The organism is Pseudomonas fulva NBRC 16637 = DSM 17717 (assembly GCF_000730565.1).
Taxonomy (GTDB): Bacteria; Pseudomonadota; Gammaproteobacteria; order Pseudomonadales; family Pseudomonadaceae; genus Aquipseudomonas; species Aquipseudomonas fulva.
Genome location: NZ_BBIQ01000003.1, coordinates 57,672 through 286,281 on the forward strand (window position 1 = coordinate 57,672; position 228,610 = coordinate 286,281).

At 62.3% G+C, this 228,610-nt stretch carries 210 protein-coding genes, 5 tRNA genes, 1 other RNA gene and 2 pseudogenes (2 of these 218 only partly in view); 144 read left to right on the plus strand and 74 right to left on the minus strand.

The features are described 5' to 3' along the window. The 4 genes from PFU01S_RS04540 to PFU01S_RS04550 form a co-directional block, all read left to right on the plus strand. Positions 1-637, plus strand: partial view of a DMT family transporter gene (locus PFU01S_RS04540; RefSeq protein ID WP_028688037.1) — the 3' portion only. 290 nt of this gene lie to the left of the window's left edge; only the last 637 of its 927 coding nucleotides appear in the window; the start codon falls outside the window, past its left edge; it ends in the stop codon at positions 635-637. Positions 638-823: 186 nt separating this feature from the next. Continuing rightward, positions 824-952: a PA1414 family protein gene (locus PFU01S_RS22800; RefSeq protein WP_023533827.1), complete on the plus strand. Its 129-nt coding sequence runs from the start codon at positions 824-826 to the stop codon at positions 950-952. A gap of 347 nt (positions 953-1,299) precedes the next feature. Next, positions 1,300-2,865, plus strand: coding sequence for a methyl-accepting chemotaxis protein (locus PFU01S_RS04545; protein WP_028688036.1), 1,566 nt, complete (start codon positions 1,300-1,302; stop codon positions 2,863-2,865). Positions 2,866-2,955: 90 nt separating this feature from the next. Next, on the plus strand, positions 2,956-3,567 hold the full coding sequence (locus PFU01S_RS04550; protein ID WP_027915887.1) for a tRNA-uridine aminocarboxypropyltransferase: 612 nt from the start codon (positions 2,956-2,958) through the stop codon (positions 3,565-3,567). Positions 3,568-3,584: 17 nt separating this feature from the next. Here PFU01S_RS04550 and PFU01S_RS04555 read toward each other — a convergent pair whose 3' ends face one another. From PFU01S_RS04555 to PFU01S_RS04565, 3 genes are all read right to left on the minus strand, one after another. Next, the gene (locus PFU01S_RS04555) at positions 3,585-4,943 is read right to left on the minus strand and encodes a TolC family outer membrane protein (RefSeq protein WP_023533803.1); all 1,359 of its coding nucleotides are present in this window, start codon (positions 4,941-4,943) and stop codon (positions 3,585-3,587) included. A gap of 310 nt (positions 4,944-5,253) precedes the next feature. Beyond that, on the minus strand, positions 5,254-5,619 hold the full coding sequence (locus PFU01S_RS04560) for a YbaN family protein (protein WP_028688035.1): 366 nt from the start codon (positions 5,617-5,619) through the stop codon (positions 5,254-5,256). 6 nt (positions 5,620-5,625) lie between these two features. Continuing rightward, positions 5,626-6,213 carry a UPF0149 family protein gene (locus tag PFU01S_RS04565; RefSeq protein WP_027915890.1) on the minus strand — a complete coding sequence of 196 codons (588 nt, stop codon included), beginning with the start codon at positions 6,211-6,213 and terminating at the stop codon, positions 5,626-5,628. 241 nt (positions 6,214-6,454) lie between these two features. Here PFU01S_RS04565 and recQ point away from each other — a divergent pair, with 241 nt between their 5' ends. The 3 genes from recQ (at position 6,455) to PFU01S_RS04580 (ending at position 9,494) form a co-directional block, all read left to right on the plus strand. Further along, positions 6,455-8,602, plus strand: a complete 2,148-nt coding sequence (gene recQ / locus PFU01S_RS04570) for a DNA helicase RecQ (RefSeq protein ID WP_027915891.1) — start codon at positions 6,455-6,457, stop codon at positions 8,600-8,602. A 148-nt stretch (positions 8,603-8,750) separates the two neighbouring features. Further along, positions 8,751-9,188, plus strand: a complete 438-nt coding sequence (locus PFU01S_RS04575; protein ID WP_023533772.1) for a MarR family transcriptional regulator — start codon at positions 8,751-8,753, stop codon at positions 9,186-9,188. A gap of 24 nt (positions 9,189-9,212) precedes the next feature. Next, on the plus strand, positions 9,213-9,494 hold the full coding sequence (locus PFU01S_RS04580; RefSeq protein WP_027915892.1) for an Rdx family protein: 282 nt from the start codon (positions 9,213-9,215) through the stop codon (positions 9,492-9,494). 45 nt (positions 9,495-9,539) lie between these two features. Here PFU01S_RS04580 and PFU01S_RS04585 read toward each other — a convergent pair whose 3' ends face one another. Next, a complete protein-coding gene (locus PFU01S_RS04585) occupies positions 9,540-9,851 on the minus strand; it encodes an Mpo1-like protein (protein ID WP_028688034.1) in 312 nt (103 codons plus the stop codon). A 153-nt stretch (positions 9,852-10,004) separates the two neighbouring features. Between PFU01S_RS04585 and PFU01S_RS04590 the strand changes: the two genes are divergently transcribed. Next, complete coding sequence (locus tag PFU01S_RS04590; protein ID WP_027915894.1) at positions 10,005-11,066, plus strand: AraC family transcriptional regulator; 1,062 nt, start codon at positions 10,005-10,007, stop codon at positions 11,064-11,066. Here the strand turns inward: PFU01S_RS04590 and PFU01S_RS04595 are convergent. Beyond that, positions 11,023-12,477, minus strand: a complete 1,455-nt coding sequence (locus PFU01S_RS04595) for a TrkH family potassium uptake protein (RefSeq protein WP_027915895.1) — start codon at positions 12,475-12,477, stop codon at positions 11,023-11,025. The genes PFU01S_RS04590 and PFU01S_RS04595 overlap by 44 nt on opposite strands. A 167-nt stretch (positions 12,478-12,644) precedes the next feature. Here PFU01S_RS04595 and PFU01S_RS04600 point away from each other — a divergent pair, with 167 nt between their 5' ends. Further along, a complete protein-coding gene (locus PFU01S_RS04600; protein WP_027915896.1) occupies positions 12,645-13,205 on the plus strand; it encodes a nitroreductase family protein in 561 nt (186 codons plus the stop codon). A 61-nt stretch (positions 13,206-13,266) separates the two neighbouring features. Here PFU01S_RS04600 and PFU01S_RS04605 read toward each other — a convergent pair whose 3' ends face one another. From PFU01S_RS04605 to PFU01S_RS04625, 5 genes are all read right to left on the minus strand, one after another. Then, complete coding sequence (locus tag PFU01S_RS04605) at positions 13,267-14,601, minus strand: sensor histidine kinase (protein WP_028688033.1); 1,335 nt, start codon at positions 14,599-14,601, stop codon at positions 13,267-13,269. 75 nt (positions 14,602-14,676) lie between these two features. After that, positions 14,677-15,093, minus strand: a complete 417-nt coding sequence (locus PFU01S_RS04610; RefSeq protein ID WP_027915898.1) for a Spy/CpxP family protein refolding chaperone — start codon at positions 15,091-15,093, stop codon at positions 14,677-14,679. Between the two features lie 134 nt (positions 15,094-15,227). Further along, complete coding sequence (locus PFU01S_RS04615) at positions 15,228-15,905, minus strand: response regulator transcription factor (RefSeq protein ID WP_027915899.1); 678 nt, start codon at positions 15,903-15,905, stop codon at positions 15,228-15,230. Between the two features lie 117 nt (positions 15,906-16,022). Continuing rightward, a complete protein-coding gene (locus PFU01S_RS04620) occupies positions 16,023-16,322 on the minus strand; it encodes a YciI family protein (protein ID WP_027915900.1) in 300 nt (99 codons plus the stop codon). 1 nt (position 16,323) lies between these two features. Further along, positions 16,324-16,917 carry a septation protein A gene (locus PFU01S_RS04625; RefSeq protein WP_027915901.1) on the minus strand — a complete coding sequence of 198 codons (594 nt, stop codon included), beginning with the start codon at positions 16,915-16,917 and terminating at the stop codon, positions 16,324-16,326. A 67-nt stretch (positions 16,918-16,984) separates the two neighbouring features. Here PFU01S_RS04625 and PFU01S_RS04630 point away from each other — a divergent pair, with 67 nt between their 5' ends. From PFU01S_RS04630 to PFU01S_RS04655, 6 genes are all read left to right on the plus strand, one after another. Continuing rightward, entirely contained in the window at positions 16,985-17,845 is an 861-nt protein-coding gene (locus tag PFU01S_RS04630; protein WP_028688032.1) for a PHP domain-containing protein, read from the plus strand. 13 nt (positions 17,846-17,858) lie between these two features. Then, complete coding sequence (locus PFU01S_RS04635) at positions 17,859-18,488, plus strand: L-threonylcarbamoyladenylate synthase (protein WP_023533818.1); 630 nt, start codon at positions 17,859-17,861, stop codon at positions 18,486-18,488. Next, entirely contained in the window at positions 18,485-19,339 is an 855-nt protein-coding gene (locus PFU01S_RS04640; RefSeq protein WP_028688031.1) for a segregation and condensation protein A, read from the plus strand. Before PFU01S_RS04635 ends, PFU01S_RS04640 begins: the two co-directional genes overlap by 4 nt. Next, positions 19,326-20,102, plus strand: a complete 777-nt coding sequence (gene scpB / locus PFU01S_RS04645; protein WP_027915905.1) for an SMC-Scp complex subunit ScpB — start codon at positions 19,326-19,328, stop codon at positions 20,100-20,102. Before PFU01S_RS04640 ends, scpB begins: the two co-directional genes overlap by 14 nt. 193 nt (positions 20,103-20,295) lie before the next feature. After that, positions 20,296-21,363 (plus strand): 23S rRNA pseudouridine(2605) synthase RluB, encoded by a 1,068-nt coding sequence (gene rluB / locus PFU01S_RS04650; protein ID WP_028688030.1) that lies wholly within the window; start codon positions 20,296-20,298, stop codon positions 21,361-21,363. Between the two features lie 806 nt (positions 21,364-22,169). Beyond that, positions 22,170-23,588, plus strand: coding sequence for an amino acid permease (locus PFU01S_RS04655; protein WP_028688029.1), 1,419 nt, complete (start codon positions 22,170-22,172; stop codon positions 23,586-23,588). Positions 23,589-23,650: 62 nt separating this feature from the next. Here PFU01S_RS04655 and PFU01S_RS04660 read toward each other — a convergent pair whose 3' ends face one another. Then, positions 23,651-24,535 carry a LysR substrate-binding domain-containing protein gene (locus tag PFU01S_RS04660; protein ID WP_027915908.1) on the minus strand — a complete coding sequence of 295 codons (885 nt, stop codon included), beginning with the start codon at positions 24,533-24,535 and terminating at the stop codon, positions 23,651-23,653. A gap of 150 nt (positions 24,536-24,685) precedes the next feature. Here PFU01S_RS04660 and ydiJ point away from each other — a divergent pair, with 150 nt between their 5' ends. Next, the gene (gene ydiJ / locus PFU01S_RS04665) at positions 24,686-27,706 is read left to right on the plus strand and encodes a D-2-hydroxyglutarate dehydrogenase YdiJ (protein ID WP_028688028.1); all 3,021 of its coding nucleotides are present in this window, start codon (positions 24,686-24,688) and stop codon (positions 27,704-27,706) included. 87 nt (positions 27,707-27,793) lie between these two features. Here the strand turns inward: ydiJ and PFU01S_RS22570 are convergent, their stop codons facing one another. The 3 genes from PFU01S_RS22570 to phhA all read right to left on the minus strand — a co-directional run bounded on the left by PFU01S_RS22570 (position 27,794) and on the right by phhA (position 29,346). Further along, entirely contained in the window at positions 27,794-27,922 is a 129-nt protein-coding gene (locus PFU01S_RS22570) for a hypothetical protein (RefSeq protein WP_255212317.1), read from the minus strand. Between the two features lie 238 nt (positions 27,923-28,160). Further along, positions 28,161-28,517, minus strand: coding sequence for a 4a-hydroxytetrahydrobiopterin dehydratase (locus tag PFU01S_RS04670; protein WP_023533765.1), 357 nt, complete (start codon positions 28,515-28,517; stop codon positions 28,161-28,163). Between the two features lie 40 nt (positions 28,518-28,557). Next, positions 28,558-29,346 carry a phenylalanine 4-monooxygenase gene (gene phhA / locus PFU01S_RS04675; protein WP_027915910.1) on the minus strand — a complete coding sequence of 263 codons (789 nt, stop codon included), beginning with the start codon at positions 29,344-29,346 and terminating at the stop codon, positions 28,558-28,560. 248 nt (positions 29,347-29,594) lie between these two features. Between phhA and PFU01S_RS04680 the strand changes: the two genes are divergently transcribed. After that, positions 29,595-31,157: a sigma-54-dependent phenylalanine hydroxylase transcriptional regulator PhhR gene (locus tag PFU01S_RS04680; RefSeq protein ID WP_027915911.1), complete on the plus strand. Its 1,563-nt coding sequence runs from the start codon at positions 29,595-29,597 to the stop codon at positions 31,155-31,157. Positions 31,158-31,262: 105 nt separating this feature from the next. On the opposite strand, the gene PFU01S_RS04685 is transcribed toward PFU01S_RS04680, so the two are convergent. Then, positions 31,263-31,517, minus strand: coding sequence for a DUF2790 domain-containing protein (locus tag PFU01S_RS04685; RefSeq protein ID WP_027915912.1), 255 nt, complete (start codon positions 31,515-31,517; stop codon positions 31,263-31,265). Between the two features lie 385 nt (positions 31,518-31,902). On the opposite strand from PFU01S_RS04685, the gene acs reads away from it, so the two are divergent. The 13 genes from acs to astE all read left to right on the plus strand — a co-directional run bounded on the left by acs (position 31,903) and on the right by astE (position 46,409). Beyond that, complete coding sequence (gene acs / locus PFU01S_RS04690; protein ID WP_023533744.1) at positions 31,903-33,864, plus strand: acetate--CoA ligase; 1,962 nt, start codon at positions 31,903-31,905, stop codon at positions 33,862-33,864. Positions 33,865-34,421: 557 nt separating this feature from the next. Then, the gene (locus PFU01S_RS04695) at positions 34,422-35,207 is read left to right on the plus strand and encodes an ABC transporter substrate-binding protein (RefSeq protein ID WP_027915913.1); all 786 of its coding nucleotides are present in this window, start codon (positions 34,422-34,424) and stop codon (positions 35,205-35,207) included. An 88-nt stretch (positions 35,208-35,295) separates the two neighbouring features. Further along, positions 35,296-35,985, plus strand: a complete 690-nt coding sequence (locus tag PFU01S_RS04700) for an ABC transporter permease (RefSeq protein WP_023533806.1) — start codon at positions 35,296-35,298, stop codon at positions 35,983-35,985. Continuing rightward, complete coding sequence (locus PFU01S_RS04705) at positions 35,982-36,680, plus strand: ABC transporter permease (protein ID WP_023533799.1); 699 nt, start codon at positions 35,982-35,984, stop codon at positions 36,678-36,680. Before PFU01S_RS04700 ends, PFU01S_RS04705 begins: the two co-directional genes overlap by 4 nt. A gap of 22 nt (positions 36,681-36,702) precedes the next feature. Next, positions 36,703-37,467, plus strand: a complete 765-nt coding sequence (locus tag PFU01S_RS04710) for an ABC transporter ATP-binding protein (RefSeq protein ID WP_027915914.1) — start codon at positions 36,703-36,705, stop codon at positions 37,465-37,467. Positions 37,468-37,565: 98 nt separating this feature from the next. Further along, the gene (argR, locus tag PFU01S_RS04715; protein ID WP_023533814.1) at positions 37,566-38,546 is read left to right on the plus strand and encodes a transcriptional regulator ArgR; all 981 of its coding nucleotides are present in this window, start codon (positions 37,566-37,568) and stop codon (positions 38,544-38,546) included. A 238-nt stretch (positions 38,547-38,784) separates the two neighbouring features. Beyond that, the gene (locus PFU01S_RS04720) at positions 38,785-40,005 is read left to right on the plus strand and encodes an aspartate aminotransferase family protein (protein WP_028688027.1); all 1,221 of its coding nucleotides are present in this window, start codon (positions 38,785-38,787) and stop codon (positions 40,003-40,005) included. Positions 40,006-40,134: 129 nt separating this feature from the next. Further along, positions 40,135-41,154, plus strand: coding sequence for an arginine/ornithine succinyltransferase subunit alpha (gene aruF, locus PFU01S_RS04725; RefSeq protein ID WP_027915916.1), 1,020 nt, complete (start codon positions 40,135-40,137; stop codon positions 41,152-41,154). A gap of 69 nt (positions 41,155-41,223) precedes the next feature. Next, the gene (gene astA / locus PFU01S_RS04730) at positions 41,224-42,252 is read left to right on the plus strand and encodes an arginine N-succinyltransferase (RefSeq protein ID WP_023533743.1); all 1,029 of its coding nucleotides are present in this window, start codon (positions 41,224-41,226) and stop codon (positions 42,250-42,252) included. Continuing rightward, positions 42,253-43,716, plus strand: a complete 1,464-nt coding sequence (gene astD / locus PFU01S_RS04735; RefSeq protein ID WP_028688026.1) for a succinylglutamate-semialdehyde dehydrogenase — start codon at positions 42,253-42,255, stop codon at positions 43,714-43,716. A gap of 20 nt (positions 43,717-43,736) precedes the next feature. Then, complete coding sequence (gene astB / locus PFU01S_RS04740; RefSeq protein ID WP_027915918.1) at positions 43,737-45,086, plus strand: N-succinylarginine dihydrolase; 1,350 nt, start codon at positions 43,737-43,739, stop codon at positions 45,084-45,086. Between the two features lie 13 nt (positions 45,087-45,099). Next, positions 45,100-45,390 carry a type IIA topoisomerase (DNA gyrase/topo II, topoisomerase IV), A subunit gene (locus PFU01S_RS04745; protein WP_023533754.1) on the plus strand — a complete coding sequence of 97 codons (291 nt, stop codon included), beginning with the start codon at positions 45,100-45,102 and terminating at the stop codon, positions 45,388-45,390. An 11-nt stretch (positions 45,391-45,401) separates the two neighbouring features. Then, the gene (gene astE / locus PFU01S_RS04750) at positions 45,402-46,409 is read left to right on the plus strand and encodes a succinylglutamate desuccinylase (RefSeq protein WP_028688025.1); all 1,008 of its coding nucleotides are present in this window, start codon (positions 45,402-45,404) and stop codon (positions 46,407-46,409) included. 3 nt (positions 46,410-46,412) lie between these two features. Here the strand turns inward: astE and PFU01S_RS04755 are convergent, their stop codons facing one another. Then, positions 46,413-47,246, minus strand: a complete 834-nt coding sequence (locus tag PFU01S_RS04755) for a hypothetical protein (protein ID WP_028688024.1) — start codon at positions 47,244-47,246, stop codon at positions 46,413-46,415. Positions 47,247-47,641: 395 nt separating this feature from the next. Between PFU01S_RS04755 and alaS the strand changes: the two genes are divergently transcribed. The 8 genes from alaS (at position 47,642) to mgtE (ending at position 54,466) form a co-directional block, all read left to right on the plus strand. Next, positions 47,642-50,266 carry an alanine--tRNA ligase gene (alaS, locus tag PFU01S_RS04760; protein WP_028688023.1) on the plus strand — a complete coding sequence of 875 codons (2,625 nt, stop codon included), beginning with the start codon at positions 47,642-47,644 and terminating at the stop codon, positions 50,264-50,266. 118 nt (positions 50,267-50,384) lie between these two features. After that, positions 50,385-51,620, plus strand: a complete 1,236-nt coding sequence (locus PFU01S_RS04765) for an aspartate kinase (RefSeq protein WP_023533761.1) — start codon at positions 50,385-50,387, stop codon at positions 51,618-51,620. 167 nt (positions 51,621-51,787) lie between these two features. After that, entirely contained in the window at positions 51,788-51,976 is a 189-nt protein-coding gene (gene csrA, locus PFU01S_RS04770) for a carbon storage regulator CsrA (protein WP_023533771.1), read from the plus strand. A 72-nt stretch (positions 51,977-52,048) separates the two neighbouring features. Continuing rightward, a tRNA-Ser gene (locus tag PFU01S_RS04775) sits at positions 52,049-52,139 on the plus strand. A 106-nt stretch (positions 52,140-52,245) separates the two neighbouring features. Then, positions 52,246-52,322, plus strand: a tRNA-Arg gene (locus tag PFU01S_RS04780). Positions 52,323-52,392: 70 nt separating this feature from the next. Then, a tRNA-Arg gene (locus PFU01S_RS04785) sits at positions 52,393-52,469 on the plus strand. A gap of 69 nt (positions 52,470-52,538) precedes the next feature. Continuing rightward, a tRNA-Arg gene (locus PFU01S_RS04790) sits at positions 52,539-52,615 on the plus strand. A 408-nt stretch (positions 52,616-53,023) separates the two neighbouring features. Then, positions 53,024-54,466, plus strand: coding sequence for a magnesium transporter (gene mgtE, locus PFU01S_RS04795; RefSeq protein WP_023533822.1), 1,443 nt, complete (start codon positions 53,024-53,026; stop codon positions 54,464-54,466). Positions 54,467-54,596: 130 nt separating this feature from the next. On the opposite strand, the gene PFU01S_RS04800 is transcribed toward mgtE, so the two are convergent. Beyond that, positions 54,597-54,923, minus strand: a complete 327-nt coding sequence (locus PFU01S_RS04800; RefSeq protein ID WP_027915923.1) for an Arc family DNA-binding protein — start codon at positions 54,921-54,923, stop codon at positions 54,597-54,599. Between the two features lie 343 nt (positions 54,924-55,266). Between PFU01S_RS04800 and phnN the strand changes: the two genes are divergently transcribed. The 3 genes from phnN (at position 55,267) to PFU01S_RS04815 (ending at position 57,247) form a co-directional block, all read left to right on the plus strand. Continuing rightward, on the plus strand, positions 55,267-55,860 hold the full coding sequence (gene phnN / locus PFU01S_RS04805) for a phosphonate metabolism protein/1,5-bisphosphokinase (PRPP-forming) PhnN (protein ID WP_028688022.1): 594 nt from the start codon (positions 55,267-55,269) through the stop codon (positions 55,858-55,860). 110 nt (positions 55,861-55,970) lie between these two features. Continuing rightward, a tRNA-Arg gene (locus PFU01S_RS04810) sits at positions 55,971-56,047 on the plus strand. A gap of 201 nt (positions 56,048-56,248) precedes the next feature. Continuing rightward, complete coding sequence (locus PFU01S_RS04815; RefSeq protein ID WP_028688021.1) at positions 56,249-57,247, plus strand: sensor domain-containing diguanylate cyclase; 999 nt, start codon at positions 56,249-56,251, stop codon at positions 57,245-57,247. A 27-nt stretch (positions 57,248-57,274) separates the two neighbouring features. On the opposite strand, the gene lpdA is transcribed toward PFU01S_RS04815, so the two are convergent. From lpdA to PFU01S_RS04835, 4 genes are read right to left on the minus strand one after another with little or no spacing between them, the layout of a single operon-like run. Further along, complete coding sequence (gene lpdA, locus PFU01S_RS04820) at positions 57,275-58,654, minus strand: dihydrolipoyl dehydrogenase (RefSeq protein WP_028688020.1); 1,380 nt, start codon at positions 58,652-58,654, stop codon at positions 57,275-57,277. A 2-nt stretch (positions 58,655-58,656) separates the two neighbouring features. After that, positions 58,657-59,928 carry a dihydrolipoamide acetyltransferase family protein gene (locus PFU01S_RS04825; RefSeq protein ID WP_027915927.1) on the minus strand — a complete coding sequence of 424 codons (1,272 nt, stop codon included), beginning with the start codon at positions 59,926-59,928 and terminating at the stop codon, positions 58,657-58,659. Further along, positions 59,929-60,987, minus strand: a complete 1,059-nt coding sequence (locus PFU01S_RS04830) for an alpha-ketoacid dehydrogenase subunit beta (RefSeq protein WP_027915928.1) — start codon at positions 60,985-60,987, stop codon at positions 59,929-59,931. Position 60,988: 1 nt separating this feature from the next. Then, positions 60,989-62,221 (minus strand): 3-methyl-2-oxobutanoate dehydrogenase (2-methylpropanoyl-transferring) subunit alpha, encoded by a 1,233-nt coding sequence (locus PFU01S_RS04835; RefSeq protein WP_027915929.1) that lies wholly within the window; start codon positions 62,219-62,221, stop codon positions 60,989-60,991. A gap of 198 nt (positions 62,222-62,419) precedes the next feature. Here PFU01S_RS04835 and bkdR point away from each other — a divergent pair, with 198 nt between their 5' ends. Next, positions 62,420-62,905: a Bkd operon transcriptional regulator BkdR gene (gene bkdR / locus PFU01S_RS04840; RefSeq protein WP_023533792.1), complete on the plus strand. Its 486-nt coding sequence runs from the start codon at positions 62,420-62,422 to the stop codon at positions 62,903-62,905. A gap of 165 nt (positions 62,906-63,070) precedes the next feature. Further along, positions 63,071-64,408 carry an MFS transporter gene (locus tag PFU01S_RS04845; protein WP_028688019.1) on the plus strand — a complete coding sequence of 446 codons (1,338 nt, stop codon included), beginning with the start codon at positions 63,071-63,073 and terminating at the stop codon, positions 64,406-64,408. A 485-nt stretch (positions 64,409-64,893) separates the two neighbouring features. On the opposite strand, the gene PFU01S_RS04850 is transcribed toward PFU01S_RS04845, so the two are convergent. From PFU01S_RS04850 to flgA, 4 genes are all read right to left on the minus strand, one after another. Continuing rightward, positions 64,894-65,637, minus strand: a complete 744-nt coding sequence (locus PFU01S_RS04850) for a flagellar brake protein (protein ID WP_027915931.1) — start codon at positions 65,635-65,637, stop codon at positions 64,894-64,896. A gap of 79 nt (positions 65,638-65,716) precedes the next feature. After that, entirely contained in the window at positions 65,717-66,184 is a 468-nt protein-coding gene (locus PFU01S_RS04855) for a flagella synthesis protein FlgN (protein WP_027915932.1), read from the minus strand. A 49-nt stretch (positions 66,185-66,233) separates the two neighbouring features. Continuing rightward, complete coding sequence (gene flgM, locus PFU01S_RS04860) at positions 66,234-66,548, minus strand: flagellar biosynthesis anti-sigma factor FlgM (RefSeq protein ID WP_023533930.1); 315 nt, start codon at positions 66,546-66,548, stop codon at positions 66,234-66,236. 165 nt (positions 66,549-66,713) lie between these two features. Then, the gene (gene flgA, locus PFU01S_RS04865) at positions 66,714-67,463 is read right to left on the minus strand and encodes a flagellar basal body P-ring formation chaperone FlgA (protein ID WP_027915933.1); all 750 of its coding nucleotides are present in this window, start codon (positions 67,461-67,463) and stop codon (positions 66,714-66,716) included. Between the two features lie 76 nt (positions 67,464-67,539). Here flgA and PFU01S_RS04870 point away from each other — a divergent pair, with 76 nt between their 5' ends. The 69 genes from PFU01S_RS04870 to PFU01S_RS05210 all read left to right on the plus strand — a co-directional run bounded on the left by PFU01S_RS04870 (position 67,540) and on the right by PFU01S_RS05210 (position 143,248). Beyond that, the gene (locus PFU01S_RS04870) at positions 67,540-68,469 is read left to right on the plus strand and encodes a chemotaxis protein CheV (RefSeq protein ID WP_023533940.1); all 930 of its coding nucleotides are present in this window, start codon (positions 67,540-67,542) and stop codon (positions 68,467-68,469) included. Between the two features lie 50 nt (positions 68,470-68,519). Beyond that, entirely contained in the window at positions 68,520-69,347 is an 828-nt protein-coding gene (gene cheR / locus PFU01S_RS04875) for a protein-glutamate O-methyltransferase CheR (RefSeq protein WP_023533991.1), read from the plus strand. 277 nt (positions 69,348-69,624) lie between these two features. Next, positions 69,625-70,035, plus strand: a complete 411-nt coding sequence (gene flgB, locus PFU01S_RS04880) for a flagellar basal body rod protein FlgB (protein WP_023533958.1) — start codon at positions 69,625-69,627, stop codon at positions 70,033-70,035. Positions 70,036-70,037: 2 nt separating this feature from the next. Further along, positions 70,038-70,481, plus strand: coding sequence for a flagellar basal body rod protein FlgC (gene flgC, locus PFU01S_RS04885; protein WP_023533977.1), 444 nt, complete (start codon positions 70,038-70,040; stop codon positions 70,479-70,481). A gap of 12 nt (positions 70,482-70,493) precedes the next feature. After that, complete coding sequence (flgD, locus tag PFU01S_RS04890; RefSeq protein ID WP_027915934.1) at positions 70,494-71,195, plus strand: flagellar hook assembly protein FlgD; 702 nt, start codon at positions 70,494-70,496, stop codon at positions 71,193-71,195. Between the two features lie 30 nt (positions 71,196-71,225). Next, positions 71,226-72,548 (plus strand): flagellar hook protein FlgE, encoded by a 1,323-nt coding sequence (flgE, locus tag PFU01S_RS04895; RefSeq protein ID WP_028688018.1) that lies wholly within the window; start codon positions 71,226-71,228, stop codon positions 72,546-72,548. 390 nt (positions 72,549-72,938) lie between these two features. Continuing rightward, a complete protein-coding gene (locus tag PFU01S_RS04900) occupies positions 72,939-73,679 on the plus strand; it encodes a flagellar basal body rod protein FlgF (RefSeq protein ID WP_023533964.1) in 741 nt (246 codons plus the stop codon). A 47-nt stretch (positions 73,680-73,726) separates the two neighbouring features. Further along, the gene (gene flgG / locus PFU01S_RS04905; protein ID WP_023533986.1) at positions 73,727-74,512 is read left to right on the plus strand and encodes a flagellar basal-body rod protein FlgG; all 786 of its coding nucleotides are present in this window, start codon (positions 73,727-73,729) and stop codon (positions 74,510-74,512) included. A gap of 37 nt (positions 74,513-74,549) precedes the next feature. After that, entirely contained in the window at positions 74,550-75,245 is a 696-nt protein-coding gene (flgH, locus tag PFU01S_RS04910; RefSeq protein ID WP_023533931.1) for a flagellar basal body L-ring protein FlgH, read from the plus strand. Positions 75,246-75,256: 11 nt separating this feature from the next. Further along, complete coding sequence (locus PFU01S_RS04915; protein WP_023533921.1) at positions 75,257-76,366, plus strand: flagellar basal body P-ring protein FlgI; 1,110 nt, start codon at positions 75,257-75,259, stop codon at positions 76,364-76,366. Positions 76,367-76,377: 11 nt separating this feature from the next. Beyond that, positions 76,378-77,538: a flagellar assembly peptidoglycan hydrolase FlgJ gene (gene flgJ / locus PFU01S_RS04920; RefSeq protein WP_028688017.1), complete on the plus strand. Its 1,161-nt coding sequence runs from the start codon at positions 76,378-76,380 to the stop codon at positions 77,536-77,538. Positions 77,539-77,550: 12 nt separating this feature from the next. Next, entirely contained in the window at positions 77,551-79,593 is a 2,043-nt protein-coding gene (gene flgK, locus PFU01S_RS04925; RefSeq protein ID WP_028688016.1) for a flagellar hook-associated protein FlgK, read from the plus strand. A 12-nt stretch (positions 79,594-79,605) separates the two neighbouring features. Further along, the gene (locus tag PFU01S_RS04930) at positions 79,606-81,168 is read left to right on the plus strand and encodes a flagellar hook-associated protein 3 (protein WP_028688015.1); all 1,563 of its coding nucleotides are present in this window, start codon (positions 79,606-79,608) and stop codon (positions 81,166-81,168) included. 367 nt (positions 81,169-81,535) lie between these two features. Further along, positions 81,536-82,465 (plus strand): ketoacyl-ACP synthase III, encoded by a 930-nt coding sequence (locus PFU01S_RS04935; RefSeq protein ID WP_023533948.1) that lies wholly within the window; start codon positions 81,536-81,538, stop codon positions 82,463-82,465. Positions 82,466-82,873: 408 nt separating this feature from the next. Beyond that, complete coding sequence (locus tag PFU01S_RS04940) at positions 82,874-84,313, plus strand: flagellin N-terminal helical domain-containing protein (RefSeq protein WP_028688014.1); 1,440 nt, start codon at positions 82,874-82,876, stop codon at positions 84,311-84,313. A gap of 76 nt (positions 84,314-84,389) precedes the next feature. Then, positions 84,390-84,740, plus strand: a complete 351-nt coding sequence (locus PFU01S_RS04945; protein WP_028688013.1) for a flagellar protein FlaG — start codon at positions 84,390-84,392, stop codon at positions 84,738-84,740. An 83-nt stretch (positions 84,741-84,823) separates the two neighbouring features. Beyond that, positions 84,824-86,206, plus strand: a complete 1,383-nt coding sequence (gene fliD, locus PFU01S_RS04950) for a flagellar filament capping protein FliD (RefSeq protein WP_028688012.1) — start codon at positions 84,824-84,826, stop codon at positions 86,204-86,206. Positions 86,207-86,333: 127 nt separating this feature from the next. Continuing rightward, a complete protein-coding gene (gene fliS / locus PFU01S_RS04955; protein WP_028688011.1) occupies positions 86,334-86,735 on the plus strand; it encodes a flagellar export chaperone FliS in 402 nt (133 codons plus the stop codon). A gap of 16 nt (positions 86,736-86,751) precedes the next feature. Then, on the plus strand, positions 86,752-87,045 hold the full coding sequence (gene fliT, locus PFU01S_RS04960; protein WP_033737224.1) for a flagellar protein FliT: 294 nt from the start codon (positions 86,752-86,754) through the stop codon (positions 87,043-87,045). Positions 87,046-87,210: 165 nt separating this feature from the next. After that, the gene (fleQ, locus tag PFU01S_RS04965) at positions 87,211-88,686 is read left to right on the plus strand and encodes a transcriptional regulator FleQ (RefSeq protein ID WP_028688009.1); all 1,476 of its coding nucleotides are present in this window, start codon (positions 87,211-87,213) and stop codon (positions 88,684-88,686) included. Between the two features lie 337 nt (positions 88,687-89,023). Then, complete coding sequence (gene rfbF, locus PFU01S_RS04970) at positions 89,024-89,794, plus strand: glucose-1-phosphate cytidylyltransferase (RefSeq protein WP_028688008.1); 771 nt, start codon at positions 89,024-89,026, stop codon at positions 89,792-89,794. Beyond that, the gene (gene rfbG, locus PFU01S_RS04975) at positions 89,785-90,852 is read left to right on the plus strand and encodes a CDP-glucose 4,6-dehydratase (RefSeq protein WP_028688007.1); all 1,068 of its coding nucleotides are present in this window, start codon (positions 89,785-89,787) and stop codon (positions 90,850-90,852) included. Before rfbF ends, rfbG begins: the two co-directional genes overlap by 10 nt. Further along, a complete protein-coding gene (rfbH, locus tag PFU01S_RS04980; RefSeq protein WP_028688006.1) occupies positions 90,845-92,167 on the plus strand; it encodes a lipopolysaccharide biosynthesis protein RfbH in 1,323 nt (440 codons plus the stop codon). The genes rfbG and rfbH overlap by 8 nt, the downstream gene beginning before the upstream one ends. Further along, the gene (locus tag PFU01S_RS04985) at positions 92,167-92,859 is read left to right on the plus strand and encodes a sugar phosphate nucleotidyltransferase (RefSeq protein ID WP_028688005.1); all 693 of its coding nucleotides are present in this window, start codon (positions 92,167-92,169) and stop codon (positions 92,857-92,859) included. Before rfbH ends, PFU01S_RS04985 begins: the two co-directional genes overlap by 1 nt. Continuing rightward, positions 92,856-94,220 carry a GHMP family kinase ATP-binding protein gene (locus PFU01S_RS04990; RefSeq protein ID WP_028688004.1) on the plus strand — a complete coding sequence of 455 codons (1,365 nt, stop codon included), beginning with the start codon at positions 92,856-92,858 and terminating at the stop codon, positions 94,218-94,220. Before PFU01S_RS04985 ends, PFU01S_RS04990 begins: the two co-directional genes overlap by 4 nt. After that, positions 94,217-96,115 (plus strand): N-acetylneuraminate synthase family protein, encoded by a 1,899-nt coding sequence (locus PFU01S_RS04995; protein WP_028688003.1) that lies wholly within the window; start codon positions 94,217-94,219, stop codon positions 96,113-96,115. Before PFU01S_RS04990 ends, PFU01S_RS04995 begins: the two co-directional genes overlap by 4 nt. A 24-nt stretch (positions 96,116-96,139) precedes the next feature. Next, the gene (locus PFU01S_RS05000; RefSeq protein WP_248694612.1) at positions 96,140-97,945 is read left to right on the plus strand and encodes a thiamine pyrophosphate-binding protein; all 1,806 of its coding nucleotides are present in this window, start codon (positions 96,140-96,142) and stop codon (positions 97,943-97,945) included. Next, the gene (locus tag PFU01S_RS05005) at positions 97,942-98,697 is read left to right on the plus strand and encodes a TylF/MycF/NovP-related O-methyltransferase (protein ID WP_028688001.1); all 756 of its coding nucleotides are present in this window, start codon (positions 97,942-97,944) and stop codon (positions 98,695-98,697) included. The genes PFU01S_RS05000 and PFU01S_RS05005 overlap by 4 nt, the downstream gene beginning before the upstream one ends. Next, entirely contained in the window at positions 98,687-99,745 is a 1,059-nt protein-coding gene (locus tag PFU01S_RS05010) for an FkbM family methyltransferase (protein ID WP_028688000.1), read from the plus strand. The genes PFU01S_RS05005 and PFU01S_RS05010 overlap by 11 nt, the downstream gene beginning before the upstream one ends. Then, positions 99,745-100,743, plus strand: coding sequence for a hypothetical protein (locus PFU01S_RS05015; protein ID WP_169738689.1), 999 nt, complete (start codon positions 99,745-99,747; stop codon positions 100,741-100,743). The genes PFU01S_RS05010 and PFU01S_RS05015 overlap by 1 nt, the downstream gene beginning before the upstream one ends. Beyond that, the gene (locus PFU01S_RS05020) at positions 100,740-102,020 is read left to right on the plus strand and encodes a hypothetical protein (RefSeq protein ID WP_028687998.1); all 1,281 of its coding nucleotides are present in this window, start codon (positions 100,740-100,742) and stop codon (positions 102,018-102,020) included. Before PFU01S_RS05015 ends, PFU01S_RS05020 begins: the two co-directional genes overlap by 4 nt. Positions 102,021-102,070: 50 nt before the next feature. After that, positions 102,071-102,934 (plus strand): nucleotidyltransferase domain-containing protein, encoded by an 864-nt coding sequence (locus tag PFU01S_RS05025; protein ID WP_248694611.1) that lies wholly within the window; start codon positions 102,071-102,073, stop codon positions 102,932-102,934. 81 nt (positions 102,935-103,015) lie between these two features. Next, positions 103,016-104,338, plus strand: a complete 1,323-nt coding sequence (locus PFU01S_RS05030; RefSeq protein WP_028687996.1) for an FkbM family methyltransferase — start codon at positions 103,016-103,018, stop codon at positions 104,336-104,338. Between the two features lie 123 nt (positions 104,339-104,461). After that, complete coding sequence (locus PFU01S_RS05035; RefSeq protein WP_042139178.1) at positions 104,462-105,481, plus strand: NAD-dependent epimerase/dehydratase family protein; 1,020 nt, start codon at positions 104,462-104,464, stop codon at positions 105,479-105,481. A gap of 118 nt (positions 105,482-105,599) precedes the next feature. Next, the gene (locus tag PFU01S_RS05040) at positions 105,600-110,696 is read left to right on the plus strand and encodes a glycosyltransferase (protein WP_420835090.1); all 5,097 of its coding nucleotides are present in this window, start codon (positions 105,600-105,602) and stop codon (positions 110,694-110,696) included. 187 nt (positions 110,697-110,883) lie between these two features. Next, positions 110,884-112,101 (plus strand): sensor histidine kinase, encoded by a 1,218-nt coding sequence (locus tag PFU01S_RS05045; RefSeq protein ID WP_028687993.1) that lies wholly within the window; start codon positions 110,884-110,886, stop codon positions 112,099-112,101. After that, a complete protein-coding gene (locus tag PFU01S_RS05050) occupies positions 112,101-113,459 on the plus strand; it encodes a sigma-54-dependent transcriptional regulator (protein WP_028687992.1) in 1,359 nt (452 codons plus the stop codon). Before PFU01S_RS05045 ends, PFU01S_RS05050 begins: the two co-directional genes overlap by 1 nt. 227 nt (positions 113,460-113,686) lie before the next feature. Then, positions 113,687-114,019 carry a flagellar hook-basal body complex protein FliE gene (gene fliE / locus PFU01S_RS05055; RefSeq protein ID WP_023533916.1) on the plus strand — a complete coding sequence of 111 codons (333 nt, stop codon included), beginning with the start codon at positions 113,687-113,689 and terminating at the stop codon, positions 114,017-114,019. Between the two features lie 15 nt (positions 114,020-114,034). Next, positions 114,035-115,813 (plus strand): flagellar basal-body MS-ring/collar protein FliF, encoded by a 1,779-nt coding sequence (gene fliF / locus PFU01S_RS05060; protein ID WP_023533998.1) that lies wholly within the window; start codon positions 114,035-114,037, stop codon positions 115,811-115,813. Next, positions 115,806-116,825 carry a flagellar motor switch protein FliG gene (fliG, locus tag PFU01S_RS05065; protein ID WP_023533955.1) on the plus strand — a complete coding sequence of 340 codons (1,020 nt, stop codon included), beginning with the start codon at positions 115,806-115,808 and terminating at the stop codon, positions 116,823-116,825. Before fliF ends, fliG begins: the two co-directional genes overlap by 8 nt. Positions 116,826-116,940: 115 nt before the next feature. Beyond that, on the plus strand, positions 116,941-117,717 hold the full coding sequence (gene fliH / locus PFU01S_RS05070) for a flagellar assembly protein FliH (protein WP_027915949.1): 777 nt from the start codon (positions 116,941-116,943) through the stop codon (positions 117,715-117,717). Continuing rightward, positions 117,707-119,062 carry a flagellar protein export ATPase FliI gene (gene fliI, locus PFU01S_RS05075; protein WP_023533988.1) on the plus strand — a complete coding sequence of 452 codons (1,356 nt, stop codon included), beginning with the start codon at positions 117,707-117,709 and terminating at the stop codon, positions 119,060-119,062. Before fliH ends, fliI begins: the two co-directional genes overlap by 11 nt. Positions 119,063-119,068: 6 nt before the next feature. Next, positions 119,069-119,521 (plus strand): flagellar export protein FliJ, encoded by a 453-nt coding sequence (gene fliJ, locus PFU01S_RS05080; RefSeq protein ID WP_027915950.1) that lies wholly within the window; start codon positions 119,069-119,071, stop codon positions 119,519-119,521. Between the two features lie 132 nt (positions 119,522-119,653). Then, complete coding sequence (locus PFU01S_RS05085; protein ID WP_027915951.1) at positions 119,654-119,959, plus strand: STAS domain-containing protein; 306 nt, start codon at positions 119,654-119,656, stop codon at positions 119,957-119,959. A gap of 8 nt (positions 119,960-119,967) precedes the next feature. Next, complete coding sequence (locus PFU01S_RS05090) at positions 119,968-121,659, plus strand: fused response regulator/phosphatase (RefSeq protein WP_028687991.1); 1,692 nt, start codon at positions 119,968-119,970, stop codon at positions 121,657-121,659. A 48-nt stretch (positions 121,660-121,707) separates the two neighbouring features. Next, complete coding sequence (locus PFU01S_RS05095; protein WP_027915953.1) at positions 121,708-122,055, plus strand: Hpt domain-containing protein; 348 nt, start codon at positions 121,708-121,710, stop codon at positions 122,053-122,055. An 89-nt stretch (positions 122,056-122,144) separates the two neighbouring features. Beyond that, positions 122,145-123,386 carry a flagellar hook-length control protein FliK gene (locus PFU01S_RS05100; protein WP_028687990.1) on the plus strand — a complete coding sequence of 414 codons (1,242 nt, stop codon included), beginning with the start codon at positions 122,145-122,147 and terminating at the stop codon, positions 123,384-123,386. A gap of 161 nt (positions 123,387-123,547) precedes the next feature. Further along, a complete protein-coding gene (gene fliL / locus PFU01S_RS05105) occupies positions 123,548-124,045 on the plus strand; it encodes a flagellar basal body-associated protein FliL (RefSeq protein WP_023533973.1) in 498 nt (165 codons plus the stop codon). A gap of 9 nt (positions 124,046-124,054) precedes the next feature. Then, positions 124,055-125,023, plus strand: a complete 969-nt coding sequence (fliM, locus tag PFU01S_RS05110; protein WP_023533965.1) for a flagellar motor switch protein FliM — start codon at positions 124,055-124,057, stop codon at positions 125,021-125,023. A gap of 42 nt (positions 125,024-125,065) precedes the next feature. After that, positions 125,066-125,530 (plus strand): flagellar motor switch protein FliN, encoded by a 465-nt coding sequence (gene fliN, locus PFU01S_RS05115; RefSeq protein ID WP_023533974.1) that lies wholly within the window; start codon positions 125,066-125,068, stop codon positions 125,528-125,530. Continuing rightward, positions 125,530-125,979, plus strand: coding sequence for a flagellar biosynthetic protein FliO (fliO, locus tag PFU01S_RS05120; protein ID WP_028687989.1), 450 nt, complete (start codon positions 125,530-125,532; stop codon positions 125,977-125,979). The genes fliN and fliO overlap by 1 nt, the downstream gene beginning before the upstream one ends. Next, positions 125,976-126,731, plus strand: a complete 756-nt coding sequence (gene fliP, locus PFU01S_RS05125; RefSeq protein ID WP_023533994.1) for a flagellar type III secretion system pore protein FliP — start codon at positions 125,976-125,978, stop codon at positions 126,729-126,731. Before fliO ends, fliP begins: the two co-directional genes overlap by 4 nt. A gap of 21 nt (positions 126,732-126,752) precedes the next feature. Further along, positions 126,753-127,022, plus strand: a complete 270-nt coding sequence (gene fliQ / locus PFU01S_RS05130) for a flagellar biosynthesis protein FliQ (RefSeq protein WP_023533926.1) — start codon at positions 126,753-126,755, stop codon at positions 127,020-127,022. A gap of 7 nt (positions 127,023-127,029) precedes the next feature. Further along, entirely contained in the window at positions 127,030-127,806 is a 777-nt protein-coding gene (gene fliR, locus PFU01S_RS05135; RefSeq protein WP_027915956.1) for a flagellar biosynthetic protein FliR, read from the plus strand. Next, positions 127,807-128,949: a flagellar biosynthesis protein FlhB gene (flhB, locus tag PFU01S_RS05140; RefSeq protein WP_027915957.1), complete on the plus strand. Its 1,143-nt coding sequence runs from the start codon at positions 127,807-127,809 to the stop codon at positions 128,947-128,949. Between the two features lie 145 nt (positions 128,950-129,094). Then, positions 129,095-131,224, plus strand: coding sequence for a flagellar biosynthesis protein FlhA (flhA, locus tag PFU01S_RS05145; protein ID WP_027915958.1), 2,130 nt, complete (start codon positions 129,095-129,097; stop codon positions 131,222-131,224). A gap of 11 nt (positions 131,225-131,235) precedes the next feature. Next, the gene (flhF, locus tag PFU01S_RS05150) at positions 131,236-132,546 is read left to right on the plus strand and encodes a flagellar biosynthesis GTPase FlhF (RefSeq protein WP_027915959.1); all 1,311 of its coding nucleotides are present in this window, start codon (positions 131,236-131,238) and stop codon (positions 132,544-132,546) included. Positions 132,547-132,639: 93 nt separating this feature from the next. Beyond that, on the plus strand, positions 132,640-133,473 hold the full coding sequence (fleN, locus tag PFU01S_RS05155) for a flagellar synthesis regulator FleN (protein WP_023533996.1): 834 nt from the start codon (positions 132,640-132,642) through the stop codon (positions 133,471-133,473). Further along, complete coding sequence (gene fliA / locus PFU01S_RS05160) at positions 133,470-134,210, plus strand: RNA polymerase sigma factor FliA (RefSeq protein WP_023533945.1); 741 nt, start codon at positions 133,470-133,472, stop codon at positions 134,208-134,210. Before fleN ends, fliA begins: the two co-directional genes overlap by 4 nt. 105 nt (positions 134,211-134,315) lie before the next feature. Further along, on the plus strand, positions 134,316-134,690 hold the full coding sequence (locus tag PFU01S_RS05165; RefSeq protein ID WP_161780420.1) for a chemotaxis response regulator CheY: 375 nt from the start codon (positions 134,316-134,318) through the stop codon (positions 134,688-134,690). A gap of 20 nt (positions 134,691-134,710) precedes the next feature. Next, positions 134,711-135,499 carry a protein phosphatase CheZ gene (locus PFU01S_RS05170; RefSeq protein ID WP_023533920.1) on the plus strand — a complete coding sequence of 263 codons (789 nt, stop codon included), beginning with the start codon at positions 134,711-134,713 and terminating at the stop codon, positions 135,497-135,499. Positions 135,500-135,511: 12 nt separating this feature from the next. Further along, positions 135,512-137,743, plus strand: a complete 2,232-nt coding sequence (locus tag PFU01S_RS05175) for a chemotaxis protein CheA (protein ID WP_028687988.1) — start codon at positions 135,512-135,514, stop codon at positions 137,741-137,743. Between the two features lie 47 nt (positions 137,744-137,790). Then, entirely contained in the window at positions 137,791-138,909 is a 1,119-nt protein-coding gene (locus tag PFU01S_RS05180; protein ID WP_028687987.1) for a protein-glutamate methylesterase/protein-glutamine glutaminase, read from the plus strand. After that, the gene (locus PFU01S_RS05185) at positions 138,909-139,649 is read left to right on the plus strand and encodes a flagellar motor protein (RefSeq protein WP_027915963.1); all 741 of its coding nucleotides are present in this window, start codon (positions 138,909-138,911) and stop codon (positions 139,647-139,649) included. Before PFU01S_RS05180 ends, PFU01S_RS05185 begins: the two co-directional genes overlap by 1 nt. 3 nt (positions 139,650-139,652) lie before the next feature. Then, complete coding sequence (gene motD / locus PFU01S_RS05190; RefSeq protein WP_028687986.1) at positions 139,653-140,510, plus strand: flagellar motor protein MotD; 858 nt, start codon at positions 139,653-139,655, stop codon at positions 140,508-140,510. A gap of 136 nt (positions 140,511-140,646) precedes the next feature. Then, a complete protein-coding gene (locus tag PFU01S_RS05195) occupies positions 140,647-141,435 on the plus strand; it encodes a ParA family protein (RefSeq protein WP_028687985.1) in 789 nt (262 codons plus the stop codon). Next, a complete protein-coding gene (locus tag PFU01S_RS05200) occupies positions 141,435-142,367 on the plus strand; it encodes a CheW domain-containing protein (protein ID WP_027915966.1) in 933 nt (310 codons plus the stop codon). The genes PFU01S_RS05195 and PFU01S_RS05200 overlap by 1 nt, the downstream gene beginning before the upstream one ends. A gap of 4 nt (positions 142,368-142,371) precedes the next feature. Then, positions 142,372-142,851: a chemotaxis protein CheW gene (locus PFU01S_RS05205; protein WP_003254393.1), complete on the plus strand. Its 480-nt coding sequence runs from the start codon at positions 142,372-142,374 to the stop codon at positions 142,849-142,851. Between the two features lies 1 nt (position 142,852). Then, positions 142,853-143,248 (plus strand): DUF2802 domain-containing protein, encoded by a 396-nt coding sequence (locus PFU01S_RS05210; protein WP_023533917.1) that lies wholly within the window; start codon positions 142,853-142,855, stop codon positions 143,246-143,248. A 32-nt stretch (positions 143,249-143,280) separates the two neighbouring features. On the opposite strand, the gene PFU01S_RS05215 is transcribed toward PFU01S_RS05210, so the two are convergent. The 3 genes from PFU01S_RS05215 to fliK all read right to left on the minus strand — a co-directional run bounded on the left by PFU01S_RS05215 (position 143,281) and on the right by fliK (position 147,942). Beyond that, entirely contained in the window at positions 143,281-145,989 is a 2,709-nt protein-coding gene (locus tag PFU01S_RS05215; protein ID WP_028687984.1) for a dermonecrotic toxin domain-containing protein, read from the minus strand. A 73-nt stretch (positions 145,990-146,062) separates the two neighbouring features. Next, positions 146,063-146,395 carry an EscU/YscU/HrcU family type III secretion system export apparatus switch protein gene (locus PFU01S_RS05220; protein WP_027915968.1) on the minus strand — a complete coding sequence of 111 codons (333 nt, stop codon included), beginning with the start codon at positions 146,393-146,395 and terminating at the stop codon, positions 146,063-146,065. After that, the gene (gene fliK, locus PFU01S_RS05225; RefSeq protein ID WP_028687983.1) at positions 146,392-147,942 is read right to left on the minus strand and encodes a flagellar hook-length control protein FliK; all 1,551 of its coding nucleotides are present in this window, start codon (positions 147,940-147,942) and stop codon (positions 146,392-146,394) included. The genes PFU01S_RS05220 and fliK overlap by 4 nt, the downstream gene beginning before the upstream one ends. A 161-nt stretch (positions 147,943-148,103) precedes the next feature. Between fliK and ccmA the strand changes: the two genes are divergently transcribed. The 15 genes from ccmA to PFU01S_RS05305 all read left to right on the plus strand — a co-directional run bounded on the left by ccmA (position 148,104) and on the right by PFU01S_RS05305 (position 160,563). Then, positions 148,104-148,736, plus strand: coding sequence for a cytochrome c biogenesis heme-transporting ATPase CcmA (gene ccmA, locus PFU01S_RS05230; protein ID WP_028687982.1), 633 nt, complete (start codon positions 148,104-148,106; stop codon positions 148,734-148,736). After that, a complete protein-coding gene (gene ccmB, locus PFU01S_RS05235; protein ID WP_028687981.1) occupies positions 148,733-149,401 on the plus strand; it encodes a heme exporter protein CcmB in 669 nt (222 codons plus the stop codon). Before ccmA ends, ccmB begins: the two co-directional genes overlap by 4 nt. 45 nt (positions 149,402-149,446) lie before the next feature. Continuing rightward, the gene (locus PFU01S_RS05240) at positions 149,447-150,214 is read left to right on the plus strand and encodes a heme ABC transporter permease (RefSeq protein ID WP_027915972.1); all 768 of its coding nucleotides are present in this window, start codon (positions 149,447-149,449) and stop codon (positions 150,212-150,214) included. Further along, positions 150,211-150,387 carry a heme exporter protein CcmD gene (gene ccmD / locus PFU01S_RS05245; protein ID WP_023533952.1) on the plus strand — a complete coding sequence of 59 codons (177 nt, stop codon included), beginning with the start codon at positions 150,211-150,213 and terminating at the stop codon, positions 150,385-150,387. Before PFU01S_RS05240 ends, ccmD begins: the two co-directional genes overlap by 4 nt. After that, positions 150,384-150,839: a cytochrome c maturation protein CcmE gene (gene ccmE, locus PFU01S_RS05250; RefSeq protein ID WP_028687980.1), complete on the plus strand. Its 456-nt coding sequence runs from the start codon at positions 150,384-150,386 to the stop codon at positions 150,837-150,839. Before ccmD ends, ccmE begins: the two co-directional genes overlap by 4 nt. A gap of 11 nt (positions 150,840-150,850) precedes the next feature. Continuing rightward, positions 150,851-152,824, plus strand: coding sequence for a heme lyase CcmF/NrfE family subunit (locus PFU01S_RS05255; protein ID WP_173645908.1), 1,974 nt, complete (start codon positions 150,851-150,853; stop codon positions 152,822-152,824). Further along, positions 152,821-153,357, plus strand: coding sequence for a DsbE family thiol:disulfide interchange protein (locus PFU01S_RS05260; RefSeq protein ID WP_023533963.1), 537 nt, complete (start codon positions 152,821-152,823; stop codon positions 153,355-153,357). The genes PFU01S_RS05255 and PFU01S_RS05260 overlap by 4 nt, the downstream gene beginning before the upstream one ends. After that, the gene (locus PFU01S_RS05265) at positions 153,354-153,830 is read left to right on the plus strand and encodes a cytochrome c-type biogenesis protein (protein WP_027915975.1); all 477 of its coding nucleotides are present in this window, start codon (positions 153,354-153,356) and stop codon (positions 153,828-153,830) included. Before PFU01S_RS05260 ends, PFU01S_RS05265 begins: the two co-directional genes overlap by 4 nt. Further along, entirely contained in the window at positions 153,823-155,013 is a 1,191-nt protein-coding gene (gene ccmI, locus PFU01S_RS05270) for a c-type cytochrome biogenesis protein CcmI (RefSeq protein ID WP_028687979.1), read from the plus strand. Before PFU01S_RS05265 ends, ccmI begins: the two co-directional genes overlap by 8 nt. Positions 155,014-155,024: 11 nt before the next feature. Then, positions 155,025-155,447: a hypothetical protein gene (locus PFU01S_RS05275; RefSeq protein WP_027915977.1), complete on the plus strand. Its 423-nt coding sequence runs from the start codon at positions 155,025-155,027 to the stop codon at positions 155,445-155,447. A gap of 817 nt (positions 155,448-156,264) precedes the next feature. Next, complete coding sequence (locus PFU01S_RS05285; RefSeq protein ID WP_028687977.1) at positions 156,265-157,203, plus strand: 2-hydroxyacid dehydrogenase; 939 nt, start codon at positions 156,265-156,267, stop codon at positions 157,201-157,203. Between the two features lie 51 nt (positions 157,204-157,254). After that, positions 157,255-158,043 (plus strand): PhzF family phenazine biosynthesis protein, encoded by a 789-nt coding sequence (locus PFU01S_RS05290; protein ID WP_028687976.1) that lies wholly within the window; start codon positions 157,255-157,257, stop codon positions 158,041-158,043. A 105-nt stretch (positions 158,044-158,148) separates the two neighbouring features. Continuing rightward, positions 158,149-158,487: an FKBP-type peptidyl-prolyl cis-trans isomerase gene (locus PFU01S_RS05295; protein WP_027915980.1), complete on the plus strand. Its 339-nt coding sequence runs from the start codon at positions 158,149-158,151 to the stop codon at positions 158,485-158,487. A gap of 176 nt (positions 158,488-158,663) precedes the next feature. Continuing rightward, on the plus strand, positions 158,664-159,326 hold the full coding sequence (locus PFU01S_RS05300; protein WP_027915981.1) for a hypothetical protein: 663 nt from the start codon (positions 158,664-158,666) through the stop codon (positions 159,324-159,326). Positions 159,327-159,369: 43 nt separating this feature from the next. Next, the gene (locus PFU01S_RS05305; RefSeq protein ID WP_028687975.1) at positions 159,370-160,563 is read left to right on the plus strand and encodes a D-amino acid dehydrogenase; all 1,194 of its coding nucleotides are present in this window, start codon (positions 159,370-159,372) and stop codon (positions 160,561-160,563) included. 54 nt (positions 160,564-160,617) lie between these two features. Here the strand turns inward: PFU01S_RS05305 and PFU01S_RS05310 are convergent, their stop codons facing one another. Further along, positions 160,618-161,346 carry an aspartate/glutamate racemase family protein gene (locus PFU01S_RS05310; RefSeq protein WP_027915983.1) on the minus strand — a complete coding sequence of 243 codons (729 nt, stop codon included), beginning with the start codon at positions 161,344-161,346 and terminating at the stop codon, positions 160,618-160,620. Positions 161,347-161,362: 16 nt separating this feature from the next. Next, entirely contained in the window at positions 161,363-162,895 is a 1,533-nt protein-coding gene (locus PFU01S_RS05315; RefSeq protein WP_028687974.1) for an NCS1 family nucleobase:cation symporter-1, read from the minus strand. 501 nt (positions 162,896-163,396) lie between these two features. Between PFU01S_RS05315 and PFU01S_RS05320 the strand changes: the two genes are divergently transcribed. Beyond that, entirely contained in the window at positions 163,397-164,323 is a 927-nt protein-coding gene (locus PFU01S_RS05320) for a class I SAM-dependent methyltransferase (protein WP_027915985.1), read from the plus strand. Between the two features lie 105 nt (positions 164,324-164,428). On the opposite strand, the gene PFU01S_RS05325 is transcribed toward PFU01S_RS05320, so the two are convergent. The 8 genes from PFU01S_RS05325 to gcl form a co-directional block, all read right to left on the minus strand. Beyond that, positions 164,429-165,427 (minus strand): sulfate ABC transporter substrate-binding protein, encoded by a 999-nt coding sequence (locus PFU01S_RS05325; RefSeq protein WP_027915986.1) that lies wholly within the window; start codon positions 165,425-165,427, stop codon positions 164,429-164,431. Between the two features lie 208 nt (positions 165,428-165,635). After that, positions 165,636-166,460 (minus strand): ion transporter, encoded by an 825-nt coding sequence (locus PFU01S_RS05330; RefSeq protein ID WP_028687973.1) that lies wholly within the window; start codon positions 166,458-166,460, stop codon positions 165,636-165,638. A 44-nt stretch (positions 166,461-166,504) separates the two neighbouring features. After that, a complete protein-coding gene (locus tag PFU01S_RS05335) occupies positions 166,505-167,380 on the minus strand; it encodes an urea transporter (protein WP_028687972.1) in 876 nt (291 codons plus the stop codon). A gap of 210 nt (positions 167,381-167,590) precedes the next feature. Next, complete coding sequence (pyk, locus tag PFU01S_RS05340; protein WP_028687971.1) at positions 167,591-169,006, minus strand: pyruvate kinase; 1,416 nt, start codon at positions 169,004-169,006, stop codon at positions 167,591-167,593. Then, entirely contained in the window at positions 169,003-170,277 is a 1,275-nt protein-coding gene (locus tag PFU01S_RS05345; RefSeq protein ID WP_023535914.1) for a glycerate kinase type-2 family protein, read from the minus strand. The genes pyk and PFU01S_RS05345 overlap by 4 nt, the downstream gene beginning before the upstream one ends. A 177-nt stretch (positions 170,278-170,454) precedes the next feature. Then, positions 170,455-171,348, minus strand: coding sequence for a 2-hydroxy-3-oxopropionate reductase (locus PFU01S_RS05350; RefSeq protein ID WP_027915990.1), 894 nt, complete (start codon positions 171,346-171,348; stop codon positions 170,455-170,457). 43 nt (positions 171,349-171,391) lie between these two features. Further along, positions 171,392-172,174: a hydroxypyruvate isomerase gene (hyi, locus tag PFU01S_RS05355; protein WP_028687970.1), complete on the minus strand. Its 783-nt coding sequence runs from the start codon at positions 172,172-172,174 to the stop codon at positions 171,392-171,394. A 49-nt stretch (positions 172,175-172,223) separates the two neighbouring features. Next, positions 172,224-173,999: a glyoxylate carboligase gene (gene gcl / locus PFU01S_RS05360; RefSeq protein WP_027915992.1), complete on the minus strand. Its 1,776-nt coding sequence runs from the start codon at positions 173,997-173,999 to the stop codon at positions 172,224-172,226. Positions 174,000-174,245: 246 nt separating this feature from the next. Between gcl and PFU01S_RS05365 the strand changes: the two genes are divergently transcribed. After that, a complete protein-coding gene (locus PFU01S_RS05365) occupies positions 174,246-174,686 on the plus strand; it encodes a GlcG/HbpS family heme-binding protein (protein ID WP_023535891.1) in 441 nt (146 codons plus the stop codon). An 81-nt stretch (positions 174,687-174,767) separates the two neighbouring features. Here PFU01S_RS05365 and PFU01S_RS05370 read toward each other — a convergent pair whose 3' ends face one another. Next, positions 174,768-175,379 carry a TetR/AcrR family transcriptional regulator gene (locus PFU01S_RS05370; protein ID WP_023535917.1) on the minus strand — a complete coding sequence of 204 codons (612 nt, stop codon included), beginning with the start codon at positions 175,377-175,379 and terminating at the stop codon, positions 174,768-174,770. A gap of 125 nt (positions 175,380-175,504) precedes the next feature. Beyond that, positions 175,505-177,229, minus strand: coding sequence for a ubiquinone-dependent pyruvate dehydrogenase (gene poxB / locus PFU01S_RS05375; RefSeq protein ID WP_033737216.1), 1,725 nt, complete (start codon positions 177,227-177,229; stop codon positions 175,505-175,507). Positions 177,230-177,532: 303 nt separating this feature from the next. On the opposite strand from poxB, the gene PFU01S_RS05380 reads away from it, so the two are divergent. Then, positions 177,533-178,453, plus strand: a complete 921-nt coding sequence (locus PFU01S_RS05380; protein ID WP_027915995.1) for a DUF808 domain-containing protein — start codon at positions 177,533-177,535, stop codon at positions 178,451-178,453. A 53-nt stretch (positions 178,454-178,506) separates the two neighbouring features. Here PFU01S_RS05380 and PFU01S_RS05385 read toward each other — a convergent pair whose 3' ends face one another. The 7 genes from PFU01S_RS05385 to puuE all read right to left on the minus strand — a co-directional run bounded on the left by PFU01S_RS05385 (position 178,507) and on the right by puuE (position 185,445). Further along, positions 178,507-179,289: an outer membrane protein OmpK gene (locus PFU01S_RS05385; RefSeq protein ID WP_027915996.1), complete on the minus strand. Its 783-nt coding sequence runs from the start codon at positions 179,287-179,289 to the stop codon at positions 178,507-178,509. A gap of 354 nt (positions 179,290-179,643) precedes the next feature. Next, the gene (locus PFU01S_RS05390; protein WP_028687968.1) at positions 179,644-180,429 is read right to left on the minus strand and encodes an outer membrane protein OmpK; all 786 of its coding nucleotides are present in this window, start codon (positions 180,427-180,429) and stop codon (positions 179,644-179,646) included. Between the two features lie 133 nt (positions 180,430-180,562). Further along, complete coding sequence (locus PFU01S_RS05395) at positions 180,563-181,918, minus strand: nucleobase:cation symporter-2 family protein (protein WP_023535929.1); 1,356 nt, start codon at positions 181,916-181,918, stop codon at positions 180,563-180,565. A gap of 159 nt (positions 181,919-182,077) precedes the next feature. Then, positions 182,078-183,391, minus strand: coding sequence for a urate hydroxylase PuuD (locus tag PFU01S_RS05400; RefSeq protein WP_027915998.1), 1,314 nt, complete (start codon positions 183,389-183,391; stop codon positions 182,078-182,080). Positions 183,392-183,450: 59 nt separating this feature from the next. Continuing rightward, positions 183,451-183,954 (minus strand): ureidoglycolate lyase, encoded by a 504-nt coding sequence (locus PFU01S_RS05405; protein WP_023535901.1) that lies wholly within the window; start codon positions 183,952-183,954, stop codon positions 183,451-183,453. Positions 183,955-184,003: 49 nt separating this feature from the next. Beyond that, positions 184,004-184,519 carry a 2-oxo-4-hydroxy-4-carboxy-5-ureidoimidazoline decarboxylase gene (gene uraD, locus PFU01S_RS05410; RefSeq protein WP_027915999.1) on the minus strand — a complete coding sequence of 172 codons (516 nt, stop codon included), beginning with the start codon at positions 184,517-184,519 and terminating at the stop codon, positions 184,004-184,006. Continuing rightward, entirely contained in the window at positions 184,519-185,445 is a 927-nt protein-coding gene (gene puuE, locus PFU01S_RS05415) for an allantoinase PuuE (RefSeq protein ID WP_027916000.1), read from the minus strand. The genes uraD and puuE overlap by 1 nt, the downstream gene beginning before the upstream one ends. Before the next feature lie 372 nt (positions 185,446-185,817). On the opposite strand from puuE, the gene uraH reads away from it, so the two are divergent. Beyond that, positions 185,818-186,171, plus strand: a complete 354-nt coding sequence (gene uraH, locus PFU01S_RS05420) for a hydroxyisourate hydrolase (RefSeq protein ID WP_027916001.1) — start codon at positions 185,818-185,820, stop codon at positions 186,169-186,171. 622 nt (positions 186,172-186,793) lie between these two features. On the opposite strand, the pseudogene PFU01S_RS22575 reads toward uraH, so the two are convergent. Next, a pseudogene (locus PFU01S_RS22575) lies at positions 186,794-186,997 on the minus strand (RHS repeat-associated core domain-containing protein); the annotation flags it as partial. 130 nt (positions 186,998-187,127) lie between these two features. Then, positions 187,128-188,477 (minus strand): NCS2 family permease, encoded by a 1,350-nt coding sequence (locus tag PFU01S_RS05425; RefSeq protein ID WP_028687967.1) that lies wholly within the window; start codon positions 188,475-188,477, stop codon positions 187,128-187,130. Between the two features lie 299 nt (positions 188,478-188,776). On the opposite strand from PFU01S_RS05425, the gene PFU01S_RS05430 reads away from it, so the two are divergent. Continuing rightward, positions 188,777-189,532, plus strand: coding sequence for a GntR family transcriptional regulator (locus PFU01S_RS05430; protein WP_027916003.1), 756 nt, complete (start codon positions 188,777-188,779; stop codon positions 189,530-189,532). Positions 189,533-189,564: 32 nt separating this feature from the next. On the opposite strand, the gene guaD is transcribed toward PFU01S_RS05430, so the two are convergent. The 4 genes from guaD to xdhA all read right to left on the minus strand — a co-directional run bounded on the left by guaD (position 189,565) and on the right by xdhA (position 195,655). Then, the gene (gene guaD / locus PFU01S_RS05435; protein WP_027916004.1) at positions 189,565-190,875 is read right to left on the minus strand and encodes a guanine deaminase; all 1,311 of its coding nucleotides are present in this window, start codon (positions 190,873-190,875) and stop codon (positions 189,565-189,567) included. 10 nt (positions 190,876-190,885) lie between these two features. Next, on the minus strand, positions 190,886-191,731 hold the full coding sequence (xdhC, locus tag PFU01S_RS05440) for a xanthine dehydrogenase accessory protein XdhC (protein WP_027916005.1): 846 nt from the start codon (positions 191,729-191,731) through the stop codon (positions 190,886-190,888). 80 nt (positions 191,732-191,811) lie between these two features. Next, positions 191,812-194,208 carry a xanthine dehydrogenase molybdopterin binding subunit gene (gene xdhB / locus PFU01S_RS05445; RefSeq protein ID WP_028687966.1) on the minus strand — a complete coding sequence of 799 codons (2,397 nt, stop codon included), beginning with the start codon at positions 194,206-194,208 and terminating at the stop codon, positions 191,812-191,814. Continuing rightward, positions 194,201-195,655, minus strand: a complete 1,455-nt coding sequence (xdhA, locus tag PFU01S_RS05450) for a xanthine dehydrogenase small subunit (protein ID WP_027916007.1) — start codon at positions 195,653-195,655, stop codon at positions 194,201-194,203. Before xdhA ends, xdhB begins: the two co-directional genes overlap by 8 nt. Positions 195,656-195,923: 268 nt before the next feature. Between xdhA and PFU01S_RS05455 the strand changes: the two genes are divergently transcribed. The 5 genes from PFU01S_RS05455 (at position 195,924) to ffs (ending at position 204,044) form a co-directional block, all read left to right on the plus strand. After that, positions 195,924-196,583, plus strand: a complete 660-nt coding sequence (locus tag PFU01S_RS05455; RefSeq protein WP_023535885.1) for a GntR family transcriptional regulator — start codon at positions 195,924-195,926, stop codon at positions 196,581-196,583. A gap of 3 nt (positions 196,584-196,586) precedes the next feature. Next, on the plus strand, positions 196,587-200,078 hold the full coding sequence (gene smc / locus PFU01S_RS05460) for a chromosome segregation protein SMC (protein ID WP_027916008.1): 3,492 nt from the start codon (positions 196,587-196,589) through the stop codon (positions 200,076-200,078). A 204-nt stretch (positions 200,079-200,282) separates the two neighbouring features. Next, positions 200,283-201,173, plus strand: coding sequence for a cell division protein ZipA (gene zipA, locus PFU01S_RS05465; RefSeq protein ID WP_027916009.1), 891 nt, complete (start codon positions 200,283-200,285; stop codon positions 201,171-201,173). Positions 201,174-201,398: 225 nt separating this feature from the next. Beyond that, entirely contained in the window at positions 201,399-203,729 is a 2,331-nt protein-coding gene (gene ligA / locus PFU01S_RS05470; protein ID WP_028687965.1) for an NAD-dependent DNA ligase LigA, read from the plus strand. A 218-nt stretch (positions 203,730-203,947) separates the two neighbouring features. Beyond that, an RNA gene (gene ffs, locus PFU01S_RS21645) (signal recognition particle sRNA small type) lies at positions 203,948-204,044 on the plus strand. Between the two features lie 142 nt (positions 204,045-204,186). Here ffs and PFU01S_RS05475 read toward each other — a convergent pair. Both PFU01S_RS05475 and PFU01S_RS05480 read right to left on the minus strand, forming a co-directional pair. After that, entirely contained in the window at positions 204,187-204,636 is a 450-nt protein-coding gene (locus PFU01S_RS05475; protein WP_028687964.1) for a DUF2846 domain-containing protein, read from the minus strand. A gap of 164 nt (positions 204,637-204,800) precedes the next feature. Then, entirely contained in the window at positions 204,801-205,244 is a 444-nt protein-coding gene (locus tag PFU01S_RS05480; protein ID WP_081783987.1) for a helix-turn-helix domain-containing protein, read from the minus strand. Between the two features lie 80 nt (positions 205,245-205,324). On the opposite strand from PFU01S_RS05480, the gene PFU01S_RS05485 reads away from it, so the two are divergent. Continuing rightward, positions 205,325-205,804 (plus strand): DUF2938 domain-containing protein, encoded by a 480-nt coding sequence (locus tag PFU01S_RS05485; protein ID WP_028687963.1) that lies wholly within the window; start codon positions 205,325-205,327, stop codon positions 205,802-205,804. Positions 205,805-205,807: 3 nt separating this feature from the next. On the opposite strand, the gene PFU01S_RS05490 is transcribed toward PFU01S_RS05485, so the two are convergent. Further along, entirely contained in the window at positions 205,808-206,566 is a 759-nt protein-coding gene (locus PFU01S_RS05490; RefSeq protein WP_028687962.1) for a substrate-binding periplasmic protein, read from the minus strand. A 119-nt stretch (positions 206,567-206,685) separates the two neighbouring features. On the opposite strand from PFU01S_RS05490, the gene dnaX reads away from it, so the two are divergent. The 3 genes from dnaX to recR all read left to right on the plus strand — a co-directional run bounded on the left by dnaX (position 206,686) and on the right by recR (position 209,870). After that, positions 206,686-208,743 carry a DNA polymerase III subunit gamma/tau gene (dnaX, locus tag PFU01S_RS05495; protein WP_027916014.1) on the plus strand — a complete coding sequence of 686 codons (2,058 nt, stop codon included), beginning with the start codon at positions 206,686-206,688 and terminating at the stop codon, positions 208,741-208,743. A gap of 63 nt (positions 208,744-208,806) precedes the next feature. Continuing rightward, positions 208,807-209,142 carry a YbaB/EbfC family nucleoid-associated protein gene (locus PFU01S_RS05500; RefSeq protein WP_023535908.1) on the plus strand — a complete coding sequence of 112 codons (336 nt, stop codon included), beginning with the start codon at positions 208,807-208,809 and terminating at the stop codon, positions 209,140-209,142. Positions 209,143-209,267: 125 nt separating this feature from the next. Continuing rightward, entirely contained in the window at positions 209,268-209,870 is a 603-nt protein-coding gene (recR, locus tag PFU01S_RS05505) for a recombination mediator RecR (RefSeq protein WP_023535938.1), read from the plus strand. A 101-nt stretch (positions 209,871-209,971) separates the two neighbouring features. On the opposite strand, the gene PFU01S_RS05510 is transcribed toward recR, so the two are convergent. The 16 genes and pseudogenes from PFU01S_RS05510 to ccoN (PFU01S_RS05585) form a co-directional block, all read right to left on the minus strand. Beyond that, positions 209,972-210,520 (minus strand): adenine phosphoribosyltransferase, encoded by a 549-nt coding sequence (locus tag PFU01S_RS05510; RefSeq protein WP_023535921.1) that lies wholly within the window; start codon positions 210,518-210,520, stop codon positions 209,972-209,974. Positions 210,521-210,574: 54 nt separating this feature from the next. Beyond that, on the minus strand, positions 210,575-211,309 hold the full coding sequence (fnrA, locus tag PFU01S_RS05515) for a Crp/Fnr family transcriptional regulator FnrA (RefSeq protein WP_027916015.1): 735 nt from the start codon (positions 211,307-211,309) through the stop codon (positions 210,575-210,577). A 178-nt stretch (positions 211,310-211,487) separates the two neighbouring features. Further along, positions 211,488-212,870, minus strand: coding sequence for an oxygen-independent coproporphyrinogen III oxidase (gene hemN / locus PFU01S_RS05520; RefSeq protein WP_027916016.1), 1,383 nt, complete (start codon positions 212,868-212,870; stop codon positions 211,488-211,490). A gap of 177 nt (positions 212,871-213,047) precedes the next feature. Beyond that, the gene (locus tag PFU01S_RS05525) at positions 213,048-213,731 is read right to left on the minus strand and encodes a sulfite exporter TauE/SafE family protein (protein ID WP_027916017.1); all 684 of its coding nucleotides are present in this window, start codon (positions 213,729-213,731) and stop codon (positions 213,048-213,050) included. Beyond that, the gene (gene ccoS, locus PFU01S_RS05530; RefSeq protein WP_028687961.1) at positions 213,724-213,936 is read right to left on the minus strand and encodes a cbb3-type cytochrome oxidase assembly protein CcoS; all 213 of its coding nucleotides are present in this window, start codon (positions 213,934-213,936) and stop codon (positions 213,724-213,726) included. The genes PFU01S_RS05525 and ccoS overlap by 8 nt, the downstream gene beginning before the upstream one ends. 19 nt (positions 213,937-213,955) lie before the next feature. Beyond that, positions 213,956-216,389, minus strand: a pseudogene (locus PFU01S_RS05535) (heavy metal translocating P-type ATPase); the annotation flags it as partial. 37 nt (positions 216,390-216,426) lie between these two features. Further along, positions 216,427-216,951 carry a FixH family protein gene (locus PFU01S_RS05540; RefSeq protein ID WP_028687959.1) on the minus strand — a complete coding sequence of 175 codons (525 nt, stop codon included), beginning with the start codon at positions 216,949-216,951 and terminating at the stop codon, positions 216,427-216,429. Positions 216,952-216,965: 14 nt separating this feature from the next. After that, positions 216,966-218,381, minus strand: a complete 1,416-nt coding sequence (gene ccoG, locus PFU01S_RS05545) for a cytochrome c oxidase accessory protein CcoG (protein ID WP_027916021.1) — start codon at positions 218,379-218,381, stop codon at positions 216,966-216,968. A gap of 437 nt (positions 218,382-218,818) precedes the next feature. Then, a complete protein-coding gene (gene ccoP, locus PFU01S_RS05550) occupies positions 218,819-219,799 on the minus strand; it encodes a cytochrome-c oxidase, cbb3-type subunit III (protein WP_027916022.1) in 981 nt (326 codons plus the stop codon). Beyond that, on the minus strand, positions 219,796-219,993 hold the full coding sequence (locus PFU01S_RS05555; RefSeq protein ID WP_023535942.1) for a CcoQ/FixQ family Cbb3-type cytochrome c oxidase assembly chaperone: 198 nt from the start codon (positions 219,991-219,993) through the stop codon (positions 219,796-219,798). The genes ccoP (PFU01S_RS05550) and PFU01S_RS05555 overlap by 4 nt, the downstream gene beginning before the upstream one ends. 5 nt (positions 219,994-219,998) lie before the next feature. Beyond that, a complete protein-coding gene (gene ccoO / locus PFU01S_RS05560) occupies positions 219,999-220,607 on the minus strand; it encodes a cytochrome-c oxidase, cbb3-type subunit II (RefSeq protein ID WP_023535925.1) in 609 nt (202 codons plus the stop codon). Beyond that, positions 220,607-222,049, minus strand: a complete 1,443-nt coding sequence (gene ccoN / locus PFU01S_RS05565; RefSeq protein WP_023535871.1) for a cytochrome-c oxidase, cbb3-type subunit I — start codon at positions 222,047-222,049, stop codon at positions 220,607-220,609. Before ccoN (PFU01S_RS05565) ends, ccoO (PFU01S_RS05560) begins: the two co-directional genes overlap by 1 nt. 365 nt (positions 222,050-222,414) lie before the next feature. Further along, positions 222,415-223,356 (minus strand): cytochrome-c oxidase, cbb3-type subunit III, encoded by a 942-nt coding sequence (ccoP, locus tag PFU01S_RS05570; RefSeq protein ID WP_027916024.1) that lies wholly within the window; start codon positions 223,354-223,356, stop codon positions 222,415-222,417. Beyond that, the gene (locus PFU01S_RS05575) at positions 223,353-223,556 is read right to left on the minus strand and encodes a cbb3-type cytochrome oxidase subunit 3 (RefSeq protein ID WP_027916025.1); all 204 of its coding nucleotides are present in this window, start codon (positions 223,554-223,556) and stop codon (positions 223,353-223,355) included. Before PFU01S_RS05575 ends, ccoP (PFU01S_RS05570) begins: the two co-directional genes overlap by 4 nt. A 5-nt stretch (positions 223,557-223,561) precedes the next feature. Next, positions 223,562-224,170, minus strand: a complete 609-nt coding sequence (ccoO, locus tag PFU01S_RS05580) for a cytochrome-c oxidase, cbb3-type subunit II (protein ID WP_023535920.1) — start codon at positions 224,168-224,170, stop codon at positions 223,562-223,564. A 13-nt stretch (positions 224,171-224,183) separates the two neighbouring features. Then, complete coding sequence (gene ccoN, locus PFU01S_RS05585) at positions 224,184-225,608, minus strand: cytochrome-c oxidase, cbb3-type subunit I (protein WP_027916026.1); 1,425 nt, start codon at positions 225,606-225,608, stop codon at positions 224,184-224,186. 49 nt (positions 225,609-225,657) lie between these two features. Here ccoN (PFU01S_RS05585) and PFU01S_RS05590 point away from each other — a divergent pair, with 49 nt between their 5' ends. Continuing rightward, entirely contained in the window at positions 225,658-226,353 is a 696-nt protein-coding gene (locus PFU01S_RS05590; protein ID WP_028687958.1) for an alpha/beta family hydrolase, read from the plus strand. Between the two features lie 71 nt (positions 226,354-226,424). Here the strand turns inward: PFU01S_RS05590 and ppnP are convergent, their stop codons facing one another. Both ppnP and PFU01S_RS05600 read right to left on the minus strand, forming a co-directional pair. After that, entirely contained in the window at positions 226,425-226,709 is a 285-nt protein-coding gene (ppnP, locus tag PFU01S_RS05595) for a pyrimidine/purine nucleoside phosphorylase (protein WP_027916028.1), read from the minus strand. A 90-nt stretch (positions 226,710-226,799) separates the two neighbouring features. Continuing rightward, a complete protein-coding gene (locus PFU01S_RS05600; RefSeq protein WP_023535887.1) occupies positions 226,800-227,345 on the minus strand; it encodes a 3'-5' exonuclease in 546 nt (181 codons plus the stop codon). A gap of 171 nt (positions 227,346-227,516) precedes the next feature. Between PFU01S_RS05600 and PFU01S_RS05605 the strand changes: the two genes are divergently transcribed. Both PFU01S_RS05605 and PFU01S_RS05610 read left to right on the plus strand, forming a co-directional pair. Next, positions 227,517-228,317, plus strand: coding sequence for a substrate-binding periplasmic protein (locus PFU01S_RS05605; protein WP_028687957.1), 801 nt, complete (start codon positions 227,517-227,519; stop codon positions 228,315-228,317). Positions 228,318-228,403: 86 nt separating this feature from the next. Further along, positions 228,404-228,610: the 5' portion of a GNAT family N-acetyltransferase gene (locus PFU01S_RS05610; RefSeq protein ID WP_028687956.1), read on the plus strand. It continues 807 nt past the right edge of the window; 207 of the gene's 1,014 nt are visible here — the first part of the coding sequence; the start codon lies at positions 228,404-228,406; its stop codon lies beyond the right edge, outside the window.

Below are 228,610 nucleotides of genomic sequence, written 5' to 3' on the forward strand. Positions count from 1 at the left end.
CGCGCACATGTCAGTGTTCCTGTACACAGCGCCAATCTTCACCGCCCTTGGCCTGCATTTCATGCTGCCCAGCGAACGGCTGAGGTTGTTGCAGTGGCTGGGTATACTGCTGGCGTTCGTGGGCATTGCACTGGCCTTTGCGGGTGGGACGTCATGGGCCAACATGGACGGGCGCACCTTGCTGGGAGATGCCTTCGGGGTACTGGCCGGCTTGGCGTGGGGCGCGACCACGGTCGTGGTCAGGGGGTCGCGCCTTTCCGAGGCGCCGGCAACCCTTACCCTGTTCTATCAGCTAGCCGTAGGTTTCGTCGGTTTACTGCTCATTGGGCTGATCACGGGGCAGGCCGGCGATGTGGTCATGACGCCGCTGGCGGTTGGGAGCGTGTTGTTTCAGGGCGTAATCGTCTCGTTCATCAGCTACCTGACCTGGTTCTGGCTGTTGCGCAAATACCTGGCATCGAACCTGGCTGTGTTTTCATTCATCACGCCCCTGTTCGGCGTCACCTTCGGGGTGTTGATCCTGGGCGAGCCGCTGACCGTGAATTTCGTGCTTGGCGCTGTGCTGGTGCTCTTGGGGGTGGTTCTGGTAAGTGCCGAGCCCTGGGTACGGCAGCAATTGCGCAAATGGGTCGGATGAGGGGGCAAGCAGTAACATAGGGAAACGATTGGCGGTGCCAGGAAATCCCCCAAACGGCTTGATCGGCGTCACAATCACCCCCATCTGTAAGATCAGATATAGGCGTCAGCCGATACATGCGGCTATGATCTGTGTAAGGCAGCGCCGAACTGATTCGCCGTTAGGCTTACCCGTAAAGGGGGCATTATGAATAAAGCACTGTACAACTGGCTCCACGACCTTGGGGTTGCCTTGGGTTTGATTCCGCCGCCCTTGCAGCCGGTTCCCATACCGACTGACGAAAAGCAGCGCCCTCGCCAGCCACGACGCCGCTGAGCGAGCGAAGGCCGTTCTCCCCTTTTTGGGTAGAGCGGCTTTTTTGTTCCGATCAGCGTTTCTGCTCCCGGCACGTCCGCTGCCAGGTTCCGTCTGTTCAGGCGGCTTAATGCCGCCTGATGCAACCCCGCTCCACCCCCCTGTCATGCCTCCCGCTTCATGCGCTCATCCCCGTTCATTGCGACCTGTTTCAGCCAGCTGCGACATTGGGTTAAACATTGCGTTGATGTATTTCGTCAGGATGCAATAATTTCCTGCGGCTACGGCCTCCTATTTGAAAGCGCTCTGCTACATATCAACCTTGCGCCTATTTTTCTCACATTTTCATCCTGCAAGGATCGCCGAAGATGCGCACGAACCTGCCCGTCACCGAGCACGAAAGAACCTTCCCCGGCGATCAGCGCCTGATCTCGACCACCGATCTGGATAGCCGAATCACCTACTGCAACGAAGCGTTCGTGGCCATCAGTGGCTTCACCTATGACGAGTTGGTGGGTCAGCCCCACAATTTGGTACGTCACCCGGATATGCCCGCCGCGGTGTTTGGCCATATGTGGGACACCATCAAGCAGGGCAAGCCCTGGATGGGAATCGTCAAAAACCGGGCAAAGAACGGTGACTATTACTGGGTCAGTGCCTATGTCACGCCCATCTACGAACAAGGCCGCGTCAGTGGTTACGAGTCAGTGCGTTCAGTGCCCAGCCGCGCGCAGATCGCACGTGCCGAGCGCCTGTACGCACGCCTGCGCAGTGACCGCGCCGCGTTGCCTTGGGTGGCACGTGTGCGTCAGCGCCTGGGGACTGGCTGGCCGCTTGCCGCCGCCGGGGTGATATCGGCGTTCGCCTATGCCAGCCTGCCGGCCTACGCTGCGCTGGCGGTACTGATGACCAGTCTGCTGCTGGCCTGGTACGTCATCGAACGCCAGCACAGCCAAGCCATCCAGCGCACCCTGGCCGCACACCCCAAGGCTTTCACCAGCCCGCTGGTGGCGCTGACCTATAGCGCCAGCCCCGGGCTGCATGGGCAAATGGACCTGGCCATCCTGAGTGAAGAAGCACGCCTGCAAACGGCCCTGACCCGGCTTGAGGATGCAGGCGTGGGGGTCAAGGACCGGGCGTCACAATCCTCGAAATTATCAGACACCCAGGCCGCGATGCTTGACCGTCAGCGCAGTGAAACGGATCAATCGGCCACTGCCATCGCCGAGATGGCAGCCACCATCCAGCAGGTCACGCAGAACGTTCAGAACACGGCCCATGCTGCCGGTGACGCCGATCAGCTCGCTCAGCGCGGCAGCGAGCTGGCCCAGCAGAGCCTGCACGCCATGGACAGCATGAGCGAGGCGGTCAGTGACATTGGCCAGGCCGTCAATGCGCTCGCTCAGCAGACCCAGTCCATCGGCAGCGTGGTCGATGTGATCACTGCCATTGCCGAGCAGACCAACCTGCTGGCACTCAACGCTGCTATCGAAGCAGCCCGTGCGGGAGAGCAAGGGCGGGGGTTTGCCGTGGTGGCCGACGAGGTCCGTTCGCTGGCCCAGCGTACCCGCACCTCGACCGAGGAAATTCACCAGATCATCGCCACCCTGCGCGCCGGTGCCGAGCGGGCGGTGAGTTCCGCCGGCCACGGTGAACGCATCGCGCGCGACAGCAGGCAAAGCGTCGAGGCCGTGCAGAACGCGCTGGTCGGCATCGCCCAGGCGGTCAGCAGGATCACAGGCATGAGCCAGCAGATGGCTGCCGCTTCCGAACAGCAAAGCCATGTGGCCGAGGACATCAACCAGCAGATCACGCGCATTGCCCAGTTGTGCGATCAAAGCGCCGGGCAGGCACGGCAAGGCGCGCAAATCAGCCAGGACCTCGAACGCATGGCCGACTACCTCTATGGCTTGGCCGAGCGCTTCAATCGCTGATCGCCAATGCCTGCGTTGGGCGCGCTTTGGCGTGAAGGCGTGCCAGTTGATCTGCGATTGTGTGGCACACTGCGCGGCCAAGGAGATCCCATGTCCAGACCCCGCTGCGAGCGCTGCCTGCGCCCCCTCGACCATTGCCTCTGCGCCTTGATACCTGCGATCAGCAGCAGGACCCGCGTGTTGCTGCTGCAGCACCCAAGCGAGGCGTCTCATGCGCTGAACACGGCTCGCCTGGCAGCGCTTGGCCTGGTCAATGCCCAGTTGCACGTAGGTGAGGTATTCAAGGACCTGGATCAATGGCTGGCAATGCCAGGTTATCGGCCAGTGGTGTTGTTCCCGGGCGCGGACTCACAAGCGCTCGGGCCTTACACGCAGACCGACGGCATGCCGTTGTTGCTGGTCGTGCCGGACGGCACCTGGCGCAAGGCGCGCAAGTTGATGTACCTCAACCCGCTGCTGGCGGCTCTGCCGAAAGTAACCCTAGGGAATGTGACGCCGTCACGCTACCGACTGCGCAAGGCCCCGGAGGCAGGCGCGCTATCGACCATCGAGGCGGTGGTGCAGGCCTTGAACGTGCTCGAGCAACCGGTCAGCTTCGACGCCGTGCTGGCGCCGTTCGAAGGCCTGATCGAAGGGCAGATCCAAGCCATGGGGGCAGGCACCTACCAGCGTAATCATCGCAAGGACACAGGGGCGCCCTGAACGGCGCCCCGGTGCAATCAGCGCATCTCGGGCAGATGGGCTTCGGTGCGCACCTCGGTGGCAGCATAGGCGTCAGGCGGCAGCGAGATGCGCTGCTTGCTCAACAGCTCGCCCATGGTGGCCAGTACCCGGTAGCGGGAATAGGCCTCGGTGTAACGTACCTCGGTGTAACGACGGTCGGCGTTGTACAATTCGTTCTCACTGTCGAGCACGTCAAGCAGGGTGCGCTGGCCAAGGCCAAACTGGTCCTGGTAGGCAGCACGTACCCGTTTGGTGGTGTCGGCGTATTCGCGCGCGGTAGGCAACTGCTTGCTGGCGTTGTTCAAGGCGTTCCAGGCCAGGCTCAGGTTTTCGGTCAGCTCGCGCAGTGCATTGTTGCGAATGTCCATAGCCTGGTTGATCTTGTGCGCATCGGAGTTCAGGCGTGCCTTGTCGCTGCCACCGCGGAACAGGTTGTAGTTCATCTCTACGCCTGCCTGCCAGTCGTTGTTGCTGTGGCCTTTTTCACCGCCGGTGTTGTTGTTGGCACCGGTGGCCAGAATGGCATCAAAGCGCGGGTAGAAGGTCGACTTGGCAACCTTGTACTGCTCTTCGGCAGCGTTAACGTCTGCCTGGGCCGACTTGATGTAGGGGTTGTTCTGGCGCATGCCTTCGCGTGCTTCTTCCAGCGTTGCAGGCATCTGCACGGCAACCGCTTGCGGGTCTTCCAGCTCATCCGGCACACGGCCTACGACGCTGAAGAAGTTGGCCTCGGCATCGGCCAGGTCGACCTCTGCGGTATCCAGGTTGTTTTCCGCCAGGGCGCGACGGGCACGGGACTGGTCCAGGTCAGCCGTGCTGCCTACGCCCCGTTCGTTGCGCAGGCCGATCTGGTCGTTCACTCGCAGGTGGGCTTGCAGGTTGTTCTTGGCAAGGCTCACCAGTTCGCGGCGCTTGAGCACTTCCAGGTAGACCTCGATGGCGCGCAAGGCAACGTCTTGAGCCACCGCCTGGGTGTAGTACGCACGGGAAGTGGAGACCGCTTGGGTGCGGCCCACTTCGCTGGAGGTGTTGAACCCATCGAAGATCATCTGCCGCAGGCGCAGGTCGGCCTGGGAGTAGTTGAGGGTTTCTTTGTTATGACGACCTTCTGCGCGCGTATTGGCGTTGTCAGAGCGCTGACGGCCGTAGCCCGCCACCAAGTCGACGGACGGGTAGTAGCCCCCACGGGCGAACTTCACATCTTCATCAGCAGACAACTTGCTGTTGCGGTTCGAGCTGACCTGGGGGTGGTAATCCACGGCGCTTTGGACAGCTTCGGTGATCGACATCGCCTGCACGTGGGCACTTGCCAGAGCCAACAGCAACGCGCTGGTGATGGGGTTCAAAAGACGCATGGGTACCTCTCCCTGATCCTGGTTTTTCCTGCAGATCGCCAAAAAAATGACTATATTTTGATGCCGTATAGTGTTGCAGGTTTTTTAGCCCACAGCTAAGTACATTCACTGGAATGAGTAAGAAGATTTATTCATATCAACGTGCCATGTTCGACATTAATTGTCTAACGATTAGTAGGGTTGTTGCTGAATCAGGCGCCACTCGGCGCCGTCCAGATGGCGCTGGACGTGGGCTACAGGCAGTTCCAGAACGGATTTAGATAAAAAACCAGCACGGAAGGTCAAATTGATATTTGGCGACAAATTATTGTCACTTACGCGGTGTATAGGTTTTTTGTCGAAGAATGTAGACAGTGACGCCCACCGCACTGGCCAGCATGAACAGCCGTGCCCAAGGAAACGCAACCAGGTAGCAGGAAACGGCGATACTCAACCACATCAGGCCTAGGGCATAAGCCTTGGCTTTGAGCGGCATCCCCTCGCCCCCGAGATAGCCCCTGATCCAGGGCCCCAGGCGAGGGTGGTTGACCAACCAGTTGTGAAAGCGCGGCGAGCTGCGGGCAAAACACGCCGCTGCCAGCAGGAGAAACGGCGTGGTCGGCAGTACCGGCAGGAAGATGCCGACCACGCCCAGCGCCACGCTCAGCCAGCCGATGGCCAGCAACAGGTAGCGCATGCCGGCTTAGTGGTGACGGGGCTTGAGCAGTGCCGGTTTCTCTTCCGGAGCATGCAGCAGCAGGAACAGCGCGGTCAGGGCCTCGGGAATCTGCACGATCATGTCGTCCTGGAGGCTGGCATTACTGGCGATGTCGGCAAATTCAGGCTGCTCGTCGAACAGGCCAGAACCGACCATGATCGGTAGCAGCATCTCGCTCACTTCTTCCTCGGCGTTCTCGAACCAGGCTTCCTCACGCAGGAAAACCCCTTCCATGAAGCCGATGCACCAGCCGCGCAGGTCGGAGTCGTCTGGGTCATCGCCCAGATCCAGGTCGCACGGCAGTTCGAACTCGTCATCGCTGGCCAACTGGCGCGCGATATGGCCTTTGAGGGCAACCAGGGTGGCTTCGATCTCCACGCGCTGGGCCTCGCTGGCGTAGTGCGGTTCTTCGGCGAACAAGGCGTCGATCCATTCGCGCTCGGGCACCTCCTCGGCGTTAATCGACAAGGCAGTGAGGTAGCCGTGGGCGGCGACATAGTCCAGCGCTTCTTCGTGCAGCTCATCGGCGTCGAGGAAGGCTTGCAGGCGGGTCAGTTGCTCGGCGAAGGACATTACGGGGCTACCTTGGGAATAAACGATACCGAATTCTAGCACCTTGCAGCGTCAGCGGGGCAAAGACACGCCCATCGCAACGGTGCCAGTGCAGGGGGTGGGTGCGGTATACTTGGCGGTTTCCAGCCAAAGGCCCACCGTTGTCGGGCCCTTGGCAAAAACCGCTTACGCATTCGGCGTGTGCGGCGCGGGTTTTTCGTCCAGCCTGTAGCGGGGTGGTACGGCGTTTTTGGAGTTGCACATGCTCGAACAGGCTCAGCGCGTTCTCAAGGACATCTTCGGTTACGACAGCTTCCGAGGGCGCCAGGCAGCGATCATCGAATGCGTAGCCAATGGTGGCGATGCCCTGGTGCTGATGCCCACAGGTGGCGGCAAGTCGCTGTGTTTCCAGGTGCCGGGGTTGCTGCGCCCAGGCTTGACCGTGGTGGTGTCGCCGTTGATCGCACTGATGGACGATCAGGTCGCCACGCTCGATGAACTGGGGGTGTCGGCCGCTGCGCTGAACTCCACGCTCAACGCCGAGCAGCAACGTGAGCTGGCCGGGCGCCTGCGCCGCGGCGAGGTGAAGATGCTCTACCTGGCGCCAGAGCGCCTGGTGCAACCGCGCATGCTCGATTTTCTGCGCGACCTGGACATTTCGCTGTTCGCCATCGACGAAGCCCACTGCGTATCCCAGTGGGGCCACGATTTTCGCCCCGAATACTTGCAACTGGGCCAACTGGCCGAGCTGTTCCCCCATGTACCCCGCATCGCGCTCACCGCCACAGCGGACATGCGTACCCGGGAAGAAATCGTCCAGCGTCTGCACCTGCAGGGGGCCGAGCGCTTCCTGTCGAGCTTCGACCGGCCGAACATCTTCTACCGCATCGTCCCCAAGGAAGCGCCCCGCAAGCAGCTCATGGCATTTCTCGGCGAACGCCGTGGAAACGCAGGTATCGTCTATTGCCTGTCGCGCAAGAAAGTCGACGAAACCGCTGCCTTCCTCTGCGACCAAGGCTTCCCGGCGCTGCCATACCACGCCGGTCTGCCGGCTGAAACGCGCTCGGCCAACCAGCATCGGTTCCTCAACGAAGAAGGGCTGATCATGGTCGCGACCATCGCCTTTGGCATGGGCATCGACAAGCCCAACGTGCGTTTCGTCGCGCACTTGGACCTGCCAAAGTCGCTGGAAGCCTACTACCAGGAAACCGGTCGCGCCGGTCGTGACGGCCTGCCTTCGGACGCCTGGATGGCGTACGGCTTGCAGGACATGGTCATGCTCAAGCAAATGCTGCAGAACTCCGAAGGTGACGAGCGCCACAAGCGCATCGAGCAGCACAAACTCGACGCGATGCTTGCCTTGTGCGAGGAAACACGTTGCCGACGCCAGACCTTGCTGGCGTACTTCGATGAGACGCTGGAACAGCCCTGTGGGCACTGCGACAACTGTGTCGACAATGTGCAGACGTGGGATGCAACTGAGCCTGCCCGTCAGGCGTTGTCAGCGGTATTTCGTACTGGCCAGCGTTATGGCGTGGGGCATTTGGTGGACGTGCTGCTGGGCAAGCAGACCGAGAAAGTGACCAATTTCGGTCATGACAAGCTGTCGGTGTTCGGCGTCGGCAAGGCGCTGGCCGAGGCCGATTGGCGCTCCCTGTTCCGCCAGCTGGTGGCCCGTGGCCTGGTGGATATCGACCTGGAAGGCTACGGCGGCCTGCGCCTATCGGACAGCTGCCGGCCGCTGTTGCGGGGCGAGGTCACGTTGCAACTGCGCCGTGACCTGAAGCCGCAGACCGTGGCCAAGGCATCGTCTTCTGGCGGCGGCAGCCCGGCCAGCCAGTTGGTGCGCGCAGAAGAACGCGAATTGTGGGAAGCGCTGCGCACCTTGCGCCGCAAGCTTGCCGAAGAGCACCGCGTCCCGCCTTACGTCATCTTCCCGGACTCCACCTTGCTCGAGATGCTGCGCAGCCAGCCGGTGACCCTGAGCGACATGGCGCAGGTCAGCGGTGTTGGCGCCCGCAAGCTGGAACGCTACGGGCAGGCTTTCCTGGAAGTGCTCAATGGCAGTGGCGGTACCCCTGAGGCGCCGAAGGTGGTACTGGACTTGCGTCATGAGTTGGTCAGCCTGGCCCGCGCCGGCATGACGCCGGCGCAGATCGCCGGCCAGCTCGACTGCACGGAAAAGAATGTCTACAGCCTGCTGGCCGAGGCGTTGGGGCGTCAGGAGCTTAACCTCGAACAGGCGCTGGACCTGCCGGAAGATCTTCTGTCGGAGATCCAGGATGCCTTCCTCGACGGCGAAGGCGAATTGCCACCCGTTTCCACCATTGCGCCGTTGTTCGGATCACGTGTGCCAGACGGCGTCTTGCACTGCGTGCGCGCCGCCTTGGCGGCAGAGTTCGAGCTGTAACGATGCACGCTGCCTTGCCCCAAGCGGTTTGCTGATCCGTGTCATGCCAGCGCATGTTTCCCCTGCAGCAGCGCGACCGGACGGCTTGCCTCGTCGCGCCGCGCATGATTAGCTGCCTAACAATTAGAACTGTTCAACGAGTCGCTTTATGCCCCTGACCGACAATCAACACCGCTTCGGCATGCAGCTTGCCCAGATGTCCCGTGGTTGGCGTGCCGAGCTTGATCGCCGCCTGGCCGGCCTCAATCTGTCGCAGGCGCGGTGGCTGGTGCTGCTGCACCTGGCGCGGTTCGAGGAGGCGCCCACCCAGCGCGAACTGGCCCAGAGCGTCGGCGTCGAGGGCCCGACCCTGGCGCGGTTGCTCGACAGCCTCGAAGGGCAGGGGCTGGTGCGCCGCCAGGCCGTTGTCGAAGACCGGCGGGCCAAGAAGATTGTGCTGTGCCCCCCGGCCAAGCCCCTGATCGAGCAGATCGAGACCATCGCCAATCAGCTACGCATCGAGCTTTTCACAGGTGTCGACGAAGCAGACCTTGAGGTCTGCATGCGGGTCCATGCCAAGATTCTGGGCAACCTCGAAAAGCCCTGATCCATCGATTGCGAGGGGTATCACATGACCGAGCCAAAGCCTGAAATCATCATCACCTATTGCACCCAGTGCCAGTGGCTGTTGCGTGCCGGCTGGCTGGCCCAAGAGCTACTCAGTACGTTTGGCCAGGACCTGGGGCAGGTGGCCTTGCAGCCCGCCAGCGGCGGCGTCTTTCGCATCACGTGCGATGGCGTGCAGGTGTGGGAGCGCAAGGCCGATGGCGGCTTCCCCGAAGCGAAGGTGCTCAAGCAGCGCATACGCGATCAGATCGATCCACAGCGCGACCTGGGTCACAACGATCGCTGACCGCCCTGGCCGTGTCGATACCGCGGGCAGTCTGGCCCTTTGGCGTCAGAGGCGCACCTTGCCCAGTAGCACGTCCCTGAACATCGCAAAATCCCCCAGCAGGCTGTAGAAGGGATAGGTAAAGGTCGCTGGCCGATTCTTCTCGAAAAAGAAATGACCTACCCAGGCCAGGCCGTAGCCGACCACGGGCACGGCGAGCAGCAGCATCCACTTGCCGCTACCAATGGCATAGGCCAGCAGGGCAATGACCAGGCTGGTGCCCACGAAGTGCAGACGGCGGCACGTGGGGTTGCTGTGCTCACTGAGGTAGTAGGGATAGAACTCGGCGAAGGTTCGGAATTGCGCTGTGCGGTCCATGACACTGCTCCGGAAGGTTGACTGGCGAATGATAGACACGGCGTGGAGCCTGATTCGAGTCTAGAGTCACTGACGAGGCGTACCAGTGACAATAGGCGCCAATTGAGTATCCTTGGGGTTCACCGCAGGAGCGGTCAGCATAAGAAGCGTGCCATGAGCGAAAGAACCACCTCCGCCAGCTGGGCATCTGGGATCGTCAAGGCGCTGGAGCTCGAAGGGCTCGATTGCCAGGCCATGTTCAAGCAGCTGGGGCTGGACTTCGCTGCTCTCGATGATCCGGATGCGCGCTTCCCGCAGGACGCCATGACCCGGCTCTGGCAACTGGCGGTGGAGCTGTCGGGCAATGAAGCAATAGGCCTGAACATGGCGCGCGTGGTCAGGCCTGCATCCTTTCATGTGGTGGGCTACGCGCTGATGTCCAGCCGTACCCTGGCCGAAGGCTTCGCACGGCTGGTGCGCTATCAGCGCATCATTGCCGAAAGTTCTGACTTGAGCTTCATCCTCACCCCTGAAGGCTATTCGCTGATCCTGACCGTGCACGGCGACCACTTGCCGCCCACCCGGCACAGTGCCGAGGCGTCGCTGGCCTGTGCGCTGTCCTTGTGCAAATGGCTTAGCGGCCGGCCAGTGCAGCCGCGGCGGGTACTGATACAGGGGCCACCGCCCAAGCACCTGGAACCCTACAAGGTAGCCTTTCATTCCCCGTTGATCTTCAATGCCCCCCACGATGCTCTGGTGTTCGAGCGGGCTGACATGGAGGCACCCCTGCCCACGGCCAACGAAGCCATGGCCGTGTTGCACGATCGGTTCGCCGGTGAGTACCTGGCACGTTTCTCGGAGAGCCGGGTGACCCATCGGGTGCGTCAGGTGCTGTGCCGCATCCTGCCCCAGGGCGAGCCCAAGCGTGAAACCCTGGCACAGGCACTGCACCTGTCCCAGCGCACCTTGCAGCGCCGGCTGCAAGACGAGGGCACCAGCTTCCAGGCGTTACTTGACGATACCCGGCGCGAATTGGCCGAACAGTACCTGGCCCAGCCCACCATGACCTTGCTGGAAACTGCCTACCTGCTTGGCTTCGCCGACCCTAGCAACTTCTATCGGGCCTTTCGCCGTTGGTTTGGCGTCACGCCCAGCGAGTACCGGGCACGCCTGGGCACCGATCTCGACGCCGTCAGTGACGCCAGAAAGCCGGCATGCACAACACCAGCACGGTGATGATTTCCAGCCGGCCCAGCAGCATGCCGCCGGCCAGGATCCACTTCGCAGCGTCGGGCAGTTTGGCGTAGTTGCCGGACGGCCCGATCACTTCGCCAAGGCCGGGGCCCACACCGGACACCGTCCCGGCCGCGCCGGTCAGGGCGGTCATCCAGTCGACCCCCAGCAATGACAGCAGCAATGCCATCACGCAGATGGTGATGGCGAAGAAGAAGGAAAACGTGAGGATGGAGCGTACGATTTCTTCGTCGAGGCGATGCCCGTTGTACTTCTGCTTGATCACCGCCCGGGGGTGTATCAACTGGTTGAGGTTAGCCTTGAGCAGGATGTAGGCCACCTGGAACCGGAATATCTTGATGCCGCCGGCCGTCGAGCCGGAGCACCCGCCCACGAATCCCAGGTAGAAGAACAGCATCAACGAAAAATTGCCCCACAGGCTGTAGTCACCCAACGCAAACCCTGTGGTGGTCACGACCGAGGTCACGTTCAGTGCGACGTGACGCAAGGCATCGAGCCAGTGCAGGTTGGTGGTGTACCAGTACCAGGTGCCCAGTATCACCCAGGTCGCGACCAGCATGCCCAGCAAGCCTTGCACCTGTTGATCACGTATCAGGGCCCCGCGGTTGCCGCGCAACGTGGCCACGTACAAGGTGAACGGCAGGCTGCCGAGGATCATCACCACCACGGCCACCCAGTGCACGGCGGGCATGTCCCATTTGGCCAGGGACTGGTCGGACGTTGAAAAACCGCCGGTGGAGATCGCCGACATGGCGTGGTTGATCGCATCGAACGGGCTCATGCCGGCCCACCAGAACGCCAGGGCACCGAAAATGGAAAACCCGACATAGACCCCGACGATGGACTTGGCGACCATGTGCGAGCGCGGCATCACCTTCTCGGAGCGGTCCGAGGATTCGGTCTGGAACAGCCTCATGCCGCCGATGCGCAACAGGGGAAGAATGGCCACCGCCATGGCGATGAAGCCGATGCCGCCCAGCCAGTGCAGCATCGAGCGCCACATCAGGATGCCGGGCGACATGCTGTCCAGGCCGCTGAGTACGGTAGCGCCAGTGGCGGTGATGCCCGACATGCTTTCGAAAAACGCATCGGTGTAGCTGATGTGCTGCGTAAGCAGAAAGGGCAGGGCAGCGAATACGCACACCACCACCCAGGAACACACCGTCAGCAGGTACATGTCACGCGGACGCAAATGCACGTGCTCCGGCCTGCCGGGCACTACCAGCAGCAGGCCCGCCACGAAGGTGATCAGGCTCGACCAGAGAAAGGACGGCAGGTCGCTGGTGCGTTCGAAAATCACCAAGGTAGCCATGGGGACAGCCATGCCCACGGCGAGGGTGATGAGGAAGATGCCGATGATGAAACCAATGATCCTTAAGGTCGGCAACGCCATGTGTTCTGCTCGGGCTCGAAACGGAAGGGCGCCATTCTACCTGTGGGGCGCAAAGGCTCAAGGCCAAGCTGCATCTTCATGCTGCAGGTCTCCGACGAGGTCGGGCTTGCAGCCTGGGGCCGGGCCCTTGAGAATGGCCGCACATTCATGTTCCAGGAGGGTAGCCGATGGAGGCTCTCGACGCATTGCTCAACCGGGTTTCGGTCCCGCGCCTGACCGACCCTGCGCCCAACGATGCCCAGCGTGAGGCCTTGTTTCAGGCTGCGCTGCGGGCCCCGGACCACGGTCAGCTACGCCCGTGGCGCTTTCTGACCATCGAAGGCCAAGCACGCGAGCGGTTGGGTGAACTGTTCGCCAGCGCGGTTCAGAAGCGCGGTGATGCCAGTGAGGCGGCATTGAGCAAGGCCCGCGCCATGCCGCTACGCGCGCCCTTGCTGATCGTGGTCATTGCCCATTTGCACAAGCAGCACCCCAAGGTCCCAGTGCTCGAGCAGCAACTGGCAGCAGGGTGCGCCGCCCACGGCATACTGATTGCCGCGCACGCCCAGGGCGTGGGTGCCGTATGGCGTACCGGAGACCTGGCCTTCGATGCCCATGTTCATGAAGGCCTGGGCTTGGCAGAAAACGAGGAGCTGCTTGGCTTCCTGTATGTGGGTACGCCCATGACCGAGCCTCGCACGGCGCCTGTGCTCGCCACTGCCGACTTCGTCAGCGCCTGGGGCGACTGACCGCCCAGCCCGCCGCGTTTGACCCAAGCCGCTGGCCTTGGCGCAGACCTGCGTGGTGGCGCTAGCTGCCAGGTGCTTCTGCCACCGGCAGCTTCAGGGTTGCGACAAAACCGCCTTGTGGATGGTTGGCCAATATCAGTCGGCCGCCGTGGCGCTCTGCCGCCTTGCGTGCAATCGCCAGCCCAAGGCCGTGTCCAGGGGCTTTTTGCCCCGGCGCCCGGAAAAACGGCTCGCCCAGCTGGGCCAGGTGCTCAGCTGCCACGCCGGGGCCTCGGTCACGTACGCAGACCCTGAGCACGTCGTCCTCGCGCCAGGCGCTCAGCTCCACGGGTTGACCCGCGGGGGTAAAGCGCAGTGCATTGCGCAGCAGGTTGTCCACCGCACGCTCGATCAGGGTCGGCCAACCTTGCAAGGTCAACCCGGGCTGCGCTTCGAGGCGCACGTCATGCTCGGGTGCCGTCAGTTGCGCGTCCTTGCGCACGCTGCCCAGTAGCGCGTTGAGATCGACCGTTTCGGCATGGGCCTGGTCGGCATCCACGCGCGCCAGGGTCAAAATCTCACTGATCAGGTCTTCCAGCCGGTCGCATTCGCGGGTCAGGCGCGGCCACAAGGCCTGGCGTTGCTGCGGCTCGGCACGTTCGGCCAGGGCCAGGGCGATGCGCAGACGAGCCAGCGGAGAGCGCAGCTCGTGGGACACATCGCGCAGCAACTGGCGCTGGCTGGCGATGGTGCTCTGCAAGCGAGCACCCATCTTGTTGAAATCCTTGGCCAGGACGCCGAATTCGTCGCGCCTGCCGGCCAGTTGCGCCAGGCTGTTCTGCTGGTAGGTACTCTGCCCCAGGTCGTGCACCGCGCCACGCAAGCGGCTCAGGGGGCGGGTAATGGACAGTGTGACGAACAGGCTGAACAGGGTCAGCACCACCAGGGCGATGCCCAGTGCGCTCAGCGGCCAGAGCAGGCTCTCGCGGTGCCAGGCATCGAGGGCAGGGTGAGGGATGCGGTAGATCAGCAGGTAGGACGCCTTGCTCTCGGGGCTGGTGTATTCCTCGGTCAGGCGGCGCCACGGCAGGCGCCGCTCATCGTTGTGCTGCCTGGCTTCGAGTGCAGCCGCGCGCCGGGGAAAGGTGCCTGGCACCACAGCGTCGCCGCTGTCGTCCAGTACTTGCACGTCGATCTTGTAGCGCGCCTTGCGCCTTTCGAGAAAATGCTGCGCTGCGTCCGGGCCTTCCTGTTCGTAGTGCCTGGCCCATTGGCTGGCCAACGTGTTCAGCCCCGGGTGACGGCTTAGAATCCAGGCGTCCTGGTTGAGTGTGTGCGCCAGCAATATCGACAGCCCAGCTACCAGAGCGATGGCGAGCCAGAAGCTGGCCAGGATGCGCCAGAACAGTGAACGCACGTAGACCTCCCCAAACGATGAAAGCCCGCCGTGCACCAGGCGAACCTGGCGCACAGCGGGCGCTGACAGTGGAGCTTACTGGGACTTGCCGGCTTTTTCAGCTTTCCAGGCCTGGAACTCCTGCCACTCCGCTTTCTTGGCGGCGCGTTCCTTTTGCAGTTCGTCGAACTTCTTCTGCTGGTCTGGCTTGAGCAGGTTGCGTACCGCAGCGTCGGTCTTGTCGCGGCTGGCCTGCATCTCTTCTTTCATGGCTTTCTGATCGGCCGCCGGCAGCTTGCCAAGGTAACGCTCGGTGATGTCGTGGCGCTGTTTCATCTGATCGCCCATCAGCTTGCCGATCTGGTCGCGCTGTTCGCGGCTCAGGTCCAGTTCGTGGAAGGCCGGGCCGCCGCGATGATGCGGGCCATCATGGCGCGGGCCGCCGTCGGGCATGGCCATGGCAACGGTAGGCAGTGCGGCGGCGAACAGCAGGGCGGTAAGGGTCTTGCGCATGGTGTCTCTCCTGTCATGGGCCGGCGATCACCGGATGAGCACAGTCTAGGGAGATGATCGTCAAGCGCGGTCAGGGCACGGTAAAGGGAACGTAAAGGCCAGTTCCCTTTCCTGGCATCAGACTGACGAAAGTACTACAGGCAGTAGTAGTAGCCGCGGCTGCGCAAGGCGATGATGCGGGGGCGGCCGTCGGCGTGCGGGCCGATCTTCTTGCGCAGGTTGCTCACGTGCATGTCCAGGCTGCGGTCGTAGAGCGTCAGCCGGCGACCAAGGCCGATCTGCGCCAGCGCCTGTTTGTCCAGAGGCTCGCCCGGTTGGCGCAGCAATGCTTCAAGAATGCGGCTCTCGGACAGGGTCAGGGTCAGCTCGCGACCGTCGATGCTGGCCACCCCGCGGGCAGGGCTGTAGACCAGGTCGCCCAATTCCAGCTGGCTGGTGGCCGGGGCTGGATGGCTGCGGCGCAACACGGCGCGCAGCCGCGCAGTCAGCTCGCGTGGGTCGCACGGCTTTGCCAGGTAGTCGTCGGCGCCCAGTTCAAGGCCCAGGATGCGGTCCAGCGGCTCGCCGCGGGCCGACAGCATCACCACGGGCAGGTCGGCATGCTCGCTGCGCAGGCGCTTGAGCAGTTCAAGACCGCTACCGTCGGGCAGCATCACATCCAGTACCACGGCCGCTGGCGCACGTTCGGCCAACGCCTGGCGTGCAGCCTGGCCATCGTGGCAGGCCCGCACAGTGAACCCTTCCTGGGTCAGCCAGCTGCTGAGCAGCTCGCACAGCTCCTGGTCGTCATCAATCAGTAACAGCTCGCTCATGACTCACTCAATTCAACCATTGACGGCGACGCGTTGGTCCGCCAGCCGGAAAGATACCCCAGTCTTGAGGTCAGCTGCCAACTGGCGATGCCAAGCACGCCTTCTAGGCGAGGTGTTTCAAGGCAGCACTTGCTTGAAGGGCTTGACCACGACCTGGTCGTAGACGCCGGCAGCGATGTAGGGATCGGCATCGGCCCAGGCTTGGGCGGCGGTCAGGGAATCGAACTCGGCCACGATCAGGCTGCCGCTGAAGCCTGCCTCGCCTGGGTCGTTGCTGTCGATGGCCGGGTGCGGGCCGGCCAGTACCACCCGGCCTTCTGCCTTGAGCTGCTGAAGGCGCTCGATGTGGGCCGGGCGCGCAGCCAGGCGTTTTTCCAGGGAGTTAGCGACGTCGCTGGCAATGATGGCGTAGAGCATGTCAGTCCTTGGGTTTGGAGGCAGAGGAGGTATCTTGCAGGTGGCGCGACAGGTACAGCCCTTGTGCCACCAGGAACAGCACGGTCATGCCCAGGCTGCCGAACACCTTGAAGTCGACCCAGAACGCTGGGAAGGTGAAGGCGACGAACAGGTTGGCGGCGCCGCAGAACAGAAAGAACGCGATCCAGGCGAGGTTCAGGCGGGCCCAGATGGCATCGGGCAAGGTCAGCGCATGGCCCATGATGCGCTTGATCAGTACCCGGTCGCCGATGAAGTGGCTACCGGCGAAGGCCAGGGCGAACAGCCAGTTCACCACCGGCGCCTTCCACTTGAGGAAGGTTTCGCTGTGAAAGGCCAGGGTCAGGCCGCCAAACACCAGGCAGGCGACCAGCGTCAGCCACTGGCCTTTCTCGAGCTTGCGCTGGCGCAGGAATAACGCGCCGTACACCACCAGCGAGCTGATGATCAGCATGGCAGTGGCACTGTAGATACCACCGAATTCGAAGCTGTGCCCGGCCAGCTCGACGGGCCGTGGGTCCAGTTTGTAGACGATGAAGAACAGCAGCAGCGGGATGAAATCGATGAATTGTTTCACAATGGCAGCCAGAACCGGGATGTGACGGCATAATAACAAACATCGAATCCAGCGAAAGCGCTACTCCATGAATGTTGATCTGCACTGTCACAGCACGGCCTCCGACGGCGCCCTGTCGCCTTCGGCCCTGGTCGCCCGGGCCTTCGAGCATGGGGTGCGTACGCTGGCGCTCACCGACCACGATACCCTCGAAGGCCTGGCCGAAGCCCGCCAGGCCTGCCGCGAGCACGGCATGCAATGGGTCAGCGGCGTCGAGCTGTCCTGTACCTGGGGCGGCGCAACCATCCACATACTCGGTTACAACTTCCCCGTAGATGCACCGCTCTTGCTGGCGGCGATCGAGGCCCTGCACCGTGGCCGCTGGTTGCGTGCCGAGGAAATCGACAAGCGCCTGGCAGCCAAGGGCATGCCAGGGACGCTGGCAGGTGCCCGGCAAATCCAGCAGGCGCTCGGTGACAGTGGCAATGCCCCGGCCCGGCCACATTTTGCCGACTACCTGGTGCATGCCGGCCACGTCAAAGACCGGGGCGAGGCCTTCCGCAAATGGCTCGGTGCCGGCAAGCTCGGTGACGTCAAGCAACATTGGCCATCGTTGGAGGAAACCGTTGCCACCCTGCGCCAGTCCAACGCATGGGTGAGCCTGGCGCATCCCATGCATTACGAGCTGACGCGCAGCAAGCGCAGGCGGCTGATTGCCGACTATATTCAGGCAGGCGGGCAGGCGCTTGAAGTGGTCAATGGGATGATGCCGGCCGAGCAGGTGGGCACCCTGTCCATCCTCACCCGTGAGTTCGGGCTGCTGGCAAGTGCTGGCAGTGACTTCCACGGCCCCGGCACCTGGGGCGAAATCGGTGCCTATCGGCCTTTGCCCGAGGACCTGCCACCTGTGTGGCACCGTTTCAGCCATGAACAGCCATTGCCGGTTTGAACAGGACGACGACGTGAGCCAATTTTTCCAGATTCACCCGGAAAACCCACAACCGCGACTGATACGCCAGGCGGTCGAGATCATCCGCAAGGGTGGGGTAGTGGTCTACCCCACCGACTCGGCCTATGCGCTGGGTTGCCAGATCGGTGACAAGTCGGCCATCGAGCGGGTGCGCCGTTTGCGCGGGCTGGACAAGACCCACAATTTCACCCTGATGTGCTGCGACATGTCCCAGTTGGGCTTGTACGCCAAGGTCGATACGGGCACCTTCCGCCTGCTCAAGGCCCATGTGCCGGGGCCCTACACCTTCATTCTCAACGGCACGCGCGAAGTGCCGCGCCTGTTGTTGCATGAAAAACGCCGCACCATCGGCCTGCGCGTGCCGGACCATGCCATTACCCTGGCACTGCTTGCCGAGCTGGGTGAGCCCTTGATGAGCGTGAGCCTGATCCTGCCCGGCGACGCCGAACCCATGACCGACCCCTACGAAATTCGCCAGCGTCTGGAGCACCATGTCGACCTGGTCATCGATGGCGGCTACGGTGACCTCAAGGCGTCGACCATCATCGACCTGTCAGGCGATGAACCCGAACTGATTCGCGAAGGCTGCGGCGACCCTACTCCGTTCATGGTCAACGCGTGACCGCCGAGCCGTTCGCCCAGGCAGCGGCCGAGCCGGCCGAGCTGCCAGGCCAGTTGCAGCTCGCGCTGGTCTACGGCGAGGCCGTGACCGAGCTGCCGCTGGACTTGTACATACCCCCCGATGCCCTGGAGGTCATTCTCGAAGCGTTCGAAGGACCTTTGGACCTGCTGCTGTACCTGATTCGCAAGCAGAACATCGATATCCTCGATATCCCGGTGGCAGAAATCACTCGCCAGTACATGGGCTACGTCGAGTTGATGAAAACCGTGCGCCTTGAGCTGGCTGCCGAATACTTGGTGATGGCCGCCATGCTGGCCGAAATCAAGTCGCGCATGTTGCTGCCGCGCAGCGTCACGGTCGAGGAGGAGGAGGGCGACCCACGCGCCGAGCTGATCCGACGTCTGCAGGAGTATGAACGCTTCAAGGCGGCCGCCGAAGGCCTGGACGGGTTGCCCAGGGTCGGTCGTGACCTGGTCGTGCCGTGCCTGGAGGCGCCCCAGGCAAAGGTACGCAAGCTGTTGCCGCAGGTCAGCCTGCCGGAGCTGCTGGCGTCCATGGCCGAAGTGATGCGCCGCAACGACCTGTTCGAAAGCCACCAGATCAGCCGAGAGACCCTGTCGACCCGGGAACGCATGGGGCAGGTGCTGGAACGCTTGAAAGACGGTGGTTTCGTGCCCTTCATCGATCTGTTCGCGCCCGATGAAGGCAAGCTGGGGGTGGTGGTCACGTTCATGGCTGTGTTGGAGCTGGTGAAGGAAACCCTCGTCGAACTGGTGCAAAATGAAGCCTTTGCCGCCATCCATGTGCGGTTACGCCCTGCTCCTGCCGAAGACGCCCATGAACCTGAATGACCCCCGCGACCTGGCCCCGTTGATCGAAGCCTTCCTGCTGGCCTCTGGCAAGCCTCAATCGCTTGAGCGCTTGTACGAGCTGTTCGAGGAGCCCGAGCGGCCCGAGCCGAAGACGTTCAAGCGAGCACTCGAGGTGCTAGGCAAATCGTGCGCCGGTCGGGCGTTCGAGCTCAAGGAGGTGGCCAACGGTTATCGGCTGCAGATTCGCGAGGATTACGCGCCTTGGGTCGGCCGGCTGTGGGAAGAGCGCCCGCAGCGCTATTCTCGGGCGCTGCTCGAGACCCTGGCGCTGATTGCCTACCGCCAGCCCATCACCCGTGGCGAAATCGAGGACGTGCGTGGCGTCGCGGTCAATAGCAACATCGTCAAGACGTTGGTCGAGCGCGAGTGGATCCGTGTAGTGGGCCACCGGGAAGTGCCCGGACGGCCGGCTCTGTTTGCCACGACCAAGGCATTCCTGGACCATTTCAACCTTCGCAGCCTGGATGAGCTGCCAGCGCTGGCCGAATTGCGCGAGATGGAGCCCGAGCCCTTGCTCGACCCGGACGATGCCCCGGTACCGGCGCACCTGCAGGCCCTGGCCGACGCCAGCCTGGGCGAGGACGAGGAGGCTGAGCCGGTCAAGGACGAGACCAGCTTTCGCAGCCTGCTCGTGGAGCTCGACGCCATGGAGCAGGGGCTCAAGACCGATTTCGACGATGTGCTCCAGCACGACCCTGATGCCGAAACGCCGTTGGAGGGGGAGCCGAGCGAGCAGGCCTGATCGCCTCAACTCGATCTGCTGTGGCCATGGGCCAGGCCGTCGAGCAGGGCCCGCCTGGCAGAAAGTCGTGGCAGAGGGTGGAAAAGCTTCTACCCTCCCATGCATTCAGGCGGCGAACCACGTATGATGCGCGGCCTTTTGGCGCGTTCGTTGCCAGAAACCTGTTTTCATTCCTACACCGGGAGGTGCCCAGATGAGTGAGCAAGACCTGCAAGATACCCAGATCACCCCACCTGTTGGCGAGAAGCTGCAGAAAGTCCTCGCGCGTATTGGCGTGGGCTCGCGCCGTGACGTCGAGGCCTGGATCAGCCAGGGCCGCATCAAGGTCAACGGCGTTGCAGCCACCCTTGGCCAGCGAGTCGACCTGCATGACGCCATTGCCGTCGACGGCAAGCTGATCAAGCGTGAAGAAGCGGCCGAGGCGACGCGCCGGGTGATCATGTACAACAAGCCCGATGGCGAGATCTGCACCCGCGATGACCCGGAAGGTCGCCCGACCGTGTTCGATCGCCTGCCGCGTCCCAAGGAAGGTCGCTGGATCAACATCGGCCGTCTGGACATCAACACCACCGGCTTGCTGCTGTTCACTACCGACGGTGAACTGGCCAACCGCCTGATGCACCCGTCCTACGAAATGGACCGCGAATATGCCGTGCGCGTACGTGGGGAAGTGGATGACGAGATGATCGAGCGCCTGAAGGCGGGTGTCATGCTCGAAGACGGCCCCGCCAAGTTCACCGACATCCAGAAGGCACCAGGCGGCGAAGGCTTCAACCACTGGTACCACTGCGTGGTGATGGAAGGCCGCAACCGTGAGGTGCGTCGCCTGTGGGAGTCGCAGGGCATGGTGGTCAGCCGCCTGAAGCGTGTGCGCTTTGGCCCGGTGTTCCTCAACTCGGATTTGCCCATGGGCCGCTGGCGGGAAATGACCCAGGGTGAAATCGACATCCTGGCGGCCGAGGTGGGCTTGCAGCCCGTGGCGTTGCCGGCCTTGAAGCTCAAGGCCAAGGACAAGATGGAGCGTCTGCAGCGCAAATCGTCCCGCCCCCTGGGTCGAGGTGAGCGCGTGCGCAGCCTGCGCCCGGCCCAGGACGGCGCAGCGGCCGGCGAGCGTCCAGCACGCCCGGCGCGCGAAGAATCGCCGCGCAAAGGCAACCGTGGCAGCGCAGTGGCCGAGCGCCCGAGCGAAATGCGCAAGCGCCCGGCCAAGCCCGAGGGTGACAAGCCTGCAGGCCGTGGTCGCGGCAAGCCACGCGGCTGAGGCATTCGGAGCCATTGTTGGCCCTTGCTTAATTACCGACGCTGAACACATTGGGGCTGCTACGCAGCCCATTGCCCGCAAGCCGGCTTCTGCAAAAGGCGAATATCTCGCGCTGAGCAGGAGCCAGTGGCCAACGATGGGGCGCGAAGCGGCCCCAATGTGCAGCCCGCTAAATGATGCATGCCTTGCCAGATGCACCCTGCCAGAGGGTGCGAGTGTGCTGATCTGACTCAACTCATGGTCGGCCGTAACCCATTGGGCGCAAAGCCATTTCGTTAGTCTGGCAACTTATATTTCCAGTTTGTAAGGTTTTGTTTACAAGCCTTGGCTGATTCTCGCAGCAAATCAGAAAAAGTCCCCGTCCGTAAAGAAAGCTTGCCGAAGCCCCTCTCTCCGGTTGCGTCCTCAGCCCTTCACCTCCCTTGCTTAAACCCCCGCTCCACGGTGTTATAGCCCTCATTGCCCCGTGCAACAGCCCGCCGCAGAGCCGGTTGATAAAACAACAAATGGAGGCGCCATGTACGCCGATCAACTCGCCCACAAAGGCCATTACCCCAGGAACGCTGCGTTTTTTCCGCCGGAAACCACGCAACGCGTTGACGCCTGCGCGCTTGCAGGGTTATACAGTGCGCCGCGTTTTACCTGTGACCCCTTTGCGTACCGCGCACTCCTGACCCCGCCCGGTTGACTCGACCGCGCAGCTGTACCTTCAGGAAACAAGGTGACCACCTTGCCCATTCCGCTGCGCCACGAGCGCGGTGGGTCCGATTCCGTCACAGATAAAAACAATGCAGGTGACTTCGTTCATGAGTGGACACGACAAGCATTCAGGCGAGCTCAAGCGGGGCCTGAAGAACCGCCATATTCAGTTGATCGCCCTGGGAGGCGCCATCGGTACCGGCCTGTTCCTGGGTTCGGCGGGCGTGATGAAATCCGCCGGCCCGTCGATGATCCTGGGCTACGCGATCTGTGGTTTCATCGCTTTCATGATCATGCGCCAGCTCGGCGAAATGATCGTCGAGGAGCCCGTGGCCGGCTCGTTCAGCCATTTCGCCCATACCTACTGGGGTGGCTTCCCCGGCTTCCTGTCGGGCTGGAACTGCTGGGTGCTGTACATCCTGGTGGGCATGTCCGAATTGTCCGCCGTGGGCAAGTACGTGCACTACTGGTGGCCGGAAATCCCTACCTGGGTAACAGCCGCTGCGTTCTTCGTGCTGATCAACGCCATCAACCTGATGAACGTGAAGTTCTTCGGCGAAGCTGAGTTCTGGTTTGCCATCATCAAGGTGGTGGCCATTGTCAGCATGATCGGCCTGGGTGCCTACCTGCTGACCAGCGGCAGTGGCGGGCCTGACGCGACCGTCGCCAACCTGTGGTCGCACGGTGGCTTCTTCCCCCATGGGGTCAGTGGCCTGGTGATGGCCCTGGCGTTCATCATGTTCTCGTTCGGGGGGCTGGAGATGCTCGGCTTTACGGCCGCAGAAGCCGACAAGCCCAAGACCGTGATCCCCAAGGCCATCAACCAGGTCATCTACCGCATCCTGATCTTCTACGTCGGTGCCTTGCTGATCCTGCTGTCGCTCACGCCGTGGGACACCTTGGTCGCCAGCATCGATGCCTCCGGCGGCAGCTACGGCAGCAGCCCGTTCGTGCAGGTGTTCTCGTTGCTGGGCAGCGATGTGGCCGCCAACCTGCTGAACTTCGTGGTCCTGACCGCGGCCTTGTCGGTGTACAACAGCGGTACCTATTGCAATGCCCGCATGCTGCTGGGCATGGCCGAGCAGGGCGATGCGCCGGCCGCCTTGGCCAAGGTCGACAAGCGTGGCGTACCGGTGCGTTCGATTCTGGTGTCCGCGGCCGTGACCCTGATCGCCGTGCTGCTCAACTACCTGATGCCTTCCAGCGCGCTGGAGCTGCTGATGTCGCTGGTCGTGGCTACCCTGGTGATCAACTGGGCCATGATCAGCTACTCGCACCTCAAGTTCCGTCAGCACCTCAACCGCACGGGTCAGAAACCCCTGTTCCAGGCGCTGTGGTACCCCTACGGCAACTACGTGGTGCTGGCCTTCGTGGTCTTGATCCTGGGCATCATGCTGCAGATTCCGGGTATCCAGGTGTCCGTCTACGCCATCCCGGTCTGGTTGCTCTGCATGTTCGTAGCTTATGTCATCAAGTCACGGCGTAAGGGCGTCATCACTGAAGCCGTTGGCAGCGCCGCCAAATAAGCGTCGTACAGTCGCCTGTAAAACCCGAAGCGTCGACCGCTTCGGGTTTTCTTTTCTGCGCGTCAGATCTGTTCCAGCAGCCACGCCCTGAATGCCCGTAGCGAAGGTAGCGCTTCGTTGCGCGGCGGATAGATCAGGTAATAGCTGCGTTGACTGGCGAATGCCAGGCCTGGGCTGTACAGCGCCCCTTTGGCCAGCTCGTCTTCCACGAGCACGCGGGGCACCAGGCCCACACCAATCCCCGCCTGCACGGCCTGAATCAAGTGCGAGGTCAACTCGAAGCTTGGCCCCAGGCGCATGCTTCGGTGGGGCAGGCCATGGTGCGAGAACCATTCACCCCAGGCATGGGGGTTGTTGGCCACGTTCAACAGTAACTGCTCGCTGATGCGGGTGGGGCTCCAGTGCGGTTGTTCGTTTGCGGCCTGGGCCGGAAGGATCACCAGCAGTTCCTCGGCATGCAGGCGGTGGCTGATCAGCCCTGGCAGGTCACCGCTGGCCACGCCAATGGCTGCATCGATCTCGCTGGTGTCGAAGTCGATGGCTTCGATACGCGAATGCAAGTGCACAAGCATGCCAGGGTGCGCCTTGTAGAAGTCGTTCAGGCGCGGCAACAGCCATTTGGAGCCAAAGGTGGGCAAGGTGGCCAGGCGCAAAGTGCCGACCCCGGACTGATAGGCCAGCGCCTGTAGGGTCGCGCCCCGAATGCGGCCCAGTGCTTCGCTGAGCTCGCGTTGGTACAGGCGGCCGACGTCCGTCAACCGTACCTGGCGACCCTCGCGGCGAAACAGGGTCAGACCCAACTGCTGTTCCAGCGCCTGAACTTGCCGGCTGACCGCGCTCTGGGTCAGCGACAGTTCAGTGGCCGCGCGGGTGTAGCTCTGGTGCCGGGCGGCCGCCTCGAAGGCCAGCAGCAGAGACATGGACGGGGTTAGGTGGCGGTAATTCATTCATGAAAGTCATCAATAGCGGCAGGATTATCCGTTTGCCCCTGGCGCAAAACTACAGGAACATTGCCACATTCGTCACTGTTGCCGGCGCCACCCATGCCGCCACGACATCTTTTCCGTGAACCAGCCCTATTCCGAGGCCGTCCTTCGATGATCGCCCAGCTGCCTACCGTTGCACCTGACGCCGACTACCCGGCATTCCTCAAAGCCCTGCATGACAGTGGCTTTCGTGGCCAGATCAGCGCCGACTACGGTACCCGAACCGTCCTGGCCACCGATAATTCCATCTACCAGCGTCTGCCGCAGGCTGCGGTGTTTCCACTGGACGCCGATGATGTGGCGCGCGTCGCCACGCTGATGGGCGAGTCGCGCTTCCAGGCGATCAAGCTGACCCCGCGCGGTGGCGGCACAGGCACCAATGGCCAGTCGTTGACCGATGGCGTGGTCGTGGATTTGTCGCGGCACATGAACGGCATCCTCGAAATCAATGCCGAGCAGCGTTGGGTGCGGGTGCAGGCCGGTGTGGTCAAGGATCAGCTCAACGCCGCCCTCAAGCCCCATGGCTTGTTCTTCGCGCCTGAACTGTCCACTTCGAACCGCGCGACCGTGGGTGGCATGATCAACACCGACGCCAGCGGGCAGGGCAGTTGCACCTATGGCAAAACGCGCGACCATGTGCTTGAGCTGCACAGCATCCTGCTCGGGGGTGAGCGCCTGCACAGCCTGCCGCTTGACGAAGACGCGTTGCAGGCAGCGTGTACGGCGCCCGGTCGCGTGGGTCAGGTGTACCGCACGGCCCTGGATATCTGGGACACCCAGGCTGAACTCATCCGCACCACCTTTCCCCCGCTCAATCGCTGCCTGACCGGCTACGACCTGGCGCACCTGCGAGACGAGCAAGGCCGCTTCAACCTCAACAGCGTACTGTGCGGCGCCGAAGGGTCGCTGGGGTATGTGGTCGAGGCCAAGCTCAACGTGCTGCCGATTCCCAAGTATGCTGCCCTGGTGAACGTACGGTACGCCAGCTTCATGGATGCGCTGCGCGATGCCAATGCCTTGATGGCGCAGCGGCCATTGTCCATCGAGACCGTCGATTCCAAAGTGCTTGGGCTGGCGATGAAGGACATTGTCTGGCACAGCGTCGCCGAGTATTTCCCGGCCGACCCCGAGCGCCCCACGCTGGGCATCAACCTGGTCGAGTTCTGCGGTGATGACCCCGTCGAGGTCAACGCAAAGGTCCAGGCCTTCATCGATCACCTGCGTGTCGACACCAGCGTCGAGCGCCTTGGCCATACGCTGGCCGAGGGGGCTGAGGCGGTGACCCGCGTCTACGCCATGCGCAAGCGCTCGGTTGGCCTGCTGGGCAACGTCGAAGGCGAAGTGCGGCCGCAGCCGTTCGTCGAGGACACGGCGGTGCCACCGGAAAAACTTGCCGACTACATCGCCGAGTTCCGTGCCTTGCTCGACGGCTACGGGTTGGCGTACGGCATGTTCGGGCACGTCGATGCCGGGGTTCTGCATGTGCGCCCTGCGCTGGACATGAAGGACCCGGCCCAGGCGGCATTGGTCAAGCCTGTCTCCGATGCAGTAGCTGCCTTGACCCGTCGCTACGGCGGTCTGTTGTGGGGCGAGCACGGCAAGGGCCTGCGCTCGGAGTACGTGCCCGAGTACTTTGGCGAGCTGTACCCGGCACTGCAGCGCCTCAAAGGCGCGTTCGATCCGCACAACCAGCTCAACCCCGGCAAGATCTGCACGCCGCTCGGGGCCAGCGAGGGCCTGACCAAGGTCGATGGCGTGACCTTGCGCGGCGAGCTGGATCGCACCATCGATGAGCGGGTCTGGCAGGCCTATGGCAGCGCCGTGCATTGCAACGGCAACGGTGCCTGCTACAATTACGACCCGAACGACGCCATGTGCCCGTCGTGGAAGGCGACCCGTGAACGTCGGCACTCGCCCAAGGGGCGGGCTTCGCTCATGCGCGAATGGTTGCGTCTGCAAGGCGAGGCGGGGGTCGATGTACTGGAGGTGGCGCGCAAGCCGGTGTCCTGGGTCAAAGGGCTGCCAGCGCGGTTGCGCAACGAGCGGGCGCGGCGCCAGGGGCAGGAAGATTTTTCCCATGAAGTCTATGACGCCATGGCTGGCTGCCTGGCGTGCAAATCCTGCGCAGGACAATGCCCGATCAAAGTCAACGTACCTGACTTCCGCTCGCGCTTTCTCGAGCTGTACCACACCCGTTACCAGCGCCCCTTGCGCGACTACCTGATCGGGTCGTTGGAATTCACCATCCCGTACCTGGCCCATGCGCCTGGTCTGTACAACGCGGTGATGGGCTCGAAATGGGTCAGCCGTCTGCTGGCCGAGCAGGTGGGCATGGTCGATAGCCCGTTGATCAGCCGGTTCAACTTCCAGGCGACCCTGACGCGCTGTGGCGTGGGCGTGGCCACTGTGCCGGCGCTACGCGAACTGACGCCCGCCCAGCGCGAGCGCAGCATCGTGCTGGTGCAGGATGCATTCACCCGCTACTTTGAGACGCCGTTGCTGTCGGCATTCATCGACCTGGCGCATCGCCTGGGCCACAAGGTTTTCCTGGCACCGTACAGTGCCAATGGCAAGCCGCTGCATGTTCAGGGCTTTCTGGGTGCCTTCGCCAAGGCCGCCGTGCGCAACGCCACCCAGCTCAAGGCGCTGGCCGACTGCGGGGTGCCGTTGGTCGGGCTGGATCCGGCCATGACCCTCGTCTATCGCCAGGAATACCCGAAAGTGCCTGGGCTCGAAGGGTGCCCCACCGTGCTGTTGCCTCAGGAGTGGCTGCTGAGCGCGTTGCCCGAGCAAGCGGCAGGGAGCACGTCCACCTTCCGCCTGTTGGCCCATTGCACCGAGAAGACCAACGCCCCTGCCAGCACCCGGCAATGGGAGCAGGTGTTCGAACGCATGGGGCTCAAGCTGATCACCGAGGCCACCGGGTGCTGCGGCATGTCGGGTACCTATGGGCACGAGGCGCGCAATCAGCAGACCTCGAAGGACATCTTCGAGCAGTCGTGGGCGCTGAAACTGGATAAGGAAGGGGAGCCCTTGGCGACCGGCTATTCCTGCCGCAGTCAGGTCAAGCGCATGGCCGGGCGGCCGATGCGTCATCCATTGGAAGTGGTGTTGCAGTTCGCCAGGCGCTGAAGGGAGACTTGCTCGACCGAGCGGTGTGAAAACGTGCTGAAGCGCCAGGTGTCGATCAGCCGTTTTCACACAGCCAGTGCGCGCGGTCTAGTCCTGATCGGCGCTGGTCTGATCGTCACCTTCCTGCTCGCGGGCAGGTGCCGAGTCGGCATGGGCGGTAACGGTGGGCTCTTCTGGGTTCAGGCTTGGGAAGGGAAGATTCGGGATCTCGTGCATCTCGTCGTTCCTCGCAAGTGTGAGTGAAAAGGCTGCGCCAGGCGCGTGTGAAGCTTCAAGAAGCTGGGGCAGGATACACAAGTCTGGATGACAGTTTGGCTTTTTTCCTACGCCCGGCCCCCGCAGCGGGTCGATCAAGGCGGCTCGTGCCGCAGGCTCAAGGCTGCTCTGGCGGCATAAAAAAGGCGTGACCGGCGGCCACGCCCGTGTGAGCCCCGAGACTGAAGCCTTGGGCAGTTTACTTGCGCCCTTCGGCCGTCTCGGCCACTTTGTCGGTGCGTGCGCACATGATGAAGTCGTTACGGTGCAGGCCTTTGATCGAGTGGCTCCACCAGGTAACGGTCACCTTGCCCCACTCGGTCAGCAGCCCTGGGTGATGGCCTTCGGCCTCGGCAATTTCCCCGACGGCATTGGTGAACGCCAGGGCGTGCTTGAAATTCTTGAACAAAAATACGCGCTCAAGCTCCATGTGCCCGTCACGCACTTCGATGTTCCAGTCCGGTATTTCGCGAATCAGCTCGGCAAGCTCCTGCTCGCTGACTTTCGGTGCATCGGCGCGGCAGGCTTCGCAGTGGGCTTGGTTCAAGGCATTCATACGTTCTTATCCATGTGGCGTTGTGAGTGGCAAGCAGCGGTCAAGCGGCAACCTTGGGTGGAAACTTCGGCGCGTGCAACCCCAGCTGTTGGGCTTGCGCGACCATGCCCATGATGTCTTCATGAGCCAGGTCGAACAGGCGCTTGAGCTCTGGCAGTATGAAGTACACCGGCTGCAGGATGTCGATCCGGTAAGGGGTGCGCATGGCCTCGATGGGGTCGAAGGCCTGGTGCTCCGGTTCGCCGGACAGGCTGTAGACCGTCTCTTTGGGCGAGGACAAAATGCCGCCGCCGTAGATCTTGCGGCCGTTGGGTGTGTCCATCAGGCCGAATTCGATGGTCATCCAGTACAGGCGCGCCAGGTAAACACGCTGTTCTTTCGTGGCGGCCAAGCCCAGCTTGCCGTAGGTATGGGTGAATTCGGCGAACCAGGGGTTGGTCAGCAGCGGGCAGTGGCCGAAGATTTCGTGGAAGATGTCTGGTTCCTGGAGGTAGTCCAGTTCTTCGGGTGTGCGAATGAATGTCGCCACCGGGAAGCGCTTGCTGGCGAGCAGCTCGAAGAACGTCTGGAACGGAATCAATGCCGGAACCCGAGCGACCTGCCAGCCGGTGGTTGCCCCCAGCACCTTGTTGATCTCGCCCAGCTGCGGAATGCGGTCATGAGGGAGCTTCAACTGCTCGATACCGTCGAGGTATTCCTGACAGGCACGCCCTTCGATCACCTTCAGTTGGCGGGTGATCAACGTGTTCCACACGCCATGCTCCTGCTGCGGGTAATCGATGAAGCCCTGGGCATCCGGCTCGCGGGCCACGTACTGGGTGTGCTTCATGAAGGTCTCCTGGTCGGCTCTTGTCGTTATGTACAGGTAGGCATCAGAAATAACCCTTTATTGCTCGGTGCACACCTACTTATGCAAGGGCTAGAGCCCAGGCAAACACGCTATCTTGTAAGGATAATTTTACAAATCCGCTATTTTGTCCCAACATCAAGCGTCTGCGATGAACGTTAGCGGTCATTTCGTCAGCATTTCTTTACAAGTTTTCCGCTCAGACGGGAAGTTTTTGCCAGGCGTACTCTATGCGTATCAAAGTGCACTGCCAGAACCGTATCGGTATTCTGCGCGACATCCTCAACCTGCTGGTCGAATACGGCATCAACGTATTGCGGGGCGAAGTGGGTGGGGACCATGGCAACGCCATCTACCTGCACTGCCCGAACCTCATCAACCTTCAGTTCCAGGCCCTGCGCCCCAAGTTCGAGGCCATTACGGGCGTGTTCGGCGTCAAACGCGTGGGGCTGATGCCCAGCGAGCGCCGGCACATGGAGCTCAATGCCCTGTTAGGGGCGCTGGAGTTTCCCGTGCTCTCGATCGACATGGGCGGCAGCATCGTGGCGGCGAACCGATCGGCGGCCCAATTGCTGGGGGTGCGAGTCGACGAAGTGCCCGGCCTGCCTCTGGCTCGCTACGTGGACGACTTCGACCTGCCGGAACTGGTGCGTAGCAACAAGTCGCGTATCAACGGCCTGCGGGTACAGGTCAGGGGCCATGTGTTCCTGGCCGACATCGCGCCGCTGCAATCGGAGCATGACGACAGCGAAGCGTTGGCTGGGGCCGTGCTCACCTTGCACCGTGCCGATCGCATCGGTGAGCGTATCTACAATGTGCGCAAGCAGGAGTTGCGGGGGTTCGACAGCATTTTCCAGAGTTCACGTCTGATGGCTGCCGTTGTCCGTGAAGCCAGGCGAATGGCGCCGCTGGATGCACCGCTGTTGATCGAGGGGGAGACCGGCACCGGCAAGGAGCTTCTGGCCAGGGCGTGCCACCTGGCCAGCCCGCGTGGACAATCACCGCTGATGGCGCTCAACTGCGCCGGCTTGCCTGAGTCGATGGCCGAGACAGAGCTGTTTGGCTACGGGCCGGGCGCCTTCGAGGGCGCCCGCGCCGAAGGCAAGCTGGGGCTGCTGGAGCTGACGGCCGGCGGCACGCTGTTTCTCGATGGCGTGGCTGAAATGAGCCCGCGGCTTCAGGTGAAGTTGCTGCGGTTCTTGCAAGACGGATGTTTTCGGCGTGTGGGCAGCGACGAGGAGGTCTATCTGGATGTGCGGGTGATCTGCGCCACGCAGGTGGACCTGTCCGAGCTCTGTGCCCGGGGCGAGTTCCGGCAGGACCTGTACCACCGGCTCAATGTGCTGTCATTGCACATTCCGCCCTTGCGCGAGTGCATGGATGGGCTTGATGGGCTGGTGCAGTATTTTCTCGATCAGGCCAGTCGGCAGATCGGATGCGCCATGCCTCGCCTGGCGCCGGGGGCGATGCAAAAGTTGGCCAGCTATGAGTGGCCGGGTAACGTTCGACAGTTGGAAAACGTGGTGTTCCAGGCTGTGTCGTTATGTGAAAACGGTGTGGTCAAGACTGAACATGTGCGATTGCCCGATTATGGCGTGCGACAGCCTTTGGGTGATTTTTCACTGGACGGCGCATTGTCCGATATTGTCGGGCGTTTTGAAAAAGCCGTATTGGAAAGTTTGCTCAAGGAGTTTCCAAGCAGCCGAGCATTGGGCAAGCGCCTGGGTGTATCGCACACGACCATTGCCAATAAGTTGAAAGATTATTCACTGGGCAAATCGGCAGGGCACTGAGTGGGCGGTGATAAGTGTAGGGGCCTGTTGCTTCTAACTTTTGAGTGTTACTTGTGTGCAGACGGCCGCGAAGGGGGTCATTCGGCCCCCTTGGTCGCCGCGCTGTCAGCCGTTTGAGCAGCCATTGCCCATCACGCGGTATTCCAGCACGTGGGTATGGCCTTGCGAGTCGGCGTAGGTCATGCGAGCAGGCACTACGCCGCAGACATTGGGGATTTCACTCATGGAAATGACGTGGTCGATGTCCAGGTGTTGCGAGTAACTGTACTGTTCAACCGGTGCCTGTTCGGCGGCCTGGGCTTCGTCGGCCATGGCCGTCCCGCACAGACTGCCCAGCAGTACTACCATTAAAGCTTTCATGTTTAATCTGCCTGTTTAAAGTCGTCAGGGTGCGCGCAGTGCGTCAGGCACTACGACAACCGTTAAGGTATTGATTACGTTTGCAGAAAATTGACAGTTGCCTTCGTGGGGGCGGTTACAGGTTGTCAATCTTCTTGCCGTTGCTGGCGAGATCAATTCTAGAACTGTGGCCCAGGCTGAAACAGTGGGGCTTTTGATAAAGTCTGTTGGTGAAATTGGTAACAATCTGCGAGGCCTTTAACCTGGCAGGCAGCAAAATGCCCGCGCCTGAGCGGTTGCGACCTGATCGACTGGCAAATTACTACCAACGTCGAATGGCGGTTATCGCTCTGGTACAGTTACATCGGTCCCATACAAAAACAACTATTACACCGAGGTAAACACGATGAGTGCGGCTCCACTGTATCCCGTTCGTCCCGAGATCGCGGCCACTACCCTGACAGACGAGGCCACCTACAAGGCCATGTACCAGCAGTCGGTGATCAACCCGGACGGCTTCTGGCGTGAGCAGGCCCAGCGCATTGACTGGATCAAGCCCTTCACCAAGGTCAAGCAGACCTCATTCGATGACCACCATGTGGACATTAAATGGTTTGCCGACGGCACTCTGAACGTTTCCTCCAACTGCCTGGACCGCCATCTGGAAGAGCGTGGCGATCAACTGGCCATCATTTGGGAAGGCGACGACCCCTCCGAACACCGCAACATCACCTACCGCGAACTGCATGAGCAGGTGTGCAAGTTCGCCAACGCCTTGCGTGGGCAGGACGTGCACCGCGGCGATGTGGTCACCATCTACATGCCGATGATCCCAGAGGCTGTGGTCGCCATGCTGGCCTGCGCCCGTATCGGTGCAATCCATTCAGTCGTATTCGGTGGGTTCTCGCCCGAGGCCCTGGCAGGGCGCATCATCGATTGCAAGTCCAAGGTGGTGATCACGGCGGACGAAGGCGTGCGCGGCGGTCGCCGTACACCGCTCAAGGCCAACGTCGACCTGGCGCTGACCAACCCTGAAACCAGCAGCGTGCAGAAGATCATCGTCTGCAAGCGCACCGGCGGCGACATCGCCTGGCACCAGCACCGCGACATCTGGTACGAAGACCTGATGAAAGTGGCCTCCAGCCACTGCGCGCCGAAGGAAATGGGGGCTGAGGAAGCCCTGTTCATCCTCTATACCTCCGGCTCGACCGGCAAGCCCAAGGGCGTGCTGCACACCACCGGTGGCTACCTGGTATACGCGGCGCTGACCCATGAGCGCGTGTTCGACTACCGCCCGGGCGAGGTGTACTGGTGCACCGCCGACGTCGGTTGGGTCACGGGCCACAGCTACATCGTCTACGGCCCGCTCGCCAACGGTGCCACCACCGTGTTGTTCGAAGGTGTGCCGAACTACCCGGACATCACCCGCGTGTCCAAGATCGTCGACAAGCACAAAGTCAACATCCTCTACACCGCACCCACCGCCATCCGCGCCATGATGGCCGAAGGGCAGGCGGCGGTGGACGGTGCCGACGGTTCCAGCCTGCGCCTGCTGGGCTCTGTGGGCGAGCCGATCAACCCCGAAGCCTGGAACTGGTACTACAAGACCGTGGGCAAGGAGCGTTGCCCGGTCGTCGACACCTGGTGGCAGACCGAAACCGGCGGCATCCTCATCAGCCCGTTGCCAGGGGCGACGGCGCTCAAGCCAGGCTCGGCCACGCGCCCGTTCTTTGGCGTGGTGCCGGCCCTGGTGGACAACCTGGGCAACCTGATCGAAGGCGCGACCGAGGGCAACCTGGTGATCCTCGATTCATGGCCAGGCCAGTCGCGCTCGCTGTACGGTGACCACGACCGGTTCGTCGATACCTACTTCAAGACCTTCCGGGGCATGTACTTCACCGGTGACGGCGCGCGCCGCGACGAGGACGGCTACTACTGGATCACCGGTCGCGTGGATGACGTGCTGAACGTCTCGGGCCACCGCATGGGCACCGCCGAGATCGAAAGTGCCATGGTGGCGCATGCGAAGGTGGCCGAGGCCGCGGTGGTGGGCGTGCCGCACGACATCAAGGGCCAGGGTATCTACGTCTACGTCACCCTCAATGCCGGCGTCGAGCCAAGCGAGCAACTGCGCCTTGAACTGAAGAACTGGGTGCGCAAGGAAATCGGCCCGATCGCTTCGCCGGATGTGATCCAGTGGGCGCCAGGGTTGCCAAAGACCCGTTCGGGCAAGATCATGCGCCGCATCCTGCGCAAGATCGCAACCGCCGAGTATGACGCACTGGGGGATATCTCGACCTTGGCAGACCCAGGTGTCGTGCAGCACCTGATCGACACGCACAAGGCCATGAGCTTGGCCACGGCTTGACGGCACCGCGCGCGGCCCGAGATCCAAGCTTGATGGCAAGGTAATTTGGGTCGCGCCGGCAGTACGCCAGCGTCCAATATCGGCCCCGCCGGGTGAACCGGCGGGGTTTTTGCTTTAAGAGACGGCTGAATCTGCTACCCGACAGTGATCGGTTACTTTTCTGTCACCGGCAATGCGCTATAGCGGGGCGCCTGGAAACACTTCGCGCTGTTTGAGGGCATTTGGGCTGTCATGTGTGTCGGTCTATCACGCTACACTTGCCGTCCCACAAGGGTTTGCCAATAATAGGCCCAGGATTTGCTAGATTCATGGGTTCAATTTCTTGCGCTTTTGCATATTCTGCATTGGCTGTCAACATCGCCCGTAGCGGTTTCAAGCGCTTCTGTAAGTAGTTGTCGCTTTGAAGAAATTTCGACTACCGGGCTGTCGTTAAAATGCCATTCACTCGCTCGTGGTCTGCGACCTTGGTCGAACCCTGCGCGGCTCGCGTTGTAACCATTCGCATATCGGGCAGCTGTTACCTGCCTTGTATTGCCCCGTACCGATGGAGTTACCTGATGAAGAAGCTCGCACTGCTTGGCGCCCTGGCGCTGTCCGTGTTTTCCCTGGTATCGCAGGCCGATGAAAAACCGCTGAAAATCGGTATCGAAGCGGCTTACCCTCCCTTCGCTTTCAAGCAGCCCGATGGCAGCATCGCCGGCTTCGACTACGACATCGGCAATGCCCTGTGCGAAGAGATGAAAGCCAAGTGCACCTGGGTCGAGCAGGAGTTCGACGGCCTGATTCCTGCGCTCAAGGTGCGCAAGATCGACGCCATCCTGTCTTCGATGTCCATCACCGAGGACCGCAAGAAGTCGGTGGACTTCACCAAGCGTTACTACCTCACCCCGGCGCGTCTGGTCATGAAGGAGGGTACCGCGGTTACCGACAGCCTCGATGAGCTCAAGGGCAAGAAGATTGGCGTGCAGCGTGGCTCGATCCACGATCGCTTCGCCAAGGAAGTGCTCGCGCCCAAAGGGGCCACCGTGGTGCCTTACGGCACCCAGAACGAAATCTACCTCGACGTGGCGGCTGGCCGCCTGGACGGCACCGTGGCCGATGCCACCCTGTTGGAAGATGGCTTCCTCAAGACCGATGCCGGCAAGGGCTTCGCGTTCGTCGGTCCGGCCTTCACCGACGTGAAGTACTTCGGTGACGGCGTCGGCATTGCCGTGCGCAAGGGTGACAAGGCCAACGTCGATCGTATCAATGCGGCCATCGATGCCATCCGTGCCAACGGCAAGTACAAAGAGATCGAGAAGAAATACTTCAACTTCGACATCTACGGCCCAGACGCGAACTGAGTCAGCCGTCAACCGCTGTGCAATGGTGCAAACAGCAGGAGCGCTGAGGTTTGCACCATTTTTCATTCTCTAGGTCGAGGACCTCAACATGTTGAAAGGCTACGGGGCAGTCATCCTCGATGGGGCGTGGCTGACGCTACAGCTCGCCCTTTCGTCGATGGCCCTAGCCATCGTGCTCGGCCTGATCGGCGTGGCACTGCGCTTGTCGCCGGTGCGCTGGCTGGCCTGGCTGGGCGACCTGTATTCCACGGTCATTCGCGGCATACCGGATCTGGTACTGATCCTGCTGATCTTCTATGGGGGGCAGGACATCATCAATCGCGTGGCGCCGCTGGTGGGCTACGACGACTACATCGACCTGAACCCGCTGCTGGCAGGTATCGGGACGCTGGGCTTCATTTTCGGCGCCTACCTCTCGGAAACGTTCCGGGGTGCATTCCTGGGCATTCCAAAAGGCCAGGCCGAGGCGGGTGTCGCCTACGGCATGAATGCCCGGCAGGTGTTCTTCCGCATCCAGGTGCCGCAAATGATTCGCCTGGCGATTCCAGGTTTTACCAACAACTGGCTGGTGCTGACCAAGGCCACGGCGTTGATTTCGGTGGTCGGCCTGCAGGACATGATGTTCAAGGCCAAGCAGGCGGCCGATGCCACCCGTGAACCCTTCACCTTCTTCCTGGCAGTGGCCGCCTTGTACCTGGTGCTGACCAGTGTCTCGCTGCTGGCGCTGAAGTATCTGGAGCGCCGCTACTCGGTGGGTGTCAAGGTGACCGAACTATGATCTTCGACTACAACGTGGTCTGGGAAGCGTTGCCGATGTATTTCGACGGCCTGCTCACCACCCTCAAGCTGCTGGCGGTCTCGTTGTTCTTCGGCTTGCTGGCGGCCATTCCGCTGGGCTTGATGCGCGTGTCAAAGCGCCCGTGGGTCAACCTGCCGGCCTGGCTGTACACCTACGTCATTCGTGGCACGCCCATGCTGGTGCAGCTGTTCCTGATCTACTACGGCCTGGCCCAGTTCGAAGCCGTGCGGGCCAGCGTGTTCTGGCCCTTGCTGTCCAGCGCGACCTTCTGCGCGTGCCTGGCTTTTGCCATCAACACCAGTGCCTACACCGCCGAGATCGTTGCCGGCAGCCTCAAGGCCACGCCCCACGGCGAGATCGAGGCGGCCAAGGCCATGGGCATGTCGCGCATGAAGATGTACCGACGCATCCTGCTGCCGTCTGCGCTGCGCCGTGCGCTGCCGCAATACAGCAATGAAGTGATCATGATGCTGCAAACCACCAGCCTGGCATCGATCGTGACCCTGATCGACATCACAGGTGCCGCGCGCACGGTCAATGCTCAGTACTACCTGCCTTTCGAGGCCTACATCACGGCGGGCGTGTTCTACCTGTGCCTGACCTTCATCCTGGTGCGCCTGTTCAAGATGGCCGAACGCCGCTGGCTCGGCTACCTGGCGCCGCGCAAGCACTGACCGCTCTGTGAGAATCGACAGCATGTACAAACTCCAAGTCCAAGACCTGCACAAGCGCTACGGCAGCCACGAGGTCCTCAAGGGTGTTTCTCTGGCGGCCAAGGCAGGCGATGTCATCAGCATCATCGGCTCCAGTGGCTCGGGCAAGTCCACCTTCCTGCGCTGCATCAATCTGCTGGAGCAGCCCCATGCGGGCAAGATACTGCTCAATAACGAAGAGCTGAAACTGACCCCCGGCAAGGATGGCGCACTCAAGGCAGCCGATGCGCGCCAGCTGCAACGCATGCGCTCGCGCCTGGCGATGGTGTTCCAGCATTTCAACCTGTGGTCGCACATGACGGCGCTGGAGAACATCATCGAAGCGCCGGTGCATGTGCTGGGGGTCAGCCGCAAGGAGGCGCTTGAGAAGGCCGAGCACTACCTTGAGAAGGTCGGGGTCGCCCACCGCAAGGATGCCTTCCCAGGCCACATGTCCGGTGGCGAACAGCAGCGGGTGGCCATTGCACGGGCGCTGGCCGTTGAACCTGAGGTCATGCTGTTCGACGAACCGACCTCGGCCCTGGACCCTGAGCTGGTCGGCGATGTGCTCAAGGTGATGCAGGCATTGGCCCAGGAAGGCCGGACCATGGTGGTGGTAACCCACGAAATGGGCTTTGCCCGCGAGGTGTCGAACCAGTTGGTGTTCCTGCACAAGGGCCTGGTCGAGGAGACCGGCTGCCCACGCGAGGTGCTGGCCAACCCGCGTTCGGAACGCCTGAAGCAGTTCCTGTCCGGCAGCCTGAAGTAAAAGCTGCTTTTCTGCACCACGATAGGGCATGCTGCGTGTCACGCGCAGCCTGACCCGGCGCATCGAATCGAACGATCTCAGGTTTCGGACCTTACCCTATGACCACCCAGCGAATCGGTTTTCTCATCTGGCCCAGCACCCGGCCACTGACCCTGGCGCTGGCCGAAGAAGTCCTGCAGGTGGCGCAGCGAGTCCATCCCGATGTGGTGTACGAAACACTGTTCCTGCAGGCCGAAGCCCCGGTCGAAGGCAGCTGGCGCATGCCGGGCGAGCCCTGGAACGGGCGCCTGGAAGGGTGCCACAAGCTGTTTCTGATGGCCGATGAAGCGCCGGGCAACATCGGGGCTGGCCTGTCGACAGCGCTCAAGCAATTGGCCCGAAGCGGCTGCATGATTGGCGGGTTGTCTGCCGGGGTCTATCCACTGGCCATGCTCGGCCTGCTCGATGGCTATCGCGCGGCCGTGCATTGGCGCTGGCAGGACGATTTTGCCGAACGGTTCCCCAAGGTCATCGCCACCAGCCACCTGTTCGATTGGGACCGCGATCGCCTGACGGCCTGCGGCGGCATGGCGGTAACCGACCTGTTGCTGGCAGTGCTGGCCCGGGACCATGGCGCTGAGCTGGCAGGCGCGGTGTCCGAGGAACTGGTGGTCGAGCGTATTCGCGAGGGCGGTGAGCGCCAGCGCATTCCGCTGCAGAACCGGCTGGGCTCGAGCCACCCCAAGCTCACTCAGGCAGTGCTGTTGATGGAAGCCAACATCGAGGAGCCGCTGACCACCGATGAAATTGCCCAGCATGTCTGCGTGTCACGGCGACAGCTCGAGCGCATCTTCAAACAGTACCTGAGCCGGGTGCCGAGCCAGTATTACCTGGAGCTGCGCCTGAACAAGGCACGGCAGATGCTGATGCAGACCAGCAAGTCCATCATCCAGATAGGCCTGTCGTGCGGCTTCTCCTCCGGCCCGCATTTCTCCAGCGCCTACCGCAACTTCTTTGGCGCCACGCCCCGTGAAGACCGCAATCAGCGACGCAACAGCAGCCCGTTCGAACTGAGCTCCGCGCCGGCTGAAAAAGGCTAGTCGACGTGTCAGCGCGGCCGGGCTGCACAACTAGGTGAACACCCGTTCACCCAGCTTCTTCTCTGCCGTACACTGCGCGATTGCGACAGTGTTTGTCGCATTGCCGAAAGCCCGCCCGAATGCCGGTTTTGCGCTGTAACAAGTTGTCGCTTGGCCGCAAGGCCACGCGGTCTTCGTTCCTTACAATCCCCCCATCGCTCGCCACTTTCAGGTCAGCGATCCTCTTCAGGAGACTCAGATGTCCGTTGAGCAAGCCCCGGTGCTACGTGCCGATTTCGATCAGGTCATGGTCCCCAACTATTCCCCGGCGGCCTTCATTCCTGTGCGAGGCGAGGGCTCCCGTGTCTGGGACCAGACTGGCCGCGAATTGATCGACTTTGCCGGTGGCATCGCCGTCAATGCACTGGGTCATTGCCATCCGGCTTTGGTCAAGGCACTGACCGATCAGGCCAATACCCTGTGGCATGTATCCAACGTCTTCACCAACGAGCCGGCCCTGCGCCTGGCTCACAAACTGGTAGAGGCCACGTTTGCCGATCGCGCGTTCTTCTGCAATTCCGGTGCCGAATCCAACGAGGCGGCGTTCAAGTTGGCCCGCCGGGTAGCCCATGATCGCTTCGGCCCTGAAAAGCACGAGATCATCGCAACGCTCAACAGCTTCCACGGCCGCACGTTGTTTACCGTGAGCGTGGGTGGTCAGCCAAAATATTCCGATGGTTTCGGGCCCAAAATCACCGGGATCAGCCACGTGCCCTACAACGACCTGGAAGCGTTGAAAGCGCAGATTTCCGACAAGACCTGCGCTGTCGTGATCGAGCCGATCCAGGGTGAAAGCGGTGTGGTCCCGGCTGACAAGGCCTATCTGGAAGGCGCGCGCGCCTTGTGCGACCAGCACAATGCCTTGCTGATATTCGATGAAGTACAGACCGGTGTCGGTCGTACCGGGTCGCTGTACGCCTACCAGCACTACGGCGTGACGCCCGACATCCTGACCAGCGCCAAGAGCCTGGGCGGCGGCTTCCCGATTGGCGCCATGCTCACCACCAATGACCTGGCCAAGCACCTGGCTGTCGGCACCCACGGTACGACTTACGGGGGCAACCCGCTGGGCTGCGCGGTGGCCTGCGCCGTGCTGGATGTGATCAACACCCCGCAGACCCTGGCGGGCATCAAGGCCAAGCACGAACGATTCAAGGCCCGTCTGGAGCAGATCGGTCGTGACAATGGGCTGTTCAGTCATGTCCGCGGCGTGGGCCTGCTGATCGGTTGTGTGCTTTCCGAGGCCTGGCAGGGCAAGGCCAAGGACGTGCTCAATGCCGCCGAGAAAGAAGGCGTCATGGTGTTGCAGGCAGGGCCTGACGTGGTGCGCTTTGCCCCTAGCCTAGTTGTCGAAGATGCCGACATCGACGAAGGCCTGCAGCGCTTCGAACGTGCCGTGGTCACCTTGACCCAAGGCTGAGCCGGCTCGCAGGGTTGGCGCCGCGCCGGTTGCAACACCGGCCGGTGAGCCCGGATTCCAACGCAGGCGCCTGGCGCCTGCCTTTTTCACGCGCCGCCATTGGCAGCGCGTTTTCCAAGGAGTGACACCATGCTGGTGATGCGCCCGGCGCAAATGGCTGATCTGAACGAAGTGCAGCGAATGGCTGCGGACAGCCCCATTGGTGTCACCTCGTTGCCGGACGACAGCGCTCGGCTGGGCGACAAGATCGCCGCCTCCGAAACTTCCTTCGCCGCCGAGGTGAGCTTCAACGGCGAGGAACGCTACTTCTTCGTACTCGAAGACAGTGAGACCGGCAAGCTGGCTGGCTGCTCGGCCATCGTTGCCTCGGCAGGCTATTCCGAGCCTTTCTACAGTTTTCGTAACGAAACCTTCGTTCACGCCTCGCGGGAACTGAAGATCCACAACAAGATTCACGTCCTGTCGCTGTGTCACGATTTGACCGGCAACAGTTTGCTGACCAGCTTCTACGTGCTGCCCGAGCTTGTGGGCAGTGGGTGGGCCGAACTCAATTCCCGGGGTCGCCTGTTGTTCATGGCATCGCACCCCGAGCGGTTCGCCGAGTCGGTTGTGACGGAAATCGTAGGCTTCAGCGACGAGCAGGGCGAGTCGCCTTTCTGGGACGCCATCGGGCGCAACTTCTTCGACTTGAGCTACGCCGATGCCGAGCGCCTGTGCGGCCTCAAAAGCCGCACGTTCCTGGCTGAACTGATGCCCCATTACCCTATCTACGTGCCGTTGCTGCCTGACGCTGCGCAGGAAGCCATGGGCCAGGTGCACCCGCGGGCGCAGATCACCTTCGACATCCTCATGCGCGAAGGCTTCGAAACCGAGCACTACATCGACATCTTCGATGGCGGCCCGACCCTGCATGCCCGTACCTCCGGTATTCGTTCGATTGCACAAAGCCGCGTGGCGCCCGTGAAAGTCGAGCCGGTGGCGGCCCGCGGCACGCGGCCGTACCTGGTCTGCAATGGCCAGCTGCAAGATTACCGTGCAGTGCTGGTGGAGTTGGACTGGGTACCTGGCAAGCCCGTCAGCCTGAGCCAGGAGGTGGCCGACGCCCTGGGCGTGGGCGAGGGTGCCAGTGTGCGGCTAGTCGCGGCCTGAGCGCCGACCGTCATCTTGCAGGATTAGCAGAGTTTCGCGCCGGTTGATGCCGCCGCACAAGGAGATAGCATGATCGTTCGTCCTGTACGCAGCAGCGACCTGCCTGCGTTGATCGAATTGGCACGCAGCACCGGCACCACGGGGCTGACCACGCTGCCTGCCAACGAGGAACGCCTGGAGCATCGCGTAGGGTGGGCGGAAAAGAGCTTTCGCGGTGAAGCCGAGCGCGGTGATACCGACTACCTCTTCGTGCTGGAAAACGACGAAGGGCTGGTCGTGGGCATCAGTGCAATCGCTGGCGCCGTAGGCTTGCGCGAGCCTTGGTACAACTACCGCGTCGGGCTCACCGTCAGTGCGTCCCAGGAATTGAAGATCTACCGCGAGATACCCACGCTGTTCCTGGCCAACGACCTGACCGGCAATTCCGAGCTGTGCTCGCTGTTCCTGCGCCATGACTACCGCTCAGGGCTCAATGGTCGGCTGTTGTCCCGGGCGCGCATGCTGTTCATCGCCGAGTTTCCCGAGCTGTTCGGTCAGAAGATCATGGCGGAGATGCGTGGCATGTCCGATGCCCAGGGGCGCTCGCCGTTCTGGGAAAGCCTGGGGCGCCACTTCTTCAAGATGGAGTTCAGCCAGGCCGACTACCTGACGGGTGTGGGCAACAAGTCTTTCATCGCCGAGCTGATGCCCAGGTTCCCGCTTTACACCTGCTTCCTGTCCGAAGCGGCGCGCAGCGTGATCGGCCGGGTGCATGCCGACACCGAGCCAGCATTGGCCATGCTCAAGCAGGAAGGCTTCACCTATCAGGGGTACGTGGACATTTTCGACGCAGGGCCTGCCATCGAATGCGACACGGCCCGCATCCGCGCGGTACGCGACAGCCAGACACTGGTACTGGCCATCGGTACGCCTGGTGAGGATGCCACGCCCTTCATCATCCACAACCGTAAGCGCGACGACTGCCGCATCACGGCCGCCCCGGCTCGGCTGGCGGCGGGCACCTTGGTGGTCGACCCGCTGACGGCCAAGCGCCTGCGCATGGGTGCAGGCGACAACGTGCGGGCCGTGCCCCTGTCGGCCGCCCGGGAGGGCCAGTAAATGACCACGCATTACATCGGCGGTAACTGGGTAGCAGGGCGCGGCGAGCACCTGGCATCGCTCAACCCGGTGAGCCAGGCGACCGTCTGGCAAGGTCAAGGGGCTGATGCAGGCCAGGTGCGGACTGCCGTACAGGCCGCGCGCCAGGCGTTCCCCGCCTGGGCGCACATGAGCCTGCAGGGGCGCATCGAGGTGCTGGAACAGTTTGCCGCGCAGCTAAAACAGCATGCCGACGCGCTGGCCTATTGCATTGGTGAGGAAACCGGCAAGCCCTTGTGGGAATCGGCTACCGAAGTCACCAGCATGATCAACAAGGTGGCGATCTCGGTGCAGAGCTACCGTGAACGCACCGGCGAGAAGAGCGGCCCACTGGCTGACGCCACTGCAGTGCTGCGGCACAAGCCACATGGCGTGGTGGCGGTATTCGGGCCTTACAACTTCCCCGGTCATTTGCCGAACGGGCATATCGTCCCGGCGCTGCTGGCTGGCAACTGCGTAGTGTTCAAGCCCAGTGAGCTGACGCCCAAGGTGGCCGAGCTGACCGTCAATTGCTGGATTGCCGCCGGCCTGCCTACCGGGGTGTTGAACCTGGTGCAAGGGGGGCGTGACACGGGTGTGGCCTTGGCCGCCGACCCTGGCATCGATGGCTTGTTCTTCACGGGCTCCAGTGGTACTGGCCATCTGCTGCACCAGCAGTTCGCCGGCCGCCCCGACAAGATTCTGGCCCTGGAGATGGGCGGGAACAATGCGCTGGTGGTGGACGAGGTCCAGGACCTCGACGCTGCGGTCTACACCATCGTTCAGTCGGCGTTCATTTCGGCCGGCCAGCGCTGCACCTGCGCGCGCCGACTGCTGGTGCCGCAGGGCCCATGGGGCGATCAGTTGCTGGCGCGGCTGGTTCAGGTGAGCCGCACCCTGGCCGTGGGCGCTTTCGATCAGCAACCAGCCCCATTCATGGGCTCAGTGATTTCCCTGCAGGCGGCGCACGCGCTGCTGGCCGCCCAGGCCGAGCTGATCACCGGGGGCGGCGTCAGCTTGCTGGAGATGACGCAGCCGCAGCATGACGCCGCCTTGCTGACCCCGGGTATCGTCGATGTCACGGACGTGGCACCGCGCAAGGACGAGGAGTTTTTCGGGCCGCTGTTGCAGGTGCTGCGCTACCCCGATTTCGAGGCGGCCATTGCCGAAGCCAACAACACCCGCTATGGCCTGGCTGCCGGGTTGCTCAGCGACTCCCAGGCTCGCTACGAGCATTTCTGGCTCCATAGCCGCGCAGGCATCGTCAACTGGAACCGCCAGCTTACCGGCGCTGCCAGCAGCGCGCCGTTCGGTGGGGTGGGCGCCAGTGGCAATCACCGGGCAAGCGCCTACTACGCAGCCGACTACTGCGCCTACCCCGTCGCGTCGCTGGAGGCCACCGGCCTGACCTTGCCGGCAACCCTGGCGCCGGGCGTCACACTATAACGATGGTCGGAGCCTTGCCGATGAAAGCATACGAAGTGAATTTTGACGGCCTGGTGGGGCCCACCCACAACTACGGTGGCCTGTCCTACGGCAACGTGGCCTCTCAAAGTAACAGCCACCAGGGGTCCAACCCGCGCGAAGCGGCGCGCCAGGGGCTGGCGAAGATGAAGGCGCTGGCCGACCTTGGCTTCCAGCAAGGGGTGCTGGCGCCTCAGGAGCGCCCCGATGTGGCCGCACTGCGCCAGCTTGGCTTCGCCGGCACCGATGCCCAGGTGATCCAGCGCGCCGCACGGGAGGCCATGCCGTTGCTGGTGGCCAGTTGCTCAGCGTCGAGCATGTGGGTGGCCAACGCCGCGACAGTCAGCCCCAGCGCCGACACGGCCGATGGTCGGGTGCACTTCACTGCCGCCAACCTCAACTGCAAATACCATCGCAGTATCGAGCACCCCACCACCAGCCGCGTGCTGGCAGCGATGTTCAGGGACGAGGCGCATTTCAGCCACCATCCCGCCTTGCCGGGCGTCGCCCAATTCGGCGATGAGGGCGCCGCGAACCACACGCGGTTCTGCCACGATTATGGGCAGGCTGGGGTCGAATTTTTCGTCTATGGCCGCAGTGCCTTCGACAACCGTTACCCCGCTCCGCAGAAGTACCCAGCCCGCCAGACCCTCGAGGCGTCCCAGGCCGTGGCCCGCCTGCACGGGCTCAGCGCCGACGCGGTGGTCTATGCTCAGCAGAACCCCGCTGTGATCGATCAAGGTGTGTTTCACAACGATGTGATCGCGGTCGGTAATGGGGAGGTGCTGTTCTACCATGAGGATGCGTTTCTCGACACCGAGGCCGTGCTCACCGAGCTTCGCATCAAGCTGGCCGCCAAGGGCGGTGAGTTGCAGGCCATTTGCGTGCCGCGTGCCACCGTATCGGTAGAAGATGCCGTGCGCTCCTACCTGTTCAATAGCCAGTTGCTCAGCCGCGACGATGGGTCGATGCTGCTGGTGGTGCCGGAAGAGTGCCGCAACAATGAGCGGGTCTGGGCGTATCTGCAGCAGCTTACCCGCCTGGGCACGGCGGTGCGGGAGGTGCAGGTGTTCGACCTCAAGCAGAGCATGCAAAACGGCGGCGGGCCGGCTTGCCTGCGCCTTCGCGTGGCCTTGAACGAAACGGAACTGGCGGCGGTGAACCAAGGCGTTATCATGAGCGCCCCGTTGTACGAGACACTGCTGCAGTGGGTCGATCGGCACTACCGCGACCGTCTGGTCGACGCTGACCTGGCCGATCCTCTGTTGTTGCAGGAGTGCCGTACGGCACTGGACGAATTGACCCAGATACTCAAGTTGGGCTCGGTATACCCGTTCCAACGCCAACCTTGAAGAGAGAATTGCAATGACCGACGCCCTGCGCCTGATCCTGGAAGATGAAGACGGCACTCAGCTGGAAACTTCGTGCACGCGCTTTGCCGTGATGTGGCAAGGCAAGGAAGTATGGATCCAGCAGGACGGCCGTGGCCAACTGCTGATCGGGGTGGATGTGGAGGAGGGCGATGCCGAGTATGCCAACCTGCTGCTGCGCCCCCTGGCGACCAACCTGGTCAGCCTGCAACTGGAAATGGAGCCGGCCGACGTGGGCGAAGACGACGACCACGTTCACGGCCCGGACTGCGGCCACCATCACTGAGGACGCCCGCCATGCTCGCCCTTGGCAAACTGCTTGAGCTGACCCTCACCGGCCATGAACCGGCCGAGAAGACCCAAGTGACGTCCAGGGGCGTGCGCCTTCGCTGGCTGGGGCAGGGTGCCCTGGAAGTGAGCCCCAGCGCCGCTGACGACTGCGGCCTGGACCTGTTGCTGTCTGCAGGTATCCACGGCAACGAGACGGCCCCGATCGAGTTGCTCGAACGTTTGCTGCATGGCGTTGCGCGCGGGGATATCGTGCCCAGGGCGCGCGTGCTGTTCCTGTTCGGCAACCCGGCGGCCATCATCAAGGGTGAGCGGTTCATCGAACAGGACATCAACCGCCTGTTCAATGGCCGCCACGAGCAGTCCAGCGGGCCGGAGGCGTTGCGCGCTGCGGAGCTCGAACAGTTCGCACGGGTCTTCTTCAGCAAGCCTGGGCGTAGTCGCCTGCACTACGACCTGCACACGGCCATTCGAGGCTCCAGGATCGAGCAGTTCGCGCTGTATCCCTTCAAGCAAGGACGTGCGCATTCCCGGCGCGAACTGGCCCGCCTGGCAGCAGCGGGCATGGAGGCGGTACTGCTGCAGTGCAAGCCTTCAATCACGTTCAGTGCGTTTACCTACGAGCAGCTCGACGCCGAGGCCTTTACCCTTGAGCTGGGCAAGGCCCGCCCCTTTGGCCAGAACGACGCGGTGAATCTCGACAAGCTCGAAGCCCGGCTAGTGCGCATCCTTCAAGCCACCGAGCCCGATGACGACGTGTCGCTTGAGGGGTTGCAGTTGTTCAGCGTGGCGCGTGAGGTCATCAAGCACAGCGATGGTTTCCGCTTGCACCTGCCAGCAGACATCCAGAATTTCTCCCCGCTGAACAAGGGCTACCTGCTGGCCGATGACCTTGCCGGCGTGCGCTGGGTGATCGAAGAGGAGGGCGCACGGATCATCTTCCCCAACCCCAAGGTTCGCAATGGCCTCAGGGCGGGCATCATCGTAGTACCTGATGACGGTGAAAGCCTGGCCTGAGCCCTAGATGTCGATATCCAGAGCCGGTACCAGTACGCTTGGGGTCAAGGCTTCGTATGCGTCCTGCAGCAGCCTGGCAAGTGCAGTCAGGCCGTCCAGGCCCTTGGCTTGGTAAGGGTCGTACAGTACAGCGGTGTAAGCACCGGGTAGCAAATGGGCGTATCTGGCTGGGATGACGCGGCTCAGGTCGAAGCCTGGTCCCTGCTGCGCCGGGCCTGCATGGCATTGCATGAGCACGATGTCGGGCACATCGGCATAGCCCTGGCGGGCAGCATCCAATGCCCTCTTCAACTCTGGGTAACCCGACAGCAGTGCGAGCTGCTCATACACCCGGTTCTGGAACTGCGGTGTGCCGTAGATGAACAGGTGGTCGATGGCAGTGGTTTCGAACCGCGCATCAGCGCTGGCATTGGCATCCACGCGCAGTGTGCCGTCGGCATTATCGGCCAGCCCCACTGGAATCTCCTGGCCACTGAACAGCAGATGCACACGCTGATCGGGTGTGGACCTGTTCAGTCTCAGCGGCACGCCGTCTATTTCCAGATCCAGGCCGCATTCCTGGTTCAGGCTAACATTCACCGTATCGAGCCAGACCTGGATTTCATCGACGGTGCCTACCTTCACGTTGTCGTCGAATGCCTCGATCACCCTTCGTTGGATGTTGAGCTGGCCAGCCGAATAGAGTTTGTACAGCTCGTAATCAAAATAGACGCGAGACCCCAGACGTTCTTCGCCGTCTGTAGTGTCGTAGGCTAACGCTTCGTCCAGTTCCCCGAAGCTCAAGCGCTCACTATTGTCGCCGCCGTCGATATTGACGGTTTGGGTTACTGCAGTCATGGGCATGATCTCCTGTTCAAGAGCATTCACGCTAAGGCTGCCGGGCTTGCTGGGTGCGGTAGTTATTTAGGCTTGGCCGACGCTGTATTCAATGAGCCGGTGATGCGCAGGGGTGCGTGGCTAATTCTGCCAGGACGCTGATTCCCGGGGCTCAGGCCGCCTGTCGGGGATACCGGTTGCAGGCAACGGTTTCAGGAGTTGCCAGTTGGGAAGCCGGGGATTTAGCATCAGGCGTGATGAATGATTGATGCGTTTGACGCTGCCAATAGCCGATTCGGCCATTTCAATAGCACAAACTCACTGCACCAAGCCTGCAGGCCCGATATAATGCGGCCCTTTGCCGTCGTTTCGTCGACGCTTTGCCCTGATGGGCCGCCGTTTCCGTGGAAGATCCTATGAAAAGCGCAGAAATCCGTGAAGCCTTCCTTCGCTTCTTCGAAGAACAGGGGCATACCCGAGTCGCGTCCAGTTCGCTGATTCCGAACAACGACCCGACCCTGTTGTTCACCAATGCCGGCATGAACCAGTTCAAGGACTGTTTCCTCGGAGCGGAGAAGCGCGCCTATACCCGTGCTGTCAGCAGCCAGAAGTGCGTGCGCGCCGGTGGCAAGCACAATGACCTGGAAAACGTCGGTTACACCGCACGTCACCATACCTTCTTCGAAATGCTGGGCAACTTCAGCTTCGGTGATTATTTCAAGCGCGACGCCATCACCTTCGCCTGGACCTTTCTGACGTCGGAGAAGTGGCTGAACCTGCCCAAGGACAAGCTCTGGGTCACGGTCTATGCCACCGACGACGAAGCCTACGATATCTGGACCAAGGAAGTGGGCGTGCCGGCCGAGCGCATGGTCCGCATCGGCGACAACAAGGGCGCACCCTACGCGTCGGACAACTTCTGGACCATGGGCGACACAGGCCCATGCGGGCCGTGCACCGAGATCTTCTATGACCACGGCGCAGACATCTGGGGTGGCCCGCCCGGGTCGCCCGAAGAAGACGGCGACCGTTACATCGAGATCTGGAACAACGTGTTCATGCAGTTCAACCGTACCGCCGACGGCGTGCTGCACCCGCTGCCGGCGCCGTCGGTCGATACCGGCATGGGCCTGGAGCGCATCAGCGCCGTGCTGCAGCACGTGCATTCGAACTACGAGATCGACCTGTTCCAGAACCTGCTGTCAGCGGCGGCCACGGCCATCGGTTGCACCAACGAGGGGCAGGCCTCGCTGAAAGTGGTGGCCGACCACATCCGCTCCTGCGGCTTCCTGATTGCCGACGGCGTGTTGCCTTCGAACGAAGGCCGTGGCTATGTGCTGCGCCGCATCATTCGTCGTGCTTGCCGTCACGGCAACAAGCTGGGCGCCAAGGGCAGCTTCTTCTACCAGATCGTCGCCGCGCTGGTCGCCGAGATGGGTGAAGCGTTCCCGGAGTTGGGTAGCCAGCAGGCGCACATCGAACGTGTGCTCAAGGCCGAAGAAGAACAGTTCGCCAAGACACTTGAGCAGGGTCTGCGGATCCTCGAGCAGGACCTGGCCCAGTTGCAGGGCAGCGTGGTGCCGGGCGATGTGGTGTTCAAGCTCTATGACACCTACGGCTTCCCCATGGACCTGACGGCCGACATCGCCCGTGAGCGCGAGCTCACCATCGACGAGGCCGGTTTCGAGCGTGAAATGGAAGCCCAGCGCGAACGTGCACGCTCTGCCAGCGCGTTCGGCATGGACTACAACAGCCTGGTCAAGGTCGACAGTGCGACCGAGTTCCTGGGTTATGAGGCCACCGAAGCCTCGGCCAGGATCATCGCGCTGTACCACGATGGCCAGCCTGTGGACCAACTGGGCGAAGGCCAGGAAGGTGTGATCGTGCTCGATCGCACCCCGTTCTACGCCGAGTCCGGTGGCCAGGTGGGCGACTCCGGTTACATCCAGGCAGGTTCGGCGCGCTTCGACGTGCGGGACACCACCAAGACCGGTGGCGCCTTTCTGCATCACGGTGTGGTCGCCACCGGTGCGCTGGTCGTAGGCTCTCCGGTACAGACCAAGGTCGATGCCGACGTGCAGCACGCCACCGCCCTGAATCACTCGGCGACCCACCTGCTGCATGAAGCCTTGCGCCAGGTGCTGGGCGAGCATGTGCAGCAGAAAGGCTCGCTGGTGGACAGCCAACGCCTGCGCTTCGACTTCAGCCACTTCGAAGCGGTGAAGCCTGAGCAACTGAAGGCGCTGGAAGACATCGTCAACCGCGAAGTGCGCCGCAACACGCCTGTGCAAACCGAGTTGACCGACATCGAGACGGCCAAAGCCAAGGGTGCCATGGCCCTGTTCGGCGAGAAATACGGCGATACGGTGCGCGTGCTGACCATGGGTGGCGACTTTTCGGTGGAGCTGTGCGGGGGCATTCATGCCAAGCGCACAGGCGACATCAGTGTCTTCAAGATCATCAGCGAAGGCGGCGTGGCGTCGGGCGTGCGTCGTATCGAGGCCGTGACCGGTGCCGCTGCGCTGGCATATTTGAACGCTGCCGAGGAGCAGGTCAAGGAAGCTGCGCAGCTGGTCAAAGGTAACCGCGACAACCTGATCGACAAGCTGTCGGCTGTGCTCGAGCGCAACCGCCAGCTGGAGAAGCAGCTCGAGCAGCTGCAGGCCAAGGCCGCCAGTGCCGCCGGGGATGATCTCTCCAACGCGGCTGTGGCGGTCAAGGGTGCCAAGGTGCTTGCCGCCCGTGTAGACGGGCAGGATGGCAAGGCCTTGCTCGCCCTGGTCGATCAGCTTAAGAACAAGCTCGGCCATGCAGTGATCCTGCTGGGCAGCGAGCATGAGGGCAAGGTCGTGCTGGTGGCCGGCGTGACCAAAGACCTCTCCAGCCAACTCAAGGCTGGCGATCTGATGAAGCAAGCCGCTGCGGCAGTGGGTGGCAAGGGCGGCGGGCGTCCGGACATGGCGCAGGGGGGCGGCGTCGACGTCGCGGCCCTGGATCAGGCCCTGGCGCTTGCCGTGCCGTTCGCAGAGCAGGGACTTTGAGATGAAGGGCAGGGTGGCTTGAGCGCGATTGGCGTTCATGGCCCTGCTGGGGTGAGTTTTCCTGCCCTTCAGGTTGGATTGTTTTTTGGGGCCCTGTATGGGCTGAGGCACCATTGAAATGGCGTTGATCGTACAGAAATTTGGCGGCACCTCTGTCGGTTCCATCGAGCGGATCGAGCAGGTAGCCGACAAGGTCAAGAAGCACCGTGAGGCAGGCGACGACCTGGTGGTCGTGCTGTCTGCCATGAGCGGCGAAACCAATAGACTGATCGACCTGGCCAAGCAGATCAGCGAGCATCCGGTTCCGCGCGAACTGGATGTGATCGTGTCCACGGGCGAGCAGGTCACCATCGCGCTGTTGGCCATGGCATTGACCAAGCGCGGTGTACCTGCCGTGTCGTACACCGGCAACCAGGTGCGCATCCTGACCGACAGTGCGCACAACAAGGCGCGCATCCTGCAAATTGATGACCAGAAAATCCGCGCTGACCTCAAGGCCGGGCGCGTGGTAGTGGTGGCGGGCTTTCAGGGTGTTGATGAGCACGGCAATATCACCACCCTTGGCCGAGGTGGCTCCGACACTACGGGTGTTGCCCTGGCCGCTGCGCTCAAGGCGCAGGAATGCCAGATCTACACCGATGTCGATGGCGTCTATACCACTGACCCTCGCGTCGTGCCGCTGGCACGACGCCTGGAGAAGATCACCTTCGAAGAGATGCTGGAAATGGCCAGCCTCGGTTCCAAGGTGCTGCAGATCCGCTCGGTGGAATTCGCCGGCAAGTACAACGTCCCGCTGCGCGTGCTGCACAGCTTCAAGGAGGGTCCGGGTACCCTCATTACCATCGATGAAGAGGAATCCATGGAACAGCCGATCATTTCCGGTATCGCCTTCAACCGTGATGAAGCCAAGCTGACCATCCGCGGCGTACCGGACAATCCGGGCGTGGCGTTCAAGATTCTCGGCCCGATCAGTGCATCGAACATCGAAGTGGACATGATCGTGCAGAACGTGGCGCACGATAACACCACCGATTTCACCTTCACCGTACAGCACAACGAATACGAGAAGGCCCAGAGCGTGCTGCAGAACACCGCGCGCGAGATCGGTGCCCGCGAAGTGATCGGTGATACCAAGATCGCCAAGGTTTCCATCGTCGGTGTGGGCATGCGTTCGCACGCCGGCGTTGCAAGCCGCATGTTCGAAGCGCTGGCCAAAGAGAGCATCAACATCCAGATGATCTCCACCTCTGAGATCAAGGTATCGGTCGTGATCGAGGAGAAGTACCTGGAACTGGCGGTGCGCGCCCTGCACACCGCCTTCGAGCTCGACGCCCCGGCTCGACAGAGCGAGTAAGGCCCTGCCTGGGAGGGCGCGGCTTGCCGCGCCCTTCGCGTTTCTGCTCGTTGCGCAGGCTCCGTCCAGGCCTGTGTATTAAGCATTACAGCCCATGTCGGCGTCCACGACTGGGCTGAAAACCCAAAAGACTGTTACCCCTGAATGTTTTGCGTAAGGAGAAAGCTATGTTGATTCTGACTCGTCGCTGTGCGGAGAGCCTGATCATTGGCGATGGCGAGATCACCGTGACGGTGCTCGGCGTCAAAGGCAACCAGGTACGTATCGGCGTCAGCGCGCCAAAAGAAGTGGCTGTTCACCGCGAGGAAATCTACCTGCGGATCAAGAACGAGAAGGACGAGGAGCCAAGCCTTTAATTCTTTTGAAGTTTTTTTCAAAAAAAGGGTTGCAGACGAGGAAGAACCTGTTTAATATTCGCCTCGTGTTGCGGTGAGGTGGCCGAGTGGCCGAAGGCGCTCCCCTGCTAAGGGAGTATACCTCATAAGGGTATCGGGGGTTCGAATCCCCCCTTCACCGCCATTATTCGCTTAGGTTGCTGTAAGTTGTAAGAACGCTAAGTAGTTGATTTTAAACGAAAAAGTTCTTGCAAAAATGTTTCAGCAACCTATAATGCGCGGCAAGACACGGACTCATAGCTCAGCTGGATAGAGTACTCGGCTACGAACCGAGCGGTCGCAGGTTCGAATCCTGCTGAGTCCGCCACTTTTGAAGTGGCTTTGTTATCAAGGCTGTTTCAAGAAACCAGTGGTAACCTGGTCTAAAACTACCAAACGGACTCATAGCTCAGCTGGATAGAGTACTCGGCTACGAACCGAGCGGTCGCAGGTTCGAATCCTGCTGAGTCCGCCACTTTCGAAGTGGTTTTGTTATCAAGGCTGCTTCAAAAACCAGTGGTAATCTGGTCTAAAACTACCAAACGGACTCATAGCTCAGCTGGATAGAGTACTCGGCTACGAACCGAGCGGTCGCAGGTTCGAATCCTGCTGAGTCCGCCATACCCAAACAGGAAGCCCGCTCATTGAGCGGGCTTTTTGTTTTTCCAGGGTTTGTACTCCCAATCGCTTATACGCCCTACGCCCTACGCCCTACGTTTTACATACGGCTAAGGCGCTCTGTGCCTGCATGCCAAGCCCTTGGCAGGGCGCACACCCAGCTCGCGCAATGCCATTGCACCGATGGTTTCATGCGTTGTCAGAGCAATGACGCGCAAACGATTGTTATAGCCAAAAATTTAAGCGATCTGTCAGCTTGAGCAGTGTATGATTGCGCCCGTCAGCCCCGCCGGGGCTTGTGGATTACCACCATGGACTTACCCAGTAGTTACTCCCCAAACCGTTTCGTACAGATAGATCTAATCGATTGATTCCCCCGGCGTGCTCCGCGGCTGGGAGTGGAGTTCGCCTATGACTGAAGTAGAAGTAAAGAAAGCGCAAGAAAGCCTTCAGGACCGCCTGTCCCAGGTCGTTGACCTGCTTCAGCGCCAGCGCCTGGTCGAAGATGTCACCCACCGCCAGGAGGGTGCGCACAACGACCTGGTAGAAAACCTCGTCCACCGGCAGAATCTCGTCGAGTTGCAGCGCAAGCTCGATGACCTGCACCCCGCCGATATCGCCTACATCCTCGAAGCCTTGCCCCTCGAAGACCGCCTGACGGTCTGGCAGCTGGTGCGCTCGGATCGTGACGGCGACATTCTGCTTGAAGTGTCAGACGCCGTGCGCCAGTCGTTGATCGCCGACATGGACGATCACGAGCTGCTGGCTGCCGCCAAGGAAATGGACGCCGACGAGCTGGCCGACCTGGCACCTGAGTTGCCACGGGATGTGGTCCACGAGCTGATGGAAACCCTCGATGCCCAGCAACGCGAGCGCGTACGCTCTGCGCTGAGCTATGACGAGGAACAAGTCGGCGCGCTGATGGACTTCGAGATGGTGACCATCCGTGAAGACGTCAGCTTGGAAGTGGTATTGCGTTACCTGCGCCGTCTCAAGGAATTGCCCAACCACACCGACAAGCTGTTCGTGGTCGATCACGATGGCATTCTCAAGGGTGTGTTGCCGATCAAGCGCCTGCTGGTCAACGACCCAGACAAGCAAGTGGCCGACGTGATGGCCACCGATCCTGTGTCCTTCCACCCCGATGAAGACGCCTACGACGCAGCCCAGGCCTTCGAGCGCTATGACCTCGTATCGGCACCGGTCGTGGACAAGAGCGATCGGCTCATCGGTCGTCTGACCATCGACGAAATGGTCGACCTGATTCGCGAAGAGAGTGAGAGCGAAGTGCTAAACATGGCCGGTCTGCGCGAAGAAGAGGACATCTTCGCGTCGGTTTGGCGTTCGCTGCGCAACCGTTGGGCGTGGCTGGCCGTGAACCTGATCACCGCTTTCGTCGCATCCCGGGTGATCGGCTTGTTCGAAGGGTCCATCGAGAAGCTGGTTGCCCTGGCTGCGCTGATGCCGATCGTGGCGGGCATCGGTGGCAACTCCGGCAACCAGACCATCACCATGATTGTGCGCGCCATGGCCCTTGACCAGGTATCTCCCGGTAATACCTCGCGCCTGATGCGCAAAGAGCTGGCGGTGTCCTTGATCAACGGATTGATATGGGGTGGCGTCATCGGTGCCGTGGCCTTCTGGCTCTATGGCAGCTGGTCGCTGGGCCTGGTAATGACAGCCGCGATGACCTTGAACCTGCTGCTCGCGGCCCTGATGGGCGTGTTGATACCGATGACCTTGACGCGGCTGGGGCGCGACCCGGCAATGGGGTCGAGCGTGATGATCACCGCAGTCACCGACAGCGGCGGCTTCTTTATCTTCCTGGGGCTCGCCACGGTGTTCCTGCTCTAACGGCTCGGGGCGTTACGCCTTGCGTAACGCCTGGCCTGCCTGGGTGATAGATGGCAGATAAGCGGCTACCCCTTAAAACAAAAAAGCCAGCATCAGCTGGCTTTTTTGTGGGTGACAGCAAAGGTTTGCGTCAGGAAGCGTCGGCGGCCATTTCCACGTCATGGGCAATCAGGGCAACCAGCGCATTCTGCTGGCGATGGGAGAGCTGGCGGAAGCGTTGCAGCAGTTCGCGTTCGTGCAACGACAGTTCAGGGCTGTCCAGGCGCATGCTCAATTCCTCACCCAGGGCACCTTCCTGGATAAGGCTCTGCTCCAGGCGTGCAATGATCTCCGAGTTCATGCTGCGGTGGTGGTTGCGTGCTACCTCGGCGATGCGCTCACGCATCCCGTCTGGCAGGCGAACGACGAACTTGTCAGCAGTGCGGCTCGAATAAATAGCCTGTTTCATTGGGCGCATATAAATTGACCAGATTTTGGTTCAGGGGAAGCGGTTCTCAAATTGGCCGCGCGGGGTGGAAATACGACCGCCTTATCGCCAAAATGTTCAACCGGTTGTGCAGATGGACGCTCATCTTGCCTCAATGCTGCCGTTTCCTTGGCGTCAATTCTGTGACAAATAGTGATCTTCATAAAGACTTTATGCCAGTACCAATTATCAGAAATGAGCACTGGTTAAAATTTTCCCATGTCCAATAGCGGCCTCACGTCAGACGTATCCCCGCGAATCCTGCAAAAAACCTGAAACCTGCGCCGAAAGTAGCGTCAAACGCACAGGTTCTTAACCAGAGAGCATAGTGGCAATGCACCATGATGCAAGCTGCGTTTCGCCGCCTAGAGGCAAGCTGATTCTGTTGATCGGACCGTCTGGCGCGGGCAAAGACTCATTGATCGACGCTGCCCGACCGGAGCTGGCGGCAGCGCGTGTCGAAATCGCCCGTCGAGTCATCACACGCTCGCCTGAGGCCAAAGGGGAGGCCGCAGTAGGCGTCGATGCCGAGCAGTTCGAACGAATGAAGCTGCAAGGCGCATTCGCCATGCATTGGCAGGCCAATGGGTTGCAGTACGGTATCCCCCGGCAGATAGACGAGTGGCTAGCGCAGGGCAGGTCGGTGCTGGTAAACGGCTCGCGCGGTCACCTGGCTCAGGCGCGTATCCGCTACCCTGACTTGCTGGCCATCCGTGTGGACGTCAGTCTCGATATCCTGCGTCAACGCCTGCAGGCCCGCGGCCGGGAGACTCAAGCCGAGATCGACCAGCGCCTGGCTCGGCATGTCAGCTTGAGTGATGCGGCCGACGATGGCGTACGAACGGTGGACAACTCGACTACGCTGTCCACGGCAGTGGAGGCCTTGCTGGGCGTGTTGCGAGAAGAGGGCGTTATCCAGGCTAACTAGGGCTGCGGAAAAGGATTACGCTCAAATGGCACTCCAACACATGACAAACGGCGACACGCTGGTTAACATGCACGCCGTCCCGCTGAGCAGCGCCTGCTGCCAGTTGTTGTGTCTCAGTAGCTCAATTGGATAGAGCATCCCCCTCCTAAGGGGAAGGTTGCAGGTTCAAATCCTGCCTGGGACGCCATTTCTCCCCAGTGCCTCCAGCACTCCGTTCTCCTGCGCCAATCGCCCGTTACAAATCTACGCCTTAAGACGTATTTCAGCCCTACGCCCGTACCCCTATGCTTGCCCCGTCAAAGGCCACCCTCACTGGGCGCGCGCCGTCTCTGTCCACCTTCAGCAGCCCTTGGACTGGGGCGCAGTTGCTGGTTATCCAGGAGTTTGCATGAACCAGCACGTCACCCCCGTGCCCACGGGCTTTACCCAGGAGCAGCTGCACACGCTCTATGACCTGATCAGCGACGGTATTTGGGACTGGGATGCCAACACGGGTTATGTCTATCGCAATCCTGGCTGGTACCTCATGCTTGGCTATGGGCCTCACTCGCAGGAAAACTCGGTATTGACCTGGGAGCGGTTGATCCACCCCGACGATTTCCAGCGTGTCATGGCCCACTTCGATGCCTACATCCATCAGCGCAACGAGCGTTACCTGGTCGAGTACCGGTGCCGCTGCGCCGACGGCAGCTACCTGTGGGTCGAGGACAGTGGGTACGTCATTGCACGCAATCCGGACGGCTCGGTGGCACGCATGCTGGGTGCCCATCGCAACATCGACAGCGGCAAGCGGCAACTGGCGCAGCTTGAGCGGCGCAACCAATCGCTGGAATGCCTGGTCGCCGAGCGCACGCGCGAATTGTCCTGGGTGAACGAGCAGCTCCAGCGCCAACTGGACGAAAACCGCGAGCTTGCCGAGCGTGATTCCCTGACGCGCATCGCCAACCGCTATCGGTTGGAGAATGTGCTCAAGCAGGAGTGCGAGCGGGCTCAGCGCTTTCGCCAGCCGCTGTCGATCATCGCCATGGACATGGATGACTTCAAGCCTATCAACGACCAATACGGCCATGCGCAGGGGGACGCCGCCTTGGTTCGCGTAGCCGAGGCATTGCGCTCACGCCAGCGCACTACCGACTTGCTGGCGCGTTGGGGGGGTGATGAATTTGTCCTGGTCCTGGCCCAGACGAGCCTGGAGCAAGCCTGCGCCTGCGCCGAACAACTGCGCGAGGTGGTAGCGCAGTTGGAGCCCATTGGCGAGTGTCGATTGACCTTGAGCTACGGCGTGGTGCAGTGGCGCGAAGACGACGACCCGCACAGTCTGCTGGCGCGCGCCGATCAGGCGCTTTACCGGGCAAAGGGCGCAGGCAAGAACGCCGTCGCCCAATGACCTGGCTGACCCAGGCTGCGGCAAGGGTCAGATGTGCAGTGCGTGGCCCAGCGCGCGCAGGGCGGCCTCCTGGACCGCCTCGCCCAGGGTTGGGTGGGCATGAATCGTGCCTGCCACATCTTCCAGCCGCGCGCCCATTTCCAATGACTGGGCAAAGGCAGTGGACAGTTCGGAGACAGCCACGCCTACCGCTTGCCAACCCAGCACGAGGTGGTTGTCGCGGCGTGCCACCACCCGCACAAACCCCGTCTTGGACTCCAGGCTCATGGCCCGCCCGTTGGCGGCAAAGGGGAATTGCGCCACGATGCAGTCCAGCCCTTGCGCCACCGCCTGATCAGGGGTCAGGCCAGCGACGACCACTTCCGGGTCGGTGAAGCACACCGCAGCGATCGCAGCCGGCTCGAAGCGACGTGGCTTGCCAGCGATGCGTTCGGCGACCATTTCGCCTTGGGCCATCGCCCGGTGCGCCAGCATCGGCTCGCCCGCCACGTCACCAATGGCCCACACGTTGCGCATGCTGGTCTGGCACTGCGCGTCGATGGCAATCGCCGCGCCATTCATGCGCAGGTCCAGGCATTCGAGGTTAAAACCTTGGGTGCGCGGGCGCCTGCCGGCCGCTACCAGTACCCTGTCGGCATCAAGGCGCAGGGGCGAGCCTTCGCTATTGCGGGCCACCAGCGTGCCTTGCTCATAGCCTTCCACCTTGTGGTCGAGGTAAACGGCGATGCCGAGCTTTTTCAGCGACTCGGCCACGGGGGCGGTGAGCTCGGCGTCGTAGGTGGGCAACACCCGTTCGCGGGCCTCCACCACACTCACCTGCGCACCCAGCTTGCGGTACGCAGTGCCCAGTTCCAAACCGATGTATCCGCCACCGACCACCACCAAATGGCGCGGCACCGTAGTGGGCGTCAGTGCCTCGGTCGATGAAATGACGGCGTCCCCCAGCGGCAGCATGGGCAGCTCAATGCTGCTCGAGCCCGTGGCCAGCAACAGGTGCTCGCAGCGGATGCGCTGGTCGTCGACCTCCACGTGCTTGCCGTCGAGCAACTTCGCCCAGCCCTGGATGACCTTGACCCCGTGCTTTTTCAGCAGGGCGGCTACACCGGTGGTCAGCCGGTCGACGATACCGTCTTTCCATGCAACGCTCTGATGAATGTCCAGCTCGGGGGAGGCTACGCGGATGCCAAGTTGGGAGCCCTCGGCAAACCGGGTGGCTTGATGGAACTGCTCGGCTACATGAATCAAGGCTTTTGACGGAATGCAACCGATGTTCAGGCACGTTCCGCCCAGCGCTTGCCCTTCGACCAGGACCGTAGGTATGCCCAGCTGGCTGGCGCGGATGGCGGCCACATAGCCGCCGGGGCCGCCGCCGATGATCAGCAGCGTGGTTTCGATGATCGGTTGCATGCTCACTCCACAAACAGGCAGGCGGGTTGTTCCAGCAGGCTTCGCACGGCCTGGATGAACAGCGCGGCGTCCATGCCATCGACCACACGGTGGTCGAACGAGCTGGACAGGTTCATCATCTTGCGCACCACGATCTGGCCGTCGATGACCACGGGCCGCTCGACCATGCGGTTGACGCCCACGATGGCCACTTCCGGGGTGTTGACCACTGGCGTGCTGACGATGCCGCCCAGTGCGCCGAGGCTGGTCAGGGTGATGGTCGAACCCGACAGTTCTTCGCGGCTGGCCTTGTTGGTGCGAGCGGCATTGGCCACACGGGCGATTTCCGCTGCATTGGCCCACAGGTTGCCTGCCTCGGCATGGCGCAGCACCGGCACCATCAGGCCGTTGTCCCCTTGGGTCGCGATGCCGACGTGCACCGCGCCATGGCGGGTGATGACCTGTGCTTCGTCATCGTACGTAGCGTTGATCTGTGGAAAATCACGCAGTGCCACGACCAGCGCACGGACCAGGAACGGCAGCAGGGTGAGCTTGCCGCGGTCTTGGCCGTGCTTGCCGTTGAGCTGCTGGCGCAGCGCTTCGAGAGCAGTGACGTCGATTTCTTCGACGTAGCTGAAGTGGGCCACGCGCCGTTTGGCGTCCTGCATGCGCTGGGCGATCTTGCGCCGCAAGCCGATTACCGGGACTTGCTCGCTGTCGGTGCGCTTGCCGTAGCCGCTTGGCGCTTGCTCACCGGTGCGTTGGGGCTGGCTGAGGAAGGCATCGAGGTCTTCATGCAGGATGCGCCCGGCAGGGCCGCTCCCATGCACATAACGCAGCTCGATGCCGGCATCCAGCGCGCGTTTGCGCACCGCGGGCGAGGCGAGGGGTTTGTCGCTGGCCTGGCGGGGCGCCAGCGGTGCGGCCGGGCGGTTGGCCGGGGGCGTCAGCGTGGCCTGCGCGGGTTGTTCCTGTGCAGCCTGCTTGGGGGCTTCGCTGGCAGGTGGTGTTTCGGCGGCCTTGGCCTGCGGGGCGTCCACATGGTTGCCGTTGCCCTCGACCTCGATGCGGATCAGCTCGCTGCCAACCGACATCACTTCACCAGGCTGGCCGCCCAGGGCCATAACCTTGCCACTGACCGGGGAGGGGATCTCCACCGTGGCCTTGTCGGTCATGACATCGGCCACGACCTGATCCTCGGCGATCAGGTCGCCCACCTTGACGAACCACTCGACCAACTCAACCTGCGCGATGCCTTCGCCAATGTCCGGCATCTTGATGACATGCGTGCCCATTCAGACCTCCATGACCTTTTTCAATGCCGCACCCACCCGCGATGGCCCTGGGAAATACGCCCACTCCTGTGCATGGGGGTAGGGCGTGTCCCAACCGGTTACGCGCTCGATGGGCGCCTCCAGGTGATGGAAGCAGTGCTCTTGCACCAGCGCGACCAGTTCGGCGCCGAACCCGCAGGTTCGCGTGGCCTCATGTACCACCACGCAGCGGCCGGTCTTCTGCACCGAGGCGACGATGGTTTCCAGGTCCAGCGGCCACAGGCTGCGCAGGTCGATCACCTCGGCATCGACGCCTGTCTCTTCGGCCGCGACCTGGGCGACATAGACCGTCGTGCCATAGGTGAGGACCGTGACGTCGTTGCCGGGCCGGGTTACCACTGCCTTGTCCAGGGGCACGGTGTAGTAACCGTCGGGCACGGCGCTTTGGGGATGCTTGGACCATGGCGTCACAGGACGGTCGTGGTGGCCATCGAAGGGGCCGTTGTACAGGCGCTTGGGCTCAAGGAAGATGACCGGGTCATCGCACTCGATCGAGGCAATGAGCAGCCCCTTGGCGTCATAGGGGTTGGACGGCATGACGGTGCGCAGCCCGCACACCTGGGTGAACATCGCTTCCGGGCTCTGGCTGTGGGTCTGGCCACCATAAATGCCCCCGCCACATGGCATGCGCAGGGTCAGCGGCGAGATGAACTCGCCAGCAGAGCGGTAACGCAGCCGCGCCATTTCCGACACGATCTGGTCCGAGGCTGGATAGAAATAATCGGCGAACTGAATCTCCACCACCGGCCGCAAGCCGTAGGCACCCATGCCCACCGCCGTGCCGACGATGCCGCTTTCGGAAATCGGGGCATCGAACACCCGCGATTTGCCGTACTTGTTCTGCAGGCCCTCGGTGCATCGGAAGACGCCGCCGAAGTAACCGACGTCCTGGCCATACACGACCACGTTATCGTCGCGCTCGAGCATGATGTCCATGGCCGAGCGCAGGGCCTGGATCATGGTCATGGTGGTGGTGGCCATGGCGGTTTCCGGGTTGATGCTGTTGTTGTGATCGTTCATTTCAGACCCCCAGTTCCTGACGTTGGCGACGCAGGTGGTCCGGCATTTCCTTGTACACGTCCTCGAACATCGAAGCGGCACTGGGGATGTGTCCGTTGGCAAGGGTGCCGTACTGCTCGGCTTCCTTCTGCGCGGCGATCACGGCAGCCTCGAATTCGGCCGTGGTGGCCTGGTGTTCTTCTTCGGACCAGTGGCCGATCTTGACCAGGTGCTGCTTCAGGCGAGCGATCGGATCGCCCAGCGGGAAGTGGCTCCAATCGTCCGCAGGGCGGTACTTGGACGGATCATCGGACGTGGAATGCGGGCCAGCACGGTAGGTGACCCACTCGATCAGGCTGGGGCCGAGGCCGCGGCGTGCGCGTTCGGCTGCCCAGCGCGAGGCCGCGTAGACGGCCACGAAGTCGTTGCCGTCCACGCGCAACGAGGCGATGCCACAGCCCACGCCGCGGCCGGCGAAGGTGGTGGACTCGCCGCCAGCGATGGCCTGGAACGTGGAAATCGCCCACTGGTTGTTGACCACGTTGAGGATGACTGGGGCGCGGTAGACGTGGGCGAAGGTAAGGGCGGTGTGGAAGTCCGATTCGGCGGTGGCACCATCGCCGATCCAGGCCGAGGCGATCTTGGTATCGCCCTTGATGGCCGAGGCCATGGCCCAGCCCACCGCTTGCACGAATTGGGTCGCCAGGTTGCCGCTGATGGTGAAAAAGCCAGCCTCGCGTACCGAATACATGATTGGCAACTGGCGGCCCTTGAGCGGATCACGCTCGTTGGAGAGCAGTTGGCAGATCATGTCCACCAGCGAAACGTCACGGGCGATCAGGATGCTTTGCTGGCGATAGGTCGGAAAGCACATGTCGGTGCGGTTCAGCGCCAGTGCCTGGGCACTGCCGATGGCTTCTTCGCCCAGGCTCTGCATGTAGAAGGACATCTTCTTCTGGCGCTGGGCGACGACCATGCGGCTGTCGAAGATCCGGGTCTTGAGCATGGCGCGCATGCCCTGACGCAGTACCTGGGGGTCAATGTCCTCGGCCCAGGGGCCTTGGGCATTGCCCTGTTCATCCAGCACGCGCACCAGGCTGCCGGACAAGTCGGCGGTATCGGCGGCTTCTACGTCGATGGGCGGTTTACGGACCTGGCCGGCGTCATTCAGGCGCAGGTAGGAAAAATCGGTCTGGCAGCCTGGCCGGCCGGTAGGCTCGGGCACATGCAGGCGCAGGGGGGCGTACTCGTTCATGCTGTTTACGCTCGCTCGGGTATTTGTTTTTGTGAGCTTTGAAGCGGTCGCTGCTGAGTGCCGGCTCGTGACCAGCAGGTCAGCGTTAACTACATGTTAGTTGCCTCGGCGCAGAATATTTCTCTCTAGTTGATTGCCTTTGGCGAGCAGGCCAGATAAACATTTCGCATAAACACAAAAAACCGGTGATTTTGTCTCATGCGCAAACTCGATCGTACCGATATCGGCATTCTCAACAGCCTTCAGGAAAACGCCCGCATTACCAACGCCGAGCTGGCACGTTCGGTCAACCTGTCGCCTACGCCCTGTTTCAATCGGGTGCGGGCCATGGAGGAGCTTGGCGTCATTCGCCAGCAGGTCACGCTGTTGTCGCCCGAGGTGCTGGGGCTGGATGTGAATGTATTCATTCATGTGAGCCTGGAAAAACAGATAGAGCAGGCATTGCACCGCTTCGAGGAAGAGATCGCCGAACGGCCCGAGGTCATGGAGTGCTACCTGATGACTGGCGACCCGGACTACCTGCTGCGTGTGCTACTGCCCAGCATTCAGGCACTGGAGCGGTTTCTGGATTACCTGACCCGCCTGCCGGGCGTTGCCAACATTCGTTCCAGCTTCGCGCTCAAGCAGGTGCGCTACAAGACAGCCCTGCCGTTACCGGCAAACGGTATGACCTTGCGCGAATGACTGCTGTCCAAGTTCGTCGGTGCCCTGTGGCGTGGCCTGACCCGTCTATCACCTGGCCACGGACGAGGGACTATTCGATTTTGCAGCACGGGGCCTGCAACGCCTGTCGTAAGCCTTTATTCTGCACGTACCACTGCCAGCTCAACCCGGGAGCCGAAGGGATTTATGCGCACTATCTGGAAGCCGTTTCAGTCGTTGTATTTCGCTGCATTGATGATGTTGATCGGCTCGGGCCTGCTCAGTACCTACCTGGCGCTGCGCCTGGCTGCCGACAACGTCGATAGCCTGTGGGTCGGTGCCTTGATGGCGGCCAACTACTTCGGCCTAGCCGTGGGCGGCAAGGTCGGCCACCGGCTCATCGGCCGAGTAGGGCATATACGCGCCTATGCCACCTGCGCCGGGATCGTCGGCGCCGCCGTGCTTGGGCATGGCCTGACCAACTGGCTGCCGGCCTGGGTCGGGCTGCGGATGATCGTGGGCCTGGGCATGATGTGTCAGTACATGGTCATCGAAAGCTGGCTCAACGAGCAGGCGGACGTGAAGTACCGGGGCGCGGTGTTCAGTGGATACATGATCGCGTCCTACCTGGGCTTGGTGTTGGGTCAGCTGATACTGGTGGTGCACCCTGAGCTGGGGCTTGAGCTGCTGATGCTGGTCGCGATGTGCTTCGCCCTGTGCCTGGTACCGGTGGCCATGACCCGCCGCATCCACCCTGCGCCGCTGCGTCCGGCACCCATGGAGCCGAAGTTCTTCATCAAGCGCGTACCGCAGTCGCTCAGTACCGTACTGGGTTCGGGTTTGATCGTCGGCTCGTTCTACGGCCTTGCTCCGCTGTATGCCGCCAGCCAGGGCCTGAGCACCGAGCAGATCGGTCTGTTCATGGGCTGCTGCATCTTCGCAGGGCTGGTGGTTCAGTGGCCGCTGGGCTGGTTGTCGGACCGTTACGACCGTGCGGTGTTGATTCGCAGTGTCGCGGTGGGGCTGGCTGTGACCGCCGCGCCGCTGGCGATCCTGCCCGACGTGCCGCTGGAGTTGCTGTTCGCCATGGGCTTTGTGGTGTCGCTGTTGCAGTTCAGCCTGTACCCGCTGGCCGTGGCTTTTTCCAACGACCACGTGGAGAGCGAGCGCCGCGTTTCGCTGACTGCCATGTTGTTGGTGACTTACGGCGTGGGGGCGTGCATCGGCCCACTGGCTGCTGGCGTGCTGATGAAAGTGCTGGGGGTGCAGATGTTGTACGCCTTCTTCGTGTTCTTTGCCCTCGTGTTGGTCTGGCGCATCCGTCCAAAAGCCGTCACTGGCCTGCACCAGGTCCAGGATGCCCCCTTGGGCCACGTCGCCATGCCCGCCGCCGGTTCGCCTCTGTCGGCAGCGCTGGACCCCCGTGTGGATGAGCAGACTGTGCAGGATGTGATGCAGACACCGGTAGCGGCCGAGGATACGGAGGAGGCCGAGAAAGACGGCGAGTCGCCGCAGGAGGATGTGCAAGGCGATAAGCCGGTTTGAATGTGGGGGAAGTTTGGGCAGCTGCTTGAGCATGAAATCAGAGACATGCGCTGTTTTGCTGTTGCTGTTGCTGTTGCTGTTGCTGTTGCTGTTGCTGTTGCTGCTTCTAAGCGCGCGGTAATTCAGGCGCCGCAGATCGCGACTTCAGGAGGCCGAGCGCAGGGCTTGCGCAGGGAGGTGACAGGCATGGATGCCTGTCAAGCGCTGGGCCCCAGGATGGGGCCTGCAGCGCGGTCCTCCCGGAGCAAGCCCGGAGCGAGGGAACCCCGGAGCGCAGCGCAGGGGCCGTATGATAGGAGCAGGCGGTTTTTGCTTACTTTTTGACAAGACAAAAAGTGAGCCGCCGTAAGGGCGGAAGGGTGACTGCGCGCCACCCTCGCCAATGAATGCCTACACTGTTTTAAACGTCCATACCCACGCTTTAAAACTCAGTGATAGCACCCAAACTGCTGAAAGGCCGCGGGGGCCAAACCGCCAGCTGCAAATCAATAATCGTCCTTATCAAACCGCCGCGCCTCACGCTGCAGCTGATAGACAAAACTCTCCACCTTGCGCTGGGCAGGCCCACTGAGGTTATGAAAACGAACCCCAGCAAACGTGGTATTGATGCGCTCTTCATAATGCAGATGGCGCAGCTCGACCATGGTATCCACCAACCCAAGCGGTGCGCCGGCCTTGAAGCGTTCATAGACCTGACCCAGCTGCAGGCGATCCTCGACATTACCGTCAAAGCGCAGCTTGCACCCGGTAGCTGACACATCCAGCAACTTGCCACGCAAGGCACCATTGCCCTTGAGGTGCGTGCCATCAAGCATGATGTCCACCAGCTGCGACAGCTTCAGCGCGGCACGAAATGCGTTGCGGCGCTGGTGGTAGGTCATCTCCAGTGGCAGGCCGCCGCGATAGCAGCGATGGCCGTCCACTTCGCTGATGCGCAAGCCGTGGGTGCATTCCCAGGCGATGCGCACACCATCATGAAAGCCTTCCACCCGGAAATGCTCGCCGTTTTCGATGAATTTCTCACCGTCGCGGGGGATCAGCTCGTCAAGCGCCAGCACATTGTTTTCCCGATCGACGTCCACCACGTAACTCTGGAAGCGATGGCCTCGGTCATGGAAGGTGATGATCAGGGGGTCGTGACTTTCCTGGAGCTGCCGTAAATTGGCCGCAATTTCCAAGGGTGTGCTCAGCACCTTGGGCGGTTGCGGGGCATCGGATTCATTGAACACGGCTTGACGTTCTCCAGGCAAAAGCGACACAGGCAATTAACAGCATTTTGCCAGTATGTGCCGTGCCTTGATAGGGAAATCACACTTGGCTGAGGGCGCGCGGCTTGGTCAGGGGCGAGGTGCTGCCGCGGCTGTTGTAGAGCGAGGGTGAGTCACCGCCCATGAGAATGCGTACCTGGTTGTTGGTGACCTGTTGCTGAACCTGAATGATACGGCCGTTGGTCAAGTTGACCTGCTGACATTCATCCATCAGCTGCGCCAGCGTATCGAGTCGCTCCAGCATCACGTCACCGTGCGGCGATTGCGCCGCCACCGCCTGTACGCCGGCGCGGTCTGCGCTCAGGCCCAGGTCGGTCAGCAACTGGCCACGGCGCTGGCCGTGTTGTTCGAGCAGGATGATCAGTGACTGTTTGCGCGCCAGGATCTGCTCGAGCAACTGCATGTCGCGACCGTGCAGCGCGACGGCCTCGTTCTGCAGCAGCTCGAGCAGCTCCTGCATGGGGGCGATGTCTTGTTCGATCAGTTGCAGCAGCGTGGTGTCATGCATGGCTAACTCCCGGTTTTCAAGCGTCCATTGAAGTCAGCGCACCCGACGGTCAACGCTGTGCTTCGAAATCAAGCAGCTTGCTGGCGACCCGGCCGGCATCAACCTGGTAGCTGCCGTCGGCAATGGCCTGTTTGAGCTGGGCTACCTTGGCGCTGTTGACGACGGGTTCATCGCGCAGCTTGTCGCTGATCTTTTGCAACTGCTGGGCCTCTGGGCTCAGGTGTACGGCTTCTCCGCTTGCACCCGCGCCCTTTACTGTTTCCTGGCTGGCGGCCGGCTTTTCAGTGCTGCCAGGGGCATTGCTGCCGCGTACGCCGCCGGTGACGGCCGGGGAATTATTCAAACGACTGAAGTCGATGACCATGATCAGAAAACCTCTGGGTTTATGGACGCTTGCCTTGTTTTCGGCCAACTCACGATAAACTTTAGGCACAAATGCGTGGCTGTCTTGAGCGACAGCCTGTTACCCGTTTTCTGACACAGTCTAAAAAAAGCGGTTCCCGTGCGCCAGCGGCTTCCGCCCACTGGCTTACATGCTCACCTCGACCTGGCCCGGGCCTGTCACCATGGCCTTGACCACGCGTTTGGAATTGAGGTTGCGCACCCGAATCTGCTCGCTGATGCCGCCTTTGCTCAGCGCCTCGCCAGGCATGCGTACGCTCAACGTGCCGCTGCGGGCAACGATCACCACATGATCGCCTTTGCGCACCACCTCCGCCTGCTCCAGGTGCTGAGGCGTCAGCACCTGATCCATCACCGTCGGGCGCAGCATCTTCATGCCGACCGCCTGGCCCATATCGGTCAGAAACCCTTGGCCCAGCGTGCCGACGTCCCGTTCGCGCAGGGCCACATCACCTTCGCTCACCACGTTGTCCCGTCGCAGCGGGCGGGTGACCACGACCACCTCGCGGAACAAGCGAACAGTGGCGGGCACGAACACGGTCCAAGGCGCCGCGCCGTCGCAGCGCACACGCACCGTCACCCGCCCCAGCGGCACGCTCGGGCTTTCCAACGAGGCGTCGAGCGCCTGGCTGCACAGGGGCATGCGCAACCGTGGGTCCAACGGGTTGACCTGGATCTCGTAGCGGCCGGCCGTTTGGGTCGTGGCGAGATAATCTTCGACGGTGAACTCAAGAAACCCCTGGGTGACACCGATAAGCTGTTCAGGCATGGTGAACGTGTCCGCCCAGGTGCGAACCGGTACCAGCAGGCACAGTGCGGCCAGCAAGCCAGCCAGCAGGCGCGTCAATCGTCGGGAAACTGTCGTTTTCATGTACATGGCGCTCAAAAAAGCAAAGCCCGTGCCGACTTCTTGAGTGAGTGGCAACGAATGGCTGACAGGTAAGGAGTTCGGCATGGCGGGGGTTATGGATTCGGTCAACCAGCGCACACAGCTGGTAGGGCAGAATCGCCTGGAACTGCTGCTGTTCCGCCTCAACGGCGAACAGCTTTATGGCATCAACGTTTTCAAGGTCAGGGAAGTGCTGCAATGCCCTGCGCTGACCATTCTGCCCAAGGCGCACCCGGTAGTGCGCGGCGTCGCCAACATTCGCGGCGCGACGATCCCGATCCTTGACCTATCGATGGCCACCGGCCTGCGCCCGTTGCAGGAGGACACGCGCAGCAGTTTCGTGATCATTACCGAGTACAACACCAAGACCCAGGGCTTCCTGGTGCACTCGGTCGAGCGCATCGTCAACATGAACTGGGAAGAAATCCATCCGCCACCCAAGGGGACCGGCCGCGATCACTACCTGACGGCAGTCACTCGGGTGGACAACCGCATGGTCGAGATCATCGACGTGGAGAAGGTGCTGGCCGAGGTCGCGCCGTCTTCGGAGTCGGTGTCGGCGGGTGTGGTGGACGCCGAGGTGCAGGACAAGGCCGTGATGCTGCGGGTGTTGACCGTCGACGATTCGTCGGTTGCACGCAAGCAGGTCAGCCGCTGCCTGCAGACCGTCGGCGTCGAGGTGGTGGCGCTCAATGACGGTCGTCAGGCCTTGAACTACCTGCGCCAGTTGGTGGACGAAGGCAAGAAACCCGAAGAAGAGTTTCTGATGATGATTTCCGACATTGAGATGCCGGAAATGGACGGCTATACCCTGACAGCGGAAATTCGCAGCGACCCGCGCATGCAAAAGCTGCACATCTGCCTGCATACTTCACTGTCCGGGGTGTTCAATCAGGCGATGGTCAAGAAAGTGGGCGCCGATGACTTCCTGGCCAAGTTCCGGCCGGATGATCTGGCCCAGCGCGTGGTTGACCGGATCAAGGCAGCGCATTGAAAGGCGCCGGGGTTCGCCCCGGCCACAGTGATTGAAAAGAGGCGGCAGCAGTGTCTACGGGTAATTTGGATTTCGAACAGTTCCGGGTATTTCTGGAAAAAGCCTGTGGCATCTTGCTGGGCGAGAATAAGCAGTACCTGGTGTCCAGCCGCCTCAACAAGTTGATGGAGCAGCAGGGCATCAAGAGCCTGGGCGAGCTGGTGCAGCGCATTCAGGCGCAGCCGCGTGGCGGCCTGCGCGAGCAGGTGGTCGACGCCATGACCACCAACGAAACCCTGTGGTTTCGCGATACCTACCCGTTCGAGGTGCTCAAGAACAAGGTCATCCCCGAGTTCATCCGCAACAACCCCGGCCAGCGCCTGCGCATGTGGTCGGCGGCGTGCTCGTCGGGCCAGGAGCCGTACTCCATCTCCATGGCCATCGACGAGTTCGAACGCAGCAACCTGGGCCAGCTGAAAATGGGCGCGCAGATCGTTGCGACCGACCTGTCGGGCACCATGCTCAACAACTGCAAGACTGGCGAATACGACAGCCTGGCGATAGCCCGCGGCTTGTCGGCCGAGCGCCTGCAGCGCTACTTCGACCCCAAGGGGCCGGGGCGCTGGGCCATCAAGCCGGCGATTCGCAACCGGGTGGAGTTCCGCTCGTTCAACCTGCTCGACAGCTATGCAAGCCTGGGCAAATTCGACATCGTGTTCTGCCGCAACGTGTTGATCTACTTCTCGGCCCAGGTCAAGAAAGACATTTTGCTGCGCATCCACAGCACGCTCAAGCCGGGCGGGTACCTGTTCCTGGGCGCATCCGAAGCCCTCAACGGCCTGCCGGATCATTACCAGATGGTGCAATGCAGCCCGGGCATCATCTACCAGGCCAAGTAGGCCTGCGTCGTGTATGGCGCTGACAGGACGACGTCTTGTCAGCGGCCTTCAATGAGTCGGCCCTGCCGCTGACGTCAAATTTTTGTTTTGCCGCTCAAGTGCGCTTCTTTTTGCCGCTTGTGGCCATTCGGCCACGTGTGGTTTGCCGCTTTTCTGGCATCGCATCCTCGCGAGCAGGCCTGCAAGGCCTTGAATCCGGGCTTTGCAGATGTTGGCACAAGCTTTGCTAAAACCTTCGGCAACGACACTCTGGTCAACCGCTGAAGGTTTCCCCGACATGAGCATCAGCTTCGACAAGGCGCTTGGTATCCATGAAAAGGCCCTGGGCTTTCGTGCGCAACGCGCCGAAGTGCTGGCCAACAACATCGCCAACGCCGACACCCCCAACTACAAGGCCCGTGACCTGGACTTCGCCTCTGTGCTGGCCGCCGAAAGCGACAAGCAGCAGAACGGCGGCCGCTTCGGTCTGGAGCGCACCAACAGCCGGCACATCGAGGCCGACGGCGTGGCGCTGAGCGACGAAGCCCTCAAGTACCGCACGCCGATGCAGCCCTCGATCGACCAGAACACCGTGGACGCGCAGATCGAGCAGTCCAACTACACCGAAAATGCCATCGGCTTCCAGGCCAGCTTCACGTTGCTCAACAGTAAATTCAAAGGGCTGGTGTCAGCCCTGCGGGGAGAATGACCATGTCCCTTTCCAGTGTCTTCAACATTGCCGGTTCCGGCATGAGCGCGCAGAACACGCGCCTGAACACCGTCGCCTCCAACATCGCCAACGCCGAGACGGTCTCGTCGAGCATCGACCAGACCTACCGCGCTCGTCATCCCGTGTTCGCCACCACGTTCCAGAACACCCAGGCCGGCACCAGCCAGTCGCTGTTCGAGGACCAGGGCGAGGCAGGGCAGGGCGTGCAGGTAACTGGCATCGTCGAGGACCAGAGCAACCTCGAGGCCCGCTACGAGCCCAGCCACCCGGCGGCGAACAAGGACGGCTACGTGTATTACCCCAACGTCAACGTGGTCGAGGAAATGGCTGACATGATCTCGGCCAGCCGCGCGTTCCAGACCAATGCCGAGTTGATGAACACGGCCAAGAGCATGATGCAGAAGGTACTGACCCTGGGTCAGTGATAGGACGCCGACATGACCACCACCAATGCCACAGGCGACGTCGGTAGTAGCTACCTGAACTCGCTGCAACGCAAAGAAAGCAAGAACGACGATAAGACCGGCGCCGCCGGCAGTGCGCTGGGCAAAGATGCCTTCCTGCAGCTGCTGGTCACCCAGATGAAGAACCAGAACCCCCTCGACCCGCAGCAGAACGGCGAGTTCGTGGCGCAGTTGGCGCAGTTCAGCAGCTTGGAAGGTATCCAGACCCTGAACAGCTCGGTCAATTACATCGCCGGTGCGTTTCAGTCTTCCCAGGCCTTGCAGGCATCGTCGCTGGTCGGGCGCAACGTGATCGTGCAGACCGACAAGGCCATGGTCGACACCAGCAAGGACATGAAGGGCTCGGTGAACCTGACCGGCTCGAGTACCGCCACCTCGGTGGGGGTGTACGACAAGGACGGCAAGCTGGTGCGCACCCTCGATCTGGGTTCCCAGGCTGGCGGCAAGGTGGACTTCACCTGGGATGGCAAGGATGACGCCGGTGAGGCCCTGCCGGCCGGCACCTACAGCTTCAAGGCCACCGCCTCGATCAACGGCACGGCCACGGCCATGACCACCAACCTGCCGGCCACCGTCACCAGCGTGACCATGGGCACCAACGGCGGCGAAATGTCGCTGAACCTGGCAGGGCTGGGCAGCGTTCCACTTTCCACCATTCAAAGCATCGGCATCTAGGGCCTAGGGCACATCTTCAGGAGTTAGCGTATGTCTTACAACATTGGCTTAAGTGGCCTCAATGCAGCCAACAAGGCCCTGAACGTAACCGGCAACAACATTGCCAACGTCGCCACCACCGGCTTCAAGGCCTCGCGCGCCGAATTCGCCGACCAGTACTCAAGCTCCATTCGCGGCACCAGCGCCGGCCGCACCACCATTGGTACCGGTGTAAGAACCGCCGCCATTTCCCAGCAGTTCAGCTCCGGTAACATCAACGGCACCGGCCAGGCACTGGACATGGCCATCGACGGCAACGGCTTCTTCGCGCTCAACGACAACGGCTCGAAGATCTATACCCGGGCCGGGGCCTTCTACAGTGACAAGCAGGGCTTCGTCGTCAATGCCGGCGGCGCCAACCTGCAAGGTTATGGCGTCGATGAGAATGGCCAGGTGGTCCAGGGGGTATTGACCAACCTTCAGATCGACACGGCCAATCTCACCCCCAAGGCCACATCCAAGATCGATCAGACGGTCAACCTCAAGTCCAGCGATGGCGCGCCTACGGTCACCCCGTTCGACCCAGCCGACGTCAAGAGCTACAACTTCACGTTCTCAAGCGACGTGTACGACAGCCAGGGCAATGCGCACCAGTTGAACCAGTACTTCATCAAGGATGACACGTCCAATTCCTGGAAGATGTACAGCACCATCGACGGTCGCAACCCACAGGACCCGGCCTCCACGCAGCCGCTGATCAATGATCTGCCGTTCAAGTCCGACGGCACGCTCAACGCCGATGCCCTCACGGCCGGGCCGGTAGCCGGTGGCCTGTCGATCAATGCCAACAAGACCTTCAACCTGGACAACTGGATCCCCGCGCAGAAGAACGCTGCCGGCCAGTGGTCGGCCAACGGCGCCAACGCCAACCCCGGCGGCGTCAGCCTCGACATGCTGGGCATGACCCAGTACAACGCGGCCTCGGCCGTGACCGCCAAGGATCAGGACGGGTTCGCTACCGGTGAACTGTCCAGCCTGTCGGTAGACAAGGGCGGTTTCCTGTTCGCCAACTTCACCAATGGCAAGAACAAGGTCATCGGCCAGGTCGCCATTGCCAGCTTCGCCAACATGCAGGGCCTGACGCCGATTGGCGGCACCAACTGGCAAGAGTCGTTTTCGTCGGGTGTCCCGGTGATCGGCGCGCCGGACACCGGCACCCTGGGCCAGATTGCAGGTTCCTCGCTGGAAGATTCCAACGTCGACCTGACCGGCGAGCTGGTGAATCTGATCAAGGCGCAGAGTAACTACCAGGCCAACGCCAAGACCATTTCCACCGAAAGCACCATCATGCAGACCATCATTCAGATGAGCTGATGACGTGCTCAGGCGTGATACGTGGGGTTCAAGGGCAAGGTCGGTGAAGCATGCCGGTTTGTTGTCCTTGCTCCTGGTGATAGGGGGCGGCAGTGCCCAATGGGCAGAGGCCGCCCCGAGACCTTTCTTCCTGTGGCAAAGCCTGGTCACCGGGCGATACATCTGCGTCCAAGGCAACCCGGGTTCAGGCTGGACCCGGTTTGCCGGCCCCTATAAAAACGGCGCCTGCCGCGATCACTGATCCAGGCGTGCTGATCCGATGCCAACAAACTGACACCGACGCTAAAGCCGTCGCGCTGAAGTGCCCGATTCGCCGGGGTGCAAAGCTGGTTCGATTATTGCTTGACCCTGCCTGATGACAGCGCGGTACTGGCGCGCGGAGGAGATGCTGTGGACAAATTGCTTTACGTGGCCATGACCGGCGCCAGCCAGAACGCGCTGGCCCAGAAGGCCCACGCCAACAATCTGGCGAACGTTTCCACCAACGGCTTCCAGCGTGACCTGGAGCAGGCCCGCTCGATGCCGGTCTTTGGCGACAGCTTCCCGGCGCGGGCCTTTGCCCTGACCGAGCGCCCGGCCACCGACTTCAGCGAAGGGCCGATGATCGAAACCGGTCGCGACCTGGACGTGGCGGTGAGCGGGCATGGCTTTATCGCCGTGCAGGCGCCTGACGGCAGCGAAGCCTACGTGCGCACCGGCAGCCTGAACATCGACGCCCTGGGCGTGTTGCGTGCCGGCAACGGCATGCCGGTGATCGGCAACGGCGGCCCGATTGCCATTCCACCTGAACAGAAGGTGGAAGTGGGTGCCGACGGCACCATCAGCATTCGTTCCATGGGCGAAGACCCACGGGTGATGGCCGAGGTCGACCGCATCAAGCTGGTCAACCCGGACACCAAGGGCCTGAACAAGGGCGCAGACGGCCTGATCCACACGGCCAGCGGCCAGCCGGCCGATGCCGACGTCAATGTTCGCGTGGTATCGGGCTTTCTTGAAGGCAGCAACGTCAACGCAGTCGAGGAGATGACTTCGGTGCTGGCGTTGTCCCGCCAGTTCGAGCTGCACGTGAAGATGATGAGCGCGGCCAAGGAAGGCGATGAAGCCATGGCGCGGGTTTTGCAAATCGGCTAATGACATTTGAACGGGTGCCGTAAAACAGGCGCGCGAGGAGAACTTACATGCTTCCAGCTCTATGGGTCGCCAAAACCGGCCTGTCCGCCCAGGACACCAACCTGACGGTGATTTCCAACAACCTGGCCAACGTGTCGACCACCGGCTTCAAACGTGATCGCGCCGAGTTCCAGGACTTGCTGTACCAGATCCGTCGCCAGCCAGGCGCCCAGTCCACCCAGGACAGCCAGCTGCCCTCTGGCTTGCAGGTGGGTACTGGCGTGCGCATCGTCGGCACCCAGAAAAGCTTCGTGGCTGGCAGCCTGCAGACCACCGAGAACCCGCTGGACATGGCGGTCAATGGTCGCGGTTTCTTCCAGATCCTGCAGCCAGATGGCACGGTTTCGTACACCCGTGACGGCACCTTCCACCTCAACTCCGATGGCCAGATCGTCACCGCCAACGGCTACGCCCTGGAGCCTGCCATCGTCGTGCCCAACGACGCGCAGACCTTCACCGTTGGCCAGGACGGTACCGTGTCCATCACCACCGCCGGTAACCCGGCCGCCCAGGTGATCGGCAACATCCAGACCGCCGATTTCATCAACCCGGCGGGCTTGCAGGCCATTGGTGGCAACCTGTTCCTGGAAACGGCCGCCAGCGGCGCCCCCCAGGTCGGCACCCCAGGCCTGAACGGCTTCGGTACCACCTTGCAGCAAACCCTGGAGAACTCCAACGTCAGCACCGTGGAAGAGCTGGTGAACATGATCACCACCCAGCGCGCCTACGAGATGAACTCCAAGGTCATATCTGCCGCCAACTCGATGCTGCAGACCGTTACCCAGCAGCTGTGATCCCAGCAACTTCCGTAGCACCCGCGAGGTATGCATCATGAATCGTCTGTTGTCCGTTTTCGCCCTGGGCGGTGCGGTGTTGCTTGCAGGCTGCGTCGCCCCGGCGGCCAAGCCCAACGACCCGTACTATGCGCCGGTGCTCCCGCGCACCCCTCTGCCGGCAGCGGCCAACAACGGTTCGATCTACCAGGCCGGGTTCGAGCAGAACCTGTACGGCGACCGCAAGGCGTTCCGTGTGGGTGACATCATCACCATCACGCTGAACGAGCGCACGTCGGCCAGCAAGAACGCAGGCTCCCAGATTCAGAAGAACAGCAAGGCCAGCCTTGGCCTGTCGTCGCTGTTCGGGGCCAAGCCGAACACCAACAACCCGTTCGGCGGCGGCGACCTGTCGCTCGATGCCGGCTACAGCGGTGATCGCACCACCAAGGGCGACAGCAAGGCCACCCAGGGCAACACCCTGACCGGCTCGGTGACCGTCACCGTGGCCGAAGTGCTGCCCAATGGCATCATCGCCGTGCGCGGCGAGAAGTGGCTGACCCTGAATACCGGTGAAGAACTGGTGCGCATCGCCGGGCTCATTCGCGCCGACGACATCGCCACCGACAACACCGTGCCGTCCACGCGGGTGGCCGATGCGCGCATTACCTATTCCGGTACCGGCTCGTTTGCCGATGCCAGCCAGCCCGGGTGGCTGGACCGCTTCTTCATGAGCCCGCTTTGGCCCTTCTGAGTACCCTGACCATGCTCAACCTGAGGCAACTGCTCACCGCCACCTTGCTGCTGACCTGTGCCTGCGCGGCGCAAGCCGAGCGCCTGAAGGACATCGCCAGCATCTCGGGCGTACGCTCCAACCAGTTGATCGGCTACGGCCTGGTCGTCGGCCTCAACGGTACCGGCGACCAGACCACGCAAACGCCTTTCACCCTGCAGACGTTCAACAACATGCTCTCGCAGTTCGGCATCAAGGTGCCGCCTGGATCGGGCAACGTGCAGTTGAAAAACGTCGCCGCGGTGTCGGTGCATGCCGACTTGCCGGCTTTCGCCAAGCCAGGGCAGGTGGTGGACATCACCGTGTCGTCGATTGGTAACTCCAAGAGCCTGCGCGGGGGCAGCCTGTTGATGACCCCGCTCAAGGGCATCGACGGCAACGTCTACGCCATCGCCCAAGGCAACCTGGTGGTGGGCGGCTTCGATGCCGAAGGCCGCGACGGCTCGCGGATCACCGTCAACGTACCGTCTGCCGGCCGTATCCCGGGCGGCGCCAGCGTTGAGCGGGCAGTGCCAAGCGGTTTCAACCAGGGCAACACCCTGACCCTGAACCTCAACCGCCCCGACTTCACCACCGCCAAGCACATCGTCGACAAGGTCAATGACCTGCTCGGCCCTGGCGTGGCCCAGGCCGTGGACGGTGGTTCGGTGCGCGTGAGCGCGCCGATGGACCCCAGCCAGCGGGTGGACTACCTGTCGATCCTGGAAAACCTGGAAATCGACCCAGGCCAGGCAGTGGCCAAGGTGATCATCAACTCGCGTACCGGCACCATCGTCATCGGCCAGAACGTCAAGGTGTCGCCAGCGGCGGTGACCCACGGCAGCTTGACCGTGACCATCACCGAAGACCCCATCGTCAGCCAGCCGGGCCCGCTTTCCAACGGCCAGACCGCCGTGGTCCCGCGCTCGCGGGTCAATGCCGAGCAGGAAGCCAAGCCGATGTTCAAGTTCGGCCCGGGTACCACGCTGGATGAAATCGTCCGGGCGGTGAATCAGGTGGGCGCCGCGCCCGGTGACCTGATGGCCATTCTCGAAGCCCTGAAACAGGCCGGCGCCTTGCAGGCCGACCTGATCGTGATCTGAGGACGGCGTCGATGAACAGCAAGAGCCTGGTTTCCGGCAGTGTCGACAGCGGTGCCTTCACCGACCTCAACCGCCTCAATGCCCTCAAGCACGGTGACCGCGACAGCGAAGCCAACGTGCGCAAGGTGGCCCAGGAGTTCGAGTCGATGTTCATCAGCGAGATGCTCAAGGCCTCGCGCAAGGCCAGCGATGTCCTGGCCGACGACAACCCGATGAACACCGAGACGGTCAAGCAGTACCGGGACATGTACGACCAACAGTTGTCGGTGAGCATGTCCCGCGAGGGTGGCGGTATCGGCCTGCAGGATGTGCTGGTACGTCAGCTGACCAAAAGCCGCAGTGCCGCCGCCAATACCAGCCCGTTCCCGCGAGGGCAGGCCGGCCCGGTGCTGTGGGGCAGCAAGGTCGCAGACCCGGTTCACGCCACGCAAGCGGCCAGCACCCGCAACGACGTCGCCGCGCTCAATGCGCGGCGCCTGGCGCTGCCCAGCCGTCTTACCGACCGCCTGCTGGCGGGCATCGTGCCTACTGCGGCCACCGCGCCTGTCGGCGTGGCCCCCGCTGCCCCCGTGCGCGACGGCCAGCAGCCGGCCAAGGTTTTTGCCGTGCCCGAGAACGGGCTGCGCATCACCGGCCGCGCCATCGCCCAGCCGCCGCTGGCGCCGAAAAAGGCGTTCACCGATAGCGATTCGTTCATCGCCACCATGCTGCCGATGGCCGAACAGGCTGCCAAGCGCATCGGCATCGACCCGCGCTACCTGGTCGCCCAGGCTGCGCTGGAAACCGGTTGGGGCAAGTCGGTCATGCGCAACAGCGACGGCAGCAGCAGCCACAACCTGTTCGGCATCAAGGCCACCGGCAACTGGCAGGGCGAACAGGCCAGGGCCATCACCAGCGAATTCCGCGACGGCCAGTTCGTCAAGGAAACCGCCCAGTTCCGCAGCTACGACTCCTACCAGGACAGCTTCCACGACCTGGTGAGCCTGTTGCAGAACAATTCGCGCTATCAAGAAGCGGTCAAGTCGGCCGATAACCCTGAGCAGTTTGCACGCGAGTTGCAAAAGGCCGGTTACGCGACCGACCCGGGCTATGCGAAGAAAATCATCAGCATCGCCCAGCAAATGCAGAAGACACCGCAATACGCCATGGCTGGCAGCACCACGAACCTTTAAAAGGACTACATCATGTCGAGCCTGATTTCGATCGGCCTGAGTGGCTTGAGTGCCAGCCAGGCGCACCTGTCGGTCACCAGTAACAACATCGCCAATGCGGCCACCAGCGGCTATTCGCGCCAGCAGGCCATGCAAGTGGCCGGCGCTTCGCAGTACATGGGCGCAGGTTTTCTGGGCAGTGGGACCACACTGGCGGACGTGCGCCGTATCTACAGTGCCTACCTCGACAATCAGTTGCAGACGGCGACCTCCCTGCAAGCCGATTCCACGGCATTCCAGGACCAGATTACCGGCATCGACAAATTGCTGGCTGACCGGGACACCGGCATCAGCTCGGTGCTCACGGCCTTCTTCTCGGCCCTGCAGACGGCGGCAGCCAAACCGGGCGATGTGGCTTCGCGGCAATTGCTGTTGACCCAGGCGCAGACCCTGAGCAACCGTTTCAACGCCGTCAGCACCCAACTGACACAGCAGAACGATGTGATCAACTCCCAGCTCGATACATTGGCGGGGCAGGTCAACAAGCTCACCACCAGCATCGCCGAATATAACAAGCAGATCGTGGCCGCCAGCGGCACTGGCAGCACGCCCAACAACCTGCTCGACGCCCGCAGCGAAGCCGTTCGCCAGTTGAACGAACTGGTGGGCGTGACCGTTCAGGAGCGTGAAGGCAACTACGATGTGATTCTGGGCAGCGGCCAGTCGCTGGTGACCGGGAGCAGGGCCAACCCGCTGTCGGTTCAGCCGGGGGTGGCTGACAAGAGCCAGGCGACCTTGCGCATCAACTACGAGTCGTTCAGCTCGGACGTAACCTCGGTGGCCACCGGCGGCACCATCGGTGGCCTGTTGCGCTACCGTCAGGACGTGTTGACGCCGTCGATGAACGAGCTGGGCCGCGTGGCGCTGGTCGTCGCCGACAGCATCAACAGCCAGCTGGGCCAGGGCCTGGACGCCAATGGCCAGTTCGGCAGCTCGCTGTTCTCCAGCATCAACAGCGCCAGTGCCATCGCCCAGCGCAGCCTGGCCTCGTCGAACAACAGCGCAGGTTCGGGCAACCTCGATGTCACCATTGCCAACAGCGGCGCCCTGAGCACCTACGACTACGAAGTGAAGTTCACCAGCGGCAATCAGTACAGTGTGCGCCGTTCCGACGGCACCGACATGGGCTCGTTCGACCTCAATGCCGACCCTGCGCCGGTCATCGATGGCTTCAGCCTGTCCCTCAAGGGCGGTGCGCTGGCCGCCGGCGACAGCTTCAAGGTGATTCCCACCCGTTCAGCCGCCACCGGTATTGCCACGGTGCTCACCGATGCCAACAAGCTGGCGTTCGCCGGCCCTGTTAGCGCTGCTGTTGGCAGCGGCAACAGCGGCACCGGCACCATCACCCAACCCAACCTTGGGCAAGCGCTGGATATCTACGGCGGTGCCGACACAGCCCTGACGCAGCAGGCGATCAAGGACGCCATGCCGGTGCGCGTGGTGTTCGACGCAGCCAGCGGTGGGTCCCAGGGCTACAAGCTGTTCGATGCCAAGGGCGCACAGATCGGCACCGGGACCGTGGTGCCAGGTCAGGACAATAAGCTTTCGCTGTCGATACCGATGCGTGATGCATCGGGCAACCCGATTCTCGACCCCAGCGGCAATCCGCGCACCTTTGCGCTGGAGACCACTGTGGGTGGCAGCCCGGCGACCAACGACAGCTTTACCTTGTCGTTCAATGTCGATGGCAAGGCCGATAACCGCAATGCCACCGCGCTGCTGGGCCTGCAGACCAAGTCCACCGTGAACACTGGCTCCGGCGGCGGCACCAGCTTTACCTCCGCCTATGCCTCCCTGGTCGAGCGGGTGGGCGCCAAAGCCAGCCAGGCCAGCATCGATACCACGGCAACCCAGGCCGTGCTCAAGTCGGCCAGTGAAAGCCGCAGCGCCGTGTCCGGTGTCAACCTGGATGACGAGGCGGCCAACCTGGTCAAGTTCCAACACTATTACACGGCGTCGTCGCAGATCATCAAGGCGGCGCAAGAAACCTTCAGCACCTTGATCAACGCCTTGTAAGGAGAAGCGACCGTGCGTATTTCCACTGCCCAGTTCTACGAATCCAGCGCCAACAGCTACTCGAAGAACTTCTCCGCCATGAACAAGACCAACGATCAGGTCACCTCCGGCGTGCGTATCCAGACCGCTGCCGACGACCCTGTCGGCGCGGCGCGCCTGCTGCTGCTGCAACAGCAGCAATCGCTGCTGGACCAGTACAGCGGCAACATCAACACCGTCAGCAACGCCTTGCTGCAGGAGGAGAGCGTGCTCTCCACCATCAACGATGCGATGCAGCGCGCCAGCGAACTGGCGATCCGCGCCGGTGGTGCGGGCGTTACCGATGCTGACCGGGTATCGATCAGCACCGAGCTCAAGGAGATCGAGGCCAACATCTTCGGTTTGCTCAATTCCCGCGATGCCAATGGCGACTACATGTTCGGCGGCTCCAAGAGCACCACGCCGCCTTACGTGCGTAATTCCGACGGGACCTACAGCTACCATGGCGACCAGACCCAGTTGAGCCTGCAGGTGTCGGACACGTTGAACCTGGCGACCAACGACACCGGTTTCAGTATTTTCGATTCGGCCAAGAACAAGAGCCGCACCGAGTCGAACCTGCTGGTGCCTGCCGTCGATGATGGCGTGGTCGGTGTATCGCCTGGGTTGCTGAAATCCAGCAATACCTACAACGAAAGCTTCGCGGCGGGCCAGCCCTACAAGCTCACGTTCACCAGCGCCAATCAATACATGATCACCGATGTCAACGGTAATGACATCACGTCTGAAACCCCGACCAATGGCCACTTCGACAGCAAGACCGAAGGGGCCAACCGCATTGCCCTGCGCGGTGTGGAGTTCGAGGTCACCGTGACCTTGGAGGAGGGCGCCGATGCCGATGCGGCGGTGGGTGGTCGCGAGTTTTCCCTGACCACCCGTGCCGATTCGTTCACGACCACCCGCGGCGCCGGCAACCCCTCGACCGCCCAGATGACGGGCAGCACCGTGACCGATCCGGCTGCGTACCGCAGCACGTTCCCCAATGGCGGAGCGGTGATCAAATTCACCGGCCCCGGCAGTTACGAGTTCTACGCCCAGCCGTTGACCGCGGACAGCAAGCCGGTTGGCACGGGGACGTTCACTGCGCCTGACCTGACGGTGGCAGGGGTTACCTATCAGGTCAGTGGTTCGCCCGAAGCCGGTGATCAGTTCGCGGTGACTGCCAATACCCATCAGAACCAGAACGTGCTGGAGACCATCAGCCAGCTACGTGCGGCGCTGGACACGCCGGTTACCGGCGCCAATGTTGCCAATGGTCTCAAGGATGCGGTGGCCTCGGCTATCGCCAACCTGGCCAGTGCGCGCGAGCAGGTCGACATCACCCGCGGCTCGATTGGCGCTCGTGGCAGCTCGCTGGAAATCCAGCGGCAGGAAAACACCAGCCTGGGGGTTGCCAACAAGACCACGCAGAACGCGATCGGCAACACGGACATGTCGCAGGCGGCCATTACTCTGACCCTGCAACAGGCCATGCTGGAGGCTTCTCAGCTGGCGTTCTCGCGCATCTCGCAGTTGAGCCTGTTCAACAAGCTTTGATCTGAAGCGCGTGTACCCAGGAGGACCTGAGGGTCCTGCTGGGCGCTTTCGATCGCGTCCTAGCGCCTATGGCTGAGCGTTCCCAGCGTTGTCGGCCAGTGAGACGTACCCGCCTAGATGACCCGTCGGCCACGTCCTGATCTGGCGCGTTCTGGCCGTCTGTCCCTGACTTTCGTTGCATTTCAATGTGACCAATGAGTCAAAACGGTCATCTTCCCTGTATTCTATGCAGCAGCTGTTGCAGCATTTTGTTACCGGTGCGCAGGCAGGCGCTGCTTTATCCCCTCCCCAGGCGGTGACGCTCCGGTTTTTGGCGCCCTCAACTGATCGAGTGGTGGTCTTTGGCTGTTTTCATTGGGAAGCCAGAATGATTGGCATCAAGAGTATCGCGAGTTACGTGCCCACCGCTGGCCTGGACAACTACGTCCAGGGTGCGAAGTTCGGCAAGGACGAAGAGTTCATGTTCGGCAAGATCGGTGCGTCCTTCCTACCACGCAAGGCCCCGGAGCAGGAAACCTCCGACCTGTGCGTGGAGGCCGCCCGGGCACTGTTCGCCAACAACCCCGACCTCGATCCGCAGTCGATCGACGCGTTGATCGTGGTGACCCAGAATGGCGATGAAGAGGGCCTGCCGCACACGGCCGCTATCGTCCAGAGCAAGCTCGGGTTGTCTACCCGCGTGGCAGCGTTCGATATCTCCTTGGGCTGCTCGGGGTATGTGTATGGGCTGTACGCGATCAAGGGCTTCATGGAGGCGGCGGGCCTGAAGAACGGGCTGCTGATCACCGCCGACCCGTACTCGAAGATCGTCGATCCGGAAGATCGCAATACCACCATGCTGTTCGGCGACGCGGCCACCGCCACCTGGATGGCTGATGGCGCCATCTGGAAGCTGGGCGAGGCGCGTTTTGGCACCGACGGTTCGGGCGCCGAGCACCTGAAGGTGTCCGATGGCACGTTCTTCATGAATGGCCGGCAGGTCTTCAACTTCGCCTTGGTCAAGGTACCGGCTCACTTGCACGAGCTGCTCGATGCCAGTGGGTTGCAGTCGTCGGACATTGATGCGTTCTGCATCCACCAGGGCAGTGCGGCGATTGTCGATGCGGTAGCTCGCCGGTTCGAGGAGCATCACCCGGAGAAATTCGTGAAAGACATGCTGGAGACGGGCAATACCGTGTCGTCCAGCGTGCCATTGCTGCTGCAGAAGCACATGCTCGACGGTAGCTGGAAGCGAGTGGCGGTGAGTGGGTTCGGGGTAGGGTTGTCCTGGGCTTCGGCGATTCTTTATCGCGATTGATGCGCGCGCGGTGGGGTAGGGGTATTCCGCCATTGTTCGGACTGACCCCTGTGCTTTATGGGTTGGGTCCAAATTTGAGGGCCGCAAAGCGGCCCCGATATTTCCTGACGCGAAGCTGCATACTTTAAACCCTCGCCATCTCATCTTCAGCCTCCAGTTCGCCAAGTCATCCCTCGACTCGCTCCAGACGCCACTATCTCCTCATACCTCCCCAACCCGCTTTTTGACGCCAAAATTCCGCGCTTAACCCCTTGATTTTCCAGGGCTGGCCGCATGCCAGCATTTTTTTTTGCAAAAACCCCTCAAGCAACCGGGCTATCCGACGATAACCATTACGAAGGTTCTCTAGGCCAATCCGGCGGTTGCCAAGGCCGGAAGCCGCAGCACCCATACAACGAGGATTTCGTCATGGCTTTAACTGTAAACACCAACATTGCTTCGGTTACTACCCAAGTAAACCTGAACAAGGCTAGCACCGCTCAGACTACTTCCATGCAGCGTCTGTCCTCGGGTCTGCGTATCAACAGCGCAAAAGACGACGCTGCCGGCCTGCAGATCGCCAACCGTCTGACCAGCCAGATCAACGGCCTGGGCCAGGCTGTGAAGAACGCCAACGACGGTATCTCCATCGCGCAGACCGCTGAAGGCGCCATGCAGGCTTCGACCGACATCCTGCAAAAGATGCGTACCCTGGCACTGTCTTCGGCCACTGGCTCGCTGAGCGCTGACGACCGTAAGTCGAACAACGACGAATACCAGGCTCTGACCGCTGAGCTGAACCGTATTTCCGACACCACCACCTTCGGTGGCCAGAAGCTGCTGGACGGCTCGTATGGCACCAAGGCCATTCAGGTCGGCGCCAATGCCAACGAAACCATCAACGTGGCCCTGGACAACGTCTCGGCCAAGAGCATTGGTTCGCAGCAGGTCAAGTCGAGCTCCATCACCCCGTCCGCAAGCGGCGTGGCTGCAGGTCAGCTGACCGTAACTGGTAATGGCCAGACCAAAGACATCAGCTACGATGCGGGCTCTTCGGCCAAGGACATCGCTGCCAAGCTCAACGGTTCGATCGGTGGCCTGACCGCCAGCGCCAGCACTGAAGTAAAACTGACCGTCGCAAGCGGCGCAGCTGCAACTCCGGCCAACTTCGATCTGAAAGTTGGCAGCAGCACCGTCAGCTTCATCGGCGTTACCGACACTGCCAGCCTGGCCGACCAGCTCAAATCTAACGCTGCCAAGTTGGGCATCAGCGTCAACTATGACGAGTCGACCAAGAGCCTCGAAGTCAAGTCCGATACCGGTGAGAACCTCAGCTTCACGTCCAAGGCGGGCGCGGATGCGATCTCTGTGGGTGCCAAGAACGGTAAGGGTGATTACGCTGCATTGACCGCGCTGTCGGCAACTGCTAACGACAAGGCTGTAGTGACGGGTCAGATCTCCTTGGACTCGGCCAAAGGCTACTCCGTTGCTGACGCGGGTGGTACAACCGGTGCGAGCCAGTTGTTCGGTGCGACTTCGGTCTCCTCGACCAAAACCACCATCGCCGACACCGACGTAACCGCAGCCGTCAACGCCCAGAACGCTCTGGCGGTGATCGACAAGGCCATCGGTTCGATCGACAGCGTGCGTTCGGGCCTGGGTGCTACCCAGAACCGTCTGCAAACCACCGTTGACAACCTGCAGAACATCCAGAAGAACTCCACCGCTGCCCGTTCGACCGTGCAGGACGTGGACTTCGCTTCGGAAACTGCCGAGCTGACCAAGCAGCAGACCCTGCAACAGGCTTCCACCGCGATCCTGTCCCAGGCCAACCAGCTGCCTTCCTCGGTCCTGAAACTGCTCCAGTAATTCAGGCGCCTGAGTAAAAGGTGAAAGGGCGCGTTTACGTGCCCTTTTGCCGTTTTATACATGAGGAGTTCGGAGCATGGACATCAGTGTCAAGCTGAACCAGGTGTATCCTTCGGTCGTGCCTGCGTCGCCTGTCGTGGACAAGGAGGCCAAGACCCCTGCCAAAGTGCAGGAAGCCGCCGCGCCTGACGGTCAGCCGCACACGCGCGAAGACCTGGAAAAGGCTGTCGGTGATATTCGCGAATTCGTACAGTCCAGCCAACGTCAGCTGGATTTTTCCATCGATGATTCGACCGGGCAGGTGGTGGTCAAGGTCATCGCCACCGACTCAGGCGAAGTCATCCGCCAGTTGCCTTCCGAGACGGCGCTCAAGTTGGCGCAAAGCCTCAGCGAAGCTGGCAGCCTGTTGTTCGAAGGCCGCGCTTAGGCTGGCATGTTTTTTGTTGTTGGTGGGTCTTTCAAGGATTTATTCGCCAAGGATCCGGCAGCTACCGTTCAAGGAGAGCAATGATGGCAGGTACAACAGTCAGTGGGATTGGCTCGGGCATCGACACCCAGGCGATCGTGGATTCGCTGGTTGCCGCGCAAAAAGCGCCCAAGCAGTCGCAGATCAACACCCAGACGCTGAAGGCAACCACCACGTTGTCCTCGATCGGCAAGATTCAGGCTGCGCTGGATGCTTTCCGGGGCGCGCTGACCAACATGACCGATACCAACAGTTTCGGCGGGCTGAGCCTCAAGTCTTCGGATGAAAAGGTGGCCACCGTGACGATGGGGGCAGGGGCCGCCAATGGCACGTTCAAGCTCATCGTCGACAAGCTGGCGACCGCTTCCAAGGTATCGAGCAAGACTTACGCAGACGGGGCGGGCTCGGTCATCAACCGTGGGCCGGGCGCAACCACGCTTACCATGACCCAGAATGGCAAGGCGCACGACCTGAGCATTCCGGCCGGCGCCACGCTGCAGCAAGTGCGTGACAGCATCAACAGCCAATTCGGCCCTGCAGGCCTGAGTGCCAACGTGCTGACCGATGCCACCGGCTCGCGACTGATCATCACCTCGACCAAGATGGGCGAAGGGTCTGATATCACCCTGTCTGGCAACTCAGGTATCGAGGATGGTTACACGGTGGTCGATAAGCCGACCGATGCCGAATATACCCTGGACGGCATTGCCATGAAGTCCAAGACCAATGACATCACCGATGCGGTGAGTGGTCTGAACATCAAGCTGATAGGGCCGTCGGTAAAAAACGCGTCAGGGGAAACGCCGGCCACCATCTTGTCGCTATCGACCAGCAGCAGTGCCCTGAAGTCAGGGCTCAAGGGCTTCATCGATACATACAACGCGTTGCTCAAGGTCGTCAATGCCGAGACCAAGGTGACCAAGAACGCCGACGGTACCATGACGGCTGCTGCGCTGACGGGGGATGCCTCCATGCGTGCACTGATGACGTCGATCCGTGAAGAACTCAACGCGGCCTCAGGCAGCGGCACCTTCAAGGCCCTGGCAGCCTTTGGCGTCACCTCGGCCCAGGATGGCGGTGCGCTGAGCCTGGATGACAAGAAGTGGGACAAGATTGCCAGCACGAACGCAGCGGACCTGACCAGCATCTTCAATGGCAAGGACGGGATGCTGGCACGCCTGCAGAAGGTCACTGAACCTTTTGCCAAGGCCTCCACCGGCACCTTGGCCGAACGGTCCAAGACCTTGAGCGAAAGCCTGACCAAGCTCAAGGCTGAGCAGGATTCGCTGGATGTTCGCATGGAAGCCCTGAAAAAGAGCCTGCAGGACAAGTACAACAACATGGACACGCTGGTGACCCAGTTGCGTCAGCAGCAAAGCTCGGTGCTCAGCACGCTCAATGCGCTGAACAAGAAGAGTGATGATTAACGCCATGCGCCACGCCTGAAGCCTGGCGCCTGGCCAGGTTTCCTGCAAAGCCTTGTAAAGTTCTGCGGGTTCTGCCCGATACAGTAAGTATCCACCTTCCAACGCATCCCCGTAATGAGGTCGCAAGATGAATCCCATGAGAGCCCTTCGTCAGTACCAGAAGGTCAATTCCCATGCCCAGATTTCCGAAGCCACGCCACACCGTCTGGTGCAGATGCTGATGGAAGGGGCGCTCGATCGCATGGCCCAGGCCAAGGGCGCGATGGCGCGTGGGGACATTGCCGAGAAAGGCCTCATGCTGGGCAAGGCAATCGACATCATCATCGGCCTGCGCGATGGGCTGGTGCCGGAAAAAAGCGAGAACCCTGAGTACGTCGAAAACCTCGACGCACTCTACGTGTACATGACCAACCGCCTGATGCAGGCCAACGTTGAAAACGACGCTCGCATCATTGATGAAGTCGCCCAGCTGATGATCACCGTGAAGAGCGGTTGGGATGGCATTGCCGATATCCAGCCGGCCGATTGACGGCAAGGAGTTAACCATGACTGCACTGCAACGGCTCGACGACACCTGCGATGCGCTGCTTGGCGCTCTGGGCGAACGAGATTGGGATACCATCGCCAAGCTGGACGTGGCGTGTCGCACGTGTATAGACGAGGTGCTTGAAGCGCACGCCTACGACGAAGGGCTACTGCGGGTTAAGCTCGAGGGCGTCATGGATGTCTACCGTAGCCTCATCGAAGTGACAACCGGCGAACGCCAGGCGATTGCCGATGAGATGATGCAGATCAACCAAGCGAAGAATGCTTCAAAGGTTTATCATTTGTTCAGTTAAGATGCCTGTAACTGAACAAAAGGCGCCATAAATTTGACTGTGCGACCCTTTTTGACTTAACTAGTGCCTGTTCTCGTATTCCAGACGTCCGAACACTGACCATTCAGTCGGAATGATGTCGAGCACGCCTTCGGGCGCCGATATGACTAGGGAAGTTGCTATTGCATGTGGCGTGAAACCAAGATTCTCCTGATCGATGACGACAGCACCCGCCGCCGCGATCTGGCGGTGGTGCTCAACTTCCTGGGCGAAGAAAACCTGTCCTGCGCCAGCCATGACTGGCAGCAAGCGGTCGAGCCCCTGTCTTCGAGTCGCGAAGTGCTTTGCGTGCTCATCGGCGCCGTTAGCACGCCCGGCACGCTGCTTGGGTTGCTTAAGACAGTGCTTTCATGGGATGAGTTCCTTCCAATCTTGTTTTTAGGTGATATTTCTTCGGGCGAGCTGCCTGAGGACCTGCGCCGTCGCGTGCTGTCGAACCTGGAAATGCCGCCGAGCTACAGCCAACTGCTCGATTCCCTGCACCGTGCGCAGGTATATCGCGAAATGTACGACCAAGCCCGTGAGCGCGGTCGCCAGCGTGAGCCGAACCTGTTCCGCAGTTTGGTCGGTACCAGCCGTGCCATCCAGCACGTGCGCCAGATGATGCAGCAAGTGGCCGACACCGATGCCAGCGTGTTGATCCTGGGCGAATCCGGTACCGGCAAAGAGGTGGTGGCGCGCAACCTTCATTACCACTCCAAGCGCCGCGAAGCGCCCTTCGTACCTGTGAACTGCGGAGCGATACCGGCCGAGTTGCTGGAAAGTGAGCTGTTCGGGCATGAGAAGGGGGCGTTCACCGGGGCCATCACCAGCCGCGCCGGCCGCTTCGAGCTGGCCAACGGCGGCACCCTGTTCCTCGATGAAATCGGCGACATGCCGTTGCCCATGCAGGTCAAGCTGTTGCGCGTACTGCAGGAACGGACGTTCGAACGGGTCGGTAGCAACAAGACCCAGAGCATCGACGTGCGCATCATCGCGGCCACCCACAAAAACCTCGAGCACATGATCGAGGTGGGCACGTTCCGTGAAGACCTCTATTACCGTCTCAATGTCTTCCCGATCGAAATGGCGCCGCTGCGCGAACGCGTCGAAGACATACCGCTGCTGATGAATGAGCTGATCTCGCGGATGGAGCATGAAAAGCGCGGCTCCATCCGATTCAATTCCGCCTCGATCATGTCGTTGTGTCGGCATGGCTGGCCCGGCAACGTCCGCGAGCTTGCCAACCTGGTCGAGCGCATGGCGATCATGCACCCCTACGGCGTAATCGGTGTATCGGAGCTTCCGAAAAAATTCCGCTACATCGATGACGAAGACGAGCAAATGGTCGACAGCTTGCGCAGCGACCTTGAGGAGCGCGTGGCAATCAACGGTCATACGCCGAACTTCAGCAACCCTGCCATGCTGCCTCCCGAGGGGCTGGACCTGAAGGACTACCTTGGCAGTCTTGAGCAAGGCTTGATCCAGCAGGCTTTGGACGATGCCAATGGTATCGTCGCCCGTGCCGCCGAACGTCTGCGTATCCGGCGCACCACGTTGGTCGAGAAAATGCGCAAGTACGGCATGAGCCGTCAAGGTGGCGAGGATCAGGTCGAGGAGTGATGCTTCCTGCATCCTCCTCAATCCAGCCTCAGGACCCAGTGAGGCGCCCCTTGTCCCGCGCTTTTCAAATTCTGTCCACTGAAGCAGAGCTGCATTTGTACCCTCGGACCGGTTGAAGGCCCTGTGGGTGCCAGGCTCGCGGCCGCCAAAGCAGACTTTTCTCCGACTCACTTAACCGGCCGCCCATGAGCATCGCCTTGGGAGCAGTCAGGTGTTTTTCGCTGTCAGCGTGGACGCGCACCGTGGCGAAACCGGCATGTCTTTTGCTATTGCCTAGCATCGAGTGCCAGGGGTCGGTTTTTTGTCACCCCTCCGACCATTGCGGACGAAAAGCATAATGAAAGCAGTCATTCTGGCCGGTGGGCTGGGCACACGCATCAGCGAAGAATCCCACCTGCGACCCAAGCCGATGATCGAAATAGGCGGCAAGCCGATCATTTGGCACATCATGAAAATCTACTCTCACTATGGCATCAACGACTTCATCATCTGCCTCGGTTACAAGGGCTACGTGATCAAGGAGTATTTCGCCAACTACTTTTTGCACATGTCGGACGTGACATTCGACATGGCGGAAAACCGTATGGATATTCATAACCGTCACGCCGAACCCTGGCGGGTGACATTGGTGGATACCGGAGACTATACGGCCACCGGTGGCCGCTTGAAGCGGGTGCGCGATTACCTGGGCGAGCAAACGTTTTGCCTGACATACGGTGACGGCGTAGCCGATGTGGATATCCCGCGTCTGATCGAATTCCACCACCAGCACGGCAAATTGGCCACCGTCACCGCGGTGCAGCCGCCCGGGCGTTATGGCGCTCTCGATGTGGAAGGTCAGCAAGTGCGTGGTTTCCAGGAAAAGCCTGCTGGCGATGGTGGATGGATCAACGGTGGCTTCTTCGTGCTCGAGCCTTCGGTGCTGGACTACATCGAGGGCGATGCCACCACCTGGGAAGATCAGCCCATGCGTCAACTGGCCGAGAATGGCGAGTTGATGAGCCATTTGCACCGAGGCTTCTGGCAACCGATGGATACCCTGCGTGACCGTACCTTGCTCGAAGCGCACTGGAAAAGCGGCGAGGCAGCGTGGCAGTTATGGCGTTGAACCCGGCATTCTGGGCGGGCCGCCGGGTACTGCTTACCGGACATACCGGTTTCAAGGGCAGCTGGTTGGCTGTATGGCTGCGCCAGTTGGGCGCTGACCTGCGGGGCTTCGCCTTGCCCGCTGCGACCACCCCGTCGATGTGGCAGGTGGCCCAATTGGATAACCATGTGCCCGGTGATTTCGCTGACATCCGCGACGCTTCGGCCCTGACCGGCACGGTGCAGACGTTCAAGCCCGAACTGGTGCTGCACCTGGCAGCGCAACCGTTGGTGCGCGAGGCTTACCGTGCCCCTGCCGATACTTACGCAACCAACGTCATGGGCACACTCAACCTGCTTGAGGCAGTGCGAGCCACGCCTTCGGTGCGCGCGGTGCTGGTAGTGACAACCGACAAGTGCTACGACAACCGCGAATGGCCTTGGCCCTACCGGGAACAGGACGCGTTGGGTGGTTTCGACCCTTACAGCAGCAGCAAGGCGTGTGTGGAGTTGCTGTGCGCGAGCTACCGCGACTCGTTCCTGCGCACTTCGGGCGTGGCGCTGGCCACTGCCCGTGCGGGCAACGTGCTCGGAGGGGGTGACTGGTCGGCCGAACGTCTGCTGCCGGACATTTTGCGCGCCTGGCAGCACGGCGAGGAAGTGGTGCTGCGCTATCCCGCTGCAACCCGCCCGTGGCAACACGTCCTGGATCCGTTGATGGGCTACCTGCAACTTGGCCAAGCCCTGCTCTGTGAGGGGGAACGCTATGCGTCGGCCTGGAATTTTGGCCCGGACAGCGCAGGGCTGGCGAGCGTTGAGTCAATCGTTCGGCGCCTGGCCGAGCGCTGGCCCGGTAAGGCCCGCTGGTCGGTGTCCGCCGATGCCCAGCCCCACGAGGCCGGCCTGCTGGCCCTGGATTCGAGCAAGGCGCGCCAAGCGCTGGGCTGGTCGCCGCGCTGGTCGCTGGACGACACCTTGAAACACACCCTGGACTGGCACCTCGCCTGGCGTGCAGGGCAAGACATGAATACCGTTACCCGCGAGCAGATCGCGGCTCACCAAGGCGAACCCCATGAGTGACAGCACGGCGCAACAGCTGCGCCAACAGATTGCCGAGCTGGTCGGCCGTTATGCCGATCTGCAGATGGCGCCCAAACCTTTCGTCGCCGGGCAGAGCAGCGTACCGCCCTCGGGCAAAGTGATCGGAGCCGGCGAGTTGCAGGCCATGACCGAAGCGGTGTTGGACGGCTGGCTCACCACAGGCCGCTTCAACCAGGCCTTCGAAAAGCGCCTGGCCGAGTACCTGGGTCGTCGCTGCGTACTCACCACCAACTCAGGATCGTCGGCCAACCTGCTGGCGTTTTCCGCCCTGACTTCGCCTCGGCTGGGGGATCGGGCGATCAAACCCGGTGACGAGGTGATCGGCGTAGCCGCTGGCTTCCCGACCACGGTCAACCCGATCCTGCAATGCGGCGCTGTCCCGGTGTTCGTGGATGTGCAGATGGGCACCTACAACATCGACCCCGCGCTGATCGAGGCGGCCATTGGCCCCAAGACCAAGGCCATCATGCTGGCTCACACTTTGGGCAACCCCTTCGACCTGGGAGTTGTACGCAGTCTGTGTGACAAATACGGCCTATGGCTGATCGAAGATTGCTGCGACGCCCTGGGCTCTACGTACCAAGGGCGCATGGTCGGCACCTTCGGTGACATCGGTACCTTGAGCTTCTACCCTGCGCACCACATCACGATGGGCGAGGGTGGGGCAGTGTTCACCCAATCACCCTTGCTCAAGCGCATCATGGAATCGTTCCGTGACTGGGGCCGTGACTGCTACTGCGCGCCGGGCGAGGACAACACCTGCGGCAAGCGCTTCTGCTGGCAGGCGGGGGATCTGCCGCAGGGGTATGACCACAAGTACACCTACTCGCACCTTGGCTACAACCTGAAGATCACCGATATGCAGGCCGCCTGTGCGTTGGCGCAGATGGACCGGGTCGATGCCTTCATCGCCGCGCGCAAGCGCAACTTCGCCTGGCTGAGCGAACGCCTGGCCGGGTGTACGGACCAACTGATCCTGCCGCAGGCTACCCCGGGCAGCGATCCATCCTGGTTCGGCTACCCCATCACCTTGCGCGAGGACGGTACGGGCCGTAGGGTCGACCTGGTGCGGTATCTGGACGAGCAAGGCGTCGGCACGCGCCAGCTATTCGCAGGCAACCTGACGCGCCAGCCCTATATGCAGGGCAGGCAGTACCGGGTTGTGGGCGAGTTGTCAGTTACCGACAAGGTCATGAACGATACGGTCTGGATTGGCCTCTGGCCAGGTTTGACCGATGCGCATCTTGAGCATGCGGCCCGGTCTCTGGAAACCTTCCTGCAGGGGCATCGCTGATGCGCGCCTATGTGCTCTGCGGCGGCTTTGGCACGCGCCTGCGTGCTGTTACCGACTCGCAGAAGGCATTGGTACCTGTAAGGGGCGAGCCGTTCATGCTGCACGTCTTGCGCCAGTTGGCACGTGCCGGCATTGACGAGGCCGTCCTGTGCGCCCATTACCGCGCCGAACAGGTGGCCGACCAACTGCCCGAACTCTCGGCCAAGGCAGGGCTGGCGCTATCGCTGGTAGTGGAAGCGAGCCCGATGGGGACCGGCGGCGCGCTCCTCAACGCACTGCACGCTCATCCGGCGCAGGCACGCTACCTGGTGCTCAACGCCGATACATTCGTGGATGTCCAGGGTTACCGGCAAATGGTACTGGCCCAAGGCAATGCGCTGCTGGCCGTACAGGTCGACGACCGCGCCCGCTACGGCAGCCTCGAACTCAATGATGCCGGGCAGTTGACTGCGCTGAAGGAAAAAGGGCTGCAAGGCGCGGGCTTGATCAATGGGGGCGTCTATGCCTTTGAGGCGTCTACGTTTTCGGATAGCCCAGTGCGTGCGTGTTCCATGGAGCATGATCTGCTGCCGGCGCTGCTCCACCGTGAAACGATGCAGGCGCTCGCCTACAGTGGACGCTTCATCGACATAGGCACGCCTGATTCACTCGCGCGCTATACCCGTGACTATGCCGCGGACACGCCCTTATGAGCTTGCTGGTGCAGAACCTCAGCATCGGCGAGCGCCAGAGCATTCTCGATGCCGTCAAGTGCATCGAAGCTGGCGCATTGCAGATCGCTTTCGTGGTTGCTGACGACCAACGCCTGCTGGGTGTGGTGACCAATGGCGACGTGCGCCGGCATTTGCTCCAGGGTGGGCAGACGGACCTGCCTGTCGTCACCTGCATGAACAGCCAGTTCAGGGCTGTGCGGGCGGGCGCGTCGCGGGAGGAGTTGCTCAAGGCGTTCGACCTTGGTTTCAATGCCATTCCTGCGGTTGACGAGCAAGGTCGGCTGGTCGAAGTCTATACCCGCCTCATGGCAGCCAGCCCGGAAGTGCCAGTACTGGCAAGAGCCCGGGCGCCGGTACGCATGAGCTTCTGCGGTGGCGGTGCGGACCTGACGTATTTCTTCATCGATCACCCGGCCGCCGTGCTCAGTTGCACCGTTGGGCTCTATGCCCACGCCACGCTGGTGCCGCGCAACGACTGCGGTATTCGAATTTTTTCCGAGGACCTGGGGCGTGAAGAAAGCTATGAGTCCCTGGCCCAGTTGATGACTGACGGCCAGAAAAGTCTTCTGGCCACCATCGTGTCGGTGATCAAACCGCATTACGGCTTCGACCTGTACCTGCGATCGGATTTTCCGGTCGGTTCTGGCCTGGGTGGCTCCTCTGCGGCCACGACGGCCACCATCGCAGTGTTCAACGAACTGCGCCAGGATCGTTGGAGCACGTATGAAATCGCGGAGCTGGCGTTCCAGGCCGAGCGCTTGTGCTTTGGCATCGCAGGCGGCTGGCAAGACCAGTACGCCTCAGCCTTCGGCGGCTTCAACTTGATCGAGTTCGAGAATCAACGCAACCTGGTGCACCCGATCCGGTTGGAAGCGTCGATCCGTAACGAGCTGGAATCGTGCCTGGTGCTGTGCGACACCGGCATGGCCCACGATTCGGGACACTTGCATCAATTGCAGCGCGAACAGATCCAGGCCGAGTCATCGCAGACCGACCTGCTGCATGCCAGCGTGGCGCTGTGCCGGCGCATGCATCGCTACCTGATTCGCGGTGAGTTGCGCGATTTCGGGCTGTGCCTGGACGAAGCCTGGCACCTCAAGAAACGGTTTTCCTCGGCCATCAGCCATGGTCGTCTCGACGATATCTATGCCGCCGCAATGGCTGCCGGCGCGCTCGGCGGCAAGCTGCTGGGTGCAGGTGGCGGTGGTTTCTTCCTGTTCTACGTGCAGCCCCAGCATCGCCACAAGGTGGTGAGTGCAGTGCGCGCACTTGGCTGTCAGGCCCAAGGCTTTCGCTTTGAGTCCTGCGGTGTCACTTCCTGGCGGACCAAAATCCAATGACTTCTATCATGCTCGACGGCATTGCCCTCGGTGGCGAGCGCGTGTACGTCATCGCCGAAGCCGGCAACAACCATAACGGCTCCCTTGAGGTGGCCAAGCAATTGGTAGATGCCGCGATTGCTGCCGGTGCCGATTGCGTCAAGTTTCAATTGCGTGATCGCAAGGCCCTGTACCGACGCAAAGCCGATGGCTCACGTGCCGAGGACCTGGGGGTTGAGTACATTCAGGACCTGCTGGACAAAGTCGAGCTTGGCCTGGATGAGCATCGCCAGATCCGCGCCTACTGTGCACGACAGGGCATCACCTACCTGTGCACACCCTGGGACGAACCCAGTGTCGATGCCCTGGCTTCGTTCGACGTGGCTGCGCTCAAGATCGCCTCCGCCGACCTGTGCAACCCCTACTTGATTGCGAAGGCTGCAAGCCTGGGCAAGCCGTTGATTCTATCTACCGGCATGTCCTTCGAAGATGAGATCATCCGGGCCATCGAACAGCTCAATGCTTTGGGTACGCCGTTCGCACTGCTGCATTGCAATAGCGCCTATCCGGCGCCTGAGACGGATATCCAGCTGGGCTATCTCGGTCGCCTGCGTCAGTTGCACGACTTGGTAGGGTATTCCGGGCATGAACGCGGCATTGCGATCACCCTCGGTGCCGTTGCCCTTGGCGCCCGAGTGATCGAGCGTCACATTACCCTCGACCGCACCCTGGAAGGTCCGGATCATCTGGCTAGCCTCGAACCTGCCGAATTTCGCCAACTGGTGGACGGAATTCGGCAGCTGGAGCAGGCGCTGCCCTGGCAAGGGCCCGGCCGCCACGCCAGTCAGGGAGAGTTGCTGAACCGCGAAAACCTTGGCAAGAGCGTGACCGCTGCCTGTGACATACCCCGGGGTACCGTGGTCGAGCAGAATATGTTGCGCATCGCCAGCCCAGGGCAGGGCCTGCCGCCCTACCGGTTACCGGAGCTGCTGGGCAAGCCGGCCCAGCGTGACATCGCACAGGGTGACTTCCTGTTCGACAGCGACCTCCAGCGCCAACAGGTCGAGCACAAGCTGGTGTTCGACATGCCTGTTCGTTGGGGGGTACCTGTGCGCTATCACGATTTCGGCGACTATCGCCGCCGTATCGAGCCGGACCTTTTCGAGTTCCACCTGTCCTACCGCGATCTTGGCCTGAAACCCCAGGCGTACCTGGCCGAGGTCGCGTGTTCGCGGCTGGTCGTGCATGCACCGGAGCTGTTCGAGAACAGCGAATTGCTGGACCTGGTTTCGGACGAACCCGCCTATCGCCAGCGCTCGATCGACAACCTCCAGCGCGTCGTGGATGCCACCCTTGAGATTGGTGAATTCTTCCCCGCTGCCGATGCCCGCCTGATCGTGGCAAACATCGGCGGGTTTTCCGCCGATGCGCCGCGCCCGTTGGCCATGCGCCCGGTGCTCTACGAACGGTTTCACGATGCTTGCCGCCAGATCGATTTCGCCGGCACCGAGTTGACGGTGCAGAACATGGCCCCGTTTCCATGGCACTTCGGCGGCCAGCGTCATCAGAACATCTTCATGATGCCCGAGGAGTTGGCCGCCCAGGCCCAAGATCACGGGCTGCGCCTGTGCCTGGACCTGTCGCACCTGCAGATGACCTGTTTCCACTTCGGCCTGGATTTCCAGGCAGCGCTGGCGCTGCTGCTGCCGCATACGGCGCACCTGCATGTGGCCGACGCCAAAGGCACCAACGGCGAGGGAGTACTGATGGGCACCGGCGATATCGACTGGCCGGCCACCTGGGCGCAGATTCGCAATTACCCCGACGTCAGCTTCATCCCTGAAGTCTGGCAGGGTCACAAGGATCATGGGGCCGGCTTTTGGTCGGCGCTGCAATTTTTGACGCGGCTTGCATAAGTGCCGGTTTTGAGAGGATTGAAGGTGACACAGACCATCCGGGTTGCGGATTACATCATGGAGCGCCTGGCCAAGCTGGGCGTGGGGCAGGTCTATTTTCTGCCTGGCGGCGGTGCCATGCACCTCAATGATGCCTTGGGCCGTCATCCTGAACTGGAGCCAGTGCTGTGCCTGCACGAGCAGGCGGCTGCCATTGCCGCCGAGGCTGCCGGTAAGCTCACAGGTGGCCCGGCCGCCTGCATGACGACCTGTGGCCCCGGCGCCACCAACACGGTGACTGCCGTGCTGGGTGCCTGGCTGGATTCGACACCTGTGTTCTTCGTCTCGGGTCAGGTCAAGAGCGCCGACCTCAAGGCCGGAACCGGACTGCGTATGCTGGGTGTGCAGGAAGCCGACATCGTCTCGATCGTCGCGCCAATCACCAAGGCAGCCGTCACCTTGACCGACCCGGAGGCGGTCGGGGAGGTATTCGACCGTCTCGAACAAGCTGCCTTGAGTGGTCGCCGTGGCCCGGTCTGGCTGGACGTGCCCCTGGACATACAGGCCGCGCGCATCGACCCGACAACCTTGCGCCGGGCACCAGTGCACGCCGAGGCAGGGCCCAATGACCTCAGCGCAGTGGTCGAACAGACCTTGGACCTGCTTCGTCAGGCCAAACGTCCCGGTATCATCGCCGGCAGTGGCATCCGCATGGCCGGGGCGGTCGAGGCCTTCAACGCGCTGCTCCAGGCAGCACAGGTGCCGGTGATGCCGACCTGGCTGGCCATGGACATCATCGAAGACGAGCACCCGTTGTATGCGGGCCGCCCAGGCTCCATCGCACCGCGTTGGGCCAACTTCGCCTTGCAGAATTGCGATGTGCTCATCGTCCTCGGCTCTCGCCTGGACATGGCGCTGACGGCTTATGATCACGGACATTTCGCGCCTTATGCCCGCAAGGTGGTCGTGGATATCGATCCGGCCGAAATCGCAAAGCTGCAGATGCCTGTGGAAGTGCCCGTCGTCTGCGATGTCAAACCCTTCATCGAGGCGCTGGCTGCCCGGGTCTGTCAGGATCGACTGCCCTCCTATGACGACTGGCTGACGCGCATTGCCCAGTGGCGGCAACAGTACCCGTTGCTGCAAAGCGAGCACGCCGACGACAGTCAGGGTGTAAGCATGTATTACTTCACCGACCAGCTGTCCTCGCTGCTCGGCGAAGGGGATGTGATCGCCCCAGGCAGCTCCGGTTTCGCCTCCGAATTGTTCCTGCTCAATCTTCGCCTGAAGAAGGGCCAGCGATGCTTCCATAACCGCGGAACCGGCTCCATGGGCTTCGGTATCCCGTCGGCCATCGGTGCATGCCTGGCGTCTGGTCGCAAGCCTACTGTCTGTGTCGAAGGTGATGGGGGGCTGCAACTGAACATTCAGGAGCTTGCCACGCTGGCAGCGCAGAACTTGCCGATCAAATGCTTCGTCATCAACAACCAGGGTTATGCCTCGATTCGCACATCCCAGAGCGCGCACTTCAAGTTGCTGGTCGGTGCCGATGCAAGCAGCGGGCTGCGCTTGCCGGACCTGGAGCCGTTGGCCAGTGCTTATGGTGTTGGCTACGCACGCATCGAGTCGCATGCCGACCTGCAAGCCAACCTGCAGGCCGTACTCGATCGCGACGGGCCGGTCATTTGCGAAGTGATGGTTCAGGTAGAGGAGCCCCGGATCCCGCGTGTCATGACACGCATGGATGAAAACGGCAAGCCTGTGACGGGTGCTCTGGAGGATTTGTATCCGTTTCTCAGTCGCGAAGAACTGACGCAGCAGATGGCAGTTTCACAGGGTTCTCAGGCATGAAGGCATGGCTCAAGCGCCGCTTGACGGGCCTTTGCTACGGCTACCTGCGCAATCAGCGCGACTGGGCGCATGAAAAGGCGCCGCACATTCGCCATGCACGGGTGCTGCCAATGGCCAGCCATGCGCCCTGGGTCAACGACACTGCGTTTCTCGACGCGTATCGGGCTGTGCGCGAGCATACCCTGATCGACATCATGCGCCTGTACGAGCTGTGGACGCTGGCCCGCCAGCTCGATGACCTGGAAGGAGACTTCCTGGAGGTTGGGGTATGGCGCGGCGGCTCGGGTTGCCTGTTGGCGATGGCCAGCCAGCGCGCCGAGCGTCGTGTGTTCCTGGCCGACACCTTCAATGGCGTGGTCAAGGCAGGGGTACACGACACGCGCTACGTTGGCGGTGAGCATGCGGACACCGATGAGCAGCGTGTGCGCGTCCTGGCCAGGCAGTGCCAAACGGATAACGTGCGTGTATTGGTCGGCATGTTCCCGGAGGTCAATGCCGAGCACGTAGGTAACCGTTTGGCGATGTTGCACATCGACGTGGATGTCTACGCGTCGGCGCGCGATGTATTGCACTGGGCCGCGCCCAGGCTTGTACGTGGCGGCGTGGTGGTGTTCGACGATTATGGCTTTCATGGCTGTGAGGGCGTGACGCGCCTGGTCAACGAGTTCATGGCTGACACAGGCGGCTACCGGTTCATCCACAACCTCAATGGCCACGCTGTTCTGATCAAGGTGGCGGACCATGGCGAATGAGTTCGGCTCCAGCCGCCTGATCATTTACGGTGCTGGCCTGGCAGGGCGGCGCGTCAAGGACTACCTGGCGGCTCGCGAGCAGCCCGTCGAGGCTTTCCTTGATCGCGATGAACGGTTCGATAAGGTCGATGGCGTGCCGGTGCTCACAGCAGCATGCTGGGCCACGCATCATGATCCGGCCGATACTTGCGTGATCGTCGCGGTGTTCAACCCCTACGTGGACATGTGCGACATTTTCGACGGGCTTGAGGCGCTCGGCTTTGGCCGGATCCTCAGCCTGGTCGAATTCGTGCGCCTGTACCCGCACGGGCAGCCTTCGCGATACTGGCTGGTAGATCCGGCGTTCTACGAACAGCATGCACCACGCATTGCTGCACTGCGGTCTGTACTGGCTGATGACACGAGCAAGCAGTTGCTGGATGCGATCGTGAACTACCGAACCTCCGGTGATCCTCGTTGCCTGCCGCCTGCGACGGGACAACAGTATTTTCCGGCCGACCTGCCGGCACCGCCCCAGCCGCTGCGATTCATCGATTGTGGTGCCTATGTGGGCGATACGGTCCAGGCGTTCGAGGAGGCGGGATTGACGTTTGCCGGCCTGGCCACCTTCGAGCCTGATTTGAGCAACTACTGCCGCTTGACGGCCCAGCTGGGCCACATCGCGGGAGCCGTGCACATTCCCTGCGGCGTATCGGACAGCAACCGACTGAGTGGTTACGACCCCAGCCTGGGGGCGGGGGGGCACTTGGTGGACGTTGGTGGAGATCCTGTGTGTTGCGTTCGCCTGGATGATGCATTGCCCGGCTTTGAGCCCAATTTCATCAAGATGGATATCGAAGGCGAAGAACCTGCAGCACTGCTCGGGGCGATCGGTTTGCTGAGCAGGCACCGGCCCCGTCTGGCAATCAGCGTCTATCACCGTGCCGAGCATCTATGGGAGATAGCCGAGCAGTTGCAAGCCTATGGTTTAGGTTACCGCTACTACCTGCGCTGCCACTCCCCCAGCACGTTCGACACAGTGCTATACGCGCTACCGGGTGAATCATGATGTCTGGCGTTGCAAATGCACAGCGCCCGGCTGTGCCCGCCGCGCGAATCGTCATCTACGGCGGCGGGCAGATTGGCGTTGGCCTGTGTCGGCGCTTGATGCGAAGTGGCGTGCAGGTCTGCGCCATCATCGACCGCACGCCCGAAAGTGTCGCCAATGCCCCCGTGCCGGTGATGAATGCACAGGCGTGCTTCCAGGCCCATGGAAACACGGGCGTGTTCGTGGCGATAGGCAACGGCCTGGCGCATCCGGCCATCGCGCGTGACCTGTGCCGCGTGGGTTATACGAACATCCTGCATTTACCTGTATTTCTTCGCGGCCAGCGGGCAGCCGCCATGACGCGAGCCTGGAACGCGTATTACTCGGGCGACACCTCGGTCACATTCGTCGGTTATGACGACCTGAACAGCTTACGCGCCCAGGATTTCGTGTTGAGCGAGTCGTCGGGCTACATCACCGCCGTCGTACACAAAGACGACGTCTTCACCGTCAAGCGTTCATACCCTGGGCTGGACCATGATTACGCCGACTACTTCAAGTGGCAGGATCAGGGCGCCGATGTGATCGACAAGGCGACCAATGTACCGATAGGCGATCCTGCGGTGAAGGCGATGTTGCCCTGCGAGCAGGTGTTCACCCAGGAGCAGCTGGACTTTTATCATGCGAAAACCTTCTTCGACCTGGGCGATTACTACCGCGAGGCCGCATCGGTTGCACTGTTCGACCCTCACCTGCACAGGTTCAATATCCTGGACGGTTCGCACCGGGCGTTCTACCTGGAGCGCCAGGGGTTCGACGGTATCCCGCTCAAGATGAAGCGGTCGGAATGGGAGGCCTATTTCAAGGAACCTGAAGCACAGGCGCTGATGGACCACTGCCGTGGCCTTGCGTCGCTCCCAACAGTGGTCAAGCACCCAGCCTTCATGTCATTCCCGGTCCGAGAACAGGCGCCAACAGCTGCGTTCTCAGGCTTGCTCAGGAGCGTACGCCCATCATGATGTGGACTGCCCAAACGCCTGTCATTCTTTATGGTGCAGCACACCGCGGCACCATGATCCTGCGTTACCTCAGGGGACGCTGCAACGTAACGGGCTTCATCGACAAGCGCGCTGACGAAATTGTCCATCACGAAGGCTTGCCTGTTACATCGGTCGACAAGGCAGACAAAGCCGCGTGGGTAATCGTGTGTGTGAACAATATCTTCGAGCACGAGAGCATCGCGCAGCACTTGGCAGCCGAGGGGTTCGAGCGGGTGGTGTTCTGCCCCGTCAACGGCTCCAACATGGCGTGGCGCTGCGCGGCCGACAGGGAGCTCATGGCCAAGGTCTTCAATGCGGTACTGGACGAGCAGCTGAGCCTGCCCGTTGAGGTCCCTGCCGTGAAGGGGCTTCTGCAGCCGGTGTTCAAGGACGACGCACTGATCAGCACCGAAGGCGATCAGGTGTTGGCGTGGATTCCTGCCGCCCTGGTGTGCGCACGCCGCGATGGCAATGGGCTGTTCAAAGACAGCCCGGTCTTCACGCTTTTTCCTTACCTGGAGCTGTTCAGGTGGTTCGATGGCGAGACAGACGCGGCTCCCCATCACTATATCGACCTGTATTGTCGTCCGGCGGCTGATCAGTTCGGCATCGCGCAAACCGATGCATGGGTTGGCAATGTGCTTCGCAGTCGCAGGCAGGTGTATGAGCGTATGCGGCAGACCGAATCCATCGACCCGCTGTTTTTCGTCAACCATGCGGTCAGCGCCGACTGGAACGAGCACCAAGGGCACTTCAACATGGACAGCGGCAAGCATCGCGCGGCTTTCCTGATCCACCGCAAGCGCTCGCTCGTGCCACTGCGGCTGTCGATCACCGACTATGAGCGTTATCTCAACCAGCCTGCCTTGCAGCGAGTGGTCGAGTGCTTGGAGCACGAGCAGGCCGCCGAGCTGCCGTATCCGGTCCATCACCCGTACTTCCTCAGAGCACCTTATCGCGCGGAAAGTGCTTGCTGGGAGGCATTGCTCAGGGTGAGCCGCACCTTGGTCCTTCACCGTTTCCGCGCCTCTGGCAAAGTGAACCTCAACGGTGTACGACTGCGCGTGAACCGCGCATCCCATGAACCCCTGGCGCAAACCTTGGCGCTGCTGGGGTGCTCGATCAGCTACGCGTATCAGGCGAGTGAGTTCGATCATCGAGTCAGAGCGTTGTACCGCGTGAGCGAACGCTTCGCCAAAGCGCACGCCGGGGTTGAGCCTTGCGATTACGTACTTGATGAATGGGTGGCTGAATAATGCGTGCAAAGGTATTCGATGAGTGTCCCAAGCCCGACCTGCAGGCGCACGTGGAGGCTTCGATCCAGCGTATGGAGCAGGCGTGCCCGATCCGTGTTCTTTATTATTCGCTGATGGGTTCCATACCGCTGGGCATGGGCAACGCTTCGTCGGATTACGACCTGCTGGCCCTCTACACACCACAGGCTGCACTTACGCCTGCGCAGTACGACATCGTCAACAACAAGACGCCGCTGTTCGGGCCTGCGCATGTTCCCGGGCAGGTGAACCTGCTACTCGCTGACCGCGCACTGCTGTCGCCTGTTTTCATGGATATACCCGAGGCGACGCTGATGCAGGCGTACCCTCAGCACCTCAATAGTTTGACGGTGCATGACCAGGCATTTGATATGACTGTGCTGCCCGGCGCCAGCTCGCCCAAGGCGGCCTCGATTTTTTCCGACATGTTCTATTACGGCAACGGCGTACTGGTTGATCGACAGGGCACTCTCACCGGTGAGTTTCCCGCGCTGAAGCAGTGCCTGCGGGTATACGAGTTCTGCAAGCGCCGGTATGTGACGACCTATGGGCGGCTCCAGCACTACTTGGTGAAACCGGGCAACGTGAGGTTGCGGACCTACTTGCAGAGCATCAACGACCTGTTGGCGATCGAGTACGCGCTCGACCATCGTGATATCCCCCCGGCGCATATCGCCGTCATGCTGGATGCGCTGAAAGACCCGCAGGTACTGGAGACAGCACAGCGCTTTTTGACGGTGAATGCCCAGGCGACCACAGCAAAAGAGAAGCTTTTGATCGATCCGGACCCCTGCCTGAATCACTGGATAGCCGGCCGCCTGGAAAGCCTGAGGCCACGCTTGCTCGCGTTGTATCCACAGCGTACTGAGGTGCTTTTCAATGTGGTACTCGATTGACGTCCGGCGCAGTATTTCATCGATCTTCGGACGGGCATTGACGGCAGTGCACGGTATACCCACGCTTAGGCAGGAAATGTCATGAAAGCTCAATCGTCGTCTGTGGATGACAACGTTTCGAACCTGTGCAACGACACGGTGCATTCGTTTGCCCTTGCCTGTGGCCGGCACGTACCGGTCTGCGTGTCTCAGGCTCCGCTGGCCGATGCCGAAGATCATATTGTGGTCAGGCATTCGGAAAAACTGGATGTCCTGGCGCAGCTTGCGCAGTATCCGCACGTCGCGCGGCTGCTCGAACCCGATGCCGAATTGAAGCAGTTGTCGAGGCAAAGGCACAGGGTGCGGGACTGGCTCAACGAGGGGTTCTACATTTTCGGGGCATTCAAGGTCGGTTTGCGGGTAGCGCGGCAGGCGCGCACGCTTGGCCTTGAGGTCAAAGGCTTTCTGGACAATGACCGAGCCAAGTCCGGCCAGGCGCTTGAAGGGCTTTCAATTGATCATCCCGCAGGCATGCCGCTCGATAATGCGGTGGTAGTGGTCGCCAGCGGCCGCCATGCCAATGCGATCGCGGGCCAGCTCGGTGCTGTGCCTGGCATACGATTGGTCAACCTGCACGAGTGCCTGTACGCACTCGACGGTGCCGGGCCAGGCTTGGGTTGCGAGAAGTTCGCGGCCTTCGTGGAAGCACCGCTGCAGGCGCCCTGGCGGTATATCTCGGCATTTCTGCGCCTGGACGATGAAACATCACGCCGCGTGTTCGATGGGTTGATGGGGATGCGGATCGAGCTGTCGACGCTGTGCGCCGAATCGGTGAAGTCTCCCTGGGACGATGAGTATTTCGACCGAACATTCGTTCAGCCCCGTCACGCTGCGCGGTTTGTGGATGCTGGCGCCGCGGCAGGCGATACCCTGGCGCGTCTGGAGGCCCACTTTGGGCCTGTTCATCAAGCCTGGCTATTCGAGCCTGAGTTGCCCGCTTATTACGAGGCGTTGAAGCGCTTCTGCGATCGTCCCGAGGTATGGGTCTTCAACATGGGGCTGGACGAGGCCCCGAGCCGAGCCCTCTACCAGCCGGCCCTGTCCTATGACATTGCGGGCGAGCTGAGCAGCGATATTCCCTCGGCGATTACGTCCTTCATTCAAGGTGTGCCACTCGATGGCGTGGTGGCCGGTAAGGTGGGCTTGTTCAAGCTCGATATCGAGGGCATGGAAGCCTCTGCTTTAAGGGGGGCACGTGCAATCATCGAGCGTGATCAGCCTGTGCTTGCCGTGTGCGCCTATCATCGATCCGACGACTATTGGAAGTTGATCGATCAAGTGCAGGCCATCGGCCAAGACTACAAGGTCGGTATCCGCCTGTACGCGGACATCCTGGAAGACATCACCCTGTATTTCTATCGATGATGCTGGACGTGCATCAAGGATACCTAACCGGTCACGGGGTGTTCGTTTCGTTCGCCTTCTTGTCATCGAGTCACTGAGCCAACATCCATGGTTTGCTTGAATTCCCCTCTGATCAGATGCGCCTTGGAGGCTGTCGCGCCGCCATTCGCTCTGCATGATGCACTCGCTGGCAAACATGTTCTGCTTACCGGCGGCACCGGTTTTTTCGGCTCATGGCTGCTGGCCCTTTTCGAGTACCTGAACGAGCGCGGCACTCAGGTTGATGTCACGGTATTGGTCCGCGACCCCGCACGTTTCCTGACGGCCCAGCCCGGCTATCGTGACTGCCGCTGGCTACGCTGGGTTGGCGCAGATGTGCGAGATAGCCTGGTCTGGGAGGGTCAACCGATCCACCTGATCATCCATGCCGCCACTGACACGCACGCCGCCGCCCATGAGAATCCGCTGGCGCTTTTCGACACCATCGTCACCGGCGCTCGCAGGGTGCTGGACCTGGCCGTGCAACAAAACGCCCGTGTGCTCATGACAGGTTCCGGGGCGCAATATGGGGCCCTTAGCGCAAGCACCCACCGGTACATCACGTTGGATGAAGCCTTTACCGGAGCCTGTGTCAGTCACTCGGCCAACAGCGCTTATGCGGAGGGAAAACGCGCGCAGGAAACCTTAGGCGCGATTTATGCAGCAAGGCACGGCATCGACGTAATCATGGCGCGCTGCTTTGCGTTTGCCGGACCAGGGCTACCACTCGACGGCCACTTCGCCATGGGTAATTTCATCAGGGACGCTTTGTACAAGGATGAGATTGTCATCAATTCCTGCGGCAGCGCAGTGCGCAGCTACCTGCATGGTGCGGACTTGTCCGTCTGGTTGCTGGCATTGCTTGTGCGCGGCAAGGCAGGTGAGGCCTACAACGTGGGTTCGGATCAGGCGATCAGTATCGCGGACCTGGCACGCCGTGTCGTCGGGCGCATAGGCCCGGGCAAGCCAGTGCGCATTCTGGGGCGTGCTGACGGCGCGGCGGCTTCTTATTACGTGCCCGACATCGGCAAGGCTCGCTCGCTGGGCCTGGATGTCTGGACAACGCTGGACCAATCAATCGACAGCATGGCTGCCTGGGCCAAAGCCCTGGGCCATCGAAATTAATACAAAAAGGCTGCGTGTAGGCGAGGCCGTAAGAAGAGGGTAGGTGATGGATTGGGCCTCAATTGCAGGCGGTAGGTGCCAGGGAACCCCATGGCGCGTAGGGATTGCCGGAGTTCAGGTGGGGCAGGCGCCAGAGGCGTTCTGTCTGAGCGATGACCAGTGGCAGACCCTGCAGGCTTTGCTGCCGCTCGCGCCACTGCAGGCCTACGGCGATGGCAATGGCCTGCGCTTCGAGCGGCTGATGTGTTCCGATAGCAACGGCGACTACGATGCCGTGCTGCTTATCCAGCAGACCTGGGCGGGTACTCCACACCTTTCACTCCTGGCCACCACTCGACACTATGTGCTGGCTTTGCAAGCCGACGTTTTCAGCAAGCCGTGGCTCGAACGGTTTGATCGCGTGTTCTTGCCCGCCGGTCAGGCGTTCACAGGGCAGCGCCTGGTTAGGCTCAACCAACCCCTGGAGCTTCCGCTTGCCGAATGCACACCACGGCCTTCTGTTGTGAACAAGGTTCGGGTGTTTGGGCGCGACGCTGTCGAGCTGGCGCACGCCCACTTCGCCTTGTGTGACCAGGAACCTGAGGTGCCGGGGTGGCTGTCCTCTCAATGGCAAGCGTGCTTGCTGGCCGGTGCTGTGCCGGTTCACAGGGCCTGCTCACCGGTGCCTGACTGGGTTCCAGCCGATTGCTATGTCGATGCTAGCGCCTACGTTGACGATGAGGCGCTCTGGGCCAGCCTTGATGGCATGAGCGCGGGGCACTACCAGGCCATGGTGAGCCGCTTGCACGCCTTTTTGATGCTCGGCAGCGCGCGCCCGGATGAGCGCATCTACCCGTACACCGTCGATTTCTGGATCAACGCACTGACCTGCGCCATTGCTTTGGACGCAGCGCAGGTTCGAGGTGACGGGCCTTTGGTCAGTGTGGTCATTCCGGCCTACAACTACGGTTGCTACTTGGGGCAGGCGGTCAGGTCGGTCCTGGACCAGGGCATCGATGACATCGAAGTCCTCGTACTGGACAACGCATCCACCGACGACACTGCCCAGGTGATGGCGGCGTTTTCCGCTGAGCCACGGGTGCGCTACATGCGCAATCGGCGCAACATCGGAGCCGGTAACAGCTCACAAAACGGTTTCTGGGTCGCCAAGGGCACCTATCTCGTCCTGTTCATGGCGGACGATTTCATGAACCCGGGCCACCTGCAACGTCTGTTGCCGATACTCCAAGGCAACCCGGCCCACGCGCTGGGCTACAGCCCTATCAGCTGGGTCAACGAACAAGGCGAGCCCCTTTCCGGCCCACGCCATCCAGGTCATCGGGATGCGGACTATGCTGGCGGACGCCATGAACTGGCTGATCTGCTTGTCTACGACAGCTACATCACCCCGTCCGCGGCCATTATTCGAAGGGATGCGTTCTTCGAGGTATGGCGACGTGATGTTCGCATTCGTGGCGCGGGAGACTGGCTGCTGATGGTCCAGCTCGCCGAACGCTATCCGGACTTCGTGTTCACCACGGTGCCGGGGGTCAGCTACCGCGTGCATGCCGCGCAACATTCACACGAGTTCTATGTGTCATCGGCGCCCTTGGAAGGTCACACCTGCATCGTTGAAGGCGTGTTCGAGCGCGGCAACGAGGGGCTGCTCGAAGGCCATGAGCGGGCAATCGCCGCTCACCTCAAGCGACGGCTAGCGTTGTATCCGCAAGAACAGGCCACCGGGCTCGGCCTGCGTGTCCGAAACCTGTGCGAACGCTTGGAAACCCTGGCCCAGGCATCTGAAAGCAGCCAATTCTCCATCATCCTCACCACCTACAACCGCCCGCAACTGCTGCGCAATGCCCTGAACAGTATCGCCGAACAGTCCATGCGCGATTTTGACGTCATTCTGGTAAATGACAACGGCGACCCCGTGGAGTCGCTGCTGGCGGACTACGATTTCCCGATCACCTACCTGCGTCAGGGCCGCAATCGCGGCCCGGCCGCAGCGCGCAATGCGGCCCTGCGGCTGGCGCGCGGCCACCATGTGGTCTTCCTGGATGACGACGATCTCTACCTGCCTGACCACCTGGCGCAGCTGGCCAAAGGGTTGGAAGCCAATCCAGGCTGTGTGGTGTACACCGACGCGGTGTTCATTCAGGAACAGATAACGGCGGGTCAGCGCCAGGAGCTCGCTCGCGAGCAGCGCTATCCTCACGAGCAGTACTCCAGGGAACAGTTGTTGATCAACAACTACATTCCCATCAACACCTTCGCCTGCCCCAGAGACCTTGCGCTGGCAGTAGGTGAGTTCGACGAAACCCTGGCAGGCCTGGAAGACTGGGATTTTCTTCTGCGCCTGTGCGCACGCAGCCTCTTCCACCATGTGCCCCATGAGACCGTGCAGGTGCGCATGCGGGTGGACAGCCAGGCCCCTGCGCGTCGCTCCGAGCAGGCGTTCAAGGATTACCCTTCGCTGTACCGCGAGTTGTATGCCCGCCACAGCGACGGTGGCAGCGAGCAGGTCAAGCGCGGACGGCAGGAAATGCTCGATTTCCTGAGCGGCAAGCCATCGCCATCGCCATCGCCATCGACTTTGCAGACCTGGCTGGCCGAGCGCGTGCCGGGGCCCTTGCAGCGCCGACTCATCGAGCAGCGCCTTGATGAGCACGGGGGCGGCCCGATGATCGGGGTCGTGGTGGTAGATGCCGAGGGTCAGGCGGAGGCGGTGAATACCACCCTAAAGAGTCTGAGCAGTCAGCATTGCCTGTATGCCAAGGTCAAAGTCATTGTGTTGACGGCGGCCGACCTGTCCACGATGCCTGTGCACAGCAATGTTCAACTGGCGCGCTTGAACGATGACAGCCTGGGCGTGCAGCTCAACCCGCTGGTCGAAGCCGGTGAGTTCGACTGGTTCATGAGGGTGGATGCTGGCAGCGAATTTACCCCAAGCGGCTTGCTGATCGCGGCGCTGGACCTGCTGGCGGCACCTCAATGCAGGGCCGTTTATGCAGACGAAGGGCTGCGCGGCGACGGCGCCGAAATGGGCGCGGCGCTGCGTCCTGATCTCAACCTCGACCTTCTGCTGAGCCTGCCGGCCAGCATGGCGCGGCATTGGCTGTTCAATCGTCAGGTGTGGCTGGACATGGGCGGCTTCGAGCAGCAGGCCGGCCAGGCGTTCGAGCTGGCGTACATCCTGCGCCTGATCGAGGGGCAGGGCTTCGCAGGCCTTGGGCATATCAGCGAACCCTTGTTGATCGGCGAGGCGCCGTCGCTGTACGACTGCCCGGATCAACGCGGCGTCATCGTACGTCACTTGCAGGCCCGGGGGTTCGCCCAGGCCAGGGTCGAGTCGCCCCTGCCAGGGCGCTACGCGTTAGAGTATGGCGCCCCTGATGACATCCCGGTGAGCATCATGATTGTGGTGCAGGGCACCGGTACCGAGCGGGCCCAGCGGTGCGTGGAGACCATTCTGGAGAAGACCACGCACCGCAACTACGAAGTGCTGTTGCTCGCGCCGGTCAAGGCAGGCGCCGTCGTAGACGGCTGGTTGAACGCCGTGGCGCAGTTGGGTAGCGATGCCATCCGCTGCCTGCGCTTTGAAACAGGCCTGACGCCGGCGCGCATGCGTAACCAGGCGGCCAGCCAGGCGCGTGGGGACTTCCTGCTGTGGCTCGACCAAGGTGCGGCGGTGCTGGACGGCGATTGGCTGCAGCAGCTGCTCAACCACGGCATGCGTCAGGAAGTCGGCGTGGTCGGTGCCAAACTGGTGGCCGGTGACGCCACCGTCCACCATGCCGGCTATGTGCTTGGGCTGAACGGGCCGGTAGGTGAGGCATTTGCCGGCATGCCGCTGGACGCCCCGGGTTACCTGCAACGTCTGCAGGTGGATCAGAATTATTCGGCGGTGAGCGGCAAGTGCCTGCTGGTGAACAAGGGGCTGTTCCTGGAGGTGGGCGGTTTCGACGAAGCCCCCGCGTTGCAACGGTGGTTGGACGTCGACCTGTGCCTGCGCTTGCGCAGTGCCGGCTACCTGAACGTGTGGACACCTCGCGCGCAACTGCTGCTGAGCGAGGACGTCGCGTCTGCTCCGAGTGTCGAGCAAGAGGATGCCCTGTACGCCCGCTGGCTGCCTGCGTTGGCAACCGACCCGTACCACAACCCGAACTTCTCCCTGTCCTCGACCAATGGCTTCGCCCTGGCACCCAATGAGCTCAGTTGGCGCCCGCTGACATCCTGGAAGCCGCTCCCGATGATCCTTGCTCATGCGGCGGACAGGTTCGGGTGTGGTCACTACCGGGTGATCCAACCGCTCGAGGCGTTGACCCGTGATGGCCTGGCTGAAGGCGTGTTGTCCTGGAACCACCTGGCGCCTGCCGAACTGGAGCGGTGCCGACCGGACAGCATCGTACTGCAACGCCAGGTCGGGGACGAGCAGATCGAACACATGCGTCGTATGCATGCGTTTTCACAAGCGTTCAAGGTGTTCGAGCTGGACGACTACCTGCCCAACCTCCCGCTCAAGAGTGTCCACAGGGCGCACATGCCCAAAGACATTCTGCGTTCCTTGCGCCGAGGCCTGGCCTATGTAGATCGCTTCGTGGTGTCCACCCAGCCGCTGGCCGAGGCCTTCGCGGGGCTGCACAGTGATATCCGGGTAGTGCCCAATACGCTGGAGCCGCAAATCTGGAGCGGCTTGGTTGCCCTGCGTCGGCAGTCGCGCAAACCGCGCGTAGGCTGGGCCGGGGGCGCCGGCCATACCGGCGATCTGGAGGTGATCGCCGATGTCGTCAAGGAGCTGGCCAATGAGGTGGAGTGGGTATTCTTCGGCCTGTGCCCGGCCAAGTTGCGCCCCTACATCCATGAGTATTACGAGAACGTTCCGATCGATCGGTACCCGGCAACGCTGGCGAGGATGAACCTGGACCTGGCGTTGGCACCCGTCGAGCAGAACCTGTTCAACGCGTGCAAAAGCAACTTGCGCCTGCTGGAATATGGCGCTTGTGGCTTCCCTGTCATCGCCAGCGATGTCCGCTGCTACCAGGGTTTCGACGATCTACCTGTCACCTTGGTGAAGAACCGCTTCCGGGCCTGGGTGGATGCCATCCGCATGCACATCGCCGACCTGGATGCCACGGCCAAGGCGGGCGATGACCTGCGCAATGCTGTCCTCAGTGGCTGGATGCTCGAAGGTGATCGTCTGGCTGATTGGAGAAAGGCCTGGTTGCCGGATTGAATCCTGGGGACATCTGAGCAGGTCGACAGCGCCCATGCCTTGCCGCAACGACTGCCTGTACGGCAAGGGGTGGGCGCTACGGTAGCGTGCAGTCAACGTGGTGTCTTAACCCCATGACCGGCACGGGTATTGCTACGCACTGGCCACCACACCGTTTTTATGACGGTCAGCCACGCGAGAGAGCACGATGCCCCAGGCCGCCCATGTATCCCGAGCCCTTTCCCCCCAGGCGCAGTCACTGGTCGAGCAGGAAAGCCGCCAGGGTGTCGAGCAGGCGTTCGCTTTGTTCGACCAGGTCTCCAGCCAGCTCAGCCAGTCCTACAGCCTGCTCGAAGCCCGGGTCAGTGAGCTCAAGGGCGAGCTGGCGGTGGTCAGCGCCCAGCGCATCGAGGAGTTGAACGAGAAAGAACGCCTGGCCAACCGCTTGCAGCATTTGCTGGACCTGCTGCCGGGCGGGGTGATCGTCATCGACGGGCAGGGTAGCGTTCGCGAAGCCAATCCGGCCGCCTGCGAGTTGTTGGGCAAGCCATTGATCGGCCAGCTGTGGCGTGAAGTCATTGCCCGCAGTTTTGCCCCGCGACTGGACGACGGCCATGAAGTGTCCCTGCGCGACGGCCGTCGCCTGTCCATTGCCACGCGCTCGCTGGATGCCGAGCCGGGGCAGCTGGTGCTGCTCAACGACCTGACGGAAACCCGTCGCCTGCAAGACCAGTTGGCACGCCACGAGCGATTGTCCTCGCTCGGGCGCATGGTCGCCTCGCTGGCGCATCAGATTCGCACGCCGCTCTCTGCTGCCATGCTTTACGCCAGCCACCTGGCCGACCCTGAACAGGCGTTGACCACTCAGACCCGGCAGCGCTTCGCTGGCAGTCTCAAGGAGCGTCTGCATGAGCTGGAACAACAGGTCCGCGACATGCTGGTGTTCGCCCGTGGCGAGTTGCCACTCACGGATCGAATTTCTCCGAAAGCCTTGTTCCAGGCGTTGCAGCAGGCTGCGCAGACGCATGTTCACGGGCACGCGGTGCGCTGGCAGTGTGACAGCCGCCTGGGTGAGCTGCTGTGCAACCGCGACACGCTGGTGGGTGCACTGCTGAACGTGATCGAAAACGCCACCCAGGCCAGCCAGGGCGCTGCGCGGCTCAAGGTGCACCTATGGCGTCGCCAGCAGACCCTGCACCTGTGCATCAGTGACGCTGGCACTGGCATTGCACCTGATCTGCTCGCCCGTCTTGGCGAGCCCTTCCTGACCACCAAGTCGACCGGTACGGGGCTCGGGCTAGCGGTGGTCAAGGCGGTGGCCAAGGCCCACCACGGCAGCGTGCAGGTGCGTTCGAAGGTGGGGCGCGGCACCTGCGTGCGGGTGGAGTTGCCCTTGATCGATGGGTCGTTGGCGGAGAGCCGGTGATGACGGTGAATGTGTTGCTGGTCGAGGATGACCGTGTGCTGCGCGAGGCACTGGCCGATACCCTCGACCTGGGTGGTTTCGCCTACAAAGCGGTGGACAGCGCAGAGCAGGCCCTGAAAGTGGTGCATGAAGAACCCTTCAACCTGGTCATCAGCGACGTGAACATGCCGGGCATGGACGGCCACCAGTTGCTGGCCCAGCTGCGCCGCCAGCAGCCGCAATTGCCGGTATTGCTGATGACCGCTCACGCGGCCGTGGAACGGGCGGTGGAAGCCATTCGCCAAGGTGCGGTGGATTACCTGGTCAAACCCTTTGAACCCAAGGCGCTGCTCAACCTTGTGCAGCGGCATGCCGCCGGGCGTATGACGGACGAGGAGGGCCCTGTTGCACGCGAGCCCTCCAGCCGGCAGTTGCTGGAGCTGGCCGCACGCGTGGCGCGCAGTGGCTCGACCGTGTTGATTTCCGGTGAGTCGGGCACGGGCAAGGAAGTGCTGGCGCGCTACATCCACCAGCAGTCCCCCCGTGCCAGCCAGCCGTTCGTTGCGATCAACTGTGCCGCCATTCCGGACAACATGCTTGAGGCCACGCTGTTCGGCCATGAGAAGGGTGCCTTTACCGGGGCGATCGCTGCCCAGCCCGGGAAGTTCGAGCAGGCCAACGGGGGTACCTTGCTGCTGGACGAGATCTCGGAAATGCCCCTGGCCTTGCAGGCCAAGTTGCTGCGGGTGCTGCAGGAACGTGAGGTCGAGCGGGTAGGGGGGCGCAAGCCCATCGCGCTGGATATCCGCGTGGTGGCCACCACCAATCGGGACCTGGCGGGCGAGGTGGCTGCCGGTCGTTTTCGCGAGGACCTGTTCTACCGGTTGTCCGTGTTCCCGCTGGCCTGGCGCCCCCTGCGCGAGCGGCCCGGCGACATCGTTCAACTGGCCGAGCGCTTGCTGGCTCGTCACATTGCAAAAATGCAGCATGCCCCCGTGCGCCTGTCCGCCGACGCGCAGGCCTGCCTGCAAGCCTGGACCTGGCCTGGCAACGTGCGTGAGCTGGATAATGCATTGCAGCGCGCCTTGATCCTGCAGCAAGGCGGGGTGATCGAGGCGGCGGATTTTTGTCTTGATGGCGCCATTCCCTTGTCAGGTGGCGCTGTGCCACTATCTGGGCAAGGTGGACTTGCAGCCGAGCAGGGCGACGACAAGCGGCGTCACGAGTACCAGCAGATCATCGATACCCTGCGGGCCGAGCGAGGTCGGCGCAAGGAAGCGGCCGAGCGCCTGGGGATCAGCCCGCGCACGCTGCGCTATAAGCTTGCGCAGATGCGCGACGCCGGTTTCGACGTCGAGGCCAGTCTGTTTGGCGAGTAAGACAGTCGCGTTTTACCCTGCAGACGTCATCTCTAGCGCGGGTAATCCAGCGCTCTTTTAGGCATCGCCCGCCAAGCGTGCGTGATCTTCACGGTGCTTCGTAGCCTGATACGCCCGTTTTTTCCTAGACGTATTCACCCTTTCATAAGGCTGGCACCTTTGTTGCTTTACGAAGGCTATCCGCCGCATGACTGTCAAAAATATGCGGCCGCCGGAGAGAGAAGCTCATGACCCAAGGTGTTGAATTCAATCGTCTGATGCTGGACATGCGGGCCATGCAGGCCGATGCCATGTCGCTGCCGAAAGTATCAGCCGCCCCTGAGCTGGCCCCAGGGCAAAGTACCTTTGCCGACATGCTGGGCCAGGCCATCGGCAAGGTGAATGACACCCAGCAGGCCTCTTCGCAGTTGGCGAACGCGTTCGAAATCGGCAAGACCGGGGTCGACCTCACCGACGTGATGATTGCCTCGCAGAAAGCCAGCGTTTCGATGCAGGCCTTGACCCAGGTACGCAACAAGCTCGTCCAGGCGTACCAGGACATCATGCAAATGCCGGTTTGAGGGCAGACGTAGACCATGGCTGAAGCAGTCGTCGACAACGCGCCCGCCAAGGGCGGCGCGCCAGCGCCCAAGGCACCCCTGGTGCGCCTGGCGTTCCTGGAAAACATTGCGCAGATGCCCATGCTGCGTCAGATCGGCCTGATGGTCGGCCTGGCTGCCAGCGTGGCGATCGGCTTTGCCGTGGTGCTGTGGTCGCAGCAGCCGGACTACCGTCCGCTGTACCCCAGCCTGTCGGGCATGGACACCAAGCAGGTCATGGACACCCTGGCGGCGGCCGACATTGCCTACAACGTGGAACCCAATTCCGGGGCCCTGCTGGTCAAGGCCGACGACATCTCCCGTGCGCGCCTGAAGCTGGCAGCTGCGGGCGTGGCGCCTACCGACGGCAACGTCGGCTTCGAGCTGCTCGACAAGGAGCAGGGCCTTGGCACCAGCCAGTTCATGGAGGCCACGCGTTACCGCCGCAGCCTGGAAGGCGAATTGGCGCGCACCGTGTCGAGCCTGAACAACGTCAAGGGTGCCCGCGTGCACCTGGCCATTCCCAAGAGCTCGGTGTTCGTGCGCGATGAGCGTCGGCCCAGTGCATCGGTACTGGTCGAGCTCTATCCAGGTCGTGCACTTGAGCCCGGCCAGGTAATGGCCATCGTCAACCTGGTGGCCACCAGCGTGCCTGAGCTGGACAAGTCCCAGGTCACCGTGGTCGACCAGAAAGGCAACCTGCTGTCCGAACAGATCCAGGATTCTGCCCTGACCCAGGCTGGTAAGCAGTTCGACTACAGCCGCCGAATGGAAGGCATGCTGACCCAGCGTGTGCACAACATCCTGCAACCGGTGCTGGGCAACGACCGCTACAAGGCCGAAGTGTCTGCCGACCTGGACTTCAGTGCGGTCGAGTCCACCTCCGAGCAGTTCAATCCGGACCAACCGGCGCTGCGCAGTGAGCAGTCGGTCGACGAGCAGCGCGCTAGCAGCCAGGGCCCACAAGGTGTGCCGGGCGCGTTGAGCAACCAGCCACCGGGTGCCGCTTCGGCGCCACAGACCACTGGCGGTACCGCAGGTGCAGCGGGCGCCATCCAGCCTGGCCAGCCGTTGGTCGATGCCAATGGCCAGCAGATCATGGACCCGGCCACCGGCCAGCCGATGCTCGCGCCTTATCCGTCCGACAAGCGCCAACAGAGCACCAAGAACTTCGAGCTCGACCGCTCCATCAGCCATACCCGCCAGCAACAGGGGCGCATGACGCGCCTGTCCGTGGCGGTTGTGGTGGACGATCAGGTCAAGGTGGATGCCGCCACCGGGGAGACCACCCATGTGCCGTGGGCTGCCGAGGACCTGACGCGCTTCACCCGGCTGGTCCAGGATGCCGTTGGCTTCGACGCCAGCCGGGGCGACAGCGTGACCGTGATCAACGTGCCGTTCGCGCCAGACCGTGGCGAAGAGATTGCCGATATCGCGTTCTACCAGCAGCCCTGGTTCTGGGATATCGTCAAGCAAGTGCTGGGCGTGCTGTTCATCCTGGTGCTGGTGTTCGGCGTATTGCGGCCTGTGCTCAACAACCTGACAGGGGGTGGCAAGCAGCCTGCCCTTGAAAATGACATGGAGCTGGGCGGCATGATCGGTCTAGATGGCGAACTGGCCAACGACCGCGTCAGCCTGGGTGGCCCGACAAGCATTCTGCTGCCTAGCCCCACCGAGGGTTACGAGGCACAGCTCAACGCAATCAAAGGCCTTGTGGCCGAAGACCCGGGCCGCGTAGCCCAGGTCGTCAAAGACTGGATCAACGCCGATGAGTGATAACCGAGCCGTTACCGCCAAGCTGAGCCGCGTCGACAAGGCAGCCATCCTGCTGCTATCGCTGGGTGAAACCGACGCCGCGCAGGTACTGCGCCACATGGGGCCCAAGGAAGTGCAGCGCGTGGGCGTGGCCATGGCGCAGATGGGCAACGTGCACCGTGACCAGGTCGAACAGGTGATGAGCGAGTTCGTCGAAGTGGTCGGCGATCAGACCAGCCTGGGCGTGGGCTCCGATGCGTACATTCGCAAGATGCTCAACCAGGCACTGGGCGAGGACAAGGCCAACGGCCTGGTCGACCGCATCCTGCTCGGTGGCAACACCAGCGGCCTGGACAGCCTCAAGTGGATGGAACCACGCGCCGTGGCCGACGTGATCCGCTACGAGCACCCGCAGATCCAGGCCATTGTCGTGGCTTACCTGGACCCTGACCAGGCCGGTGAGGTGCTGAGCAACTTTGACCACAAGGTCCGGCTGGACATCGTATTGCGCGTCTCGTCGCTCAATACCGTGCAACCTGCTGCCCTGAAGGAGCTGAACCAGATTCTGGAGAAACAGTTCTCCGGCAATTCCAACGCCGCGCGCACCACCCTGGGTGGCATCAAGCGTGCCGCCGACATCATGAACTTCCTCGACAGCTCCGTGGAAGGCGCCCTGATGGATTCGATCCGCGAAATCGACAGCGACCTGTCCGAGCAGATCGAAGACCTGATGTTCGTCTTCAACAACCTGGCCGATGTGGATGACCGCGGTATCCAGGCGCTGCTGCGCGAGGTGTCTTCCGACGTGCTGGTGGTGTCGCTCAAGGGCGCGGACGAGCGGGTCAAGGACAAGGTGTTCAAGAACATGTCCAAGCGTGCTTCGGAACTGCTGCGTGATGACCTTGAGGCCAAGGGTCCGGTTCGTGTCAGCGATGTTGAAACGGCCCAGAAGGAAATCCTCACCATCGCCCGTCGCATGGCCGAAGCCGGCGAAATCGTGCTCGGTGGCAAAGGTGCCGAGGAAATGATCTAAGCGGCGAGCCGCCATGGGTCAGCGCAAGGCGATTGCGTCACGCACGCAATCTGCCTTAGCGTGCAGTCTTCGGCAGGCGGTATGGCGCCTGGCACCCTGATAGACAGGTTTTTGAATGTCGACCAAAGAACATCACCCCAGTGACCTGATCCGGGCCCGCGACCTCGAGGGCGTAGACGTCTGGACGTTGCCCAGCTTCGACCCCCAGCCCGCGCACGAGCCTGAGCCCGAACCGGTCGAGGTGGAGGAAGAAGTCGAGGAAGTGCCGCTGGAGGACGTTCAGCCGCTGACCCTCGAAGAGCTCGAAGCTATTCGCCAGGAAGCCTACAACGAAGGCTTCGCAACCGGTGAGCGTGATGGGTTTCACAGCACCCAGCTCAAGGTGCGCCAAGAGGCCGACGAGGCCCTGAAGGCGAAGCTGGCCAGCCTGGAAAAGCTGATGACCCATTTGATGGAGCCCATCGCCGAGCAGGACACCCAGATCGAAAGGACCCTGGTGCACCTGGTGTCGCACATGGCGCGCCAGGTGATCGGCCGTGAACTCACGAGCGATTCCAGCCAGATTACCCAGGTGCTGCGCGAAGCCCTCAAGCGCCTGCCCATGGGTGCCGACAATATCCGTATTCACCTGAACCCGCAGGATTTCGAACTGGCCAAGGCCTTGCGCGAGCGCCACGAAGAGCAGTGGCGCCTGCTCGAAGACAGCACCCTGCTTCCCGGTGGCTGCCGTATCGAGACTGCCCACAGCCGTATCGATGCGACCATGGAAACCCGCATCGAGAAGACCGTCGCGCAGTTGTTCGATCAGATGCATGACCATGCGCTGCACCCGGCAGCGCCTGATGTGAGCGTTGACCTGGACGCGCCGGTGGAGGACGCCGATGCGCCTTGACCGTACCAGCTTTGCCAAGCGCCTGGGCAGTTATGCCGAGGCCATCGAGGTGCCGGCGCAACCGGTGGTCGAGGGGCGACTGCTGCGCATGGTAGGCCTGACCCTGGAAGCCGAAGGGCTCAGGGCAGCCGTGGGTAGCCGCTGCCTGGTGGTCAACGACGACAGCTACCACCCGGTGCAGGTCGAAGCGGAAGTCATGGGGTTCTCTGGGTCGAAGGTGTTCCTCATGCCGGTTGGCAGCATTGTCGGCATCGCCCCGGGTGCCCGCGTGGTGCCGCTCGACGACGGTGGCCGGCTGCCTATGGGCATGAGCATGCTGGGCCGGGTACTGGACGGCGCGGGCCGCGCGCTGGACGGTAAAGGCGGCATGAAGGCCGAGGACTGGGTGCCGATGGACGGGCCGGTGATCAACCCGCTCAACCGCGACCCCATCAGCAAGCCGCTGGACGTGGGCATCCGCAGTATCAACGGCCTGCTCACCGTCGGGCGCGGCCAGCGCCTGGGCTTGTTCGCCGGTACCGGTGTGGGCAAGTCGGTCTTGCTGGGCATGATGACCCGCTTCACCGAAGCCGAAATCATCGTGGTCGGCCTGATTGGCGAGCGGGGCCGCGAAGTGAAGGAATTCATCGAACACATCCTTGGCGAGGAGGGGCTCAAACGCTCCGTGGTGGTGGCTTCGCCCGCTGACGATGCGCCCCTGATGCGCTTGCGGGCGGCCATGTACTGCACCCGTATCGCCGAGTATTTTCGCGACAAGGGCAAGAACGTGCTGCTGTTGATGGATTCGCTGACCCGCTTTGCCCAGGCGCAGCGGGAAATCGCACTGGCCATCGGGGAGCCGCCCGCCACGCGTGGCTATCCGCCTTCGGTGTTCGCCAAACTGCCCAAGCTGGTCGAGCGAGCGGGCAATGGTGAGCCGGGTGGCGGCTCGATCACGGCGTTCTACACGGTGCTGTCCGAGGGCGACGATCAGCAAGATCCGATCGCAGATTCGGCCCGGGGTGTGCTGGACGGCCACTTCGTACTGTCGCGACGGCTGGCCGAGGAGGGTCACTACCCGGCAATCGACATCGAAGCGTCCATCAGCCGGGTGATGCCCCAGGTGGTCGATGCCGACCACCTTCGCCAGGCGCAGAAATTCAAGCAGCTCTGGTCTCGGTTGTCGCAGAGCCGCGACCTGATCAGCGTGGGTGCCTACGTGGCGGGCGGGGACCCCGAGACTGACCTTGCCATCGCGCTGCAGGCCAGGCTGGTGGAATTTCTGCGTCAAGGGCTGCGTGAGAACGTGGGCATGGCGCAAAGCCGCGATCAACTGGGGGCGATCTTCACGCCCCCGGCGGGCTGATAGGCCATGGCATTGCCCGGACGTGCGGCGCGCCTGGCCCCCGTGGTGGACATGGCCGAGGAAGCCGAGCGCAAGGCGGCCCAGCGCCTTGGCCATTTCCAGCAGCAGGTGGCCACGGCCCAGGCCAAGCTAACGGAGCTGGAGCGCTTTGGCGAGGATTATCAACAGCAGTGGCTCAACCGGGGCGGCCAGGGTGTAGACGGAAACTGGCTGGTCAACTACCAGCGCTTTCTCGGCCAGCTGGAAACGGCCATGACCCAACAGCGCCAGAGCCTCACCTGGCACCAGAACAACCTCGCCAATGCCCGCGGCACCTGGCAGCAGGCGTATGCGCGGGTAGAGGGCTTGCGCAAGCTGGTGCAACGCTATATGGACGAGGCGCGGCGCGCCGAGGACAAGCGCGAGCAGCGCTTGCTCGACGAGTTGTCCCAGCGGCTGCCGCGGCAGGGGCCGCTGTAGCTGGGGGAGCTTGATCTAGCCCCAGGTCTCTGCCCACCGGCCAATACGGCTCCCATCCCCGCTTGCCCCCTCGCCCCATCACTGCTACACCTTCATGGAGCCGCATCCGCCATCATCGAAGGAATCGCTAGCATGGCAGTGGAAACCGATGTCTCGCAGGACGGTAAAAAGCTGACGATCAAAATCAAGGGACGTTTCGATTTCGGCAAGCACCAGGCCTTTCGTGAGGCCTACGAACGCCAGCCACGCCGCCCTGACGCGGTCATCGTCGACTTGCAGGAGGTGACCTACCTGGACAGCTCTGCATTGGGCATGCTTCTGCTGCTGCGCGATCACGCCGGCGGGGACGAGGCGGATGTGCGGGTCGTCCATGCCAATTGCGACGTACGCAAGATTCTCGCCATCTCCAATTTCGACAAGCTTTTCGACATCAGTTGAATGCGCCGATGGCTGATGAACTTGGGTTGACCGTGCTGGTGGCTGAAGATGGCGCGGCCGATCGTCTGCTATTGGCGCAGATCGTCAGGCGCCAAGGACACGACGTGTTCACTGCCGAAAATGGCCAGCAAGCCGTGGACGTGTTCAAGGCTCGACGCCCGCAGCTGGTGCTACTCGATGCGTTGATGCCGGTCATGGACGGTTTCGAGGCGGCGCGGCAGATCAAGGCCCTGGCTGGCGAAACCCTGGTGCCCATCATCTTTCTCACGGCACTCAACGAAGAACAGGCCCTGGTGCGTTGCCTGGAAGCCGGTGGGGATGATTTTCTGGCCAAGCCCTACAGCGCAGTCATTCTGGCAGCCAAGATTCGGGCCATGGACCGGCTGCGACGGCTTCAGGCCACGGTGCTGGATCAGCGCGATCAGATTGCGCGGCACCACCACCATTTACTCAACGAACAGCGGGTGGCCAAAGCCGTATTCGACAAGGTGGCCCATTCTGGCTGTCTGGACGCACCGAACATCCGCTTTTTGCAATCGCCGTACGCGCTGTTCAACGGCGACCTGATGCTGGCCGCGCTCACGCCGTCCGGGGACATGCGCGTGCTGCTGGGGGACTTCACCGGGCACGGGCTGCCGGCTGCCGTGGGGGCCATGCCGCTGGCCGAAGTGTTCTACGGTATGACGGCCAAGGGCTACGGCATGGCGCAGGTATTGCGAGAGATGAATGCCAAGCTAAAGCGCATTCTGCCTGGCGACATGTTCTGCTGCGCACTGCTGGTCAACCTGAGCATGCAGCGCGGCGCAGTGGAGGTATGGAATGGCGGCATGCCTGACGGCTTCCTGCTGTCTTCGGAAGGCCGGGTGTTGTCTGCGTTGGTTTCCAGGCACTTGCCGCTGGGTGTTCTGAGTGCAGAGCAGTTCGACGACCAGACCGAGGTTTGGCCGCTGGCGCCGGGCGAGCGGCTGCTGCTGATGTCCGATGGGGTGCTCGAAACCGCCGACGATCAGGAACGTCTGTTCGGTGAGCAACGCCTGCGGGCGGTATTGGCCGACAACCGCAATCCCGCGCTGTTGTTCGATGAGCTGCTCGACGCGCTGCAACGCTTCGGTGGGCGGGCGCGCGACGATGTCAGCTTGTGTGACATACGCATGCTGGGTGCGCAATTGCCGCAGCCCATGGCGATGTTGCCTCAGGACCTGGGCCGCTGTAGCGCCATGGACTGGTCGCTGAGTTTCGATGTGAGAGGAGAAAGCCTGCGCCGTTTCAACCCGGTACCCTACCTGGTGCAGTTGTTGCAGGAAATACATGGCCTGCGTTCATCGGCCGGCACCCTCTACAGTGTGCTGAGCGAACTGTACTCTAATGCGCTTGAACATGGCGTGCTGGGGCTGGACTCTCGGCTCAAATGCGATGCGCCAGGCTTTGCCGATTATTATCAGGAGCGTGCCAGGCGCTTGCAGGTGATCGAAGAAGGCTACGTGCGCATCAATCTTGCAGTTGAACCGCTCGCCGCTGGTGGGCGTCTGAAGGTGGAGGTCAGGGACAGCGGCGAAGGGTTCGACGTGCAGCAGGTGCTTGCGCAGCCATTGCCAGAGCAAGGCCTCAGTGGCCGGGGAATGGCACTGGTCAGGCGGCTGTCCACTGTGGCGCGCTGGACAGAGGGCGGGCGCTGTGCGCACGTCGAGTTCATCTGGTGAGTCCGCGTCGGGCTCTGCCATAATCTGACTTGATCAAGGAGCGAACAAGTGGCTGACATGCATATCGACCACAAGGTACTCAGTGACCTGCGTGAAATCATGGAAGACGGCTATCTGCAGCTGGTGCAGACCTTTCTGGACGATTCCGAACGGCGTCTTGGCCAACTTCACGCTGCCCGCAGCGCAGTGGAACTCGGCGCCGCCGCCCACAGTTTCAAGGGCAGCAGCAGCAACATGGGCGCCGTTGCGCTGGCAACTCTGTGCCAGGAACTCGAGGACAAGGCCCGCCATCCCCCGCTGCTGGGCATCGAAGACCTTATCAACCGGATTGATCTGGAGTTTGCCGAGGTGCAGCGCTTCTACCGTGCCGAACATCATCGGATATCGGCAGGTTAGCCCACGCGCTTGCCGCCCCCATATGAGTTGGCGCGAGTTTTGCTGGGTAATGCCCGTGATCATTTTGTTTATGGCGCGGAGACTGCTCAATGCCTGTTGCATCCAACCCTTTGCTGCAAGCCAACATCAAGGCTGACGCAGCCCGTTCTGCTAGCGCCACCGCCGCCAAACCCCAGCAGACGCTGGGCGAGCAGGGTGATGGCTTCGGTCAGATGATGGCCAGGCAGGGGCGTGACAAGGTTGCCGGCGCTGCAGACAAGAACGCTTCGAGCAAGGCCGCTGAAAAGGCTGAAGCGGCCTCAAGCGGCAAAGGCAAGCCTGCCGACAAGCGCAGCGTTGCCGATGACGGCAATGCCTCGCCCACCGAGCACGCCACCCAGGCCGACACTGGCATGCGCGATGCCAGCCTGGTTGCCGGTCAAGTCACCGACGCGCAGCCTGGCGCCCAGTTGATCCAGGCCCAGGCCGAGGCGGTAGCCCCTGTTTTGCAGGCTGCCAATGATCAGCCGCCGTCCGAAGAGGCGCCAGATTTCGACCCTGCTGCCGATGCCCTGGCGAACTTGCCTACCCTGCGCCTGGCCCTGGAGCACAGTGCCCAAGCCAAGGGGGCCACCTCGGCCCATGCCGCAGACCCTGGTCAGCAACAGGCGCAGGCTGCGTCCGTCAATACCTTGGCGCAGGTGGGGCAAGGGGCCGAAGAAGCTTCCACCGACACCGGTGACAAGGCATTTGGCGCATTGCTCGAAGAAGGGTTGAAAGACACCAAGGGCGCCAACAGCGATACCCGAATCGATGACTTCGCCAGCCGCCTGGCCAACCTCACCCAGGCGGCAACGGCCAAGACGGCCAACGCCGTGCCGGTGAACCCCAACCCGTTGCAGCAGCCGCTGTCGATGAACCAGAACGCCTGGACCGAGGGGCTGGTGAACCGAGTCATGTACTTGTCCAGCCAGAACCTCAAGTCGGCTGATATCCAGCTTGAGCCTGCCGAGCTGGGGCGCTTGAACATCCGCGTCAATGTCGCCGCCGACCAGGCTACCCAGGTGACCTTCATCAGCGGCCACGTCGGTGTACGCGATACGCTGGACAGCCAGGTGCACCGGCTGCGCGAACTCTTTGCCCAGCAGGGCCTGGCCCAGCCGGATGTCAACGTGGCCGATCAGTCGCGAGGTCAGCAGCAACAAGGGCAGGCGGCGCAGGGGCAGGGGGGGAATGGTCTGTCCGGGGTGGCTGCGCGTGCAGGGGAGGGCTCGGTCGACGCAGCCGAGCGCGAACGGCCTGTGGAGCAGCAGGTCGTGATTGGGGACAGCGCTGTGGATTATTACGCCTGAGGCGGCTGAAGATAGGGTGACCGCCCGGCTGCCAATGCTGTTCATGTAAGACCGCTGGGGCCGTGTAATGGCCCCAGCCTGGACGCTCGCCTATTTGGCATAACACTTGCTCACCCCAAGCCATCTTCCCAGTTACTCCCGATGGACGACGGAATATTGGCATGGCGAATACCGAAGCAGTCAAAGACCCTGCCCCAAAAGGCAAACTCAAACTGATCCTCCTGGCCGTGGGTGGCCTGCTGGTGGCCGTGGGCATTTCCGTGGGCGCCACATGGTTCATCATGCACAAGAGCGAGCCTGCGCCTGCTGAGCAGGAAGGCGCCAGCACCACCAAGCCAGCGGCCATCTACGAAGCGCTCACACCCGCGTTCGTGGTGAACTTCAACCAGAATGGTCGCCAGCGCTACATGCAGGTCAGCATCACCTTGCAGGGGCGCAATCAGGCTGACCTCGATGCCCTTAAAGTGCACATGCCGGTCATCCGTAACAACCTGGTGATGATGTTCTCCGGGGTCGGCTTCGATACCCTGGCCAGCAGTTCGGTCGGCCAGGAAATGCTGCGCCAGAAAGCGACCGTCGTGGTGCAGGAAGTGGCCCAGAAAGAAGTCGGCAAGCCCGTGATCGACCAGTTGCTGTTCACCAATTTCGTATTGCAGTAGGAGCACGCAATGGCCGTACAGGACCTGCTGTCCCAGGATGAGATCGATGCCCTGCTGCACGGCGTCGACGATGGCCTGGTGCAGACTGAAAGTGCATCCGAGCCTGGCAGTATCAAAAGCTATGACCTGACCAGTCAGGACCGTATCGTCCGGGGCCGCATGCCGACCTTGGAGATGATCAACGAGCGATTTGCCCGTTACACCCGCATCAGCATGTTCAACCTGCTGCGCCGCTCGGCCGATGTGGCCGTGGGCGGCGTGCAGGTGATGAAGTTCGGGGAATACGTGCATTCGCTGTACGTGCCCACCAGCCTCAACCTGGTCAAGATCAAGCCGCTGCGCGGCACCTCGCTGTTCATCCTCGACGCCAAGCTGGTGTTCAAGCTGGTGGACAACTTCTTCGGCGGGGACGGCCGGCACGCCAAGATCGAAGGCCGCGAGTTCACCCCGACCGAGTTGCGCGTGGTACGCATGGTGCTGGACCAGTGCTTCATCGACCTCAAGGAAGCCTGGCAGGCGATCATGGAGGTGAACTTCGAGTACATGAACTCCGAGGTCAACCCGGCCATGGCCAACATCGTCGGCCCCAGCGAGGCGGTCGTGGTGTCCACGTTCCATATCGAGCTCGACGGCGGCGGGGGCGACCTGCACGTGACCATGCCGTACTCGATGATCGAGCCGGTGCGTGAAATGCTCGATGCCGGGTTCCAGTCCGATCTGGACGACCAGGACGAGCGCTGGGTCAAGGCGCTGCGTGAGGACGTGCTTGATGTCGCCGTGCCGGTAACGGCCACGGTAGCCAGGCGTCAGCTCAAATTGCGGGACATCCTGCACATGCAGCCCGGGGACGTCATCCCAGTCGAGCTGCCCGAGCACCTTGTGCTGCGCGCCAACGGCGTGCCGGCCTTCAAGGCGCGCCTGGGCTCGCACAAGGGCAACCTGGCGCTGCAGATCATCGACCCGATCGAACGCCGCTGACGGCGGCCGCTCCCAACGAATTGAATGCCTGTCGAGGAAATCATGGCTAACGAAAACGAGATCACCTCCCCGGAAGACCAGGCGCTCGCCGATGAGTGGGCTGCTGCGCTGGAAGAAACCGGTGCGGCCGGCCAGGCCGACATCGATGCACTGCTGGGCGATACCAGCCAGAATCAGGGGCCCGGCCGCCTGCCGATGGAGGAGTTCGCCAGCTCGCCCAAGCCCAATGCCAACGTCAGCCTCGAAGGCCCGAACCTGGATGTGATTCTCGACATCCCGGTGAGCATCTCGATGGAAGTAGGTAGTACCGAAATCAACATCCGCAATCTGCTCCAACTCAACCAGGGTTCGGTGATTGAGCTCGACCGCCTGGCAGGCGAGCCCTTGGATGTGCTGGTCAATGGCACGCTGATCGCCCATGGCGAAGTGGTAGTGGTCAACGAGAAGTTCGGCATCCGCCTGACGGACGTGATCAGCCCCAGTGAACGCATCAAGAAGCTGCGTTGATGAAGGCCAGGGTGCGCGTCATCGCGGCGGTTGCCGCGGCACTGGCCAGCCAGGCGTGCCTGGCCGCCGCTACGCCTGCGGCGACGCCGGTCAACCCTCCAGGGAGCCTGGGCGGGCAACTGGCGCAAATGGTCTTTGGCCTGTTGCTGGTGGTCGGGCTGATCTTTCTGCTCGCCTGGCTGCTGCGCCGAATGCAAGGTTCGGCGGTCAAGGGCGGGCACGTGATCGACATCATCGGCAGCCGCGCCATCGGCCCGCGTGATCGGCTGCTGCTGGTGCAGGTGGGCAAGGAGCAGATCCTCATCGGTCATACACCTGGCAACATCGAAGCGTTGCACGTGCTGGCCGAGCCAGTGGATGTACCCCAGGGTGCCCGCCAGGTGACGCCTGAGTTCGCCCAGCGGCTGATGGAACTGATGGGCAAGGACCCTAAGGACAAGACCCGATGAGCGCAGCGCTGCGACTGTTGTTCACCTTGGCGCTGCTGTTGGCGGCGCCGTTGGCACTGGCGGCCGACCCGCTGTCAATCCCGGCCATCACCCTGTCCAACGGTACCGATGGGCAGCAGGAGTACTCGGTCAGCCTGCAGATCCTGTTGATCATGACGGCGCTGAGCTTCATTCCAGCGTTCGTCATCCTGATGACCAGCTTCACCCGGATCATCATCGTCTTTTCCATCCTGCGCCAGGCGCTGGGGCTGCAACAGACGCCTTCGAACCAGATACTGACCGGCATGGCGCTGTTCCTGACCCTGTTCATCATGGCGCCGGTGTTCGACCGCATCAACCAGACGGCCCTGCAGCCTTACCTGAACGAGCAGTTGACCGCCCAACAGGCCATCGACCGAGCGCAGGGCCCGCTCAAGGACTTCATGCTGGCCCAGACCCGGCAGAGCGATCTGGACTTGTTCATGCGCCTGTCCAAGCGCACCGACATCGCCAGCCCCGATCAGGTGCCGTTGAGTATCCTGGTGCCGTCCTTCGTCACCTCGGAACTCAAGACGGCCTTCCAGATCGGCTTCATGATCTTCATTCCGTTTCTGATCATCGACATGGTGGTGGCCAGCGTGCTCATGGCCATGGGCATGATGATGCTGTCGCCGCTGATCATCTCCTTGCCATTCAAGATCATGCTGTTCGTGCTGGTCGATGGCTGGGCCCTGATCATGGGCACGCTGGCCAGCAGTTTCGGTGGTGTGTGACTTTGCCTGGGAGGGCCGTGCATGACGCCTGAAGTAGCCGTCGACCTGTTCCGCGACGCCTTGTGGCTGACCACGTTGATGGTTGCCGTGCTGGTGGTTCCCAGCCTGCTGGTGGGTTTGATTGTGGCCATGTTCCAGGCCGCCACCCAGATCAACGAGCAGACCTTGAGCTTTCTGCCGCGCCTGCTGGTGATGTTGATCACACTGATCGTGGCCGGGCCGTGGTTGGTGCAGAAGTTCATGGAGTACATCACGACCCTGTACACCAACATCCCCCAGCTCATCGGTTGATGCGCCAATGCTTGAGCTGACCGACACGCAAATCGGCACCTGGGTGGCCACCTTCATCCTGCCGCTGTTCAGGGTGACGGCAGTGCTGATGACCATGCCCATCTTCGGCACGCGCATGTTGCCGGCGCGGGTGCGCTTGTACGTTGCCGTGGCGATCACCGTGGTCATCGTGCCGGCGCTCCCGCCCCTGCCGCCGTTCGATCCGTTGAGCCTCAAAGGGGCGCTGCTGTGCGCCGAGCAGATCATCGTCGGTACCATGTTCGGCTTGGGGTTACAGTTGCTTTTCCAGGCCTTCGTGATCGCCGGGCAGATCGTGGCAGTGCAGATGGGGATGGCCTTTGCATCTATGGTCGATCCTGGCAACGGGGTCAACGTCACTGTGATCAGTCAATTCATGACCATGCTGGTGAGCGTGCTGTTTCTGCTGATGAACGGTCACTTGGTGGTATTCGAGGTGTTGACCGAGAGCTTCACCACGCTACCGGTTGGCAATGCCCTGGTGGTCACGCATTTTTGGGAGTTGGTCGGGCGCATGGCGTGGGTGTTCGGCGCTGGGCTGATATTGATCCTGCCGGTGATCGCAGCGCTGCTGGTCGTCAACGTCGCCTTTGGCGTGATGACCCGTGCGGCCCCGCAACTGAATATTTTTTCCATTGGTTTCCCACTGACCTTGGTCATGGGCATGCTCATTTTCTGGATCGGCCTTGCCGATATACTGTCTCATTACCAGGCGTTGGCCAGCGAAACGTTGCTGTGGCTGCGGGATTTGGCGAGGGCCGGTTGAATGGCAGAAAGCGAGAGCGGTCAGGACAAGACAGAGGAACCCACCGAAAAGCGCAAGCGCGACGCACGGGAAAAAGGCGAAATCGCGCGTTCCAAGGAGCTCAACACGGTGGCGGTCACCCTGGCAGGTGCCGGGGGCATATTGGCTTTTGGCGGGTATCTGGCCGAGACTCTGCTGGAAATGATGCGCATGAACTTCAGCCTGACCCGAGAGATCATCGTCGATGAGCGATCCATGGGGGCGTTCTTGCTCACGTCCGGCAAAATGGCCATCTGGGCCGTGCAGCCGATTCTGATCCTGCTATTCGTGATTTCCTTCGTTGCGCCGATCGTACTGGGTGGGTTCGTATTCTCCGGCAGCTTGCTGCAACCCAAATTCAGCCGCATGAACCCACTTTCGGGCATCAAGCGCATGTTCTCCATGAATGCCTTGACCGAATTGCTCAAGGCGCTGGCCAAGTTCTTCGTGATCCTGGTAGTGGCGGTGGCGGTGCTGGCCAGCGACCGTCAAGCTCTGCTGTCGATCGCCAACGAGCCGCTGGAGCAGGCAATCATCCACAGCCTGCAGGTGGTAGGGTGGAGCGCACTCTGGATGTCGGCCGGGCTGTTGCTGATCGCGGCCGCCGACGCCCCGTTCCAGCTGTGGCAGACGCACAAGAAAATGAAGATGACCAAGCAGGAAGTGCGCGACGAGTACAAGGACAGCGAGGGCAAGCCGGAGGTCAAGCAGCGTATCCGTCAGTTGCAACGCGAGGTGTCGCAACGGCGAATGATGGCGGCTGTGCCCCAGGCCGATGTGATCATCACCAACCCGACCCATTACGCCGTCGCGCTGCAGTACGATCCGGAAAACGGGAATTCGGCCCCCTTGCTGCTGGCCAAGGGCAGCGACTTCATGGCCTTGAAGATTCGCGAGATCGGCGCTGAGCACAAGATCCAGATTCTCGAATCCGCCGCCTTGGCTCGGGCGATCTACTACTCCACCGAGGTGGAGCATGAAATTCCTGCCGGCCTGTACTTGGCGGTGGCTCAGGTGTTGGCGTATGTCTTCCAGATCCGTCAGTACCACGCAGGCAAGGGTAAGCGGCCAGATCCGCTGAAGACCGACTTGCCCATTCCGCCCGATCTGCGACGCGACAGTTGACTTTGCGCCGGGGATGGCTGAAATGGCCGCCATAGGGCCAGCACAGGCAATATAAATTCTCCACCCGACAAAGTTGGAAAGCTTCTTGCAATGGCAGCGTCAGTCGCCTGACAGGCGTCAAAGTTTTGCAAGAAGAGGACTCGCGGTGGATCGCACTCAGTTAATCAGCAACGCTCGCCATAACCTGGCCGGTCTCGGGCGGGGCAACCTCGGCGTGCCGCTGTTGCTGTTGGTGATGCTGGCAATGATGATGTTGCCAATACCACCGTTTTTGCTCGACGTGTTCTTCACCTTCAACATCGCCTTGTCCATCGTGGTGCTGCTGGTCAGCGTGTACGCGCTGCGCCCGCTGGACTTCGCCGCTTTCCCCACCATCCTGCTGGTGGCGACCCTGCTGCGACTGGCCCTGAACGTGGCTTCCACCCGCGTGGTCATGCTGCACGGCCAGGAAGGGCACGGCGCCGCGGGCATGGTGATCCAGGCCTTCGGCGATGTGGTCATCGGCGGCAACTACGTGGTCGGTGCGGTGGTCTTCGCCATCCTCATGATCATCAACTTCGTGGTGGTGACCAAGGGTGCGGGGCGTATCTCGGAGGTCAGCGCACGCTTCACCCTCGATGCGATGCCGGGCAAGCAGATGGCCATCGACGCGGACCTGAACGCCGGCCTGATCGACCAGGCGCAAGCCAAGGCGCGCCGCAGCGAGGTCGCCCAGGAGGCTGAGTTCTACGGTTCGATGGACGGTGCCAGCAAGTTCGTGCGCGGTGACGCCATCGCTGGCCTGCTGATCCTGTTCATCAACCTGATCGGTGGCATGCTGATCGGCATGTTGCAGCATGGCATGAGCTTTGGTGATGCCGGCAAGGTGTATGCCCTGCTGACCATCGGTGACGGCCTGGTGGCGCAGCTGCCTTCGCTGCTGCTCTCCACCGCCGCAGCCATCATGGTCACCCGTGCCTCGGGCTCGGAGGACATGGGCAAGCTGATCAACCGCCAGATGTTCGACTCGCCCCGGGCCCTGGCCGTGTCCGGCGCCATCATGATCGTCATGGGCCTTGTGCCGGGCATGCCGCACCTGGCGTTCCTGAGCCTGGGCCTGATGGCGGGCGGCGGTGCCTACCTGGTGTGGAAAAAACAGCATAAGACCAAGGTGCTGGCCCAGCAGGAAGCGCAGCGCCAGCAAGAGCTGCTGCCGTCCCCGCAGAGGGCGGCCGAAACCAAGGAGCTGGGCTGGGACGACGTCACCCCGATCGACATGATCGGCCTCGAGGTGGGTTATCGCTTGATTCCGTTGGTCGACCGCAACCAGGGCGGGCAGCTGCTGGCGCGGATCAAGGGGGTGCGCAAGAAGCTGTCTCAGGACTTGGGCTTTCTCATGCCTACCGTGCACATCCGCGACAACCTGGACCTGCAACCCAGTGCCTATCGCCTGACGTTGATGGGGGTAATTCTGGCCGAAGCAGAGATCTACCCGGACCGCGAGCTTGCCATCAACCCAGGGCAGGTGTTCGGCAGCCTCAACGGCATTGCGGCTCGCGATCCTGCTTTTGGCCTGGAGGCGGTGTGGATCGACGTCGGTCAGCGCTCCCAGGCTCAGTCGCTTGGCTACACCGTCGTAGACGCCAGCACGGTGGTGGCCACTCACCTCAACCAGATATTGCAGAAGCATTGCCACGAGCTGATCGGTCACGAAGAAGTGCAGCAACTGTTGCAAGTCTTGTCCAAGGCGTCGCCCAAGCTGGCGGAAGAATTGGTGCCGGGTGTTATTTCGCTGTCTGGTCTTCTCAAAGTCCTACAGGCTTTGTTGTCAGAACAGGTGCCAGTGCGAGATATTCGTAGCATTGCCGAATCCATCGCCAACAACGCGGCAAAGAGTCAAGATACCGCCGCTTTGGTTGCGGCCGTGCGCGTCGGATTGTGTCGCGCCATCGTGCAAAGCATTGTTGGCGTTGAGTCCGAGCTGCCTGTGATCACCTTGGAGCCCAGGTTGGAACAGATCTTGCTCAATAGTCTGCAGAGGGCCGGGCAAGGTCAGGAAGACGGAGTGCTTCTTGAGCCGAGCATGGCCGAAAAGCTGCAGCGTTCGCTGATCGAAGCCGCACAGCGTCAGGAGATGCAAGGCCAGCCGGCCATCCTCCTGGTTGCTGGCCCGATCCGCGCCATGCTGTCGCGTTTCGGTCGGCTGGCCGTACCGAATTTGCATGTGCTGGCGTATCAGGAAATACCGGACAACAAGCAAGTCACCATCGTTGCCACCGTGGGCCCTAATGGCTGAGGTAGTGGATAATGCAAGTTAAGCGATTCTTCGCCGCTGATATGCGTCAGGCCATGAAGCTGGTGCGCGATGAGCTGGGCGCTGATGCGGCCATCATCGGCAATCGCCGTATCGCAGGCGGGGTCGAACTGACCGCCGCGCTGGACTACAAGCTGTCCGCCCTGGCACCTCGGGTACCGAACGTCGAACTCGAAGAAGAGCTTCGCAAGACGCACACGCGCATCGCCACGGCCAAGGCCGAGCTCGATCAGCGCCCGGACAGCAGCGACAGCAATCGCCAACTGTTCGCCGGTCAATCGCTCACGGCGGCCGAGCCCTTGGTCGAGCCGCATGTCGATACCCCGCAGCCGGCCGCCACCGCAAGCAGCCAGGCCTCGGTAGACCCGCGCCTGTTCGATGCCATGCGCTCGGAGCTGTCCGGCTTGCGCGAACTGCTGGAAGTGCAGCTGGGGTCGCTGGCCTGGACCCAGCTGCAAGGTAGCAAGCCGCAGCAGGCCACGTTGTGGCGCCGGCTGCAGCGCATCGGCCTGTCTGGCCCCATTGCCCGCGAATTGCTCGAGCTGACCAAGGACATCGAGGAGCCTCGCCACGCCTGGCGTATGCTGCTGGCGCACCTGGCGCGCATGATCCGTACGCCTGACGTCGAACCGATCGAGGACGGCGGCGTGATTGCCGTCGTCGGCCCAGCCGGCATGGGCAAGACCACCACCCTGGCCAAGCTCGCGGCGCGTTATGTGCTCAAGTACGGCGCCCACAACCTGGCGCTGGTGAGCATGGACAGTTTTCGCATCGGCGCCCAGGAACAGCTCAAGACCCTGGGCCGGATCCTGAATGTGCCGGTCACCTATGTCGACCCCGGTCAGTCGTTGGCGGCGGCGCTCGAGCCGCTGCTGCGCAAACGCGTGGTGCTGATCGATACGGCCGGCCTGCAAGCCAGCGACCCGGCCTTGCGCATGCAGCTCGATACCCTGGCCGGTCGCGGTATCGCTGCGAAGAATTACCTGGTCCTGGCCACCACCAGCCAGAAGCAGGTGCTGACCGCGGCCTACCACAGCTACAAGCGCTGCGGGCTGGCCGGCTGCATCCTGACCAAACTCGACGAGTCGGCAAGCCTGGGCGATGTCCTGAGCCTTGCCATCAGTTTCCGACTGCCCGTGGCCTACCTTACCGATGGGCCGCGTATCCCGGACGATCTGCACTTGCCCCGTGGGCACCAGCTGGTCACCCGCGCGGTCAATGTGCAGCAGCAGGACGAGCCCAGCGAGGAGGCCATGGCCGACATGTTCGCTGATCTCTACCACAACCCACGGCGAGCGGGTTGAAAATGAAATGTGTGCAAGGTAGCTATGCCAAGGGGTACGCAGCATTGCCCTTCGTGTGGCATGAGTCCCAGCGAGACAAGGTAAAGAACAGACATGGGTAGCATGCATCCCGTACAGGTGATCGCCGTGACCGGTGGCAAAGGTGGCGTCGGCAAGACAAATGTTTCAGTGAACCTGTCTCTGGCGTTGGCCGAGCTGGGCCGCAGGGTCATGCTGCTCGACGCCGACCTGGGCCTGGCCAATGTCGATGTGTTGCTGGGCCTTGCGCCCAAGCGCACGCTGGCCGATGTCATCGAGGGGCGTTGCGAACTGCGCGATGTGATGCTGCAGGGCCCGGGCGGTGTGCGCATCGTCCCGGCCGCTTCGGGCACCCAGAGCATGGTGCACCTTGCGCCTGCCCAGCATGCGGGTCTGATCCAGGCGTTCAGCGAAGTCGGCGACAACCTCGATGTGCTGGTGATTGATACTGCGGCCGGCATCGGCGATTCGGTGGTCAGCTTCGTGCGCGCGGCTCAGGAAGTGCTGCTGGTGGTGTGCGATGAGCCGACCTCGATCACCGATGCCTACGCGCTGATCAAGCTGCTCAACCGCGATTACGGCATGAATCGCTTCCGGGTGCTGGCCAATATGGCCCAGAGCCCCCAGGAAGGGCGCAACCTGTTTGCCAAGCTGACCAAGGTCACCGACCGCTTCCTGGATGTGGCGCTTCAGTACGTGGGCGCCGTGCCTTACGACGAATGCGTGCGCAAGGCGGTGCAGAAACAGCGTGCCGTGTACGAGGCGTTCCCGCGCTCCAAATGCGCCTTGGCCTTCAAGGCCATTGCGCAGAAGGTCGACAGCTGGCCGCTGCCTGCCAACCCCCGTGGCCACCTGGAGTTCTTCGTCGAACGCCTGGTGCAGCCGACCAGTGCAGGTTCGATGTCATGAGCGCCAGCGGCTTCAAGATGTACAGCCGCGCCTCGAAGGACGCGCAATATGAGCTGATCGAGCGCTATGCCCCGCTGGTCAAGCGCATCGCCTATCACCTGCTTGCGCGACTGCCTGCCAACGTGCAGGTCGAGGACCTGATCCAGGCGGGCATGATCGGTCTGCTCGAGGTCGCCAACAAGTATGACGCCAGCAAGGGCGCCAGCTTCGAGACCTATGCCGGCATCCGCATTCGCGGCGCCATGCTCGACGAGGTGCGCAAAGGCGACTGGGCGCCGCGTTCGGTGCACCGCAACACCCGCATGGTCAGCGACGCCATGCGCGCGGTAGAAGCCAAAACCGGCCGCGACGCTAAAGATCATGAAGTTGCTGCCGAACTCAAGTTGAGCCTCGATGATTATTACGGGATTCTCAACGACACACTGGGCAGCCGCCTGTTCAGCTTCGACGACCTGTTGCAGGACGGCGAGCACGAAGGCTTGCATGAGGACGGCGTTAGCGGCCAGGCCGAGCCTGCCCGTGGGTTGGAGGAAGAGCGGTTCCAGGTCGCGTTGACCGAGGCCATCGCCAACCTGCCGGAGCGTGAGCGCCTGGTGCTGGCGCTGTACTACGACGAGGAACTGAACCTGAAGGAGATCGGTGAGGTCTTGGGGGTCAGCGAGTCGCGGGTCAGCCAGTTGCACAGCCAATGCGCCGCGCGCCTGCGCAGCCGCCTGGGGGAATGGCGGGCCCGTTGAGCCCGCCGCCGTCGTTGCCGTTTTCCACGTTGTACCGAATCGATTGAGTGCGCGCTCGGGGCCGAGCGCGTTTGAGACTGCTTGGAGGTCTAATTGGACAAAAACATGAAAATCCTCATCGTCGACGACTTTTCGACGATGCGGCGCATCATCAAGAACCTGCTGCGTGACCTGGGCTTCACCAACACCAGCGAAGCCGATGACGGCATGACGGCGCTGCCCATGCTCGAAAATGGCCATTACGATTTTCTGGTAACCGACTGGAACATGCCGGGCATGTCCGGTATCGACCTGCTGCGCAAAGTGCGCGCCAGCGACAAGCTCAAGAGCTTGCCGGTGTTGATGGTGACCGCGGAAGCCAAGCGCGACCAGATCATCGAGGCCGCCCAGGCAGGCGTGAATGGCTATGTGGTCAAGCCGTTCACCGCCCAGGTGCTCAAAGAAAAGATCGAGAAGATCTTCGAACGCGTCAACGGCTGAGTCACGTCAGGGGGCGCGCCATGAGTTCATCACACACGTCATTGGGCGAGTTCGAATCGACCCTCAAAAAGCATGCCCAGGAGTTGGTCGAAAGCCTGGAGCGCGGACGGTTCGGCGAGGCGGTGCAACTCATTCACGAGTTGAACCAGACCCGCGATCGGGGGCTGTACCAGGAAGTGGGCAAGCTGACCCGCGAACTGCACAGCGCCATCGTCAGTTTCCAGATCGACCCGACCATACCCCAGGCCGAAGAGGTGTCGCAGATTACCGACGCCACCGAACGCCTGTCCTATGTGGTCAAGCTCACCGAAGGGGCGGCAAACCGCACCATGGACCTGGTCGAGGAAAGCACGCCGGTGCTCAACGACCTGGCCAGCGAAGCCAAAGCGCTGAGTGCCGATTGGCAGCGCTTCATGCGCCGGGAAGTGAACGCCACGGAGTTTCGCGACCTGGCCAAGCGCGTCGACGGTTTCTTGGCGCACAGCGCCGAAGGTAACCGCAAGGTGGCTGGCCATCTCAACGACATCCTGCTGGCCCAGGATTACCAGGACCTGACCGGGCAGGTGATCAAGCGCGTCACGGCGTTGGTGACCGAAGTGGAAAGCAACCTGCTGAAACTGGTGATGATGGCCAGCCAGGTCGACCGCTTTGCAGGCATCCAGCATGACCAGGATCAGTTGCGGGCAGAAAAAGATCGAGAAAAACATCCGACTCGGGGTGAAGGTCCGCAGATTCATGCCGATAAGCGTGAAGACGTCGTGTCCGGTCAGGACGATGTCGATGATCTGCTATCCAGCCTGGGTTTTTAAGGAGCACCTTTGATGAGCTTCGGCGCCGATGAAGAAATCCTTCAGGATTTCCTGGTAGAAGCCGGTGAAATACTTGAGCAATTGTCCGAGCAGCTGGTCGAGCTTGAAAGCCGCCCTGACGATGCCGACTTGCTCAATGCAATTTTTCGCGGTTTCCACACTGTAAAAGGGGGCGCCGGCTTCCTCCAGCTCAATGAGCTGGTGGAGTGCTGCCATATCGCCGAGAACGTGTTCGACGTGCTGCGCAAAGGTGAGCGCCGGGTCGATGCAGAACTGATGGATGTGGTGCTCGAAGCACTGGATGCCGTCAACGGCATGTTCGCCCAGGTGCGTGAGCGCAGCGAGGTCACACCGGCCACGCCCGAACTGCTGGCAGCCCTGGCGCGTCTGGCAGAGCCCGGCAGCGCCGAAGCGGCCCCGGCACCGGCTGTGCCCGTGCCGGTTGAACCTGCACCCGTGCAGCAGGCTGCGCAAGCTACCGAAGCTGACATCACCGACAGCGAATTCGAGCAACTGCTCGATTCGCTCGACGCAGTCAAAGCCCAGGCGGCGGCCGAGCAGATGCCTGCCGAGCCGGTCAGCGGCCAGGGTGACGACATCACCGATGCCGAATTCGAGTCGCTGCTCGACCAGTTGCATGGCAAGGGCCAGTTCAGTGCCGAAGTGACGGCCCAGCCGGTGGCTGCCGCTGCCGAGCCGGCCAGCGATGAAATTACCGACGCCGAGTTCGAGTCGCTGCTGGATCAGTTGCATGGTAAAGGCACGTTCCAGGCCGATGCCTTGCCCGCAGCCAAGGCGGCGGCGCCTGTCGAACAAACATCTGCCATCACTGGCGACGACATCAGTGAGCACGAGTTCGAGGCGTTGCTGGACCAGCTGCATGGCAAGGGCAAGTTCAATGGCGACGTGGCTGCCGTCGATGCACCTGCCAGTGTTCAGGCCGCAGCCCCAGCCAGGGCCGAGGCGCCGGCGGTCGCCCGTCCTGCTGGCGCGGCGGCACCGGTTGCAGCGCCCAAGCCTGCCGCGGCCCCGCGGGCGCCAGCGGCGAGTGCCGACAAGCACGCGGTCAGCGAAGCGGAAACGACCGTCAGGGTCGATACCGCGCGCCTGGACGAGATCATGAACATGGTCGGCGAACTGGTGCTGGTGCGTAACCGTCTGGTACGCCTGGGCCTGAACAGCGGCGATGAAGCCATGTCCAAGGCCGTGTCGAACCTCGACGTGGTCACCGCCGACTTGCAGACGGCGGTGATGAAGACGCGCATGCAGCCGATCAAGAAAGTGTTCGGCCGCTTCCCGCGCCTGGTGCGTGACCTGGCGCGGCAGTTGAAGAAAGAGATCAACCTTGAACTGGTGGGCGAAGAAACCGACCTGGACAAGAACCTGGTCGAGGCGCTGGCCGACCCGCTGGTGCACTTGGTGCGCAACGCCGTGGACCATGGGGTGGAAATGCCCGATGAGCGCGAGGCCGCGGGCAAGGCGCGCACGGGGCGCGTCGTATTGTCTGCCGAGCAGGAAGGCGACCATATCCTGCTGTCGATTTCCGACGACGGCAAAGGCATGGACCCGAACGTACTGCGTGCCAAGGCCGTGGAAAAGGGCCTGATGGACAAGGACGCCGCCGACCGCCTGAGTGAGTCGGACTGCTACAACCTGATCTTCGCCCCGGGCTTTTCCACCAAGACCGAGATTTCCGACGTCTCCGGGCGGGGCGTGGGCATGGACGTGGTCAAGACCAAGATCTCCCAGCTCAACGGCTCGATCAACATCTACTCGGCCAAGGGGCAGGGCTCGAAGATCGTCATCAAGGTCCCGTTGACCCTGGCGATCATGCCCACCCTGATGGTGATGCTGGGCAACCAGGCGTTCGCCTTCCCTCTGGTCAACGTCAACGAGATCTTCCACCTGGACCTGTCGCGCACCAACGTGGTCGATGGCCAGGAAGTGGTGATCGTGCGGGACAAGGCGTTACCGCTGTTCTACCTCAAGCGCTGGCTGGTCCAGGGCCAGGTGCATGAAGAACAACACGAAGGTCACGTGGTGATCCTGTCGGTCGGCACCCAGCGCATCGGCTTTGTCGTCGATCAACTGGTGGGCCAGGAAGAAGTGGTAATCAAGCCTCTGGGCAAGATGTTGCAAGGCACCCCGGGGATGTCCGGGGCCACCATCACCGGCGACGGTCGCATTGCGCTGATTCTCGACGTCCCGAGCATGCTCAAGCGTTACGCCGCGCGGCGTATTTGATCTCGGTGGCGCCCCCTTGGCCGGGGGCGCCGCCTAACGGAGTGTTTATGGCAGTCAAGGTCCTGGTGGTGGATGATTCCGGTTTCTTCCGCCGCCGCGTCTCGGAAATCCTCTCGGGGGACTCGACGATCCAGGTAGTGGGCACTGCAACCAACGGCAAGGAAGCGATCGACCAGGCGCTTGCGCTCAAGCCCGATGTGATCACCATGGACTACGAGATGCCCATGATGGATGGCATCACGGCGGTGCGGCACATCATGCAAAGGTGCCCGACACCTGTGCTGATGTTCTCATCGCTCACCCATGAAGGCGCTCGGGTCACGCTCGATGCGCTCGATGCCGGGGCGGTGGACTACCTGCCGAAGAATTTCGAAGACATCTCGCGCAACCCCGAGAAGGTCAAGCAGATGCTGTGCGAGAAGGTGCATACCCTGTCGCGAAGCAATCGCCGCATGGCCAGTTACGCCCGCCCGGCGGTCGCGCCCGCTGCCGCCCCCGCGCCGACGCCCACAACAGCCACCAGCGCTGCAGCGTCGGCACCGGTGCGCAGCACCGCTGCCCCCGTCAGGCCGGCGGCTGCCCATTCGCCTGCGCCCAAGCGCAAGCCTTACAAGCTCGTTGCCATCGGCACCTCGACCGGGGGACCGGTGGCCTTGCAGCGCGTGCTCACGCAATTGCCAGGCAATTTCCCGGCGCCGATCGTGCTCATCCAGCACATGCCGGCAGCCTTCACCAAGGCCTTTGCAGAGCGCCTGGACAAGCTGTGCCGGATCAGCGTCAAGGAAGCCGAAGATGGCGACATTCTGCGCCCCGGGCTGGCGCTGTTGGCCCCCGGTGGCAAACAGATGATGATCGATGGCCGTGGAACCGTGAAGATTCTGCCCGGTGACGAGCGGCTCAACTACAAGCCCTGCGTGGACATTACCTTTGGCTCGGCAGCCAAGTCCTATGGCGACAAGGTGTTGTCCGTGGTACTGACGGGCATGGGCGCGGACGGTCGGGAAGGGGCGCGCCTGCTCAAGCAGGGTGGCAGCACGGTGTGGGCACAGGATGAAGCCAGCTGCGTGATTTATGGCATGCCCATGGCGATCGTCAAGGCCAACCTGGCCGATGCGGTGTACAGCCTCGACGATATTGGCCGGCACCTGGTGGAGGCGTGCGTCTGATGGACGTGCTCAGCCTGATCGGCCTGATCCTGGCTTTTGTCGCCATCGTGGGCGGTAACTTCCTCGAAGGCGGCCATGTGGGCGCCCTGATCAATGGGCCGGCAGCGCTGATCGTATTGGGCGGTACCCTGGCGGCAGCCTTGCTGCAATCGCCGCTCTCCTCGTTCAAGCGGGCCTTGCAGATCCTGCGCTGGATCCTGTTTCCACCGCGCGTCGATCTGCCGGGTGGGGTCGATCGCGTGGTGAACTGGAGCCTCACGGCGCGCAAGGAAGGCCTGCTCGGGCTGGAAGGGGTAGCCGATGGCGAGCCTGACCCTTACGCGCGCAAGGGCTTGCAGTTGCTGGTCGACGGCGCCGAGCCCGAAGCCATTCGCAGCATCCTCGAAGTGGATTTCCTGACCCAGGAGGGCCGTGACCTGCAGGCTGCCAAAGTCTTCGAGAGCATGGGCGGGTACGCTCCGACCATCGGAATCATCGGCGCGGTGATGGGGCTGATTCACGTCATGGGCAACCTGGCCGACCCGGCGCAACTGGGCAACGGCATCGCCGTTGCCTTCGTGGCGACCATCTACGGGGTCGCCAGCGCCAACCTGATCCTGTTACCCATCGCCAACAAGCTCAAGGCGCTGGTGCTGCGCCAGTCGCGTTACCGGGAAATGCTCCTCGAAGGCCTGCTGTCCATTGCCGAAGGCGAGAACCCGCGCTCGATCGAGCTGAAGCTGCAAGGCTTCATGGAGTAGCCCATGCGTCGTCGCCGTCATGCCGAGGAGCCGGAAAACCACGAACGCTGGCTGGTATCCTACGCCGACTTCATCACCTTGCTGTTCGCCTTTTTCGTGGTGATGTATTCGATTTCCTCGGTCAACGAGGGCAAGTACAAGGTGGTGTCCCAAGCCTTGCTGGGCGTGTTCAACGACCCTGAGCGCAGCATGAGGCCCATTCCCATCGGGGATGAGCGCCCGCTGACCGTGCGACCTGCCCAGCCCTTGGTCAAGGACAGCGAGCAGTCCGACGCTGGCCTGACGGCCGCCAGCAACGACCCGCTCAAGACCATCGCCGATGAAGTGCGCGACGCCTTTGGTGACCTCATCAAGGGTGATCAGATGACGATCCGGGGTAACGAGCTGTGGATCGAGATCGAGCTCAATTCCTCGTTGCTGTTCGGCAGTGGCGATGCCATGCCCAGTGACAATGCATTCGCCATCATCGACAAGGTGGCGGCCATTCTCAAGCCTTTCGCCAACCCGGTTCACGTCGAAGGCTTCACCGATAACCAGCCTATCCGTACGGCGCAATACCCGACCAATTGGGAGCTTTCCTCGGCCCGTGCCGCCAGTATCGTCAGGCTGTTGGCCATGGGCGGCGTGAACCCTGGGCGTATGGCCTCGGTGGGCTACGGCGAGTATCAGCCCGTGACGGGCAATGATACCCCCGAGGGCCGGGCCCGTAACCGGCGCGTGGTACTGGTGATATCCCGCAACCTTGAGGTGCGCCGCAGCCTGACCAGTACCGGTGCTGCCAATGCCACGCCTGATGCTGCACTGCGCCGGGCTGGCACACAAAGTGCACCGGCAAGCTCAGCAGCGGTGGCAGGCCAGTGACTCGTCAATTCTCTGTCGCCCCATTGGCGGATGTCCATGCACGGCGCCTGACCGACAGCCATCCACGCCTTTCATTTTCCAGCAAGGCAGCGGGCACACCACGCGCCCTGCCTCACCCACGGACAGAGTTTGCCTGATGAGAGTCTGGGCAGTAGCCAATCAAAAAGGTGGCGTCGGCAAGACCACCACCACCATCGCCCTGGCTGGCCTTCTGGCCGACGCCGGCAAGCGTGTAATCGTCGTCGATCTTGATCCGCATGGGTCGATGACCAGCTATTTCGGGCATAATCCCGATGCGCTGGAGCACAGCTGCTACGACCTGTTCCTGCACAAGGGCAGCGTTCCGGACGGGCTGCCGGGGCAGTTGCTGTTGCCAACCAGTGACGAGCGCATTTCATTGCTTCCCTCTAGCACTGCCCTTGCTGTGCTGGAGCGTCAATCGCCTGGTCAGAACGGTTTGGGGCTGGTCATCGCCAAGAGTCTGGCGCAGTTGTGGCAAGACTTCGACTTCGCATTGATCGACAGCCCCCCTTTGCTAGGGGTGTTGATGGTCAATGCGCTGGCGGCCAGCCAGCAACTGGTCATCCCGGTGCAGACCGAGTTCCTGGCCGTCAAGGGACTTGAGCGCATGGTCGGCACCCTTGCCATGATCAACCGCTCCCGGCGCCAGGCGCTGCCTTACCAGATCGTGCCGACGTTGTTCGACCGACGTACCCAGGCGTCCCTGGGAACGCTCAAGTTGCTGCGCGATGCCTACGGCGAACAGGTATGGCAGGGCTACATTCCCGTGGACACGCGGCTGCGCGATGCCAGCCGCAAGGGCGTCACGCCGTCGCAATTCGACAACAAGAGCCGAGGGCTGGTGGCCTATCGGGCGCTGCTCAAGCACTTGTTGACCTACAAGCCCGCGGCGCAGGTGGCCTGATGACACAAACACGGCAAGTGAGCAGCAAGCCCCAGTTGGCCCTGCAGTCCTATCTTGACGGTCTGCTCCAGGAAGCCACCGAGCCCTTGGAGACGCCGCCACCGCCAGGCGCGGCTGATGACTTCGCCCTGGCGGTGCGCCAGGAGCAGGCCCGCGATGCGCGTCAGCCTGGCCAGGCCACGCAGGCACAACCGGCGCCGCCCGCACCTGAGCGGCCGTTCGCCGAGCCCAGGCTTGCGGTGTTGCCTAGCGTCATACCTGTGCAGCCGCCCGTGGTGGCGGTGGTGGAACAGGCAGTGGTGGCCGAGGCCAGCATCCCGGTCTTGACTGATACCCCGGCTGTGGAGCCGGCAATGCCCCTGGTGGACGTCCACCTGCCTGCACCGGATGTGCCCGTACCGCCGGCCACCGTCGATGGGCGCCCGGCCTGGGCTGCCGAGCCGTTCGAGTGCCTGCTGTTCGATGTGGCCGGCCTGACCTTGGCCGTGCCGCTGGTGTGCCTGGGCTCGATCTACACCTTGGCCGACCGCGAGCTGACGCCGCTGTTCGGGCAGCCCGAGTGGTTCCTGGGCATCCTCACCTGCCAGGCTGGCAACCTCAAGGTGCTCGACACCGCGCGCTGGGTCATGCCTGACCGCTACCGCGATGATTTCCGCCAGGGCCTGCAATACGTCATTTCTGTCCAGGGCTACGAGTGGGGGCTGGCTGTGCATCAGGTCAGCCGCTCGCTGCGCCTGGACCCGTCCGAGATCAAGTGGCGTAGCCAGCGGGGCCAGCGGCCGTGGCTGGCCGGCACGGTCATTGAACACATGTGTGCACTGCTGGACGTGGCGGAGCTGGCCGAGTTGATCGCCAGCGGCGCCGTCAAGCAGTTGCACGCCAAACAGCACATCACACCGAACACACCGCCAAAGGCGGATTTCAAGGGGTAGGGGAATGAAAAAGTCGTCCGCACAAGGTTCTGAAGATCCGATCCTGCAGTGGGTTACCTTCCGTCTGGACAACGAGTCCTACGGCATCAACGTGATGCAGGTACAAGAAGTGCTGCGCTACACGGAAATCGCCCCGGTACCGGGTGCGCCCAGCTATGTGCTGGGTATCATCAACCTGCGCGGCAACGTGGTGACCGTGATCGACACGCGCCAGCGCTTCGGGCTGATGCCAACCGAGGTCACCGACAACACCCGCATCGTCATCATCGAAGCTGACAAGCAAGTGGTCGGCATTCTGGTCGATAGCGTCGCCGAGGTGGTGTACCTGCGCCAGTCCGAGATCGAAACCGCGCCCAACGTCGGCAACGAAGAATCGGCCAAGTTCATCCAGGGCGTGTGCAACAAGAATGGCGAATTACTGATTCTGGTCGAGCTGGACAAGATGATGACCGAGGAAGAGTGGTCGGAACTGGAGAACATCTGACTTGATTTTCGAGGTCGGCGTCATCTTACTGGCCCTGCTGTGGGCCTTGAGCCTGTGGTTCTTCCTGAACTACACCAAGCGTCAGCGCGAGCTGGCTGCGCAGCAGGCCATTGGCGATGCCTTGCGCGACCAGCGTATCAAGGACCTCGGCAAGCGGCTCGATGACTACCAGAACGTCACCGTGCGCATGGGCGACGCCATCCATGAGCTGCGCGGTGCGGTGGCCACGCTGCCCGACCGGCTGGAACGGCTGGAGCAGCGTGACCCGAGCAGCGTCACCTTCACCCAGGCTGCACGGCTGGTCGGCATGGGCGCTAGCGTGTCGGAACTCACCGAAACCTGCGGCCTGACCCAGGCCGAGGCCGAGCTGATGAGCAAGCTGCATCGCAACGACTGAACATCAGGGCGGCGCAAGTCGCCCTGTGCGTTTCAAGGTTTGCCCCACGAATGGTAGTTGCCCACTTGTGCAACATTGCCCAGTGCCAAGTCGTGGGTAATCGCCGCCTTTACCGCCTGCGTCTTGCCAATGGTCAGAAACAGCGGTTTGGTCTGTGGCAATGTGTGCAGGTTGGTGAGTTGGCGCAAGCGGTAGAGCCGGGGTAAGTGCTGATCGATCACATCATTGAGCACTGCGGGGCCCGTCAAGTGATTCAGGCGTCTGGCATACGCCTTGAAACCAGCAGTGCCGGTGATGGGCCTGTGCTGATAAAAGTCTGGCATGGCCTGGTAGCGTTCGCGCATGAGATCGCTGATCGCCTGCAGGTTGGGGTTTGAAGGATGAGTGCCAATCATGTTGGTGTTGTAGTGGCAGTGCATGCCGAGCGTATCGTTGTTTGTAGGGTCACCCAGGATGAAACCGTCCTGTGTCGTGGCCAGTTCGACGGTTTCAATAGCAGCGCGAGTAGGGTCCTGCGGTGCCTCGGGATGGGGTAGCAGCGAATCGTCGACATCCATGTAGATGCCCCCCAAACTGTCGAGCATTGAATAGCGCAAGATGTCCGATGCCGAAGCGTAATTGGCCCCAGGATCGCTGGTGGCATGCTGGTATTGCTCGAAATTCACGCTTTCAGTGAAGTGCGCATAGAACGGCTGCTCCTCCAAAGGCAGCACTTCAAGCCTGGGCGCGCGTTCATTGAGCAGTTGCCGATTGGCTTCAAAGGCCTGGGGTTCTGCCTTGGACAAGTACAGGCGGTAAGTGTAATTGCTGTTGCTCAGGCGCTCTGCGTTGGCGGCCAAGTTGTCTACAAGCTCAGGCGCGATGATCTTGTTGCCTACCCATAGGCTGGAAATGGTTTTGGGAATAGGCTGAGCCGCCGAGTGGTCGACGGCAGGGATATCGAGCGGTAATGGCAGATCAATACCAAGGCCCCTGAGCGTTGCCGAGCGCATTTCGTCGGTAACCGGGCGCGTCGTGATATCCACTGGGGTAAGGCCACGACGGCCCGGGGTCACCTGGTAATAGGTTGGGTCCACATCGTTGACTGCATCATCGACGATGAAAGCATCGTGTTCACTGTCGTACAGCACGTTTGCGTTGTAACCGCCGATTTCCCCTTGCAGCTGCGCGGGTCCCTGCTCACTGACAGGTATTCGGATGATGGAGCGCGCGACCGGGCTATCGTCAGCCGGCACGGGCTGCAGCGCATCGCCGAAGAAATCACCGATCTCCGGCTCGGAAAAATGCGGTGGGTTTATCGGGCTCAGCGGGTAGCCCAATTGGTCGTTCAAACGGATGGGCGTGAAGAAGCGCGAGCGTTGTGCGCAGAACACTTCTGTTGCGCGCGTCGTGGCCTCGCCAACCAGGGGGAGGGCGTTGAACAGTCCGTAAACCGTGTCGCTGACGCCCTGCGCTTTGTCCTCCAGTGTCTTGCCATTGATGGCCTGATCCAGGCCCAAGCCAAACTGAGCGGCGCCTGCCAACGCAAGCATAGGTGCCAGGGCAGGAATCACGATCGCCAGTGGTGCCAGTAAATTGATCGAGGCGAGCACATAGCCTCGCCATTTTGCCTTGGTCACGGCTTGGTCACTGGTGATGATGAAGTCCGCATCGGCGTAACTGCGCACGCGCTGACGCTCAGTAAGCACGGCAAACAAGTCATCCTTGATCGACGGGCTGTACTGTTTGGTCTTGTAGTAGACGTATTGCCGCGGCGGCCACTGACCATCGGTTGTGAAACCGGAACGATTGGGCGATCGATGATAAACGGCAGGATAGGCGCCTAACCCCTCGAGCGCCGTATCCAAGCCGCTGAAGTCCAGCCCGTCTGGCGTATCGGCTAGCCGGAAATATCGGCGCAGTGCCTCACGCTTCTCTGCAACGCGGCACTGGTCACCAAACCAGTCTTTCATGCTGTCCAGGCTTGCGAACTCATGGAAAGGCGAGGCATTACCTGGAAGGTACAGCACCACCCCGCGCCTGTGCTGGTCAGCGATTGCGATCAGGTCGGTGGCTGTGTAGCCATAGACATTGAGCGCCCGGATTCTGAGACTGGTAGCGCGAGGCGCCAGGCCTGCTGCTTCCCAGAGCATCTGGCGCGCCGTGTCGCTGAGCGAGCCCTCTTGCACTTGCTTGTTGCAAGCCGCTACGAAGCCGATTTGCAGGCATTGCTGGTGGCTGTCACGGGCGTTGTGCCAGTAATCGTCGAGCATGGCGACGAAACGGGTGTGAAAATCCAGCTCCCAGATGGCGTGCTGCATGGCTTCGACGTCGATGGGCAGGTGGGTCGAGCTGTCGTAGCGTGCGGGTTGGGTTCTGCGGAACAGCCCATTGAAGACCGAATAGGCAGGCCTGTTGTCCAGCACGCTATTCTCGGGCAGGCGGTTGACGATTTTGAACGGGCGCGATGGCATGTGACCTGCCCACTCGCCAGGAAGCAGCTGCCCCAACAGATTCTTGCAGGTTTCCCCCTGCCAGTTCGACAGCACCGCCTGGGTCAGCGAAAGCCGTTGCATCACGACGGCCTCATCGCCCCGGTAGTGCAAGGTGACGACATCCGTCTGATCCGGATCCAGGTCATGGCCTTGCCGCTGAGCCCACTCGCGTATAGCAGCGGCGGCCTGGCGATCTGGGCGCGGTATGTTGCGCAGGTGATTACGCACGTACCGTTGGCCGACTGAGTTGACGAAGGTAGTAGCCATGGTTATCGACTCATGTAGTGGATAGAGCCGATACAGTGTCGATGCGCCTGCAGTTTTGGGTCGTAGCCAACTACTACCCTTCAGGCAAACGCAAGTGCGCCGGGGTAATGTCCCTCGGCTCAGCCGGGGTGTCCTCGAAGCCCGGTGGTACTTTGCCGCGCAGCTGCCAGGCGAAAGCGATGACTTCGGCGATGGTCAGATACAGCGCCTCAGGGATCTGTTCGCCCAGTTCAAGACGCGCCAGTAAACGAACCAGCTCAGGGTTTTCATAAATGGGCACTTCATGTTCGCGGGCCAGGGCCAGGATGGCGTCTGCCAACTCATCGTCACCTTTGGCGCTCAGTGTCGGCGCCTGCTGCCCGTCGTAGCTCAGCGCCACGGCCTGACGCGGGTTAGGGTTACTCATGCGTTTTCATCTACCCAACGTTGTTCGACCCTGGTACGTGAGCCTTGTGCAGGCCTGCCGGGGTAGCAGTGCAGATCATCGACCAGCAGACCGCGGGCCAGCAGGCGCTCACGCAGCGCGCCAAGCTGCCCTTCGATCAGGCGGGCGGTCTGTTCGCGCTCGGCCCACAGCTGGCCGTTCAGACGGCCCTGTGTCAGCTGGGCCTGGACTTGAAGCGGCCCGAGCGGCGGCAGATCGAAAGCCAGCTCGATACGCCACAACGGTTGCAGCGTTTCAGGCGCCTCACGCTCGCGATCGGCTTGCTGCTGAGGTGTCTCTTCGCGCTGAAGCTTGATTTGCAAGGGCACGAAATCCTGTCCATGGCGAATGGGCACTTCGGTCTGCCAAGTGGTCTGCAGGTTGCCGTTTTCCAGCGTGCCGCTTTGCTGCAGGCTGCTCATGGCGTGGCTTTGCAGGCGAGAGACGGCGGCCGCTGCCAGGCGCAGCAGCTGTTCCAGGTCCCCTTCTTCTTCCATCGCCTGCAATAACCTGGAGGGGAGGGGGAACGCGCCGGGCTGGGGTTTGGGGCTTACCCGCTCCAGCATGCCCAGGGCGTTTCGGACCAGGGCGGGCATGGCCGCGGCCACGCTCGCCGCTGGTGGGCCGAGGGCGCTACTGGCACTGATCTGGTTGATCAATTGCAGCATGTTTGCCTTGAGGTCAGTGGCCAGCGTGGCTGTCGCCCCTGTCATCAACTTGGCCTCGAGAAAGGCGCCGCTGTTGAGCAACGCCTGAGCAACGGCTTTGGCATCCCCCAGTTGCTGGACTGTCGGCAGCGCGCCAAGCAATCGTTCGACGGTCGTGCGCAGCGCGCTGTCAGTCCCGGCGTCGCGTGCCAACTGTTGCAAACCGGCCAGCAGGCCCGGCAGCGACGCCTGACGGTTCTGCTGGCTGCCAAGGTGCTGGGCGATGCCCAATTGATCCTGCCTGCCGGCCAGGGGGACGAACTGCAGCGACTGGTCGCCCTGTACGCTTGCACTGAGCAGACTGCCGATTGCCAACGGCCGGGGGCTGTCCACGGCCAGCACGGCACCGGCTTGGGCGGTATTGAGAAGGCTCACCAGCGCGCGATAGCTTGCAGGCTGACCCGGTACTTCAGGGAGTAGTTGGTTGGTCATGACCTTACCCTGCACCAGGGTACCGACCGGTACCTGCGTAGTATCCAGGCGGGTGAGGGTTGCGATTTGGCTAGCGCTGGCCTGCTGCAGCAAAATGGCCAGACGCCCGGCTTCAGGTTGGCTGACGGTCACTTGGCTGCCCTGGGGCAAAGGCTGGCTGGCGCTGGCTTGCAGTTGAGTCTGCAGACCGTTGGCTTGCAGCAAGCGCAACACCAACTGGAACTCCTGGCCAGTCTGGCGCATGGCAACCACCTCGGCCTGCGCCGTCTCCCCAGGGCTCAGCAAACCCGGTTGAGCCTGGGTGAGGCGCAGCAATTCGCCGGTTATGGCAGCCTTGATCGCTTGGGCTCCAGTGACGGTTTGCGGGCCGAGACTATTGATTTCAGTCATGATTGTATACAACCTTAGGCGCTCAGCCTCTTGGCAGCAGGGCTGTGCATGTAATAATGCCGCCCGCCCATAGTTGCCACTGTAACGGCAGCGCATCGGGCGACTTGAGTGGCAGGGCTCCGGGCACCGTCACCCGAACCCTAGAACGATAAGGCGAAACCGTGACCCTTCATCTTCAAGCCGTGGGCCTGGCCTGCGAGCGCGACTGGCGTCTGCTGTTCGAACACCTTGCCTTCGAGCTGCGACCCGGCGACATGCTACAGATCAGCGGCCCCAACGGCAGCGGCAAGACCAGCCTGCTGCGTCTGCTGGCTGGCCTGATGCAGCCGACCGCCGGTCAGATCCTGCTCGGTGGCCGTCCGCTGGATGAACAGCGGCATGCGTTGGCCAGCAGCCTTGTGTGGATTGGCCATGCTGCGGGCATCAAGGAACTGCTCACGGCCGAAGAGAACCTGACCTGGCTGTGCGCGCTGCACCGTCCAGCCAGCCGCGAACAGATCTGGCAGGCCCTGGCTGCCGTTGGGCTGCGTGGTTTCGAGGACGTGCCCTGCCATACTTTGTCGGCAGGGCAGCAACGCCGCGTGGCCCTGGCGCGCCTGCACTTGGCAGCTGCGCCGTTGTGGATCCTGGACGAACCGTTCACTGCCCTGGACAAACAGGGTGTCGCGGACCTGGAGGCCCACTTGGCCAGCCATTGCGAACACGGTGGCACCGTGGTGCTGACCACCCACCACACCTTGTCCCACACGCCTGCGGGCTACCGAGAACTCAACCTGGGGCAATGGGCAGCATGAGCGTCTTCACCCTGTTGTTGCGGCGCGAGGCGCGGTTGCTGTTCCGCCGTCCTGCGGAGCTTGCCAACCCTCTGGTGTTCTTCGCCATCGTGGTGGCCTTGTTCCCCTTGGCGGTTGGCGCGCAGACCCAGATGTTGCAGAACCTGTCCCCGGGGCTGGTGTGGGTGGCCGCATTGCTGGCGGTGTTGTTATCGCTCGATGGCCTGTTTCGCAGCGATTTCGAAGACGGTTCACTGGAGCAGTGGGTGCTCTCGCCGCATCCGCTGGCACTGATGGTGTTGGCCAAGGTGCTGGCGCACTGGTTGTTCTCCGGGCTTGCGCTGGTGTTGCTGTCACCTTTGCTGGCGCTGATGCTCGGCTTGCCTGGGCATTGCCTGCCTGTGCTACTGGGCTCGCTGTTGCTGGGTACGCCGGTATTGAGCCTGTTGGGCGCGGTGGGCGCCGCGCTGACCGTCGGCCTCAAGCGCGGCGGTTTGTTGCTGGCGTTGCTGATCCTGCCGTTGTATATCCCTGTATTGATCCTGGGCAGTGGTGCCTTGCAGGCGGCGTTGCAGAATATGCCCGCCACTGGCCAACTGCTCTGGCTCGCCAGCCTGACGGCCCTGGCCGTGACCCTGGCACCCTTTGCGATCGCCGCCGGCCTGAAAATCAGCGTCGGCGAATAACGAGCCTGGGCTTTGAAGCCTGGCCAATACCCTGGATGCACCCTGATGAAAATGAGCTGGACGTGGTTTCACAAGCTGGGCTCTCCGAAATGGTTCTACGCCATTAGCGGGCGCATGTTGCCCTGGCTGTCCATCGCTGCCGTTGTATTGCTAGTGGTTGGCACGGTCTGGGGGCTGGTCTTTGCGCCCCAGGACTACCAGCAGGGCAACAGCTTTCGCATCATCTATATCCATGTCCCGGCAGCGATGCTGGCGCAGTCCTGTTATGTCCTGCTGGCGGTGGCCGGTGTGGTGGGGCTGGTGTGGAAGATGAAGCTGGCCGATGTCGCCCTGCAATGCGCCGCCCCCATCGGCGCCTGGATGACCGCCGTGGCGCTGGTGACCGGGGCCATCTGGGGCAAGCCAACCTGGGGCAGCTGGTGGGTGTGGGATGCGCGCCTTACCTCGATGCTCATCCTCTTGTTCCTGTACTTCGGCATCATTGCGCTGGGCCAGGCAATCAGTAATCGTGACAGCTCGGCGAAAGCCTGCGCCGTGCTGGCCATCGTTGGGGTGGTGAACATCCCCATCATCAAGTATTCGGTCCAGTGGTGGAACACGCTGCATCAGGGCGCCACTTTCACCCTGACCGAAAAGCCCGCGATGCCCGCCGACATGTGGTTGCCGCTGTTGTGTACGGCGCTGGGCTTCTACTGCTTTTTCGGCGCGGTGCTTCTGATGCGCATGCGCCTTGAGGTGCTCAAGCGCGAGGCGCGTGCCAGTTGGGTGAAGGAAGAGGTATCGAACAGCCTGGGTGGGAGGGCCGTGCCATGAGTTTCGCCAGTTTCGGCGACTTTATCGCCATGGGTCATCACGGCCTTTATGTGTGGTCGGCCTACGGCATCTGCGCCGCTGTGCTGGCGCTCAACGTCGCCGTACCGGTGCTGGCCCGGCGCCGTTACCTGCAAGAAGAGGCGCGCCGCTTGCGCCGGGAGAAAACGCAGTGAATCCGCAGCGCAAGAAACGCCTGTTGCTCATCATCGGTCTGCTGGTCGGCGTGGGGGTTGCCGTGGGCTTTGCCCTCACTGCCTTGCAACAGAACATCAACCTGTTCTACACCCCCACCCAGATCGCCAATGGCGAGGCTCCGCTGGACACGCGTATCCGCGCTGGCGGCATGGTCGAACAGGGCTCGGTGCAACGTTCCTCCGACTCGCTGGACGTGCGTTTCGTGGTCACCGATTTCAACAAGTCCGTGCCCATCACGTACCGCGGCATCCTTCCGGACCTGTTCCGTGAAGGGCAGGGCATCGTGGCCTTGGGCAAGCTCAACGGCGACGGCGTGGTGGTGGCCGACGAAGTGCTGGCCAAGCATGACGAAAAGTACATGCCTCCTGAAGTCAGCAAGGCGCTGAAGGAAAGCGGCCAGGCGTCAGCCCAGACGGGGGCGCGGCCATGAACGCAGCGCTGGTGATACCTGAACTCGGTCAACTGTCGATGATTCTGGCCATCTGTTTCGCTGCGGTGCAGGCCAGCCTGCCGCTGCTCGGGGCGTGGCGTGGTGACAGCTTGTGGATGAGCCTGGCGCGGCCCGCAGCCTGGGGGCAGTTCGCCTTCCTGACGTTCGCGTTCGCGTGCCTGACCCACGCCTTCATGACCGACAACTTTTCGGTTGCCTACGTGGCCAGCAACTCGAACAGCGCATTACCCTGGTACTACAAGTTCAGCGCAGTCTGGGGGGCGCATGAAGGCTCCCTGCTGCTCTGGGCGCTGATTCTGGGGGGCTGGACCTTTGCCGTGTCGGTGTTCTCGCGGCAATTGCCCCAGGTGATGCTCGCCCGGGTGCTGGCGGTCATGGGCATGATCAGCGTGGGCTTTCTGAGCTTTTTGATCATCACCTCCAACCCGTTCCAGCGCCTGCTGCCTCAGGTGCCTGTCGATGGCCGTGACCTCAACCCGCTGCTGCAGGACATTGGCCTGATCGTGCATCCGCCAATGCTGTACATGGGCTATGTCGGCTTTTCGGTCGCCTTCGCCTTTGCCATCGCCGCCTTGCTCGGCGGGCGTCTGGATGCCGCCTGGGCCCGGTGGTCGCGGCCCTGGACCCTGGTAGCCTGGGCCTTCCTGGGCGTGGGTATCACCCTGGGTTCCTGGTGGGCGTACTACGAACTGGGCTGGGGTGGCTGGTGGTTCTGGGACCCGGTGGAAAACGCATCGTTCATGCCCTGGCTGGTAGGGACGGCGCTGATCCACTCCCTGGCGGTGACAGAGAAGCGCGGGGTGTTCAAAAGCTGGACCGTTCTGTTAGCCATCGCTGCGTTCTCACTGAGCCTGCTAGGGACGTTCCTGGTGCGTTCCGGGGTGCTCACCTCTGTGCATGCCTTTGCCGCCGACCCCTCGCGCGGCATTTTCATTCTGTTCTTCCTGCTGTTCGTGGTCGGCGGCTCGCTGACCCTGTTCGCCCTGCGTGCGCCGGTGGTCAAGAGCCAGGTGGGGTTCGCCCTGTGGTCGCGCGAAACCCTGCTGCTGGCGAACAATCTGGTTCTGGTGGTTGCAGCGTCGATGATCCTGCTAGGCACCTTGTACCCGCTGGTGCTCGACGCCCTGACCGGCGCCAAGCTTTCGGTAGGCCCGCCTTATTTCGATGCCCTGTTCCTGCCGCTGATGGCACTGCTGATGCTGGTGCTGGGGGTAGGGGTAGTGGTGCGGTGGAAGGATACGCCTGGCAAGTGGCTGCTGGGCATGATGACGCCGGTCCTCGTCGGCAGCGCCGTGCTGGCGCCGGTGGCGGGCCTGATCGTCGACGATTTCGACTGGCAGGTACTGACCACGTTCGCTCTGGCTGCCTGGGTGGTGCTCGGAGGGCTGCGCGATGTGTTCGACAAGACGCGCCACAAAGGGCTGCTCAAGGGGCTGCCTGGGCTGGGGCGCAGTTACTGGGGGATGCAGGTCGCTCACCTGGGGCTTGCGGTGTGTGCCCTCGGGGTGGTGCTGTCGAGCAACAATAGCGCCGAGCGTGATCTGCGAATGGCTCCGGGCGAAAGCGTGGAGCTGGGCGGTTATCACTTCCTGTTCCAGGGCGCCAGGCACTTCGAAGGGCCCAACTTCATTTCCGACAAGGGCACAGTGGTGGTCAGCCGCGAGGGTCGTCCTGTGGCCACCCTGCACCCGGAGAAACGCTTGTATACCGTGCAGCAGTCGATGATGACCGAGGCCGGGATCGACGCAGGCTTTACCCGCGACCTGTACGTGGCCCTCGGGGAGCCTTTGGAAAACGGTGCCTGGGCGGTGCGTGTGCATATCAAGCCCTTTGTTCGCTGGATCTGGCTGGGCGGTCTGTTGACGGGCCTAGGCGGATTGCTGGCGGCCCTCGACCGGCGCTACCGCGTCAAGGTCAAGTCCCGGGTGCGTGAGGCCCTGGGCGTGTCTGGAGCAGTTGCATGAAACGTTGGTTGATGGTGGTGCCCCTGGCGGTGTTCCTGCTGGTGGCGGTGTTCCTGTACAAGGGTTTGTTTCTCAAGCCCGATGAATTGCCCTCGGCAATGATCGGCAAACCGTTCCCGGTCTTTTCGCTGGCTTCCACCCAGGGCGACCGTACGCTTACCCAGGCAGACCTGCAGGGCCGGCCTGCGCTGGTCAACGTCTGGGCCACCTGGTGTGCGTCGTGCAAAGTCGAGCATCCTTATCTCAACCAGCTGGCTTCCCAGGGTGTGGTCATCTACGGGGTGAACTACAAGGACGACAACGCCGCAGCGCAGAAGTGGCTGACCGAGTTCCACAACCCCTACCTGCTCGACATCAGCGACGAGCAGGGCAGCCTAGGTCTGGACCTGGGTGTGTACGGTGCGCCGGAGACGTTCCTGATCGATGGCGATGGCGTGATTCGGTACAAGCATGTGGGCGTGGTCGACGCCAGCGTTTGGCGAGAACAGTTGGCGCCACGCTACCAGGCGCTGCTCGACGAGGCGACACCATGAAGCGCTGGTTCGCAGCCCTGGCCTTGAGCCTGTGCGTGGGTGGGGTAGCCAAGGCCGCCATCGATACCTACCAGTTTCGTGACCAGGCCGAGCGTGAGCGCTACCAACAACTGACCAAGGAATTGCGCTGCCCCAAGTGTCAGAACCAGGATATCGCCGACTCCAACGCACCCATTGCGGCTGACCTGCGCCGGGAAATATTCCGCATGCTGGGGGAGGGCAAGAGCAACCAGCAGATCGTCGACTTCATGGTGGACCGTTATGGCGACTTCGTGCGCTACAAGCCGGCGCTGAGCGGCCGGACCTGGTTGCTCTGGTTCGGCCCGGGCATTCTGCTGGCCGGCGGGTTCGCCGTATTGGCGGTGATTGTACGGCGTCGTCGCCTGGCGTCCGTGCAAGGCACTGATGAATTGTCAGCCGAGGAGCGCGCACGGCTGGCCAACCTGCTGGAAAAAGAACGTACCCATGACTGAATTCTGGCTTAGCGCGGGCTTGTTGCTGCTCGCGGCCCTCAGCTTTCTGCTGATCCCGATCCTGCGTGGCCATCGCCGCCAGCAGGAGCAAGACCGAACAGCGCTCAACGTGGCGCTCTATCAGGAACGCATCGACGCGCTGGCCGCGCAGCAAGCATCGGGTGTGCTCGATGACCTGCAATTGAATCAGGGCCGCGATGAAGCCGCCCGGGAGTTGCTGGCCGACACCGAGGGCGCCGAACCCGCCAGGCAGCGTCAATTGGGCAAGGCCTTGCCTTTGCTGGCAGCCGTCCTGGTGCCGCTGCTGGCGTTAGGGCTGTACCTGCACTTCGGTGCGGCGGACAAAGTGGCCCTGACCCAGGAATTTGCCCAGGCACCGAAGTCGATGGAAGAGATGACGGCACGTCTGGAGCGAGTGGTCCAGGCACAACCTGATTCAGCCGAGGCCGTGTACTTCCTGGGCCGTGCCTACATGGCCGAACAACGCCCTGCCGAGGCGGCCCGCACGTTCGAGCGCGCAGTGGCCATGGCCGGTCGCCAGCCCGAGTTACTGGGCCAGTGGGCCCAGGCCCTGTATTTCGCGGCCGACAAGCGCTGGAGTGCGCAACTGCAGGCATTGACTGACGAAGCGCTCAAAGCCGACCCCAACGAGGTCACCAGCCTGGGCCTGCGTGGAATTGCGGCATTTGAAGGTGAGCGCTATCAGGAGGCTATCGCGTACTGGAAGCGGTTGTTGGCGCAGTTGCCGCAAGGAGATGCTTCGCGCGCTGCATTGCAGGGTGGCATTGACCGTGCGGCCGAGCGGTTGGGCACTCAGACCGCTCAGGTGCCGGCACCCGCTGCGGTGCGTTTGAAGGTGCGGGTGGAATTGGCGCCGGCTTTGCGGGACAAGGTAAAGGCACAGGACACCGTCTTCATTTTCGCCCGCGCCAGCAGTGGCCCGCCCATGCCGCTTGCCGCCAAGCGGGTGACGGTGGCGCAATTGCCGATCGAGGTCGAGCTTTCAGATGCGGATGCGATGATGGCGCAGATGAAACTGTCCGATTTCGCCGAAGTCCAACTGGTTGCGCGTGTTTCCAAGGATGGGCAGCCGACCCGTGGTGAGTGGGTTGGCCAGAGCGCGCCTTTGCCCAATACGACCCAGGCCCAGCAGCGCCTGATCATCGACAGCCCTGATTCGTAAGAGAGTTTCCTATGCACGCGACGGTACGCCTCACCCTGATCACCCTGGCGCTGGGTTTGTCGGCCTGTACGGTGCATGGGCCTTCTTCGCAGCCTGAGCCTGAACCACCGATCGAACGGCTGCCGCCCAAGGGCCCGGTGGTCACGCCGCTGCCGGGTGGGCAGCCTACAGGGCCTGGGAGCAAGCCTGCACCGCCAGCCAAGCCAGTGCCGCGCACCTCGGCAAGCTTTGCGCCGCCGCCGGGCGGGGCGAGCCATTGGGACCCCAAGTTGGGCGTGTATGTGTTGGACAAGAAGCCCAATACCTTCTATCGCCAGCGAACGTATTACCGGTTCGACAATGGCTGGAGCTGGTCGGTGAGCCCGGATGGACCGTGGCAGCAGACCGACAGCAGTGGTGTGCCTGGGGGGCTGGGGCGGGCTTTTGGGCAGTAGTTTTTTCGACACCCGGCCGGCCGCACGCGACGCACAGCAGCCTTAGTTATATAGGCGTTCTAACCGACAACCTGGGGCCGCTGCGCGGCCCATCGCGGCACAAGACCGCTCCTACATGAAATGGGATTGCCTTGTAATATTGTGCAAAGCAGTTGCACCGCAATGAGCAAAATGAATGCTTGGTACCCAAGACACTTCATCCCAAAGAGCGCCAGTCCATTGAAATAGCCGCTCTTGATCTTGATCTTGATCTTGATCTTGATCTTGATCTTGATCTTGCTTCTAAGCGCGCGGTAGTTCAGACCCCGCAGATCGCGACTTCAGGAGGCCGAGCGCAGGGCTTGCGGAGGGAGGTGACAGGCATGGATGCCTGTCAAGCGCTGGGCCCCAGGATGGGGCCTGCAGCGCGGTCCTCCCGGGAGCAAGCCCGGAGCGAGGGAACCCCGGAGCGCAGCGTAGGGGCCGGATGATAGGAGCAGGCGGTTTTTGCTTACTTTTTGACAAGACAAAAAGTGAGCCGCCGTAAGGGCGGAAGGGTGACTGTGCGCCACCCTAGCCAATGAATACCTACTCAATATAAATGCCCATGCTAACAATCCAAATCCAGCCTCAAAGACCTGAGCCCCAAGTCCCAGGTTCAAAGTCCCAAGTCCCAAGTCCAAAGTTCAAAAACCGCAGGGTCCAATTCAAGATCAAGCTAATTACAAAGCGCCCGCCCCCAAATCCCACTCCCGCCTCCCATACAGCCCCACCCATAATACCCATTGACTCCACCACCCACCCCCTCCGCATAATCCCCAACCCACCCGGAGGCATCATGCACAAGACAATCCTGGTCCTGGTCGAAACCGTAGACACCTACCTACCCCTGCTGACAAACGCCGGCTACCACCTCATCCTCGCCCAGACCCCCGACCTGCGCACCCAGGCCATCGAGCAAAACGGCCCCCGCATCGACGCCGTCCTCACCCGCGGCCCCCTCGGCCTGACAGCCAAGGAAATCGACGCACTGCCCAACCTGCAGATCATCTGCGTCATCGGCGCCGGCTATGAGCAGGTCGACCTGCAAGCCGCCCGTGCCCGCCACATCACCGTCACCAACGGCGCCGGCGCCAACGCCAACGCCGTGGCCGATCACGCCATGGCCATGCTCCTGGCACTGCTGCGCAACATCCCGCAAGCCGACGCCAGTACCCGCGCTGGCCAATGGCAGCGCGTGATCAGCCCATCGGTCACAGGTAAACGCCTGGGCATTCTGGGCATGGGCGCCGTTGGCCAGGCCATTGCCAAGCGCGCACACCAGGGGTTCGACATGCCCGTGAGCTACTACAACCGAACACCACGACCGGCGTTGCCCTACACCGGCCATGACAGCGTCCCGGCCCTGGCTGAGGCAGTCGATATTCTCGTGGTCGCCACACCCGGCGGCGCCGACACTCGCCACCTGGTGAATGCACAGGTGCTGAAGGCGCTCGGCCCCCAGGGCTACCTGGTCAACATCGCTCGGGCCAGCGTCGTCGATACCCAGGCCCTGACCCAGGCACTGCAGAGCGGTCAATTGGCCGGTGCGGCCCTGGACGTGTTCGACGAGGAACCTGATGTTCCCGACACCCTCAAGTCGCTTCCGAACACGGTATTGACGCCCCATGTCGCCGGGCAATCGCCAGAAGCGGCAGAAGCCACGGTGACGTTGGTCCTGCGTAACCTCGATGCCTTTTTCGCCGGCAAGCCCGTGCTCACACCGGTGCTTCATTAGGCCTCACACCGCCAAGGGCCTGCACAAGGGCAGGCAACAAGGAGCGTATTGATGCAACTCGAAATCTTCCAGGTCGACGCCTTCAGTGCCGAACCCTTCGGCGGTAATCCGGCCGCGGTCATCCCGCTCGATCAGTGGCTGCCCGATGCCGTGCTGCAGCGCATCGCCGAGGAAAACAACCTTTCGGAAACGGCGTATTTCGTGCGCAACGGCGATGTGTTCGACCTGCGCTGGTTCACGCCCACCGTGGAAGTGGACTTGTGCGGTCACGCCACCCTGGCCTCGGCCTACGTGCTGTTCGAACACCTCAAAGAACCGGCGCAGGTGCTGCGCTTCAATACCCGCAGCGGTGAACTGCGGGTAACACGGCAAACGGACGGCCTGTTGGCCATGGATTTCCCTGCCCGCCAACCTGAGGCCCAGCCAGTGCCAGCCGGTCTGCTGCAAGCATTGGGCCTGCGCCAGGCGCAGGCGGTGTATCGCAGCGATGACTACGTGGTGGTGGTCGATGACCCTGAGTTGCTCGATACCCTCACGCCAGATTTCGTCGAGCTGGCTGGCTTTGACGTGCGCGGCATCGCCGTAACGGCGCCGGGGCGTGGGTTCGACTTCGTGACGCGCTGGTTCGGGCCACGCGTGGGGGTCAATGAAGACCCGGTGACCGGTTCGGCCCATACCTCGCTCGCACCGATCTGGGCACAACGGCTAGGCAAGCAGTCGCTTGAATGCGAGCAAGGCGGTGCGCGCAAGGGCCAGCTGCGCTGCGTGCTCCCGGGCAATGGCCGGGTGATCATCAGTGGGCGGGCGGCGTTGTTCATGCGCGGTACCGTCTACCTGTAAGACGACCCTGTCGTCACCGACGATGCGCAGGCCGACACCAAGGCTTGCCAAATCCGGGCAATGCTGCGAAAAGAACGGCATTTTCGTAGCGGCTGGAGCCTGCGCATGAACCAAGAACTGCAAATCATCGACCTGGTCGAGGGTGACGGCAAGGCGGCCGTCAAAGGTGCGCTGATCACGACCCAATACACCGGGTGGCTGGCCGATGGCACCGAGTTCGACTCCTCCTGGTCACGCGGCAAGCCGTTTCAATGCGTGATCGGTACCGGGCGAGTAATCAAGGGGTGGGACCAGGGCATCATGGGCATGCGCGTTGGCGGCAAGCGCAAACTATTGGTGCCGGCGCACCTGGGTTATGGCGCGCGTAGCGTTGGTTCTATCCCACCTGATTCGGACCTTGCGTTCGAAATCGAGCTGCTCGAAGTGCTGACGCGCGATGACTGACACGATAGCCCCGTAATGCCTGTGCCAGACGCCTGGCACCCTGGCAGCGGGGAACAAAACGGGCTATTGGCACTCTGAACCGAACCCGTCGTCAAGGAAGGCACTCACTGCAAAAGGCGCCCTGTGCCCGTCCAGGCGATGCGCGGGTGACCCGTTTGTCACACGAGCCTGCATTGATGAAGTTGATTCCACACCTGCATCGTCGCCGTCATTGGTTGCTGGGCCTGGCCCTGACCGCCGTAGGCGTACCGCTGGCGCTGGACGCCGTCGAGAGCCGCGCGCAACCGGTGGATGGCACCCAGACCCTGGTGTTTCTGCGCCATGCCGAAAAACCCGGTGAAGGCCTGGGCCAGCTGAACTGCCAGGGCCTGAACCGCGCGCTGGACCTGGCCACGGTTTTACCCGAACGTTTCGGCAAGGCCGATTACGTGTTTGCTGCCAACCCGTCCCGGCACGTGGAGGAGGGCGCTGATGACCAAAGCTACAGCTACCTGCGTCCGCTCATGACCATAAGCCCCAGTGCCATTCGCCTCGGCCTGCCGGTCAACATCGACTACAGCGCCAACGACACCGATGACCTGGCCGACGAACTGCTCAGCGACAAGTACCGTAACGCGACCATCTATACGGCATGGTCTCACGGCTACCTGCCGGACCTGATCAATACCGTCGCCCAGAAGGCTGTCGGTAAGGAGCATGTCATCACCGAAGATTGGCAGGATGGGGACTTCGACACCCTCTATGTCCTGACCCTGGACTGGCACGATGGCAAGGCCAGCCTGCGCAGCCGCAACGTGCGTCAGGGGCTCGATGACGGTGAGCATAGCTGCCCGACCTGATCCGCTGGTACTGTTGAGCCAGGATGCTGAACAGGGATGAACGATGAAGCGGCAGGTGACGGTGATCGGGGGCGGCGTGATCGGGCTGGCGACGGCCTATGCGCTGGTGCAGGAAGGCCATTGCGTTGAATTGATCGAGGCCCACGACACCTTGGGGGCGGCCACCAGCTTTGCCAACGGTGGTCAATTGTCCTACCGCTACGTCGCGCCACTGGCGGATGCGGGCGTGCCGTGGCAGGCGCTGGGGTGGTTGTTGCAGGGCGACTCCCCGCTGCGCCTGCGCTTGCGTCTAGACCCGGCGCAGTGGCGCTGGTTACTGGCCTTCACACTGGCGTGCCGACGCAGCGTCAATCAGCGCAACGCCGCCGTATTGCTTGACCTTGCCCTGCAAAGCCAGGCCGTGTTGGCCCAGTGGCGCCAAGCCCAGGCAATCGGTGATTTTGCCTGGCGCCGCAACGGCAAGCTCGTAGCGTTTCGCAGCGAAGCCCAGTTCAGGCGCAGCCGTCTGCAACTGACGGACCCTGATCGCCAGCAGGTACTCGGCGCCGCTGAGCTGCGGGCGCTGGAACCGGCGCTGCAGGCGTCGCCATTCGTGGGCGGCGTCTTCACCCCGGACGAAGAAGTGGGCGACTGCCACGCCTTCTGCCTGCGCTTGGCCGCCGCTCTGCAAGCCTGCGGCCAATGCCAGTTCCGGCTCGGTCAGCCGGTGACGCAACTGCTTCACCGTGAGCATCAGGTGGTGGCGCTGCGCCTTGGCCATGAAGAACTGCCAATCGATCAGTTGGTGCTGTGCGCAGGTTACCGCAGCGCGGCGCTGAAGGTGCCAGGGGTGAACATTCCGATCTATCCACTCAAAGGGTACAGCCTGACTGCGCCCCTGGTGCCGGGGCAGGGGGCGCTTGAGATCAGCCTGACGGACTACGAGCGCAAGATCGTCTATGCCCGGCTGGATCGACAGTTGCGCGTCGCGGCCATGGTGGACATCGTGGGACAGGACGAGGCGCTGGACAAACGCCGCTTGCAGAGCATGCGCCGCCTGGCACTGGAGACGCTGCCCCACGCCGCCGATTATGCCCACGCGGTGGAATGGGCCGGTATGCGACCGGCGACGCCCACCGGTGTACCCATCATAGGCGCAACGCCTTACCGTAACCTTTGGCTCAACCTTGGCCATGGCGCGCTGGGCTTCACGCTGGCCTGCGGCAGTGGCCAGCGGCTGGCCAGAATGATCGGTTGAGCAGTGCCTGCGCAGGATCGATTGCCGATCCCGCGCAGGTTGCGCCCTGGTGCCCTAGCGGCCGACGCGCATTGGCCAGCCTATGACCTTCTTCGCCCGAGGGGTGGCATAGGTGCGCACCTTGGACGTACTCAGGCCCAGGCGCACCAACGACTCGGCGATGGTCACCGCCGCGCTGACCCCATCGACCACCGGTACCCCGGTGCGTTGGCGGATCTGCTCGTCCAGCCCGGCCATGCCTCCGCATCCCAGGCAGATGACCTCGGCCTTGTCATCACGTACGGCCCGTTCGGCTTGTTCGACGATGGCCTCGACAGCGCGCTGCGGATCGGCTTCGAGCTCCAGCACCGCCAGGCCGCTGGCGCGTACCGATGCGCAGCGGTCGTACAGCCCGGAAAGCCTGAGGCGGTCCTCGATCAAGGGGACGGTACGGTCCAGCGTGGTGACCACCGAGTAAGCGTGACCCAGGTACATGGCGGTGCTGGCGGCGGCATCGGTGATGTCCACCACCGGCACGTTCAGCAGCTCCTGCAGGCCTTCACGGCCGTGCTCGCCATAACCGGCCTGGATCACTGCATCATAGGGGCCCTCATAGGCCAGTACCCGATCCATCACGGCAATGGCGGCCAGGTAACTCTCGAAATTGCCCTCCACCGATTCTGCGCCGAACCACGGCGTAAGGCCGATGACTTCTGTGCCCGGCGCCGCCACGGCGCGGGCCTGCTCGGCGATGGCCTCGGTGATGGCTTCGGTGGTGTTGACGTTGGCAATCAGGATTCGCATGGGCAGTCCTCCTTGTTCAGTGGCTGCTGTGGTCGACGGCGATGCATTCGCCGCTGACGTCGTGGTAATGACGGTTGCGCGGCGCGATCAACAGGTACAGGGCGGCGGCGATGCCAGCCCCGATCAGCCACGAGAAGGGCGCGACGCTGTGGAAGTTGGGTACCAGGGCCAGCACGATGGCCAACAGGGCCGCCGGCACGAACGCCGCGACCGCGCGCAGGTTGATGCCCTTGGTGTAGTGATACGCGCCGGCGGGGTCTTCGCTGTAGAGCTGCGGGACGTTGATGCAGCCTTTGCGCAGCAGCCAGTAGTCGGACATGATCACCCCGTACAGCGGGCCCAGCAATGCACCCAGGCCGGACAGGAAGTAGACGATCACCAAGGGGCTGTTGTACAGGTTCCACGGCAGGATGAGCACCGCCAGCGTGGCGCTGATCAGCCCCGCGCGACGGAAATTGAGGTGACGCGGTGCCAGGTTGCTGAGCACGAAGGCCGGTGCCACGAAGTTGGCCATGATATTGACCGCCACCGTGACGATGAGGAACGACAGGCAGCCCAGCACCAGGAAGGTGGTGTTTGGAATGGCTGCGACGATCTGCGTTGGGCTGTCGATGATCTGGCCGTTGATCTTGAACTGAGCGCCGCACAGCACGACGGTGATCACGGCAAACACCAGGATGTTCACCGGCAGGCCCCAGAAATTGCCAACGCGAATGGTCTTGCGGCACGGCGAGGAACGGGCGAAATCACAGAAATTGAGCACCAGCGTGCCATAGATGGCCAGCCACAAGGCACCGCCGGCAAAGATGTTGCGCCACATCTCGTAACCGCTCAGGGGTTCTGCCACCGACCAGGCGATGCGTGTGTCGGCCTTGAAGTACATGAACACCGCCAGCGCTGCAACCGTTACCAGAATGACAGGGCCTGCGAAAGCTTCGTAGCGACGGACCATCTCCATGCCGTAGGCGAGAATCACCAACTGCACCAGCCAGATGGCCACGAAACAGGCCCAGCCCAGGCTGGACAGGCCAAGGATGCTGTCGTGGTCGTAGGCTGCCATCTGCGGCCAGACGGCGCTGAGCAGCACGCGCAGGACCACCGAGGCCAGGTAGGTCTGGATACCGAACCAGGCGATGGCGATGACTGCGCGGATCAGCGCCGGGATCTGCGCGCCGTGGATGCCGAAGGCGATGCGGCTGATGACCGGGAAGGGGACGCCGGTCTTCTGCCCCATGTAGCCCGACAGGTTCATGAAGAAGTACACCAGGGCGGCACCAATGGCCAGCGACAGCAATATCTGCCAGCCGCCCAGGCCCAGGGCGAACAGGCCCATGGCGAATGAATAGTTGGCGATGTTGTGCACATCGTTGGTCCACAGGGCGAAGATGCTGTAACGGCCCCAGCGGCGCCCGGCGATGCGGGTGGGGGCCAGGTCCCGGTTGTGCAGGCGGGGGCTCAGTGCCATGTCCGGCACCGTGTCGGCCGGGGTTGATTGGGTCTGGGTGCTGTCGACGGATAGTTCAGGGGCAAGGTTGAGGCTGCTACTCATTCCGGCGGGCTCCTGATGCACGTTGACTGCGATGAGCGGGCAGCGCACGGGCTCGCCATCTCGTCGGTGCAGCGTTGGCATCTCGGGGTTCTGGGCGCGGCGGCCGACGGTCAATCGGCGTCGCGGGTTCTTGTGTATTTATGTTCGGTGAAACTTGTATACAAAACACAAGCACAGGGAAGCCAGTTCCATGCCAGCTTGAGCAGGCGATCGCCACAGTGACCACTCAGGAAGCGTGCAGATTTCAGTAACAAGCTGAAAAATCAGCGTTTTAAGCTGACCATTGAGTCAATAATTGTTTGAATTCATGGGCTTAGTTGATCAGATGGTCAGCATTAAGTGAGCGCTTCATGTAACACATCGGGGCATGGGCGGTGCAAGTGCACACAAAAATGGCACTTAAGGTGACATTAGTGTGTACAAAAAATAGACAATTCAAGGTGGCGCACCTGGGCGGCCTTGCCATGTAAAATACGCCTCCGCTTACCGATGTGACCTGACATGACCTCTCCGATTGCCGCCCTCGAGCAGCATCTGCTTGCCGCCCTGAACCCCGCCCCTGCAGAAACCCGTCGCCTTTTCCACGGCCGAGGACGTTGCTGGCCCGGCCTTGAGCAGATCACGGTGGACTGGCTTCAGGGCGTGTTGTCGGTCGCCTTGTTCCGTGAGCCCCCCGAGGGGCAATTGGCAGAGCTTGAGGCGATGCTGTTGCGGCTGTCGCACCTTGAGCAGTGGACGGGCCAGGCGATCCTGCTGCAACACCGTTACCTGCCCGACAGCCCCGGTCAGTGGCTGGTGGGCGAGCCGTGTCAGCAACGTGAGGTGATCGAGGACGGGCTGACCTACCTGCTGGACCTGGGAGTACGTCAGAACAATGGCCTGTTCCTGGACATGCGTCATGGTCGCCAGTGGGTGCGCGCCCAGGCCAAGGGGCAGCGCGTGCTGAACCTGTTTGCCTACACCTGCGGTTTTTCGGTGGCGGCGATTGCAGGTGGGGCCGAGCAGGTGGTGAACCTGGACATGGCGAAATCGGCACTGTCCCGAGGGCGCGACAACCATCGCCTCAACCAGCATGACCCGTCCCGTGTGGCCTACCTGGGTCATGAGCTGTTCAAGTCATGGGGCAAGGTGCGCAAATACGGGCCTTACGATCTGATCATCATCGATCCGCCCACCTTCCAGCGCGGTAGCTTCGTGTTGACCCAGGACTACGCGAAGATCCTGCGCCGCTTGCCTGAGCTGTTGAATGAAGGTGGGACGGTTCTGGCCTGCGTGAATGACCCCGGCATAGGGCCTGAGTTCTTGATCGAGGGCATGGCCGAGCACGCGCCCGGCCTCGCCTTCGTGGAACGGCTGCAGAACCCGCCGGAGTTCCCGGATGTGGATCCGGCTGGGGGGTTGAAGGCGTTGGTGTTTCGGTTAGGTTGATCGGGGCAGGCCGTCATTCAGGGGACCACAGCCGCGTCCGGCTTTCATGGGTGTTGCGAAGCTCAAGCCCCGGACCGCTGTACTGCCGGCCTAGCCCCATCAGCTTCACTGACCGGTATAGATCTGGTCGAACACGCCCCCATCGTTGAAATGCGTTTTCTGCACGGTACGCCAGTCACCAAAGGTCTTCTCGACCGAGAGGAATTCGACCTTGGGGAAACGGTCGGTGTACTTGGCCAACACGGTCGCATCGCGTGGACGCAAGTAGTTCTGGGCGGCGAGTTCCTGGGCGGCCGGTGACCACAGGTACTTCAAGTATTCCTCGGCCACGGCTTGGGTGCCTTTACGGGCCACCACTTTATCGACCACGCTCACCGGCGGCTCGGCTTCGGCTGAAACGCTTGGATAGACCACCTCGAACTGATCGCGACCGAATTCGCGCGCAATCATTTCCGCTTCGTTCTCGAACGTCACCAGCACATCGCCAATCTGGTTGGTCATGAACGTGGTAGTGGCGGCGCGACCACCGGTGTCCAGCACTGGCGCCTGCTTGAACAGCTTGCCGACGAACGCACGCGCCTTGGTCTCGTCACCGCCTTGCTTGAGCACATAGCCCCACGCCGACAGGTAGGTGTAGCGGCCGTTACCCGAGGTCTTGGGGTTGGGTACGATGACCTGTACGCCGTCCTTGAGCAGATCCGGCCAGTCCTTCAATGCCTTGGGGTTGCCCTTGCGCACGATGAACACCGTGGCAGAGGTGAACGGCGCACTGTTGTTCGGCAGGCGCGTGACCCAGTTTTCAGGGATCAATTTGCCGTTGTCGACCAAGGCATTGATGTCGGTGGCCATGTTCATGGTGATCACGTCGGCCGGCAGGCCATCGATCACCGCGCGCGCCTGTTTGCTGGAGCCACCGAAGGACATCTGCACAGTGACCTTCTCGTTATGCTCGGCCTCCCAGTGCTTCTGGAAGGCCGGGTTGTAGTCCTTGTAGAAATCACGCATCACGTCGTAGGAAACGTTCAGCAGGGTCGGGGCAGCGTGGGCCAGGGTGCCGAAGGCCAGGCTGGCAGCGGCCAGCGAGACGGTGAAAAACTTTTTCACGACGCATTCCTTATAGGTATGAATGTTGGGGCAATGTGCCAGCGACTATAGCGTCTTGTTCTTCAGGTATTAAAGAATCAATGCGTCTTTGCTTATGCGTGCTGGCCGATGGGCGGTGTTGGCAGTTGTCCACGGGCTTTGCCCACTCAATGACTCCCTCACCCTCCAAGGTGCGGGAGCCCTCCGGATCTCGTCATGAGCGCCTCGCTCAACCGGATTTGGGGAACAACGCATTTCCACACCGGGCACAAAACGCCGCTCCACTTTCATGGGATTTCTTGCTGCAGGTCGGGCAGGGGTGTTGCAGTTGCTCGCCACGCATGGCATTGGCGAGCTCGGCGGTAAAGATCCCGGTTGGCACTGCGATGATCGAGTAGCCGATGATCATCACCAGCGAAGACAGCACCTGGCCCAAAGGTGTTCTGGGCACGATGTCGCCGAACCCGACCGTGGTCAGCGTGACGATGGCCCAGTAGATCCCCTTGGGAATGCTCGTGAAGCCATGCTCCGGGCCCTCGATCACGTACATGAGAGTGCCGAATACGGTGACCAGCGTTGATACGCTGACCAGGAACACGATGATCTTCTGCTTGCTGCCGCGCAGGGCATCGAGCAGGTAATTGGCCTGCTTGAGGTACGGGCTGAGCTTGAGTACACGGAAGATCCGCAACATGCGGATGACCCTCACGATCAGCAGGTACTGCGCGTCACTGTAGTACAGCGCGATGATGCCCGGCACGATCGCCAGCAGGTCGACCAGGCCGTAGAAGCTGAAGGCGTAGCGCAAGGGCCGGGGCGAGCAGTACAGCCGCGTGATGTATTCGCACAGGAAGATGGCGGTGAAGCCCCACTCGATCGCGGCCAGCAGGCCTCCGTAGCCGCGATGCACCTCATCGATGCTGTCCAGAATGACCGTGACCAGGCTCGCCAGGATGATCAGCAACAGGGTTTTGTCGAAGCGTCTTCCGGCCACGGTGTCGCTCTGGAAGACGATCACGTAAAGCCGCTCGCGCAGGCTTGCAGGTTTGTTCATTGGCTCTGTCCATCATGAAGTCGGCTGAGCCTATGGGGTGCCTTTCAGCTATGCAAGCGCCCCGGTGTCTGGCGTTTGCCAAGCTTCAGGTGACTGCCCAAGTGGATGAGCCAGCAGGCGGCGACGAAAGGCGCCGTGAGCGCCGGGAATGGCAGCCTGCTCAACAGCGGGTGTAACGCCAGTGCCAGGCCGATGGCCAACAACGTGACCCAGGGTTTTTCCCCCTGACGGCTGAAGGCCAGGGCTGCCAGGGCCGCGTTGAAACCATAAAGCCCCATCCATGCCGACGGCGTATCACCCACGAGCAGTGCCAGGCCTGCACCTGCGGCAGAGCCTATGACCGCCCAGAAGCAGGCATACGGGTTGGCGATCAATAGGCCGACGATGATCAGCAGCCCAGCCAGGGGTTGATCGAGCAGGAAGATCTGCCCGACCCCTCTTGCCAGGGCACTCGCCAGGTCGGCCTCGACCACCGCGGGTACGGTGACCGTCTGTACGAACAGCAACGTGCCCCAGCCCAGGAGCACGAACGGCGCCGTGTAGGCAGTCAGCAGCTTGCCGCCGCGTTTGCGCCACTGGTGGGTGATGATGCTGGACAGCCCGCCGGCAGCGAGGATCAGCGGCGGCAGAATGGCGGACCAGGGCAGCACAGCGCTGATCAGCAGGCCTATGAGTACGCTGTTGTAGCAGTACAGCCCGGCCTGGCGGTCAGCACGGTCGTAGCCGCGACGCTGCGCGGTGAGCAGGCCGGCCAAGGCGCCGAGCAGGGCGCCACCGACCAGGTTGGGCGCGGTCAGCAGGATGGCCAGCAGGCAGCACAGGCCGCACAGGGGGTTGCGCAGCAGTAGCACCTGGCTGAAACCGTTGAGTATCGCCGTCGCCCAGTCGGGGCAAGGGTTTACGAAATTTTTGGTGTACATGGGGCAGTCAGTGAGGTGGATGGGAGGGCGGTGGGCCTCTTTGGGCCTCGATTTACCGCAGGTCCGGTACATCGGTGTTCGGGGAGGGCTGCGCCCTCCATTCGCGGGTCAAGCCCGCTCCTACAAGCTCTGCGCTGTGCCATGGAGCGGCGCGCCTCCTGTGGGAGCGGGCTTGACCCGCGACGGGGGCGCATAGCGCCCCCGGGAATCTCAGTTCAACGTCTCGATCCGCAGCGTGTTGGTCGACCCTGGCTTGCCGAAAGGCACACCGGCAGTGATCAGAAGCGTGTCGCCACGGCTGGCCATGCCTTGGGCCTGGGCAATTTCCAGCGCAGTGGAAACCACTTCGTCTACCTGGCGTAGGCGGTCATTCACTACCGAATGCACGCCCCAGGCCACGCTCAGGCGGCGAGCGGTGTTCGGGTTCGGCGTCAGGTTGAGGATCGGTGCCCGTGGCCGCTCGCGCGAAGCACGCAGGGTCGAGGCGCCTGACTCGCTGTAGTTGACCAGCACCGCCACCGGCAAGATGCCGCTGATGCGGCGGATGGCGCAGCTGATGGCGTCCGATACGGTGGCCTCTGCCTTCGGCCGGCCGACGTCGAGCTGGGCCTGGTAGTCCGGGCCGTTCTCCACCTGGCGGATGATCTTGCTCATCATCTGCACGGCTTCGAGCGGGTAATCGCCCGAGGCCGTCTCCGCCGACAACATCACAGCGTCCGCACCTTCCGCCACGGCATTGGCCACGTCGGTGACTTCGGCACGAGTCGGAGCAGGGGAGAAGCGCATGGATTCGAGCATCTGCGTGGCCACTACCACGGGCTTGCCCAGCTGGCGGCAGGTGCCGATGATGCGCTTCTGGATCTGCGGCACGCTCTCGGCAGGCACTTCCACACCCAGGTCGCCCCGGGCCACCATGATCGCGTCGGCCTGCTCGGCGATCGCTTGCAGCTGCTCCACCGCCGACGGTTTCTCGATCTTGGCCATCAAGTAGGCGCGGTCGCCGATCAGCTGGCGTGCCTCGGCAATGTCCTCGGGGCGTTGCACGAACGACAGCGCCACCCAGTCCACGCCAAGCTCCAGGCCGAAGGCCAGGTCGCGGCGGTCCTTCTCGGTCAGGGGCGACAAGTCCAGAACCGCCTGAGGCACATTCACCCCCTTGCGGTCGGACAGCTCCCCACCTGCCAGCACCTCGGTGACGATGGCGTCACGGTGTTTGGCCGTCACGCGCAGCCGCAACTTGCCGTCGTCCAGCAGCAGGTCCATGCCAGGTTCCAGCGCAGCGATGATCTCCGGGTGAGGCAGGTTGACCCTGCTGCTGTTGCCTGGCGTCTTGTCCAGGTCCAGGCGCAAGGCTTGACCACGTTGCAGGTGCACCTTGCCTTCGGCAAAACGACCCACCCGCAGTTTTGGCCCTTGAAGGTCCATGAGGATGCCCAATGGGTAGTTGAGCTGCTGCTCCACCTCGCGGATCCATTGATAGCGCAGCGCATGGTCGGCGTGCTCGCCATGGCTGAAGTTCAGGCGAAAGATATTCACGCCTGCTTCCACCAGTTGCCGTACATCGTCGATGCCACCGGTAGCCGGGCCCAGGGTGGCGAGGATTTTCACTTTCTTGTCAGGCGTCATGAGGGGTCGGTCTCGAGAATCAGGATGGCGCGAAAGTCGTTGACGTTGGTGCGCGTGGGTTCGGTGACGATCAGCGCATCGAGCGCGGCGAAGTAGCCGTAGCCGTTGTTGTCGTCCAGCTCGTCGCTGGCAGAAAGGCCCAGGGCTTGGGCGCGTGCGTAGCTGCTGGGCGTCATCACAGCGCCGGCGTTTTCTTCCGAGCCGTCGATGCCGTCGGTATCGCCTGCCAGTGCGTAGACGCCCGGCAGGCCCTTGAGGCTTTCGGTGAGGCTGAGCAGAAATTCCGCGTTGCGCCCGCCGCGCCCATTACCGCGCACGGTGACCGTGGTCTCACCGCCGGACAGAATCACGCAGGGGGCCTTGAGCGGCTGGCCATGCTGGACGATTTGCCGGGCAATGCCTGCGTGCACCTTGGCCACTTCCCGTGACTCACCCTCCAGGTCGCCCAATATCAACGGACTGAAGCCTGCCTGGCGCGCCTTGACTGCCGCAGCTTCCAGCGATTGCTGAGGCTTGGCGATCAGCTGGAAATGGCTGCGGGCCAGGGCTGGGTCGCCCGCCTTGAGGGTTTCGGAGGCCGGGTCGTTGAGCCAGTCGATGACGGCCTGTGGGGCATCGATGGCGTAGCGTTTGAGGATCGCCAGTGCCTGGGCCGAGGTGCTCGGATCGGCCACGGTGGGGCCAGATGCGATGACCGTGGCCAGGTCGCCCGGCACGTCCGAGATCGCATAGGTGTAGACCGTGGCCGGCCAGCAGGCCTTGGCCAGGCGCCCACCCTTGATCGCCGAGAGGTGCTTGCGCACGCAGTTCATCTCGCCGATGGTGGCGCCGGATTTGAGCAGGGCCTTGTTGATGTGCTGCTTGTCCGCCAGGGTCAGGTCGGCGGCGGGCAGCGCCAGCAAGGCAGAGCCGCCACCGGACAGCAGGAATATCACCCGATCCTGCTCGCTGAGGTTGCCGACCAGCTCCAGCACGCGCCTGGCAACCGCCAGGCCGGCTGCATCCGGCACCGGGTGGGCGGCTTCGACCACTTCGATATGTTGGCAGTTGGCACCGTGGCCGTAGCGGGTCACGACCAGGCCGCTGACCTCGCCTTGCCAGTGCTTTTCGACCACCTCAGCCATGGCGGCGGCGGCCTTGCCTGCGCCGATGACGATCACCCGGCCACTGCGGTCGGCGGGCAGGTAGGGTTCGAGCACGTGGCTGGGGTGGGCAGCGGCAATGGCTGTGTCGAATAGCTCACGCAGCAGTTTCTGTGGATCGACCGACATGGCAGGCTCCCTTTATTGTTGTTCTGCACAATCGAGAACGCCCCTGGAACAGCCTCCGTGCAGGCCGAACCAGGGGCGGTGTTGCTCGGGGTCACCCCTGGCTGTGTTCAGCCAAGAGGCGTAACAGGCGTGCCGGTTTACCGGCAGCAGGGCTGCAAGGCAGGACCGGCGCTCGGATCAGCGGTCGTCGCGGATCGAGAAGTTGGCCATGTGCTCCAGGCCCTTGATCAGCGCCGAGTGGTCCCAGTTGCTGCCGCCCAGGGCCGCGCAGGTGTTGAACACCTGCTGCGCGTTGGACGTGTTGGGCAAGTTGATGCCCAGCTCACGGGCACCCTGCAGGGCCAGGTTGAGGTCCTTCTGGTGCAGGCTGATGCGAAAACCTGGGTCGAAGGTGCCTTTGATCATGCGCTCGGCGTGCACTTCCAGAATTTTCGACGAGGCGAAACCGCCCATCAGTGCTTCGCGCACCTTGGCCGGGTCTGCGCCGTTCTTGGCGGCAAACAGCAGCGCCTCGCTGACGGCCTGGATGTTCAGGGCGACGATGATCTGGTTGGCCACTTTCGCCGTCTGACCGTCACCATTACCGCCTACCAGGGTGATGTTCTTGCCCATGCTCTGGAACAGTGGCAGGGCGCGCTCGAAGGCGTTCGGGCAACCGCCGACCATGATGCTCAGGGTCGCGGCCTTGGCACCCACTTCACCCCCGGATACCGGAGCGTCCAGGTAGGTAGCGCCGGTGGCGTTGATCTTCTGCGCAAAGGCTTTGGTGGCGGTCGGGGAAATCGAACTCATGTCGATCACCACCTTGTTCGGTCCCACGCCCTGGGCGACGCCGTTTTCCCCGAACAGCACACTGTCGACTTGTGGGGTGTCCGGGACCATGACGATGATGAACTCGGCTTCCTGGGCTACTTCCTTGGGGTTGGCCAGGGCCACGGCGCCGTCGGCGATCAGGTCGGCTGGAGCCGCATCGTGGTGGGTGGAGACGAACAGGCTGTGCCCTGCTTTTTGCAGGTTCTGGGCCATGGGCTTGCCCATGATGCCGGTGCCGATGAAACCGATTTTAGCCATGAGAAATTACCTCTTTTATCGTTGTTCGCGTTCCCGGTGGGGCTCAGATCGCGTTGTGTGATTTCAGCCAGCCGAGGCCCGCTTCGGTGGTGGTCAGTGGCTTGTACTCAGCCCCCACCCAGCCCTGGTAGCCGATGCGGTCCAGGTGCTCGAACAGGAAGCGGTAGTTGATCTCGCCCGTGCCCGGTTCATGGCGGCCAGGGTTGTCGGCCAGCTGCACGTGGTTGATCAGCGTGAGGTTGGCTTCCAGCGTGCGCGCCAGGTCACCTTCCATGATCTGCATGTGGTAGATGTCGTACTGCAGGAACAGGTTGTCGCTGCCCACCTCGGCCTGGATGGCCAGCGCCTGCTCGGTGGTGTTGAGGTAAAAGCCTGGGATGTCGCGGGTATTGATCATTTCCATGACCAGACGAATCCCGGCGGCCTGCAGCTTGTCGGCGGCATAGCGCAGGTTTTCCACGAAGGTCTTGCGCACGGTGGCGCAGTCCGGGCCGTCTGGACGAATCCCAGCCAGGGCGTTGACCTGGGTGTTGCCCAGTACCTTGGCGTACTCGATGGCCTTGTCGACACCTGCACGGAATTCTTCGACGCGGTCGGGGTGGCAGGTGATGCCACGCTCACCCTTGGACCAGTCACCTGCGGGAAGATTGAACAGCACCTGGGTCAGGCCATGGGCCTTGAGCTGCGCCTGGATTTCGTCAGCGCTGAAATCGTAGGGGAACAGGTATTCGACACCACTGAAACCGGCGTCGGCGGCGGCCTTGAAGCGGGCCAGGAAGTCCTGCTCGGTGAACAGCATGGACAGGTTGGCAGCGAAGCGAGGCATGGTTGTCTCCTTGCGTTGAGAGCCCCGGACCAGCCGGGGCGTCAGGCGATCAGTCCAGCAGCGAGATGGCGGTCGGCGCGTCGTTGCCGACCAGGGCGAGGTCTTCGAATTCGTTGACCGCGTTGATCTCGGTGCCCATGGAAATGTTGGTGACGCGTTCAAGAATGATCTCGACCACGACCGGCACGCGGAACTGCTCGGCCATTTGCCGTGCCTTGAGCAGGGCAGGGGCGATGTCGGCCGGCTCGAATACCCGCAGGGCCTTGCAGCCCAAGCCTTCGACCACGGCTACGTGATCGACGCCATAGCTGGCAGCGTCGGTGGCGTTGATGTTCTCGAATGCCAGTTGTACACAGTAGTCCATGTCGAAACCACGCTGAGCCTGGCGAATCAGCCCCAGATAGGCGTTGTTCACCAGCACGTGGACGTAGGGCAGGTTGAACTGCGCCCCGACGGCCAGCTCCTCGATCATGAACTGGAAGTCATAGTCGCCAGACAAGGCCACGACCTGACGCTTGGGGTCGGCCTTGACCACGCCCAGTGCTGCAGGAATGGTCCAGCCGAGCGGGCCGGCCTGGCCGCAGTTGATCCAGTGCCGTGGCTTGTACACGTGCAGGAACTGCGCACCGGCGATCTGCGACAGCCCGATGGTGCTGACATAGCAGGTGTCCTTGCCGAACACCTGGTTCATCTCCTGATACACACGCTGAGGCTTGACCGGTACGTTGTCGAAATGGGTCTTGCGCTGCAGGCTGGCCTTGCGCTGCTGGCAGTCTTCAAGCCAGGCCTGCCGGCACTTGAGTTTCCCGGCGGCTTGCCATTCCCTGGCCACTTCCAGGAACACATCCAGAGCCTTGCCGGCATCGGACACGATGCCCAGGTCCGGGGTGAACACGCGGCCAATCTGGGTCGGCTCGATGTCCACATGCACGAATTTCCGGCCTTCGGTGTACACGTCCACGGAACCGGTGTGGCGGTTGGCCCAGCGGTTGCCGATGCCCAGCACCAGGTCGGACTTGAGCAGGGTGGCGTTGCCATAGCGATGAGAGGTTTGCAGGCCGACCATCCCGACCATCAGCGGGTGGTCATCGGGGATGGTGCCCCAACCCATTAGGGTCGGGATCACCGGCACACCGGTCAGTTCGGCGAATTCGACCAGTTTGTCGCTGGCGTCGGCGTTGATGATGCCGCCGCCTGCAACGAGCAAGGGCCGCTCGGCTTCGTTGAGCATGGCCAGGGCTTTTTCGGCCTGGACGCGCGTGGCCGACGGCTTGTGCACGGGCAATGGCTCGTAGGCATCAATGTCGAATTCGATTTCAGCCATCTGCACGTCGAATGGCAGGTCGATCAGTACCGGGCCGGGGCGGCCGCTGCGCATCTCGAAGAACGCTTTCTGGAACGCGTACGGCACCTGGCCAGGCTCCAGCACGGTGGTTGCCCACTTGGTGACGGGCTTGACGATGCTGGTGATGTCCACGGCCTGGAAGTCTTCCTTGTGCAGGCGGGCGCGCGGCGCCTGGCCAGTGATGCACAGGATCGGGATGGAGTCGGCGCTGGCGCTGTAAAGGCCGGTGACCATGTCCGTGCCAGCTGGGCCGGAGGTGCCAATGCAAACGCCGATGTTGCCCGGGTTGGCACGGGTATAGCCCTCTGCCATGTGCGAGGCGCCTTCGACGTGGCGAGCGAGGACGTGATCGATGCCACCCACTTTCTTCAGGGCCGAGTACAACGGGTTGATGGCAGCCCCTGGGATGCCGAACGCAGTCACGACACCTTCACGGCGCATGACCAGTACGGCTGCATCGATTGCTCTCATTTTGCTCATGATTTGTGCCTCATCGATTTTGTAATTGTATACAACCTGTGTTGCGATGCAGTGTATTCACGGTCAGGTGATCAGGTCAATGGGTTTTGATCGGGTAAGTCGATGCGGCCGTGAAATAGGGTGATTGCGCTATCGAATACGATTGGATCTAAATATTGTATACAAAAATATTTTCGGTTGTGTTCTATTGCTGTATCGGTTTTCAACTGCCCTCAGGGCTTCTCACAATAAAAAGAGGACCTTCCCATGAATGCTTTGAACCTGAACCTGGCGCTGAGCCTGGTAAACGCCGCATTGGCTGCTGGGCGGACCATCCAGGCGGCGCCGCTGACGGTGGCGGTGCTCGATGCCGGTGGGCACTTGCTTGCCTTGCAGCGTGAAGACGGGGCGAGCCTTATCCGACCCGAGGTCGCAACGGGCAAGGCCTGGGGGGCGATAGCGCTGGGCAAGGGCTCGCGTCTGCTGGCGCTGGATGCGCAGCAACGGCCGGCTTTCTTCGCCGCGCTCAACGGATTGGGCGAACGTCCGGTCGTGCCGGCGCCAGGCGGCGTGCTGGTGCGTGATCAGGATGGGCGGGTGCTAGGTGCGGTGGGGATCAGCGGGGATACATCGGATATCGACGAGCAGTGCGCGATCAGTGCCATCGAGGCGCTGGGGCTGCGCGCCGATGCGGGCGCGGTGGCCTGACCCGCATCAACTGTCTTTGCTCAATGCCCCAACCTGCGGCGCAGGTGGGCACATTCAGGGCGAACGGCAAGGTGGTGCTGCTCAGGCCGGCTCGGGTTCGCAGCCTTTGAGCACCATGCGGATGATGGTTTCGGCCGCAGCGTCGTAGTCGCTGTCGGCCAGCTTGGCCTTGCCGGTCACCGCCGAGATCTGCCAGTCGAAATCGGCGTATGTCTGGGTCGCCGCCCAGATGCTGAACATCAGGTGATGCGCATCGACGTGGGCAATCTGGCCGCGGTCTATCCACTGCTGGATGCACTCGATGTTGTGCCGCGCCTGTTCGTTGAGCTGTTCCACCTGGCTGGGCGACAAGTGCGGTGCGCCGTGCATGATTTCGCTGGCAAATACTTTCGAAGCATGGGGCAGATCGCGGGAGATCCGGATCTTGGAGCGAATGTACGCGCTCAGTACCTCGCGAGGATCGCCCTCGGCGTTGAATGGGGTGGAGGCCTGCATGATCGGCGCGATGATGCTTTCCAGCACCTCGCGGTACAGGTTGTCCTTGGATTTGAAGTAGTAGTAGACGTTGGGCTTGGGCAGGCCGGCCTTGGCGGCGATATCGCTGGTTTTGGTGGCTGCGAAGCCCTTGTCGGCGAATTCCTCGCTGGCCGCGCGCAGGATCAATTCCTTGTTGCGCTCGCGAATGGTGCTCATGGTCAGGGATCTTCCTCGTGTCAGGCCACCTCTAGGAGGCAGCCGGCATGGTAGCACCGTGCCCAATGGCGGCTCAAGGCAGCGGCTTTGGGCAGGGCCTTTGCATCCAGTCGCGCGCGTAGGCGCTAGCGCAGCAGGTTGGTCTTCGCCAGGTCCAGCACCTCGTCGCCGCGCCCGCTCATCACGGCCTTGAGCATGTACAGGCTAAAGCCCTTGGCCTGCTCCAGCTTGATCGCTGGCGGCATGACCAGTTCTTGGGTGGCGGTGACCACGTCGACCAGTACGGGGCCGTCGTGGGCCAGCGCACGGCGCAGGGCCTGCTCCAGGTCTTCGGAGCGCTCGACGCGAATCCCCAGGATGCCCATGGCATTGGACATGGCGGCGAAATCGGGGTTGTGCAGGTCGGTGCCGGTATCGAGGTAGCCGGCAGCCTTCATTTCCATGGCGACGAAGCCCAGTGACGCGTTATTGAACACCACCACCTTCACGGGCAGCTTGAGCTGCGCGAGCGAAATGAAGTCACCCATCAGCATGCTGAACCCACCATCGCCACTCAGCGAGATCACCTGGCGCCCCGGGAAGGCCGCCTGTGCGCCCATGGCCTGTGGCATGGCGTTGGCCATCGAGCCGTGGTTGAACGAGCCGACCAGGCGACGCTGGCCATTCATCTTCAGGTAACGCGCCGCCCAGACCGTGGGCGAACCGACGTCGGCGGTGAAGATCGCGTCTTCGGTGGCCAGTTCGCTGAGCAGGCGTGTGACATATTGTGGATGGATCGGCCGGTCACCCTTGGAGGGTACCGCCAGATCGTCCAGCCCCTGGCGCGCCTTGTCATAGGCTTTGAGTGCATCATCCAGGAAGCGCCGATCAGTCTTGCGCGTCAGGCGTGGCAGCAGGGCGGTGAGCGTTTCGCCGACATCGGCAGCGATACCCAGCGATAACGTGGCGCGTCGCCCCAGCGCTTGCGGGTCACGGTCGACCTGCACGATCTTGGCGTCGCTCGGGAAAAACTGCCGGTAGGGAAAGTCGGTGCCCAGCATCACCAGCGTGTCGCAGCCGAGCATGGCGTGGTAACCGGAACTGAAGCCGATCAAGCCCGTCATGCCGACGTCGAAGGGGTTGTCCCATTCCACATGCTCCTTACCGCGCAGCGCATGGACCACCGGTGCGCCGAGTGCATCGGCCAGGGCCACGACCTGGTCGTGCGCACCTGCGCAGCCGCTGCCGCACAGCAGGGTCACCTTGTGGCTGTCTTGCAACAATTCGGTCAGGCGCTGCAGATCGACGTCCGTGGGCAAAATGCGTGGCTGCTGCAGGGTAGGCCAGGCCGCCGGTTTCTGCTCGACCTCCAGCAGCGAGACGTCACCGGGAATCACCACCACCGCCACACCGCGATTGAGGATGGCCGAACGCATGGCCCGGTGCAGCACCTGCGGCATTTGCGCAGGGTTGCTGACCAGTTCGATGAAATGGCTGCATTCCTTGAACAGTTCCTGCGGGTGGGTTTCCTGGAAGTAGTTCAGGCCAATCTCCGAGGAGGGGATCTGCGCGGCGATGGCCAGCACGGGCACCCGGTTGCGGTGGCAGTCGAACAGGCCATTGATCAAATGCAGGTTGCCCGGCCCGCAACTACCCGCGCACACCGTCAGCTCACCGGTTACCGCCGCCTCGGCACCGGCGGCAAAGGCCGCAACTTCCTCATGGCGCACGTGCATCCACTCGATGCTGTCCATGCTGCGCAGGGCGTCGGTCAGGCCATTGAGACTGTCGCCGGTCAGGCCCCAGATCCGCTTGATACCGGCTTGTTCGAGTGTCGAGGCCAACTGCTGGGCCATGTTGAGCTTTGCCATGGGTACTCCTGGTGCGAATGGAAGAACGTGATCGATGGGATAGAGACAGGCGCTTGGCCACGGCTGTTCGTTTGCGTCCATGAACGAATCGTCATGCGCGCTGCCCCGTGCCTGACGCTGCCCTGAAACCCATGTGTGCGTCCTGGGTCATCTGCCGCCGGCAGGCCACGGCACGCGCGCGCCCGGCAGAACTGTTCCGCCACCGGCCGGTCTGTATGCCATCGTGATTGCCCTGGGAGCGCGCCTGGTTATTCAGGCGCTTCAGGATGATGAAATCGCACGCGTCTACTAAGGATGAATGGAATGGCTGGCAGCAGTTTTTTTGCGTTGTTGGATGACATCGCGGCCCTGTTGGATGACATCTCGTTGATGACCAAGGTCGCGGCCAAGAAGTCGGCCAGCGTACTGAGCGATGACTTGGCCGTTAACGCCGAGCAAGTAACAGGCATGAAGGCCGATCGCGAACTGCCGGTGGTATGGGCCGTATTCAAAGGCTCTCTGAAGAACAAGGCCATCCTGGTGCCGTGCGCCCTGATCCTTAGTGCGGTGCTGCCGGCGGCGGTCAAATGGCTGCTCATGGCCGGCGGCCTGTACCTGTGCTACGAGGGCTTCGAGGCGATCAAGGACAAGTTTTCCCGCAGCGAGCATGGCGCGAAGGGGCAAGGGAAAAAAGCGCTTCCCAAGACCCCCGAGGAACTGGCCGCGTATGAAAAACGCAAGGTCAAAGGGGCGATCAAGACCGACTTCATCCTGAGCGCGGAAATCATCGTCATTACCCTCAACGTGGTGGCTGAGGCCCCGCTGTACCAGCAGATTCTGACCTTGGTCTTGATCGCCTTGGTGATGACGATTGGCGTGTACGGGCTGGTCGCTGGCATCGTGCGGCTGGACGACGCAGGGTTCGCCCTGGCGAAATCCAAAGCCCAGGGTATGTGGGGTCGCGCGGTCAGAAAGCTGGGTGAAGTGCTGGTGTCGGCCGCGCCTTTCCTGATGAAGGCGCTGTCCTGGATCGGCACGGTCGCGATGTTTCTGGTCGGCGGTACATTCATTGCTGAAGGCATTGCGCCACTTGAGCACGTCATCGAAGGCTGGGTTGCGCACAGCGGAAGCTGGGAAGCAGTGGCCAAGCTCGTCGTGTTCGGGGTTGTCGGGGCTGTCGCTGGCGGCTTGACGGCGCTGGTGGTCGGCGGTTTCTCTTGGGTTCGCGCACGCGCTACGGGCTGAGCGACAACGCTTGGGCAAAGGGGCCGCCAGGCGGCCCCGTCATCATGCCGTGATCAGAACAGCACCTTGACCAGGAAGCTCATGGTGTTCTGGTCAGTGGTGAAGGCGCCGGAATCCTTGATGCCGTACTTGTTCTTCCAGTAGTCGTATTCCACACCCACGTACAGCTGCTTCTCGCCCAGGTGCATGGCTTTGCCCAGGTCATACTTGATCTGCGGGTTGAAGTGCAAGTTGGCGTGGTAGGTGCCACGGCGGTTTTCATCGTTGTCCACCACCCAGTCCATGAAGCCATCGATCAACACGTCGGAGGCGCCGACCGGAATGGTGTAGGCCCACACCGGGGTGATCTGCCAGACATTGTCGCCAGGGCGGCTGCCGTCGGTGGTGCGCTGGTAGAAGTTCAGCTGGAAGTAGTCGAAGCCTGGGATGTCCAGGTCGAAGCCGGGGCCGATCAGGTAGGCTTCGGTGTCGCCCTCGCCAAACTCGTAGGTCATGGCCAGCAGCACGTCCTTGACCGGCCCGAAGGACAGCTTCTGATCGAAGATCTTGTTGAACGACAGCCGCGGGCTGATCTCGCCGTAGTAGGTGTTGGGGCCGTTGCCGGCGTCCTTCTGGCCTTGGTAGAAGATCTTGTCGACGAACAGGAAGTTATCGCCGTACTTCCAGCCGTCGGCGTGCTCGAAGGTCAGGGTCTGTTGGGTCGACGGGTTGACCTTGAAGTTCTTGCCCCACAGGTAGGTCAGGCTGTTGCTCTGCCACTGCAGCAGGTCGCCGGCGAAGGTGGTGCCACAGGCCAGCAGGCCGCCGGCGAGGATCAGGCTGTTGATGGTACGCATTGCGGATGTCGCTCCCTTGGTTGATCTGTTGTCAGCGCTCGGTGTTGGCGCTTTTTCTGTCTTTGTAGTCAGCTTTTTTCGATGGGCCACAGCTGTCTGGCAAGGGTTGAGCCAACTTCTTCCCGGTTGGCGAAACCGTCCTGCTCGACGTCGTTCTGAACGGATGAAAAGGGTCTTTCAGGCTGGCAACACGTTGGCCAACCGCCCGAATTCATTGACTGAGCGGTCAGTAAACGCAGGCAGAATCCGTCCTGCCCTGATCGAGGGGGCGCGCAGATTACTGGCTTGCGCGCCTGGCCTCAAGTGCTCCGTCATGGAGCACGGTGGAGCAAACCTGTGCATGTGGTCAGGTTGTCAGAAGTGTACCTTGATCAAGGCACTGGCCACGCTCTGATTGCTGTCCAGGGCGCCCCGGCTGTCGATGCCGTATTTGTCTTTCCAGTAGCTGTACTCCAAGCCCACGTACAGCTGCTTGTCGCCCAGGCTCAGCGCCTTGCCCAGGTCGTATTTCACCTGCGGGTTGAAGTGCAGGTTGGCGTGATAGGTGCCCCGTCGGTTCTGGTCGTTGTCGGTCACCCAGTCCATGTAGCCGTCTATCAGAATGTCGGATTTGCCCAGTGGCACGGTGTAGGACCAGGCGGGCGTGATTTGCCATACGTTGTCGCCGGGGCGGCTGCCCTCGGTATTGCGCACGTAGAAATTGAGCACGAAGTAATTGAAGCCTGGCACATCCAGGTCGAAGCCTGGGCCGATCAGGTAGGCTTCATTGTCACCTTCGCCACGCTCGTAGGTCATGGCCAGCAGCACGTCCTTGACCGGACCGAACGCAAGCTTGCGGTCGAGGATCTTGCCCAGCGAGAAGCGAGGGCTGAACTCGCCGTAGTAGGTGGTCACCCCTTTGCCGGGGTCGGCCTTGCCGTTGTAGAAAATCTTGTCGACAAACAGGAACGTGTCGCCGTATTTCCACTTGTTGGCGTGCTCGAAGGTAAGCGTCTGCTGAATGCCAGGGTTGATCTTGAAATCCTTGCCGTACAGGTAGGTCAGGCTCTCGCCGTGCCATTGCAGCCATTGGCCGGCCTGGCTCGGTACGCTGGCAAGCAGGCTGGTGCCTAGCAAAAAGGCGGTGGGGATGTGGTTCATGTGACAGCTCCCGGATGTTGTTCTTGTGGGTTGTCAGGCGCGTGCGCGCCCCGGGCGGCCCACGCGCAGTGGGCCGACGGCACAGCAGTGATTCAGGCGTGAAGCATGGGCGGCCAGGGCGCCGCCCGTTGGCTCAGTGGGGGTGGCAGGGCGCGTTGTGCGCTGCGCGGTCCGCGCCGCCGAGGATGTTGAACAGCACGTTGAGCACCAGCGCACTGACCGTGGCCATGGCGATGCCGCTGTGGGTGATGGGCTCCATCCACTGGGGCATCTGGGCGAAGAACTCCGGCCGTACCACCGGGATCAGACCGAAACCGACGCTGACCGCAACCAGCAACTGATTGCGCCGATCGCCGATGTCCGCTTCCTGGAGGATCTTGATGCCCGTGGCAGTGACCATGCCGAACATGGCAATGGACGCGCCGCCCAGCACCGCTGGCGGGATCGAGGCGATCAGGTAGGCCGCCTTGGGCAGCAAGCTGAGCACCACCAGCAAGCCGCCGGCCACCACCGTGACGAAACGGCAGCGTACGCCGGTCATCTGCACCAGGCCGATGTTCTGGGCGAACGAGGAATGGGTGAAGGTGTTGAAAAAGCCTGCGATGAAAGAGGCGCCTGCGTCGCACAGCAGCCCCCGGCGCAGCATGCCTGGGGTGACTTCACGGTCGGTGACCTTGCCCAGGGCCAGGAACATGCCCGTGGATTCGACGAAAATGATCACCACCACCAGGCACATCGACAGGATCGGGGCCAGGCTGAAGGTGGGCATGCCAAAGTGCAGCGGCGTGACCACCTGCAGCCAGGGGGTAGCCCCCAGGCCCGAGAGGTCGACCATGCCGATCGACCCCGCCAGCAGGTAACCCAGGCCCATCCCCACCAGCACCGACACGTTGACCCAGAAGCCCCGCATGAAACGGTTGATCAGCAGAATCACTGCCAGCACCAGGCCGGCGACCAGCAGATAGATCGGTGAGCCGAAGGTGGTCGCTTGCTGGCCGCCTCCGGCCCAGTTCACCGCCACGGGGAACAGCGACAGGCCAATGGACGTGATCACCGTGCCGGTCACCAGCGGCGGGAAGAACCTCACCACCTTGGACATGAAGGGCGCGACCAGCATGCCGAAGAAGCCTGCGGCAATGGTGGCCCCGAAGATGCCCTGCAGGCCCACGCCGGGCATGCCGGCCATGGCCACCATGCTGCCGACGGCGGCAAAGCTGGCCCCCATCATCACGGGCATGCGAATACCCACAGGGCCGATGCCCAGCGACTGCACCAGGGTGGCGACGCCGGCGACCAGCAGGTCGGCGTTGATCAGAAAGGCAACTTCTTCGCGGGACAGGCCTGCAGCCTGGCCGATGATCAGCGGTACCGCGATGGCGCCGCCATACATCAGAAGCACATGTTGCAGGCCAACCAGAAAGAGCTGGAACAGGGGCAGGGGCTGTCGCGGCGGCGCTACCGGAATAGACGCCTTGGATGACTCGGACATGCAGCACCTCGAGTTTTGTTTTTATTCTCGGATCCAAGCGGCGGGCGAGCCCAGGCTTCAAATGGCGGTCTTCAACCTGAAGATCGCCTTGTTTGAAGTCTGTGCCAGCGCCTGCGCTCGATGCTTGCGTACGACGTTATGCGGTGTAGCCAATTACGCTCAGTTGACCGGCGCGCCCTTGGCGATCCAGTCGCCTACCAGCTTGCGCTCCTCGGTGGTCATCTGCGTGATGTTGCCCAGCGGCATGATCTGGCTGGCAACCGCTTGCGCCTGGATGCGCGCGGCCTGGGCCTGGATCTGTTGCGGTGTGTCGAACATCACGCCACCTGGAGCGGCGCTGAACAGTGGGCTGGTCGGTTTCGAGGAGTGGCACACGGTGCAGCGTTCCTGGATCACGTGATGGATCTTCTCGAAGCTGTCACCGCCGGCCTGCGCCGTCGCCTCGGCCGGCACCGCCGGTTCGGCGGGCTTGGCCGCGTCTTCGGCGCGGCGCTCGGCGGCCGTTTTGCCGCCCACGGCTGTGGCTGGCAATGGCTGGTATTCGATCTTGGCAGCGGCCTGTTCCGGGCTGACCGGCATTGGCTTGGGACCGGTGACATAGGCCAGGCAGATCATGGCCAGGGCACCGACCGGCAGCGTCCAGGCGTACTTGTTGCTGTCGTGACGGGTGTTGAAGTAGTGACGGATCAACACCGCCGCCACTGCGATCCCCGCCAGGATCAGCCAGTTGTACTGGCTGCCGTAGGTGCTGGGGAAGTGGTTGCTGATCATGATGAACAGCACCGGCAGCGTGAAGTAGTTGTTGTGGCGTGACCGCAGCAGGCCCTTGGCCGGCAAGACCGGGTCCGGGGTCTGGTTGTTCTCGATGGCAGCCACCAGCTGGCGCTGGGCCGGCATGATGATACGGAACACGTTGCCGACCATGATGGTGCCGATGATCGCGCCCGTGTGCAGGTAGGCGCCGCGGCCACTGAACACCAGGCTGAAGCCCCAGCAGGCGGCAATGATCAGCACGAACAGCACCGCACCGAGCAGGGCAGGGCGCTTGCCCAGGGGCGAGTCGCACAGGAAATCGTAGACGAACCAGCCCACGACCAGCGACCCGATACCGATCGCCACGCCCTCGGCGCCACTGAGGGTGCTACCCGGTGCCAGCAGGTACAAGGTGGGGTTCCAGTAGAACACCACGCACAGCAGGGCAATGCCGGACATCCAGGTGAAGTAGGCTTCCCATTTGAACCAGTGCAGGTTCTCGGGCATTTTCGGCGGGGCGAGCTTGTATTTTTCCAGGTGGTAGATACCACCGCCATGGATGGCCCAGAGGTCACCTGACAACCCATCGCGCGGGTTGCTTCGATTCAGGTGGTTCTCCAGCCAGACAAAGTAGAACGATGCACCGATCCAGGCCACGCCGGTGATCATGTGAACCCAGCGAATGCTCAGGTTCAGCCACTCGTGAAGGTGTGCTTCCACAGTATGTACCTCTTGCCGGTCACAGGCGCGGGCAGTGCCCTGGCATGACCGACCTTTTCTTATTGGTGGGGGTTGAGGATCAGCATCTGTTCCTCGCTGAAGTAATGCTCATCGCAGTTGTTGCCAGAACCACTGCGATCAACCACCAGGAAGTCATCCCGCTTTTCGATCGTCAGCACCGGGTGGTGCCAGACGCCGCGATGGTAATTGACGCCCTGCCTGCCGTTGCTGCGGAAGGCGCGGACCAAGCCTGATACAGGTGCATCGCCAAGTGGCGCGACCACGATCAGAAAGGGGTTGCCGAGCAGCGGAATGAAAGCCTGGCTGCCCAGCGGATGGCGTTCGAGCATGCGCACGGTCAGCGGCATTTCCAGCGCGTCGGCGCGGAAAATACTGATGATCGCCTTGTCTTCAGGCTCGGCGGTCTCGACCGTGGCGAGCTTGTGAAAGCGCATGGTCGAGCCGTTGTTGATCATGAAGTGGTCGCTGCCATCGGTTTCGATCACGTCACCGAAAGGGGCGAAGGCTTCTTTGGTCAGGGGCTCGATCATCAGGGTGCGCATGCGGTTATCTCTTCTATTGTGCGTTGTTCTGTAAAGAATCGTCGGTCGCTTACAGCTGTTGCAGGCGGAACAGGGCGATCTGGTTGATCTGCTTGAGCGCCTCGGCGAACTCGGCCTTCGCATCGTTGTGGATGCGCTGTTCGAACGAGGCCAGGATCTGGTGCCGGTCGCTGCCCTTGACGGCCATGATGAACGGGAACTGGAACTTGGCCTTGTACGCCTCGTTGAGCGAGGTGAAGCGCGCGAATTCCTCGGCGGTGCATTGGTGAATACCGGCCCCGGCCTGTTCGTTGGTGCTCGAGGCGGTCAGTTCACCCTGGACGGCAGCCTTGCCGGCCAGGTCCGGGTGGGCGTTGATCAAGGCCAGTTGGTCGGCGTGAGGTGCGCTCAGCAGGATGTCGCTCATGCGCTGGTGCAGCGCGTGCACGTTGTCCAGTTCGTCCAATTGGCCGAGGTCGTAGGCCTTCTCGGCAACCCAGGGCGAGTGCTCGTAGATGTCGGCGAAGGCGTGAACGAACGCGTCACGGTCAAGGGTGGACGGCTTGAGGGTCTTGAAGGTGGTCATCAGACGGTCTCTTTCTGGTACGGGTGGGTGGCTTGCCAGTGGCGGGCAATGTCGACACGGCGGGCGAACCATACCTGCTCGTGGCTTTTGGCGTAGTCGACGAAACGCTTGAGCGCTGCCAGGCGTGCCGGCCGGCCGACCAGGCGGCAGTGCAGGCCGATGGAGAGCATCTTCGGCGCCTCGGCGCCTTCGGCGTACAGTACGTCGAAGGCGTCCTTGAGGTACTGGTAGAACTGCTCGCCACAGTTGAAGCCCTGGACCTGGGTGAAGCGCATGTCATTGGTGTCCAGGGTGTAAGGGATGACCAGGTGCGGCTTGCCGGTGGGATTGTTCGGCTCCCAGTAGGGCAAGTCGTCGTCATAGGTGTCGCTGTCGTAGAGAAAGCCGCCTTCTTCCATGACTAGCCGACGGGTGTTGGGGCCGGTGCGGCCGGTGTACCAGCCCAGCGGGCGTTCGCCAGTGATTTCGGTCAGGATGCGGATGGCTTCGAGCATGTGCTCGCGCTCCTGGGCCTCGTCCATGTACTGGTAGTCGATCCAGCGGTAGCCGTGGCTGCAGATTTCATGACCAGCCTGGACCATGGCGCGGATGACGTCGGGGTGGCGCTGGGCGGCCATGGCCACGGCGAAGATGGTCAAGGGGATCCCGCTGTCCTTGAACAGCTTGAGCAGGCGCCATACGCCTGCGCGGCTACCGTATTCATAGAGCGACTCCATGCTCTGGTTGCGCACGCCCTGCAACGGCTGGGCCGCGACCATCTCGGAGAGGAAGGCTTCGGATTCCTTGTCACCATGCAGGATGTTGCGCTCGCCGCCTTCTTCGTAGTTGAGCACGAACGACAGCGCAATGCGGGCGTTGCCTGGCCAGTGCGGGTGAGGAGGGTTATTGCCGTAACCGATCATGTCGCGAGGGTAGTCAGCGCTCACTGCAGTCTTCCTTCTTGTACGTGTGGGCAGGGTGGCGGGCCGCGTCGCTGTGTCGCACCACCGGATGCAATGATTGTATACAACTTATGAATTCTTTTGTAAGTCCGAATTTCCGCATTTATGACCAGGTGTCGCGTCTGGATACCTTGCAAGAAACCTGCCCACTTGGTCAGCTAAGCAAGGCGAAGACGCAGTGTCCCGCTTAATTCACGCTGGTGCCATGGCCCACAAGGGCATCGGCTTGGAAAGCAAAAAAATTGTGTACAATTTACGTTGCGAATGTCTTAATTGCGTTCATCCAAGGCGCACGCTGCCCCGATTCGGGTCACTGCCGTGCGTACTTGCCCCTGGCAAACACGAGGCGACAAGCAGATGGGACGTTTGACCACTCACGTACTGGACGCAGCCCATGGCTGCCCAGGCAGCGCAATCAACGTGGAGTTGTACCGTGTCGAAGGCAGCCAGCTGACGCTGGTCACCACGGCGCTCACTAACAGCGATGGCCGCGTCGATTCGCCATTGTTGCAAGGCGATGACTACCGTTCCGGTGTTTACCAGCTGCAGTTCAGTGCCGGTGACTACTACCGCGGGCGTGGCGTGGCGCTGCCTGAACAGCCGTTCCTGGATGTGGTGGTATTGCGCTTTGGCATCGATGCGCAGCAGGAGCACTACCATGTGCCGCTGCTGATCTCGCCTTACAGTTATTCGACCTATCGTGGAAGCTAGTTGGTCGCTAGAAGAATCTTCGTAGGTCCTTGCCCGCTCTCACACTGGCGGGCTTTTTTTCGCCTAGACCTTGGTGTTTTCCAGACGGATGTCCTGTTGGGTATGCGCCAGCGACTTGCCGGTCTTGAGCAAGGCCTGATCTTCCACGCCTGAGACCAACGCACCCAGCAGGTTGAAGCCCATACCGACTATGCGCTGGGCTCCTTGCTCCTTGCTCCTTGATCCATTCCATGCTGGCCGCTAAATGCGCAGAGGTGTTGGAAATGCTCCCGCGTTGGGTGCGCTGGGCGATGACGATATAGGCCTGCGCGTGCTCGCTGCTCAGGGAAGTATCACCATGGCTGGCCAGGCGGCTGTTCACGGCGTGCAGCTTTTTTGTGAAAGGGGTAACGGTCGGGAGCCTCGTCGTGTACTCATTGATCAAGGCCCTGCCTCCACTAAAGCTGTGTTCGGGCTGTGGGTTTGCAAAGAGCGACTTTCGGGTGAGATCCCAGCTTTCGCCCGCGACCTTCTTGCTCGAAATTAACGACTCCTTGATTCTGCTGGACAGACCAGCCGCTCGACCTGACGGATCGGCCAGATTTACCGGATCACCCAGGCAGTAGGTGTATGCATTGAGCCCACCTTGAGCAAATGGGCTCAGGTGATCGGGGCTATGCAACCTCATCAGTGTCGGGCTGAAGACCCTGTGGCCGTTGCCGAGTGGGTACAGGCCGAAGATCGGATCACTGAACTCGCCGTTGAAGCCCAGTGGACTCGTGGATGTTGGGCTACTGCCATACGGGGTATAGGTCAGGGCGGCGAATATGGATGTGTGCATCGGCATACCTGCGCTAAGGACGTCCAGTTGTATCAAGCGGCCATGCGGCTTGCACCTGGCAAAAATCCCAGGTTGGTCGGCTTGCAGGCGGTTATGACAAAAGGGCGCCTGAACGCCCTTGGTCGCGGAGAAAGATTCAGAGGAAGACGAACTTGGCAATGAAGATCGCGCACAGTACCCACAAGCTGGCGGAGATCTCCTTGTACTTACCCGTACCGGCCTTCAATGCCACGTAGCTGATGAAACCCAGCGCAATGCCATCGGCCACCGAGAACGTCAGTGGCATCATGATTACGGTGACGATCGCCGGAATGCTGTCGGTCGCCTCGTCCCAATTGATGTGCGCCATGCTGCCCATCATCAGCATCGCGACATAGATCAAGGCACCTGCGGTGGCATAGGCCGGGATCATGCCGGCCAGCGGTGCGAAGAACATGGCGGCGATGAACAGCACGCCCACTACCACCGCCGTCAGGCCGGTGCGACCCCCGGCGGCCACCCCCGCTGCGCTTTCCACATAGCTGGTGACCGGCGGCACGCCGACCACGGCGCCAAACACGCTCGACGCACTGTCGGCCTTGAGGGCCCTGGACAGGTTCTCGATACGGCCGTCGGGGGCCACCAGGTTCGCCCGCTGTGCCACGCCCATCAGCGTGCCGGCGGTGTCGAACATGTGCACGAACAGAAACGCCAGGACTACGCTGATCATGCTGACGTTGAACACGCCCGCCACGTCCATGGCCATCCAGGTCGGTGCCAGGCTGGGCGGCATCGACACCACGCCACCGAAGTTCACCAGCCCTAGGCCCCAGCCCGCCAGCGTCACGCCGATGATGCTGATCAGGATCGCCCCGAATACCCGCTTGTAGCTGAGGATGGCGATCAGCAGGAAGCACACCGCCGCCAACAGCGGGCCTGGTTCATGCAGCGAACCGAGCTTGATCAGGGTGGCGGGGCTGTCGACGATGATGCCTGCTGTCTTCAGGCCGATCAGGCCGAGGAACAGGCCCACACCGGCGCCCATGGCATGGCGCAGGCTGACGGGGATGCTGTTGAGCAGCCACTCGCGCACCTTGGACAGCGTCAGGAACATGAACAGCACGCCGGAGATGAAGACCGCGCCCAGCGCCGTTTCCCAGTTGTAGCCCATGGTGCCGACCACGGTGTAGGTGAAGAACGCATTGAGGCCCATGCCGGGGGCCAGGCCCACCGGCCAGTTGGCATACAACCCCATGAGCAGACAGCCGAGGGCGGCGGCGATGCAGGTAGCCACGAAGGCGGCGCCATGATCGATGCCGGCATCGGCCATGATGTTGGGGTTGACGAAAATGATGTAGGCCATGGTGATGAAGGTGGTCACCCCGGCGATCAGCTCGGTCTTGACGGTACTGCCGTGTTGCCTGAGTTTGAAAATGCGCTCCAGCCAACCCGTGGCGGGCGGTGAGGCGATGTCCAGCGTAGGGACTTCGGTTTTGCGGCTTTCCACAGCGAGTACTCCTCAAGTCTTTCTTGTTGTTATGGAGCCCGTGGTCCTGAGCAATGCACTTGGCGGCTCCGCGAGGGCGGCAACTGTCCAGCGGCTTGCAATGTCGCTGGATATTGTTGACCGTAAGGTCAGGAAGTTGCCTAAGCGATTATGCTTTTGTGTACAAAGAAAGCAAATACTGTTTTATGTTTTGTATGCCGGGTGTGGTGAACAATCGCTATATGCGTTAAAGCGCGCCTGCAGAAACGGCTCAGCCTGTGTACAATGACGCCATACTTTCCTTCGTGCCTCGAGAGCCCATGAACGAACAGCTGCAACCCCTGAAAAAACCCGCGCGTACCGGCAAGGCCGGCCGCAGTGGTACCCAGGACGACATTGTCTATGCGCACATCTTCGAGGCCATCCTGGAGCAACGTCTGGCGCCGGGCACCAAGCTCAGCGAAGAGGCGCTGGGCGAGATTTTCGGCGTCAGCCGCACCATCATTCGTCGGGCCCTGTCACGGCTGGCTCATGAGAGCGTGGTGCTGCTGCGGCCCAACCGAGGTGCCGTGGTCGCCAGCCCAACCGTGGAGGAGGCGCGCCAGGTGTTCTTCTCGCGGCGCATGGTCGAGCGCGCCATCACCGAGCTTGCCGTGGAGCACGCCACGGCCGAGCAGTTGGCCGAGCTTAGGCAGATGGTCCGCGAAGAGCGCGACAGCTTTTCTCGAGGGGATCGCGGTGCCGGTATCCGGTTGTCCGGCGAGTTTCACCTCAAGCTCGCCGAAGCGGCCGGTAATGCGCCACTGGTCAGCTTCCAGCGCAGCCTGGTATCGCAGACGTCGCTGATCATCGCCCAGTACGAAAGCGGCAACCGTTCCCATTGCTCGTACGACGAACACCTGCAACTGATCGATGCTATCGAAGCGCGTGACGCCGCCCAGGCCGTCAGCCTGATGATGCATCACATGGACCACATCGACAGCAAGCTGAACCTGGACGAGGAGAGTGCCTCGGACGATCTGCACGCAGTGTTCTCCCATCTGCTGAAAAAGCCCAAGGTCGCGGTCAAGAACTGACCGCTCGCCTGGGCTCGCATCAAGCGCGAACCTTATCCTTCGCGCTGATGCACGCAACGGCCGGCCGCATAGGTTTCACGAACCGTGCGGTCGTCGCCCAGGGTGGTCAACACGAACAACGTCTCCTCGATGCTTCTGGACTGCTGCAGGCGATAGTCCAGCAAAGGCGTTGCCTTGTAGTCCAGCACCACGAAGTCCGCGTCATTGCCCGGGCGCAGGCTGCCAATCCGGTCATCCAGGCGCAGCGCACGCGCACCGCCCAGGGTCGCCAGGTAGAGCGACTTGTAGGGGTGCAGGCGTGCACCTTGCAGTTGCATCACCTTGTACGCCTCATTGAGCGTGTTGAGCAGCGAGAAGCTGGTGCCGGCGCCTACGTCGGTGCCCAGGCCGACATTGACCTTGAAACGCTCCGCCTGGGGCAGGTTGAACAGCCCGCTGCCCAGGAACAGGTTGGAGGTGGGGCAGAACGCGATCGCCGAGCCCGTTTCTGCCAAGCGCTGGCATTCTTCGTCGCACAGGTGCACGCCATGGGCGAATACCGAGCGCTCGCCCAGCAGTTCGAAGTGGTCGTACACATCCAGGTAGCCTTTCTGTTCGGGGAACAGCGACTTGACCCAGTCGATTTCCTGAAGGTTCTCCGACAGGTGCGTGTGCAGGTAGACGCCTGGGTGTTCCTTGAGCAGTTGGCCGGCCCGTGCCAACTGCTCAGGCGTGCTAGTCGGTGCGAAACGCGGGGTGACGGCATAATGCAGACGACCCTTGCCATGCCAGCGCTCGATCAGCGCCTTGCTCTGAGCGTAACCGGACTCGGCGGTGTCGGTCAGGTAATCGGGGGCATTGCGGTCCATCATCACCTTGCCGGCGATCAGGCGCAGGTCCAGGCGCTCGGCTTCCTCGAACAAGGCATTGACCGATTCGGGGTGCACACTGCCGAACACCAGTGCGGTAGTGGTGCCGTTACGCAGCAGCTCCTTGAGAAAGATGTGCGCCACCTGGTCAGCATGGTCCTTATCGGCGAATTGCTTCTCGCAAGGGAAGGTGTAGGTGTTCAACCAGTCCAGCAACTGCTCACCGTAGGAACCGATCATGCCGGTCTGCGGGAAGTGGATGTGGGTGTCGATGAAACCTGGGGTGATCAATGCGTCCTGGTAGTGCTCTACCGGTATGTCGGCGTCCAGGGTCGGCAACAGGTCACTGGCATGGCCCACGGCCTGGATGCGTCCGCCGTCGATCACCAGCAGGCCGTCTTCGAAATACTCATGGGAAGCGTCCAGGCCGACCTCGGCCGGGTCGGCGATGCTGTGCAGGATGGCGGCTCGGTAGGCTTTGCGGGTAACGGTCATATCTCACTCGTCAAATGGCTTGGCTGCGCCGTGAAGGCGGCAGCAACTGGGCAATGGGGCCGGCGTTGGCGGCAGCATCGTGCTGGCCGAAGCGGGCGTTGTAGGTGGCGATGATTTCGCCGGCGATGGACACGGCGATTTCGATGGGCAGCTTGCCCTTGACCTCGGTCAGGCCCATCGGGCACCGCATGCGGGCCACCACGGCGGCATCGAACCCGCGCTCGCGCAGGCGATGCTCGAACTTGACCCGCTTGGTCTTCGAGCCGATCAGGCCGAACCAGGTGAAATCGTTGCGCTTGAGGATGGCAGCGGTCAGCTCCAGGTCGAGCTGATGGTTATGGGTCATGACGATGCAGTAGCAGCCCGGCGGCAGGTCTGCCACTTCGTCGACCGGCTCCTCGCTCACCACGCGCGTCACGCCAGCAGGGATCTGGGCAGGAAATTCCTGCTCGCGCGAATCGATCCAGCGCACCCGGCAGGGCAGCGCGGCGAGCAAGGGTACCAGAGCCCGGCCTACATGGCCCGCGCCGAATACCGCGATCTGCGCTTGCACGGCGGCCATGGGTTCGAACAACAGCACCGTCACGCCCCCGCAGCACTGGCCGAGGCTGGCGCCCAGGCTGAAGCGTTCCAGATGGGGGGTGCCGCGTTGCTCAAGGAGCATCTGCCGGGCGATATGCAGCGCCTTGTATTCCAGATGGCCGCCGCCGATGGTGTCGTATGAACCGCACGCGCTGACCACCATCTTCGAACCGGCATTGCGCGGGGTGGAGCCGCGCTCCTCGATGATGGTCACCAGTACGCAGGCCTCACCGCGGGCTTGATGTTCGGCCAGGGCGTTGATCCATTGGTGCATATGCAAGATCCTCCTGTGGATGCCAGTTCAGGCCTTCCTGCCGACTTGCCGGCAATGGGGCCCGAACAGGCAACGCACCTTCAATTGTTCACTGCGTCCAGTTCCTGCACCGCAGGTTGGACGGCAGCCGCCTTGCGCATTTGCTCGCAGCCCCACAACACCCGTTCTGGCGTGGCAGGGGCGTCTATGTTCGGCTGCACGCGGTAGTCGGCCAGGCTGGCCACCGCATCCTTGATCGCGCACCAGGCGGCAATTCCGAGCATGAACGGCGGCTCGCCCACCGCCTTGGAATGGAACACCGTGTCCTCTGGGTTCTTGCGGTTCTCCACCAGCTTGACCCGCATGTCCAGCGGCATGTCGGCCACCGCTGGGATCTTGTAGCTGGCCGGCCCATTGGTCACGAGTTTGCCCTTGGCGTTCCACACCAGCTCCTCGGTGGTGAGCCAGCCCATGCCCTGGATGAATCCGCCCTCGACTTGCCCGATGTCGATGGCCGGGTTCAGCGAGTCGCCCACATCGTGCAGGATGTCGGCACGCAACATCTTGTACTCGCCGGTCAGGGTGTCGACGATCACTTCCACGCAGGCCGCGCCGAAGGCGTAGTAGTAGAAGGGGCGGCCCCGTGCCTGGCTGCGGTCATAGAAGATCTTTGGTGTGCGGTAGAACCCGGTGCTCGACAGCGACACCTGACCGAAATAAGCCTGCTGCACCAACTGCTCGAAACTGACGATCTGGTCGCGCACACGCACGTGGCCATTACGGAACTCGACGTCTTCCTCGGTGACCTGGTAATGCCTGGCGGCAAACTCGGTCAAACGCTTCTTGAGAATCTCGGCGGCATGCTGGGCGGCCTTGCCGTTCAAGTCGGCCCCACTGGAAGCAGCGGTGGGGGAGGTGTTGGGCACCTTGTCGGTGTTGGTGGCGGTGATCTGGATCCGGTCGATATCCACCTGGAAGACCTGGGCCACCACCTGCGCCACCTTGGTGTTCAGGCCCTGGCCCATCTCAGTGCCACCGTGGTTCAGGTGAATACTGCCATCGGTGTAGATGTGGATCAGCGCCCCTGCCTGGTTGAGGAAGGTGGCGGTGAAGGAGATGCCGAACTTGACCGGGGTCAGCGCCAGGCCTTTTTTCAGGATCGGGCTGCCGGCATTGAAGCGACCGATGGCCGCTCGCCGTTCGGCGTAATCACTGCTGGCTTCAAGCTCGGCGGTCATTTCCTCGAGCATGTTGTGCTCGACGGTCTGGTAATAATGGGTAACGTTGCGCTCGTCCTTGCCGTAATAGTTGGCCTTGCGCACAGCCAGCGGGTCGCGGCCAAGGTATCGGGCGATATGGTCCATCACCTGCTCGATGGCGACCATGCCCTGCGGCCCGCCAAAGCCTCGGTAGGCCGTGTTCGACGCGGTGTTGGTCTTGCAGCGATGCCCGTGGACGGTGGCATCGCCCAGGTAGTAGGCGTTGTCGGAATGGAACATGGCGCGGTCGACGATCGAGCCGGACAGGTCTGGGGAATAGCCACAGTTGCCGGCCAGGTCCAGGTTGATGCCGTGCAGGCGACCCTGGTCGTCGAAGCCCACGTCGTACTCGACGTAGAAGGGGTGTCGCTTGCCGGTCATGGTCATGTCCTCGACCCGCGGCAAGCGCATCTTCGTCGGTTGCCCGGTCAGGCGGGCGATGACGGCGCACAGGCAGGCCGGGCTCGCGGCCTGGGTTTCCTTGCCGCCAAAGCCGCCGCCCATGCGGCGCATGTCCAGCACCACTTTGTTCATGGGCACATCAAGCACTTCGGCCACCAGTTTCTGCACCTCGGTGGGGTTCTGGGTGGAGCAGTAGACGATCATGCCGCCGTCCTCGGTGGGCATCACCGAGGAAATCTGTGTCTCAAGGTAGAAGTGTTCCTGGCCACCGATGTGCAGGGTGCCTTGCAGGCGATGCGGCGCGCTGGCCAGGGCCGCGGCGCTGTCACCGCGCTGGTGGGTGTGGCTGTCGAGCACGAAGTGCCGCTTGCGCAGCGCCTCGACCACATCGAGCACCGGTTCGAGGTCCTCGTATTCGATGATGGCTGCCATGGCGGCGCGGCGTGCGGTGTCCAGGTCACGTGCGGCCACGGCCAGGACCGGCTGGCCAAAGAACTCGACCTTGTCGATGGCCAGCAAGGGGTCGCCTGCCACCACCGGTCCAATGTCCTTGAGCCCGGGGATGTCCTCATGGGTAATCGCGATGCGTACCCCTTCGAAGGCATAGCAGGGCGTGGTGTCGATGCGCAGGATGCGCGCGTGGGCACGGTCTGCGGTGCGTGCGTAGACGTGCAACTGGTTGGGGAATTCCAGTCGGTCATCGATGTACAGCGCTTCGCCGGACACGTGCTTGTCGGCGCTGTCGTGCTTGACGCTGCGCCCGACCCCGGTGGTCAGGTCCTGGCGGAACAGGTCGGCCATTTCGGCCTGGCTTTTTGCCACATGATGATTAGACATAAGCGGTCACCCGGGTTTCGATGTGCGGCGTTTGCTGTTCGATGAAGTACTTGCGCAGCAGGTTCTGCGCGGTCAGCAGGCGGTACTGCTGGCTGGCGCGGAAGTCGCTGAGCGGGGTGAAGTCTTCGGCCAATGCCTGGCAGGCGCGCTCCACGCTGGCCTTGTTCCAGGGCTGGCCCAGTAACGCGGCCTCGCAGGCACGGGCGCGCTTGGGGATGGCGGCCATGCCGCCAAAGGCGATGCGTGCCCCGTTGACCACACCGTGCTCGATGCTCAGATTGAAGGCTGCGCACACCGCCGAAATATCATCGTCCAGGCGCTTGGAAACCTTGTAGGCGCGGAACGTCCAGTCGTGCCGGGCGAGGGGTACCAGGATCTTCTCGATGAACTCGCTGTCTTGCCGGGCGGTGATGCGGTAGTCGATGAAATAGGCTTCCAGCGGCATCGTGCGCTGGCGCTCGCCCTGGCGCAGGACCACCTGGGCATCCAGTGCGATCAACAAGGGCGGTGAGTCGCCGATGGGCGAAGCGTTGCCGATGTTGCCGCCCAGGGTGCCCTGGTTGCGGATTTGCAACGAAGCGAAGCGATGCAGCAGCGCGCCGAAGTCCGGGTACTGCGCATTCAACGCCTGGTAGCAGTCGGTCAGTGGGGTGGCAGCACCGATTTCTAGGTGGGTGGCGGTCTGCTCGATCCGCTTGAGCTCGGCCACATGCCCCACGTAGATCATCACCGGCAGGGTCTTGTGCATTTGCGTGACTTCCAGCGCCAGGTCGGTACCACCAGCCAGCAGCCTGGCTTCGGGGTGCGAGCTGTACAGCTCGGCCAGGTCGGCGACGGTCAGCGGGACCAGGCAACGTTTGTCGCCACTGTTCAGCTCGCCGGTCTGCGACGGTGCAATGGCCTTGAGGCGGGCGATGGTCTGCGCTTGCTGGGCATCGAACTGATCGTGGCAGGGCTGCCGGCAGCTCTGCCGGGCCGCGTCCAGGATGGGCCGGTAGCCCGTGCAGCGGCACAGGTTGCCCGCCAGTGCTTCCTGGGCCTGATGCACGTCGGCACCCTGACTGTTCTTTTGCAGGGCGAACAACGACATGACGAAACCTGGCGTGCAGAAACCGCATTGCGATCCATGGCAGTCCGCCATGGCTTGTTGCACGCTGTGCAGCTGGCCTTGGTGCTTGAGGTCTTCGACGCTGATCAGTTGCTTGCCGTGCAAACTGGACACGAACGTCAGGCAGGAATTGAGGCTGCGATAGCGCAAGGCATCGTTGCCGGCGTCGTCCTGAGTCAGTTCACCGATCACCACGGTGCATGCGCCACAGTCACCGCTGGCGCAGCCCTCTTTGGTGCCGGGTTTGCCCAACTGTTCGCGCAGGTACTGCAGCACGGTCATGTTCGGGTCCAGGGCGTGCTCGCTGCGCAGCTCCTGGTTGACGAGAAACTGGATCACGGGGATGGCCTCGCAATGGTTTTATTGTTGTTGGGCCGACTCTAAGCAACACCTGTCACGCGGGTCAATGTTTTTCTGACTCAAAGGTCAGGAAATTGCCCGGCGGCCGGCCCACCCTGGTTGATGGTGCTTACACCAAGCATAGATCGAGCCGACTCGGCAGCTGTCCGGGCGGTCAAATAAACCGCGATACACCGCTGCGCTTCCCAGGGGCAAGTAGGCTACAATCCGCCCCCTTGTGCCCCGTTCAGTGATTTGAAGGAAAACCATGACGTTCAAGGCCCCGGACAGCCTCGCCGAGCAGATCGCCGATTACCTGGCCGAGCGCATCATCCGCGGCGAACTGGCGCCTGCAGAGCGTATCCAGGAACAGAAGGTGACCCAGGCGCTCAACGTCAGTCGGGGTTCGGTGCGTGAAGCGCTGCTGATCCTCGAGCGCCGCCACCTGGTGGCGATATTGCCGCGCCGTGGCGCCCACGTCACCGAGCTGGACGAGCGCAGTGTGCGCAGCCTGTGCACGCTCATGAGCGAGTTCTACATCCTGCTGGGCAACGCGGTTGCACAACGCTGGCGCAACGAAGACGAACTGCGCCCGTTTCTGGACATTCAGCAGCGTCTTCAGGTGGCTCACGCCGCGCGTGACATCGAGGCGTTCGTGGCCGAGAGCTTCGAGGTAATGCGTGCCGCCTATCCCTTCGCCGACAATCCGTTCCTCCAGGAAACCGTCGAGAACCTGCAACCCGCCATGAGCCGCGCCTACTACCTGTCCCTGGACCAGCGTCAAGCGAACATGGTCGATTACCTGGGCCTGTTCAGTCACTTGCTCGAGGCGGTGGTGCTGCGCGACTTGCCGCGCATTCGTGAAGTACTCACCGCCTATGGCCAGCGCAGTTGCGAACTGGTACTTGCGGCGCTGGCCCGGCCCTGATCGATGCGCCTCAAATGCATCCGCCTGGCGGGGTTCAAGTCATTCGTCGACCCCACCACCGTCAACTTCCCGAGCAACATGGCGGCGGTCGTGGGCCCCAATGGCTGTGGCAAGTCCAACATCATCGACGCCGTGCGCTGGGTGATGGGCGAAAGTTCGGCAAAGAACCTGCGCGGCGAGTCGATGACCGACGTCATCTTCAACGGCTCCAGCGGCCGCAAGCCAGTCAGCCAGGCCAGCATCGAACTGGTGTTCGACAACAGCGAAACCACGCTCGTGGGCGAGTATGCCGCCTACGCCGAGATCTCGATTCGGCGCAAGGTGACCCGCGATAGCCAGAACAGCTACTACCTCAACGGCACCAAGTGCAGGCGCCGGGACATCACCGATATTTTCCTGGGCACCGGCCTTGGGCCACGCAGCTACTCGATCATCGAACAGGGCATGATCTCCAAGCTGATCGAAGCCAAGCCCGAGGAACTGCGTAATTTCATCGAGGAAGCGGCCGGTATCTCCAAATACAAGGAGCGTCGCCGCGAAACCGAAAACCGCATCCGCCGCACCCAGGAGAACCTGGCGCGCCTGACCGACCTTCGCGAGGAGCTGGAACGCCAGCTCGAACGCCTGCACCGCCAGGCCCAGGCGGCCGAGAAGTACCGTGAATACAAGGCGCAGGAACGCCAGCTCAAGGCACGCCTGGCGGCGCTGCGCTGGCGCGAGCTGGATGAACGGGTTCGTCAGCGCCAGTCGGTGATCGGTAACCAGGATGTGTCCTTCGAGGCACTGGTGGCCGAGCAGCGCAATGCCGATGCCAGTATCGAGCGGCTGCGTGACGGTCATCATGAGCTGTCCGAGCGCTTCAACCAGGTGCAGGCCCGGTTCTACTCGGTGGCCGGCGACATCGCCCGGGTCGAGCAGAGCATTCAGCACGGCCAACAACGCCTGCGCCAATTGCAGGACGATTTCAAGGAAGCCGAGCGCACGCGCCAGGAAACCGAATCGCACCTGGGGCATGACCGTACGCTGCTGGCAACCCTGGGCGAAGAACTGGCCATGCTTGAGCCCGAGCAGGCGCTGACCCTGGAGGCTGCCGAAGAAAGCGCTGCCGTGCTGGAAGAGGCCGAGTCAGGCATGCACGGGTGGCAGGAGCAATGGGACACCTTCAACAGTCGCTCGGCTGAACCGCGTCGCCAGGCCGAGGTGCAGCAGGCGCGCTTGCAGCAGTTGGAAAGCGGCCTGGAGCGACTGGCCGAGCGTCAGCGCAAACTCACCGACGAGCAGGCGCAGTTGGGCGAAGACCCGCAAGACGCAGCCATGCTGGAGCAGGTTGAACAGTTGGCCAGCAGCGAGTTGTCGCTCGAAGCACTGCAACAGGAGGAAGAGCAGGTTATCGAGCGCCTGGAAACGGTGCGCCAGGCGCTGCAGGAGGCTGGGCTGGCTCAGCAGCAGGCCCAGGGCGATATGCAACGCCTGGGCGGGCGCCTGGCATCGCTGGAAGCCCTGCAACAGGCAGCCCTGGACCCAGGTGCTGGTGTGGGCGAGTGGTTGCAGGGGCAGGGGTTGGCAGACTGCCCCCGCCTGGCACAAGCGCTGCGCGTGGAGCCCGGGTGGGAGCTTGCGGTGGAAACCGTGCTGGGCGCCGATTTGCAAGCGGTGCTGGTGGACGACTTTGCACCGTTGGACCTGGCAGGCTTGCAGCAGGGCGATGTAAGCCTGCTGCTCGCGGCTTGCGCCAGCCAGGCAGCGACTTCCGGCAGCCTGCTAGACAGGGTGCAGGGTCCTGTTGACCTGGCGCCATGGCTGGGCCAGGTCAGGCCCGTGGAAGACCTGGCCGAGGCCCTGGCCTTGCGTGCCGGGTTGGGCGAAGGGCAGAGCCTGGTCAGCCGCGATGGCTACTGGGTCTCTCGAAACAGCCTGCGTGTGCGCCGCGGGGGTAGCGGTGAGAGCGGCGTGCTGGCGCGCGGTCAGGAAATCGAACGACTCGAGCACAGTCAGCGCGAGCAGCACATCGCCTTGCAGCAGCTTGAACAGCAGTTGCAGACTTTGCGTGAACAGCAGCAGCACCTGGAAGCGCAGCGCGAGCAGGTACGCCGTCGCGCCCAGGAAGAAAACCGCTTGCAGGCCGAGCTCAAGGCCAGCTTGTCAGCCAACCGTGCCCGCGCCGAACAGGTCGCGCTGCGCCGCCGCCGTCTGGAAGAGGAGCTGGCGGAGCTCGACGAGCAGCGCGCCCTTGAGCATGAGCAGCTGGGCGAAGCCCGCTTGCTGTTGCAGGATGCCCTCGAACTGATGGCCCAGGACACCGACCAGCGCGAAGTGCTGCTGGCCCAGCGCGACCGGCTGCGTGAGGGCCTGGACCGTATTCGCCAGGAAGCCAGGCAGCACAAGGATCATGCCCACCAACTGGCGGTGCGCCTGGGGTCGTTGCGCGCCCAGCATGACTCCACGCGTCAGGCTCTGGAACGCCTGGAACTGCAGGCGGCCCGTCTGAGCGAGCGACAGGAGCAGTTGAGCCTGAACCTGGAGGAGGGGGAGGCGCCGTTGGAGGAACTGCGGCTCAAGCTCGAAGAGCTGCTGGAACGCCGCATGGGTGTCGACGAAGAAATGCGCCAGGCACGCTTGCAGATGGACGAGGCCGACCGCGAACTGCGCGATGCCGAAAAGCGCCGCACCCAGGCCGAGCAGCAGGCCCAGTTGCTGCGCGGTCAACTTGAACAACTGCGTCTGGAATGTCAGGGCCTGGAAGTGCGGCGTACCACGTTGCAGGAGCAGTTGCTTGCCGACGGTTACGACTTGCAGGGTGTTCTCGCCACGGTCGAGCCCGACGTTACCGAGGCCGGCACCGAGCAGGCGTTGGAGCAACTGGAGGCCCGTATCCAGCGGCTGGGCGCGATCAACCTGGCCGCCATCGAGGAATACGAACAGCAGTCCGAGCGCAAGCGCTACCTCGATGCCCAGGATGCTGACCTGGTCGAAGCGTTGGACACACTCGAAAATGTCATTCGCAAGATCGACAAGGAAACCCGCCACCGCTTCAAAGATACCTTTGATCAGATAAATGCCGGGTTGCAGGCACTTTTCCCAAAAGTTTTCGGCGGTGGCAGCGCTTATCTGGAACTGACGGGCGAAGATCTACTCGATACAGGGGTGACGATCATGGCGCGACCACCGGGCAAGAAGAACAGCACCATTCATCTGCTGTCCGGTGGCGAAAAAGCACTGACCGCCTTGGCGCTGGTGTTTGCCATCTTCAAGTTGAACCCCGCACCGTTCTGCATGCTCGATGAAGTCGACGCACCGCTGGACGATGCCAACGTCGGGCGGTATGCCCGGCTGGTGAAGGAAATGAGTGAGAGCGTGCAGTTCATCTACATCACGCACAACAAGATCGCCATGGAAATGGCCGACCAGTTGATGGGTGTCACGATGCACGAGCCAGGCTGTTCGCGCCTGGTGGCCGTGGACGTGGAGGCGGCAATGGCGATGGTCGATGCGTGAAACCTGTAGTCAAACGGCACAATCTTCATTGAAATGCCCCTGTCATGTGAGACAGACGGTGTAAAGTTGTCTTTGGTCGTGCTAGCTTTATGTCACTCGTTTTCTGCGTGGGTAAAACGCCTGTCAGAACATAGGCTTGGCGCCACGTGTTAAAGGCCTTTGAAGCCTTTGTTTTCAGCATATTTATTAGAGGCACGGGATTACATGGAAATCGGTCTGCGCGAGTGGCTGATCCTTATCGGCATCATTGTCATTGCCGGCATTCTTTTCGACGGCTGGCGCCGTATGCGCGGCGGCAAGGGCAAGTTGAAATTCCGTCTGGACCGCAGTTATGCCAATGCGGCGGACGATGAAGGCGGTGGCGCCGAAGTACTTGGCCCACCCCGCGTGCTCGACACCCACAGGGAGCCTGAGCTGGACGAAAGTGATCTGCCGTCGCTCAGTGCCTCGGATCGCGACCGTGAGCGTGAGCCCAAGCCCGCCAAGGTCAGCAAGTGGCCAAAACGCCCGACGGCTGCAGAAGCGCCACGCGTTGACGCAGGCTTCAGCGCGCCTTCCCGCGAAGCGGATATCGTGATCGACGAGGAAGACGACTTCGCCGCGGACAATGGCCGTAGCCCATCCCCAGCAACGGCCAACAACAGCGTCAAGGAGCTGCCACCGGCCGAGGAAGTGCTGGTGATCAGCGTCATTTCCCGGGACGAGGGCGGGTTCAAAGGCCCGGCGTTGCTGCAGAACATTCTGGAGAGCGGCCTGCGGTTCGGCGAGATGGACATCTTCCACCGTCACGAGAGCATGGCCGGTCACGGCGAAGTGCTGTTCTCCATGGCCAATGCCGTCAAGCCGGGCATCTTCGACCTGGATGACATCGACCATTTCAGCACGCGTGCGGTGAGCTTCTTCCTCGGCCTGCCAGGCCCACGCCATCCGAAGCAGGCCTTCGACGTGATGGTGGCGGCCGCTCGCAAGCTGGCCCATGAGCTCAACGGTGAACTCAAGGATGATCAGCGCAGCGTGTTGACGGCGCAGACCATCGAGCACTACCGCCAGCGCATCGTGGAATTCGAGCGCCGCGCCCTGACCCAGAAGCGCTGATAAATCCAGACGAAGAGCAGCCTCGGGGCGTGCTGGTCGGCCCAGGCCTCTTGCTCATCGAATCGGCTTTCGGCAAGCGAGCCCGCTTCACAGGTTCACCACAGTCTTTCGAGTCTGTGTCGAACCTGTGAAGCGGGCTCGTTGCCTAAGGCAGAAGGCGATGACCAGGCTTGGCCCTCCAGACGCTGCCAGGCTGCTCTTTCGTTTTGCAAGAGAAGCTGAAAAATGACCGCTGAAACCCGCATCCACGAACTGCGTGCCGAACTCGACCAGCACAACTACCGCTACTATGTGCTGGACGAACCCAGCGTGCCCGACGCCGAGTACGACCGGCTGTTCAACGAACTCAAGGCGCTGGAGGCCGAGCACCCCCACTTGGTCACGCCCGATTCGCCCACCCAGCGGGTAGGTGGTGCGGCCCTTGCTGCATTCAGCCAGGTTCGTCATGAGGTTCCCATGCTCAGCCTGGGCAATGCCTTCGAAGAAGCCGACCTGCGCGAGTTCGGTCGCCGCGTGACGGAGGGGCTGGACCAGCCAGACGCGGTGGATTTCAGCTGCGAGCCCAAGCTCGATGGCCTGGCGGTCAGCCTGCTCTACCGTGACGGTCATCTGGTGCAGGGTGCCACGCGAGGCGACGGCACCACCGGCGAGGACATCAGCGCCAACGTGCGCACCGTGCGCAACATTCCCTTGAAGCTGCACGGCCAAGGCTGGCCTGCGGTGCTGGAAGTGCGGGGCGAGGTGTTCATGAGCAAGGCCGGCTTCGACCGGCTCAATGCGTCCCAGGCCGACATTGGCGGCAAGACGTTCGCCAACCCGCGCAATGCTGCGGCAGGCAGCCTGCGTCAGCTGGACTCCAAGATCACTGCCAGTCGCCCGCTGGAATTCTGCTGCTACGGTGTCGGTCAGGTGTCCGCGCCTGTGGCCGACAGCCATATCGCCACGCTGGAGCAACTCAAGGCATGGGGATTGCCGATCAGTCGTGAGCTCAAGCACGCGGCCGGCATCGAGCAATGCCTGGACTATTACCGCGACATCGGTGAACGGCGTAACAGCCTGCCTTACGAGATCGACGGCGTGGTGTTCAAGGTCAACAGCCTGGCCGCACAACGTGAGCTGGGTTTCCGTGCCCGGGAGCCGCGCTGGGCCATCGCCCATAAGTTCCCGGCGATGGAGGAGCTCACCGAGGTGCTGGACGTGGAGTTCCAGGTGGGGCGCACGGGCGCGGTTACCCCGGTCGCCCGTCTGAAGCCGGTAAAGGTCGCCGGTGTCACGGTGTCCAATGCCACGTTGCACAACATGGACGAAATCGCACGCCTGGGCCTGCGCATCGGCGATACGGTCATCATCCGCCGCGCAGGTGATGTGATCCCGCAGGTGATGCAGGTGGTGCTGGAGCGTCGCCCGGAAGGGGCGCGTGAAGTGCAGGTGCCCAGCCAATGCCCTGTGTGCGGCTCCCACGTGGAGCGCACCCAGCTGGTCAAGCGCAGCAAGGGCAGGGAAGTGACCAGCGAAGGGGCCGTGTACCGCTGCGTCGGCCGCCTGGCCTGTGGGGCGCAGCTCAAGCAGGCGATCATTCACTATGTGTCGCGCCGGGCGATGGACATCGACGGGCTGGGTGAGAAAAGCGTGGAGCAGTTGGTGGACGAGGGCCTGATTGCCTCACCAGCCGACCTTTACACGCTCGCGTTCGACCAAATCGTAGGCCTCGAGGGTTTTGCCGAAGTGTCGAGCCGCAAGCTGCTCGAAGCCATCGCCGCCAGCAAGCAGCCGACCCTTGCCCGCTTCATCTATGCCCTGGGCATTCCCGATGTCGGTGAAGAAACCGCCAAGGTGCTGGCCCGCTCACTGGGCAGCCTGTCACGCGTGCAACAGGCATTGCCGCAGGTGCTCACCTACCTGCCGGACATCGGCCTGGAAGTGGCCCATGAGATTCACAACTTCTTTGAAGACGAACACAACCAGAAGGTCATCCGCCAGTTGCTGGACAGCGGCATGCAGTTGCAGGACGAAGGCGAGCTGGCAGCCGAATTCGCCGCCAGTACCACCCTGGCCGACCTGCTCGCCAAGCTCGACATCCCCTCGGTAGGGCCGACTGGCGCGCAGAAGCTGGTGGCGCGCCTGGACAGCCTGGACAAGATCATCGCCGCGGATGGCATCGACCTGCGCCAGGCGCTCAATACGCGCCAGGCAGAGGCTGTACGCGCGTTCTTCAGGGATGAAGCCAACCAGCAACTGGCCCACGCCATCGAAGCGCAGTTGCTGGCCTTCGGCATGCACTGGCGTAGCGAGAAGAAGGTGGCCGAGGGGCTGCCTCTGGCGGGCCAGACCTGGGTGCTCACCGGCTCCCTGGAACGCATGAGCCGCGACATCGCCAAGGAAAAGCTCGAAGGCCTGGGTGCGAAAGTGGCGGGGTCGGTTTCTGGCAAGACCCACTGCGTGGTGGCAGGGCCGGGTGCCGGGTCGAAGCTGGCCAAGGCCAGCGAGCTGGGCGTGAAGGTGCTCGATGAAGAGGCGTTTGTGGCGTTTCTTGCCCAGCAGGGCATCGAGGTCTGATCACCCTGGGGCTGTGCTGACCCGTTGCGTGAGTGCCGGCACTTGTCCATCTTGGCGGCCGGGGCCGCTGGCGGGTTAGGGTGTTTGACCGTGTGGCGCGCGCTAGCCAGACAAGTCATTGAGAAATGATGACTTTTTCTGCCGCAGAGGTTGTATCTGGGCTCAGGACCGGTACAATGGCGCCACTCGCTGTTCAGCGAGACATGTAGTGGTGGCCCTGTCGGTCCTCCCGCATTGATTACCCGTTAACCTGGTCAGGCCCGGAAGGGAGCAGCCATAGCGGGAACATCGAGTGCCGGGGTGTGGCTGGCGGGGCCGCCTCCATTTCAGGCCCTGAATTCTACAAGGCCAAGCGCTCAGTCACCTAAACTGTGCCGTTTTTTCGTAAGTGCCCGCACTGCGAACACTGGCTATAACGCTGCGCACACTACCGCATACGCAGCATCAGGCGCTGGGGTTACTGTGATTTTGCCAACGTGCACTTCTGCAGATGGGCCTGGCCCACGCTTTCAGGCACAACCTCCAACTTCGCACCGCCTACGAAAACGCCAACTTTGATCGATTGGCGGATGTAGTAATTCTTCCCGCCCACCGCCATCAAATCGATGACATTGTCACTGAATTCGGACTCAGTGCCGATCTTGTGCGGGCCAGGGGTAACCAGGCGGTAGAAGTAGACCCGGTTTGCAGTTTGTCCCACGATCTTGCCATCGACAGTGACGATTTTCTTCAGGGCTTTACCGACGAAGTTGTCACGGTAGATATAGAGGCCGGCCTGGTCGGCGGGCGGTGCTGCAAACGTCTTTAGCGCGGCGTCTGCTTCGGGGCTCTCCATGGGTACGGAGGCGCAGCCCGTTAAGATAGCCAGACTGATGACAGTAGCGAACAGCTTGATGCGAGACAGCATCGAGATTTCCTTGTCGATAATGAATGTTGAATGATCAGCGCTTCGCTCTATCATTAATATCATTATGCCATGCTGCCTCGCGGTGCATCGAGACGTGAATACAAACGCCTTGAGCGTTGCACTCATGGGCATGCAGGTGAATCCGATTCTGGATGTCGTTAGCCCTATTCAGTGCCTAGGTTTACCTGCCGAAGGGGTCGCCCTTTCAAACGGCGCACTACATTCGGATGTGCTGATCGTGCTGAGGCCACTGCCATCAACCGGCGAAACCGCGGGCAGGCCAGGTGATCGGCCGCAGGGCACTCAGCCGCATGGCGTAAGCCCTTGCTCATGGCCTGCAATGTCTTGATCTGGCTGTCGAGCTCATCGGCCTTGGCCAGCAGCTGCGCCCGGTCGACCTTCAGGTCCACCAGCAGGGTGCTGATCTCGTCCAGCGAAAAACCGGCGGCCTGGCCCACCGCTATCAATGCGAGCCTTTCAGCCACGTCGGCCGAGAACTGCCGGCGTTGGCCTGGCTCGCCACGCGCCGTAAGCAGGCCTTTCTTCTGGTAGTAACGCAGCGTGGAAGACGGCACGGCCGTGCGTCTCGCCACATCGGCAATGTCCATGTACAAGCCCTTGACTTGAAGTTGACTTCAACTTGCATGCTGCCCGGCGTATTCAACAACGTCAAATGAGAGGAAGCGTCATGGTCAACAGCGAACAGTGGATTGCAGCAATGGGCATCGGCGTTGGCGCCACACTGGTCATGGACGGCTGGTCTGCGGTCTCCAGGCGCCTGGGCGCCACCACGCTCGATTACGCCTTGGTAGGTCGCTGGGCCGGGCATGCACTGCAAGGGCACTGGCGCCATCAGGCGATCCGGCAGGCCCCGCCCATCAAGCACGAGCGGGTGTGGGGCTGGGCGCTGCACTACGCCATTGGCGTGGCGTTCGCGATGCTGCTGGTCAGTACGGCGGGCGTCGCGTGGCTGAGCGCGCCGACCCTGTGGCCGGCATTGGCCGTGGGCGCAGGTACGGTACTGGCGCCCATGTGCCTGATGCAGCCTGCCATGGGCATGGGTTTTTTTGCTTCACGCACGCCCAGCCCCTGGCGTGCGCGCTTCAAGAGCTTGGTGAACCACATGGTATTCGGTATCGGGTTGTACGTGACGGCCTTGGCGCTATAGGGATCAGGTGCCCGTCCCGGTGGGTGGGGGCTCTTCGGTGCTGCCGTAGCGTTGCAGCAAGCGCTCCATCTCCCCACTCTGCTTGATGCGCACCAATGCGCGCAGCAGCGCTTGGGCGGGGATGTCAGGGTCGTTGCGGACCAGGCAGCCCAGGTCCTGCTCGTCCAGCACCGCCAGTGGCTGCAATTGCGCATGGCGCTGGTGGTTGAACCACCGCAGTGACAGTTGGTTGCTGACGGCATACCGGTACCGTCCCGCTTGCAACTTCTGCAAGGCCAGCTCCTGGCTGCGGCTGTCTTCCCGGTAAAGCCGGTGTGCCGCCAGCAAGGGTTCAAGCGTGGTGTAGGTGTAGCCCAGAACGGTGCCGATGGGCTGGGGTGACAGCCGTTGTGGCGAAATCGGGCCGCCTTCGCCCAGGCGGCCTACCAGCACATCGCGCTGGTGAATCAGCGGCACGCTCCAGATGAAGTCCTTCGGCCGCGCCATCAACCACTGGTCGCTGACGTAGCAACGTACATCGATATCACCCTGGTTCATCGCCTCCTCGAGGCGCATTCGAGCCATCACATGATATTCGGGTCGGGCACCGGCTTGTTTGGCAGCTGCTTCCATGACATCGAACAGCAGGCCTTCGACCGGCTGGCCGTTCTCGATGCGAATCAGCGGCATGCTCCAGCTCTCGGCCACCGAAAAGCGCAGTACCGGCTGTTCAGCCAGGCTGTGAGCCGACCAGAAAAGAAACAAAGCCAGCAGGGTCCGCACCGCAGGTTCTCCATGATCCGCTGTCCATCGTCGCGCACGGCCAGTCAGGCAGTGCAATTTTGCCCCCGCTCCGCTAGCATTAGCGATCTTCCGCTCGATCAGGCTACGATGGTTTTTCGATGAGTTATCAGGTTCTTGCACGTAAATGGCGTCCGCGCTCGTTTCGCGAAATGGTCGGCCAGGCCCATGTGCTCAAGGCCTTGATCAACGCGCTGGACAACCAGCGCCTGCACCATGCCTACCTGTTCACCGGCACGCGCGGTGTAGGCAAGACTACCATCGCGCGCATCATCGCCAAATGCCTGAACTGCGAAACCGGTATCACCTCCACGCCCTGCGGGACCTGCTCGGTCTGCCGCGAAATCGATGAAGGGCGTTTCGTCGACCTGATCGAGATCGACGCCGCCAGCCGCACCAAGGTTGAGGATACCCGCGAGCTGCTGGACAATGTCCAGTACGCGCCGAGCCGTGGGCGCTTCAAGGTCTACCTGATCGACGAAGTGCACATGCTCTCGACCCACTCCTTCAACGCGTTGCTCAAGACGCTGGAAGAGCCACCGCCCTACGTCAAGTTCATCCTGGCCACCACCGACCCGCAGAAACTGCCGGCGACCATCCTTTCGCGCTGCCTTCAGTTCTCGTTGAAGAACATGAGCCCGGAGCGGGTGGTCGAGCACCTGAGCCACGTGCTCGAGGCCGAAAACGTGCCGTTCGAGGCCGATGCGCTGTGGTTGCTCGGCCGCGCGGCCGACGGCTCGATGCGCGATGCCATGAGCTTGACCGACCAGGCCATCGCCTTCGGTGAAGGCAAGGTGCTGGCCGCCGATGTGCGCGCCATGCTCGGCAGCCTGGACCATGGCCAGGTGTACGGGGTGCTGCAGGCATTGCTCGAAGGGGATGCACGCGCCCTGCTCGAAGCCGTGCGCAACCTGGCCGAGCAGGGCCCGGACTGGGCCGGGGTGTTGGCCGAAATGCTCAACGTGCTGCACCGTGTGGCCATTGCCCAGGCCTTGCCCGAGGCCGTGGACAACGGCCAGGGTGACCGGGAGCGCGTGCTCGCCCTGGCCGCTGCATTGCCGGCCGAGGACGTGCAGTTCTATTACCAGATGGGCCTGATAGGGCGGCGCGACTTGCCTTTGGCGCCCGACCCGCGTGGTGGTTTCGAGATGGTACTGCTGCGCATGCTGGCGTTCCGCCCGGCCGATGCCGATGGAGCCCCGAGGCCGGTGCTAAAGCCAGTGGGGATCAGCCAGGCCACAGCTGATTCCGTCGAACCGGTGGCGCCCCCGGCAGCGGTTGCCCAACCGGTAAGCGAGCCGGCTGCGTCGGCGCCGTCAACGCCTGCGCCTGTGATCGAGGTGCCTGCGCCGGCAACGGCAGACCATGAACCCGAAGCTGAGCGTGACCGCGAACTCGAGGCGGAGATTACGGCCATTTCGGTGCCTGAGCCAGTCGCGCCGGTAATCGATCTGCCGTGGGAAGCGCCTGCCGCACCGGCCATGCAGGAGCCCCAGCCGGCTCCAGCCCCCGTTGCTGCAAACCCTGCTCCTGCCCAACAGGCCGCTGCAACCCACGATGATGTACCTCCGTTCGATCCGGGTGCGTATGCATCGGTGGGCATGGACCGCGACGACGAGCCGCCGCTCGACGAAGACTACTACGCTGGCGAAAGCGATCCGGTGGGCTTCAGCTACCTCGACGAGCTGGCCGAACACGTCCAGGAGCAGCCCCAGGCCGCCGCCGAGCCGCTGCCTGCTGCCAAGCCGGCGACCGGGCTGGCCTTGCAATGGCTGGAATTGTTCCCGCAGTTGCCTGTCTCTGGTATGACGGGCAACATCGCGGCCAACTGCACGTTGATCGCCGCCGACGGTGATGACTGGCTCCTGCACCTGGACCCGGGCCAAGGCGCGTTGTTCAACGCCACCCAGCAAAGACGCCTGAACGAGGCGCTCAACCAGCACCTGGGGCGTACTTTGAACCTGCGCATCGAGCTGATCCGGCCCGAACAGGAAACGCCAGCTCAGGCGGCAGCCCGCAAGCGCCTGGAGCGCCAGCATGAAGCCGAGGCGTCGATCGAGCACGACCCGCTGATCCAGCAGATGATCAAGCTGTTTGGCGCCAAGGTGCGGCACGATACTATTGAGCCTGTAGAGGCCCTGGCCAGTCAGGGCCAATAACGAATAACCATGCGGCCAGCCCCGTGCCCGGCCGCATCACATGACCCAATCGAGGTATTCCCCATGATGAAAGGTGGCATGGCCGGCCTGATGAAGCAGGCCCAGCAGATGCAGGAAAAGATGCAGAAAATGCAGGAAGAGCTGGCCAACGCAGAAGTCACCGGCCAGTCCGGCGGTGGTCTGGTCAGCGTGGTGATGACCGGTCGCCACGACGTCAAGCGCGTGAGCATCGACCAGAGCCTGATGTCGACCGAAGAAGACGACAAGGAAGTGCTCGAAGACCTGATCGCTGCAGCCCTGAACGATGCCGTGCGCAAGATCGAACAGAGCAGCCAGGAAAAGATGGGCGGCATGACGGCTGGCATGCAATTGCCGCCAGGCTTCAAGATGCCGTTCTGAGCCTTTGCGCGCCTACGAACCGTCGCTGGTAACAGCGGCGGTTTTTTTATGGCCGCCGTGCCGATTTGACGCCACACCCCATGGTGGGTATAAACCGCCTCTTAATGACTTGTCAGGCGTTTCCCATGAGCTTCAGTCCTCTCATCCGCCAGCTGATCGACGGCTTGCGCATCTTGCCCGGCGTTGGCCAGAAAACGGCACAGCGCATGGCCCTGCAATTGCTGGAGCGTGACCGCAGCGGGGGGCTGCGGCTCGCCCAGGCGCTGACTCAGGCCATGGAAGGGGTAGGACATTGCCGCCAATGCCGCACCCTGACCGAACAGGACCTGTGCCCGCAGTGCGCCGACCCACGGCGTGACGACACGCAACTGTGCGTGGTCGAGGGCCCGACGGATGTCTATGCCGTCGAGCAGGCCGGGTATCGCGGCCGCTACTTCGTGCTCAAGGGGCATCTGTCGCCGCTCGACGGACTGGGCCCGGAGGCGATCGGCATTCCACAGTTGATGGCACGCATCCAGGAGCAGGGCACCTTCACCGAAGTCATTCTTGCCACCAACCCCACGGTGGAAGGTGAAGCCACGGCGCACTACATTGCGCAGTTGCTAGCTGAGAAGGGTCTGGTCGCCTCGCGTATCGCCCATGGCGTGCCCCTGGGCGGCGAGCTGGAGTTGGTAGATGGCGGCACGCTGGCCCATGCCTTTGCAGGGCGTCGCCCTATCTCGCTCTGAGGCAGTGATAGGGTACGACCTGCGGTGCAGTGACCTCGGGATTTCCGCCGCGAAGCTGATCCTGGTGTCGCCGCACCCCATCGCCGCCCAGGCGTCACCCCTCAACGCTCGCTGAGGGAAAACTCGGTCAGGCAGAAGGTCGGTACGCCCGCCGCTTGCAAACGGCGCGAGCCGTCCAGCTCGGGCAGGTCGATGATGGCTGCCGCCTCGAACACCTGTGCACCCGTACGGCGCACCAGGTTGGCGGCGGCCAGAAGCGTACCGCCGGTGGCGATCAGGTCGTCGAAGATCAGTACCGAGTCGCCCTCGCACAGGCTGTCGGCGTGCACTTCAAGGAAGGCTTCACCGTACTCGGTCTGGTACCCCTCGCTGAGCACGTCAGCGGGCAGCTTGCCTTGCTTGCGGAACAGGATCAGGGGCTTGTTCAGCTGATGGGCGATGATCGAACCGATCAGAAAACCACGCGCGTCCATGGCGCCGATGTGGCTGAATTCGGCCTCCACATAACGCTCGATGAACTGATCGGCCACATAGCGCAGCCCGCGCGGCGACTGGAATAGTGGGGTGATGTCGCGGAAGATCACACCCGGCTTGGGAAAGTCCACTACCGGGCGGATCAGGGCTTTGAGGTCGAAGGCGTCGCTGTGCATTGTTGCAGGTATCCTGGGAAAACGAACGGCCCAGTATACCTGCTAAAGCCGCCCTCAGGCCTCCATTGCGCCACCGGCCAGCGCGCAAAGCTGGATCGGGTCGAGGATATGCACCTCCTTGCCTTCGGCGCGCAGCAGGCCATTCTGCTGGAAGCGGGTGAACACGCGCGACACGGTTTCCACCGCCAGCCCCAGGTAGTTGCCCATCTCGTTGCGCGACATGCTCAGGCGGAACTGGTTGGCCGAATAGCCACGGGCGCGGAAGCGCGCCGACAGGTTGACCAGGAACGTCGCGATGCGCTCATCGGCGGTTTTCTTCGATAGCAGCAGCATCATCTGCTGATCGTCGCGAATTTCGCGGCTCATCACGCGCATCAACTGGCGACGCAGCTGCGGCAATTGCACCGACAGTTCATCCAGGCGTTCGAACGGAATTTCGCAGACCGACGTGGTTTCCTGGGCCTGGGCCGACACCGGGTAGGCCTCGGTGTCCATGCCGGAGAGGCCCACCAGTTCGCTGGGCAGGTGGAAACCGGTGATCTGCTCTTCACCGCTGTCGCTCAGGCTGAACGTCTTCAGAGCGCCGGAGCGTACGGCATAGACCGAGCCAAAATTATCCCCCTGGCGGAACAGGAACTCGCCTTTCTTGAGAGGGCGACCTCGCTTGACGATTTCGTCCAGTGCGTCCATGTCTTCCAGGTTGAGTGAAAGGGGCAGGCACAGGGGGGCCAGGCTGCAATCCTTGCAATGGGCCTGGCTGTGTGGGCGCAGTTTGACTGGCTCGGACATTTGACTCGATCCTTGTGGGAAAGCACACATAAGTCGTAAGGGTAACCCACGACATAGGGTGTAGGCCAGTGGCCGCGACCAGTAGGCTGGCTTGCCACGCCCGGCTGCGCATCACCCGATGGCCTGAGTGCCAGCAGCCGCATGGCCAGGACGCATGGAGTGCGGCCAAATGCCTCGCTCAGATCACACGGGAGAACCGTTGGCGATTGTGCAGGGCCAGGTAGGCATCGAAGACCATGCACACCGAACGGGCCAGCAGTCGCCCGGCCGGTAGAATCCGAATGCCCTTGTCGTCCAGGCGAATCAGGCCATCGCGCTGCAAGGTCAAGAGCTCCGGCCACAGGTCATTGAAATAGCCACGAAAATCGATGGCGAATGCCTGTTCGATCGACTCGAAGTCCAGCTCGAAATGGCAGATCAGCTGTTGGATGACCGCCCGGCGCAGACGGTCGTCGGGGGTGCACAGCAGGCCGCGCTGGGTGGCGAGCTGGGCGTTGGAGAGGCTGTCCTGGTAGGTGGTGAGGTCGCTGCTGTTCTGGCAGTACAAATCGCCGATTTGGCTGATCGCCGACACGCCCAGGCCGATCAGGTCGCAGTGCCCATGAGTGGTGTAGCCCTGGAAGTTACGCTGGAGCGTGCCTTCCTCCTGGGCAATGGCCAGTTCGTCATCGGGCAAGGCAAAGTGGTCCATGCCGATGTAGCGGTAGCCGGCAGCGGTCAGTTGCTCGATGGTGGCGTGCAACATGTCCAGTTTGGCCGCTGCACTGGGCAGCTCCCCGGCTTCGATGCGCCGTTGCGGCATGAACCGTTCGGGCAGGTGGGCGTAGTTGAAGACTGACAGGCGATCGGGCTGCAGGCGGATCACTTCTTCAACGGTGCGTGCGAACCCTTCGGGCGTCTGGCGCGGCAGCCCGTAGATCAGGTCCAGGTTCACCGAGCGAAACTGCAGGGTGCGAGCCGCCTCGATCAAGGTGCGCGTCTGCTCCAGGCTCTGCAGACGGTTGACGGCACGCTGCACGGCCGGGTCCAGGTCCTGCACGCCGAGGCTGACGCGGTTGAAGCCCAGCTCACGCAGCAGGCCCATGGTCGACCAGTCCGCCTCGCGCGGGTCGATTTCGATGCCGTAATCGCCCGAATCGTCATCGAGCAGGCTGAAGTGCTGGCGCAGCGTGGCCATCAGCTGACGCAGCTCTACATGGCTCAGGAAGGTCGGGGTGCCGCCGCCGAAGTGCAGCTGCTCCACACGTTGCCTGCTGTCCATGTGGCAGGCCACCAGCTGGATTTCCTGTTCCAGGCGTTGCAGGTAGGGGGCAGCGCGTGCCCGGTCCTTGGTGATGACCTTGTTGCATGCGCAGTAGTAGCAGATGTTGGCGCAGAACGGCACATGCACGTACAGCGACAGCGGGCGCACGGCCCGCCGGCTTTCGCGCAGGGCGTGCAGCAGGTCGAACGAGCCCACTTCGCTGTGCAGTTGCACGGCGGTTGGGTAGGAGGTGTAGCGTGGCCCGGCCAGATCGTAGCGGCGGATCAGGTCGGTGTCCCAACGTAGGTCGTCGAGCATGAGGGCGGTCCCCGGAAAGAGCAGCAATGTTCCGGAGTCTAGGGATGTCTGTAGGAATCTGTGTTGATTTGTATCAAGCGCTAAACGGCCTGAGGGCGCTAGGTCTAGCTCAAGCGATGCGCGGTGGGTACGGCCGGTTACTGGCCATAAGCCATACGCTGCGCCGCCTGGCTCGCCTCAGTGGCCCATCAGCCAGTGTTGATGAGGGCCGGGCAGTGTCCATACGCCGAACAGCACCACGAGCATGCCGCCGGCCACCCGCACGCTGCGTTGTCTCAACAACCTGTTTACCCGCTCGGCCGCCAACCCGGTGGCCAGCAGCACGGGCCAGGTCCCGAGCCCGAATGCCGCCATCAGGGCGGCACTGTGCAATGCATTGCCTTGGCTGGCGGCCCACAGCAAGGTGCTGTACACCAATCCGCACGGCAGCCAGCCCCACAAGGCGCCCAGCAGCAGTGCGCGAGGCAGGCTCGAGACCGGAAGCAGGCGTGACGCCACCGGCTGGATGTGCCGCCACAGCCCGCGACCCATGGCTTCGATGCGGGTCAGTCCGCTCCACCAACCGGCCAGGTACAGGCCCATGGCGATCAGCAGCAAGGCGGCCATGATGCGCAAAACAAGCACGGCAGGGCTATTGGCCACCGCCCAGCCCGCCATGCCGAGCATCAGGCCCGCGGCCGTGTAGCTGAGCACACGCCCGACGTTGTAAGCCACCAGCAGCCGCAATCGACGGCCGCGCTGCGCCGGGGGTATGGCCAGAGTCAGGGCGCCCATCAGGCCGCCGCACATGCCCATGCAGTGACCGCCTCCGAGCAGGCCGAGCACCAGCGCCGAGCCCAGTAGGGGTAGCAAGTCAGCCACGAGCCGGGGGCTCGGAAGGGTTATCAGGCGTTTGTTCGGGCGTGACGGCGGCTTGGTGACGGGGATCCTGATCGTCGAAGAGAATGCTGTGAGCGGGGCTTTCCAGGTCGTCGTACTGGCCGCTGTCCACCGCCCAGAAGAAGATGTAGACGGCCACGCCGACCAGCAGCAGCGCTGCGGGAATCATCACATAGAGGGCGGGCATGGCAGGTTCCTCGCAAGGGTAGGTGCTGACGGGGCCAGGGCAGGCGCCGCAGCAGGCATTCGGGTCAGGCGCAGGGCGTTGAGCACTACCACCAGTGAACTGACCGACATGCCGACCGCTGCCCACACCGGGGTGATCCAGCCAAGGGCCGCGAACGGCAACATGAGGCCATTGTACAGGCTGGCCCACAGCAGGTTCTCGATGATGATGCGCCGCGTGCGCCGCGCCAGCGAGGCCGTCTGCACCAGCGCCTGAAGCCGATTGGAAAGCAGCACCGCGTCGGCGCAGGTCTTGGCCAGGTCAGTGGCACTGCCCATGGCGATGCTGATGTCTGCCGCCGCCAGCACCGGCACGTCATTGACCCCGTCCCCCAGCATCAGCACCTTGTGCCCGGCCTCTTGCAGGGCCTTGAGCCGCGCCAGCTTGTCATCGGGCCTAAGGCCGCCGGCGGCCTCGTCGATGCCCAGTTGCGCGGCCACCTCGCCGACCATCGGCGAGCTGTCTCCGGACAACAGCAGCGTACGCCAGCCAAACGCCTTGCAGGCCGCGAGCAGGGCAGGGGCGTCTTCACGCAGGCGATCGTCCAGCCCGAACCAGGCCAGCGGCCCGCGACGGTCGCCCAGCAGCAGCCACTGTCCCCGTGGCTCGGGTATTGCCGGCGGCGGGGTGCCGCTCAAGGCGCAGACGAAGCTTGCCTGGCCGATGCGCAGGCGTTGGCCTTCAACCTCACCCTCAAGGCCGAGCCCGGGCACGGCCAGCACACCATCGGCCGGCGTGGCCACTTGGCCGAAGGCCCGTGCGATGGGATGCTCGGAGCGGTTTTCCAGGGCCGCGGCCCAGGCCAGGCAAGTGTCGGCCGTTGCATGGCCCAGCGGCCTGATGCTGCGCAAGGTCAGGCGCCCTTCGGTCAGCGTGCCGGTCTTGTCGAAAATCACCGTGTCGATCTGATTCAGGCCCTCCAGCACATGACCGCGTGTAACCAGCAGGCCCAGCTTGTGCAACGTGCCTGTCGCCGCCGTCAACGCGGTCGGGGTGGCCAGCGACAGCGCGCAGGGGCAAGTCGCAACCAGCATGGCGAGCACAATCCAGAACGCCCGTTGCGGCTCCACCTGCCACCACCACACGCCAATCGCGGCGGCCGCGAGCAGTGAGCACAACAGGAACACCTGGGAGGCGCGGTCGGCAATCTGGGCCAGGCGTGGCTTTTCGGTCTGGGCACGTTCGAGCAAGCGGACGATGGCAGACAACCGCGAATCCTGGCCCAGGGCTTGCACCTGCACCTGCAGGGCGCTTTCCACGTTCAGCGTGCCACCTGTGACCCGATCACCCTCCTGGCGAGGTTGGGGCAGGTATTCGCCGGTCAGCAGCGACTCATCGACACTCGAGCGCCCTTGCACGATGCGACCGTCAGCCGGGATCACCGACCCCGGCAGCACCTGCACGCTGTCCCCGCAACGCAGTTCACTGAGCAGGATGCGCTCGCTGCGGCCCTGGGCATCGACACGCAGACAGGATGCCGGCAACAGGTTGACCAGTTGCGCCGTCGCGGCGGCCGTGCGTTCGCGGGCGCGCCGTTCCAGGTAGCGCCCGGTCAGGAGGAACAGGGCGAACATGCCGACAGTGTCGAAATACAGCTCGCCGCTACCGGTGACAGCCGTCCAGATCCCGGCACCGAACGCCAGGGCGATGGCCAGCGAGACGGACAGGTCCATGGTCAGGTGGCGGGTGCGCAGGTCACGCGCTGCGCCCTTGAAAAAGGGCGCGCAGCTGTAGAAGACGATGGGAATGGTGAGGAACAGGGCCACCCAGCGCAGGATAGTGTGCAGCTCGGCGGACAGGTCCATGTTGAATTCCGGCCAGGTGGCCATGGTTGCCATCATCGCCTGGAACCACAGCAATCCTGCGACCCCCAGCCTGCGCAACGCACTGCGGTTTTCCCGGTTCAACTGCTCGGCCGCCTGGTCCGGCTGATAGGGGTGGGCGGCGTAGCCAATCCGGCGCAGCGCCGCCAGCACCTGCGACAGCGGCAATTGCCGATCATCCCAGCTCAGCAGCAGCCGATGATTGGACAGGTTCAAGCGCGCCTCGGCCACCCCCGGCAGGTTGCGCAGGTGCTTGTCGATCAGCCAGCCGCAGGCGGCGCAACTGACGCCCTCGACCAGCAGCGTGGTTTCGGCCAGTTCGCCCTCGTGCCGCACGAATCGCTGCTGCATATCGCTGCGGTCGTACAGCGCCAACTCGTCTTGCAACTGCCGGGGCAGGGCTTGCGGGTTGGCGCTGTTGTCGCTGCGGTGCTGGTAGTAGTGCTCGAGGCCCCCGGCCACGATCGACTCGGCCACAGCCTGGCAGCCTGGGCAGCAGAAGGCTCGGGGCTGCCCCAGGACCACGGCGGTGAACCCGCGACTGGCGGGAACGGGCAGTGCGCAGTGGTAGCAGAGGATGGGTTGGGTCATCGCATCATTGCCTTGCACAAGTCGATCGCGAGCGCGATCAAAGGTGTTGAGCGCCTTGTAGCGCCTCGTCACCCAACTCCAGGATCACACCATGCTCGACCTTCTCTTCTTCGAACAGGCGCCACACCTGATCGCCTTCGCTGCCCAGCAGCTCGACGAAGCGCCGGCCATTGACCTTGTCTTCCAGCTGGCCGACATAGCGCCCCTGCTCGACACGGCTCAGCAGCACCCGGCGGTCCATGGCCGGCTGGGTAGGGGAGATAAGGTTCAGCTCCAGCGTCTGCGGGTCACTGCTACCGGTCAGGCGCACATCTACCTCACCGGTCAGGTCGTCCAGGTGGACGCTGGCCTTGAGCGCCAGTTGCTGAGCCAGCAGCTCCCTGTCCAGGGAGCGGTTGATGCCCTTGCCGGCCTCGTAGTAGTTGTCGTTCACCAGGTTGTCCGGGTTGCGCACGGCGATGCTGACCATGGTCAGGCTCAGGCACACCGAGGTGGTCAGGATGCCGATGATGATCCAGGGCCAGAGGTGCTTGTACCAGGGGCTGGCGGCGGTGGCAGGCATGGTGTTCATCCTTCTTAGCGAATCTGCGGGCCGATGAAACGGCTCTTGGCTTCAACCTGGGCGTCGCTGTCATCGGCGCTCTTGAGGATGAAGGTGATTTCGTTGGTGGTCGAGGGAAGTTTTTCCGGGGCCACCGACAGTTGCACGGGCAGGCTGACGATGTCGCCGGCGGCCACGCGGATTTCCCGTTGGCCATCGAGCATCAGGTCGGGCAGGCCGGTGGCATCGAGCACGTAGACGTGGTCGCGCTGGTCCTTGTTCATGACCTTGAGGCTATACACGTTTTCGATGCGCCCTTGCGCATTCTCCCGGTACAGGACGCGGTCCTTGCTCACGTCCAGGCCTACCAGCGAGCGGGTGGCAAAGGCGCTGGCCAGGGCGATGATCATGACCAGCAGCACCACGGCGTAGCCGATCAGGCGAGGGCGCAGCAGGTGGGTCTTCTGCCCGGACAGGTTGTGCTCGGTGGTATAGCTGATCAGCCCTCTGGGGTAGTGCATCTTGTCCATGATGCTGTCGCAGGCGTCGATGCACGCGGCGCAGCCGATGCACTCGATCTGCAGGCCATCGCGGATGTCGATGCCCGTGGGGCACACCTGCACACACAGGGTGCAGTCGACGCAATCGCCCAGGCCCTTGGCCTTGTAGTCCACGTCTTTTTTACGCGGCCCACGGGTCTCGCCACGGCGCGGGTCGTAGGACACGATCAGTGTGTCCTTGTCGAACATCACGCTCTGGAAGCGCGCGTAGGGGCACATGTACACGCACACCTGCTCGCGCAACCAGCCGGCGTTGCCATAGGTGGCCAGGGTGAAGAAACCGACCCAGAAGTAGGCCCAGCCGTCTGCCTGGCCCGTGAAGAACTCGACCACCAGCTCGCGGATGGGGGCGAAATAGCCGACGAAGGTCATGCCGGTGACGAAGCCGATCAGCAGCCACAGGCTGTGCTTGGCGAACTTGCGGGCGAACTTGTTGGCGCTCATGGGCGCCTTGTCCAACTTCATTCGCTGGTTGCGATCACCTTCGGTGACCTTCTCGCACCACATGTAGATCCACGTCCACACGCTTTGCGGGCAGGTATAGCCGCACCAGACCCGGCCTGCGAACACGGTGATGAAGAACAGGCCGAAGGCCGCCACGATCAGAATGCCCGACAGCAGGATGAAGTCCTGGGGCCAGATGGTCGCGCCGAAGATGTAGAACTTGCGCTCTGGCAGGTTCCACCACACGGCCTGGTGCCCGCCCCAGTTCAGCCAGACGGTACCGAAGTACAGCAAGAACAAGACCGCACCACCTACCATGCGCAAGCGCCTGAACAGGCCGGTGAAGGCACGTGTGTAGATTTTTTCGCGCGAGGCGTAGAGGTCGACGGAATCCTTTCCTGTCTTGGCAGGCGGGGTTACATCATGTACCGGTATATGCTTGCTCATCATCATGTCCCACGGCAGTGGAGAAATGCCGCGGCCAGTGCATGCCGGCCGCAGTCTCGCGCAATCTGCTAGGCCCTGTGTGAAAAGCCTTGATACTCGGTGATGCTGCGTTGAAAACAGCCTGGATCGCCAGCCCGGTCGGAATGCTCATTTACAACATGTAAACTCCGCTTCCTCGGCTGTTTTCGCCTTGCCTGACCTTCGTCTCAAGACTCTTCACACAGAGCCTAGCGCTGCGCGGCCATGATACGCCCCTGGCAGACGTTCAGACCGAGGTGCGACCTTTGGCCGCATTGGGTTGATCTTGTGAAACGTGATATGGGAAGTGTCAATTGATCCAGGTCAGCCGGTGACGCATTTGTTGCCCGCCTGTTGGAACAACCCGGTTGCTGGGCTTACGTCTGGCCTGGCTGCCAGCAGCCCACCCCCAAACTTCCTCACTCGGCTTTCTCGCCTGCCTCCGGCGAGTGCGAAAGGCTGTACACATAAGCAGCCAGCAAATGCACCCGGTCGTTGCCCTGCAACTGTGCCTGGGCCGGCATCTGCCCCTGGCGGCCGTAGCGGATGGTCTGCTGCAACTGTGCAAAGCTCGACCCATAGATGAACGCCTGGGGGTGCGTGAGATTCGGAGCGCCCATGGCCGGGGTGCCCTTACCCTCCGGCCCGTGGCAGGCCACGCAGCTGCTGGCGAAGATCACCTTGCCCTTGGCCGGATCGGCATTGATGCCCTCCGGCAGACGGCGACCGTCCAGGTTGGTGAGCACGAAGGCGGCCACATCGGCCACGCCCTGTTCGCCCAGCACCTCGGCCCACGCCGGCATGACCCCGTGGCGCCCGTTCATGATCGAGGCTTTTATGGTTTCCGGCTCGCCGCCCCAGCGCCAGTCGTTGTCGGTCAGGTTGGGGAAACCGTAGGCACCCTTGGCATCGGAACCGTGACATACCGAGCAGTTGGAGGCGAACAGGCGACCGCCCATCTTCAGCGCTTGTGGGTCCTTGGCCACCTCTTCGATGGGCATGGCCGCGAACTTGGCGAAGATCGGCCCGAACCGGGCGTCGGCCTTGGCCATTTCCTTCTCCCATTCGTGTACACCGCTCCAGCCGGCCTGGCCGTCCGAGAACTCGGCCTGCTTGTCGTTATCCAGGTAAGCGTAGCCGGGCAGGATGCCTTTCCAGTTGCCCAGGCCCGGGTACAGGGCCAGGTAGCCCAGGGCGAAGACAATGGTGCCGACGAACAGCCAGAACCACCACTTGGGCAGCGGGTTGTCGTATTCCTCGATACCGTCGAACGCATGGCCGACGGTTTCGCTGGTGGTCTCCTCGCGTTGACCCTTGCGGGTAGACAGCAGCAGCCAGGTCAGGGCGAGGATGGTGCCCAGGGTCAGAACGGTGACGTACACACTCCAGAACGTTGTCATTGTTTTTTGCTCCCGGATGCCTTTTCTTGTGCGTGCTCGACGTGTTGGCGGGCCTGGGGGTCATCGGCAAAGGGGAGTTGGGTCGCTTCGTCGAAGTCTTTCTTGCGCCGCGGGCTGAACACCCACAGCGCCAGGCCGATGAAGGCCACCAGCACCACCACGGTGCCCAGGCCGCGAATCATTCCGATATCCATCGCCGTCACCGTTTGCTCTTGATGAGGGTGCCAAGGCCTTGCAGGTACGCCACCAGGGCGTCCATTTCGGTCTTGCCCTTGACCGCATCCCGAGCGCCGGCGATGTCGGCATCGGTGTAGGGCACCCCGAGGGTGCGCAGCACCTGGAGCTTACGAGCGGTGTCCTTGCCATCGAGGGTGTTTTCCACCAGCCATGGGTAGGCCGGCATCTTCGATTCCGGCACCACGTTGCGCGGGTTGTACAGGTGGGCGCGGTGCCAGTCATCGGAATAGCGCCCACCGACCCGGGCCAGGTCCGGGCCGGTGCGCTTCGAACCCCACAGGAACGGGTGGTCCCAGACGCTTTCGCCGGCGACCGAGTAATGGCCGTAGCGCTCGGTCTCTGCCCGGAATGGGCGGATCATCTGCGAATGACAACCCACGCACCCTTCGCGGATGTAGATGTCCCGGCCTTCAAGCTCCAGTGCGGTGCGCGGCTTCATGCCTTCGACCGGCTGATTGGTCACGTCCTGGAAGAACAACGGGACGATCTGGGTGAGCCCGCCGATGCTGACGGCGATCACCATGAAGAAAGCCAGCAGGCCGATGTTCTTCTCTACGGCTTCGTGCTTCATCAGTGCGCTCCCACGACAGCGATCTTGGCGGCTTCTTCAGCCTCCACCGGGTTGGCCGCGCGCACGGTGCGCAACACGTTATAGGCCATCAGCAACATGCCGCTGGCAAAGAACGCGCCGCCCAGCGCGCGAACGATGTAGCCCGGATGGCTGGCCTGCAGGGCTTCGACGAACGAGTAGGTAAGGGTGCCGTCGTCGTTGATGGCGCGCCACATCAGGCCCTGGGTGATGCCGTTGACCCACATCGAGGCGATGTACAACACGGTGCCGATGGTCGCCAGCCAGAAGTGGGCATTGATCAGGCCAATGCTGTGCATCTGCTCACGCCCGTACAGGCGCGGGATCATGTGGTACACGGCGCCGATGGAGATCATCGCGACCCAGCCCAGGGCCCCGGCATGCACATGGCCGATGGTCCAGTCGGTGTAGTGCGACAGCGAGTTCACCGTCTTGATGGCCATCATCGGCCCTTCGAAGGTGGACATGCCGTAGAAGGCCAGCGACACCACCAGAAAGCGCAAGATCGGGTCGGTGCGCAGTTTGTGCCAGGCACCGGAGAGGGTCATCATGCCGTTGATCATGCCACCCCAGCTTGGGGCCAGCAGGATGATCGACATCACCATGCCCAGCGACTGCGCCCAGTCGGGGAGGGCGGTGTAGTGCAGGTGGTGCGGGCCGGCCCAGATGTACAGGGTGATCAGCGCCCAGAAATGCACGATGGACAGCCGGTACGAATAGATCGGCCGCTCGGCCTGCTTGGGCACGAAGTAGTACATCATGCCCAGGAAGCCCGTGGTCAGGAAGAAACCGACGGCGTTGTGGCCGTACCACCACTGGATCATGGCATCGGTCGCGCCCGAATAGGCCGAGTACGACTTGAACAGGCTGACCGGCAACGAAATGTGGTTGACGATGTGCAGCATCGCGGTGACCACGATGAAAGCCCCATAGAACCAGTTGCCGACATAGATGTGCTTGGTCTTGCGCTTGACGATGGTGCCGAAGAACACCGCGCCGTAGGCGACCCAGACAATGGTCAGCAGAATTGCCAACGGCCATTCCAGTTCGGCGTATTCCTTGGTGGTGGTGTAGCCCATGGGCAGCGTGACCAGGGCGCCGACGATCACGGCCTGCCAACCCCAGAAGGTGAAGGCCGCCAGGCGATCGGAGATCAGCCTGGCCTGGCAGGTGCGCTGCACCACGTAGTAGCTGGTGCCGAACAGTGCACAGCCGCCAAAGGCGAAGATCACCAGGTTGGTGTGCAGTGGGCGCAGGCGGCCGAAGCTGGTCCAGGGCAGGTCCAGGTTGAGCTCAGGCCACACGAGCTGCGAGGCGATGAAGACGCCCAGGCCCATGCCGATGATCCCCCAGACCACCGTCATGATGGCGAACTGGCGGACGACCTTGTAGTTATAAGCAGTCGAACTGATTGCAGTGCTCATTCTCAGTTTCCACGGTTTTATGTTCTTGTTGGTCGAAATCGGCATCAGTATCGGAAACCCCCTGGGTTACCGCAACGCAACTTTGGTACGCCGACCCGTGTCCAGCCCTGTTCGACAGTGGCACGCAGTGAACGGGGGATGCCATGGATTGTACACAAATAAATATTTGTAATGTGTACCGTTTCTCGGTTTTTTCTGATCGAACGGTCAGGCTTTTTCGGACGGTCAGAAAGTGGGCCTCAAGGCATGGCAAGAATGTGCATTGAGGGGGCGTGGGATGCGCAAGCGGCTGGGGTGCTGGACGCTCACAAATGAAAAGCGCCGCTAGAGCGGCGCTGTGGGGCGGGAAGAAGACGAAGAGCGGGTTACTTGACGGTCACGCCTTGGGCTGCGTCGCCCTGGGAGAGGCTGTAGACGTAGGCCGCCAGCAAGTGCACTTTGTCATTGCCCTGGATCTCGGCCTGCGCGGGCATCTGGCCCTGGCGACCATAACGAATGGTCTGTTGCAACTGGGCGAAGCTCGATCCATAGATGAACGCCTGCGGATGGGTCAGGTCCGGCGCACCCATGGCAGGGGTGCCCTTGCCCTCAGGCCCGTGGCAGGCCACGCAGTTGCTCGCGAACAGCGCTTTGCCCTTGACCGGGTCGGCCTTGACGCCTTCGGGCAGCTTGCGCCCATCGAGGTTGGTCAGCACGAACGCCGCCACATCCGACACGCCCTGTTCACCGATCACCTCGGCCCAGGCCGGCATCACGCCGTGACGGCCGTTCATGATCGACGCCTTGATCGTTTCAGGCTCACCGCCCCAGCGCCAGTCGTGGTCGGTCAGGTTGGGAAAGCCGTAGGCGCCCTTGGCATCGGAACCATGGCAAACCGAGCAGTTGGAGGCGAACAGGCGGCTGCCCATCTTCAGTGCTTGTGGATCCTTGGCTACTTCTTCCACCGGCATGGCGGCGTACTTGGCGAAGATCGGGCCGAACTTGGCATCGGCCTTGTCCATCTCCTTCTGCCATTCATTGACACCGGTCCAGCCATCTTCGTAACCGGGCAGGATGCCTTTCCAGTTGCCGAGGCCCGGATATAGCACAAGGTAGCCAGCGCTGAAGACCAAGGTGCCGACGAACAACCAGAACCACCACTTGGGCAGCGGGTTGTCGTATTCCTCGATGCCATCGAAGCTGTGCCCCATGGTCTGGTCGGTCGTGCTGTTGCTCTGCCCTTTGCGGGTGCCGAGCAACAGCCAGGTCAGGCCGATCAGGCTGCCGATGGTCAGTACGCTGATGTAGGTACTCCAGAAGGCGGTCATTGTGCTTTGCTCCTCGCAGCTGCACGGGTTTCAGGTGCCTGCTCGACAGGAGGCAGGCGGTCGTCGACGAAGGGCAGCAGGCGCGCTTCGGCGAAGTCCTGGTCGCGGCGCCGGTTGAATACCCACAGGCTCAGGCCGATGAAGGCGATCAACACCACCAAGGTGCCCAGGCCGCGGATCATGCCGATGTCCATTTCCATCGCATTCACCTCTTGTTCTTGATCGAGGTGCCCAGCACCTGCAGGTAGGCGACCAGGGCGTCCATTTCGGTTTTGTTCTTCACCGCCTCGCGCGCGCCGGCAATGTCTTCGTCGGTGTAAGGCACGCCCAGGGTGCGCAGCACGCGCATCTTGGTGTCGGTGTGGCTGTTGTCGACCTGGTCGGCCACCAGCCACGGATACGACGGCATCTTCGACTCCGGCACCACGTTGCGCGGGTTATACAGGTGGGCGCGGTGCCAGTCGTCCGAGTAGCGCCCGCCGACTCGGGCCAGGTCTGGCCCGGTGCGCTTGGAGCCCCACAGGAACGGGTGGTCCCACACGCTTTCGCCGGCAACCGAATAATGGCCATAGCGCTCGGTTTCGGCGCGGAACGGGCGGATCATCTGCGAGTGGCAGCCTACGCAGCCTTCGCGGATGTAGATGTCACGGCCTTCGAGTTGCAGCGCGGTGTAGGGCTTCATGCCCTCGACCGGCGTATTGGTTACGTCCTGGAAGAACAACGGGACGATCTGGGTAAGGCCGCCGATGCTGACGGCGAAGACCATCAGCAAGGCCAGCAGGCCGACGTTTTTCTCGATGACTTCATGTTTCATCAGGCAGGTCTCCTCAAGCCAGCTGGGCGTTCGCAGGGACGGTATCCAGCGCTGGCGAACGTACGGTGCGCCAGGTGTTCCAGGCCATCAGGAACATGCCGCTGAGGAAGATCGCGCCACCGACGAAGCGCACGACGAAGCCTGGGTGGCTGGCCACCAGGGTTTCGACGAACGAGTAGGTGAGCGTGCCGTCGCTGTTGACTGCGCGCCACATCAGGCCCTGGGCGATACCGTTGACCCACATCGAGGCGATGTAGAGCACGGTGCCGATGGTGGCCAGCCAGAAATGCGCGTTGATCAGCCCGATGCTGTACATGCGCTCCTTGCCGAAGACCTTGGGGATGGTGTGGTACAGGGCGCCGATGGAGATCATCGCTACCCAGCCCAGGGCGCCGGCATGCACGTGGCCAATGGTCCAGTCGGTATAGTGGGACAAGGCGTTGACGGTCTTGATGGCCATCATCGGGCCTTCGAAGGTGGACATCCCGTAGAACGCCAGGGAGACCACCAAGAAGCGCAGGATGGGATCGCTGCGCAGTTTGTGCCAGGCGCCGGACAGGGTCATCATGCCGTTGATCATGCCGCCCCAGCTCGGTGCCAGCAGCACCAGCGACATCACCATGCCCAGCGATTGGGCCCAGTCGGGCAGGGCGGTGTAGTGCAGGTGGTGAGGGCCTGCCCAGATGTACAAAGTGATCAGTGCCCAGAAGTGCACGATCGACAAGCGATAGGAATACACCGGGCGTTCGGCTTGTTTGGGCACGTAGTAGTACATCATGCCCAGGAAGCCTGCGGTCAGGAAGAAGCCCACGGCGTTATGGCCATACCACCACTGCACCATGGCATCAGTGGCCCCGGCGTAGACCGAGTAGGACTTGGTCAGGCTGACAGGCAGTTCCAGGTTGTTGACGATGTGCAGCATCGCCACGGTCAGGATGAAACCGCCGAAGAACCAGTTGCCCACATAGATGTGCTTGGTATTGCGTTTGATCAGAGTGCCGAAGAACACCACGGCATACGCCACCCACACGATGGTGATCAGGATGTCGATCGGCCATTCCAGTTCGGCGTATTCCTTGGAGCTGGTGTAACCCAGCGGCAGGCTGATGGCAGCCAGCAGAATCACCAGTTGCCAGCCCCAGAAGGTGAACGCGGCCAAGCGTGGCGCGAACAGGGTGGTCTGGCAGGTGCGTTGCACCGAATAATAGGAGGTGGCGAACAGCGCACAGCCGCCAAATGCGAAAATCACCGCATTGGTATGCAGTGGGCGCAGGCGGCCGAAGCTGGTCCAGGGGAGATCGAGGTTCAGGAAAGGCCAGGCAAGCTGGGCGGCGATGAAGACGCCGAGCCCCATCCCGACGATTCCCCACACCACCGTCATGATGGCGAATTGGCGGACCACCTTGTAGTTATAGGCGGTACTGCTGGTTGTGTTCATGTATGGGTTCCCATCCACGGTTATTGGCAGGCTATAGAGCGAGGCAAGCATGAGTAATGGGCAAAATGCCTGCATTGACGGGGATCAATGGGCCAAGGTCGGAAATGTCCCAGGCTTGCGCTGCACACCTGAACACTGGGTGTACGGTGAGCCGTACCGGACCTGCCTGATCCTTGCCCATGGCGCCGGGGCGCCGATGGACAGCGAGTTCATGGAGCAGATGGCGCAAAGGCTTGCAGCACGTGGGGTAGCCGTGGTGCGCTTTGAGTTCCCGTACATGGCCCAGCGTCGGCAAGGCGGCAGCAGAAGGCCACCCAATCCGCAGCCGGCCTTGCTGCAATGCTGGCGCGAGGTGTACCAACACGTGCGACCTTTGGTCGCGGGTAAATTGGCGATTGGGGGCAAGTCGATGGGCGGGCGCATGGCCAGCCTGGTAGCGGACGAGTTGGGGGCCGATGCGCTGGTGTGCCTGGGCTATCCGTTCTATGCAGCAGGCAAGCCGGAAAAGCCACGGGTCGAACACCTGGCCGGGTTGCAGACTCCGACCTTGATCGTTCAGGGTGAGCGCGATGCCTTGGGCAATCGGGAGGCGGTTGGGCGGTATGCCTTGTCACCTGCAATCGAGGTGCAGTGGCTTGCGACGGGCGATCATGACCTAAAGCCCCTGAAGGCTTCCGGGTTCAGTCATGAACAGCACCTGCAGGCAGCGGCCGACAAGGTGGCGCGCTTTCTGGATAGGCAATGACGATGCGCGGTGGCAAACCCCGGGTTCATCAAGGGCATGCGGCCGAGTGAGGCACTCGGCCTGGGGCAGGCTTAGTCGCGGTACTCGCACAGGTAAGCCGTATCGACCTTGACTTGCAACTGGAACTTGCTGTCGGCCGGCACGTTGAACTGGGTGCCAGTCGCGAAGGTTTCCCAAGCATCGCTGCCTGGCAGCTTCACGGCCAGCTCGCCCGAGACCACGTGCATGATTTCACGCTTGGCCGTGCCGAACTCGTATTCACCAGGGGCCATCACACCGACGGTGGCCGGGCCTTCTTCGCCAGTGAAAGCGATCGACTTGACGGTGCCGTTGAAGTACTCGTTGACCTTGAACATGGGCGACTCCAGTAACAGAAGAGGGCAAAAAGGCTGGCCAGTATGCCCAAGGCCACCGGCGCCGTCATCCGCTTTGACAGGCGCCGCCCATCAACCGCTCGGCAGGCTCAACGGCAGCAGGCGCGCGGTGTTGCGCGCGTCTTCCAAGGCCCTGTGCTGTTGGCCGCAAAAGTGCATGCCGGCCATGTGCAGGGCACTGTTGAGCCCCGTCGGACGCTGCAGGTGGCGGGCCTTGGCAAAACGCTGCTTGAGATTGATGTGCGGCAGTGCCCGCAGCGCGCTGTCCAGGCCATGTTGCCGCCATTCCTGGAGCAATTGCACACGGTCGTAGTCGCCCCAGCTCACCCAGGCCTGCAACTGCGCCTGATGGTGCGCCAGCCACCGTTCGAAACTGGGCCACACCTCGGTGAAAGGGGCCGCCGAGTCCACGTTCGCCTGGCTGATGTGGGTCAGCTCACGGCAGAATGGCGTCAACTGAGGCCGCCTGCGTGGCCGCACGAAGCGCTGGAAATGATCGACCTCGCGGCCTTGGCCAGTTACCAGGCTCGCGCCGATTTCAATCACTTCCATGTCTGCGACCGGCCATCCGCCGTCGTCTGTCGTCGCTTCCAGGTCGATCACCAACCAATGGCCCATATCAGGCTCCCTTCCAGGTCATGCTAGAGCGTAGCCAAAGTCCCGCCTCCCGACACCCCCTGGCATTTTGCCGCCTGCTTTGGCATAAAGGGCGCGACCCGGTGGTTGTGCCGGGTCCGGAAAGCGCCTAGCGTAAGCGGATCCCGTTCTGGCATGTGATGAGTGTTCGTTTTGACCCTAGCGCCCGGCCTCAAGGTCCTGTCCGCACTGTTTATTTCTGCCGCCTGTTGGTTGGCGCCGTCGGCACGGGCCGTCGAGCGGGTGGAAGTCAGGGTCGGGGCTGCTCACTTCCCGCCGTACACCGTGCGTCCCGAGCAAGGTGCGGGCACCGGTCTGCTGACGCAGTTGATCGACGCGTTGAACCTGTCGCAACCCCGTTATCGCTTCGTGCTGGTGCCCACCTCGGTGCAACGACGCTTTGGCGATCTGCTGCAAGGCCGTACCGACATGGCAGTGTTCGAGAACCCGCAATGGGGTTGGGCGCAAGTGCCGCACGAGGCGGTGGACATGGGCCTTGAAGACGCCGAAGTGTTCGTAGGGCGTACCAGCAGCCTGGCCGACCCGCACTATGTCGATGCCCTGCAGGGCAAGCGCCTGGCCATGTTCAACGGCTACCACTATGCCTTCGCAGGGTTCAACCCCGACCCCACCTACCTGCGCAAGGCCTTCAACGCCACCTTGACCTATTCCCACGACAGCAACCTGCTGATGGTGCAGGCCGGTCGCGCCGACATCGCACTGGTGACCCGCTCGTACCTCACCGATTTTCTGGCCCGTAACCCCTCCAGCCAGGGCCGGCTGGCGGCATCGGGGCGTATCGATCAGGTCTACCATCACTATGCCGTGCTGCGCGCAGGTGGGCCGTTGTCAGCCACCGCGTTTGCCGGGTTGCTGCAGGCGCTGCGCGAGAAGGGCGAGCTGGCGCGCATCTTCGAACCCTACGGCATCACCGTCACTGCCGGGCGCCCGTAATCCCCCTCAAGGGCAGCAGCTAAATCCGGGGGAGGTGGCATCGTCTTGCAGAGTGAGCCTTTCTTTCACGTCACCGAGTATCGCCCATGCCCTCAGATGCCGCTTTGCAGACACCCTACACACCACGCTGGCGCAGCCTGAGCGCCGAGCAGCGCGACGGTTTTCTGTGCCTGTCGCTCGAAGCTCGACCCTTGATCACCCTGCGGGTGCACACCCAAGGCACTCCAGTCGTGCAGGTGGAATGGGTCTGCTCGCAGCGACCCTACCAGGCGCTGTGGGCGGCGTGCTATTGG

What these genes read in the sequence shown, in the direction of transcription:
- PFU01S_RS22800 (WP_023533827.1), top strand. Translation starts at nt 824, where the DNA reads ATGAATAAAGCACTGTACAACTGGCTCCACGACCTTGGGGTTGCCTTG.
- PFU01S_RS04545 (WP_028688036.1), top strand. Translation starts at nt 1,300, where the DNA reads ATGCGCACGAACCTGCCCGTCACCGAGCACGAAAGAACCTTCCCCGGC.
- PFU01S_RS04550 (WP_027915887.1), top strand. Translation starts at nt 2,956, where the DNA reads ATGTCCAGACCCCGCTGCGAGCGCTGCCTGCGCCCCCTCGACCATTGC.
- PFU01S_RS04555 (WP_023533803.1), bottom strand. Translation starts at nt 4,943, where the DNA reads ATGCGTCTTTTGAACCCCATCACCAGCGCGTTGCTGTTGGCTCTGGCA.
- PFU01S_RS04560 (WP_028688035.1), bottom strand. Translation starts at nt 5,619, where the DNA reads ATGCGCTACCTGTTGCTGGCCATCGGCTGGCTGAGCGTGGCGCTGGGC.
- PFU01S_RS04565 (WP_027915890.1), bottom strand. Translation starts at nt 6,213, where the DNA reads ATGTCCTTCGCCGAGCAACTGACCCGCCTGCAAGCCTTCCTCGACGCC.
- recQ (WP_027915891.1), top strand. Translation starts at nt 6,455, where the DNA reads ATGCTCGAACAGGCTCAGCGCGTTCTCAAGGACATCTTCGGTTACGAC.
- PFU01S_RS04575 (WP_023533772.1), top strand. Translation starts at nt 8,751, where the DNA reads ATGCCCCTGACCGACAATCAACACCGCTTCGGCATGCAGCTTGCCCAG.
- PFU01S_RS04580 (WP_027915892.1), top strand. Translation starts at nt 9,213, where the DNA reads ATGACCGAGCCAAAGCCTGAAATCATCATCACCTATTGCACCCAGTGC.
- PFU01S_RS04585 (WP_028688034.1), bottom strand. Translation starts at nt 9,851, where the DNA reads ATGGACCGCACAGCGCAATTCCGAACCTTCGCCGAGTTCTATCCCTAC.
- PFU01S_RS04590 (WP_027915894.1), top strand. Translation starts at nt 10,005, where the DNA reads ATGAGCGAAAGAACCACCTCCGCCAGCTGGGCATCTGGGATCGTCAAG.
- PFU01S_RS04595 (WP_027915895.1), bottom strand. Translation starts at nt 12,477, where the DNA reads ATGGCGTTGCCGACCTTAAGGATCATTGGTTTCATCATCGGCATCTTC.
- PFU01S_RS04600 (WP_027915896.1), top strand. Translation starts at nt 12,645, where the DNA reads ATGGAGGCTCTCGACGCATTGCTCAACCGGGTTTCGGTCCCGCGCCTG.
- PFU01S_RS04610 (WP_027915898.1), bottom strand. Translation starts at nt 15,093, where the DNA reads ATGCGCAAGACCCTTACCGCCCTGCTGTTCGCCGCCGCACTGCCTACC.
- PFU01S_RS04615 (WP_027915899.1), bottom strand. Translation starts at nt 15,905, where the DNA reads ATGAGCGAGCTGTTACTGATTGATGACGACCAGGAGCTGTGCGAGCTG.
- PFU01S_RS04620 (WP_027915900.1), bottom strand. Translation starts at nt 16,322, where the DNA reads ATGCTCTACGCCATCATTGCCAGCGACGTCGCTAACTCCCTGGAAAAA.
- PFU01S_RS04630 (WP_028688032.1), top strand. Translation starts at nt 16,985, where the DNA reads ATGAATGTTGATCTGCACTGTCACAGCACGGCCTCCGACGGCGCCCTG.
- scpB (WP_027915905.1), top strand. Translation starts at nt 19,326, where the DNA reads ATGAACCTGAATGACCCCCGCGACCTGGCCCCGTTGATCGAAGCCTTC.
- rluB (WP_028688030.1), top strand. Translation starts at nt 20,296, where the DNA reads ATGAGTGAGCAAGACCTGCAAGATACCCAGATCACCCCACCTGTTGGC.
- PFU01S_RS04655 (WP_028688029.1), top strand. Translation starts at nt 22,170, where the DNA reads ATGAGTGGACACGACAAGCATTCAGGCGAGCTCAAGCGGGGCCTGAAG.
- PFU01S_RS04660 (WP_027915908.1), bottom strand. Translation starts at nt 24,535, where the DNA reads ATGAATTACCGCCACCTAACCCCGTCCATGTCTCTGCTGCTGGCCTTC.
- ydiJ (WP_028688028.1), top strand. Translation starts at nt 24,686, where the DNA reads ATGATCGCCCAGCTGCCTACCGTTGCACCTGACGCCGACTACCCGGCA.
- PFU01S_RS22570 (WP_255212317.1), bottom strand. Translation starts at nt 27,922, where the DNA reads ATGCACGAGATCCCGAATCTTCCCTTCCCAAGCCTGAACCCAGAAGAG.
- PFU01S_RS04670 (WP_023533765.1), bottom strand. Translation starts at nt 28,517, where the DNA reads ATGAATGCCTTGAACCAAGCCCACTGCGAAGCCTGCCGCGCCGATGCA.
- phhA (WP_027915910.1), bottom strand. Translation starts at nt 29,346, where the DNA reads ATGAAGCACACCCAGTACGTGGCCCGCGAGCCGGATGCCCAGGGCTTC.
- PFU01S_RS04680 (WP_027915911.1), top strand. Translation starts at nt 29,595, where the DNA reads ATGCGTATCAAAGTGCACTGCCAGAACCGTATCGGTATTCTGCGCGAC.
- PFU01S_RS04685 (WP_027915912.1), bottom strand. Translation starts at nt 31,517, where the DNA reads ATGAAAGCTTTAATGGTAGTACTGCTGGGCAGTCTGTGCGGGACGGCC.
- acs (WP_023533744.1), top strand. Translation starts at nt 31,903, where the DNA reads ATGAGTGCGGCTCCACTGTATCCCGTTCGTCCCGAGATCGCGGCCACT.
- PFU01S_RS04695 (WP_027915913.1), top strand. Translation starts at nt 34,422, where the DNA reads ATGAAGAAGCTCGCACTGCTTGGCGCCCTGGCGCTGTCCGTGTTTTCC.
- PFU01S_RS04700 (WP_023533806.1), top strand. Translation starts at nt 35,296, where the DNA reads ATGTTGAAAGGCTACGGGGCAGTCATCCTCGATGGGGCGTGGCTGACG.
- PFU01S_RS04705 (WP_023533799.1), top strand. Translation starts at nt 35,982, where the DNA reads ATGATCTTCGACTACAACGTGGTCTGGGAAGCGTTGCCGATGTATTTC.
- PFU01S_RS04710 (WP_027915914.1), top strand. Translation starts at nt 36,703, where the DNA reads ATGTACAAACTCCAAGTCCAAGACCTGCACAAGCGCTACGGCAGCCAC.
- argR (WP_023533814.1), top strand. Translation starts at nt 37,566, where the DNA reads ATGACCACCCAGCGAATCGGTTTTCTCATCTGGCCCAGCACCCGGCCA.
- PFU01S_RS04720 (WP_028688027.1), top strand. Translation starts at nt 38,785, where the DNA reads ATGTCCGTTGAGCAAGCCCCGGTGCTACGTGCCGATTTCGATCAGGTC.
- aruF (WP_027915916.1), top strand. Translation starts at nt 40,135, where the DNA reads ATGCTGGTGATGCGCCCGGCGCAAATGGCTGATCTGAACGAAGTGCAG.
- astA (WP_023533743.1), top strand. Translation starts at nt 41,224, where the DNA reads ATGATCGTTCGTCCTGTACGCAGCAGCGACCTGCCTGCGTTGATCGAA.
- astD (WP_028688026.1), top strand. Translation starts at nt 42,253, where the DNA reads ATGACCACGCATTACATCGGCGGTAACTGGGTAGCAGGGCGCGGCGAG.
- astB (WP_027915918.1), top strand. Translation starts at nt 43,737, where the DNA reads ATGAAAGCATACGAAGTGAATTTTGACGGCCTGGTGGGGCCCACCCAC.
- PFU01S_RS04745 (WP_023533754.1), top strand. Translation starts at nt 45,100, where the DNA reads ATGACCGACGCCCTGCGCCTGATCCTGGAAGATGAAGACGGCACTCAG.
- astE (WP_028688025.1), top strand. Translation starts at nt 45,402, where the DNA reads ATGCTCGCCCTTGGCAAACTGCTTGAGCTGACCCTCACCGGCCATGAA.
- PFU01S_RS04755 (WP_028688024.1), bottom strand. Translation starts at nt 47,246, where the DNA reads ATGACTGCAGTAACCCAAACCGTCAATATCGACGGCGGCGACAATAGT.
- alaS (WP_028688023.1), top strand. Translation starts at nt 47,642, where the DNA reads ATGAAAAGCGCAGAAATCCGTGAAGCCTTCCTTCGCTTCTTCGAAGAA.
- PFU01S_RS04765 (WP_023533761.1), top strand. Translation starts at nt 50,385, where the DNA reads ATGGCGTTGATCGTACAGAAATTTGGCGGCACCTCTGTCGGTTCCATC.
- csrA (WP_023533771.1), top strand. Translation starts at nt 51,788, where the DNA reads ATGTTGATTCTGACTCGTCGCTGTGCGGAGAGCCTGATCATTGGCGAT.
- mgtE (WP_023533822.1), top strand. Translation starts at nt 53,024, where the DNA reads ATGACTGAAGTAGAAGTAAAGAAAGCGCAAGAAAGCCTTCAGGACCGC.
- PFU01S_RS04800 (WP_027915923.1), bottom strand. Translation starts at nt 54,923, where the DNA reads ATGCGCCCAATGAAACAGGCTATTTATTCGAGCCGCACTGCTGACAAG.
- phnN (WP_028688022.1), top strand. Translation starts at nt 55,267, where the DNA reads ATGCACCATGATGCAAGCTGCGTTTCGCCGCCTAGAGGCAAGCTGATT.
- PFU01S_RS04815 (WP_028688021.1), top strand. Translation starts at nt 56,249, where the DNA reads ATGAACCAGCACGTCACCCCCGTGCCCACGGGCTTTACCCAGGAGCAG.
- lpdA (WP_028688020.1), bottom strand. Translation starts at nt 58,654, where the DNA reads ATGCAACCGATCATCGAAACCACGCTGCTGATCATCGGCGGCGGCCCC.
- PFU01S_RS04825 (WP_027915927.1), bottom strand. Translation starts at nt 59,928, where the DNA reads ATGGGCACGCATGTCATCAAGATGCCGGACATTGGCGAAGGCATCGCG.
- PFU01S_RS04830 (WP_027915928.1), bottom strand. Translation starts at nt 60,987, where the DNA reads ATGAACGATCACAACAACAGCATCAACCCGGAAACCGCCATGGCCACC.
- PFU01S_RS04835 (WP_027915929.1), bottom strand. Translation starts at nt 62,221, where the DNA reads ATGAACGAGTACGCCCCCCTGCGCCTGCATGTGCCCGAGCCTACCGGC.
- bkdR (WP_023533792.1), top strand. Translation starts at nt 62,420, where the DNA reads ATGCGCAAACTCGATCGTACCGATATCGGCATTCTCAACAGCCTTCAG.
- PFU01S_RS04845 (WP_028688019.1), top strand. Translation starts at nt 63,071, where the DNA reads ATGCGCACTATCTGGAAGCCGTTTCAGTCGTTGTATTTCGCTGCATTG.
- PFU01S_RS04855 (WP_027915932.1), bottom strand. Translation starts at nt 66,184, where the DNA reads ATGCATGACACCACGCTGCTGCAACTGATCGAACAAGACATCGCCCCC.
- flgM (WP_023533930.1), bottom strand. Translation starts at nt 66,548, where the DNA reads ATGGTCATCGACTTCAGTCGTTTGAATAATTCCCCGGCCGTCACCGGC.
- flgA (WP_027915933.1), bottom strand. Translation starts at nt 67,463, where the DNA reads ATGTACATGAAAACGACAGTTTCCCGACGATTGACGCGCCTGCTGGCT.
- PFU01S_RS04870 (WP_023533940.1), top strand. Translation starts at nt 67,540, where the DNA reads ATGGCGGGGGTTATGGATTCGGTCAACCAGCGCACACAGCTGGTAGGG.
- flgB (WP_023533958.1), top strand. Translation starts at nt 69,625, where the DNA reads ATGAGCATCAGCTTCGACAAGGCGCTTGGTATCCATGAAAAGGCCCTG.
- flgC (WP_023533977.1), top strand. Translation starts at nt 70,038, where the DNA reads ATGTCCCTTTCCAGTGTCTTCAACATTGCCGGTTCCGGCATGAGCGCG.
- flgD (WP_027915934.1), top strand. Translation starts at nt 70,494, where the DNA reads ATGACCACCACCAATGCCACAGGCGACGTCGGTAGTAGCTACCTGAAC.
- flgE (WP_028688018.1), top strand. Translation starts at nt 71,226, where the DNA reads ATGTCTTACAACATTGGCTTAAGTGGCCTCAATGCAGCCAACAAGGCC.
- flgG (WP_023533986.1), top strand. Translation starts at nt 73,727, where the DNA reads ATGCTTCCAGCTCTATGGGTCGCCAAAACCGGCCTGTCCGCCCAGGAC.
- flgH (WP_023533931.1), top strand. Translation starts at nt 74,550, where the DNA reads ATGAATCGTCTGTTGTCCGTTTTCGCCCTGGGCGGTGCGGTGTTGCTT.
- PFU01S_RS04915 (WP_023533921.1), top strand. Translation starts at nt 75,257, where the DNA reads ATGCTCAACCTGAGGCAACTGCTCACCGCCACCTTGCTGCTGACCTGT.
- flgJ (WP_028688017.1), top strand. Translation starts at nt 76,378, where the DNA reads ATGAACAGCAAGAGCCTGGTTTCCGGCAGTGTCGACAGCGGTGCCTTC.
- flgK (WP_028688016.1), top strand. Translation starts at nt 77,551, where the DNA reads ATGTCGAGCCTGATTTCGATCGGCCTGAGTGGCTTGAGTGCCAGCCAG.
- PFU01S_RS04935 (WP_023533948.1), top strand. Translation starts at nt 81,536, where the DNA reads ATGATTGGCATCAAGAGTATCGCGAGTTACGTGCCCACCGCTGGCCTG.
- PFU01S_RS04940 (WP_028688014.1), top strand. Translation starts at nt 82,874, where the DNA reads ATGGCTTTAACTGTAAACACCAACATTGCTTCGGTTACTACCCAAGTA.
- PFU01S_RS04945 (WP_028688013.1), top strand. Translation starts at nt 84,390, where the DNA reads ATGGACATCAGTGTCAAGCTGAACCAGGTGTATCCTTCGGTCGTGCCT.
- fliD (WP_028688012.1), top strand. Translation starts at nt 84,824, where the DNA reads ATGGCAGGTACAACAGTCAGTGGGATTGGCTCGGGCATCGACACCCAG.
- fliS (WP_028688011.1), top strand. Translation starts at nt 86,334, where the DNA reads ATGAATCCCATGAGAGCCCTTCGTCAGTACCAGAAGGTCAATTCCCAT.
- fliT (WP_033737224.1), top strand. Translation starts at nt 86,752, where the DNA reads ATGACTGCACTGCAACGGCTCGACGACACCTGCGATGCGCTGCTTGGC.
- fleQ (WP_028688009.1), top strand. Translation starts at nt 87,211, where the DNA reads ATGTGGCGTGAAACCAAGATTCTCCTGATCGATGACGACAGCACCCGC.
- rfbF (WP_028688008.1), top strand. Translation starts at nt 89,024, where the DNA reads ATGAAAGCAGTCATTCTGGCCGGTGGGCTGGGCACACGCATCAGCGAA.
- rfbG (WP_028688007.1), top strand. Translation starts at nt 89,785, where the DNA reads ATGGCGTTGAACCCGGCATTCTGGGCGGGCCGCCGGGTACTGCTTACC.
- rfbH (WP_028688006.1), top strand. Translation starts at nt 90,845, where the DNA reads ATGAGTGACAGCACGGCGCAACAGCTGCGCCAACAGATTGCCGAGCTG.
- PFU01S_RS04985 (WP_028688005.1), top strand. Translation starts at nt 92,167, where the DNA reads ATGCGCGCCTATGTGCTCTGCGGCGGCTTTGGCACGCGCCTGCGTGCT.
- PFU01S_RS04990 (WP_028688004.1), top strand. Translation starts at nt 92,856, where the DNA reads ATGAGCTTGCTGGTGCAGAACCTCAGCATCGGCGAGCGCCAGAGCATT.
- PFU01S_RS04995 (WP_028688003.1), top strand. Translation starts at nt 94,217, where the DNA reads ATGACTTCTATCATGCTCGACGGCATTGCCCTCGGTGGCGAGCGCGTG.
- PFU01S_RS05005 (WP_028688001.1), top strand. Translation starts at nt 97,942, where the DNA reads ATGAAGGCATGGCTCAAGCGCCGCTTGACGGGCCTTTGCTACGGCTAC.
- PFU01S_RS05010 (WP_028688000.1), top strand. Translation starts at nt 98,687, where the DNA reads ATGGCGAATGAGTTCGGCTCCAGCCGCCTGATCATTTACGGTGCTGGC.
- PFU01S_RS05015 (WP_169738689.1), top strand. Translation starts at nt 99,745, where the DNA reads ATGTCTGGCGTTGCAAATGCACAGCGCCCGGCTGTGCCCGCCGCGCGA.
- PFU01S_RS05020 (WP_028687998.1), top strand. Translation starts at nt 100,740, where the DNA reads ATGATGTGGACTGCCCAAACGCCTGTCATTCTTTATGGTGCAGCACAC.
- PFU01S_RS05030 (WP_028687996.1), top strand. Translation starts at nt 103,016, where the DNA reads ATGAAAGCTCAATCGTCGTCTGTGGATGACAACGTTTCGAACCTGTGC.
- PFU01S_RS05045 (WP_028687993.1), top strand. Translation starts at nt 110,884, where the DNA reads ATGCCCCAGGCCGCCCATGTATCCCGAGCCCTTTCCCCCCAGGCGCAG.
- PFU01S_RS05050 (WP_028687992.1), top strand. Translation starts at nt 112,101, where the DNA reads ATGACGGTGAATGTGTTGCTGGTCGAGGATGACCGTGTGCTGCGCGAG.
- fliE (WP_023533916.1), top strand. Translation starts at nt 113,687, where the DNA reads ATGACCCAAGGTGTTGAATTCAATCGTCTGATGCTGGACATGCGGGCC.
- fliF (WP_023533998.1), top strand. Translation starts at nt 114,035, where the DNA reads ATGGCTGAAGCAGTCGTCGACAACGCGCCCGCCAAGGGCGGCGCGCCA.
- fliG (WP_023533955.1), top strand. Translation starts at nt 115,806, where the DNA reads ATGAGTGATAACCGAGCCGTTACCGCCAAGCTGAGCCGCGTCGACAAG.
- fliH (WP_027915949.1), top strand. Translation starts at nt 116,941, where the DNA reads ATGTCGACCAAAGAACATCACCCCAGTGACCTGATCCGGGCCCGCGAC.
- fliI (WP_023533988.1), top strand. Translation starts at nt 117,707, where the DNA reads ATGCGCCTTGACCGTACCAGCTTTGCCAAGCGCCTGGGCAGTTATGCC.
- fliJ (WP_027915950.1), top strand. Translation starts at nt 119,069, where the DNA reads ATGGCATTGCCCGGACGTGCGGCGCGCCTGGCCCCCGTGGTGGACATG.
- PFU01S_RS05085 (WP_027915951.1), top strand. Translation starts at nt 119,654, where the DNA reads ATGGCAGTGGAAACCGATGTCTCGCAGGACGGTAAAAAGCTGACGATC.
- PFU01S_RS05090 (WP_028687991.1), top strand. Translation starts at nt 119,968, where the DNA reads ATGGCTGATGAACTTGGGTTGACCGTGCTGGTGGCTGAAGATGGCGCG.
- PFU01S_RS05100 (WP_028687990.1), top strand. Translation starts at nt 122,145, where the DNA reads ATGCCTGTTGCATCCAACCCTTTGCTGCAAGCCAACATCAAGGCTGAC.
- fliL (WP_023533973.1), top strand. Translation starts at nt 123,548, where the DNA reads ATGGCGAATACCGAAGCAGTCAAAGACCCTGCCCCAAAAGGCAAACTC.
- fliM (WP_023533965.1), top strand. Translation starts at nt 124,055, where the DNA reads ATGGCCGTACAGGACCTGCTGTCCCAGGATGAGATCGATGCCCTGCTG.
- fliN (WP_023533974.1), top strand. Translation starts at nt 125,066, where the DNA reads ATGGCTAACGAAAACGAGATCACCTCCCCGGAAGACCAGGCGCTCGCC.
- fliO (WP_028687989.1), top strand. Translation starts at nt 125,530, where the DNA reads ATGAAGGCCAGGGTGCGCGTCATCGCGGCGGTTGCCGCGGCACTGGCC.
- fliP (WP_023533994.1), top strand. Translation starts at nt 125,976, where the DNA reads ATGAGCGCAGCGCTGCGACTGTTGTTCACCTTGGCGCTGCTGTTGGCG.
- fliQ (WP_023533926.1), top strand. Translation starts at nt 126,753, where the DNA reads ATGACGCCTGAAGTAGCCGTCGACCTGTTCCGCGACGCCTTGTGGCTG.
- fliR (WP_027915956.1), top strand. Translation starts at nt 127,030, where the DNA reads ATGCTTGAGCTGACCGACACGCAAATCGGCACCTGGGTGGCCACCTTC.
- flhB (WP_027915957.1), top strand. Translation starts at nt 127,807, where the DNA reads ATGGCAGAAAGCGAGAGCGGTCAGGACAAGACAGAGGAACCCACCGAA.
- flhF (WP_027915959.1), top strand. Translation starts at nt 131,236, where the DNA reads ATGCAAGTTAAGCGATTCTTCGCCGCTGATATGCGTCAGGCCATGAAG.
- fleN (WP_023533996.1), top strand. Translation starts at nt 132,640, where the DNA reads ATGGGTAGCATGCATCCCGTACAGGTGATCGCCGTGACCGGTGGCAAA.
- fliA (WP_023533945.1), top strand. Translation starts at nt 133,470, where the DNA reads ATGAGCGCCAGCGGCTTCAAGATGTACAGCCGCGCCTCGAAGGACGCG.
- PFU01S_RS05165 (WP_161780420.1), top strand. Translation starts at nt 134,316, where the DNA reads ATGAAAATCCTCATCGTCGACGACTTTTCGACGATGCGGCGCATCATC.
- PFU01S_RS05170 (WP_023533920.1), top strand. Translation starts at nt 134,711, where the DNA reads ATGAGTTCATCACACACGTCATTGGGCGAGTTCGAATCGACCCTCAAA.
- PFU01S_RS05175 (WP_028687988.1), top strand. Translation starts at nt 135,512, where the DNA reads ATGAGCTTCGGCGCCGATGAAGAAATCCTTCAGGATTTCCTGGTAGAA.
- PFU01S_RS05180 (WP_028687987.1), top strand. Translation starts at nt 137,791, where the DNA reads ATGGCAGTCAAGGTCCTGGTGGTGGATGATTCCGGTTTCTTCCGCCGC.
- PFU01S_RS05185 (WP_027915963.1), top strand. Translation starts at nt 138,909, where the DNA reads ATGGACGTGCTCAGCCTGATCGGCCTGATCCTGGCTTTTGTCGCCATC.
- motD (WP_028687986.1), top strand. Translation starts at nt 139,653, where the DNA reads ATGCGTCGTCGCCGTCATGCCGAGGAGCCGGAAAACCACGAACGCTGG.
- PFU01S_RS05195 (WP_028687985.1), top strand. Translation starts at nt 140,647, where the DNA reads ATGAGAGTCTGGGCAGTAGCCAATCAAAAAGGTGGCGTCGGCAAGACC.
- PFU01S_RS05200 (WP_027915966.1), top strand. Translation starts at nt 141,435, where the DNA reads ATGACACAAACACGGCAAGTGAGCAGCAAGCCCCAGTTGGCCCTGCAG.
- PFU01S_RS05205 (WP_003254393.1), top strand. Translation starts at nt 142,372, where the DNA reads ATGAAAAAGTCGTCCGCACAAGGTTCTGAAGATCCGATCCTGCAGTGG.
- PFU01S_RS05215 (WP_028687984.1), bottom strand. Translation starts at nt 145,989, where the DNA reads ATGGCTACTACCTTCGTCAACTCAGTCGGCCAACGGTACGTGCGTAAT.
- PFU01S_RS05220 (WP_027915968.1), bottom strand. Translation starts at nt 146,395, where the DNA reads ATGAGTAACCCTAACCCGCGTCAGGCCGTGGCGCTGAGCTACGACGGG.
- fliK (WP_028687983.1), bottom strand. Translation starts at nt 147,942, where the DNA reads ATGACTGAAATCAATAGTCTCGGCCCGCAAACCGTCACTGGAGCCCAA.
- ccmB (WP_028687981.1), top strand. Translation starts at nt 148,733, where the DNA reads ATGAGCGTCTTCACCCTGTTGTTGCGGCGCGAGGCGCGGTTGCTGTTC.
- PFU01S_RS05240 (WP_027915972.1), top strand. Translation starts at nt 149,447, where the DNA reads ATGAAAATGAGCTGGACGTGGTTTCACAAGCTGGGCTCTCCGAAATGG.
- ccmD (WP_023533952.1), top strand. Translation starts at nt 150,211, where the DNA reads ATGAGTTTCGCCAGTTTCGGCGACTTTATCGCCATGGGTCATCACGGC.
- PFU01S_RS05260 (WP_023533963.1), top strand. Translation starts at nt 152,821, where the DNA reads ATGAAACGTTGGTTGATGGTGGTGCCCCTGGCGGTGTTCCTGCTGGTG.
- PFU01S_RS05265 (WP_027915975.1), top strand. Translation starts at nt 153,354, where the DNA reads ATGAAGCGCTGGTTCGCAGCCCTGGCCTTGAGCCTGTGCGTGGGTGGG.
- ccmI (WP_028687979.1), top strand. Translation starts at nt 153,823, where the DNA reads ATGACTGAATTCTGGCTTAGCGCGGGCTTGTTGCTGCTCGCGGCCCTC.
- PFU01S_RS05275 (WP_027915977.1), top strand. Translation starts at nt 155,025, where the DNA reads ATGCACGCGACGGTACGCCTCACCCTGATCACCCTGGCGCTGGGTTTG.
- PFU01S_RS05285 (WP_028687977.1), top strand. Translation starts at nt 156,265, where the DNA reads ATGCACAAGACAATCCTGGTCCTGGTCGAAACCGTAGACACCTACCTA.
- PFU01S_RS05290 (WP_028687976.1), top strand. Translation starts at nt 157,255, where the DNA reads ATGCAACTCGAAATCTTCCAGGTCGACGCCTTCAGTGCCGAACCCTTC.
- PFU01S_RS05295 (WP_027915980.1), top strand. Translation starts at nt 158,149, where the DNA reads ATGAACCAAGAACTGCAAATCATCGACCTGGTCGAGGGTGACGGCAAG.
- PFU01S_RS05300 (WP_027915981.1), top strand. Translation starts at nt 158,664, where the DNA reads ATGAAGTTGATTCCACACCTGCATCGTCGCCGTCATTGGTTGCTGGGC.
- PFU01S_RS05305 (WP_028687975.1), top strand. Translation starts at nt 159,370, where the DNA reads ATGAAGCGGCAGGTGACGGTGATCGGGGGCGGCGTGATCGGGCTGGCG.
- PFU01S_RS05310 (WP_027915983.1), bottom strand. Translation starts at nt 161,346, where the DNA reads ATGCGAATCCTGATTGCCAACGTCAACACCACCGAAGCCATCACCGAG.
- PFU01S_RS05315 (WP_028687974.1), bottom strand. Translation starts at nt 162,895, where the DNA reads ATGAGTAGCAGCCTCAACCTTGCCCCTGAACTATCCGTCGACAGCACC.
- PFU01S_RS05320 (WP_027915985.1), top strand. Translation starts at nt 163,397, where the DNA reads ATGACCTCTCCGATTGCCGCCCTCGAGCAGCATCTGCTTGCCGCCCTG.
- PFU01S_RS05330 (WP_028687973.1), bottom strand. Translation starts at nt 166,460, where the DNA reads ATGAACAAACCTGCAAGCCTGCGCGAGCGGCTTTACGTGATCGTCTTC.
- PFU01S_RS05335 (WP_028687972.1), bottom strand. Translation starts at nt 167,380, where the DNA reads ATGTACACCAAAAATTTCGTAAACCCTTGCCCCGACTGGGCGACGGCG.
- pyk (WP_028687971.1), bottom strand. Translation starts at nt 169,006, where the DNA reads ATGACGCCTGACAAGAAAGTGAAAATCCTCGCCACCCTGGGCCCGGCT.
- PFU01S_RS05345 (WP_023535914.1), bottom strand. Translation starts at nt 170,277, where the DNA reads ATGTCGGTCGATCCACAGAAACTGCTGCGTGAGCTATTCGACACAGCC.
- PFU01S_RS05350 (WP_027915990.1), bottom strand. Translation starts at nt 171,348, where the DNA reads ATGGCTAAAATCGGTTTCATCGGCACCGGCATCATGGGCAAGCCCATG.
- hyi (WP_028687970.1), bottom strand. Translation starts at nt 172,174, where the DNA reads ATGCCTCGCTTCGCTGCCAACCTGTCCATGCTGTTCACCGAGCAGGAC.
- gcl (WP_027915992.1), bottom strand. Translation starts at nt 173,999, where the DNA reads ATGAGCAAAATGAGAGCAATCGATGCAGCCGTACTGGTCATGCGCCGT.
- PFU01S_RS05365 (WP_023535891.1), top strand. Translation starts at nt 174,246, where the DNA reads ATGAATGCTTTGAACCTGAACCTGGCGCTGAGCCTGGTAAACGCCGCA.
- PFU01S_RS05370 (WP_023535917.1), bottom strand. Translation starts at nt 175,379, where the DNA reads ATGAGCACCATTCGCGAGCGCAACAAGGAATTGATCCTGCGCGCGGCC.
- poxB (WP_033737216.1), bottom strand. Translation starts at nt 177,229, where the DNA reads ATGGCAAAGCTCAACATGGCCCAGCAGTTGGCCTCGACACTCGAACAA.
- PFU01S_RS05380 (WP_027915995.1), top strand. Translation starts at nt 177,533, where the DNA reads ATGGCTGGCAGCAGTTTTTTTGCGTTGTTGGATGACATCGCGGCCCTG.
- PFU01S_RS05385 (WP_027915996.1), bottom strand. Translation starts at nt 179,289, where the DNA reads ATGCGTACCATCAACAGCCTGATCCTCGCCGGCGGCCTGCTGGCCTGT.
- PFU01S_RS05390 (WP_028687968.1), bottom strand. Translation starts at nt 180,429, where the DNA reads ATGAACCACATCCCCACCGCCTTTTTGCTAGGCACCAGCCTGCTTGCC.
- PFU01S_RS05395 (WP_023535929.1), bottom strand. Translation starts at nt 181,918, where the DNA reads ATGTCCGAGTCATCCAAGGCGTCTATTCCGGTAGCGCCGCCGCGACAG.
- PFU01S_RS05405 (WP_023535901.1), bottom strand. Translation starts at nt 183,954, where the DNA reads ATGCGCACCCTGATGATCGAGCCCCTGACCAAAGAAGCCTTCGCCCCT.
- uraD (WP_027915999.1), bottom strand. Translation starts at nt 184,519, where the DNA reads ATGACCACCTTCAAGACCCTCAAGCCGTCCACCCTTGACCGTGACGCG.
- uraH (WP_027916001.1), top strand. Translation starts at nt 185,818, where the DNA reads ATGGGACGTTTGACCACTCACGTACTGGACGCAGCCCATGGCTGCCCA.
- PFU01S_RS05430 (WP_027916003.1), top strand. Translation starts at nt 188,777, where the DNA reads ATGAACGAACAGCTGCAACCCCTGAAAAAACCCGCGCGTACCGGCAAG.
- guaD (WP_027916004.1), bottom strand. Translation starts at nt 190,875, where the DNA reads ATGACCGTTACCCGCAAAGCCTACCGAGCCGCCATCCTGCACAGCATC.
- xdhC (WP_027916005.1), bottom strand. Translation starts at nt 191,731, where the DNA reads ATGCACCAATGGATCAACGCCCTGGCCGAACATCAAGCCCGCGGTGAG.
- xdhB (WP_028687966.1), bottom strand. Translation starts at nt 194,208, where the DNA reads ATGTCTAATCATCATGTGGCAAAAAGCCAGGCCGAAATGGCCGACCTG.
- PFU01S_RS05455 (WP_023535885.1), top strand. Translation starts at nt 195,924, where the DNA reads ATGACGTTCAAGGCCCCGGACAGCCTCGCCGAGCAGATCGCCGATTAC.
- smc (WP_027916008.1), top strand. Translation starts at nt 196,587, where the DNA reads ATGCGCCTCAAATGCATCCGCCTGGCGGGGTTCAAGTCATTCGTCGAC.
- zipA (WP_027916009.1), top strand. Translation starts at nt 200,283, where the DNA reads ATGGAAATCGGTCTGCGCGAGTGGCTGATCCTTATCGGCATCATTGTC.
- ligA (WP_028687965.1), top strand. Translation starts at nt 201,399, where the DNA reads ATGACCGCTGAAACCCGCATCCACGAACTGCGTGCCGAACTCGACCAG.
- PFU01S_RS05475 (WP_028687964.1), bottom strand. Translation starts at nt 204,636, where the DNA reads ATGCTGTCTCGCATCAAGCTGTTCGCTACTGTCATCAGTCTGGCTATC.
- PFU01S_RS05480 (WP_081783987.1), bottom strand. Translation starts at nt 205,244, where the DNA reads ATGGACATTGCCGATGTGGCGAGACGCACGGCCGTGCCGTCTTCCACG.
- PFU01S_RS05485 (WP_028687963.1), top strand. Translation starts at nt 205,325, where the DNA reads ATGGTCAACAGCGAACAGTGGATTGCAGCAATGGGCATCGGCGTTGGC.
- dnaX (WP_027916014.1), top strand. Translation starts at nt 206,686, where the DNA reads ATGAGTTATCAGGTTCTTGCACGTAAATGGCGTCCGCGCTCGTTTCGC.
- PFU01S_RS05500 (WP_023535908.1), top strand. Translation starts at nt 208,807, where the DNA reads ATGATGAAAGGTGGCATGGCCGGCCTGATGAAGCAGGCCCAGCAGATG.
- recR (WP_023535938.1), top strand. Translation starts at nt 209,268, where the DNA reads ATGAGCTTCAGTCCTCTCATCCGCCAGCTGATCGACGGCTTGCGCATC.
- PFU01S_RS05510 (WP_023535921.1), bottom strand. Translation starts at nt 210,520, where the DNA reads ATGCACAGCGACGCCTTCGACCTCAAAGCCCTGATCCGCCCGGTAGTG.
- fnrA (WP_027916015.1), bottom strand. Translation starts at nt 211,309, where the DNA reads ATGTCCGAGCCAGTCAAACTGCGCCCACACAGCCAGGCCCATTGCAAG.
- hemN (WP_027916016.1), bottom strand. Translation starts at nt 212,870, where the DNA reads ATGCTCGACGACCTACGTTGGGACACCGACCTGATCCGCCGCTACGAT.
- ccoS (WP_028687961.1), bottom strand. Translation starts at nt 213,936, where the DNA reads ATGCCCGCCCTCTATGTGATGATTCCCGCAGCGCTGCTGCTGGTCGGC.
- PFU01S_RS05540 (WP_028687959.1), bottom strand. Translation starts at nt 216,951, where the DNA reads ATGCCTGCCACCGCCGCCAGCCCCTGGTACAAGCACCTCTGGCCCTGG.
- ccoG (WP_027916021.1), bottom strand. Translation starts at nt 218,381, where the DNA reads ATGAGCAAGCATATACCGGTACATGATGTAACCCCGCCTGCCAAGACA.
- ccoP (WP_027916022.1), bottom strand. Translation starts at nt 219,799, where the DNA reads ATGACAACGTTCTGGAGTGTGTACGTCACCGTTCTGACCCTGGGCACC.
- PFU01S_RS05555 (WP_023535942.1), bottom strand. Translation starts at nt 219,993, where the DNA reads ATGGATATCGGAATGATTCGCGGCCTGGGCACCGTGGTGGTGCTGGTG.
- ccoO (WP_023535925.1), bottom strand. Translation starts at nt 220,607, where the DNA reads ATGAAGCACGAAGCCGTAGAGAAGAACATCGGCCTGCTGGCTTTCTTC.
- ccoN (WP_023535871.1), bottom strand. Translation starts at nt 222,049, where the DNA reads ATGAGCACTGCAATCAGTTCGACTGCTTATAACTACAAGGTCGTCCGC.
- ccoP (WP_027916024.1), bottom strand. Translation starts at nt 223,356, where the DNA reads ATGACCGCCTTCTGGAGTACCTACATCAGCGTACTGACCATCGGCAGC.
- PFU01S_RS05575 (WP_027916025.1), bottom strand. Translation starts at nt 223,556, where the DNA reads ATGGAAATGGACATCGGCATGATCCGCGGCCTGGGCACCTTGGTGGTG.
- ccoO (WP_023535920.1), bottom strand. Translation starts at nt 224,170, where the DNA reads ATGAAACATGAAGTCATCGAGAAAAACGTCGGCCTGCTGGCCTTGCTG.
- ccoN (WP_027916026.1), bottom strand. Translation starts at nt 225,608, where the DNA reads ATGAACACAACCAGCAGTACCGCCTATAACTACAAGGTGGTCCGCCAA.
- PFU01S_RS05590 (WP_028687958.1), top strand. Translation starts at nt 225,658, where the DNA reads ATGAGTAATGGGCAAAATGCCTGCATTGACGGGGATCAATGGGCCAAG.
- ppnP (WP_027916028.1), bottom strand. Translation starts at nt 226,709, where the DNA reads ATGTTCAAGGTCAACGAGTACTTCAACGGCACCGTCAAGTCGATCGCT.
- PFU01S_RS05600 (WP_023535887.1), bottom strand. Translation starts at nt 227,345, where the DNA reads ATGGGCCATTGGTTGGTGATCGACCTGGAAGCGACGACAGACGACGGC.